A 230,686-nucleotide genomic window follows, 5' to 3' on the forward strand; every position below is an offset into this window, starting at 1 on the left:
CCGGTTTTTGAGTCTCAAACCAAAACAAAATTAGGTTCTACCGATATGGGGTCTGATGATGGAACTCCAGCAGTTTCTGTTCGTACTTTCGTTAACGATTTCATCAAAACGAAACTGGATAATTACCTGCATAAAAATCCAACAACTGCCGAAGCTTTATTGCGTAAAATTCTGCAAGCAGAACGTGAGCGCAAAGAATTGTCGGGAATTAGAAAACTGGCGACAGATCGTGCTAAAAAAGCCAATCTTCACAATAAAAAATTAAGAGACTGCAGAGCTCATCTTCCTGATACCAAAAATCCAAGAAACTTAGAAAGCACGCTTTTTATTACCGAGGGAGATTCGGCTTCTGGATCCATTACAAAGTCACGCGACGTGAATACTCAAGCGGTTTTCAGTTTGCGTGGTAAGCCTTTGAATTCATATGGAATGACGAAGAAAATTGTGTATGAAAACGAAGAATTCAATTTACTGCAAGCTGCGCTTGATATTGAAGACGGATTAGAAAAATTACGTTACAACAATATCGTAATCGCAACCGATGCCGATGTCGACGGAATGCACATTCGTTTGCTTTTGATTACTTTCTTTTTACAGTTTTTCCCAGAATTAATTAAAGAAGGGCATTTGTATATTTTACAAACGCCACTTTTCAGGGTTCGAAACAAAAAAGAAACCATCTATTGCTATTCTGAAGAAGAAAGAAAAGACGCCATCGAAAAATTAAAACCAAAACCAGAAATCACCCGATTTAAAGGTTTGGGGGAGATTTCGCCAGATGAGTTCAAGAACTTTATTGGAGACACCATTCGCCTTGACCCAATTATGATGGATAAAAATACTTCGATTGAGCAATTATTGTCTTTCTATATGGGTAAAAATACACCGGACAGGCAAGAGTTTATTATCAAGAATTTGAAGGTGGAAATTGATGAGTTGGAGGAGGTTTAAGAATTTTTAGAATAACAAATAGTGCCAGACGGTCTTCAAAATAAAGTTATTTTCCAGCAAGTTGCCGAGCTATTGCAAAGTGCCCGACAACAGGTTTTGCGTACCGTAAATTCTACAATGACAATTACTTATTTTGAAATAGGAAGAATTATTGTTGAAGAAGAACAAAATGGAAAAGATAGGGCTGAATATGGGAAAAAGCTTTTAAAAGATCTTTCGAAGCAATTAACTAAAGAATTTGGAAGAGGCTTTTCTATTGATAATTTGGAAAATATGAGGAAGCTCTTTTTAACTTTCTCAAAATCCGAGACACTGTCTCGGATTTTCGAAATTCAAAAAAAACAGTCACTAACTGAGGAATTCAATAAACCAGATTATCAAACTTTGGCTTCCTTTTTTAAATTGACTTTTAGCCATTATATTTTTTTAATGCGAATTGAAGATGAAAAAGAAAGACAGTTTTACAAAATTGAATCTGAAAAACATAATTGGAGTGTTCGAGAATTAAAACGTCAATATGATACGGCACTTTATACACGATTGGCTTTAAGTAGAGATAAAGAAGGAGTCTTAAAGCTTTCAGAGCAAGGTCAGATTATCGAGAAACCGAAAGATATTATTAAAGATCCTTATATTCTTGAATTTTTAGGATTGCCAGAATTACATCAATATTCAGAATCTCAATTAGAAGAAGAAATCATTAGTAAACTAGAGCATTTTTTATTAGAATTAGGTCATGGTTTCACTTTTGTAGCAAGACAGGAAAGAATTACTTTTGATGATAAACATTTTAGAATTGATTTAGTCTTTTACAATAGAATACTGCGATGTTTTGTCCTCATTGATTTAAAAATAGGCGAATTAAAACATCAGGATTTAGGTCAGATGCAAATGTATGTCAATTATTACGATAGAGAAATGCGATTGGAAGATGAAAACAAAACTATTGGAATTGTACTTTGTCAGACTAAAAGTGAAGCAGTTGTAAAATATACTTTGCCAGAAAACAACGAGCAGATATTTGCAAGTAAATATAAGACCGTTTTACCAAGTGTTGAAGCTTTAAAAGAATTACTCGAAAAGAAATAGAATTATAATTAGAATATAATTAAATGAAAGACGAAGAAGACGATAACATAATTCCAAACGACGACGAGAATAATCAGGATGAAAACCAAATTGATGACAATCAAAATGGAGATGACGATGAGATTATCGACGTAGATGCTAAACAGTTTGAAGGGCAGCATTTTTACGAAAATCAGGAAGAAGAAGGCGAAGACGTTATTACGAAAGTAACCGGAATGTACAAAGACTGGTTCTTGGATTACGCTTCGTATGTAATTTTGGAACGTGCAGTTCCAGCTATCGAGGACGGATTCAAGCCTGTTCAGCGTCGTATTATGCACTCTTTAAAAGAGTTAGATGATGGTCGTTATAATAAAGTTGCCAATGTTGTTGGTCACACCATGCAGTATCACCCACACGGAGATGCGAGTATTGGTGATGCGATGGTGCAAATTGGTCAAAAAGATTTATTAATTGACTGTCAAGGTAACTGGGGTAATATTTTAACAGGCGATGGAGCAGCAGCTTCACGTTATATCGAGGCACGTTTGTCTAAATTTGCTTTGGAGGTTTTGTATTCTCCAAAAATAACCGATTGGGGAGTTTCGTACGATGGTCGTCGTGCAGAACCAAACAATCTTCCGGTAAAATTCCCATTGCTTTTAGCGCAGGGGGCAGAAGGTATCGCAGTTGGTTTATCAACAAAAGTTTTACCGCATAACTTTAACGAATTAATTGACGCTTCGATTAAAATCTTAAAAGGAAAACCGTTTACGCTTTATCCTGATTTTATGACGCAGGGTATTGCCGATGTTTCTAATTACAACGACGGAATGCGTGGCGGGCGTGTGCGTGTGCGTGCTAAAATTTCGCAATTAGACAAAAATACATTGGTGATTACACAGATTCCGTTTTCGACCAATACATCGAGTTTAATTGACAGTATTTTGAAAGCAAATGAAAAAGGTAAAATCAAAATCAAGAAAATTGAAGACAATACGGCTGCCGATGTTGAGATTTTAATTCACCTTTTCCCAGGCGTTTCGCCAGATAAAACGATTGATGCGTTATTTGCATTTACAGCTTGTGAAACATCTGTAGCGCCTTTAGGATGTGTTATTGAGGATAATAAACCGTTGTTTATCGGTGTTTCTCAAATGTTGAAAATTTCAACAGAAAGAACAGTCGATTTACTTCGTCAGGAATTAGAAATTCAGTTAGAAGAATTAAAAAATAAGTGGCACTTTTCTACGTTGGAGAAAATCTTCATTCGTGAAGAAATGTATATTGACTTCAAATTATATGGAGACAGAGAATCACTTTACAAATACTTATACGATCGTTTTGAGCCTTTCAAAAAATCATTCGTTAGAGACATCAATGACGACGATTTACAAAGACTGACTCAAATTCCGATGATTCGTATTACGCGTTTTGACTCTGATAAAGCTGATGATTTAATCGCTAAGTTAGAAGATGAAATGAAAGAAGTAGAGTATAATCTGGAACATTTAACAGATTTTGCAATTGCTTATTTTACGAAATTAAAAGAGAAATACGGAAAAGGCCGTGAACGCCAGACAGAACTTCGTGTTTTTGATAACGTTGAAGCCACAAAAGTTGTTTTAAGAAACACAAAACTTTATGTAAATCGTGAAGAGGGATTTGTTGGAACAAGTTTAAAGAAAGACGAATACGTTGGCGATTGTTCTGATATTGATGATGTTATCGTGTTTTTAAGAGACGGAACATTGATGATCACAAAAGTAGATGCCAAAACATTTATAGGAAAAGACATTATACACGCAGCAGTTTTTGATAAAAACGATAAACGCACCATTTATAATATGATGTATCGCGATGGTAAATCGGGGCCGTCTTATATAAAACGTTTTAATGTTACAGGTGTAACACGTGATAAAGCTTACGATTTAACTAATGGAACAAACGGCTCTCAGGTGGTTTACTTTTCACATAATCCAAATGGAGAAGCTGAGGTTGTAACTATTTTGCTTCGTCAGGTTGGAACGATTAAGAAATTGAAATTCGATATTGATTTTGCTAATTTAGCGATTAAAGGACGTGGTTCTAAAGGAAACTTGGTTACCAAATATCCAATCAAGAAAATCGAGTTAAAAGAAAAAGGAATTTCCACTTTACTGCCAAGAAAAGTTTGGTTTGATGATACGGTAAAACGCTTAAATGTTGATGCTAGAGGAGAACTATTAGGCGAATTTAAACCAAGTGATAAAATATTGGTAATTAGTCAATCGGGTAAATTGAAGGTTATTATTCCGGAATTATCGACTCACTTTGATGAAGATATGATCGTTTTGGAAAAATGGAAACCTAAAAAACCAATTTCTGCAATTTATTATGATGGAGAAAAAGAGCGTTATTTCTTGAAACGTTTCCTTGTAGAAAATGAAGGTAAGGAAGAAAGTTTTATTACCGATCACCCGAATTCGCAGTTAGAGATTGTTTCAACAGATTATCGTCCGGTTGCACAATTGGTTTTTGCCAAAGTAAAAGGGGTTCAAAAAGATGATTTACATATTGATGTAGAAGACTTTATAGCCGTAAAAGGTTTCAAGGCTTTAGGGAATCAATTGACAACAGATAAACTAAAACAGGTAAATTTATTAGATCCGCTTCCTTATGAAGAACCTGTTGAAGAAGTTCCTGAAAGACCAGAAATTTCAGAAGACGATCCAGTCGAAACAGAATTAGATGACGATGGCCAGATAGGCTTGGTTTTAGAATAAAAAATGAAAACGCCAGAAACTTAAGTTCTGGCGTTTTTTTATAGGTATATGCTTCGATTAATTCTCAACGGGAACAATTTCTTCTTTAACCCATTTGACTTCGTTGTTTTCAATAATTGCCGTAACGATATCGCCATCTTTAATTTCTCCAGAAATTAACTTTTTTGCCAAAGGTCTTCTCAAATGGCTTCTAATAATGCTTTTAATTGGTCTTGCTCCATATTTAGCATTAAATCCGTTTTCGGCGAGATAAGTTTTAGTCTCAATCGGAATTTCGACTTCGACATTGATGTTTTTCAATAAGTCAGTAAATTCTTTTTTAAGATGTATTTCAAATATTTTAAGGGCATTTTCTTTACTAAGTGGAGCAAAAGGAATAATTTCAGTTAATCTTCCCAAAAACTCAGGTCTGAAATAATTTGCCATAATTTCCATTAAAGAAGTCGAACTCGGAATTTCACCGCTGTTAAAGGTTTCTACAATGTGATCTGCTCCAATATTGGATGTAAAAAGTATAATAGCATTCGAAAAATCACCTTCTTTTCCTAAACGATCGTGAAGTTTGCCTTCGTCCATAACTTGCAGGAAGACATCAAAAACGGATGGATGCGCTTTTTCAATTTCATCAAATAAAACAATAGAGTAGGGTTTCTGTCTAATTTTGTTAACAAGCAAGCCTCCTTCTTCATAACCCACATATCCCGGAGGCGCACCATATAGAAGAGCTGCAGAATGTTCCTCTTTAAATTCAGACATATCAAATCTGATAATTGCATTTTCATCTTGAAAAAGAAATTCAGCTAAACTTTTGGCTAATTCTGTTTTTCCAGTTCCTGTTGGACCTAAGAAGAAAAAAGATGCAATTGGCTGACCTGCTTTGCTTAAACCTGATCTTGATTCTAAGATAGAACCAGCAACCGTAGCAATGCAATGATCTTGACCAATTACTCTTTTGCTTAAAACCTCTTCAATTGTATTAAGTTTATTTTTTTCTTCTTCGTTTAACTTTCCTGCCGGAATTCCCGTTTTTTGAGCAATTATAAGAGACAAATCAAAAGCCTCAATATGGACACGTTTGTCTAAAGCTCTCTTTTCGATTATTTGCAAGAGGTTTTCAATATAATTGATGATAACTTCAGAAGACTCAAATGTTTTTGAATTGTTCTCCTCATCAGCAATCATTAAAAAAGCAGTTTTGTTTGCTAAATCAGTTAAAAACCAATTGGATTCTTTCATTAATTGCTCTTCAGATAAACCTGCTTCATTTTGTTTAAGCATTTCTAGTTTGCTAATAAGCGCAGCTTTTTCTTTTAAAAAAGTTTCACCAGAAGTTTTAAGGACAGACATCGTATGATCTATCAGATTTATAGCTGATTCTGGTAGACTTTTTTCTTTTAAATACCTTTTAGATAATCGAATAGATTCAGAAATCGTTTCGTCATCAATCTGTATTTTGTGATGTTCCTGATACGTTTTTATTGATTCACGAATCATTCGAAACAAAGTTTCATCATCAGATTCTTGCAGTTTAACAATTTCAAACATGCCCGAAAGACCTTGCTCTTTTTCAATTCTCTTAGAAAATTCGTCAATAGTTGAAGTTGCAATAATATTTAATCCCTTTGCTAATTCCCCTTTTAAGACATTTGAAACTCCCGAATCTCCGCCATTTTTATCTAAAAGAGTATGTATTTCTTCTATAATTAAAATTGCTTTTGGAAACTGTTTTAACTCCTGAATGCAGTTTTTTAAGCGGTCTTCAATTTCTCCTTTATACGAAGCGCCAGCAATTAAAGAAGATAAATCGAGTTCGAATAACTGCACTTTGTCTAATACATCTGGAATTTTATTATTAATGACATTTTCGACAAGAGCATCAATTAAAATGGTTTTCCCAATGCCACGGTCACCAATTAGCAATACATTGGGTTTAGAGAAACGGCATAAAATTTCTTTGATAGTATTTAATTCGGCTTCACGGCCTATTGCAGGTATTCTTTTTTTGTTTTTTTCAAGATTTTTATGAATGCAGTATTTGCCCAAAAAACCTTTTGTAACTTCTTGTTTGATCGCATTATTATTTTGTGGGATAACAATCTGATCATCGAGTAATTCATTTCTAGAAATAGGGTAAGATTTCATTTGATCAAAAGTAAAACCTACTCCCGGAGAACTAATAGCAATTATAATGGCATACAGGCTAATTTCATCTTCGTTTAATGCAATTCGTACCGATTCAGCTTCTTTTATGATCTCATCAATAATATCGCTTGGTTCAGCGTCAAGAACATTGGTGGTTTTTGGTTCTTCCTCAATTCGTACTTCTGCCCATTCATCAAGATAATAAACATCTTTACCCATAGCTTCAAGACGTTTTAAAAGAGATAAATCCCTGTTTAAAACAGCTTTTAACAAATGCGATGCCGAGTAATATTTATTTAAATTGTTTTTAGCAATTTTTTTAGCAATTTCTAATGCGCTTAGTAATTCTACACTGAAAACGTTTTTTTCTTCTTCCATAATAAAATTAATCTTTAGACCATATCAGGTATTTTTTTACTTTATAGCTGATGCTTAACCCTTTTATGCAGTTTGTTTGTTTGTCTTTATTTAAGCGAATTGATTCAATTTTTATTTTCTTTCCTTTTACAGAAGCGCACAACTGGGCAAAAGTCACTAGATCTTTATCATTTTTTACAACTGGAATATCAAGATCATCGCATATAAATTCTGCAAAATCATCTTTTACTTTACTGCCTTCTGCGACCTTTTTAAATAAAATTTCAAATTGATCTTCAGACATTTTAGGTGCTTTTTTAGTTGTTGCGATGCTGTCTTTTACAGTTTTAGTTTTAGGCGCAACTGGAACGTATTGTAGCATTTCTTCCAGCGGATCTTTTTTAACAGGCCCGCGAGGCAGAGCAAATGCTTCGGCTTTTTTCTCAAATTCATATGAGCTTACGTCCAGCGGATTGGTCTTTTTTATAACTCTTGGATGCACATAAATTATCTTTTTTGCTACACGACTGAAATCGCCATTTATAACCAGCGTAATTGTTTTTTCGCCAGGAGTAATGAAGTTATAGACTGGATTTGAAGAAGTCTCGTCTATGCCTTTATTTTCACCAAATGCCCATTCCCAAGTCTTAGCATCTTCAGAAATTGATTTGAAATATGCAGGCTGTCCAACGGTGATAGTTTTAGGAGCAATAATCTTTGGCGTTCCTATTTTATCAGCCGCAAATTTGTCTTTTATAACCAGCTCTTTTGTATGAGTGCAACCACCGTTTATTGTTAATGTAACAGAGTATTTTCCTGGCTTTTTATAAATATGGAAAGTGTGCTTTCTGACATCTTTTTCTGACCCGTCTCCAAAGTCCCAAACCCATGATTTTGCATTAGAAGTTTGATCATAAAATTCTATAGATTCTTCTGATTGCGAATGGTCTGAAAAGATGTAAAATTTTGCGTCTTCACAATCGACATGATTAAAAAATTGAACTATAAAGGCAATGATTCCAACTAATAACAGGATGGTAAAAAAAAATACAATCCTAATGTCGATATTTTTTTGATTCATTTTTAAATTTTGAAATATTTTACTATGTAAGATAATTTTAACAAAAAACGGAAGCAAATGTAGTTTTTATTATTTTAAAAAACTTATATTTCATACTATAAATTTTACAAAAAATATTTGTATTCTTACAAAATATTTCGTTAGGTTTGTAACCACCTCGTTCCAAAATGTAAATAAATTCATAATAAACGAGTTACGTCCAAAAATGAGAATTTTCTCAAGGTTGAAAAATGAAAAATGAGCGAGAAGTTTGTTTTTTAATGTTGCTGAAATTTTAAAAAAAGGCCCATTTGGGGAAGTAAATTATTTTTAATTATCTAAAAAAAGCATATTAATATTATTTTTTATGAGGCAGATTGTTATAATGATTCTTATGATGCATTTATTTACAGAATGCCATGCTCAAAAATATATTTCCCAAATTCCCTTCAAATATGATTATTCTCTGGAGCTGTTAAAAAAACAGTCTCAAATGTCCGAAACAGGTTTAAAGAATAAAACAGTCGTTAATGATAATTCCGAGAATTTAAGTGATGAAGTACTGGCTCTCAAAGAGAAGTACTCCATAATTCTGGCTGTAATGCCCAATAAAATTACCAACTACAAATTATACTCCTACATAGATCCTTGGTTGAATACGCCGTATAAGGAAAAAAGCTTTTCTAAAAAAGGAATTGATTGCTCTTATTTCCTACAGTCTTTATACAGTGATGTTTATAAAGTTACTCTCCCTAAAGATCCTGCTGGAATGTGGAAATCGAAATCCATCCAGATTTTTACAGGGAGAAGTTTTCTTGCTGAAGGCGATCTGGTTTTCTTTAGATATGATAAAGATCATCCAATCTCCGATGTTGGCTTGTATCTGCATAATGACCGAATTCTGGCTTGTACAGACAAAGGTTTGGCAATATATAATTTCAATGATGAATACTTTCAGATACGATATATAGGCGCAGGACGAATCAACGAAGATGGAAAGAAAAAGTAAAAAAAGTCTAGAGGAGCTTGCATACGAAATAGAGAGTATTTCCTATGATATAAGGGCAGAAGTTGTTGCTAATGAACTTCTGGAAAATAAAGTTGTGGCACAAGACGAAATCACGATTTCGAACCATGGGCAGTTTTCGCGAGCGTACAGAAGCGATATTCTAGGAGCTGGAATTCAGGACGATAATTACGACAAACAAGAATATCTTAATATTAGACTGTCGCGAGATAGTATGTATGATGCATTACCTGAGGGTTTTGTTCATAGTTTGACTGAAAATAATGCTGATAAATCTGTTAAACAGATGATTAAGGAGCACAAACACCAGAAAAAGCAAGAAGCAGAAGCTCGTGTTTTTTTTACTCCTTTTGAAAATGAAATTTTTCATTATCGAACTAAAATTGAAAGTGTTGAAAGGAATTTTCTGTATCAGCTGAACGGAAGTAAACCATTGGAATTTTTCTATGATTTTTGGGGACTGTCTCACATTTATCCAGAAATTTTAGTTTCAAAGTTTATTCAGCTTTTACCCTATGCCTATAAAATAGTAGGAGATATTGACTTGGCTTGTCATTGTTTGTCCAATATTATTGAAGAAAAAGTAAGTTATACAACGACCACTTCAAAAGAGTACAGTGAAGAGGCAGAACAGATTAAGTTAGGAGAAAATAGATTAGGAGTTGATTTTATTACCGGAAAAAATTATATGGATTATTCGATGAATTTAACTCTAAAAATAGGGCCGATAGTAAATAAGACGTATCAGCATTATCTTAAAAACGGCGATATAAAAATATTTATAGATTGTTTTTGCGAACATTTCTTTCCGATGGAAGTAGAAGTAAAAACAGTTTTATTGATTAATGAAGAAACGGAGCAGTTTAATTTTAGTAAAGAACCTGTATTAGGGTACACAACACGAATATAGTAATGATTAAGAAGCATTTATTAGACCTTATTGATATCAGGCTTATAGTATTTTTAGCAATAATTGTAGGGGTAAGCCTTATACTTACCATGTTATTCAGAGATAAAGTAAAAGAATTTGCGCAGCAATACAAAAGGAAATTTTATATCTATATTTCCTCTTTTGTTTTAGTATATGCGCTGGTAGGTTTTTTGGGTTACAACAAACTATTTATCGAATTATCAGACGAATTTCTTTTTTATCAAATAGCATCATTGTTATTCGGTATACTGAATGTTTACTTGTACAGATGGTATTTTAACGAGTTTAATAAAAAAGGCGATGTTGGTATAGAATTGTTGTTTTCGCTACTTATAACACTATACTCCAGTGTATTATTTATAATTATTTACACAGCCTTAAACGGGATTACCCTAACCTTTTTAATGTGTTCTCATTTTTTGGTATTTATTGTGCCAACAGGAGTTTATGCGGTTTTTAATTATATGATGCAGATTCCGCCTAAAGAGTATGTTACGTGGAAAATTCCAGAGAGAAAAGATCCTTTCCCAGAGATTGAAAACGTTCAAATGAAGGATTTGCTATTGATCACCCTATTAATTCAGAAGAAAGAAAGCGATACAAAATATACTTCAATAAGATCAAAAGGTCCAGTGAGGATAGATTTTGGTGCTTTGTTTTATCATACTGTTTCTGGATACAATGAACACAATGCAGATAGTAAAATTGAATTAAAACAAGATGGAAAAAATTGCAATTGGGTATTCTTCCTGCAGCCAAAATGGTATCAAACAGCAAAATATGTAGACGCAAAATATACTTTGGGCATGAATGGTATTACCGAGAATTCGGTTATAATCTGTAAAAGACAGAAAAAAGAAGAGATTAGACTGCCTAAAAAACAAAATGGCGATGATGGTTTTATGTTTGAACCTAAAACTGGAAAGAAAGAAAAAGAGAAGGAAGCTGAATTAACTAATTAGCAATAAAAAGTAGTTTAAAGCAAATGTATTATTTAGAAAACTCAGACGAAGAATTGGTCTACGATAAACATCTTACTTACAAAGTAAGAAAAGGAGATACGCTGCAAAGTGTAGCAGATCAGCTTGGAATCGATTCGCAAGAGCTAAGAAGATATCATAATATATATTGCCCGCTTCCCGATTTGATTGAAGCAGATTTTAAAAGCTATTTGAAATTTGTCATTCTGGCTTCTGAAGAAACAAAGGCTAAAGTAAAAGAGGAAGTACTAAAAAAGTCTAAAAAAGTAGTTTTTGGAAGTGATTACAAAATACCTTTTTTAGCAGAGAAAAGCATCAAGACTTATAAGGCAAAATATACTACTGAGGTAAGCAGTGCAGTTGACGTGATCGAAATGACTATTGGCGTAAAATGGCTCGCGACGGATAAAAACAAATACCATCTCTTTGAAATACATAGAGAAAAAGAAATTTATGTCAATGGTTCACCACCAGATTCTGTAATACAAGAACTTGAAGCAAAGACCGCAGAAGTGCTGTATCCTTTAAAGATTGTAGTTGATGAATTTGGTAAATGGATTGACATTTATAATTACAATGAAATTGAAAGCCGCTGGCCAAAAATAAAGAAGGAAGTTTTAGACTATTATGAAGGAGAAGTAGCAGAAACTTATATGGAACAAACGGAGTATGCTTTAGAAAACTCAGATACTCTATTAGAATCGCTGCGTTCAGATTATTTTTTGAGGACTTTTTTTAATGGGATTCATGTAGGATATACAGGAGTATATTCATTTGAGACTGAAGTATCCTTTCCGCTGGAAAAAGATGAAGAATCGGTTTTTAAAGTAAAGCAGAAAATAGATGCTGTTCTAGACGATAACGATTTAATAAAAATCGAGCAAAAAGGAGAGTATGTAGACACAGGTTACGATGTTATATACGGTTATGCGCCTTGGAAAGGAAATTTTAATTCAGTTTACTTTCTAAATTCTGATTCTTATAATATTGAAAAACTAAATGCACATTGTAATATTGAATACGATGAACCTATAAAAGCAACTATTGAAATTGAGCTTGTAAAGAAAGAAGAAAATTAAGATAATTAAACAGGGATTTAAGATTATAGTGCTAAGAAGGTTAAAAGAATAGTTGATATTCAAAAAAGTAAAGCCATGAGTGAGAAACATGTAGTAGTACAAGGAGCAACATTGAAATGTAAATTCAGTGTAGAACCCAAAACAGATACTTTGAAGGTAAAATCGCAGGAAAAACATTATGCCAACGATAAAGATGCCGAAAAGAAACTGATTGCAACTGATAAAGAAATTGGGCAGACACTAGAGAAAAATACTTTTGGTAAATGCAAAATGCAGCCAAACGGAAGCGGTGATTATCTCCCTTGTCAGGCTGTAATTAATAAATGGAGCGGGTTTTATGAAAAAGTGACGCTGTCTAATAAAGGAAAAATTTTATTAGAAGACAGTAAAGGAACTTGCCCGATTGGAGGACCGGACTGTATCACGGTAGACAAACACGGACAAAAGGCCGAGCTTGGAAAACAGAATGCAAAAAAAGAAAAACCACAGGTAAACAATCAAATTAATCCTTTGGTAAATACATCAAAATTTAAGGAGAGTTTAGAAGAGAGTGATTCTATTTGTAAATAAAATAAAGCAGTATGTCAGATTTTAAAATAATTGGAAATACGGATCCTGTTGTAGGTAAAGAAGAGTTTTATTCAGTAAATACTTTTTTACCAAGCATTCTGCCTTTTCAAAACACAGCTTCAAACAATAGTTTTGAACAGCCTGTAAAATGGGAAATTTACATTCTAGAAAATGGAAGATGGCGGAAAACAAAAGAAAATGATAAAACAGGAAAACGAGTTTCGTATACCTTTCTTCAAAAAAGTTTAGAGAGAAAAGGAATTCGTATTCTGGCAAGAAGAGGAGAAGATGTGGCACGCCTCAATATAAAAACACATCCAGCCGAGACTCCCAAAATTGAAAGTATAGAATTGCTGGATAAAGCAGGAAAAAAGCCAACAGCACCGCTTTCTTACGGACAGACTCTTAAAGCAAGAGTACATTGTCTGCATATGGAAAAACGCAAAGTATCTGTAACCCTTTGGGAAGATGATGCCGCTGGAGCAGGGCACAATAAAGCAAATGAAAAAAATATATTGCAAACGCTTTCTGGAATAGTTAAAGACGGAAAAGCGGATGTCGATTTTGTATTACGACCAAGTTTTGCAAAAATTGCCGATAAGAGTAAAGACGAGGGTAAAATACACGAATATTATGTTACTACCGATTTTGATAACGAAAAATTAGCTAGTAAAAATGTGAATGTAAATGACCTGGAAACACCTGTAGCGCCTGTTAAAAAGAAAATACCATTACAGCAGCCGGCACAAACTAAACCGCCTTTGCAGCAGCCAAAAGCAAATACACCAGTTACAAATGGAACTGGAAAAGCTAAAAGCGAAATTACAAAAGTTCATATTACAGATGCAGCAGGACGTCCTATTGTTGGACTTTTTAAAGAAAAACAAATAAAAGTTTGGATTGATTCTGTAGGATTAATAGGCAACCAAATACGATTTAGATTATATGAGCATGATGTTATAAGCAATGATATATTAATAGATCAAAAGTTCACAATTACCAGCAATATTTTTCCCGTAGATGTTTTTCTCAATCGAATATTAAAAAGTAAAGGAGATGACATAGGAGAAGGAGCAGAGCAAGAATTGTTTGCGGATGTAGAGGTAGTAACAGACCCAAAACAAAGCAAACATAGCGGCAAAATAGATGTAGATGCAAAAGTGTTTAAACCAGACCCTGTTGATGTTACTAATAAAGTTGCAAAGGTTGGTGAGGGAGATAAGAATGATAAGGAGGATAAAGGCAACGTAGTTTGTCAAAAATGTATTGATCCAGTAACTGTAAAACAGCTTCAAGATTTATTTCCAAAGGCAGACAAAGAAACTTTAAAAACCATTGCGGAAACATATACAAAACATATGAAAGCATTAAAAATGAATACTTGTTGGAATAAGGCTCATTTTTTTGCACAGGCGATGGTTGAAAGTGGAAAAAGCTTTAAATTAAAGGAAGGTGAAGGTATGAATTATTTGGCTGATGATTTGTATCTCGGAAGATGGAATCCCAAAAAGAAAAAGTATGTTACGATATTTTCATATTTTAAGACAAGGAAAGAGGAGGCTTATAAGTATGGTAGAATTGAAGAAATAAAGAATGGTAAAAAGATAATTACCCAAGTAGCTGATCAAAAAGCGATTGCAAATCGTGTTTATGCTAATAGAGTTGGAAATAAAGGGATTGAATCAGGAGATGGATGGAATTTTAGAGGAAAAGGATGTATTCAATTAACAGGTAGAACTAATTATGAAAATGCAAATAAATATACTTTAAAGTATGAAAATGCAGATATACTTAAGAATTCAGATCTAGTTGCAAAAGATATTAAAATTGCGGTTTTATCATCAATGGCATATTTTGATATGTATGGAGTCAATAAAAAAGCAAACAAATGTAAGGATGTTAAAAACAAAATTGCTCCGATGATCGGAAATGATGTGCAACTTCAAGATGGAAAAACTAATCATGGAGAAAAACAAGAAGCTTTTGATGATTTTACTTCTAAGACCTTTACTATATCTAATTGTAAATATGGAAGTTCAGAAAATAAAGAAGAAAAGAAAGAGACAGGAAAAGGTGTTACAATTAGGTTGGTGAGAAAATGGCAAACAAAAAAATCGACTATTGGGGAATTTACTATTGATGATTCTGATATTAAAGGATATATATTGGAAGAAAAGGGGCCAGATACAACAGTTTCGGGTATAGAGCAAAGAGTTCCTGTGGGCACTTATAATTTAAAATGGCATAATGGAACTAAGAAAAAAGGAGTCTTAAAATTATATAATAGTGATGTATCTGAAAGTAGAGCTATTTTAATACATTCTGGAAATACAGCGGCAGATACTGAAGGTTGCTTATTACCAGGAAGTTCAAAATCTACAGATTTTGTCGGAGGTAGTCAGGCAAAAGTTAAAGAAATAAATGATTATGTTAAGGAGAAAGGCGTTGAAGGAGCAAAAATTATTATAACAGCAAAGTATGAATAAATATTTTATAATCTTTTTATTAATTGCAACATGCAATATAAATGCACAGAATAATTTTAATGTCCGCCAACTTCAAGAGGGATATAATGCTAAAAACAAAAAAATATTTATAGATAATTTCCCTAATAATTTTAAGGATTTTAAATTAATTTTTGGTTGGAACGATAAATTAGATAAGCCAAATGCATTATATAATGAAGCAAATGATTTTATAAAATATTTTTTTGAATTATCATCTAATAATGATAATTGCAAAAAAATGATAATGAAAATTGCATGTCAAGCGAAGTGGGAAGCTGACGCTGTTAATTATTTTCATATGAATCTAGTTTTGTTAGTTGAGAATGATGAAAATTTTGATAAAATGTTGCAAACATTGGAGGATAAAGATTTGAATGAATTTTGGCGTTTTTATTTTGATATTGAAAACTTAATTTATTCACAAAAACTATATACTATACTTAATGCTTTTATGAAAGAAAAAGCAATGTATGCTTTCAATATATTAAAAAAAGAAAGGAGTAATTATACTGATAAACATGGAAAATTATATAAATATCAAATTTTTGATAAAGATGGTTATTGTAATTTAAGGAAAAATGGTAATTCTAAATCTGATGTTATTGAAAAAATAGAAAATAATGAAATTGTAAATGTTTTAGATAGTTCAGAAGATTGGTGGTTTATCCAAACGAATAAAGGATTAGTAGGATTTGTACATAAAAGTAGAATTAAAGTTAAAAATTGAAATGAAAAATAAGTTTTTTTTAAAGATTATGATCTTAATGTTATGTTTAATTTCATGTAATGATAAAAAAGAAAAAGTTGTAGATATCAAAGAAAAAGATTCTAAAGAAATCGTTGGAGATACTTTAACCATTAACAAAACAAAAGATTACATTAAAGATTATAAAGCAAAATATACATCAAAAAAATATAATATAAGAGTTGAAAAAGACTGCGATCTAAATATGGATGGGCAAATTGATAAAATTATAGTTTTTGAACCTTCTGAAATAGCTAATAATAAATTAACAAAAAAATCGCCTGTCTGTATTTTTATCAAGAAAGAAAATAATTATGATATTTATGAAAATAAAAACATTATTTACACTTCTTTTTTTAATTCAATGGCAGAAGGTTTTCAAGATTTAGTGATTAAAGATAATTACTTCACATTTGAAGAAAATAATCAGGCAGGAGATGTTAGAGGTAATGACTATATAACATTTAAGTATGACTTAAAATCTAACGAAATTTTATTACACAAATATAGTATTGAATTAATTAGTATTGATGGTGAAAATGACAAAACTTTCACATACGACAAAAAAGTGTTTGGAAGTATTTTTTTTAATGATTTTGATATTGATAAAATAAAACAGAAAATCAATAATTAATAAATTTTATATTAAGAGCCTACAGCGCTAACGGAATATTAAAAATAAACAAATAAAGAAAGTAAGCTCCTTGACATATTGAAAAGAAAAGCCCCAGCTAGCAAAGGTTTTAGACTTTTGTTAGCTGAGGGAATTTATAAATAGAAATTATGGCGATGTTGAATAAATAATTATGAAAAGAATTTTAAGTATAACGTTTTTAGCTTTTTTATTTACAAGTTGTAAAGAAAATGTAAGTGCAGAAAATATAAAAAACATAGAAAATAGTTTAAGTGCAGAAATTACCAAAGATTCCTTAAATGTATCGTTTGAAGAAAAAAATAAACAAGATGAAGAAATATTTCAATTAGAAAAACCCATAAAAACAATAAAGGGAGAATATGAAGCTGCTTATAATGGTTATAAAGTACTTCTAAATTCTAATTCCAACAATCAGGAATTAACTTTTTTTAAAAACAAAACAGAAATAAAAAAAGTATTAAATTTTTATTATGAAAATGGCGATATAGTTTTTAAACTTTATAAATCCAATTTAGGTAATCTTGTTTTATTAATAGAAGGAAGAGATTACTATAGTAGCAATTTGGGAATATACTACATTGATAATAAATCTAATTCTATAATAGAAATTGATGATACATTAGTTTTTAGACAAGAAGATCCAGAGAAACTTGGAGTTAAAGACTTAATAGGACACATTTCAAAAGAAGGGGATGTATTAAAATCTAATTTTTATTTAGGGGATAAATTTTTATATGAGAAAAAATATAACATTCAGAAAAAGATACAGCAAAGTATAAAAAAGTATGGAGACAATTGGCTTGGGATCTATCAAACACAAATAAATAAAAATAGTAATGATACAAATACAATGCATATTATTTCTTTAAAAATAAATAAAGACTCAATAATATTTGAAGTAAACGGTTATCATGTGTCTCAAAAATATCTATTAGGAGCTAAAGAAGTCGAAAATAAATTAAAATTAGAATTTATAAAAGATTTATCTGAATATAATGATCCTCAAATAGAAAAAATACAAGATTTTGGGGTTATTACTTTTAAAGATAATATATATATGTTGCGGTGTCCTTATATTGATTTAAACTTTGTTTATGGCTTAAAGCAAGTATGCGTTTTAAAAAAAGATATATCGCATTAAATAACAGTTTCTATTATAATTGCGTTAAGTGGAAAAGTAAACATAAGTTTGAAAATTATTAGATTTTGATGTGTCATAATAATGGTTTTGTAACTTTTATGAATTAAACATAATATCTAAAATCGTAATATAAAAAGCTCCTTGACATATTGAAAAAGAAAAGCCCCAGCTAGCAAAAGTTTTAGGCTTTTGTTAGCTGAGGGAATTTATAAAGAGAAATTAAAATGAAAATAATTCTAAATATTAGGAGCTTAATTGTATTAATTATCTCTTTTACGATAATTAGTTGTAAGAAATATGTAGCTTCTTCTAGGATAGATCCTGAGAGTTATATGAAACTAAATTTGATAATACTGGTGAGAAAATATAGTAACTTAAAACAAATCATAAAAGTAATACTAATCTTTTTATTGTTTATTTCCTGTAATGGACAAAATTCAAATAAAAAAAAGCAGGTTTTAAATAAGGATAAAGAACAAATCAAAAATATAAACAATGAACAATCATCTGTTGATTTTTTTGACCAAAAATACTTCAATGGTTACATGATTTCGTTTGGAGATGAAGATCTTTCTGAACATCCATATCGTTATTATTACAATTATAATAATAATGATATACAATGGTTTGCTATAAGCTATGTTCCTAAAGACATTTCTTTGCATAATTATTGGGTCAACTATATTAAAAGTTTTGACTCAGGTGAAAATAAAGAAAATTCAATAATAGAAAAAAAGGTCAATAAAGATTTAAGTTTATATAACATTTTTGCAGTTTATATACCTAAAAAATATTTAGACGTATCTAATGGTGAATCAGAAGAGGCTATGTTTTTTAAAAATAATACTGAGGTCTTTTTTTATCTATATAATTCATTTGACAATAAATGGAGGTTTCTAAAAAAAGTCCAAACAAAAAGTCCGCAAATAGGGCAACGTGATTTTTTCTATAAACAATTTCCAGAATTATTTTCTTCTGCTAATGTTCTGAAATTAAATGAGAATAGAAACATTGCATATTTTTATGATTATGATTTAGATCAAGATGGAATAAAAGATAAAATTATAATTTATACAAATGATGAAGAAAAAGGAGAGTTTGAGAGAATTCATTTTGGACTTCGAATGGAAATAAAAAAAGGTTTGCCAAATAATTCTTTTAAAACATGGTATGAAAACAAGAATATTATACCTAAGAACAATTTTAATTGTGCTGCAGAAGGATTTAGTACGGTAGTATTTAAGGACAACTATTTTACAGTTGAGAATCAAGTTTGCTCAGATTATATTGAAATATCGACCTATATTACTTTTAAAGTAATTGGAAACAACATAGTACTCCATAAATATGGTGAAAGATATTTTGATAAGGCTGATCACGAAAAACAGATACCTTCAAAGATATGGGGAATTAAGGATTTTCAGAATGTTAACTTTGATGAAGTAACGGATGATTTTCTTGTGAAGTTAAGTCAAGTAAAACCAAAAAATAAGTAAAAATATATTTAAGCCCCTTGACATAAAATCCGGCTCAGTGCGCGCAATTGTATCTATTTAACCCGAAAAGACTTGTTATTATTAGATTTAATACCATTTCGTAATAGCAAAAACTAACTTGAAACCAAAACAGAGAAAATTAAAGCATTCTCATTTCAAATAAAAAATATAGAATTATGATAGAAAAATTAAGTCATTTTCCCGTAAACTGGATTGATGGGATGAAGATAAATAAAAGTCATTTTTTATCGATTCAGGATAACGTTTCTGAGTTGGTAAACGATGCTATAGGTATTCATACCACTCCTATAAGTTATGGACTTCTGGATTCTGGAAACCAAAATAAAGAGGCCACAAAAATCACTTTAGGAATTGATAACCACAAACTGCTTCGCGTACGTGTAGAAGAATGCCACGCTATTACCCCAAACGGATCAAGAATCGAAATTAGTAAAAGCAATACCGATACCTTAGATCTTCAGGTTCCGTATCCGGAAGATACTTATGAAATAAAAGAAGGCGAACAATTAGTTTTATTGGCTTGTATCTCGGTGAATTCTAAAAAGAGAATTCCTTTTGGCGAACCAGATCCTGATGAAGTGCCGCCAAGATATCCGTACACACAGCCTGAGTACAAGCTTCATTTAATTAAAGCCGAAGAATTTCGATCAGGAATAGGGTATGGTGGTTTTTACCTGGCAATTGGTAAAGTGCTTATTGGAGATACAACAGTTTTAGACGAAGATTATATTCCGCCATCAGTAACGGTAGCCTGTCATCCAAAATTGGTTGACATGCAGGCGCAAATTGCACGCTCGTTTGGTCAGATTGAGATTTATTCGGTTCAGATCTCTCAAAAAATTAACCGCGCACAGCAGACAGGAGTCTTGTCGCAGACTGTTATGCAATTGGCAGACAATACTGGATATTATTTAGGAAGTACCTTAACCCAATTTCGTTGGTTTTCATTGCATCAGCATCCAGCTTCAATGTTAAGTACGGTGGTGTCATTTGCCAGAGTGATGAAGAATTTTATCGATTCAAAATCTGGTGCAGGGAAAGAAGAACTACTGAATTATTTTGCCGAGTGGTGTGATATTTCGCAGGGAGATCTCGAAATCCTGTTTACCACTCTTATAAATGCGGGTTACGATCATGTTCATATTGATAAAACAGCCTCACTTGCAATGAACGCTTTGGCTAGAATTGAGAAATTATTTGAGACACTGAACAAACTGGATTACATCGGTAAGAAGAAAGAAAACATTGAGTTGTTTGTTGCCGAAACAGATAAAAAAGACATCGTTCATAATCCAAAACGACACGGTTTCTTTATCAAAGATTAAAAAGTAAAATAGTAATATAAATTATGGAAGTATTAAATAAACAAGAACGCCAGAAAGCTTTTATCGCTTTTTTAATTGCCTTTATCCTAACTTTTTGCGTTATGCTGCTTGCAGTTTCGTTCAATTTTTACATGCCGGTAGCAGAAAATAAAATGCTGAAAGCAGAAAACGAAATGATGAAAAGAGAATACGATTATCAAACTAATTTTTCGGTTAAAATAGACAGCATCAGAATGACAATCGATTCGATCAATTCACCAAAGGTAGATAACGATTTTCAGCAACGTCTGGCGAATGTCATGATTGCCAATATTTATCAAAAAGTACCAAAAGACACTACTGAAAACAAAAAGCTATATAACAATGTTATTCTGGCGTACAAGAATATTATTGATTATAAAAAACAAATTAGAAGCCTAACACACAATTCGCACTTAATAGACAGTTTGAACCAGTCGGCTAAAACATACAAAGAAGAATTAGAAAAAGTAAGCAGAGATTTAGATGTATGTCGTCAGATTTATCAAAATCAATAATTAGAAATCAGAGTAAAGAAATTAATAAACTAATCATTTAAAAATTTAAAATTATGTTGTCAAACTATGGAATTGGAGGTAATGAAGTAAAAATAGATGCAGATGAAGCGATCACTGCAATCCCTCAAAACAGAACACTTGTTGCTCAAAAATTAACAGTTGATGCGCCTGTAAAACCAGAATTGGTAGAAGGAATTACAAGTATTGAAAAAGCATTTGAACATTTTAAACCAGAAGTAAAAGTAAATTTTGAAACTGCAGACGGTGCAACTAAAGTGGAACCTTTAAAATTTAAGAATTTAGGAGATTTTGGTATAAAAGGAATCACAACACAAAGCAGCTTTTTATCTGATCTTGAAACAGAAAAAGATCAGTATCAAAAAATTATCCGCCAGTTAAAATCAAACAAGATTTTAAAAGCGGCTTTAGAAGACGGTGAAGCTAAACAAGCTTTATTGGAAAGTCTTGGAGCACTGATCAACGAGTTAAAAGAGAACAAATAAGAATTTAAAAATATTATAGATATGTCAAGTAAAGAAGCATATAAAGGAGATCTGGATACAGCAGTATTAGAACCTAAAGCAGTAAAAGGAATTTCAATTGAAAAAAATGTTGAAAAACTAGCTAAATACGGTGGTTTCGATTTGCTGGAAATGGCAATTGAAGGAGTTCAAAACCTTAATCCAGAGAGAAAAGCAAGAAGAAAAATCTTTTTAGGAGAAGTAAATAAAGCTAAAGAAAGAGAAACACTTTTAAAAACTTTGGAGCTTTGGTCTTCTGTTTTAAGCAATAATGAAGCTTTGACTGACATGGTGGCTCAAAGTGAGGACAAGTGTAAAGAATCTGAAGCTTTGCTTCAAAAAAACCTTGCAAAAGCTGTTGAAGATACAAGAGAGATTGAAGCAGCTTACAGAACATTGGCTTTATTCTTTAAAAATACAGAAACAGATAAAGTAAAAAATGTGACGATTGTAAATGCAGAACTGGATCAATTAAAAGATCTTGACAATACACGTTTTATTGATGCAATTCACTCAGAGTTGGTAGATAATTACGATCGTTTGGATCTTAAAAATAACTACGGAATTTTGGTAATTCCTGGATATTTAGGTTCTAATAAAGTAATTGAAAAATGGGCAAAAATTGCGCATGAAAATAAAGTAATGTTAGTTACAGATTTCGAACACCTTGACGAACCGGATGATGTAATGGAAATGTTTGACGCCGCTTCTTTAACAGGAGGAGATGTTTACCGTTCTAACGTAATCATGACTTGTAACTGGCTGGTTGGACGTGGTAGATTTGATCAAATTGGAGAAAGCGAAGATTTACACGTGGCGCCTTCTGCAGCATTGGCAGGAAAAATATACAAAACATTAATGTCTCAAGTTACTGCAGGTAAGAAATTTGGTGGAATTAATGAAGTAGATGGAGTAAAATTTGATCTTAAGAAAAGCGAAATCGCAAATCTTGAAAACTTAGGTTTGGTTCCAATGGTAAACGAGTATGGAAAAGTAATGGCTTTCTCTGCTAAAACATTATTCAGTGGCGATAACTTAGGTTTACAAACTTATTCTGTAGTTCGTGTTTTTGATTATGTGACAAAAGTATTAATGGATTTCCTTAATCGTCGTGCTTTCGAAAACTTTACAGCAAAAACACGTAAAGAAATTATGAATCAGATTGTTGCTTTCCTTGACGGAATCACAGGTCCGGATAAATTAATTGAGAATTTTGAAATCCGCAGATTCGAGCAAGATCCAATTCAAAAAGACAGAATTTATATGGATATCCACATGAAACCATATTTTCCTGCTAAAAACTTCCTTATTAAAATGGATGGGCACAAAGGAGATGACGGAACAGAATGGGATACAGATTACGAGCAAAAATAATTGTACAGTAAATAAAAAAGGAAGCACAATTTTATGTGCTTCCTTTTTCAACAAAACATTGATCTTTTGAATGATCAAACCAAATAATTCAAATTCATGAACGTACTTAAAATTTTACTTTTAGTCGGTTTGTTTACCCTATCAAGTTCGATTAAAGCACAAAAAGTAAAACAAATTGATACTTTAAGTTGCCCTATTACGCAAAACGATTTATTGCTTTCAGGAAAGTTATTTGCAAGTGCGACACCAATTTTGCTTCGTGTTTATAACGAAGATTATGAATATGCTGTTTTTCAGTTAGGAAAAAGAAGAGGCAGCATTTATTTATACTTTAAAATTTTTACAGATAATGTCTGTGTGAAACAAGAGCAGCCGCTGGAACTCTATTTTAAAAATGGAGAAATGTATATTCTTAAAAATACTTTCAAGGTAAATTGTGATGGAACTGCAGCTCTTGAACTTTCACGAAGAGACATAAAGAAATTAATGTCAAATAGTATCAATACAATAAAATTTTTCACACTTAAAAAGGACTATGAATTTAGTCCCACAGAAGTTGATAACCAAAATATAAGGTTTTATCTGCACTGTTTAAAACTTTATAAAGTAAGAAAGAAAAAATAAATATTCAGTTGACAGAATTTGACACAGCCTAAATATAATCTCTAATAAAAAAATCAAAATATGCCATTTCCAGAATTGAACCTTTCATTGGGACTTACAGATAACGATGGTTCTGTTTTCTATGCAGGAAGCGGAGAAGGAAAAGTGATTGTAAAAACAGATTCTGCTTTAAAAAAGTATAGTATCAATATAACAATTTCAGAACAAGAGGTTGGATCAGTTTATTTGAATACACATTTAAAAGATGCTGAAATTCCTGCTGAAATTGAGATTCCTGTTTATCAAATGATAGTTACAGATGATAAAACAAACGAAAAAGAAATATATAAAGTTACTCGCGATACTTTTTTTTATAAACAGCAAACAAAGAAAAAAGGATTATGGAGCTTTTTGGGTTTAAAATTCTTAGCCCCAAATAACTTTCTTTTTGAAAATATCCCTTTTGAACCTTTGAAAGAAGAAATGGAAACGTATGATATTTCAAAATATAGAAAATTAAATGGAGATGAACTCACCTATAGTTTTCAAAAAGACGGACAAGCTATTCAAATTTTTGCTGGAGACATTAATACGCTGAAAGTAGTGAAGGGAGTAAGCTATTTTGTAATTGTTGATGAAAAAAAAGGACAGCGTTTTATAGGAGATATACTCTATAGGGAAAAATTTTTGAAGCTGACACCATCAGTAAAACTGCATCTGATTAAACGCAAGCAGGTTTCTAAAGAAATGGAAACAGATAAAAAAGGTCGTACAGACAGATTAATTTATATTTAATATGTGCAAAATATGAAAGGAGCATTTTACAAACTGCCTATAGACTTTAATAGCGTAATGCAAAAAAAGGAGTTAGAAAAAACTTCAATAGAACATTCTATTGCTCAACAGGTTATTTTATTGGCTACAACTACATTTGGCGAGTGCAAGTTTGATGAAACGTTTGGGTCAAAAATTTGGGAGATTGATTTTGACTTATTGATGAATGAAAATACGCTCAAAGACATCATTTCAAAAACAATGAAACAATCCCTTCTTTTTCATGAAAAGAGAATAAAAGTAAAAGAACTTAAGGTAGAATTATCCGAAACTATGTATTTGGTTGATGATGTAAGCAGAGCCAAAAAGAAAGTTGATATTATAATTGAAGCAACTATAAAAAGTACTAACAGAGATTTTGATTTTAGGGGATACTTTTTTGTTGGGCCATTATCATATAAGTAGTTTTTTTTAATACTATTTTTAGTTCATATTGCTTAAAATTCAGTGTTATAGATCTTTAAATAATTGATAATTTGAGACTTATATATTGTAAATAAAATTTTATTAAAATAATTATTATAACAGGATTTTATTTATATATTTACAGCATAAATAAATAAATTAATAATTAAAAATTTTTCATTATGTCGTTTTTAACATCATTAACAGTAGCAGGAAAAGATTACAAAGTATTAAACGTAAGTTATGATTTAGCTCAAGAAACAGATGCTTCTGGGCGCCCATCTACAGTAACACGTGGAGGAAGAATCATGATCGAAGTTGAATCAACTGGAAGTACTGAATTGTTTGAATGGATGACTAACAATTTCGAAAGAAAAGACGGGTCAGTAAAATTCATCAAACGTGATTCAAATGCTACTTTAAAAGAGCTAAAGTTTACAGAAGCTTACATGGTTAAGTACAAAGAAAACTTTGATCATAACAGTGAAAATCCATTAACGGAAACTTTTATGATTTCTGCTCGTAAAATTTCGATGGGTGGAGGAGAATTTGATAATGCTTGGGTATAATCCTTTGGACTTTATCAAAATCTAATTAAACTAAAAGGGAGTCCAATAATTGGACTTCCTTTTTTTTGTTTTTTCTTTCAAAATATCTGGTTTTGTAATGGTAAAACTAGATTTTCAACATTTCCTAAATTTAATCATCTAATAAATCTACCAATGAGTTTTTTATCTAAATTACATATAGACGGCGAAGAATATAATGTTCTTGAATTTAATATTGGCTTTAAACAAGAAATAGATACAACAAGTAAACCCACCGGTAACGCAAAAGGCGGCGTGATCAAAATGATCATAGAAGCAAGCCAGAACAGTCATTTTTTATCCTGGATGCTAAATGGGGATTTAACCAAAGACGGAAAAATTGTTTTTTACAGAAGAGATGCTTTAAGCAAAATGAAAGAACTTACGTTTACTAAAGCATTTTGCATTGGCTATGATGAACAATTTACAAGCACTACCGAAATACCAATGCGAATTACGATGGAATTAGTAGCAAAAGAATTGACTTTTGGAGACGCTAAATTCTCAAATAACTGGATTGCTTTAGATTAATTGTTTAAAATCTCATTAAAAACAAGTACGCATTATTATGGCACATTTTTCAGAACAAGTACATATAACTATAGGAGGTTTTACCCAAAACGTTGTTTATTATGATTTAAAGCTATCTCAAAAAATGGCCGATCATCATCATTTTTCGTTTGTTTGGCAATACACGGGTAAAGCAGTAATTAATCCGGCAGATCAGGCAAAAGCACTTAGAACCTATCTTGGTGATGAGGTGATTTTTACCTTTAAAAGTCTTACCGGAATTAGACTAATGAGTAAAGGAATCATTACGGAACTTTCTTCTATTGATCTTGATGGAAGTCCAGCTGGATTGCACGTTTCTGGTGTAAGCCACAGTATTGTAATTGACGATATGAAAAAGTCAAGAACATTTAAAGATCGTAGCATGGATGAAATTGTGCTTGGAATTTTTGCTGAAGGACCTGGAGAGTTTTATCAGAGAGATTCTATTAAATCAACCTATCTTAAAGAATTTAGAAACCTCTTGCAATATAACGAAACTAGCTTTGAGTTCTTAAAAAGAATTGCTAAGCGTTATGGGCAATGGTTTTATTTTGATGGAATGCGTATGCAGTTTGGACAAACAAAAACTAGCCAGACCAAGTTGATTAATGGGGCTTCATTGCATAGCTTTAAGATACAAGCAAATATGAGCTCGCATAAGATTTCGCTGAATGGTTATGATTACGAAAATGTAGCAACCTTTCGTGATGCTGCCGTTAAGACTTCATCTGGAAGTAAAGATAGTTTTGCTGCTATTGTAGGTTATAATCAGGGAACCGTAGCAAATTCTGATTTAAATAATGGTGCTTATACTGCAAATGCTACAAATAAGCAAGAACTGGAGGAAATGATAAAACTGCAAACTGCGGGTAGTGATGCCAATAGTGTATATTACAGTGGTACATCTTATTTTCCAATTGGTCTTGGACAAGTGTTTACAATAGTAAATCAAACGGTAGTGCATGAATTAATTGCTATTGAAGTTGTACACCATTCTCAAGTTCACGGAAATTATTCTTGTGAATTTAAAGCTATTCCGGCCGATGTATCGGCTCCACATTATACAGATGTTTTTGTATATGCGAAAGCGGAAACACAGCCTGCACAGGTAAAAGATAATAACGATCCTGAAGGGTTAGGACGTGTGCAAGTAGAGTTTTATGGTGCAAGCGGTACAGCAGTTACAGATTGGATAAGAATGGTACAGCCTTATTCTGGTTCTGGAAAAGGATTTTATTTTGTTCCTGAAATTGGAGAGGAAGTTTTAATTGGTTTTGAAGGCAATAATGTTCAAAATCCTTATGTAATTGGTGCGCAATATAATGGACAAGACTCAAGCGGTTATGCCGATGCGCAGAATAATATAAAAGCAATTCATACCAGAAGCGGACACATTATAAAATTTACTGAAGATGAAAGCATTATAATTGCCGATAAAAACGGTAATGAAATAGTAATGGATACTGTTGGTGGTAATATTAGCATTACAGCAAATAACACAATTGACCTTAATGCACAAAATATCAATTTTAATGCTTCGCAAAATATTAGTGTAAGCGCTGGAATGAATATTACAGAAAGTGCTGGTGCTGATAAAACTAGTGTTGTAGGTATGATGCTTAATACAACAGTTGGAGGAGACAGCATGTTATCAGTTACAGGAAACTTTATGGAAAGTATTGAAGGTAATAAAGAAGTGCATACAGAAAAGGAAATAACTTTCAATAGCCAAATGGGAATGGAGTATTCATCTGGTGGAGAGATACAGAAACATTCACAAAAAGAAATAAAATTAAATAGCGCAGAAAAATCTAATTTCTTTTAATTATGTCATATAAATCAATAGTAGGTGGGAAATTAGTAGTTAATGCTAAAGGCGATATCAAGTCTTATGCAAAAGAAAATATCGAAATAAGTTCCAAAAAATCTATTAAAGTAACGGGGGCGGAAAAAGGAGTTAGTACTGGAAAGCCTAAAATGATTGCTATATATGTTAATGAAAAATGCTTAGTACATTTTAGGCCGAAAGATAACTGGAATGGAGAGAATTACGGATTTGATTGGGTAAGAACTGGTGATACTAAAATAAAAGGAGATACTAATTACAAACAAATAATTGGCAAGTATGGAGCTGTATATGCTTCGCAAGGTGGCGTACTTACACAAAGTAACGATGAATTTAGAAAATTAATGTCTAAATTTAATCCCCATACATTTTTTGTTAAAGACAAAAGTGGTAAGAAGAAAGGAGTAAATTACTGTGTGCCGTGGTTATGCTTATATCCTGAAAACATCGTAAAGCAAATAAAACAAAAAGACGGAACAGTAAAACCAACAGAAGTTAAATCTGGGTTCAAAAATACTACTGCTACTTTAAAAACTATTCTTGTAATAGATAAAAAGCCAGAAAAGTTAGAGCTAGATTATGATAATAAATTATTTAAAATAGTTAATCCTGCTTTTCCATTATCTGTCGGTAGACATGAAATAGAAATGACTATAACATGTTTAAAAGAATTTAGTACAGATCAACCTATAAAGGTTGTTGCAACCTATAAAGATGCTAAAGGAAAATTAGAAAAATCGCTTGCGGGTAAATTAAAAGTAATTAGAAATAAAGATAGATATAAAGTAAATGTTCTTTTTGTTAACGTTTGGACTAATATTAATGGTGGTAAAAACCCAAAGAAAGGAGAAACATTTGATAGAGACAAAGAATTAAAAAAATATTTGAATCAAGGTTTGGTAAATCCATCATTTGAAAAAGTAATTTTGGATTTAAGTATTGATATTGATCCAATTACTAAAAAAAGAACAGATAGGAAAACCAATTTTAATAATATTTCCCATGCTGTAGGAGGAACTAGGCCTAATATACCAAAAGGTTCAATTGATGATATTTATAAATTTTTAAATACTGAATTATACAAAAGTTACAGTTATAAAAAGTATCAAAATCATTTTAAAATTTATTTTATAAATGAGGATGCTAATGGATTGTATGGTATAGGCAGATCAATAAATAAAACGGATGATTTAAGAACAATTTTGGTTTATAGCATAGGCTTTAAAGACAGTACAGTTGCACATGAAACATTGCACTCTATGGGATTATATCATTCTTTTGATAACAATAGCGAATTTACATTTGAATTTTGTAAAACAGATAATATAATGGATTATTCAGATGCTTATTCGCCTCCAATACCTGTAATAAGCTTATATCATTGGCAATGGAGTAAATTATGGGATAGAGCAACCAAAGAGATTTAAAATGAGAAAAATATTAGCAATAAGTTTAATTTGTGTAATTTTTAGTTGTAAGCCACAAGATAAAAAACAAACAGAAATTGAAAAAATAAAGCATTATAAAATGGAAAGAAATGAAAGATATAATGAATTAGTCACGAAAGATTTTGAAACGTTTGATATTAAACGGTTTGATCAAAATAAGAATGAAAATGAAGACTATGTTTATACACTGCCAAATGGTTCAAGGGTTAGAGAGTTTGGATATAAAGAAAGAGGCTATTTTAGTCAAATATTTCCAAAAAAATCTGTGTTTACTATCAGCAAGGGATTTTATCCAAATTCTAATATAAAAGATAAAGGACCTTCATTTAAGGATAATTGTGAAATTGGTATTTGGTATGAGTTTGATGAAAAAGGAAAATTAATAAAGGAAATTGATCTTGATAAACCTTTCAAAATTGCAATTAATGACATTATTGAATTTTTAAAAAAAAATGAAGCAGATTTATTTTCAAATTTTACTTCAATAAAGAGATCTTATGATGAGAAAACAAAACAGGCCACTTGGAGTTTAGTTTATCGAGGAAAATATAAAGATAACTCAGGAATGTTTGTTATTGATATAGATGATTCATCAGCAGAAGTGGTAAAAGTGATAAAAATATTAGGTAAGGAAGGAGAGAAAGAAATTATTTTTTATCAAAAATAATTTCTTTAATTGTTCGTCTGGAATTTATCTAGAAATCAATTACTTTATGTTCTTCTCGATAAATACTTCTATATTAAAAGTCATACGAAAACGACAATTAGGATGAAATGAAAAACATAATTTTATCGTACTTTTTTGTTATGCGATGTGTAGCATCTCGTTCGTGATATTTATCAAGAATAACTAAAATTGGGTGCACGAGCGAGATACTCGCGCGAGCAGAATAATGCTTCAGGACATTTTACTTTATGGGATGGTAAACACTTAATATATCCTGGAGGGGCAGATCATGACGATCCATAATGTTCCTCCAATTCTTATCATAAGTTTCTATCATTAGCAATGGAGTAGGTTATGCAAAAAATCAATTAAGGAATAAATTTAATGTGTAGAATTTATAATTAATGGCTTATTTTTCTTTAAATATCATTACTCATATAAAATTCAATATTTAAAAATTTAAAATGAAAAATAAAATTTTATTGTATGTTGTTTTTTTTGCGATATGTAGCTGTAAACCTCAAAATAGCAAACAAGAAAAAATCGAAAAAATTAAACTAAACAGTAGGGAAAATGAATATAAGAAATTGGTCAACAAAGAATTTGAAAAATTTGACATCAATAGATTTAATAAGCACAAATATGAATCAGGAGATTATATATATGTCCTAAATGATGGAACGCAAATAAATGAATATGGAAATGAGGAAAGTGGATATTTTAGCGAACAAAAGCCTAGAAAATCATTATTTGTAATATCTAAAGGGTATTATATTAATTCAGGAATTCGTGCAAAAGGAGTAAAGTTTGGAAATGTTGGATGTGTTTTAGGAATTTGGTATGAATTTGATGAAAACGGAAGGCTAGTTAAAGAAACAGATTTTGATAAACCATTTAAGATTACTATTTATGACATTATAGAGTTCTTAAAAAATAGTGATGTTGATTTATATGCTAATACTACATCGGTAAATAGATTTTATGATGAAAAAACGAAAAAAGGAACTTGGACTTTACACTATTTGGGAAAATTTAATGATGATAGTGGTAAATTAATCGTCAAAATCGATGATGAATCAAGAAAGGTACAAGAAGTTATTAAAATTACTGGAAGACGAGGAGAGAAAGAAATTATTTTTGAGAAAAAATAATTTTTTTAATTGTTCGTCTGGAATTTATCTAGAAATCAATTACTTTATTTTCTTCTCGATAAATACTTCTGTATTAAAAGTCATACGAAAACGACAATTAGGATGAAATGAAAAACATAATTTTATTATACTTTTTTGTTATGTGACGTGTAGCATCTCGTTCGTGATATTTGTTAAAAATAACTAAAATTGGGTGCACGAGCGAGATGCTCGCGTGAGCAGGAGAATGCTTTTAACAATGACAATTTTGAAGATACTGCTGAGAATCTTAAAACTATAAATGTTTATTTAGAATAAAGAACCGACAATTTAAAATCAAACACTATAAATATTCATTTTTTATTAAATAGAATTAAAATAAAACAATGAGACAAGATCGAATAAAAGACAGAGTACTAAAAAGAGCAGCTAGGTCATGGGGCTTTTCAGATGTGGAGATGGAAACATCTTTTGATCCTGTGGTATCAATGATGCTAAATGCATTGTCTTATGAGTTGGAGAAAGTAGCTCATGAGCTCGAAGACTCAAAAACCCGCGTAGTGGAAAGGGTTTTAGAAATCATGTTTCCAGAAGTTACGGCAGGAGTGAAGCCGGCAAGAGCAATATTACATGCATTGCCATTAGAAAATAATATGAAAGTTTCCTTGCAGAATCAAATGTCGGCAAATCGAAGAATTCATAATATTTACAATCCTTTAGCTCCAATAACCAAAGAAATAGCGCTTTCGCCAACATTAGAAGTAAAACTATCTTCTGCTGAGGTAAAGTATATTGCGTACGAGAGAAACTTATTCGAAATTTCGAATCTCTTTTATAAAGATTCGATTCGAGATTATAAGCATTCTCTTCCTTCTGGTATCGTATTTATGGGCATTGAATTGAAAAATCCAAAAGCATTGGATTTGGAAGATTTAATGCTGTACATAGATATTAAAAATACGCATCAGAAAGAGATGTTTCATTACTACCTGAAACAAATGAAGTGTTTTCAGGATGATTTGCAAATTACGGTACAAGAGGGATATAATGTTCCTATAAATAACATTGATATAGAAAACATTATAAACCGTAATTATACGCATTTGAGCGAGATAATGCAGGAAGTAAATGAGTTTTATTTTGATAATTTTTACACACTAAAAGGAGAATTAAAACATAAGCCTATTAGTGAATATGGAGAAGAATACAAATGTTTTGAAGCGATAACAAATAGAAATGATAATCCTATTATTTGGGTGAAGATGGTTTTTCCAGAATCTTTAATTCCTCAAATATTAGATAATGTTTCTTTTACTGCAAATTGCTTTCCGGTAATTAATAAAAAGAAGCATATTATAAATAAAACGCTTGGTAATTTCTTGTCGTACATTGCATTGGAAACAGATAATAATATCTATTTGGATGTTGATACTGTTGTCGATGGATTCAATAATCATTATGAAATAAAAGAATTTAAAGATGGTGTTATTGAAGAAGGAAATGCAGTATTAAGAACGGGTGGAGTTTCTAGATTTGATTCTAGAAGTGCATCAGAACTGCTTCAAAACGTATTAGATCTTTTAAAAGATGAAAGTTCTTCTTTTGCAGGTTTAGGAAAAGATTTTATGAATAGCTCTTTGGTTGAAATTAATCAGCTTTTGGCCTCTGTAGAACAGCAGGCTAAAGAAAGTAGTTTTTCTAAAAATAATGATCCTTATTTAATGATTAAACCTAAATTTGAGGAATCTTTAGGGAAATCATTTTCAATACATTATTGGTCTACTTGTGCAGAAGCGGGGAATGATATAAAAGCAGGAACTGTTTTAGAAACCAAAGAAGATTTGCAGTTTGTAAGCAAAGAAGCCGTACTGATTACCAATACGGTTGGTGGAATGAACAAACAAAATAATAAAGATAGAATCTTAGCATATCGTAATGCTTTGTTAACACGTGGCAGAATTGTGACGTTTGCAGATATTAAAGCATTTGGATTTAATCATTTTAAAAGTTGCATTTTAGATATTAAAATAGAAAAAGGAACTCGAAAAGAGATCTCTGTAAAAGCAGGTTTTAGCCGAACGGTCGATATTCATTTAAAAGTAAATCCGATTGAGAAAGAGTATCTATCAGCAACCGAATGGGATTATTTGTGTGAAAGTTTTATGAAGAACTTAAAAAATAGATCTTCAAACGTATTTCCGTATCGTCTTTTTATAGAAAATGAATAAACATAAAACGCCAGAAACTTAAAGTTCTGGCGTTTTTGATTTACTGAAATCTATTTTGGTTTTTATTGGTATTTTTTGTCCGTAAGTGTTTTCATAAAAGCAACAAGTGCTTTTTCTTCCATTTTAGTCATTTTTAGTTCATCAAATGGCAGTGTTTGGTTTTCGACTTCGTAGCCTAAACCTTGACCGCCTCCTTTGTTGTAAAAATCAACGACTTCTTCTAAAGTCTTAAAAACACCATTGTGCATATAAGGAGCTGTTATGGCTGCATTTCGAACCGTTGGAGTTTTAAAAGCGCCAACCAATTGAGGCATTTTATTGTATAAATATCGCCCTTGATCTACGCTCAATTTCTTACCGGAAACATCTTGAGGAGTCCCGATAACTTCATGTTCGCTTTTAGAATAACTCGGAGGAACAGTTCCGTTAAACAAAGGAGTAAAGTGACAGGTGGCACATTTTGCTTTTCCCATAAAGAGATTCATTCCTTCTATTTCCTGATTGTTCAAAGCGTTTTTGTTTCCTCTCATGTATTCGTCAAATCTTGAATCGAAAGCATTTAAAGAACGTACATAACTCGCAATAGCATTTTGAATCTGCCAGGCTTCAGGTTTTGAAGTTTTTGGAAATGCTTTCTTGAAAAGGCTGATATATTCGTTATTCAATAGAATTTTAGCATGAATGGCATCCATTGAGCCATGCATTTCATCTTTATTCTGAATTACATCTACACTTTGCTTCTCTAAGTCTAATTGGCGCATATCCCAAAATTGAGCATTTTGTAAAGAAGCATACGTAAGAGTAGGTGTGTTTCGTGCAAGATTAGATCCTGTTAATGAAACGTTTGTTTTTAAACCATCTGTAAATGCTTTTTCTGGATGATGGCAACTTGCACAGCTTCTGTCGTTATTTTTTGAAAGGTTGGTGTCATAAAACAGTTTTTCTCCCAATTTAGCTTTATCTGTTGTGTAATTGTAATCTTTAGAAAGTACAAACGCATTTACATCAAAGGCATTTTTGTCAAACAAAGTTTCAATTTCGGGTTTTAATGGACTTGTTTTTTTTACGTTTTTAATGTTCAGTTCTTTCTGAAAAGTTTTAATTTTTTTCGAAATCGGATTCAAATATTCTGTAATAAAAAAGGCTCTGTCAAAAGCATTGAAATTATTGTTTTCTTTACAATATTGCTGTGCTGCTGCGATTAACTTCTTTAAATCTACTAATGATTTATTATCGGAATTAATGATTTCAAGAGGTTTAGAAATTGATAATAAACTTTCTCCCGCCTCAGGAATTGAAGATTGTAAAATTGGACTGTCAAAACCTGTAATTCCTAAAGCAATAACACGAAATATATTTTGTTCAAGTGCATCCAAAACATAATCATCAGAAATAGTGATTACTTCAAATGTAGTTTTCAACTGCTTTATGTTAGATTGAAAAATATTCAATTCTCTTATTACATTTTCTTTATCTTCGATTTTATATTCAGGATAAATCATATCTTCGATTACTTGAAAACCATGTGGCTCAAAAGATCTGTTTTCTTCCAATTCCATTTCATCCAAGGCTGGGCCATTCATAAAGCGAGCCGTTTCAGGAATAAAATACTCAATTGCCCATTCTACTTTTTTATAGAATAAACGTGATTTTTTAAACTGTTCTACAATTTCGTTTGGAGAAGCATTGCGATCTACAAGCTTTTGAAATTGGATAATTTCATTGCTTAATTTGTTTAAGTCAACAAGAAGATTCTGGTTGATTGTTGTTTTGGAAGTTTCCTTTTTTTGACATGAAAAGAACAAACAAAGGGCTAAAAATAGAAATGAAAAATATTTTAATTTCATAATAGTGTTTTAATAGAAACAACCCTTATCGAAAATAAGGGTTGTTAATAGATTTAGGCTGAAATTATTATCTCTGTACGTTTCTTATAATTACAGTTTGTCCACCCTCTTTGTTGGTTTGAGTTCCCGAACCGTCTGCATTTTTGAATGCATCACTTTGCCATGTGTGCGGGTGAATGTTTACTGTAAAAGTATCTGGAACGCCAATGATATCTGAAATATCTTCCATAGCACCAAACTCCCAGCTTCCTAATCTCATTTCGCCAGTTTGGTTGTATAAAGTATTCCAGGCTGCATCGGTTCTTTTGTGGTTCATGTTTAACCAAGGTTTATTTTGCTTCGTAGCAATGCTATATTGCCAGATATATGAATCGTGTTTAGCATCGGCGTAGTAGCTGTCACCATCCTCTTGAATGTAAACGTAGTTTTCAGTTACACATAAGTTATCTGGGTTAATGATTCCAGTTCCTGGTGTGCTGTCACCTTCAACAGCTAGTTCTAAAGTTCCTTTTAACGGATTTGTAGCATCTAGTTTCACTTTGTAAACTCTTCCCCACATCGTGTAACCGTCAACAGGAGCATTGTTGGTTGCTTGACCTGTAGCAGTAAAATAAACTTCTCTATTGTTGCTTGCGCTTCCTTTTCTGTAATCTACATCTTCAACTCTAGAAAAACGAATTGCTTTTAATTCGTTAACAGTTGTATTGATAACAGCGCCGGTAAGATTTTTTGCATTTGGAATTTCAACAAATTCAACTGGATAACTGTTATTTAATTTGATATCAGTTTCAACTTGATTGCCATCGGTTCTTTTTAAAGCATATAATTTTCCGTTAGACAAATCGCCAACAGTACTTACATACATAATTAATTGTCCAGCACTTACGTGTGAAGTCGCGTACGACTGATCTTCGCCAATTAGTATAACAGTTTTCCCTGGATAAGCTTCTTTAGGAAGCGGAACAGCATTTTCCATACTCGCTTTTCCTAAAGCTGGTAAAACCCTATCTTTTCTTGCTTTATCTGAAGATTGTCCCAACGGATTGATTCCGTGTACCATACTTTCTTGTCCGCTTTCGCCAGCAGTTAAGAAGATTGGTCCAAATCCGTGAATTTCTGGAGTTGCCAATGTAGCAGAACATAAACGAGTTAAGCCACCAACACCATCAACAATATAATCACCTTTTACAGGTTTAAAAGTTTTGTCTAAATAAACTCTTGATACAGATTGAAGAATTTCGTGGTTAGTAATCATGATATATCCATCACCATTTGGATTTTTCATTAATCCAGCTCCATCAGGCTGTGCGCCATAAACAAAAGAAGGAGATTCTGGAAGAACATCTGTACTAGCAATTAAAGTACTGATTTTTAGATTTTCAAAACCTGTCATTGGATAAACAAAAGGTGGCACTTTTGAATGCGAAGTAAAATCGATACTAGCATTTACACTATTCGAATCTTTGTCATCATTTTGGCAGCTTATTACAGAAAGGCCTGCAATTCCAAGCAAGGTAATTGATTTTAAAAAGTTAGCTTTCATAATTGTTTTTTTGTTTTTTTTGATTAGAACAAAGCTATCTTTCAAAAACAAAATACAGGTTATGGCTATTTTTCTTTTTTGCTAATTTTTATAAGTCTAGTATTACTAAATGGTAAATTATAGTACTTAAATGTAAAGTTAAGATTCATAAAAAAATCTTAAGGTTTGAAAAGCTGATTTAAATTAATTGCTTTTTTCTCTCGCAATTTCTTTACAATCTTAAGAAACGCAATGGCAGTAATGTAGGCATCACCAAGTGCTGTGTGGCGATCTTTTTTAGAAATATCAAATTTGTCTGCAAGATCATCTAAGGTATAATGATCCTTTCGTTCAAATAAATGAGATTGAATCAAAGTCTTTTTATACAAATAAGCTGTGTCTAAGGTTTTATTAGTGAGATGAGGAAGTCCGTTTCTTTCTAAAGCTTTATTAATCATGGTAACATCAAAAATAGTATGATGTGCAATGATAATGGAGTCTCCTAGAAAATCTAGAAACTGCTGCAACGCTTCTAATTCGGTTGGACGCTGGATCACAAATGCTTTTAGAATTCCATGAATTTGAGCGGTCGATTTATCGTAATGATCTTGTTCTAAATACACTTCGAAACTTTCTTGAATAGAAATAATACCATTCTGAAGAACTAATGCACCAATGCATAGAATACGGTCATTTTCGTAATCAAAACCAGTTGTTTCGGTATCTAAAACCACAAAACGAGTTTCTTCGATCGTAATGCTTTCATCAAATAGATTGTTTTCCTCTTTTTTCCAAAAATTAAATAAACTCATTGTTATACCAGATTTGAGATATTAAAACGTACCGAAATAAGTTCCTGAAGTTCCTTAATGGTTTTAAAAGTACGTTTCAGCTTAATTTTTTCCATTTTGGTCAAAGATTCCAATTCGATGAACTGGCCAGAATCATGATGCAAAAGACCTTGTTTGGTTCTAAATTTCAATAAAGCTTTGAACGAATAGGAGCATGATAGATATAATTCTCTATTGTTAGGTTCCAGTTCTGCTAATTTTTCAAAGCGCTCTGCTGTATTGCTAATCGATTTTACCGAATGAGATAAAATTAAAACACGTGCAGCATCTGTCAATGGCATTAAAGCTCTTCGTTTAATATCAAAATTATCTTTGTTTGCACCATCTTGTTCTACCAAAAACTGTCTGAAGAAACCAGTAGGAGAAGGGCTTTGCAGGGCTCCACTCACCAAATGCATATAAAAAATAGGATTAGCTTTTAAATCTTCAAAAATATAATCAGACAATTGATTTGCTACTTCGGTATCTCCGTAAGTTAAACTATAATCAAAGAAAATAAAGGACAATAAGACCTCATTTTTACCAGGATTTGTAATCCAATGATGCACATGACTTTTCCATTCGTCTACGCTCATACACCATTTTGGGTTCGAAGCCATCATTTCGGCAGGACAATAATCGTATCCAATTTCAAAAAGTCCCTTATTGACAAGTCCGGCAAATTTTAGAAAATAGATTTTAGTTTCATCTCTAAAAACGTCATTTACATTTTCATAAACAATGGCATTATCTTGATCTGTATGTAACATCTGCTCTCCACGACCTTGACTTCCAAGCGCGAGCCAAGCAAATTTTACGGGTGGCGGACTGCTCATTTTTTCTAAGCAAATCTCAATAACACGATTGGTGCAAGCTTCGTTAAGTTCAGTAATGATTTTCGTAATCAAAGTCATCGGAATATTTTGATCCAAATAGCCTTGCAATAACTGCATAATACGATTACGAATAGGTTTTATTTCCTTAATTTTTTTAGTTCGTTTTAAGGCTTTAATTAAAACTGCAGGATTGTTTCCGAGCGCAACCATAACGTCGTGTTTCGATAAAATACCGACTGCTTTGCTATTTACTGTTCCATCTTTCGTTAAACACAAATGACTGATATTACTTTTCATCATTGCCATTTGCGCCTCGGTAACGGTCATTTTTTTAGGATAGGTAATAACAGGTTTAGTCATTATCATTTCGGCAGTGGTTGTAATAGGAAAATCTCCTGTAACGATTTTATTTCGAAGATCTTTATCTGTCAAAATACCAATTGGAAGCATTTCATCAACAATCAAAATTGCACCAACTTTTTTCTTATTCATGATTTTTGCAATCTCTTTTACCGTAGTTGAAGGACTGCAGGTCACAATTTTTTTTGAATATTTTATGGGCGCCAAGTCAAAAGAATGATTGCTCGAATGCAGATTTTCATTTAACTGATCATCACCATATAATTTATCTTTATGAATGTCTGAATACGGATTTCGAGTGTTTGAAGCATAACTTTCAATCAAGAAATTACCAACGTTTCTATTCTCGAGTGCATAAGGTTTAAAAACCGCAATGGGAATGGCATACAAGATACTTTCTTCGTGAGCCACAGCTTCCATTATATAATTTTCTTGTGCCAATAACGGACGCAATCCAAAAATATCACCTTCATCGCACATATCTAAAACGGTATTTTTAGTGCTTTTTTTAAGTGCCACAGCGCCTTTATGAACCACATAAAAAGAATCGTGGGTTTTGTCATTTTCAGCAAAAATGACAGCATCTTTTTCTTTATAAATAATAGAAATCTGTTCAGAAAGCTTTTCTAAATCTCTCTGATGAAGAAAATTAAACGGCGGATAATTTTTTAAAAAATCGGCAACTCTCTGCGAAATGGTATTTTTCATTTGGTTAGATTAGAGTTCTAATGTACTATTTTAAATAGAAATGTAAAAGAAACACGTTATAATAATTTGCCACAAAGGCACAAAGTCGAAAAGAAATAAATCCTTAGCGTCTTTGTGCCTTTGTGGCAAAAAAAAGCTCCAAGCTGGAACTTTATTATTTAATCAACTTTATAAACTGTACCTCGCTGTTTTTCTTCAGAACCAACCAAGCCAAATTCAAATGTATAAGAATCCTTAGAAGTGTTTAAAATCTTCATGCTGATCGCTTTTTCTTCGGCCATATTTTTAGGATGTTTCTTTTGCAATACATATTCACAGTCACTTACCCAGCGTATGGTTGCAGTATCGGTTTTTCCTTCGTAGGTTTCAATTTCTATATCGTCTTTACGCTCAAAATAAGTTGTTTTTTTTTCGCCGTTAACTTCAGTTTCAAATTTAAATTTACCAGTTTTAAAATCCTTGCAATTGTGTTCGGCGTTATAGCATGACGCTAAAACCAAAATAGGGAATAAGAATACTATTTTTTTCATTTTTTATGCTTTAAGCTTTAGGCAATAGGCTTTAAGCTTTAATTAATAAGCAGTTTTGCTTATAGCCTAAAGCGTATAGCTTTTATCATTTCAATTTTTTTAATTCATCATCGGTAAAGTTCTTGATTTCTTTTTCTTTGGCAAACTTTTCAGCGTTATAATTTCCTGATTTGTTTTTTGGAATCGATAAACTATTCCATTCACTGTTTTTCATCTGTTTGGCATAAAAAACAATCTGTCCGACATGATACGGATAGTGTGCCAATTGACGATTGATAGCTTCAATAACCGTATGACCTTCGTTTCTAATATAAATAATATCTGAAAGCTGTTCTGATTTTAAACTTTGTAAAGCATTTTCAAGACAATTCCAGCCTTTGTTCCAGACTTCGAGAACTTCTTCTTTAGATTGTAAATCGTTTTCAAATTCAGAATCTCTATTGCGCCATTCTTTTTCACCATCGGTAGTTAAAAAATCAGTCCAGCGGGAAAGCATATTGCCCGAAATGTGTTTTATTATTGTGGCAATACTGTTGGTATCTTCATTTACACTAATAAAAAGCTGTTGAGGTTCAAGTTGCTCAATGGCTTTTTCGCCAAGAGTTTTATAATATAAAAACTGCTTTCTGGCACTTTCTAGATAAGATTGATCGGCACTCATAACTAAACGATTTTGATATCATATTTATCTAATAACCCGACAATTCCATCAGTAGAAAATTGCGCTTTTTTCATCGGATTAAATTCAGGATCGATTTTGTAATTGTAAGCGGTTTTAAAATTGACCGATGCTAATTGTGTTTCATTAAAAATAGCTCCATCAAGATCACAATTGTCAAAAACAGAACTCGTTAAATTGGTTCCAATAAAAGTTACTTCACGAACAGAAGAATTAACGAACTTAGTTTTTGGCATTTTTTTATTTGAAAATAATGCATAATCGAGAACGCATTCATCAAAATAAACTTGAAATAGAAAATCATCACATTCATTAAATGCAATTCCTAAAAGTTTGCAGTTTTTAAAAGTGACGTTCTTTAAACTTGTTCCTGCCAAACTTGTCATAGAAAGATTACAGTCAATAAATTCGCAATCCAAAAAAGTGTTAGAATTGAAATTACTGTTAGAAAAGTCACAGTTTTTAAAAACACAATCTTCAAACTCGCGATTATTTATTTTTTTGTCAATATAAACAACTTTCTCAAATGTTTTCTGAATGTGAATTAGAGCTTCCATAAGTATTTTAGAAATTTAAGTTTTCAGTTCTTAATCATTAAATATACCTTTCATAATAATTTTCAATCCCAAAAAGATCAAAAGCATAGAAGATAAGCAAGCCAAAATTCCAATTCCTAAAACTAAATAATGCCAATTGGTATGCTGATTTTGAAAAGCATTATATATCAATGTTGGCCCAAGGAACATTAAAGGCAAAGCACCTGTTAAATATTTAATTCCTTTTCCTAATAATTGTCTGTTTGTTGCCATGGTTTTGTTTCATGTTTGCAAAGTTTCAAGTTTCATGTTTCAAGTTTTGAAAAATCTTTGTCTTATCATTAGAAACAATTCACAGAAAACCTCTATTTGTTATAATTGTCAACAGCATTTCTTACGCTGCCATATTTTTTCAATAATTCAGAAGCTTCGTCATACGAAACCAAAATCTCGTCCATAATCATTTTTACGCCACGATCAACCAGTTTTACATTGCTCAACTGCATATCGACCATTTTGTTTCCTCTTACTTTTCCTAACTTAATCATAGCTGCAGTCGAAATCATGTTTAAAACCAGTTTCTGTGCAGTTCCAGCTTTCATTCTAGAGCTTCCAGTTACAAATTCTGGACCAACTACAACCTCAATAGGAAATTGCGCCGTCAATGCCAGCGGACTTCCAGCATTACAAGTAATACAACCTGTAATAATGTTGTTTTGGTTACAAGTTTCTAAGCCCCCGATAACATAAGGAGTTGTCCCTGAAGCCGCAATTCCGATTACAACATCATTAGAATCGATTTTATGGTTTTGAAGATCAATCCAAGCTTGTGTAGGGTTATCTTCTGCGTTTTCTACTGCACGTCTAATTGCTGTGTCTCCACCTGCAATAATGCCATTTACTAAGTCAAAAGGAACGCCAAAAGTTGGCGGACATTCAGAAGCATCAACAACACCAAGTCGGCCAGAAGTTCCTGCTCCAATATAAAACAATCTGCCGCCAAGTTTTAATTTGTCTACTATCTGCGGAATCAAAGCTTCTATTTGAGGCAAAGCTTTTTCGACTGCATACGGCACAGTTTTGTCTTCTTTGTTTATATTAGATAACAATTCATGAACAGACATCTTCTCTAAATGTTCATATTTTGAAGCTTGTTCAGTAGTTTTCGTAAATGTCATTTTATCGTTATTTAGACTCGTCAAAATTAATATATTTTATTTCAATCTTGCAAAGTCTCAGAGATTTAAAATCATTTTTTTTCGTCTATTTTTTCTCTCTAAAGACGGTTTTATGGTGGCTTTGTTACAAAAACGAAAATATTATATTTGTCTAATATAAAAAGATAGATGGATCAATTAGATTTATTACAGGGAATTGCTCGAATTTCTGTTTTCGTTTCCTTATTAATGGCATTTTTTCTGCTAACCGTAAAAACAGAAAATAAACTGGCAAACCGCTTGTTTGCTTTGTTCTTTATTTTTTCGGCTATTGATCTCAGCGGGTTTTTTATGTATATGTATACTGAGAATCATCGAAATCTAGAGATTTTTAGATCTACTTTTTGTTTGTTAGGTATGCCTTCGTTTTATCTTTATGTACTGGCAGTCTGTTATTCTGATTTTAGATTAAAATGGAAACATACCATTCACCTTCTTCCTTTTATCGTGGTAAACGTACTTTTTATTCCTAGAATTTATAAAAGTATTGAAGAAGGAAATTTTATAGGTCCTCTCAATCAAATGTCTGAGATTTATTTTATACAGATTTTAATAGAATTTCAGTACATTTTTTATATCGTAAGTGTATTTTTGATTTTGAAGAAATACAAAGAAATTTATCTAGAAAATTATACCAATCCGAGCGTTTCTACTTATAAATGGCTTTTTCAAATGACTTGTGTGTTTCTTGTTGCACATTCTATTGTAGCTTTAAAAAATATACTGAGATATAGTGGTTTTAGAGAGGTTTTTCTTTGGGCCAATGTATTGGTAGGGACCATAGCTTTATTTATAACGTGCTGGTTTATAATGAAAGCTTTAAAATATCCAGAACTTTTTAGAGGTGTAAATTCTAAATTAGTATTAACAAAAGATATTCTGCCAGAAATTGATGAAAAGCCAGAAGCTGTAACCCAACAAAATGATTTGATCAACGCACAAATTAGTACATTAAAACAATATATGATTGAGAAAGAGCCATTTCTCGATCCGTCGCTTACTATTCAGGAATTGGCCAATCAGATTAGTATTCCCGTTCGCGATTTATCTATTTTAATAAATCATCATATCGATCAGCATTTTTTTGATTTTGTGAACGAATATCGCATCCAAAAAGCCATGCAAATTTTAAGAGATCGATCAAAAAGTCAATTAACTATTCTAGAAATATTGTACGAAGTTGGTTTTAACTCAAAATCTTCTTTTAATACTTCATTTAAAAAGTATACCAATTTAACGCCGACAGCCTACAGAAATAGTTGAAAATAAAGGTTTTGTAAAAAGTCGAACGCCTTACCTAATAAAGTCGAACCAATTTCTATTTGAGAAAAAGGTTCGACTTTTTTTGTCGGTCGCGTAGGAAGATTTTCTAAGGCAACTTTGCTTCAAATTAATCGAACAAGTTAAAATTAGAAATCATGAAAAAATTAAACCTCCTAATCTTTTTACTATTGCCTTTATTTTGTTTAGCACAATCTACACTAAAAGGGAAAGTCGCTAGCGAAACCAAATCTTTAGAATGGGCAGAAATTTCAATACTAAATAAAGAAGGGAAAATTATTGATGGAACTACAGCTAAAGAAGATGGTTCTTTTGAAATCAACCTTAAAAACGGTTCTTATAAAATTGAAATCAGTCTTTTAGGTTTTGCTGATTATGAAAAAGAAATTTCATTAGAAACAAACACCGATTTAGGAACTATTATTTTAAAAGAAAACGAAACCAAATTAGTAGAAGTTGTTGTTCAGTCTAAAAAGAAAACTATTGAGCAGAAAACAGACCGTTTGGTTTATAATCTCGAAAACAATGTTACAACTACTGGCGGCGACGCTTTAAGCGCTATTAATACTGCGCCTGGAGTTGTAGTGAAAAACGACGTGATTACAATTTTAGGAAAGGGAACTTCGCGCGTTATGATCGATGGACGCTTAATTGAATTGACTGGCGAAGAACTCAACAATTTCTTGAAATCAATTTCGGCTGCAGATATCAAAAACATTGAAGTTATAAGCAATCCGCCCGCAAAATATGAAGCAGATGGAACAGGTGGACTCATCAATATTATTATGAAAAAAGGAGTCCGAGATTCGTGGAAAAATTCGACTACAGTTTCTTACGATCAGAACAAATATGGTATTTACACTTTAAGAGATAATTTTTTCTATAGCAAAAATAAGTTTAGATTTTCGGCAAGTGTGAATGGTAAAACGGGTTATAAAAACTCTAAAGAGAATTTAGACATGTATTTTCCTGATGGACTTTCTACAATGTACGCCGATACAAAAGTTAAAAATGAGAATTTTTCAGGAAAACTGGCAGCAGATTATGATTTTTCTGAACGTACAACGATTGGTTTTCAGTTTATGAATGACAGAAACAATCCTGATTTTGGATCGGATATTAGAATTGAAAAGTACAATACACAAAACGAATTGCAACAGGTTACCTTGAATAAAAGTTTTACAGATAAAGGCTCCAAAAATCAGACTTATAACGCGCATTTGATTACCAAATTTGATTCAAAAAAGAAATTATCCTTTGATGTGGATTATTTCAATTACAACTCAACTTTTGATAGAGATTTTATAGCGAACAATTTTAATCCAGATATGGAATTTATTGATATCAATCAGTCGGGAAGAAATATTTCCAACCAAGATATTAATAACTGGAGTTTTAAGGCAGATATGGAACATCCGTTTGAAACTTTTAATTTGTCTTATGGTGCAAAAGTGAGTTTTACAAATAGCATAAGCGATGTGGTTTTTTACAATACGATTACTGGAACTCCCGAATTAGATCCTAGTCAGTCAAACCAATTTAAATACACTGAAAATAATCAGGCGTTTTACATTAATGGAGATAAAAAAATAAATGAAAAGTGGAATCTGCAAGTGGGTTTGCGACTTGAAAACACACAAACAAACGGATTCTCTGAAACCATGAATCAGGAAAGTGTAAATGATTATTTGAAGTTGTTTCCAACTTTTTATGCTTCGTACAAGAAAAACGAGAACAATACTTTTAGTCTGAATTATGGAAAAAGAATCAACCGACCACGTTTTGATTTACTGAATCCGTTTAGAGTTTATATTAATAGTAACAGTTATTCTGAAGGAAATCCGTTTTTAAAACCTTCATTTAGTGATAATTTTGAGTTTGCACATTCCTATAAAGAAATTTTGAGAACCAGCGTTTTTGTGAATTTAGTTTCAAATGGTTATGGCGTTTTGTTTACTTCAAATCCAGAAACGAATACGCAGATTGTAACACGTGAAAATTATTTTAAAAATATAAATTATGGTGTTGGAGAAACTTATTCAGCCACTTTTACAGATTGGTGGCAGAGTGAAAATACTTTGTACTTTTTAGGTGCTCAAACGGAGTTTATAAAAGATATTAATGCAACGCCATCAAACAGTTTACAGATTGATTTTACAACGAATAATACTTTTATATTAGGAAAAAGCACAAAACTTCAAATTGATTTTAATTATAGTTCACCTTTTAAAAGTGGTTTGTATGAGATTGGTTATGCTTCAAGTTTTGATATTGGTTTTAAACAGGATTTGTTGAATAAAACTCTTCAGATTGCATTTTTAGCCAATGATATTTTTAATACTTCTTATTTGAAAGATTTCACTTCGGTTGTAAATGGTGTGAAACAGGTTTATAGTCAAAATGAAAGTAATCGTTTTGTGCGTTTGTCTGTGATTTACAATTTCGGAAATAAAAAGATTAATGTGAAAGAGCGTGCTTTTGGAAATCAGGACGAGAAAAAGAGAACTGGGAATTAAAATTAGATAATGTGTCAATTAGAAAATTATCATATTGTTTAATTGACACATTATCGAAGTAATTTGTTATAAAAAGAATGCTAGTAAAATTCCGAGAACGATCATCGAAACTTTGGCGATATTAAATTTATGCCCTTCGCTGCTTTCAAAAATGATTGTTGAGGAGATGTGGAATAAAATTCCAATTACAATTGCTGTTATTTCGGTGTAATATTTACTTAAAAACGGTAAATATTCTGAAGCTACAGTTCCAAGTGGCGTCATGAGGGCAAAGGTCAGCATGAAGGCAAAAATGGCTTTTTTGTTTAAATCTGCATTAATGAAAAATGTTGTTAAGATAACCGCAATTGGCAGATGATGAATGGCAATTCCTACTGCTAAACCATGATGATGGCTTACTGGAAACCCTTCTAAAAAAGCGTGAATGCAAAGGCTGATAAATAAAAGCCATGGAATTTGAGACATTTTTGCATGTCCGTGAACGTGTCCGTGTTCGGCACCTTTTGAAAAAAATTCAAGTACGATCTGGAATAAAATTCCGACCATTATAAAGATTCCGATATTATGATTGTGCGATTCGTAAACATCGGGAAGAAGATGCATTACGGTTAACGACAATAAAAAAGAACCGCTAAATGCGAGTAATAATTTTAAATTATTTTTGTTTTCTGGTTTTATAAATAAAGCCACGCTATATCCTAAAAGTACAGAAAATAAGGGTAGTAAATAGTTCATTTGTATTTGTTTAACCGTTTGATCGTTTTTCGCTTACCGATTAAACGGTTTAGCAAATAAACGATTAACCAATTTACTTAAAAATCATGATTAATCTTTCGCTTTCGGTTTTGTGGAATTTTTTGAGTTTATAATCCCCAAAAATATCCAAAAGAAAGATTCCGGCTTCATCCATTAAATCTTGAAAGTCTTTCAAAGTTAATGCTTTTACTTTTTCTGTAAAATGATATTTTCTGCCTTGGTCTTCAAAATCAATTTCTTTAAAAATATGTCCGTCTTCAACATATCTTTTGATATGAAAATCTATTTCGTCGACTGTTTTCACTTCTTCAGGAACAAGATTTTCAATAACGTTTGGTACATTCATGAAATCGATAACGGCAAAACCATATTCCGATAAGCTTTCTTTAATTGCTTTTAAAGTGGTCAAATTGTCTTCGTCGCTTTCAAAATAGCCAAAACTCGTAAAAAGATTAAAAATAGCATCAAACTTTTCTTCAAAAGGCTCACGCATATCGTGCACTTTAAAATGCAGGGTTTCATTGCTGTTTTTGCTAGCTTCGGCTATGCTGTTTTCAGACAAATCTGCGCCTAAAACATCGTAGCCTAATTGATTCAAATAAATAGAATGACGGCCTTTTCCGCAAGCTAAATCCAAAACTTTTGCTTTCTCAGGCAAGTTAAGATAATGCGTTAAATTGTCCATGAAAACCTGAGCTTCACGATAATTACGATCCTTGTAAAGAATATGATAATATGGCGTGTCAAACCACGAAGAATACCAGTTTTGATTGTCATCTTCTTGATTTTGGATTGGTGCGTTATGTTTTTCAGACATTTATTCTATTTCAATTAATTCAAAAGTCCGGCAAATTTAGTGTATTTTTGCCGAAAAATAACTATTTCGCTACGATACGTATTTATAACAGTATAATAAAATGTTATAGCGATTGGCTTTTTTTAATTGAAAAAGAAATGGAAGAAAATTTTAAAATGATTGCCAAATGTTTTTTTGGCTTTGAAGAAATATTAGAAAAAGAATTACGCACACTTGGCGCTCAAGATGTTGAAAAAGGTGTGAGAATGGTGAGCTTTAAAGGAGACAAAGGTTTTATGTACAAAGCCAATTTGTCTTTGCGGACTGCGCTTAAAGTCCTAAAACCAATTTATTCTTTTCGAGCTAACAATGAGCAGGCTCTGTACAAAGGGATTTTGGGGATAAATTGGTCTAAATACTTAAATGCGAATCAGACTTTTGTGATTGATAGTACTGTGCATTCGACTTATTTCAATCATTCTGAATTTATTTCTCAGAAATGTAAAGATGCGATTGTAGATCAGTTTAGAGAAAGAACGGGACAGCGTCCAAGTATTGATAAACAGCATCCAGATTTGCGCATAAATATTCATATTGACAAAGATCAGGTTTCGGTTTCTTTAGATACTTCTGGAGCTTCGCTTCATCAGCGTGGTTACAGAACTGCTACGAATATCGCGCCTATAAATGAGGTTTTAGCAGCTGGAATTCTTTTATTGTCTGGTTGGGATGGACAAAGTGATTTCTTGGATCCTATGTGTGGTTCTGGAACTTTCTTGGCAGAAGCGGCTATGATTGCCTGCAATATTCCAGCAAACATTAACAGAAAGGAGTTTGCTTTTGAAAAATGGAAAGATTGGGATAATGATTTGTTTGATACAATTGTTGATAGTTTAATGAAAAAAACAAGAGAGTTTCATTATACAATTAAAGGTTTTGATAAAGCGCCAAGTGCTGTAAGCAAAGCTAAAGACAATATTAGAAACGCTAATTTAGAAGATTATATTAAAGTTTACGAAGAGAACTTTTTTGATACAGAAAAAGAAACAGAAGGAAAACTACATATTGTTTTCAACCCGCCTTATGATGAGCGTTTAGATATTCATATGGAAAGATTCTACGCCAGCATTGGAGATACCTTAAAGAAGAATTATCCAGGAACAAACGCTTGGTTTATTACAGCCAACCTTGAAGCCTTAAAATTTGTCGGATTAAAACCTTCAAGAAAAATCAAACTTTTTAACGGAAGTCTTGAAGCACGTTTGGTAAAATACGAAATGTACGAAGGAAGTAAGAGAACTAAATTTCAAGTTTCTGAATAGGTACAGAGTTGCAAAGGTTCAAAGGGACTAAGTGAAATTCTTTGTCGCTTAGAAAATTTAAACTTTAACTGAAAAAATATTAAAAATATAATTTGATTACTAGTTCAAACAAGTAAAGCTTTAATAGAGCAAAGAAAAAAAACTCTGTCTCTTTTAACCTTTGCAGCTTTGAACCTTAAAAAATAAAAAAATGTCAAAACTACAACTACGCGCTTTTTTATACCAATTGGCTGCTTTTGCAATTTTATTTCTTTTATTTAGATATTTGATTGCTGCTTATACGGGATTAACTGGAATCTGGATTCCGATGACGGCATTTGTAATTGGAACCATTATTGGGCCTAAATTCCAAGCTGTGAGAACTAAAGATGGTGAAAAGCTTTTTATGAAATGGCTTTTTATAAAAGGAATTAAAGAAATCGGATAATTTGAAAAATATATGAGGAAAATTGGACTTATTGGCGGAATCAGCTGGGTTTCTACATCTGATTATTATACTTTAATTAATAAAGGAATTAATGAAAAACTCGGCGGACTAAATTTCTCTGAATGTCTAATCTACTCTTTTAATTATGCCGATATTAAAAAGAATAACGATGCTAACGACTGGGATTCGACTTTTAATATGCTTCTAAAAGCGGCGGAAGTTTTAAAATCGGGCGGGGCAGAAGCTATTGTTTTATGTGCCAATACGATGCATTTAATAGCAGATAAACTGCAGCAAGCCATTGGACTTCCTCTTATTCATATTGCTGAAGAAACAGCAGTTGAAATTCAGAAAAAAGAGCTAAAAAAAGTAGGTTTGCTGGGAACAAAATTCACAATGGAATTGGATTTCTTTAAAGATAAACTTGCTCAGAAAGGAATTGAAGCGATAATTCCTGTAAGCGAAGAAGTTAAAGATTTTATTCATTATACCATTTTTGAAGAGTTGGGAAGAGGAATTGCAACCGAAGAAACGAAAAAGCGTTATCTTGAAATTGCAAATGAATTAATCAAAAATGGAGCAGAAGGAATTATTTTAGGATGTACTGAAATTCCGCTGGTAATAAAAGAAGGAGATTTAAGTGTTCCTGTTTTTGATACTACTTTAATACATACACAAGCGGCAATTAATTTCCAGTTATCGTAAGTCTAGTTTCTAAGGATCTTAACATTAAAAAAAGAGGCAAATTCAAAAATTGAATTTGCCTCTTTTTTTAACTTAGTATCTCAGAATCTTAGCAACTTTGAAAAACCTATTTTTTCTTCTTAGGTTCTTCTTTTTTCACTGTTTCAGATGCCATTGTTTTTTTCTTGTAAATCGGAATAAAGTAAGAAACGGTATAATTGAAACCAATTCCAAAACTTCCATCATAAGTTCTGTTAAAACCTGGAATATACAGGTTTTCAAAATTATTTGGTTCTTTATTAGAAGTCAGAAGTTTAAGCTGAACACCGAAACCAACAAATACGTTTTTCACAACTTGGGCTTTTAATCCTAATGCAACTTCGATCCAAGTAGCTGTAAGTCCGCTATATTTATTGTCTGTTGCTATTGGAGGTAGTTCTCCCCAATACGGATTCGGGTTATAGATCTTATAGCTATGCAATTCTTGTGCAAAACTACTAAATCCGCCACGCATTCCTATCGTGATAAGGTTTTCCATATCAAGCCAGTTTTGATAAAAATTATAGTCAAAACCTGCTTTTATATAGGTTCCATTAGCAGAAGAAGTTAAACGGTCATCTTCTGTAGTTTTATCTTCGTATCCTAATTCTGCCGCTAAGAAATACTTTTTGGTTAATCGCCAGTCTCCAACAAATTCTACTCCTTTATAATCTTTGTCATAAAGGCCACGAGTAAGTTTGTACAAATCGACACCAACACGAAGTCCGTAACGGTCTGTTTTTACAACGCTATCTTTTGGAGCTTGAGCTTCCTGAATTTCTGGTTTTGCCGTTTTTACAGTTTCTGTTTTTGGCTTTTTAGTCGCTACTGTGTCTTTCAGATTTTTAGAAATCTCAGGAACATCCTGCGCATAACCTAAAAACATTGAAAACAATAATGAAAGACTAGAAATAAACTTTAATGTGTGTTTCATTTTCAGATTCAATGTTAGGGTTTTCTAAATCAACTTCGGTCATCCAAAAGGTATCTCCATCTGGATCAGTATGTACAAAAGGCAGAATATTTTTTAGCTGAAAAATAGTTTTAAAGCCACAAGCTCTCGAAACATATACATTTTGTGTGTTATAGTTGAATTTAATAACATCAGTATTGATTGCTGTGGTGCTTAAAGAGCTGTAAATAAACTTAAAGGTTGCTGTAGTATCATTAACCTTTAACGGAATTGATACAGTACTTCCGTTAGTTACATATCTCAATGGATCATCTTCTGCAAGACTTTCATTAAAAACAATCCCTTCTTCCATTTCGTCACCAATAACTTTTAAGTTGGTAACATTTTTTGTTTTAGTCGGACTAGAAATGTCATAAAATGTCATAACCAATCTTGGTGTAGTTGGCGTATTGGCATCGCAGATATCATCTTTCTCGCAGCTAGATAAGCCGAAAGTAAAGAGCACTAAAAGAGAGATTAATTTTTTCATGTATTTTTTATCGAAGTTCTAAAAGTACAACATTTTCAACATGATGCGTCTGCGGAAACATATCTACAGGGCGCACACGAGTTACTTTGTATTTTTCATCCATTAAAGCTAGGTCTCGCGCTTGAGTTGCAGAATTACAGCTTACATAAACCACTCTTTTAGGAGCAATTTTTAAGATTTGCTCGACAACATCTTTATGCATTCCGTCGCGAGGCGGATCTGTAATAATAACGTCCGGTTTTCCGTGCTGTGCAATAAAAGCTTCATTAAAGACTACCTTCATGTCACCAACAAAAAACTCGCAATTTGTAATATTATTGCGTTCTGCATTGGCTTTAGCATCTATAATAGCTTCTGGAACACTTTCTACTCCAATTACTTTTTTTGCTTTTTTAGAAACGAACTGTGCAATGGTTCCGGTTCCTGTATATAAGTCGTAAACCACTTCATTTCCTGTAAGTCCAGCAAAATCGCGTGTTATTTTATATAATTCGTAAGCTTGATCAGAGTTGGTTTGGTAGAATGATTTAGCATTAATACTGAATTTTAAACCTTCCATTTCTTCCAAAATGTAATTTCTTCCTTTGTATAGAATTACATCCTGATCGTAAATTGTATCGTTTGGTTTTCCGTTTACAACATATTGTAATGAAGTAATTTGAGGGAATTTCTCGTATAAATGGTCAAGAATTAATTCTCGATTTTCTTTATCTTCTTCAAAAAACTGAATCAAAACCATGATTTCTCCAGTAGAAACCGTACGAATCATTACCGTTCTTAATAATCCAGAGTGTTCTCTTGGATTAAAAAAAGCTAAGTTATGTTCGTTTGCAAAAGCTCTAATTTCATTACGAATGGCATTTGAAGGATCTTCTTGTAAATGACATTTGTTAATGTCCAAAATTTTGTCCCACATTTTAGGAATGTGAAAACCTAAAGCATTTCTGTTCCCTAAATCTTCAGTGCTTCCAATTTCTTTTTCAGTTAACCAACGGCTATTTGAAAAAGAAAACTCCATTTTATTTCTATAAAAAAACTGTTTCTCAGAACCTAAAATATCTTCAAATTCTGGAAGTTCTATTTTTCCTATTCTTTGTAAGTGATTTTTAACTTCATTTTGTTTAAAAGCAAGTTGCTGGCTGTATTTCATATTTTGCCATTTGCAACCTCCGCATACACCAAAATGTTCGCATATTGGCTCTACTCTATATTCAGATAATTCGTGAAATTTTACCGCTTTACCTTCGTAATAAGCTTTTCTTTTTTTTAGTGTTTGTACGTCTACAACATCTCCAGGTACCACATTCGGAATAAAGATAACTTTTCCGTCAGGTGCTTTGGCTACTGAAACCCCTTTTGCACCAGCATCAAGAACTTGAATTTGATGAAAGACAATTTTGTCTGTATTTTTTCTTCCCATAGCGCAAAAATAAGCCTTTGAAAACTTTTACAAATTTAATTTTAGAAAAAATTTAGAAATTCTTCAAAATATTAGTTTAATTGGGGATAAAAGCTAATTTTGTTTTCGTAATAATCCCAATAAAATTACGTATTAACCTGCTATCTTTATCTTTTTATGAAGTTGTATCACAAACTTTCACAAATCAGCTTTCTTAAAAAAAGTTATGCTTTCAAATTTTTATTTGTTGCTTTTATCGGTATCCATATTCCCTTAATCGGAATCTTGTTTTTTGTTCTATTTTTTGAGCATAAAGTATCATCAGCTTCTATTCTCGTTTTTTCCTTAATTATGACTTTGCTGGCAACGGCAATAACGCTTTTGGTTTTAAATAAATTGATAAAGCCAATTGCAACGGCTTCAAAAGCATTGGATGATTACAGAGCTTCAAGAAAAGTGTCTGCGCTGCCAACAGATTATACAGATGAAGCAGGTCTGCTTTTGTGTAATATACAGGAATCTATTAATGAAGCGGAGAATTTTATAAACGAAAAACAGGATTTAGTTTATATGCTTTCACACGATTTAAAAAATTTTGCAGGAAATCCGCAAGGTTTAGCTAAGCTTATTATAAGTGAAGAACCATCAGAATCTGTCAAAAATATGGCCGAGCTAATTTGCGAATCGACTGAACTGCAATTTAGATACATCGAAAATTTTATAAAATTGCTAAAAGAACAGGACGATGTGGTAAAAGTAAGCCAAGAAGTTAAGGCGGTTTTATTTTCAAATATTGTTCCTTTCATTAACGAACAAGTTGAACAACGTTTGTTGGATAAAAATATAAAAATGGATTTGGTTTTAGAATGTAATACAGCGAAACTGAAAATAGATGAAGGACTTTTGGTTCAAGTATTGGTAAATCTAATAAGCAACGCAGTTAAGTTTTCTTATTTTGATAGTGAAATTAAAGTCAGAATCTTTTCTGCAGATTCAAAATTGATTATAACGGTAAAAGATTATGGAATGGGCTTTGATCGAAATCAGATTGAAGAATTATTTAAAAAATTCACCAAATTGAGCCGTCTAGGAACCGCAAACGAAGGTTCTACAGGAATCGGATTGTACTTATGCAAAAAAATCATAGAAAGAAATAAAGGTCGATTGACTGCTTCTAGCGAAGGAAAAAATAAAGGTGCAGAATTTAAGATAGAATTTGACTTATAGATTCTGAAAAAAAATAAGGCTGTAAGATTTTATTCTTTACAGCCTTTTATTTTAATATTAAAGACTTACCAAAGCTGGTGAACAGAGGGTTTGATAAGGTCGATGTAGATTTTATTCATTGCTGAAATCTGCTCTGAAGTTAATTTTGGAGTGTCATAAACTGATAAATTAGACAAAACATGTTCTGTTTTGGATGCTCCAGGAATAATACAGCTTACTTCATTAAAACTCAAAATCCATTGTAAAGCAATTGCAGCTAGATTTTTTGATTCTGGAAACAAAACTTTTAATTCTTCAACAGCTTTTAATCCTAATTCGTAATCAATTCCAGAAAAAGTTTCGCCTTTATCAAACGCTTCTCCGTTACGATTAAAGTTTCGGTGATCCTGAGGGTCAAAAGTTGTTTTTGCATCAAATTTACCTGTTAAAAGTCCACTTGCTAATGGAACTCGGGCAATAATTCCGATATCTTTCTTTTTAGCTTCCTCGAAAAACAATTCAGAAGGTCGCTGACGAAACAAATTGAAAATAATCTGCACCGTTGTTACGTTTGAGTATTCAATGGCTTTTAAAGCTTCTTCGACTTTTTCAACGCTTACGCCCAAATTAAGAATTTTCCCTTGTTCTTTTAGTCTATCAAAAAGTTCAAATATTTCTGGACGATAATAAACTTCAGTCGGTGGACAATGCAGCTGAATTAAGTCAAGCGTTTCTAATCCGGTTCTTTTTAAACTGTCTTCAACAAATTTCTGAAGCACTTTTGGAGTATATCCTTCATTAACATGCGGATTAATCTGGCGCCCGCATTTAGTGGCAACAAAAATACGTTCAGAACGAGAACGAACCACTCTTCCAACGGCAGTCTCGCTTAATCCATTTTCGTAAACGTCGGCAGTATCAATAAAGTTTACGCCATTATCAATAGCAGTATTTAAAAGTTCATCGGCAGTTTTGTCATCAAAACCCGATCCCCATTTTCCGCCAACTTGCCAAGTGCCAAGTGAAATTTCAGATATATTAAAGTTTGTTTTTCCTAGTTTTCTGTAGTTCATTTCTTTTTAAGATTCTAAGGTTCTGAGTTTCTAATATGCTAAGTTTTTTAAGTTTCTGAGATTCTAAGTTTCTAAGATTTTGAGATACAATGTTTTTTAGTTATCCAAAACTTAGAAACTTAGAATCTTAGAACCTTAGCAGCTTAGTATCTTTTTAGTCAAATAAATCCGAAGACAAATAACGATCGCCTCGATCGCAGATAACGGCTACGATAACTCCAGATTCTAATTGTTCTGCAATTTTTAAGGCAACTGCAACAGAACCTCCGCTGCTCATACCTGCAAAAACACCTTCTTCTAGAGCTAATCTTTTGGTCATGGCTCTTGCTTCTTCTTCGCTCACATCTACAACGGTATCAACTTTAGAAGCATCAAATATTTTAGGAAGATATTCTTGTGGCCATTTACGGATTCCAGGAATCTGAGAACCATCGCTTGGCTGTGCACCAACAATCTGAACGTTTGGATTTTTTTCTTTCAAATAAGTAGAAGTACCAATAATAGTTCCTGTTGTTCCCATTGCTGAAACGAAATGCGTTACTGTTCCGTCAGTATCATTCCAAATTTCAGGCCCTGTTGTTTTGTAATGCGCTTTCCAGTTATCATCATTAGCAAACTGGTTAAGCATTAAATAGCCACCTTGCGCTACTTTTTTATCTGCATAATCTCTAGATCCAATAATTCCTTCGCTTGCAGGCGTAAGAATAACTGTCGCGCCATAAGCACGCATAGTTTGAGTACGTTCTTTGGTAGAATCTTCGGGTAAAACCAGTTCGATTTCAATGCCAAATAATTGAGCAATCATAGCAAGTGCAATGCCAGTGTTTCCGCTGGTTGCTTCAATTAATTTATCTCCTTTTTTGATATCTCCTCTTTCTAATGCTGCAGCAATCATGTTGTATGCGGCTCTATCTTTTACACTTCCTCCAGGATTGTTTCCTTCTAGTTTCAGTAAAAGTTTTACATTTTTATTTTTCACTAGATTGACCGTTTCCATCAAAGGAGTATTGCCAATTAGATTTAATAATTTATATGAATTCATGTTATTTTTTTTCTTTTATTTTAACGTCAGTAGTAGTGGTGTTTAAAACGATAGAGTCTTCTGGAATAGATTTGGTAACCCATGCATTTCCACCAACAACACTGTTTTTTCCTATTACAGTTTCTCCACCCAGAATTGTTGCATTGGCATAAATGCAGACATTCGCTTCAACGGTCGGGTGTCTTTTTGCGTTTTTCATGTCTTTGCTTACGCTTAATGCGCCAAGCGTAACACCTTGATAGATTTTTACATGTTTTTTGATAACGGTAGTTTCACCAATTACAATACCGGTTGCGTGATCGATAAAAAAGGGCGATGCAATATCGGCTCCTGCGTGAATATCTGTTCCTGTAATTCTATGGGCGTATTCGCTCATTAATCGAGAAAACAACAATAAATCGAGATGATATAATTCGTGACTTAGTCTATAAATTGCGATGGCATAAAAGCCAGGATACCCCAAGTATACTTCATCGATGCTGTTTGATGCAGGATCGTTTTCTAGAATATATTCGGCATCTTGATTTAGTTTTTCTAAAACTCCAGGAAGTTTCTCTAAAAAGCGATCCCAGATAGATTCGCATAAATTTTGAGGTTTTTTACAAGCCAAAACCGCAATTTCTTTAAAGCGAAACTCTAGTTCATCAATGCTTTCGTCAAGCGCTGCATTTGAATCAAAAAGCGTATAAAAAAGCTTTTCAGTAAAGTCTTCTGTTTTGGTTTTAATACCGTAATTTATGTGTGAGTGGCTCTTTAAAGCTCTTATATTTTGTATGATATTGTCTTTTGTCACAATGGTAAAAATGAATGAATAATTTTGGAACGTTAAAAGTAAGGTGTTTTTTGGAAATAAAGTCACGATTTAACTAAAGAAATTTTGTTTAGAAAGTTGTATTTGTGATAAAAAAACAATTCTAAGCACTTCTTTTTTATGCATTTCATACGAAGTTAATTGCGTAAATTAGCTTTCAAAACATATCAAAATGAAAAACAATAAAACATTTAAAAGTGCAATTTCTGGGCTTTCTTTTAGCGAAAACGAAAAGATCTGCGGGAAATCAATTCACGATCCTATTCTTGGGTTAATCAAAAAAGAATTTCCTGATTTTAATGATGACGATTGTATTGCCGTAAATGAATTAAATGTGTACCGCCAACAATATATTTCCAATTATCTTTCGACAGAAATAGGAGCGCTATCGGCAATGGAGAAAAGCGTTATTTCTTCCTTAAAGCAAGATAAATCTATTGTGAGTATTGTCGAAGACGAAGAAGAAGTAAGGAATTTAGGGCAGAGAGTGGCCGACGGAGTAGCTGATTTTGGAGGAAGTTGGACTTTTATTATTTCTTTTGTCATTTTTATTGTCATCTGGATCAGCTCAAATGTTTATATACTTTCCAATAAAGGTTTTGATCCGTATCCTTTTATTCTTCTAAATTTAATTCTTTCCTGTGTGGCAGCATTGCAGGCGCCTGTAATTATGATGAGTCAAAATCGCCAAGAAGAAAAAGATAGAAACCGAGCTAAAAAAGATTACATGATTAATCTAAAATCAGAATTGGAAATTAGAATGATTCACGATAAAATTGATCATATGATCATGCATCAGCAACAAGAATTAATCGAAATCCAAAAAGTACAAATTGAGATGATGAATGATATTTTGGATCAGATTAAGAAATAAAGGTTCTTAAAATTCCAATTTTTTAAAATCCCAAATCCCAAAAAAGAGCGAAGCGATTTTTTAGAAAATCTAAAATCTAAAATCTAAAATCTAAAATCTAAAATCTAAAATCTAAAATCTAAAATCTAAAATCTAAAAATAAAAGTGTTTGAAGTAATAGCCACCAAGCATAAAAATAAAATTAACCACGGCAATGTTCCAAACGATTTTTTTGTAATTTCTAGATTTATCTAAGAAATGAAACGCGATAAAAAGGAAGAGCAAGAGGCAAGTATAAATGGCTGGATACATTTTAAAAGCTGCTAAAAAATCACCTTGAAAAAGTAAGAATAGAGAGCGCTGAAATCCGCACCCCAAACAGTCATAACCAAAGAAGGTTTTGAATAGGCAAGGGATCATGTATTTCTCTAAGCTCATGGTGAATCTTTTTTGCAATTTTACTAAAAAAATATGAGAAACGTTTGGAGTGGTATAGAACTAGTACTTGAAAGTTTTATACTTTTGAAATCTTAAAATAAAGAAAGGATGAAAACTTTTAAAATTATAATAATGATTCTTGCGATTTCGGTTGCCTTATACGAACAGGTTTCGGAAGAAAAAAATATCTATATCATGATTGCTGCAATTGTAGTTTTCATGTTCGGAATGATGCAGCTTAGTGCTAAGACACCAAGTAAAAATAACGATAAAGAAGAGTAGGATGCTGGTAAAAGGAGATAAGGTTTCTGTACTTGATGAAGCCATAAACGGAACGGTAATTTCGGTGAAAAATAATGAGATTTTGATTGAAACTGAGGATGGATTTATGATGACATTTTTAGTCAATGAATTAATTAAGATTCAAGAAACCAGTGATTTAATGAATTCTATTAAAAGAATTGATTTAGATGAAATTTCCAAAGAGAAAACAGAACCAAAACCGAGAAGTTTTGTAAAAGAAAAGAAAGATAAACGCGATTTTGGTGTTCCGGAATTCGATTTACATATCGAAAAATTGGTTCCTAATAAACGTGGAATGTCCAACTATGATATTTTGACGTTGCAGACTGAAACGGCAAAAAGGCATATCGAATTTGCGATTAGAAATCGCATTCCGAAAATCGTTTTTATTCATGGTGTGGGAGAAGGAATTTTGAAAGCGGAACTTGATTTTTTATTGGGCCGCTATGATGGAATTGATTTCCAGGATGCCAATTATCAGAAATATGGACTTGGAGCAACCGAAATTTATATCAGGCAAAACAATAAATAAAACCACTTTTTTTAAGCCAAAAGATGAATTGCAAAGCATAAAAAAAACGTCTATTTTTTGAAAAGATTTATATTTAAATCAAGACAAAAAACAGACGTTTTTTTGTAAGAATTATTTTTTATAATAAATATGCTTTTAGTTGGTTGCTTGTCTTTCAATTTTTCCAAGAACGAAACTGCTTCCAAGTTTAAAACTACTTTTGCCTTTTGTTAAAATTACATTTTTAAGCACAATGGTGTGGGTGTACACTTGACCTAATGCATTAGGTGATACAGTGGTGGTTACTTCAATAATTCCGCTTGTGTTAGCTATACCCAGCTGGCCTGTCCATGTTTCATCAATTGCAGGAGAACTTGGTTGTACTTTAGCACAAATGAAAGCAGGTGTAATAGATCCAGTTTCTGCTAATGCAGTTCTATAAAATACTTTGTTTTGCGTTGCCGTTATTAAACTTGTGCGTGGCTGATTACTAGCTGTTACTTCGTTGACAAGTAGCGCAGGATCAATATCATCAATTGATAAGTAGAATGTGTTGTTGTAGTTGTATACTCTAGCAACTTCATCGCATTCATAAGCCGAACCATTTGGATTGGTTTTGAAAGTCAAATCAGCTTTAGTTATATTCGTGTTGTATGTTCCGAACTTAAATTCTGCTTCAGTTTGGTTTCCGGCTGGTTTTGCAAATGTTATATTTCTAAAAATAATACTATGTTCGTAACCTCTTATTCTTGTGCTTCCGTCAGTTGCACTTGTATCTACTAGCTGAGTTGTTGCGATTTCAATCAAACCTTCAACGGCATTCCATTCTTCAGTTACTTTTGGAGTGGTAGGAGGTATTGCGCCACAAATATTATCTTTTGCTACAGTTCCATCATAAGCTCTATAAACTACACGGTATGATCCTTTTCCATTTGCGTCAATAGTATACGTGTAAGTTCCTTGATCATTAATGATTGCTCCCTGAGGCAATTGAAGCAAAAGCGCTTCCTGAGATTTTAGTTTATAAATTAAAGTATTTGTTAACGGATCGCAGGCTGACGATTCCTTTACATCAGCAAAATCTATTTCGTCTACAGTCAAATCTCCATCATCGCATCCATTCAAGAAAAGAGCAAATAATAGGAGGGCAGCATATTTTTTCATCGTAAAATTTATTTGGGTCAAAAATAGTGAAAAAATTGCCAAATGATATTTAAGATTTGACAATTGATATTTCTTAACTTTGAAGCAATGAAAAAAGTATATCTAGATAATGCCTCAACAACTGCCATGCGTCCTGAAGTAATTCAGGAAATGACAAAAATAATGCTTGAGGATTACGGAAACCCATCGTCTACACACAGCTTCGGTCGAAACGGTAAGACCATATTAGAACTTTCTAGAAAAAGCATAGCAAAACACTTAAATTGCACTGCTCAAGAAATAATTTTTACGTCTGGCGGAACTGAAGCCGACAACTGGATTTTGCGCTCTGCCGTTGAAGACTTGAAGGTGGAGAGAATTATTACTTCAAAAGTTGAACATCATGCTGTTTTGCATACTGTTTGGGCGCTTCAGGAAGAATACAATATTCAAGTTGATTATGTTAAGGTAAATGCAGACGGTAGTTTAGACCTTACACATTTGTCTAATTTATTGGCTGAAGAAAAAAAGACTTTGGTTAGTTTAATGCATGTCAATAACGAAACGGGGACAATTTTAGATTTAGATCGTGTAAGTTTGATTTGCAAGCAGTATAGCGCTTTATTTCATTCAGATACAGTTCAGTCTATTGGGAAAACGGAAATCGATCTGCAAAAGACTCCTATTGATTTTATTTTGGCGAGTGCACATAAGTTTCATGGGCCAAAAGGCATCGGATTTGCTTTTATTCGAAAAAATTCTGGTTTACAGCCTTTACTTTTTGGAGGAGAACAAGAAAAAGGTCTTCGTGCAGGAACCGAAGCGGTACATCAAATTGCTGGAATGGCAAAAGCTTTGTCTATTTCGTATGAAAAATTAGAAGAAGAAAGGCTTTATATTTTAGGTTTAAAAAATTATCTAATAGAACAATTAGAAATTCATTTTCCAAATTTTAGGATTAACGGAAAAAAAGAAGATTTCTATAATATTATCAATATCATTCTGCCTTTTTCATCAGATAAAACTTCGATGCTACTTTTTAGTTTAGATATGAAAGGAATTGCAGTGTCTAGAGGAAGCGCTTGCCAGTCTGGAAGTATTAAACCTTCGCACGTTTTAAACGAAATGCTTTCGGAGACCGATTTAAAATTGCCAAATCTCCGAATTTCATTTAGTCATTATAATACCAAAGAAGATATCGATTGGTTGATTGAGAGTTTGAAAACGGTATAAGTTGCTAAGATGTTAAGGTTCTGAGATTCTAAGTTTCTTTTCGCGGAGTGAGCTAAGAATTACGCAAAGGTCACTAAGATTTTTTAGAGCCATTAAAATGGAAAAGTTCGCAAAGCTTGTTTTGATAAAGCTTTGCGAACTTTTTTAAACTCTATTCAGATTCTCAATAATAACTTTTTTGCGGCCTTTTCGGTAAAAACTACACTCAAAGTTTTTTCAAAAACTTGAAACCTGAAACTTGAAACCTGAAACTTGAAACCTGAAACTTGAAACAAAAAACTATTTGCGAATTACTTTTACCTGAGAATCTTTGGTTAGTTTAATTATCGTAGACGATTTCCCGTTTATTTTGTCTTGGTTTAATTTTACAACATAATCAACACCGTTAATAATTTCTGGACTAATGTCCTTAAAAGCTATTGGTGTTGGTTGTCCAGAAATATTAGCAGAAGTAGAAACCAAAGGTTTTTTCATTCTCTCCATCAATTTGTAGCAGAAAGGTTCTTTTACCAATCTAACACCTAGTGATTTATCTGCAGCAATAATATTTGAAGCAACGTTTCTGGCATCATCAAGAATTAAAGTAGTTGGTTTCTCCGATAAATCCCAGATTTGCCATGCAACTTCAGGAATGTCTTTAAATACATTATACAACATCTTTTCGCCATTCATTAAAACAATCATGCTTTGTGTTTCTGCACGCTGTTTTAATTTATAGATTTTAGCAACAGCTTCTGGGTTCGTAGCGTCGCAGCCAATTCCCCAAACTGTATCTGTTGGATACAAAATGATGCCGCCTTCCTTAATTACTTCGTATGCGTTGATTATTTCTTCGTTCATTATAAATGGAATATGTAAAGTGCAAAATTAATTTTTTTATTTGGTAAAAAAATCAAATTTACTTTGCAATAATTAAGTTTTTGTAATTTATAAGATTATTTTTGCTGTTAAAGTTAGAATGTCCAAATAGCAAAAAATCCAAATTGTAAGCAGTTTTGCTTTCACCAAAAACCGTATGAATAAAGTATTAGCAAAAGTAGTTATTCCTGTATACAAGGAATATTTTGGAGAATTAGAAGAAAAATCATTTTTGCAAGGCTGCAGAATCTTAAAAGATTATGAAATTGTAATTGTGCATCCAGAAGGGTTAAATTGTTCTTATTTGACTGAAAAATGCAAGAATTTAACTTTCAAAAGTTTTTCTAAACATCATTTTGCTACTATAGATGGTTATAATGAGCTTTTGCTATTGCCAGAATTTTACGAGCCTTTTTTAGACTCAGAATATATGTTGATTTATCAGCTCGATGCATTCGTTTTTAGAAATGAATTAGCAGAATGGTGCCAGAAAGGTTACGATTATATTGGTGCTCCTTGGATTGCAACTCCTGTAGATACTTTCGGAAAGAAAATATTGAACGCAATTACTAAAAATTTCAGATCGGCAAAGAAAAAAGAGCGCGAACAGATTTTTTATAAAGTTGGTAATGGCGGATTTTCATTGCGTAAAGTGGCTTCGCATTTTGCTATTGCAAAAGAAAAAAGTCAATTTATATCAGACTTTTTAAAAGCAGATAAAAAGCCAATTTATGCTACAGAGGACGTTTTTTGGTCTTTAAAGGCTCCCGAATTTGATTCAAATTTTAGAATTCCAGATTATAAAGAAGGTGTACTTTTTGCTATAGATAGAAAACCAGAAATTGCTATGAAAATAGCAGGAAATAAGCTTCCTTTTGGTTGCCATGCCATTAACAAACCTAAAGTGAATAAGTTCTGGAAACCAATTTTAGATCAATATTAATTTAAGCTTTTGTAAAAATCATAATAGTTTTTTTGCAATATACTGAGATTATGATTTTGATTAACGAGCTGAAAAGCATTAGTTTTTATTTTTTCCTGTAAAGCTATGTTGTTTATAATTTTTAGTACGCTATTAGATAACGTTTCGGTGTCTTTTAAATCGGCTAGAAATCCCGTTTCTCCGTTTGTAATAACTTCTGGTGTTCCACCGGCTTTAGTGCATACAACAGGAATTTTACAGGCAAAAGCTTCATAAATTGTTAATGGAAGCCCTTCAGTTATAGAAGTTAATAGAAAAACATTAAATTCTGGAAGTAAATCGGCAGTATTACGATATCCAGTAAAAAATAAATCATGCTCTAAATCATTTGTGATAGCATAATTTAGTAGCTCTTCTTTAAGAGGGCCATCTCCGATTACAATGAATTTTATGGAATCAGAAGTATTGGTTTTTAGCTTAATTAATTTAGCGGTGTCTATAAAAGTGTGTATGTCTTTTTGACTTGTAAGAGCGGCTATATTTCCCACTATTTTGGTTTCTGGGGCAAAATTAAATTCTTTATGAAGAAGATTTTGATTGGTTTGTTGAGCAAATTTTTCAACATCGATAGCGTCATAAATTGTTATAAGACGGCTTTTGTCTACAATTTTTTCGAAAATAGCTTCAACAGCCTTAGAAACACATATAATTTTATGAATTCTAGAGTGTGAATATTTATATCTGTTTAAAAATTTGTCTTTAATTTTATTGTTTCTTTTTCTGCTAAATATTAAAGTAATTGATTTATTTAAAAATTTTAAAGCAATAAGCGCAGCAGTTAACGAAGAGGAATCATGTATATGCAATACGGTTATTGATTCTTTTTTGCAAATCTTAATGATAGCTAAAATAAGACTAAATAATTTGAATCGATTTGTTTTATAAGTAAAAAAAATAGCATTGTCATTTTTGCAGATGGCCGCTAAAACAGCATTATCTGGACATAAAATATATTGTTTTAGATCAGTTTTATCAGCTAATAGTTTGTAGATTGTATACATTTGCGAATCGCCGCCTCGAAACTCACTCATCGAGGTAACATTTAATATTTTCATTATTTTAAATTTTCGCAAATATATAAGAAAAGGACTACTTTTTAAAAATATTCTTCCCTTTTTTTATTTCTATGAAAGCATTTAGCTATTTTTGAATTTTAAAAGTATAGAGACCCATTATGTCATTTGAAATAAGTAAAAAATTTAAGTCCGAAGAAAACTCAATACAACAAATTATCAGCAGTTTTGACTCTTCTGGTGAACTTTTTGGAAATGGAGATCGAAATAAAATAAAATTATTTGATCTAAATGGGAAGATTGTAAATGTGAAATCTTTCAAGATTCCTCATTTTATTAATAAAATAGCATATAAATATTTTAGAAAATCAAAAGCTAAAAGATCTTTCGAATATGCAAATAAGCTTATGGAATTAGGTATTGGAACACCAGAACCTATCGCATTTGTAGAATTTTCGTCTTTATTAGGTTTAGAAAATAGTTATTATGTAAGTGAGCATCTTTTGTGTGACTTGACCTATAGGGAGCTTGTAGAAGTGCCTGATTATCCAGATCGTGATAATATTCTAAGACAATTTACCAAATTCAGTTTTGATCTTCATGAAAAAGGAATCGAATTTTTAGATCATTCGCCAGGAAATACTTTAATAAAAAAGAATGCCAACGGAAATTATGATTTCTTTCTGGTCGATTTGAACAGAATGGAATTTCACAATGAAATGTCTTTTGAAACGCGTATGAAAAACTTATGCCGTTTGACTCCATTAAAAGAAATGGTAGCGACAATGAGTAACGAATATGCTAAATATTATAACGAACCTGAAGAGAAGATTTTCAATACTTTATGGAAAGATACTTCAGATTTTCAAGAGAAGTTTTATCGAAAAAAACGCCTGAAAAAGAAACTTAAATTCTGGAAGAAGTAATTCTTCTTAGTTCTTTATAGCGAACAAAAACGCTGTACGCATTCAGATAACAGATTGTTACACCTTTTCCTCCGTCCAGAAAACCAAATCGGATTATAAATTGGTACAAAAAAGTGTATAGAGGATGAAGAAATAGCAATAGGAAATAAGGTTTTATCCCTTTAGCAAATTTTTCATTGGCTTTAAGAATTCCATAATTGTACATTTTCGATTTATAATCCTCATAAGAAGAGTAAGAGAAATGTATAATTTTATTTTTTAAAGTAGAGATTGGTCCGTTTACAATCAGTTTTTCGTGAACGGTTCTTTCTTCGTTATACCTGCATTTTGATTTGTTAAAAAGCCTAAAAATCTTGTCGGTTTGCCAGCCGCTGAAGTTTAGCTGACGCTCCTTAAACATAAAAATACGATAGATAAAATAAGCGCTTGCTGCGTTTTCAGAATTAATTGCAGTAACGATTTCAGATTTTAAATCGGGTGTTAATCTTTCGTCAGCATCAATAAATAAGATCCACGAGTTTTTGGCTTGATCTAAGGCAAAATTTCGTTGAGAGGTATAATCAATAAATGGATTCTGAATTAATTTTACGTTTTTAAAAGACTCGACAATAGGTACCGTTTTATCGGTACTGTAAGAATCAACAACAATTATTTCATCTGCAAAATCAATGTCTTCAAGAAGTGATTTTATATGATGTTCTTCATTAAGCGTAATAATCAATACTGATAATTTTTGCTTTTCATTATTCATTGGTGATGCTTTGCTTTTTCAATTTTTATACTCCTGAAAATAAGTCTCTAATTTTTTAAGCATAAGTTCCAACGGATATTCAGCATAATATTCAAAAGTGTGTTCTTTTATGTATTGTTCGGTGTGCTTCTCGTAAATCTCAGGTTTTAAGTCCTTTAAATGAATTGAAGCATTTTTTGCTTCATTCTCAAACAACTGCCAAGTTTCTTTTCTAACAGAAGGAGTGAAAATAGAGAAAGTTGGTATTTCTAGTGCTTTGGCCATATTTACAGCTCCTCCCTCGTTGCCTATTAACATTTCGCATTGAGAAAGTATTGCTAAAAACTGACGTAAATCTGTAGCGTACAAATCGAAAACAATATGCTTTTTTGTTTCTTCAGAACAATGGTTATAAACCTCCAAAGCTTCCTCTTTCTGGTTCGGAATATAATTAAAGAGAATAGTAGCGTTTGTTTTTGCTACAGTAAAATCAATAATTTTTGCCATTCCGTCAAGCGGATAGGTTTTGTAGTGCTCACTTCCTAAAATTCCGAACATAATTAGAGGTTTTTGAGGATCAATATTGTAGCTGTTTAAAATGCTTTTTGCTTCTGCAATTTCAGATTCTTTTAAAAAGATTTTTGGTTTTACATTCGTTATCTTTTCAGTAAAAAAAGGTTTAAGGAGCAATAACCTGTTTTCAATGGCCAAGCCATATTCTGATTTTATGGCATCAAAACGTTCGTAACTATAATTGTAAAAGATATTAGAATACCATTTATGATACGAAACTTTATATTTTGCTCCAGAAAAAAACGTAATTAAGCTAGTTCCTAATTTGCTGTAAACGTCTATTACGGCATCATATTTTTTTCTTCGAATCTCAAAAATGAATTTGATGAATCCAAAAGTCGATTTTCGGATTTTATTAGTCACCGGAATAATGTTATCGATATTCGGATTTTCTTTTAGAACATCAATCGAATTTGGATAACACATATAGTCAATTGTAGAGTCAGGAAACTTGCTTTTCAAGTTATTACAAATAATTGTGCTTGTTAAAACGTCTCCAATTCTTTTTTGTTGGATAACTAATATTTTCATCTAGTTTTTTATTCAATTTGAAAGCTAAAGTACAAACTATTTTATGAAGTGCACAAGTGATGACGGTAATAAGATTAAACTAAATTAAAAAGTTATATTTTTGTGGTCAACAAATTAAAAATTATAATGGGAATTAGCGGTTTGGTTATTACTTTCAATGAAGAAAAAAACATTGGGAAATGTATAGATGCCTTATTTAAAGTTTGTGATGAAGTTATTATTGTAGACTCTTTTAGTAAAGATCGTACAGTGGAAATAGCTAAAGAAAAAGGAGCCCAAGTTGTTCAGCAGGCATTTTTAGGAGATGGCCCGCAGCGTACGTATGGTTTGCCTTTTTGTAAAAACGACTGGATTTTAAATCTTGATGCAGATGAATTTTTAGATAAAGATGCTGAAGATTTTATTCTAAAGAAAAAATATTTGGAAGGAAATTACGATGCTATGAGTTTTAGAGTAAAAAACTTTTTGGCCGATAAATTAATTGATTTTTCAGGATGGTATCCAGATCATAAAGTTCGTTTTTTTAATAAACAGACTGCTCATCCTTCAGATTCTAAGGTACATCAGAAAATTGTAGCACAAAACGAGAAAAAGGTTGCCGTACACATTTTACATTATGGCTGGGATTCTCTCGATCAGATTATTGCTAAAAAGAATCAATATTCTGGATGGCATGCGCAGCAATTATATGATCAAGGAAAGCGAATTAATGCCTTTAAACCTGTTTTGAACGGAACTGTAGCTTTTGTTCGATGCTATTTCTTTAAAAAAGGAATCTTCAACGGTCTGGACGGATTGACAATCGCAATGATTCAGGCTTTTTTCTCTTATATGAAATATGCTAAACTTATTAAACTTCAAAAAAATAAATAATAAAAAAAAATCCAAATTCCAGTAATAATCAATTGGAATTTGGATTTTAAGTATTTAGACCTTTTAAAGCTTATACCGCAACATCGTATTCACGAAGTGCATTGTTTAAAGAAGTTTTTAAATCTGTAGATGGCTTACGAGTACCAATAATTAAAGCGCAAGGAACTTGAAATTCTCCTGCAGCGAATTTTTTAGTGTAGCTTCCTGGGATTACTACAGAACGAGCAGGTACATAACCTTTCATTTCAACTGGCTCATCACCTGTAACATCGATAATTTTTGTAGATGCTGTCAAACATACGTTAGCTCCAAGAACTGCTTCTTTACCAACGTGAACACCTTCAACAACGATACAACGAGAACCGATAAAAGCACCGTCTTCGATAATAACTGGAGCAGCTTGTAATGGTTCAAGAACACCACCAATACCAACACCACCACTTAAGTGTACGTTTTTACCAATTTGAGCACAGCTTCCTACAGTTGCCCAAGTATCAACCATTGTTCCTTCGTCTACATAAGCACCAATGTTTACGTAACTTGGCATTAAGATTACACCGCTTGAGATGTAAGCTCCATAACGAGCAACCGCGTTTGGTACCACACGAATTCCTTTTTCAGCATAATTTCTTTTTAGCAACATTTTGTCGTGGTACTCAAAAATACCAGATTCCCATGTTTCCATTTTTTGAATCGGGAAATACATTACAACGGCTTTCTTAACCCATTCGTTTACCTGCCATTTGTCACCAACTGGTTCAGCAACACGTAATTTTCCAGCGTCTACTAATTCGATAACTTCTCTAATAGCATCAGTTGTGGCGGTTTCTTGTAATAAAGCTCTATTTTCCCAAGCTTGTTCAATTATAGTCTGTAAAGAATTCATACGTTTAATTTTTTGGCAAAGATAAGGTATTTGTAGAAATGCAAAAAAGTAAAACGGTTTGAAAATGTTACAGATTTAACTTTTTGTTTCTTATTTGTAAGGTTAATGAAACGACATGTATTTTTTACTAATACCGCTACCGCTAGAAGTTTTTTTTATATCAAAATATGACAAAAGTCAGGGTTTCTGCTTTTTCTTCGCTTTAATTTCGCAGTGTTGATCAACAATTCCATTCCATAAATAAATCATATAAGCAGTAAAATATGAATCAAGAAAATCACCTTCAAAACAGAGTAATCATTGACAAAGAAGTAAGCTGGGATAAGACTCAGGTTATTATGAGTAAAACAAATGCTTATGGTATTATCGAATATGCCAACGAAGTGTTTGTAGATGTATGTGGCTACGAAGACTATGAATTAATGGGGCAACCTCATAATATCATACGTCACCCGGATATGCCAAAAGTAATCTTTAAAGTGCTTTGGGAAAATCTTAAAAACGGGAAAAACTTTCACGCTATTGTAAAAAACCTTGCAAAGTCTGGAAGATACTATTGGGTAATTACCGATTTTGAAATCGCCCGCGACGAAAACGACGTTATTGTAAATTATTTCGGAAGAAGACAAGCTGTACCGCAGGAAGTTATTGCGATGCATATTGAACCTCTTTACAAAAAGTTATTGCAGATTGAAGCTGCAAGCGGAGTTGAATTTAGCGAAAAGTATTTAATAGGTTTCTTAGAGGAGAAAAAGAGAACGTATGTTGAGTATATCAAGGAGCTGATTTACGAACACGAAAAGTCACAATCTAAGTTTGCTAATTACAGTGAAGAAGAGGATGCAGGAGAGGAAGAAGAACATAGAGGTTTTTTCGGCCGATTGTTCGGAAGATAAATTGAGTTATTTTTTAGGTTTGAATATTTGGATAAAAGTCCGTCTTGAGTTTTCGAGGCGGCTTTTTGTTTTAAGTTTAATTTAAAAAACATGAATTTAAAAGGTTTATATTTGTATTGTAAAACGAAAGTATTATGGAAGCGATTAGATTAGAATTTCAACCAGAAATCAGAGAGAAAGTACTTAAGTTGTTAAGTGAATTTTCTCCTAGTGAATTGACAATTATTGAAGAAGATTCTGATTTTGAAAATGATAAAAGAAAGGTGCGTGCAGCTTATGCTAAATTAAAAAGTGGTAATGAAAAATTGTATTCAGTAGATGAAGTAGATTCAATTTTAGATAATACATTTTCGGAATATGACAATTAAAATTTCGAATGAATTTTTGGAATTATTAAAGGAACAAGTTCGTTATATTTATAAAGATAAACCTAGAGCAGCGTTAAAGTTTAGGAAAGATTTACTTAGAAATATTAAAAAAGATTTAAAACATCCTTTTCTCTTTAAAAAATCAAAATATTTTGACGATGAAAATATTAGGGATTATGTTTTTAAAGGATATGTTTGTGTTTATGAAGTTGATATTAAAGAGGATAATGTTTATATCTTTGGATTTATAAAGTATAGAGAAACTCTTTAAAAAATAAAGCTTTTTCTTTTACTTTTGCTAAAAATTAAAACCATGCCAAGAATCCTTTCAATAGATTACGGACAAAAACGCACAGGAATTGCGGTTACAGACGAAATGCAGATTATTGCTTCGGGCTTAACTACAATACCGACTCATACCTTGATTGACTTTTTGAAGGATTATTTTGCAAAAGAAAAAGTCGAAGCGGTTTTGATTGGTGAGCCTAAACAAATGAACGGTCTTCCGTCTGAAAGTGCTTCTGTAATTAATGGTTTTGCAACCCATTTTTCGAATATTTTCCCAGAGATGAAAGTAATTCGTGTTGATGAGCGTTTTACTTCAAAAATGGCATTTCAAACCATGATCGACAGCGGTTTAAGTAAAAAGCAACGCCAAAACAAAAGTTTGATAGATGAAATTTCTGCTACAATTCTACTTCAAGATTATCTTTCCGCAAAAAAATAACGCTGTTCGCCGTATTTTTTATTTATAATTTAATGGTTTTTAGAAAATCCTAACTTTTATCATCTAAAAATTAGTTTTTTTTTGCAATTAAAAAAGTACCTTTGCACTTTAAATAAAAATACTGTTATGCCTGACGAAACCATACGTTCAAATAGTGATGTAGTACTCATTGGCGCTGGAATAATGAGTGCCACTCTTGGAGTAATTTTGAAAGAATTACAACCAGATATAAAAATTGAAATTTACGAAAGATTAGATGTTGCCGCAGCTGAAAGTTCTGATGCTTGGAATAATGCAGGAACGGGACACTCTGCTTTTTGTGAATTAAATTATACTCCAGAAAAGGCAGACGGTAGCATCGATCCTAAAAAAGCAATAAGCATCGCAGAATCATTTGAGATTTCTCGACAGTTTTGGTCTTACTTAGTGCAGCAAAATAAAGTGCCGTCTCCGGATAATTTTATTAAAAGCGTACCTCATATGAGTTTTGTGTGGGGAGATAAAAACGTAGATTATTTAAAAAAGAGATTTGAGGCGCTTCAAAGCAATCCAATTTTCTCTGATATGACTTTCAGTACCGATTTTGAGCAACTTCAGAAATGGATGCCATTGGTAATGGAAGGCAGAACTGCTGATGAAAAATTGGCAGCAACACATATGGAAATTGGTACCGATGTTAACTTTGGTGCTTTAACAAGAAGTATGTTCAACTACTTAGAAAAATTAGACGGTGTTTCTTTGTATTTTAATCATGAGGTTAAAAAATTAAAACAGCGTGAAGATAAATCTTGGAGAATAAAAATTAAAGATCTATCTACAGGAAAAACTCGTAAAGCATACACTAAATTTGTATTTATTGGTGCAGGAGGAGGCTCTCTTCCTTTATTAGAAAAAGCAAATGTTCCTGAAGGAAATGGATATGGGGGTTTCCCTGTAAGCGGACAATGGCTAAAATGTACAAATCCAGAGGTAATTGCTAAGCATCAAGCAAAAGTATACGGAAAAGCAAGTGTTGGAGCTCCTCCAATGTCTGTTCCGCATATTGATACTCGTGTAATTGATGGAGAAAAAGCACTTCTTTTTGGTCCATTTGCTGGGTTTTCAACTCGTTTTCTTAAAAATGGTTCTTATTTAGATTTGCCATTATCTATTAAGCCTAATAATTTAATTCCTATGCTGGCTGCAGGATATCACAATATTCCATTAACGAAATATTTGATCGAGCAAGTGCGCCAGTCTCCAAAAGATAGAATGAAAGCTTTACGCGAATATCTTCCAACAGCCCGTTCAAAAGATTGGAAATTGGAAAAAGCAGGACAGCGTGTTCAGGTTATCAAAAAAGATGAAAAAGATGGCGGAGTTTTAGAATTTGGTACAGAAGTAATCAATACTCATGACGGAACATTGGCGGTTTTATTGGGCGCATCTCCAGGTGCTTCTACAGCTGTAGCAATTATGGTTGATTTGATCAGCAGATGTTTTTCCCATCAAATTAAAACACCAGAATGGCAATCAAAATTAAAAACAATGATTCCTTCGTACGGTCAGACTTTAAATGATAAACCAGAGCTTTTGCAAGAGCTTAGAAAACAAACAGCAGAGGTTTTAAAATTAAATTAAGCTTTCTCCTTATTTGAAAGAAAAAACAAATCCAGATGAATTAATCTGGATTTGTTTTTTTTAGGTCGGTTGTGTTTTTTAGAATTTTTTCTGCCAGATTACTCATCCAGATCAATTGTTCAATTACCATTTGTGCTTCCTGCATTTTAGCCTGACGTGTTTCTTTGTCTAAATCATCATCTTCAGCTAAGCGCGTAAAATGTTTTCGTTTTAATTCTTCAAATTGCAAAGTCACATCTTCTTTTTCAAAAAAAGTATCCTTTATAATAACTTCATTTCTTAAAACAGAAATAGAATGATCAAGATTGGCTAAAATTGTTTTGATGATATAATTAAAAGAATCTGATGCAGAAGTGGTTTGGTGTGACTGAATATAAGTCGACAATGAAGCCAAAGCAGATAATAAAGAGTGGTTTAAAACCACCAATTTGTTAACCAAAGGCATTGTCTTCTGTTTTGATTTTGGCTCTTGCATCATGCGCTGGAAAGAAGTCATTAAATTTCCTATTTCAACAAAGGCATTTTTTCTTGCAAGACGATAAGAAGTAGGAACTTCTCCTTTTTTATTATAAAAATCAGCAATTTCTTTGAGGTAATTCCTGTTGGCTCGAATCGTGTTTTCGATATGAATTGGCGTATTGATAAATTCCCACGCAGGCCATAAAAACTGATTGGCAATAAATGCTAAAATAGCTCCAGCAAGCGAATCTAGTATTCTGTATTGGATTACCTCATTGATATCTGGGGTAAGAATTCCGTAAATAAAAACAACATACATCGTAACAAATGTCGCACTTATCTTATAGTTGATTTGGGTAAATGAAATTCCCAAAAGCATACATACAATAGAAAAAATGCTTAATGCTACGTGATTCTGGATAACCGATACAATTCCGAAAGCTATAAATCCTCCCAAAACAGTTCCGAACATCCTGTTGTAAGATCGTTCTTTTGTTAATCCATAACCAGGACGCATGATAACTACAATCGTAAGCAGAATCCAATATACGTTTTGAAATGGGAGCACTTGTCCGAGAAAGAAACCAATTAAAATAGTAATGGTTAATCGTATCGAATGTCTGAAAATCGAAGAAGAATAACTCAAATTTTCGATTAAAGTTCGTAACGGATAATATTGGGGTGTAAGGAATTTTTCAAGTTCCTTGTCTTTGTCTTTTAGTTTATAAGACTGCATGGCCAGAGAAAGTGCGCGCTGAATGGTTTTGATTTTGCCAACCTGATTTTTAGCATAATTCAGCATATTAGTAAGCATTAAAACACCTTCTGCCGCTGCTTCTTTTCCTAATGTTTTTTCATAATCAAAAATGGCAAATTCGAGCGCATCCAATTCGTTTTTCAAATCATGTTTATCAACATAAACACTAATATGGCGCACATTTTTTGAAAGCTTCTTGAGAGTTGAAGCCAGTTTATACGCAACATTTTGATACGTTCTTAAAACATCGGGATGTTTGGCGAATTTTTCATGAAGTTTACTATGGTCGAAAGAAGTGTACAGCGCCAATTCTTGAATTTCTACTAAAGTAATAAAAACTAAAAGCATTTTTCGATTCTGGCTCGTAATTCCGGACGCATTCTGGTTTCCGATCAGCATTTTTCTTAAATCTTCATGAATAAGATTCAACTCTACCTGTACAGCCAGCTGTTTCTCGATAATTGCTTTTCTATTGGCTTCAGGGCTCCATAAATCACCTCTTAGTTTTAGATATTTAGCAGTTAGTTTTATTCCTTCGGTAATTTGTAATTCTACATATTTATAGGGCTGTACAAAATGAAAAACAAGAGATACTACCAAATACAGAATTCCTCCGATAAAAATAAAGCCAGAATATTCAAAAGCTTCCCAGCCTTCATGTAAATGTCCAAAAGAAAGAGAAATCGACAATAAAGCTGAGAAAGAAATCAAAGTTGCTCGCTGCCCGTAAACCGAAATCATAGAGCATAAAAACAATAGAAATCCTAAAAATATATAAAAAAGAAAAGGATATGGATAGACGAGATTTACCAGCAGATTAACACCTGAAACAATAAATGAAGCAGCAATTAATCCTTTTATTTTATGGCTAAGAGAACTCGGGATATCGCTGGGATAGGTGTAAAAAGCTCCAAGTGCGATGGTGAACCCAATTTCAAAATGGCCTAAAAAATTTAAAACTAAAACAGGAACAACAGAAGCAATAGTTACTTTAGAAGCATTGAAAAAGGAAGTGCTGTTTGTAAATTTTGAAATCTTATCGATCATAAAGACAGGTTTACTAGCAAAGGTAAGAATTGTAGGAGTGATTTTGGCATAATTATGGATGAGATTTTTAACAGCTTGTAAAAAATGCGATATAATAGATTATTAGAATCATTCTTGACTATTTTTTACTATTTTTGCCAGCTGAAATAGCATAACTTTAATTCTGTTTTTGCAGCATATTAAATATAAATAAAAACAAATGATTTTACCAATTGTAGGATACGGTGATCCTGTTTTAAGAAAAGTAGGGCAGGACATTACACCAGAATATCCAAACCTAAAAGAAACGATCGCAAATATGTACGAGACGATGTACAATGCGTATGGAGTTGGACTTGCAGCACCGCAGGTTGGGCTTCCAATTCGTTTGTTTGTTATAGACACAACGCCTTTTAGTGATGATGAGGATCTTCCTTCAGAGGAACAAAAAGATTTGAAAGGTTTTAAGAAGACTTTTATCAATGCTAAAATCGTTAAAGAAGAAGGAGAAGAGTGGGGATTTAATGAAGGCTGTTTGAGTATTCCAGATGTGCGTGAAGATGTTTACAGAAAACCAACAGTTACAATTGAATACTGTGAAGAAGATTTTGTAATGAAAACGGAAGTGTTTGACGGATTAATCGCAAGAGTTATCCAACATGAATACGATCATATTGAAGGAATTTTGTTTACGGATAAAATTTCATCTCTTAAAAAGCGTTTAATTCAAAAGAAATTGAAAAATATTACTGAGGGAAAAACGTCTCAGGAATATAGAATGAAATTTTTCGCAGCTAAAAAAGCAAGATAAGTTTTCTAAATAGTTAGAAACAAAAAATAAATCAAATTCTTAATACTAATTTTAATAAAAATGAATTTAACGAAAATTTTAGCCATTTCAGGAAAACCAGGTTTATACGAATTAAAAGTACAAACTCGTACAGGTTTTGTGGCGGAATCATTAATTGATGGGAAGAAGATTACTGTAAATCTAAAAAGCAATGTAAGTTTATTGTCTGAAATTTCGATTTATACTTATGAAGGTGAAAAACCGTTAACTGAAGTAATGCAGCAGATTGCCGTTAAAGAAAATAAAGGACAAGCTATTTCTCATAAAGAAGATAATGCTACTTTGTCTGCTTATTTCAAACAAATTCTTCCAGATTACGACGAAGAGAGAGTTTATCCATCAGATATCAAAAAAGTATTAAATTGGTACAACACGCTTCAAGCAAAAGGATTGGTTACAGACTTAGCTCCTGCAGTTGAAGAACCAAAAGAAGAAGCTCCAGTTGCTGTAGAGAAACCAAAAAAAGCTCCAGCTGCTAAAAAAGCAAAAGCCAAAAAAGAAGAATAGTAGTTTTTCTTTAAACATAAAATAATCCTGTTAAGATGTTTTCTTGACAGGATTTTTTAATTTTACAAATCGAGTTTAAATCAAAGAAAACTTCAAAATGAGCAGAGAAAACCAGTTAAAAGCATTTGAGAGATTATTGAATATCATGGATGAACTTCGTGAGCAATGTCCGTGGGATAAAAAGCAAACTTTGCAGACATTGAGACATCTCACAATCGAAGAAACCTACGAATTGGGTGATGCTATCCTAGATAATGACTTAAATGAAGTTAAAAAAGAATTGGGAGATTTACTGCTTCATATTGTTTTTTATGCCAAAATAGGTAGCGAAACCAACGATTTTGATATTGCAGATGTCTGTAATGAAATCTGCGAGAAACTAATTCATCGTCATCCTCATATTTATGGAGATGTAAAAGTAGAAAATGAAGAAGAAGTAAAACAAAATTGGGAAAAACTAAAACTGAAAGAAGGTAAAAAATCTGTTTTAGAAGGTGTTCCAAGGAGTCTTCCTGCTTTAGTGAAAGCAAGCCGAATTCAAGATAAAGTTAAAGGTGTGGGCTTTGATTGGGAAGAACCTCATCAGGTTTGGGATAAAGTTCAAGAAGAATTACAAGAATTGCAAGACGAGGTAAAATCTGGAAACAAAGATAAAATCGAAGACGAATTCGGAGATGTTTTGTTTTCTATGATTAATTACGCAAGATTCTTAAATGTAAATCCAGAAGACGCGTTAGAAAGAACCAATAAAAAGTTTATTAAGCGTTTTCAATACTTAGAAAGTAAAGCAAACGAATTAGGTAAGCCATTAATGGATATGACACTTACAGAAATGGATGTTTTCTGGAATGAAGCTAAAAAACTCTAGTTGTCGGCTAATTTCTTTAAAGCGCGAACATCTTTAAGCATAATTTTTTTACCAACCAATTCTATTAATCCCAATTTATTAAAGTCAGATAATAAGCGAATACAGCTTTCTGTTGCAGTACCAATAATTCCTGCAAGTTCTTCTCTTGTTAGTTGAACTTTAAGTGTTTTATCAGTGTCTTCTCCAAACTCGTCATGTAATTGCAATAAAGTTTCTGCAAGTCGCTGTTTAACGGTTTTCTGTACTAAAGCAATTTTTTCGTTTTCAGATTCTTTCAAATCTTCGCATACAGACTGCATCAGATTTAAAGAAAATTGATTGTTATTATTGAAGAAATTGATGATTTCAGTTTTAGGAATAAAACAAACTTCCATGTCGGCGATCGCTTTTGCAGTCAAATTTGCCGGCTCGTTACTAATCATCGAGCGCTGTCCAAGTAGTTCGCCAGATTTAACCAATTTTACAATTTGATCTTTTCCGTTTGCACTCAATTTTGAAAGCTTACCAACACCATCTTTTATACAAAAAACTCCATTGGTTACTTCGCCTTCTTCAAAAATGGCTTCACCTTTTTTAATCTTGTAAGAGGTTTTACTGCTGGCTAACTTAATAACTTCTTCTTTGTTAAGGGCTTTTAATGAGCTTAGCTGACGTACAATGCATTGATCACATTTGTTCATGACAATATTTGTTTGCTGCAAAAATAAGCATATTTAAGGGTTTTAACCACCATAATAAGGTAAAATTATTATAAATTAGGGTTTACTCTCATTTGAGCTTTTTATTTTATAAATTTAGGAATCCGATTTCAAAATAACATGATAATTGTCATCTTAAAAATTACGCTTTAATTGGAAATTTGCAACAAATAAAAACAAGTTTATGAGGGAGCAAAGTTGTTTTCATTGTGGTTTAACTATTGAACAAAATGAAGAAATTGATTTTGATGATAAAAAGTTTTGTTGCACAGGCTGTAAAACGGTTTACGAAATTTTCAGCATCAATGACCTAACATCTTATTATGATTTTGAAAAGTCTCCAGGTGCCACTCCACAAGACATCAAAGGAAAATATGATTTTTTAGAAAATGAAACCATACTAGCAAAGGTTTTGGAATTTCAGGAAGGAAACACTTCGATTGTTTCGCTCAATATTCCGCATATCCATTGCAGTTCTTGTATCTGGATTTTAGAAAACCTAAATCGTCTTCAGCCAGGAATTAGTACTTCTCAAGTTAATTTTCACGAAAAGAAAGTTCGAATTACATTTAATTCAGATATCGTTTCTTTAAAAGAAATTGTTTATCGTTTAAGTTCTATCGGTTACGAACCTTATATAAGTCTAGAAAATTATGGAACAGCAAAAGCAAAGGTAGACAGGAGTTTAACTTATAAACTTGGGGTCGCATTTTTTTGTTTTGGAAATATTATGCTGCTTTCATTTCCAGAATATTTTGAAATGAAAGAATTCTGGTTGGATAGTTACAAGCCGTTTTTCAGATTACTGATTTTTCTTTTAGCATTACCGAGCTTCTTGTATTCGGCAAGCGGGTATTATATTTCTGCTTACCATAGCATTAGAACTAGAATGCTTAATATTGATATTCCGATTGCTTTAGGTATTATCGTGATGTTTATTCGCAGTACATACGACATGCTAATGGATCACGGTCCAGGTTTTTTTGACAGTTTGGCCAGTTTAGTATTCTTTATGCTTCTTGGTAAAATGTTTCAAATTAAAACGTATAGCTTTTTAAGCTTCGAAAGAGATTTTAAATCGTATTTCCCGATTGCTGTTACTAAAATTAATAAAGATGCAACCGAAGATAATGTCGCTATTTATGATGTTTTAAAAGGAGATCGATTATTAATTCGAAATCAAGAACTTATACCCGTTGATGGAATTTTAATTAGCGAAAGCGCAGAGATAGATTATAGTTTTGTTACAGGAGAAGCAGTGCCAATTACTAAAAAGTCCGGAGATAAAATATTTGCAGGAGGAAAACAGATTGGAAGAGTAATAGAAATGGAGGTATTGCATTCTGTTTCACAAAGTTATTTGACTCAATTATGGAGTAATGAAATTTTTCAGAAAAAAGTAGATCAGAAACACAAAACCATAACAGATGCAATAAGCCGATATTTTACCCCTATTTTATTACTAATTGCATTTGGTGGTTTTGGTTATTGGATTTTTATTGATGCCAATACTGCTTTTAATGTTTTTACGGCTGTATTAATTGTGGCTTGCCCTTGCGCATTGGCTCTTACAGCTCCATTTACTTTTGGAAACATATTACGAATTTTAGGAAAAAAGAAATTTTATCTAAAAAATGCAATTGTAATCGAACAACTCGCTAAAGTGGATACGATTGTTTTTGATAAAACAGGAACGATTACAACCAATAAGAAATCAAATATAATGTATGAAGGAAATGCTATTTCAGATTCAGATATTGTATTGATTAAAAACGTATTACGAGGTTCAAATCATCCATTAAGCCGAATGCTATATGATTTTCTGCCAGAAGCTAAACGTGTTGCTGTTGAAGAATTTCAAGAGATTACAGGAAAAGGAATTTTGGCAACTGTTGAGGAAAAAGAAATTAAAATTGGTTCAGGACAATTTGTAAATGATATAGTTGCAGATGGTTCGGAAATTGAAAAAACAGCATTGCACATCAAAATAGGAGGGGTTTATTTTGGGAAATTTACTTTTCAAAATCAATATCGTGAAGGTTTAGAAAAGCTTTTTGCAGATTTGAGTAAAGCTTATAAAATCAAGGTACTTTCTGGAGATAATGATGGTGAGAGGGCTAATTTAGAAGCGATTCTTCCAAAAGGAACTGAGCTGATTTTTAATCAGAAACCAGAACAAAAACTCGAATACATAAAGAAACTTCAAGAAAAAGGGCGAAATGTAATGATGGTCGGTGACGGACTGAATGATGCTGGAGCGCTAGCGCAAAGTAATGTCGGGATTTCTATTTCGGAAAATGTAAATGTCTTTTCGCCTGCTTGCGATGCAATTCTAGATGCAACAGAATTTTCACGTTTAAACTACTTTCTAAAGCTTTCGCATAAAGCGATTTCTATTATTAAAATGAGTTTTGGACTCTCATTGCTTTACAACGTTGTTGGGCTTGCATTTGCGGTTACAGGAAACCTACTTCCGTTAGTGGCTGCGATCATTATGCCGTTGAGTACAATCACTATTGTAAGTTTTGTAACTTTTATGTCTAACTATTTCAGTAACAGAAATTTAGAACGATTATAAATTATATAACAAGATTTTTTTTATAAATTTAACATATCTCTTTGTTTATGATAATTATCATATTTTATGCGCCCTTAACGAAGTAATTTTGTTAATATAAATCTAAGGTATGAGTGTTATTTATCTATTAATTTCAGTAAGTATTTTTGTGGCAATCTGTTTCTTTATTGCCTTTATTGTAGCTGTCAAGTCTGGACAGTACGATGATGATTATACGCCTTCAGTCAGAATTCTTTTTGATGACGAAACCAAAATTAATTCCCAAAATAATAATTCACCAATCGAAGAAAAACAAGTATAATTATGGAAATGGAACAGTTTTATTACGACAACAAAATTGTAAAAAAATTCATTTACGCCACAATACTATTTGGTGTTGTGGGTATGTTAGTGGGGCTTACCCTTGCGGTAATGTACCTTTTTCCCAACATGACAGATGGGATTTCGTGGCTTAGTTACGGCCGTTTGAGACCGTTACATACCAATGCAGTTATTTTTGCCTTTGTGGGTAATGCTTTCTTTGCTGGTATGTACTACTCGCTACAAAGATTGCTAAAAGCCAGAATGTTTAGTGATTTTTTAAGTAACCTTCATTTCTGGGGATGGCAGTTAATTATTGTAGCAGCCGCAATTACACTTCCGTTAGGTTATACTTCTTCTAAAGAATATGCAGAGCTAGAGTGGCCAATTGATATTGCAATCGCCTTAATTTGGGTGGTAATGGGAATCAATATGATTGGAACCATGCTGCGTCGTAGAGAACGTCACTTGTATGTTGCAATCTGGTTTTATTTAGCAACATTTGTAACGGTAGCAGTACTTCATATTTTTAATAATATAGAAATTCCGGTTTCAGCTTTAAAAAGTTACTCTGTATATGCAGGTGTTCAGGATGCGCTTGTGCAATGGTGGTACGGACATAATGCGGTGGCATTCTTCCTTACAACTCCATTCTTGGGATTAATGTACTATTTCGTTCCAAAAATTGCAAACAGACCTGTTTATTCTTATAGATTATCTATTATTCACTTTTGGTCTTTAATCTTTATATATATATGGGCAGGACCTCACCACTTATTGTATTCTGCATTGCCAAACTGGGCTCAGAATTTAGGGGTTGCATTCTCAGTAATGTTAATTGCTCCATCTTGGGGAGGTATGATCAATGGTCTTCTTACGTTAAGAGGAGCTTGGGATAAAGTTCGTGAAGAACCCGTTTTAAAATTCTTCGTAGTTGCAATTACAGGTTACGGTATGGCAACTTTTGAAGGTCCGATGTTATCTTTAAAAAATGTAAATGCTATTGCCCACTATACAGACTGGATCGTAGCACACGTACACGTAGGTGCTTTGGCTTGGAATGGTTTCATGTCATTTGGTATCATTTATTGGTTGATTCCAAGAATGACAAAATCGGAGTTATTCTCTAAGAAATTAGCAAACTTCCATTTCTGGATTGGGACTTTAGGTATTATTGTGTATACAATTCCGTTATATGTAGCTGGTTTCCAACAAGCATCAATGTGGAAACAATTTAATCCAGATGGTACTTTAACTTATGGTAACTTTCTTGAAACCGTAACGGCTATTATGCCAATGTATTGGATGAGAGCTATTGGAGGTAGTTTGTATCTAATAGGTATGCTGACTTTGGTTTATAATATTATTATGACTGTAAAAGCTGGTAATACAATCGAAGATGAATTGGCTCAGGCTCCAGCTTTACAAACAATAAAAAGCAGTAGATTAAGTGGAGAGAAATTCCACTCATGGTTAGAAAGAAAACCAATCCAGTTAACCATTTTAGCAACTATTGCAATTTTAATTGGAGGTATTATTCAGATTGTTCCAACGATAATGGTAAAATCAAATATTCCGACAATTTCAAGTGTAAAACCATATACGCCATTAGAGCTTGAAGGACGTGATTTATATATCAGAGAAGGTTGCGTTGGATGTCACTCTCAGTCAGTTCGTCCATTCAGAAGTGAGGTTGAGCGTTATGGAGTTCAATCAAAAGCAGGTGAGTTTGTTTATGACCATCCATTCTTATGGGGATCAAAACGTACAGGTCCAGATTTGTTAAGAGTAGGTGGTAAGTATAATGATAATTGGCATTTTAATCACATGTGGAATCCACAAAGTACATCTGCTGGATCAATTATGCCAGGTTACAAATGGTTGTTTGATAACAAACCGATGGATATTTCATTGACTCAGAAGAAAATGCAGGCAATGATTTCTTTAGGGGTGCCATATACTCCAGAAGAGGTTGCAAATGCGCAAAGAACATTAAGAGAGCAGGCTGTTAAGATAGAAAAAAACTTAGAAAGCGATCCTGATTTTGTTAAGAGTTATGAAGACAGCCGTAAAAAAGCTGCTGCAAAAGGCGAGAAATTCATTCCGATGAACGAAAGAGAAATCGTTGCTTTAATCGCTTATATTCAAAGACTTGGTACTGATATTAAAGTAAAAGAAACTTCAAAATAACAGCATTATGTTTGAACAAATAAAACACAATATGGAAACAATATCGGGTATAGAAATTTACCCGATTATTTCCCTCTTAATTTTCTTCTTATTCTTTGTAGGATTAGGCGTTTGGGTATTCTCTTATAGAAAAGAAAAAATTCAAGAAATGAGTAATATACCTTTAGATGAAGGACTTAGTGTAATTACAAAAGATAGATAAAAATGAAAAAGTTTTTCCCAGTATATGTTAGAGTACCGTTGATTTTCTTCATCGTATTTGCTTTGATGGAATATTTTATAGACTCAGGTGATAAGCCAGCTTTTGTAAAGTTCCCAATGGTAGCCCTCTTTTTATTTGTCTTTTTATTTATTCTGATTGCAATCGAAATTACGCTTAGCGCTGTAAATCGAGTGATGTATCAATTGCTGTCACCAGAAGAAAAAGCGCAAAAAGAACTTGAAGAAAGTTTAAGCTTCAAAGAAAGCACTTGGTTTAAAAACCTTATGCATAAATTGACTAAAACAGAACCGATTGAAAAAGAAGCTGATTTATTGATGGATCATGATTATGACGGAATCAAAGAATTGGATAACAATTTGCCGCCATGGTGGGTGTATCTGTTTTACATCTGTATTATTTTCGGAGTAATTTATGTGATTCGCTATGATGTTTTAGGGGCTGATGATCAAGAAATGGAGCTGAAAAAAGAAATGGCTCAAGCAAAGATTGATGTTGCAGAATACATGAAAACAGCGCCAGATTTGATGGATGAGAAAACAGTTGTTTTGTTAACTGATGCACCAAGTTTAGAAGAAGGTAAAACAATCTTTACAACCAATTGTGCCGCGTGCCACCGTGCTGATGCGGGAGGGCAAATCGGACCAAACCTTACAGATGATAAATGGATTTTAGGAGGAGGAATTAAAAATCTGTTCCACACCATTACAAATGGAGGTAGAGACGGTAAGGGGATGATTGCCTGGAAAGGAACCCTTAAGCCAAAAGAAATACAAAAAGTTGCAAGTTATATTTTGTCTTTACAAGGAAGTAATCCTAAAGATCCAAAAGAATCAGAAGGAGAAGTTTGGGTAGATGATAGTGCTCCCAAAAAAGATGCGGCCACTGCAGCACCAAAAGATACCACAGAAGTTAAAAAATAATTAGAATATCATGTCAAATTTACCAGACGAAGCTTTTAGAGATACCATTGGAACAATAGATGAAGGTGGAAAACGAAAATTTATATTTCCTAAAAAACCGTCTGGTAAATTTTATGATTATAGAAAAATTGTCAGTTATGTTTTATTGGCAATTTTATTTGTAAATCCTTTTATTAAGGTTAATGGGAATCAATTTATGATGTTCAATATTATCGAACGTCGCTTTAATATTTTTGGATTCCCTTTTTGGCCACAGGATTTTTATCTCTTCGTAATTTCAATGCTTGTCGGCGTTGTATTTGTCATTTTATTTACGGTTGTTTTCGGAAGAATTTTTTGTGGCTGGATCTGCCCGCAGACTATTTTCCTCGAAATGGTTTTCCGCCGCATAGAATATGCGATTGATGGAGATCGTGGATCTCAGAGTCGTTTAGCAAAACAAGAATGGAATGCTGAGAAAATTAGAAAACGAGTTTTAAAATGGACGATTTTCTTCTTAATCTCTTTTCTTATTGCCAATATCTTTTTGGCATATTTGGTGGGAAGCGATGCTTTGTTTTTGATGATTGAACAGGGTCCGATAAAACAAGCAAGCAATTTTATAGCATTACTAATATTTACTGGAGTTTTCTATTTTGTCTTTGTATGGTTTCGCGAGCAGGTTTGCATTATTGCTTGTCCGTACGGAAGATTGCAAGGGGTTCTTTTAGATAATAAATCGATTAATGTTGCCTACGACTTTGTTCGTGGTGAAAAAGAAGAAGGGCGTGCAAAATTTAATAAAAAAGAAGATAGAGCATTAACAGGAAAAGGAGATTGTATTGATTGTCTTCAATGTGTTCATGTTTGCCCTATGGGAATTGACATTAGAAATGGAACACAGTTAGAATGTACAAATTGTACAGCTTGTATCGATGAATGCGATCATATTATGGAATCTGTTGGATTGCCAAAAGGTCTTATTCGCTACGCTTCTGAAGATGAAATTGCCAAAAAAGAACCTTTTAGGTTTACAGCAAGAATGAAAGGTTATACAGCTGTTCTCTTTATTTTATTGAGTATTTTTGTTGGAATGCTGTTTTTAAGAACAGACGTTCAAGCGGTAGTTTTACGTTTACCTGGTCAGTTGTTCCAGCATAATGGAGAAAAAATTAGTAATGTTTACACGTATAAAATTGTAAACAAAACAATGAAAGATTACAACGATATTCATTTTGAATTAATAGATCAGAAGGGAGAAATTAAAAATGTTGGAAAGAGACATTTTAAGGTTCCAAAAGAAGGAATTTCTCAAGGAACATTATTCATAGAAATCGATGAAGTTTTGTTAGAAAGTGATAAAACAAAGGTAAAAATAGGGGTTTACAACGGTTCTGAACTCATAGAAACAACAACAACAAATTTCTTAGGACCGCGTAGTTTTAATTAAAAATATAGTATTATGAAATTTAATTGGGGAACTGGAATTGTCATTGCATTCGGATTGTTTATGACATTTATTTTATATTTTGTTTTTGAAGTGCAGTCAAATTCTAAGTACGATAATGATCTGGTAGTTGAAGAATATTACAAACACGATACGCACTTTCAGGACGAAATGGCAAGAATTCAAAATGCACACGATTTACAGCATAAACCATCAATAAAATATACAGAAGAAGGTGTGGCGGTAATTTTTCCTGCAGGATTTGAAAGTGATAAGGTGAAAGGGAATATTCAGCTCTATAGACCTTCAAACAAAAAATTCGATTTTAACACTCAAATTGCTTTAACCAATTCAGAAATTATTATTCCGCAGAAAAAATTATTGAAAGGACGCTGGGATGTTAATATGGAATGGCAGTATGAAGGTAAAAAATATCTCACTAAAGAAGTTATTTACGTAAACTAAAATAAAATGTTATTCTCTGCTTTCTTTTTGGGTTTAATCAGTAGTCTGCACTGTGTTGGAATGTGCGGGCCAATTGCGATGATGCTTCCTGTGGACAGGCAAAATGAAGCTAAAAGAGTAACGCAGATTATGACCTATCATTTTGGTCGGTTAACTGCTTATTCGGCAATTGGGTTAATTTTTGGATTGCTCGGAAGAGGTTTTTTTCTCGCAGGATTACAGCAGAAAATGTCAATAATTATTGGTGTAATTATGATTGTTGTGGTTTTGATTCCTGAGAAGAAATTTGCGCAATACAATTTTTCTAAGCCAGTATACAAAATCATTTCTAAAATTAAAGCAAATTTGGGAAGTCAGTTTAAAAACAAGAGTTATAAATCTCTTTTTACAATTGGTCTTCTAAACGGATTTTTGCCTTGCGGTATGGTGTACGTAGCTTTGTTTGGAGCAATTGCAATGCAGAGTGCAGGTTTTGGGGTGCTTTATATGCTTTTGTTTGGAATCGGAACAATTCCTTTGATGACTATTGTAGTGTATGTCAATACATTGCTGAAACTGCCTTTCAGAAACAAAATTCAAAAGGCAATTCCTTATGTAGCAGTTATAATTGGAGTTTTATTTATCCTTAGAGGATTAGGATTAGGTATTCCGTATATTTCTCCTTCAAACATGAGTTTATTTGTACAGCAGACTCCAAACTGCCACTAAAAAGATATTTAAAAAGATTTTATACAGTCATCGAAAACAAATTTGTTTCCGGTGACTTTCTTTTTAGATGTAAATCAAAAGCCATACAAATATTGCGGACAAAAGGTCTTCCTTCTTCTGTAATTTTGATTTTATTATTTTCTATAATAATTAAATTATCGTTTTCAATTTCTTTTAAAGCAATTATAACCTCAGGAAGTTCGGCGAAATTTAGAGATTCACCAGTCCAGGAAGTCTCCAATTCACAGGTTAAATTCAGAATATGTTTTCTAATGGTTAGATCTTCATTGTTCAAAATATGACCTTTTACAACAGGAAGTTTGTCAGACTCTAAAATCTCGTAATATTCTTCTAGGTTTTTGGTGTTTTGTGCAAAACTATACCAGCTGTCGCTAATAGAAGATACGCCAAGTCCAATCATAACCTGTGTTTTAGAAGCACTATAACCCATGAAGTTTCTGTGCAGATTTCCATTATGCGCGGCTTTATATAAACTATCTTTTGCTAAAGCAAAATGATCCATGCCAATTTCATGATAACCGTTTTGAATTAAGAGTTTTTTGCCAATTTCATACAGTTTTCTTTTTTCCGAATCTTTAGGAAGATTCTCGTCATTAAAACCACGTTGTCCATTCCCTTTTATCCAAGGCACGTGTGCATAACTGTAAAATGCTAGTCTGTCTGGTTTTAATGAGTTGGTTTTTTCAACTGTATCTATTACATCTTCGATGGTTTGAAACGGAAGTCCAAAGATAATATCGTGTCCGATTGAAGTGTAGCCAATTTCTTTTGCCCAAAAAGTCACTTTGGCAACATTATGAAATGGCTGAATTCTATTTATAGCTTTTTGAACAGTTGTAGAGTAATCTTGAACTCCAAAACTTACTCGGCGAAAGCCTAATTCGTACAGTTTTTTAAGCTGTTCGTAAGTTGTATTGTTTGGGTGTCCTTCAAAACTAAACTCATGATTTTCGGCTTTTACAGCATTTTCAAAAATTCCGTTTATAAGGTTCTCCAAGTTTTCTTTTGAAAAGAATGTTGGAGTTCCTCCGCCTAAATGTATTTCTTTAATAACTGGTTTTTCAGGAAGTAAATGACAGTACATTTTCCATTCCTTAAGAACTGCCTGAATGTATTTCTCTTCTACTGAATGATTTTTAGTAATACGTTTGTTGCATCCGCAGAAAGTGCACATGCTTTCGCAAAAAGGAAGGTGAATGTATAAACTGATTCCGTTCTTTGAATTGCTTTCTGAGAATGATTGTTTTAAAGTAGTAATCCATTTTTCTGCTGTAAAAGCAGCTTCGTTCCAATATGGAACTGTCGGGTAACTAGTATATCTTGGACCTGGGACATTGTACTTTTGTGTCAAAGAAATTTTCATAACGACGGATTTAGTTTTCATCAAAATTAAAACTTAAGGCGAAGACATAAAATGACAAATATCATATAACTTGTAAAAAAAAGAGACCCAAAATTGAGTCTCTTTACTGAATTAAATAACTAACGTGATATAGAATCTTGGATGATTTTAAGCCATTTTTTCGCAAACTGATGATCTTGATAGACACTAATCTGTTTGATGCGGTCATCATCAAAATCATAGAATGGAATTAATATTTTTTTAGATGTTTCTTTTTCTTGAAACTCGAAATCAATTTTGATAATTGTATCTGAACCAGCATCTGTTGTCGGAATTAATTTGCTGGAAGCAATTGTATTTAAGTCGACATAGGTTGATTCCTGTTGATTTGGATTGAAATTCATCAAAATGAATTTATTGTTTTTCTGATCAATCGTTAAAGTCTTATTGTTAATTGATTCTGTCAAGTCAAAATCTTCTGGATGATTTGGATTGAATCTTTTCTTGATGTTTAAAATTCTTGATTTGCTAGCTGCAGATGAGCGCGCAGAAAAATATATTGGGATAGCGACAATAATCAGAATCACAATACCCATAATGGTGGTAGTAGTTTCCATGATGTTTTTTAATGAAATAAATAAATGATATGCAAAGCGGTTTTCGGTTTGAAAACGGCTCGTTAAGTGCTTGAAGAATAGATCTTCTAAAGAAAGATCAAGTATTTATTTACCAGAAAAAATGGAAAGCATAGAGTATGACCGAAACCTTTTTACTTTGAGTGGTAAAGAGTTTAGTATATGCTGTGTTATAAGCAACAGTTTGATGCTGTGGAATTAGTGGTAAAAGTGTGTCAAAACATTTAATAATTCCGCTAGGATTTGTTTTGATGTTTGCTGCAAACTGATAACTTCCTTGAGGCTGTATAAATGCAGACGAATCTAAAATGTCTTTACAGAAATTGGTATCCGATTTTTCTGTTTCGATTATGCGTGCAGAAACTTGGTCTGCCTGATAAGCAAACAATCCCGCTAGCAAAAGCGTAATAAAAATAACGGTTTTACGAATCCAATTCATGCCGGCGAATTTAAGTCATAAAACGCAATTAAAGAAATTTTATAGAATTAATTAACACTCAAAAAAAAGTCCCCAATAAAATGGGGGCTTAAAGGTTATTGTTGCATTTTAAAATAATAATCTGCCGAGTGTTTACCGCTCCCATAGAATAGGAAAAAGATGCAGACAAATAAAATGATTAATGCTAAAACTAAACTTTCGGAGTGCATTTGTCCCATAAAGTTAATGAGCACAGCCCCAAATAAAATGGGTAATTGAGCTGCAATTGCCCATCTGGTTAAAAGTCCAAAAATAATCATTATACCACCAATCATGTGGGCAGGAGCAATGTAATGCAGCATAAACATACCTCCGCCATACTTATCGATAGGGGAAATCAAATCATGCAGGTATTGAATATTGGTGACGAAAGAGACACCTTTCATAAATAAAAATCCACCCAAAACAATACGTACTAAATCAACTGGTAAATAAGTGTGCGAATTTGCCCATTTATTCAAACTTTTTACATTTTCCATGATGTTGTGTGATTAAAAATTACATACTAAGTTACTAATTTTTAGTGATATGCGTATTTTTTACAACTGAAAAATAAGTTTTTTGCTTTTTATTTAACGTCTTGTTGAGAATTCTTAAATCATTATACCTGAATGACTCCTAGATTAAATGGTTTTTGGATAGGAGCGTGGTTTGCGGCTTCTATTCCGATAGAAATCCAATTACGAGTTTCCAATGGATCAATAATAGCATCTGTCCATAGTCTTGAGGCTGCATAATAAGGTGAAGTTTGCTCGTCGTAACGTGCTTTTATTTTATTGAATAGCTCTGTTTCTTTTGCTTCATCGACTTTTTCTCCTTTTGCTTTAAGCGAAGAAGCTTCAATTTGTGCTAATACTTTTGCTGCTTGAGTTCCGCCCATTACAGCAAGTTCTGCGCTTGGCCAAGCAAATATTAATCTTGGGTCGTACGCTTTTCCGCACATGGCGTAATTTCCTGCACCATAAGAATTTCCGACAATAACTGTGAATTTTGGAACAACTGAATTGCTTACTGCATTTACCATTTTGGCACCGTCTTTAATAATTCCGCCATGTTCAGATTTTGAACCTACCATGAAACCAGTAACATCTTGTAAAAATACCAATGGAATTTTTTTCTGGTTGCAATTGGCAATAAAACGAGTAGCTTTATCGGCACTGTCAGAATATATAACACCGCCAAACTGCATTTCTCCTTTTTTGGTTTTCACCACTTTTCTTTGGTTGGCAATAATCCCTACAGCCCAGCCATCAATTCTGGCATAACCCGTAATTAGAGATTGTCCGTAACCTTCTTTGTAAGCTTCGAATTCTGAATTATCAACCAGACGCTTAATGATTTCCATCATATCGTATTGTTCGGTTCTTGCTTTTGGAAGGATTCCGTAAATCTCATTTGGTTCTAAAGCTGGTTTTTCTGATTTGATTCGGCTGTATCCTGCTTTATCAAAATCACCAATTTTATCTACAATATTTTTGATTTTATCTAAAGCATCTTTATCGTCTTTCGCTTTATAATCGGTAACGCCTGAAATTTCGCAATGTGTTGTTGCACCACCTAAAGTTTCATTGTCTATTGTTTCTCCAATAGCAGCTTTTACTAAATAGCTTCCGGCAAGGAAAATACTTCCCGTTTTATCAACGATTAGAGCTTCGTCGCTCATAATTGGAAGATAAGCTCCTCCAGCAACACAGCTTCCCATAACAGCAGCAATTTGGGTAATGCCCATGCTGCTCATTTGAGCATTGTTTCTAAAAATACGCCCAAAATGTTCTTTGTCAGGAAAAATTTCATCCTGCATTGGCAGATAAACTCCTGCGCTGTCAACAAGATAAATTATTGGAAGTCGGTTTTCCATGGCAATTTCCTGCGCACGAAGATTTTTCTTTCCTGTAATCGGAAACCAAGCTCCGGCTTTTACAGTTGCATCATTGGCAACTACGATACATTGTTTGCCTCTAATATATCCAATTTTAACCACAACACCTCCAGAAGGGCAGCCACCATGTTCTGGGTACATGCCTTCTCCAGCAAACCCTCCAATTTCAATACTTTTAGAATTTTCATCCAACAAATAGGCAATTCTTTCACGAGCTGTCATTTTACCTTCAGCATGCAGTTTCTCGATTCTTTTTTCGCCTCCGCCCAATTTTACTTTTGCGAATTTTTGTTTTAATTCTGAAAGGAGTAATTTATTGTGATCTTCGTTTTTATTGAAGTTTAAATCCATGATATAGTATTGATTTTGTAAAATAGTGTTGGCTAATTTACAAAATCAATTGAAATAAACCAGTTGCTTTGTGAATTAAGAAATGGCTTCAAATTTCCATCATATTTGTTTTTTATATAATCTAAGTCCACAAAGCTTTGTGAACTTTATGTTTATTATATAGGAGTATTTAAAGAACTTTGCCTTCTCCGTATTAAATCTTTCCTCTTTTACTCTTGTTTAAGATTGATCCAAAAAGATTTGCTTTGAATGTGAAGCTTTATAAAATGAAAAAACATCCGTTGTTAGCGGATGTTTTTTATATATTTAATATTTGATTTATTTCTTAATAGCGCAAGCCATTCTCTTTAGTGTTGCCCATTGCTTTAAAGCATCACGAGCTTCAACAGCTGGATAACCTAGCATTGTTTTTCCTGCCGGCACATCGCCTATAACACCAGATCCTGCACCAATAATAGCTCCGTCTCCAATTGCTGTGTGGTCTTTTATAGAAGCGCTTCCGCCAATAATAACTCCGTTTCCTAGGGTTACAGAACCAGCTAAACCACTATTTCCAGCCATAATACAGAACTTTCCTAATTTGCTATTATGTCCAATTTGGACTAAATTATCAATCTTGCATCCATCACCTAGAATTGTTGAGCTGAATTTTCCGCGATCAACACATGAGTTTGCACCAATCTCGACACCGTTGCCAATAATTACATTTCCAATTTGAGGAATCTTCACCAATCCTTTTTCTGTACAAGGGCGAAATCCAAAACCGTCTGCACCAATTGTTGCATTTGGATGAATGATGCATTCGCTTCCGATATGACAGCGTTCACGAACTACTGTTCCTGACCAAATAATAGTATTTTTTCCAATAGTTGATTCGTCTAAAATGGTCACGTTTGGGTAAATTATGGTGTTAGCGCCAATTTCTACTTTTGGGCCAATGTAGCAGCCAGCGCCAATTTTAGCGCCTTCGCCAATTATAGCGGTTTCGTCTATAGTTGCTGTTTTATGAATATTGTTATGAAAGATTGGAGTAGGAGGAGCAAAAAGGGCAAGAATTTGCGACATTGCCAAATCGGCATTTTTTACTTTTATAAAAGCACGGTTTTCACCAGGTTCTATTGAAATGTCTTCGTTTACAACTGCAATGGAAGCATTAGAGGTCGACCAGTATTTTTCGTATTTTTTATTTCCGATAAATGAGATTTCCGAAGTTGTTGCTTTTTCTAATTGTTCTGTAGCAGTTATGCTTTGTGAAGTGTTGCCGTAAATTACGCCATTTATTACTTCATTAATTTCTTGGATTGAATAGGATCTCATTGACAAATTTTAATCGACTAAGGTTTATTTTTTGCCAAATAAAATGAATTAGATTTTAATTACCTAATTAATTTTTTATGTTTCTTAATAAATGTTTAAAATAAGGCGGTAATTTTTGTAAAATTAACATTCAGTATATTAATTTAATGAAAGTCTTTTAATGAATGCAATAGCAAAGGTGTGAGGATTTTGTTTCAAATAATTGAAAATTGAGATATGTAAATAAAAAATTTAATTGTGAGGTTATAGCTTACATTTGTTTTGTTAAATCATTTATTTCCTGTTGATTAAAAAAAAGCGGTTCATTTTACTGAACCGCTTTTTAAGTATTATTCTTTAATTTTTGATAATGAAACTGCGTTAATACAGTATCGTAAACCGCTTGGAGGTGGTCCGTCTGGAAAAACGTGTCCTAAATGAGCATCACACACATTGCATGTCACCTCAACACGAATCATTCCGTATGATTTATCGGCGTGGTAACCAACCGCATTTTCTTTTACAGGCTGTGTAAAAGAAGGCCATCCTGTTCCAGATTCGAATTTTTCGCTGGCATCAAAAAGAACCGTTCCGCAGCATTTGCACTCATAAATTCCAGGATCAAACAAACTGCACAATTCAGAACTAAAAGATCTTTCTGTTCCTTTTAAACGTGTAACTTGAAATTCTTCTGGAGTTAGAACTTGTTTCCATTCTTCCTCCGTTTTCTCCACTCTTTTGTCGGGAGTTGGATTTCCTTTATTTGTAAAATGAATTACATCTGCCCATTTTATCATAACTTTTTATTTTAAAGTTTAAAGTTTCAGGTTTAAAGTTTACTGTAAGCACAAACTGCAACTGAATACGAGGCGCTATTCCTCTTCCTTCTGTCCCATCATCATAAGATAGGCTTTTAAGAAAGGATCTATATTTCCGTTCATTACGCCGTCAACATCGCTGGTTTCGTAACCTGTACGAACGTCTTTTACTAATTTGTAAGGTTGCATTACGTAATTACGAATCTGTGAACCCCATTCAATTTTCATTTTTCCAGCTTCAATATCGGCACGCTGCGCTTGCTGTTTCTTTAATTCAATTTCATACAATTGGGAACGAAGCATCTGCATGGCACGCTGTCTGTTGTCCTGTTGTGATCTCGTTTCAGAACATTGAATCTGAATTCCAGTTGGTTTGTGAACTAACTGAACTTTAGTTTCAACTTTATTTACATTCTGTCCACCAGCACCACTCGAACGAGAAGTTGTAATTTCGATATCGGCAGGATTAATGTCGATTTCGATACTATCATCAACTAATGGATAAACGTAAACCGATACGAAAGAAGTATGACGTTTTGCATTACTGTCAAAAGGTGAAATACGAACCAAACGATGAACTCCATTTTCTCCTTTTAAATACCCAAATGAATAATCTCCTTCGAATTCTAAAGTTACGGTTTTAATTCCGGCAACGTCGCCTTCTTGAAAGTTAAGCTCTTTGATTTTGTAACCATAGCTTTCTCCCCACATCATATACATACGCATCAGCATTCCTGCCCAGTCGCAACTTTCTGTTCCTCCAGCCCCTGCAGTAATTTGAACCACTGCGCTTAAACTGTCTCCTTCATCAGAAAGCATGTTTTTGAATTCGATATTTTCAATATGTGCTTGTGCCGCTTCATATTGTTCGTCTAATTCGTCTACAGAAAGTTCTCCTTCTTTGTAAAAATCATAAGCCAGCTGTAATTCTTCTGTAAGAGATACGGCTTTGTCATAATCTTCAATCCATTTTTTCTTGTTTCGAAGGTTCTTTACAATGTTCTCTGCTTCTTTTGGATTGTTCCAAAAATCAGGAGCAAAAGTTTTTTCTTCTTCGTTTGCAATCTCGATTAGTTTAGCATCGACGTCAAAGATACCTCCTCAACGCACCAAGGCGCTCCACAATACCTTTTACTTGTTCGGCTGTTGTCATAAATTAATTAATAGGTTTTTATATGTTTTTTAGAATTATTACGTTAATTTGGTCTATAGAAACGAGCGAGTTAAATTTTATTAAACTTGCCAAGAATAACTATTTGTAATACGTAATTTTGCATACAAAAATAAGATATAGTTTTTAGAATATGGAAATAAATTTAATCAGCGATACCATAACAAAGCCTACTTATGAGATGCTTCAGTATATGTTTAACGCTCATGTCGGCGATGATGTATACAAACAGGACCCAACGGTGATTGAATTAGAAAACAGAACAGCAGAGTTTTTTGGTATGGAAGCTGGACTTTTTTTTCCGTCTGGAACTATGGCAAACCAGACTGCAATTAAACTGCACACGCAGCCTGGAGAACAATTAATTGCAGACAAATATGCTCACGTTTATCATTATGAAGGTGGAGGAGTTTCTTTTAATAGCGGTGTTTCTTGCTGTTTATTAGATGGAAATCGCGGAATGATAACTGCTGCTCAAGTAAAAGCCGCAATAAACGATCCAGAGTTTTATCATAGTCCGCTAACAAGCTTGGTTTGTGTAGAAAATACGACCAATAAAGGTGGTGGAGCTTGTTACGAATTAGAAGATTTAAGAGAAATAAAAAAGGTCTGTGATGCTCATAATTTGAAGTTTCATTTAGATGGAGCGAGAATATGGAATGCATTAGTAGCTAAAAGACAGAACCCAAGGGAATTTGGAGCTATTTTCGATACTATTTCAGTTTGTTTATCTAAAGGTTTAGGCGCTCCAATAGGTTCAGTTTTATTGGGTAGTAAAGCTGATATTCATAGAGCGTTGAGAATCAGAAAGATATTAGGGGGTGGAATGCGTCAGGTGGGTTATTTAGCCGCTGCTGGATTATACGCTTTGGCTCATAATATCGAAAGATTGGCAGAAGATCACCGCAGAGCCAAAGAAATTGCTAAAATCCTAAGTACAAAACCTTGGATTGCATCAATTGAACCTGTTGAAACCAATATTTTGATTTTTTCGCTTGCAGAAGGTTATAGCGATCAACTTTTAATTGAAAAATTAAAACAGAAAAATATATTGATAAGTTCTTTGGGACATAATAAACTTCGTATTGTAACACATTTAGATTATAAAGAAGTAATGCATACTTATGTGTTGGAGACGCTTTCGAAGTTCTAGGAAAGAAGGTTCAAAGTCGCAGAGGGACAGAGGTACATAGGTTTTTAAAAAAAAAAGACGCGCAATGCGTCTTTTTTTTTGTTTTTTATGAAAGTTAGACAAAGTAAAAAGCCTTTGAGCCTTTGCAACTCTGAGCCTTTGAACCTTATTTAAATAAATTATCCATTCCAGGAATAGAAGGCATATCCATTCTGGCAACTGCGTCTAATTCTCTTTCGTTAACATTTGTAGCTTTTTCGATTGCTTTGTTTAGAGTAACAATCAAATAATCTTCTAGTTGTTCTTTATCTTCAAACAAAGAATCATCAATAGAGATCGATTTTATCTTTCTGCTAGCTGTAATAGTAATTTTCAATAATCCGTCAGCGCTTTGTTCATCAATCAAAACAGTATCTAAACGCTTTTTTGTATCTTCAATTTTTTGCTGGGTTTCTTTAAGTTTACCCATCATTCCCATTAAATCCATTTTTGTTGATTTTTTAAATTATTACAGACAAAATTAGTATATTGCTGTGTTAATTCAATAGAATATTTTATGAAAAAATTAATTTTGTTCTGTTGTGTTTGTAGTATTTTTGCGTCTTCATATTAAAAATTAATGCTAATTCAATGCAAAATGATATATCGGCTCCAAAGGCCAAAATAATACCCAAAACATTAAAAAAACATAAAGAATCTAGAATTGACAACTATTTCTGGCTTAACGACAGAGAAAATCCAGAGGTAATTGATTATTTAAATCAAGAGAATTCTTATTACGAGAATATGACTTCTCATACTCAAAATTTAAGAGATAGTCTATTTGAAGAAATGAAAGCAAGAATTAAAGAAGATGATTCTTCGGTTCCTTATTTCTATAATGGATACTTCTACATTACTCGTTTTGAAACAGGGCAGGATTATCCAATTTTTGCAAGAAAAAAAGGAAGTCTTTCTGCAGAGGAAGAAATTCTGTTCAATTGCAACGAAATGGCAAAAGGACACGCTTATTTCAAATTGGGAGGTTTAAGTATTAGTCCAGACAATAAATTTGCCAGTTTTGGAGTCGATATTGTTGGAAGAAGAATTTATACCATTCAAATTAAAAACTTAGAAACAGGCGAAATTTTAGCAGATAAGATAGAAAATGTTACTGGAGCTTCGGTTTGGGCAAACGATAATAATACCATTTTTTACGTAAGACAAGATCAAGTAACCCTTAGAGCGGATAAAGTTTTTAAACATAAATTAAATACAGAATCTGAAAATGATGTTTTGGTTTTTGATGAAGTTGATGATACTTTTAATGTATCGATCAGTAAAGAAAAATCAAGAAAATATATTGTTATTGGTTCTGGAAGTACTTTAACTACAGAATATAGAATTCTTAATTCGAATAATCCAGATGGAGAATTTACAGTTTTTCAACCTCGCGTTCGCGGATTGGAGTACAGTATTTCGCATTACGAAGATTCATTTTATATTTTGACGAATAAAGACAAAGCCACCAATTTTAAATTGATGAAAACGCCTGAAGACAAAACAGGAAAGAAAAATTGGGTTGATCTTATTCCGCACCGAGAAGATGTTTTGTTAGAAGATATCGAAATTTTTAAAAACTATTTAGTTGTAGAAGAGCGTTCTAACGGATTAAATCATATTCGAATCATGCCTTGGGGCGATGAGCCAGATTATTATCTTCCTTTTGGCAGCGAAACATATAATGCGTATACAACAACCAATGTTGATTTTGATACCGATATTTTGCGTTACAGTTATCAATCATTGGCAACTCCTTCTTCTGTAATTGATTTTAATATGAAGACTAAAACCAAAGAAATCTTGAAAGAGCAAGAGGTTTTAGGAGGGAAATTTGATAAGAACAATTATATAGAAGAAAGAGTTTGGGCAACAGCAAGAGATGGTGTAAAAGTGCCAATTTCGATGGTTTACAGAAAAGGATTGGAGAAAAATGGTAAAAATCCGTTGTTGCTTTACGCATATGGTTCATACGGAATTACGATGGACACTTATTTTTCTTCTACAAGATTATCGCTTCTAGACCGCGGATTTGTTTATGCTATTGCGCATATCAGAGGAGGCGAGGACTTAGGAAGACAATGGTATGAAGATGGAAAACTGTTAAAAAAGAAAAATACCTTTACAGATTTCATCGATTGCTCTAAATTTGTAATAGACCAAAGGTATACTTCTCCCGAACATCTTTATGCTGAAGGAGGATCTGCCGGAGGACTTTTAATGGGAGTGATTGTAAATGAAGCCCCTGAATTGTATAATGGCGTTATTGCTCAGGTGCCTTTTGTAGACGTAATTACCACGATGTTGGATGACAGTATTCCGCTTACAACTGGAGAGTATGACGAATGGGGGAACCCGAACAAGAAAGAATATTACGATTATATGTTGTCGTATTCGCCTTACGATAACGTAAAAGCACAAGAATATCCTAATATGTATGTGTCTACTGGTCTTCATGATTCGCAGGTACAATATTGGGAGCCAGCTAAATGGGTTGCAAAATTGCGAGATTTGAAAACAAATAATAAACTTTTGTTTTTAGATACAAACATGGATGCAGGTCATGGCGGGGCTTCGGGACGTTTTGAGGCTTTAAAAGACTTAGCAAAAGAATTTAGTTTTTTATTAGATTTAGAAAAAATTAAAAGCTAATTAGAAATTTTTTGTTAAATTTGCAACCTATCAAGGTTAATTTAGAAAAGGCCTTTGATTAACTATTTTTTTATGAAAGAAGAAATAACTGCTTATAATAATGTTTTAGAGTTAATAGGAAACACCCCCCTTATTAAGCTAAATAAAATTACCGAAGAGTTAGAAGGAAATTTCTACGCAAAGGTAGAAGCTTTCAACCCAGGTCATTCCTCAAAAGATAGAATAGCACTATATATTATTGAAGAAGCCGAAAGAAAAGGAATTCTATCTCCGGGAGATACCATTATCGAGACAACATCTGGTAATACAGGATTTAGTTTAGCGATGGTAAGCATTATTAAAGGTTACAATTGTATTTTGGCTGTAAGTTCAAAATCATCTAAAGACAAAATTGACATGTTGAGAAGTTTAGGCGCCAAAGTGTATGTCTGTCCGGCTCACGTTTCTGCAGATGATGAAAGATCTTATTATAATGTAGCAAAACGTTTGCATGAAGAGACAAAAGGGTCAGTCTACATTAATCAATATTTCAATCAGTTGAATATTGATGCTCACTACAACACTACAGGTCCAGAGATTTGGGAACAAACAAAAGGACAAATTACGCACTTAGTTGCTTGCAGCGGTACAGGAGGAACTATCTCGGGAACTGCAAAATTCTTAAAAGAAAAAAATCCAAATATTAGAATTTTAGGAGTGGATGCTTTTGGATCAGTATTGAAAAAATACCACGAGACAAAAGAATTCGATAGCAAAGAAATTTATCCTTACCGTATAGAAGGTCTTGGTAAAAACTTAATCCCATCGGCTACAGATTTTGATATTATTGATAAATTCATGAAAGTAACCGACGAAGAAAGTGCTCACTCTGCTAGAGAGATTACTAGAAAAGAAGGTTTGTTTGTTGGATATACTTCTGGAGCAGTAATGCAAGCTATTAAACAATATGCTGAAGAAGGAGAATTTACAAAAGACAGTAATATTATTGCGATCTTCCCAGATCATGGTTCTCGTTACATGAGTAAAGTATTCAGCGATGACTGGATGAACGAACAAGGTTTCTTTGATAGTGTTAATGAAGAAGAAGCTCAAAAAATTGAATTTGTAAAGTAATAGTACTTTCCATAATATAGAAACTCCATTCGTAATTTTCGAATGGAGTTTTTTTTGTTGACTACTTTTTTAGTCAAATGGGTATAAGTTAAAATTTATTATTTTATTGATTATACCGTATTTATACGTAGGAAATTATTAATATTGATAAATTTAATTTAAAATTTTAATAATATTTTTGAGTTTTAAAAAATGTATTTCATGGCTGAAATGCATGAAAAACGTTATTTTAACGAGTATTTAGGTAAGTTGTCGGAAATATTTTAGCTCGAAACCATAATAATATAGTTTAGTGGTATTAAAAAAACATAGTTTGTTTAATCCCTAAAATCTACTATTATGAAAAAATTACTACTAACAGTATTGTTTGTAAGTTATTTGAATGTAAATGCGCAAACACCGATTCAGGAATTTAACTTTAATGGTACTTTAAATAATACTGCAAACACCACTTCGTTTATCGGTACCAATAATTTCGTAGCAGACAGAGCTGGAGTTATAAAAGGAGCTCAGCGATTAAATAATAAAGCTCTAGAAGCTGTAATTGACAATCTGCCTCAAGGAAAAAGCTCAAGAACAATTAGTATTTGGGTAAAATTCAATGATATTTCAAACGCAAACTATATTTGGGGCTACGGAAGTCCGTTAAATGCTCAATATTGTGGCTTACTACAGCAAGGAACCACCACTTCTAACTCTGATTTGAGTTTAGCAGCTTGGGGAGCTTCTAATGATGTTATTGTGTCTACACCTCTAGAAAAGAGTGTTTGGTACAATTATACCATTACCTACGAAGGAACTACCTCTAAAATATACCGAGATGGCAAATTATTGAAATATCTAGAAGGTATGGCCAGATCTACTAATGGCACTATTTTTAGATTGGGCGAAATCAATACAATGGTTGGGATAAATGCTGATATAGACGATTTAAAGATTTACGATGTAGCTTTAACTCCAGAGCAGGTAATAGGATTATATGAAAGCGAAAAAGCAACTAATTTGGTTGCGGCTTCTGTAGAAACAAAAACTGCAAAAACTGCGGTAAAAGCAAAAACTTCAAATGAAACGATTATTAGTTCAAGCGATATAAGTGGTGCCTCTAAGACAGTTGAAATTTATTCGCAAGGACAAAAAATAGTAGGAAGTAATGCGGCAAATATTAGCAATCTTCCAGAAGGGACTTATTTATTAAAAATCACCAACACTCCGTCAAAGAAAATTACTTCTAAATAAAGGTTTTTTAGTTTTTAAATGTTAGTTAGTTTTTTTATTGCGCAAGCAATTGGGTTTTTGGAATAGTAAGGAAAGCTTTCTGTGTTCAGAAGGCTTTTTTTAATTTGTTCGATAGGCAAGCTCTATTGAACTTCAAATATTCTTTAAAAGAAAGGTCTTTGATGCGGAAATGTATTTTTGTGAGAATTATGCATTTGTATGTAGGAATTGTTTGGAGATGCTGAATTTTAATTATAGTTTTAACAAATTTTATAAAAATAATAAACGAATTTTAGAACTGTAAAATCTAAAGAATTTAAATTTTACAGTTAATTGCTATTTGCCTTAAACCAAAACTACTCTGATAAAAGCTACTACTATGAAAAAAATATTACTCACTTTAATGTTTGTAAATTTTTTAACTGCGAATGCACAAAATCCGGTGCAGGAGTTTAATTTCAATGGAAATTTAAACAGTGTCGATAACTCCATTTCATTTTTAGGCACACCGCTTTTTGTGAACGATAGAATGGGAAGTCCTAAAAGTGCTTTGCGACTTGTAAATAAAGGGTATCAGGCTGTTGTCGGAGAACTTCCACAGGATAATAAACCCAAAACAATATCGGTTTGGGTAAAATTTAATGCGGTTAACATTCCTAATTATATTTTAGGATATGGCAATGCCGTAAACGGACAGTACTTTGGATTAGTTCAGCAGCCAGTAGTAGGATCTAGCGCAGATGTAAGTTTGGTAGGATGGGGAGACGCGAATAATGTAATTGTTTCTGTGCCTTTAGCAAAAGAGACTTGGTATTTTTATAGTATTACTTATGATGGAAATATTTCCAAGATCTACCGAAATGGCGAATTGCTAAAATCTGCAGAAGGAATTCAGCGTTCTGCAAAGGGTTATATTTTAAATCTTGGAAAATTGAATACCTCAACGAGTATCAATGCAGATATTGACGACTTAAGATTGTATAGTGTTGCCATGACAGACGAACAAGTGAGAGAAGCGTATAATAGTTCGAAACCGAATGGTGCGCCAGTAACCGAAAGCATACCTGTCTCAAGCCCCGCAACTTCAAATGCACCAAAAAAAGCTGTTGCAGCACCTATGCATGCAAAGACTGTAGCTCCCGCGGCTTCAGCGGAAACCAGTAAAAGCGGTAAAACTATTGAGGTTTTTTCACAAGGAAAACAAATAATGAGTGCCAATGCCTCTAATATTACTGATTTGCCTGAAGGGACTTATTTGATCAAGGTTATTAATTCCAGTAATAAAAAATAGTTTTCTGTAAAAAATAAGCCCTCCAGATTTTGGAAGGCTTTTTTTTTATCTCTTTTTCTGCTGACCTGGAGCATAAGCTTTTGCGCTTTTATCTCCGTTCATTTTTTTCGCTTGTCCAGGTGGTATTTTTTTACCAGATGGAGCAGAGTGGTTGTGAACGTGTGTATGCGTACTGCAGCTAATTACACTCAATACTAAGAACAAAAGTACTAGTACTACGACAGCAATGCGGGTGATTTTTGATGTTTGCATTTTTAGTTTTAATTTATTTGAGGTGTTGCAAATATAGTCGAAATGTTATCTTTAGCTATATTTAGGCTTAGTTTAAAATGAGTTCAAATAATGATTGTTATATATTTTATATTAGCTTTGATCTCCTGAATATAGATACATTAAAATGACGATAAAAGAAAAATTTTTAATAATCGGATTTAAAGATTTTGTTCATTTGGATAAGGAAAAACGAGACAGAAAAGAAAGAATTGCTTTTTGCTCTAAATATCTTAATGAAGAGATTTTTCTTTTGCTGGTCAATGATAATGGTATTTGGGAAATCGAAAAAATTGAGGATAACAATATTATCAGTATTACATTAAACAAAAAGAAATCTTCACTTGAAGTGGAAGACTTGCTTTTGTTTTTTAAAAACTATTACTATTCTAAAAATGATTTTTTGAATTTTCTATAAATATTTTTTTTGTGAATAAGATTAAATGAAATTTTCGATTTGTAAAACCGTATGTATAAAAAAGCCATAATAACCTCTATTTTCATGGATATCAAAAATTAAAAGATAAGTGTTATGGCAGTCTTTAAAATTACAAATTTGATACCTGAATGAAAGTAGAGTGTTTGGATCTTCTAAATTTTCTAGTCTAACTATATTGTTTTGGATTAAATCATGATTTGTAATTCGGCCAGTTTCGATTAATGCACTTAAAAAATTAGAGCTTTTGAAAGAAATAATAGCTTCATGTTTTATTACTCCGTTTCCGCAGTAAAAACTGAAATGTAATTCAAAATCTGGAGTTTCAATTGGAAATGATCTTTCTCCTAATTGTATTTTTTTTATAATTGAAATTTTGGTCATAATGGTGACTCGCGATTGATAAACAAGAGAAGCGTTTTGAAAACATTCTTTAGTATTCTAGAAATTCCGTTTTTGTATAATAATCTGTGAAATATGAAAAAGCAGGAGATTTTAAATTGTTATTTCTTTGTAATATCTTCCTCTAGGTTTCTTTAATTTAGCTACTACTTCATCTGTCAATAATGGAGACTCCCAAATGCCAAGAATATACGTAATATCTTCTCCCAGCATATCTTCTCCAGCGCCTCTCGGTTGACAGTCAAATTGCCAACGAAGAAATTCAATCCTTAAATATTCTTTATCGTCCAATTCCATTAAAGTGATATAACCAGGGCAGTCATACAGTTTATGAATTTTTAAAACGCTTTTATAATATCCTTTTAAATTATCGTCTTCTTCAATTTCGAATCCGTATGTTTTGGATAGAAACAATAATTCATCTAAAGTAAAATATTCATCGGAAGCTACGGATGATTTAGCGACTAAATTCTTTGTATAGGTCTTTTTCTCGGAATATTCTACATCTAAGATTTTTATAGAAGGTCTTATCAATTCTGTTTTTATAGAACCTAATCCCTCGGTATCGCCTTCGGCAATTTTAGATTGAACGCAGTAGAAGCTTTCTATTAGTTTCATTTAGAGAATTTTATTGTCAGTTGCATGGCTAACAAATATAGATTTTTATTTTAAAGAGAAAGCTCATAAAGCAAAAAAAGCTCCGGAAAAATCCAGAGCTTTTTAAAATATATTTTATAGAAATATTATTCTTCTTTCATTGTATGATAAACGTTCATTACGTCATCATCTTCTTCGATTTTTTCGATCAATTTTTCAACATCAGCAATTTGAGCTTCAGTTAATTCTTTTGTGATTTGCGGAATACGCTCAAAACCAGAAGAAAGGATTTCAAGACCTCTGTTTTCTAATTCTTTCTGTAAAGCACCAAAACTTCCAAAAGGAGCATAGATTAAGATTCCGTCTTCATCCTCAAAAACCTCTTCAGCACCAAAATCAATCAATTCTAATTCTAATTCCTCAGCGTCGATACCATCTTTTGCAATTCTAAAGTTGCAAGTGTGGTCAAACATAAACTCAACAGAACCTTGAGTTCCCATTGTTCCGTTGCATTTGTTGAAATAACTGCGAATATTAGCTACAGTTCTGTTATTGTTATCAGAAGCAGTTTCAATTAAGATTGCAATTCCGTGAGGAGCATATCCTTCAAACAAAATTTCTTTATAGTTGGCAGTATCTTTGTTACTTGCATTTTTAATTGCGCGCTCCACATTGTCCTTTGGCATGTTGGCAGCTTTCGCATTTTGTATAACAGCTCTTAATCTAGAATTGGCATCTGGGTTTGGTCCACCTTCTTTAACAGCCATTACGATATCTTTACCAATTCTGGTAAACGTTTTGGCCATTGCAGACCAACGTTTCATTTTTCTTCCTTTTCTAAATTCGAACGCTCTTCCCATTTCTAATTTTTAGTTTTGTGATGCAAAAATAAGGTTTTCCTAATTTTTACAAAAACAAAATGGTTCTTTTTTGTTCTAGGTTTCAAGTTTAAAGTTACTTGGTTTGTGTTGAATTTATCCGCAAAGTGCGCTAAGGTTTACGCAAGGTTTGCAAAGCTTTATTTATATAGCTTTGTGAACTTTTTTATTTTATACCTTAACTTAAAAATTTCTTTGTGTAAACCTTAGAGGTTAAACCTGAAACCTGAAACAAAACCATTATTTACTAATTCCATTAAATTCGTTGATGATGTTTACAGCCTCGTTGAGGTACGGATTTGTTTTAAGGTTATCCATTTGATATTGATTAATCGTTTTGTCATTTGGATAAGCACCTAGAAGAAACTGATTAACGCTAGAATTGTACACATCAAGCGGATTATTTTCATCATTAAAAGTATTGATCTCTGTCCAAAGTGCACCTAACGTCTTTTTCTGCTTGAAAACCGAATCTAATGTCATTGGAATTTCCGCTTTAGGAGCATTCACGAGCTGATCTATTTTAAGATTAATCTTTTTAATGTTGTTGAAAAAGTAGTTGTCTGACAATCTCTGCGAGCTGTTTTTAGCAATTTTGTCTATCAAATTTCGTTTTACATACGTCTTGTATTTTAAGAAAGGTTCGATGCTATCGTTTTTTATCGCCGTCGGAAAGTCGCTTTCTTTTTGGTATACATCTTCATAAAACTCAGGCAGTACAACATCTGGTTTTACGCCAATATATTGGTGGCTTTTACCTGTAATCCTGTAAAATTTATTGATTGTAATTTTTAAGAAATCCGTGGCTTTATCTTCTTCAAGCGGAAGAATAGTCTGCATAGTGGCTTTTCCAAGCGTATTGCTTCCTAGCAAAAGGGCACGGTTATAATCTTGCATAATAGAAGCAAAAAACTCACTTGCTGAAGCCGTATTACTATTTACCAGAACTACAATTGGACCTCGATAAATAACGCCTTTAAACGGATCGTTAATGACAGATTTCTCTTTTTTGTTGTCAATTACAATCGAAAGCGGACCGTAATCTACAAACATTCCAGCCAGTTTTATCGCTTCTTCCATAGAGCCGCCGCCGTTGTCTATAAGATCAATAACAAGCCCTTGTATGCTGTCTCTTTGCAGTTTTATGACCTCGCGCGCCACATCATCTGCACAGCCTTTTCTGCTGTTGCCATCGAGATCGGCATAGAAACTCGGAATTTTTACATATCCAATTTTACTGTCTTTGCCAATGATGAAACTGAAAACAGAATTTTCTTCATCTTTCATCATTTGTTTTTCTATAAAAACATCAAAACTTTTGCCCGAATTGCGTTTTAAAGTAAGTGTAATATGTTTGTTATTTTCAGATAAAATCATGGACGATATAGACTCCAATGAGGCACAAGAAACCTGAAGTGTTTCTTTCTGATTGGAAATCGAAATAATCTGATCGCCTTTTTTTATCTGTCCTGTTTGATAAGCTGGTCCATTTGGATCGATTTCATCAATAATAATTTCATTTTTCTCGTTGAGGTTTACCGTCATTCCAAGCGACAAATGTTCTTTTGACAAAGAAGCAACAAAACTCGTTTTAGAATCATCACTAAAATAAGCCGTATGAGGGTCAAAATACGTGCAGAAGAAATTGTATAGTTTTTCTTCTTGTTTGGTATTAGAATCTATTAGCGAATTAAAACGGCAGATTTCATTTGTAAGAATTTGATTTTTAGAAGCTTGTTCGATAGATTTGAAATTGGTTTTTAAAGAATCGAGATTGTCGCTCGTTTCAACAATATCATCTAAGATCTGATAACGCAATTTTTTAACCCAAACCTTTTCTAAGTCTTCTTTCTTCAAATAAAAAGCAAAAGATTTTTTATAAAAACGAATGGTATCTTTCTTCGTATAATCAATCGGAATGCTCTGAATTTTTTCTAAAACTTTTTTAGTGCGTATAAGGCCGTTTATGTAGGTAGCTTTGATATCGGTAAGAAAGCTGCAGTCATTCTTTAAAATTAAATTATCGAGATTGTAACGATATTTCTGAGCCAATTCGTCATATTCGCTCTTAAAGAAGATATTGCGTGAAGGGTCAAGTTCGTTAATAAGATTGTCAAAAACAAACACAGAAAGGCTGTCATCAACCGGTTTTGGTCTTAAGTGTTCTGCCTGAATAAGCGCATTTATTTTGTTTAATATTTCACAAGTTTCTGCGCTGTTCTGACCAAAAGATATAGTTGATGTCAGCAAAAAAAGGAGTAGTGAAATCTTTTTCATAAATGGAAATTCGTGGGTTCATGATTAAAGTTACACTAATTTTTTTACAAATTGTAGGTTTTTTAGCAAAATATCGACAATGAAAAGTTTTTAATCGTTAAACGAACACACGCTAAATAATTTAACTCGAATTTGCCTATTTTGAAGAAAAAAAAATGCGTTACAATCGTAACGCATTTTTAAACTATAAAGTCAAAACTTATTTCTTGTAAAACGGTAATTTAACCACTTTTGCAGGAACATCATTTTTTCTGATTCTAATAAAAATATCGCTGTCAACCGTACTGTTTGCAACGGTTACATATCCTAAACCAATTCCTTTATTCATAGAAGGAGACATAGTTCCAGAAGTTACAATTCCGATTACTGCTCCAGAACCATCAACGATTTCGTAATCATGTCTTGGCACAGCGCGCTCTTGCATTTCAAAAGCAACTAATTTTCTTGTAACACCGGCTTCTTTTTGTTTTTTAAGCGCTTCAGAATTGGTGAAATCTTTTGTAAATTTCGTAATCCATCCTAAACCAGCTTCAAGAGGAGAAGTGGTATCATTAATGTCATTTCCGTAAAGACAGAATCCCATTTCTAAACGTAAAGTATCACGTGCAGCAAGACCAATTGGCTTAATGCCAAAAGAAGCTCCGGCTTCAAAAACTTTATTCCAGATCGCCTCAGCGTCTGCATTTTTGCAATAGATCTCAAACCCACCAGAACCAGTATAACCAGTAGCAGAAATAATGACATCGCTAAAACCTGCAAAATCGCCTACTTCAAAATGGTAATAGGTAATAGCAGACAAATCAACAGAAGTTAAAGACTGCATAGCTTCAACCGCTTTTGGACCTTGAATTGCCAATAAAGAATAATCATCAGAAACGTTTTTCATTTCAACTCCCAAATCATTGTGAGAAGTAATCCAGTTCCAGTCTTTTTCAATATTTGAAGCATTTACAACTAGTAAATACTCTTCCTCTTTCATTTTATAAATAATCAAATCGTCAACAATTCCGCCTTCATTATTTGGAAGACAAGAATATTGCGCTCTACCAATTGTCAAAGTAGACGCATCGTTTGAAGTCACTTTTTGAATCAAAGCCAAAGCATTTGGACCTGTCAGCAAAAATTCACCCATATGCGAAACGTCAAAAACTCCTACGCTGTTACGAACCGTTTCGTGTTCAGCATTAACCCCTTCATAAGTGATAGGCATATTATAACCAGCAAAAGGAAGCATTTTCGCTCCTAAACCTTCATGTATGTGCGTAAGCGCAGTATTTTTCATTGTGTTGTTTTATAAAATTGTTTTGCAAATCTATTCAAAAAATATCAAATTTGAATGTCTTAAATTATAAATTTCGCAATAATTAGGAGCTATTTCCTGCTATCCGCTATATCTTTTTGTTTTTAAAGAAAAAACAAAAAGGATGCCGCTACTATCAGGGCTAGGGCTAACAGTTTCAAAAGAACAATCATGATTTCGATTTTTTCCGTAATTTTATTATATAAAAGTATTCAAATGAAATCATCGTATTTAATTACAAAAGAAGAGATTCTGAAATTATACAAACCAATAGATTCCAAAGCGCACAAGGGAACACAAGGTCATGCGGTGATTATTGCCGGAAGTTATGGCAAAATAGGAGCAGCGGTTTTAGCCTCAAAATCCTGTCTAAAAACAGGCTGCGGACTCGTAACAACTTTTGTACCCAAATGCGGTTACCAGATCCTTCAAATCTCCATTCTAGAAGTGATGGTTGCAACCGATGAAAACGTCAATTTTATAACCAATATTCATCTGCCATTAATTCCGCAAGCAGTTGGATTTGGCCCAGGAATAGGGAAGGAACTCGGAACGCAAAAAGCTTTATTTGAGTTTTTAAGAGTCAATAAAGCGCCTTTGGTTTTAGATGCCGATGCATTGAATATCATTTCAGAAAATTTATCATGGTTAGAATTGGTTCCAGAAGACACGATTCTAACACCTCATCCAAAAGAATTAGAACGTTTGATTGGAAAATGGAACTCTGAAGCCGAGAAATTTCAAAAAACAATTGCTTTTTCAGAAAAATATAAAGTGATTGTGGTTATGAAGGGCGCACCAACATTCATTATCAATAGAACTTCGGTATACGAAAATACGACTGGAAATGCAGCGTTGGCAACAGCAGGAAGCGGAGACACATTAACCGGAATCCTCACAAGTCTTCTAGCACAAGGCTACGAACCCAAATACGCCTCAAAATTTGGCGTCTACCTCCACGGACTAACAGCCGATCTAGCTCTCCCAAAAACGGGCTATGAATCTTTTACAGCGTCTACAATTATTAAGTATTTAGGAAAAGCTTTTTTGGAATTAGAGAATTAGAGAATTAGAGAATTAGAGAATGTGTCAATTAGATAATTAGTTGTAAGTTTTGTCATCCTGAGGAACGAAGGATCACAAAAGAAACTCTGCACAGTAACCATAAAGTAATTTGTCAATCTTTGTCGAGCTCCTAGTGTGATCCTTCGTTCCTCAGGATGACAAGTCAAATGTTTTATTCTGCAATAAAAAACTTTGTGACCTTTAAAAAAAGCAAAGCAAACTCAAAAAAACTCAGCGCTCTTTGCGTAAAACCTCCGTGGACTTTGCGCTACAAAAAAACTTCTCAGTTAGAAAAAAAAATCTAAAATCTACCCTCTATAATCTAGAATCAAAAATTGTAAGTTTGTAATGTCAAAGATTAGGAACTTAGCAACTCAGAACCTTAGCATCTTTGAATCTTAAAAAAAATGAAAAACAACTTCGATCTCAGAACGGTAAACGTCATGCGATATATAACGCCACTGCGTGAAGGCGGTTCTTTACCTGCTTTAGCAGAAGCCGATGACGATTTTAAATACGTATTAAAATTTAGAGGAGCCGGACACGGCGTAAAAGCCTTAATCGCTGAATTAGTTGGCGGACAAATAGCAAAAGCTTTAAAACTACAATTGCCAGAATTAGTATTCGCCAATCTCGATGAAGCTTTCGGAAGAACCGAAGCTGATGAAGAAATTCAGGATTTATTGCAAGGAAGTCAAGGGTTAAACTTAGCGCTTCACTTTTTATCTGGTGCTATTACTTTTGATCCTGCTGTAACCACGGTAGATACTAAATTGGCTTCGCAGATTGTTTGGCTAGACGCTTATATTACAAACGTAGACAGAACTTTCAAAAACACCAATATGCTGATTTGGCATAAAGAATTATGGCTGATTGATCATGGTGCGTGTTTGTATTTTCATCATTCTTGGAACAACTGGGAACAGCATGCTAAAAGTCCGTTTGCATTGATAAAAGATCACGTTTTATTGCCACAAGCTTCGCTATTAAAAGAAGTCGATGCCGAATTTAAAGCCATTTTAACCCCAGAAATTTTAGAAGAAATTGTCAATACAATTCCGTTAGACTGGCTGCAATGGGAAGATGCTGACGAAACTCCAGAAGCATTGCGAAATGTTTATTTGCAGTTTTTAAAAACAAGATTAGAGAATTCAGAAATATTTGTAAATCAGGCTCAAAATGCAAGATAATCACTTATACGAATATGCTGTGATTCGTGTTGTGCCAAGGGTAGAGCGCGAAGAATTCCTGAATATCGGAATCATTTTGTTTTGCAAAAAAGCCAAATTTATTAAGGTTCTTTTTCATTTAAATAAAGAAAAAATACAAGCGCTTTCTTCGGATTTCGACATCGAACAGTTAGAATGCAATTTAACTTCACTGGTTAAAATTGCTAACGGAGCCAAAGACGGCGGTCCAATTGCCGAATTTGAAATTCCAGAGCGTTTTAGATGGTTAACCGCAATTAGAAGTTCGGCAATTCAAACGTCAAGACCTCATCCGGGTTTGAGTCAGGATTTGGAGAAAACGATTCAACGTTTGTTTGAAGAGTTGGTTCTTTAGTGAAAAGGGGCAAAGGGGCAGAGGTTCAAAGTTACAAAGGTTTTTTGTAGAGACGGACTGCAGTGCGTCTAACATTACAATTTAAAAATCTCGTAAAAAGTTATTATTCAAGTAAAATAATTTATTCCCATTTTTGTCATTTCGACGAAGGAGAAATCACACTAGAAACTCCGCAATCTTAATCGCCAATCTTTGTCGAGTTACGCGTGTGATTTCTCCTTCGTCGAAATGACAAACGGTATAAAACCTGAAACCTGAAACAAAAAAACAAAGCCACACATTATAATAATGCATGGCTTTAAAAACTAAACTAACTCATATTTTGCTATCCAGAGGCAATTAAAAAGAGCCGCAAACATTTCCTCCTAAAGTAGGTCCTGCATTGGCGGAAACATCAGCTTTAACCGCAGTTTTAGCCAATTTTACGATTGAGTAAGGCGGAGTAAAAGCAGTACCACTTCCAGCCTGAGTTCCTGTTACACTTGTAAATACGTTATCAGTAGCAGTAACGGCAGTATAACCTGACATTAAATCGATTGGATTTTTTACACCTTCAAAAACATTGCTTTCTACGAAAATATTCGCTTCAAAACCTGCAGCGATACATTTGTTGCTTACTGTGCTGTTAAAGAAACTGTTTACAATATGCACTTTTCCAAAACGAACTCTTGGCATTCTTTCTTTACAGCCTGGAGCCCACCAGCATCTTGCAAAAGTGATTCTCAATTTACCGCGATCAGCAGTTGCACCATCGCTTGAACCAATTAAATTTGAATATCTATGATCATCTGATCCTCCAGAACCGCCTGCTTTTGGTGGTTTTAAATAATGAAATTTAGAATACGTAACCGAGATATAATCTGATTTGTTTTTGATGTCGAAGTTTCCATCAACACCATCTCTAAATTCGCAATGATCTACCCAAACGTTTGTACATTCGTCAAGGATTGCATTATCCCATCCGTCAGTGTCGTAAGCGCCTGGACCTTCAAAAATCAAGTTTCTGATGATGATGTTTTTACATCTTTTAATGTTGATGATTCCAGAACCATCTTTGGTTTGATTCGTTGAAACTAATTTTGCTCCACTTGCTCCATAAATTGTTTTTCCAGTTTGATCTTGAAAAGACAATCTTGTTGTAATTGTAATGGTTCCAGAGACTTTAATCACTTTTACAGAAGTGTTCTCAATAGCCGATTTCAACTGAGCATAAGTAGTAACTGTAGTTTCGGCAGCAGAGCCACCACCTGTTGTGCCTCCGTTTTGAGAAGCCCATCCAGGAACTTCAGCACAGTTTCCGATTTTACCCGTTGGATTGGTTGCAGGTGTTTCAACGGTTGTTTCATTTGTTGGAGTACTTGCTTCAGTGTTTGAAGCGATTTCTTCAGAATTACATGCCGTAAATCCGAAAATCAATGCTGCAGCGAACATTGAAAGTTTTGATTTTAAGTTCATAATAAGTTTGGTTATTTATAAAAGTTTAACAACGCAAAACTCAATATTATTTATAGGAAAAAAGTTGAACAAGTTCAAACTTTTACAAAAAAATCTACGAAATGTGTTTTTTTTAACACTTGTAAATTTACAAAAATGCACAAATAGCGTATTTTTACGTAATCGATTACATTGATTTTAAGCCCCTAATTAAGATGAGTCGATAAACAAACTTATTCCTTAAACAAAAACCACAAAAATGTACAACCTACTAAGAAAAAACATTGAAAGGAAAATTCCGCTCACAGATGAAGAATGGGATATTATTGTCTCTAAAGCAGAATTGATAAAGCTGAAAAAGAATCAGTTTTTGCAAATTCAAAATTCTCATAATAGTTATGAGGGATTCATTTTGAAAGGATCATTTAAAACCTACATTCTAAACGAAAACGGAACTGAAACGGTCATTTTCTTTTCTTTCGAAAACGAATGGATGTGTGATCTGGAAAGTTTTTATCACCAAAAGCCCACAACGTACAACATTAAAGCAATTGAAGACAGTGAAATAGTGGTCATCAATAAAATGCAAAAAGCGTATTTGTTTGCTGTAATTCCGAAGCTTCTTAAGTTTCATGTCCTAATGATCGAAAGAGCCAATGTTGCCATTCAGCAGCGGCTTTTAGATGTACTCAACAAAACCTCAAAACAGCGTTATCTTGATTTTAAAGAGCGTTACCCGCAAAAGGTAAGTTCGATAAATAATAAGAATCTTTCTTCCTATTTAGGTGTTTCGCATGAGTTTTTATCGAAGATTAAAAAGGAGATGCTAAGATCCTGAGATGCGATAGTTCTAGGTTCTTATTTCACGCAGATTTTTTAGGCTCTTTTGTCATTTCGATCCCGAGGCTTCGGGAGAGAAATCTTCGCACGTAACTCCGCAAAGTATCTCGCCAATCTTTGTAGAGCTTCTAGCGAAGATTTCTCCTTCGTCGAAATGACAAACTATATGGCTTTTTGCTTAAAATACTTTGCGTCTTCGCTCCAGATAGCTATCAGAATTGCGAGATTAAAAAACTTAGCGAATCTTTGAGAAATTCTCTGCGAATCTCTGTGGAATAAATTTAAACCAATTTTGTTCTCTCGATTAAAAATCCAATATTCCAAAGAGACATTCATTAGAAAAATGAAGCCTTATATTTTCCTTTTCTTCATTTTCAATAAACAATAAATCATAAGGTTCTAAATCGTACGGCTTTTCATTAACTGTAATAACTGTTGTATCTAAAGAAAACAAAATTACTATGTCAGCATTACAATTCTGATTGTTGCTCGCTATTTCGAGTTTATGATGAGATGTTTTTTCAGAAACCATCCAATTAAAATCAATGCCTTTTGTAAAAGAAGTTACCTCATCATCCGAATTAAATTCTATGATTTCATATTTCCTATATGCTTTTTTTTCTTTGTTTATCTCAATCTCTAAGCCATTATCAAGCATAACCAAATATCGGTAATAGCCTTTAAATTTGGTAAACTCTGAAGGTACTTCCTCTATTGTAGCACTGCTTATTCTAAATACAAAATCTCTATCGGCATACTTTGCCATTTTGGGATAGATCATATATTCATATGTCAATCCGCCACTCCAAACAGAAGCTTTACTATCTTTTTTAGGAAAAACGTGTACGTTCATTTTCTGTTTTTTTTAGTATTTAATCTCAATTTTGTCATTTCGACTGAAAGGAGAAATCGCACTAGAAGCTCGACAGAGATTGGCGATTCTGTTTGCGGAATTCCAGGTGTGATTTCTCCTTCGTCGAAATGACAAACTGTATGGAAACTTTGCGTTTAAACCTGAAACTTGAAACAAATAAAACTAAATCTTCTTCTCCAAATAGATAAACTCCAAAGGCACATCAGAAATCGTAACGTGAATTTCGCTTTGTGGGAAAGCTTCTCTTTTACCAGTATCAGCATAACCGTGGCGTTTGTACCAAGCCACAAGTTCTTCACGAACCGAAATAACGGTCATAATAATACTCGATAATCCTAAAGTTTTAGCATGATTTTCGGCTTCTGCCAAAAGCTTTTTCCCGATGCCGCTGTTCTGAAGTTCTGGCGAAACCGTCAGCATTCCTAAATACAATTGATGTCCTTTTTCAACCAACAAAACCGAACCAATAATCTTGTCATTTTCTGTAAATTTCAGAATCGTATTTTTTGGATCCAGAAAGATTTCGGTCATTTCGGGTTCGTCGGTTCTTTTTCCTTCTAGTAAATGCGCTTCGGTTGTCCAGCCTTTTTTGGAAGTTTCACCTCTGTATGCTGAGTTTATTAAGATGGTTAATGCTGGAATGTCTTCGATTGTTGCTTTTGTAATCATATTAAGCTGACTGTATTATAAATATAAATGGTTTCCAGATTTAACTGGAGAAAATTTGAATTGCCTCCAGCTTTAGCTGGAGGAACAAAGTTAGAGCAGAAAATGGCTTTAGCCTAATCTTTTGTGTTTTTTGGCTAAAGCCGATTTAGTTTGCAAAAACAAAACCTCCAGCTAAAGCTGGAGGCAATTGATTTTTTGCTTTATGTAAATATCTTTAGCTTCAATTAATACTTTGGAGTATTTTCTTTAACTTTTTCTAGTAATTGATTTTCTTTTTCAATCACCTTTTCAAAAGGAGATTTTTTAGGTAAATGATCGTTTTGATATTTTTCTATAAGAGGAAGAGTTAAAACAATTTTCAAAGCAGTATGATAATTGGTTATTTCAGTTCTTTTCTTGTTAATAGTAGTTACCAGACTCTCGATTTCAGCTTTTTTAGAATCATATCTATCTGAACTTTTACTAATTAAATTTAGAATTTTCTTTTTCAATATACTATCTCTGATACCTTCAGTGTTACCTTTGGCAGAGCCATAGTAACTATAAGATTTATCGTCGTAATTATTAAAAATCTCAGTAGTATCTCTAGGATTTATTTCATTTAATTCATCTTCTAAAGTTTTTAGTTCAGGAGATTTATTTACAAGTTCCTGATATAAATCATCTACTAAATCATTTCTACTTTTAAATCTTCCTATGTCAATACTCTTCTCTTGTAAGGCGCTTGGTTCTTCTTTACTCCCGTCGTTACTTTCACTTTTTTGGCAAGAGATTAAGAGAAGTAATGAAGATAATAGTAATGGTTTTTTCATGGTTTAATTTTTACATTAGATAAAAACGAATCTACAAAAACTTCCTGATTTCTTAATCATTCAAATATTCCCCAAATATACCTATCGTCTACAATTGCATTTGGATTTTCGCTTACTTTTTCTAAGAAAAGGCTGAAGTTGTTATAAGTTCTTAGCTTATAAATTAATTGTTGGCCTTCATGGTCTATAATTATTTTCCAGACTCTTCTTTTGTTAATAGTAACCATAGTTCTTCTCGCTTCAATAATTGCGGAGAGAGGATACTTAATTACAGGCTCATTTGATTTTATTAGGTATAAATTATTTTCATCGAAGTAAAAAACCGTAGTGTTAAAGATGAATTTTTCTAAACCCCAGAAAAATGGTGTTGGTGCTGATAATCTACATAGAGTCCACAAATCGAGACCTGTTCTTTTCTTAAATTCTATTGCTCTTTTTTCTCTATAGTAATCAACCCAAGATTGAACTTTCGGGTAACAGATAAGAGAAATAATAATTAATGCTAAAAAGACCAGAACAATGTTTGTACCCATTTTAAATTTTATTGTTTTTTAATCAAACATAATCAAATTTTAAAAAGAAAGCCACAGAGAAAGTATTTTTTAGATTTATTGAATGGTAAGTTTGAAAAACAATAATTTATGTGAAATATGAAATACGTATCTTACAAAAACAACTTTGTTTTTTACCGAAATCTATTTTCGTTTCAGAATTTTAAATATCTTTGAATTATGAGTACAGCAATAAAACCAAAACATATCGGCAGAAATATAAGCCGTATCAGAGAGCTTAAAGATATGAAACAGGAAGCACTGGCACAGGCTTTAGGAATGAGCCAGCAGGCAATTTCTGTTATTGAAAACAGCGAAACTGTAGACGAACAAAAACTAATTGAGATTGCAAAAGCTCTTGATGTTTCTGTTGAAGCAATTAAAAACTTTTCAGAAGAAGCGGTTTTTAATATTATTGGAAATAGTTTTCAAGATCATGGTGCTATTACTACAGGCAATTACGGTTGTACTTTTAATCCTTTAGATAAAGTGGTTGAACTTTACGAACGTTTGGTGCAAGCTGAAAAAGATAAAGTAGAGTATTTAGAGAAATTATTGAACGGGAAATAAACGTTTTGAAGATATATTGAATTGAGAAGAGACCTTTGATGAGGTCTCTTTTTTATTTTAAACTTTTTGAGTGATGTGGCTAGATTTAGAATGAGGTGTGTTTAATACATGTGCAGGTATTAATTTTTTGTTAAAAATACATGTTTCACTTGTAATTTTTAAAAATGTTTGTATCTTTGTCTAAAATTATGAAATATGAAGTCGGTAAGAATAAAAAAAGATAGAAGAATGATAAGTCTTGTTCAGCTTAGTAAGAGAACAGGCTTGCCACAATCTACAATTATTGCAATTCTTAATGAATCTGGTTATAATGTTTTTGGAGATGGATCATTTACTTTTCTAGATCAAAATCAAGTTAGAATAATTTCGGGTTTTTATGTTAAAGCCGTTAATTCATTATTTCAGGATTTTAAAAATAAACGAAAAAGAGGTTTTGAAAATTCAGCTAATTATTTTAGTTTTTTTCTAAATTTCATTAAGCAAGAAGATTTGTTTTTTGATAAACTAAGTTTATCATTTATTCCAATTCTTGATTGTAATTTAGATAATGATTTAATTATAAATTTCTTTTATAGAAATGTTTATGTAATACAAACCAAAACGATTTCTAGAGATAACTTTTTTGTAATAACTAGAAAGATATTGAAAAAAATTAGTTTAAAAATCAATAAAATTAATAAAGATTTAAGGGCTTTTTTATCTCCAATTTTAATTTCAAATCATTATTATATTTTTACAGATGATGAAGATATTTCGAGAATCAAAAATTCATTTTTTTGCTTCTCTTGGAATAACTTTAGAAGAGAAGCTTTTATAAAATTCAACATTTATTTTAAGCAAATCTCATGGAAAAATATAAATTACTCATAGAAAATATAAAACAAAGTGACTTATCTGAAGAAGATAAAAATACATTAATTTCAAAATTATCGGATAATCAATTAGATTTAGACGATTTTATAAAAGGTTTTCTCGGAATCTGTTCAATCAGTAAAGAGATATTAAAATTGTTCGGAATTGATATCTGAGCTTAATTAACTAGTTATGAATATAGGGAATGCAATAAAATTGTTAAGAAAAGAAAAGAAAATGGGGCAAAGAGATTTGGCAGAGAAATGTGATATTTCTATAAATGCTCTAAGTCAGATTGAAATTAATGCCTCTTTTCCGCAGAAAAGTACAATCGAAAAGATATGTAAGGCACTTGATATTCCAGTATCTTACTTATTATTTTTTTCAATAACAGATGAAGATATTCCGCTAGAAAAACAAGAAATTTTTAATGTGTTAAGTAAAACAATTAAAACAGTTCTTGTTGAGAAAGTCAAGTAATAATTTTATGATTCTTTCTTAATATGCCTTACAGATATAAGCCACAATTACAAAAGAATAAACACGTAATTGTGGCTTTAAAATTTTATAAAAAAGATGATATTTCCTCCTGCTGACGCGAGCGTCCCGCTCGTGCCTATTGTGGAAAATCATATTTAATATTTACAACTAACAAACCAAAAAAGATGAACGAAAAAGTATTTGAATTAGAACAGAGATTTCAACCTTTTTTATTGGGCAATGATTATACATTTGTTGGACCTGAAGATCAAAATTTACTAATACAACCATTTGCATCTAATGCAAATTTAATTGCACCTGTGGTAGCTTTATCTAGGACAATACACCATGCTCTTTCAAATAAAGAAGCGACATTAAAAGCTTGCCAACTGTTACCTGCTGGAACGGAGTTAAGAGTATATGTAGTTGTATCTAATGGACACACGACATTGATGCATGCAAGTATTGACGAATACTGTAGAAGAAACAAAATCGATTTTGAAATTTGACAAATGACTGACAATTTAAATTTTAAAAATTTAGGAATTTTGTTTACATTTTACTCCATAGTCTACGTTTTCGTATACTATGGGTTTTATGGTGTTAATATTTTTTATTATACTGATTTACAAGGTGTTTTGACACTTTTTCTTAGTAATATGATTAAAATCCTGATTTTTGTGACTATTGTTTTAATCGCTTGGATGGGCATTTCGGAAAAAAATATTGTCGTTAGTCAGGCATTCAATAAAGTTTCTTTAAGAAGAACATTATACATTTTAATATTACTTCTGGTAATTTTTGTTGGCGCATGGGCTCTTCTGCTATCAGGTATTAGAACTCCCTTACAAAAGAAGGCAATATTTATTGCTTTTATAGCAGTGGGCATTCTATCCGCGATTGATAGATTAAGCAAATTAATTTTCTTTAAATTTAAAATATCAGCAAACAAGCTTAAGATGTATTTTTTTGTTTTGTTAATAGTACCATATTTCATGTGTCAACTGATTTTACTGGAAGTAAACTACTTTCCGAAAACTGATCATTTATTTTTTTGCTATAATGAATATAAAACCGTAGAAACAGGGGAGAAATTCAATCAATATTTGATTGGGAAAACAAATGATAATATTTTTATCTATGACAAATCCAAAAATCAAACCCTTATTTATGAAATGAGTAACGTGAAAGATTTTATAATTTTTGATGCGCCAGCTCCCTATTTACTTCCTAGTATTGGAGCTCCTATGCCAGATAAAGCACCATAAAAAAAAACGGCTTACAAAGCCGTTTTTTAATATAACATATTTAAGCGAACTAATCTAAAAACGCCTTCAACTCCTCATAAGTCCCAATCTTAACACTAACTTTTTCCTCATTAATAACACTCTCAATTTGTTCAGGAATAGAAAGCGTAATGCCCAAAGCAGGTTCAACAACATCCAGAAATTTAATAGGATGCGCCGTTTCTAAGAAAACACCAATTGCGTTGTCATGTTTTTTCAATTCTTTTTTCAAACCTAAATAACCAACAGCGCCGTGCGGTTCTGCGATATAACCGTTTGTGTTATAAATTTTCTTTAGGGCTTCGAGTGTTTGTTCGTCTGTATAGCTGTAAGAAGAGAAATCTTTTTCGAAAGCCTTTAAATCATTATTATATAATTCCTGAATTCTAATAAAGTTACTTGGGTTTCCAACGTCCATGGCGTTAGAAATTGTGGCTTTAGAAGGTTTCGGGTCGTATTTTCCATTTTCTAAGAATCTTGGTACGGTGTCGTTTACGTTTGTAGAAGCTACGAAATGTTCAATTGGCAAACCTAATTTCTTTGCCATAATTCCGGCGCAGATATTCCCGAAGTTTCCGCTTGGGCAAGAGAAAACTAAAGGTTTGTTTTGGCTTTTCAAAGCTTTGTAAGCAAAGAAGAAATAAAACATTTGCGGTAACCAGCGCGCAATATTGATCGAGTTTGCCGAAGTCAGGTTTTTGTGCGCTAAAGTTTCATCTAAAAACGCTTTTTTTACCATATCCTGACAATCGTCAAAAACACCGTCAACTTCAAGCGCTTTAATGTTTTGCCCTAAAGTCGTCAATTGTTTTTCCTGAATATCGCTCACTTTTCCTGACGGATATAAAATGACAACATCAACGCCGTCAACGCCAAGAAATCCGCTGGCAACGGCTCCGCCTGTATCTCCAGAAGTCGCTACTAAAACGGTGTTTTTAGCATCTTTTTTATCTTTATTGAAATAGCCCAAACAACGAGACATAAAACGTGCTCCAACGTCTTTAAAAGCCATTGTCGGCCCATGAAATAATTCTAACGAATAGATTCCGTCTTCGACTTTCACAACAGGAAAATCAAAAACTAAAGTTTCGGCAATAATTTCTTTTAGTTTTTCAGCAGGTATTTCATCGCCTACGAATTGTTTAATCGCTTCAAAAGCAATTTCTTCGTGGCTTAAACTTTCAATTTTATCAAAAAATGAAGGGTCTAAAGACGTGATGCTTTCTGGGAAATATAATCCTTTATCACTCGCTAATCCTTGTATAACAGCTTCTTGAAAAGAAACTTTTGGGGCATTGTGGTTTAAACTGTAGTATTTCATTTTTTTTTATTGCTTTAGGCTTTAGATTTTAGATTTTTGGAAGGAAATTCCAAATTTTTAAATTCCAAATTCCAATAATTTATATTTTCAATTATGTTTTGCTTTTGTCAGGTTGAGCGAAGTCGAAGCCCCGCAAAGTGTAGACATAAAGTTTGTCATTTCGACTGAAAGGAGAAATCGCACTCGAAACTCCGAATTGAAATTCGCCAATCTTTGTCGACAAACTAGTGCGATTTCTCGTTCCTCGAAATGACAAACTGGACGGTTATGCTTTGTGTTTATACTTTGCGTTGGCTTCGACTTCGCTCAGCCTGACAAACGCTACGTATTTATTTTTAATTCTAAATTTTTAATTTTTAATTGAATTAAAGAATTCTTACTCCATCAGGGTTTATTTTCGAAACATGAATTTCATATGGTAAACTCATTTTTTCGTACACTTCGCTCATGGCTTTTGCGATTTGGTCTGCGGTTTCTTTTCCTCTGCTTAATGCGAAAATTGATGGGCCAGAACCAGAAATTCCAGAACCTAAAGCGCCGTTTTCGTAAGCCGTTTGTTTGATTAAATCGAAACCTGGAATTAAAACACTTCTTAGAGGCTCAACGATTTCGTCATGAAGCGATCTTCCGATCAAATCGTAATCTTTAGTGTAAAGACCTGCAACCAATCCGCCTACATTTCCCCATTGCATAATGGCGCTTTTTAGGGAAACATTTTGTTTTAAAACCGAACGTGCATCAGACGTTTTCAATTCAATCTGCGGGTGAACCACCGTTGCGTACAATTCCTCTGGACTGTCAATTCTGATAATATCAAGCGGCGCATAACTTCTTACCAAAGTAAATCCGCCTAAAAGGGCAGGAGCAACGTTGTCGGCATGCGCGTTTCCGCTGGCTAATTTTTCGCCCTGCATCGCAAACTGAACCAAATCTTTACGAGAATAAGGTCTTCCTAATAATTCATTAATTCCGAAAACCGCTCCAGCAGAACTTGCAGCGCTGCTTCCGATTCCGCTTCCGGCTTTGATATTTTTGTAAATTTCAATTTCAAATCCGAAATCTAGTTCGTCTAAAGTTTCAAGCATGGCTAAAGCTGCAACTCCAGAAACGTTTTTCTCGGTTTCCAAAGGCAGATCGGCACCCACAATTTTTGTGATTCGAACTCCTTTTTGATCTACTTTTCGAACAATCATTTCATCGCCCGCATTGTCTAAGCAAAGTCCAAGTACGTCAAATCCGCATGAGAGGTTTGCGATAGTTGCTGGGCAAAATAGTTTTATTTCTTTCATTTTTGGTTGGTTTTGCCACGAAGGCACAAAGTCACAAAGTTTTTATTTTTTTTTTGCCACGAAGGCACTAAGTTTTTTTATTATTAAGAATTTAAGTTTCTGAGCTTAAAAAACTTAAAAACTTAGCGCCTTTGCGTCTTAGCGGCTAATAAATATTACACATTCCCGATACGGATTACGTCAGCAAAAATTCCTGATGCTGTAACTGCTGCTCCAGCTCCGGCTCCTTTTATCAATAAAGGCTGATCTACGTAACGATCGGTGTAGAAAAGAACAATATTATCTTTTCCTTCCAAATTGTAGAAAGGATGATCTTTTGGGATAAATTGCAGGCCAACGCTTGCTTTTCCGTTTTCGAATTGCGCTACATATTTCAATCTTGAATCTTTCGCTAGAGCTTCATTATAAATACCTTCAAAATGAGCAGCGTGTTTGATTAACGATGCAAAGAAATCCTCGTTGTTTGTTGTTGCTAAACATTCTGCTGGCAAAAACGATTCGTTTGCAATGGCGTCAATATCCATTTCGTAACCGCTTTCGCGAATCAGAATCAGGATTTTACGCGCTACGTCGATTCCGCTTAAGTCAATTTTTGGATCTGGCTCTGTGAAACCTTGAACTCCTGCTTCTTTTACCACATCGTGGAAAGAATTGTCTTTGTCGAAATTGTTGAAAATGAAGTTCAAACTTCCCGATAAAACCGCCTGAATTTTATGCACTTTATCGCCAGAAGCAATTAAGTTTTTTACGGTGTCTATAATTGGCAATCCCGCACCAACATTCGTTTCAAACAAAAACGGAGCGTTGTACTGGCGTGATAAGCTTTTTAGTTTTTTATAATTGTCGTAAGCCGAAGAACAAGCAATTTTGTTGCAAGTTACAACCGCAATACTTTCTTTTAAGAATTTCTCGTAGGCTTCAGAAACCGTTGCATTTGCTGTAATATCCACAAAAATACTGTTACGTAAATTCAGTTCTTTTGCACGTTTGATGAATGCTTCGATGTCTGCAGTTTCGCCTTCAGCTAAAGCCGAATCCCAATTTTTTAATGAAATTCCGTCTTCATCAAAAATCATTTTTCTTGAATTTGATAAAGCAATTACGCGAACATTGATCTTTAAATTATCTTTTAAAAATTTTCTTTGATTGTGAATCTGCTCGATGAATTTTTCTCCCACATTTCCAACTCCCATTACAAATAGGTTCAGCTGTTTGGTGTTTTCTTCGAAGAAGTTTTCGTGAAGTGTATTCAATGCCTTTTTAACGTCTCTTTCGTTAATTACAGTCGAGATATTTCTTTCAGAAGCACCTTGCGCAATCGCACGAATGTTTACATTGTTTTTTCCTAAAGTGCTGAACATTCTTCCGCTCAATCCTTGGTGATTTTTCATGTTTTCGCCCACCAAAGCAATAATGCAAAGATCTTTTTCTACGTAACAAGGATCGATTTTGTTTTGTGAAATTTCGATTTCAAAAGCGCTGTTAATCGCAATTTCAGCATTATCAGCATCCGAATTTAAAATTCCGATACAAATAGAGTGCTCAGAAGAAGCCTGAGTAATAAAAATGACGTTGATTTTTTCCTGAGACAATACTTCAAACAAACGTCTTGACGAACCCGCAACTCCAATCATTCCCGGACCTTCAAGAGTTAGAAGCGAAATATGATCTATATGGCTAATTCCTTTTACAACAGTATCTTTTGATGAAACCTGACTCGAAATAAAAGTTCCCTCGGCTTCTGGCTCAAAAGTATTTTTGATTAAAATTGGAATATTTTTTCTTAAAACCGGTTGAATTGTTGGAGGATACAACACTTTTGCACCAAAATGCGATAATTCCATCGCTTCCTGATACGAAATGTTTGCAATTGGCTGTGCTTGTTTTACAATTTTTGGATTTGCAGTAAACATTCCGTTTACGTCAGTCCATATTTCCAGTTGTTCTGCATCGATTGCTCCAGCGATAATGGCTGCAGTATAATCAGATCCTCCGCGCCCTAGAGTCGAAGTGATTCCGTCTAAAGTCTGCGCAATAAATCCTGGAAGGATATTTATTTTGGATTTATTCGAAGCGAAATAATCTTTTATTAACTGATTTGAAACTTCGAAATTAACTGCTGCTTTTCCGAAATTATTATCTGTTTTTATTAACTCGCGGCTGTCTTTGTAAACAGCATCTTTTTCAGTTTGCTGAAATGCCTGAGCAATGATAAAAGAAGAAAGCAATTCACCAAAACTTAAAATAGTATCGGCAGTTCTTGGAGATAATTCGCCAAGCAAGAAACATCCGTCCAATAAAGTTTCTAAATGGTTGATGATTCTTTTTACATGGCTTAAAAGACTGCTCTGTTCGCTTACCGGAATCAGTTCTTTTAGCGTGTCAAGGTGTTTTTTCTCGATTTCGGCAACAACCTCTCTAAAGCTTTCGTCGTTTGCCGCTGCTTTTGCTGCCGCCAATTGCAGTAAATCTGTCACTTTGCTTAGGGCAGAAACTACAACAACTAATTGGTCTTGTTTTGCTTTTTGGTTAACAATTTCGAGAACGAGTTTTATATTTTGAGCATTGGCAACCGAAGTTCCGCCAAATTTTAATACTTTCATTTTTGATATTTTTTAATAAGGTGCAAAGATTTTGAGTAACAAAGGTTCAAGGTTATTGGCTATGAACTGAAACTGAAAACTGCGACTTTTTTTTTTCTTTTTTGTAAATGTTTTTTATGTATCCAATAACTCTCTTCTTTCAAGAAAAAAGTATAGGTAACCTAGGATGATATGTAAAAATGTATACCCCTAAGGGGTAGTAGTTGTTGTAGTAGAAATAATGGTAGCAGCAATTGCAACTCCTGTTGGAGATGTAATAATTGTAGATTGATATTTTATGCTGTTACTTTTCATTTTTGATTTTTCAAAAGTACAGCTTTTTATAAGAGTTAAAAACTTAAAAGGCTTTTTTACGAATATTTTAATAATTCAAATCTCTATAAATCAATATTGAGTATTTGTTAAAATTGCAGATGTTAAATTGATGTTTTGGTATATTTTGGAATCTATTTTTTGGTGATTTAGTCTAGACAAAAGATTGAAATTTAGGTAAAAACAGCCTGAAAAGTGAGAGAAAGCAGGTTGTATGGCTTAAAAATAATTGTTAAAGCTTTTAAATGAGTTTTGTTGAAATTTTAATTATTGTGATAAAATGTTGCTTTTTAATATTGATTTGTTGAATTTTGGCGTTTAAAATTTAAAATCATCATGAGAGAGATTCATTATATAAGTTCAGAAACGATTACTTTAGAGACGTTACAAGAAATTTTAAGCCAAAATAAAAAACTTGAATTATCGGAGGAAGCAAAAGTAAATGTTCAGAAATGCCGTGATTATTTAGATAAAAAAATGGCATCTCATACTGCACCAATTTACGGAATCAATACAGGTTTCGGATCTTTATATAGTGTAAAAATCTCTAATGAAAATTTATCTAAACTTCAGGAAAACTTAGTGAAATCGCACGCCTGCGGAACAGGAGAGGAAGTTCCAGCGGAAATTGTGAAAATGATGCTTTTACTTAAAATCCAATCTTTAAGTTACGGACATTCTGGAATTCAGTTAATCACATTGCAACGTTTGGTTGACTTTTACAATAATGATATTCTGCCAATTATTTATACGCAAGGTTCACTTGGAGCTTCGGGAGATTTAGCGCCTTTGGCACACTTATCTTTACCTTTAATAGGGGAGGGAATTGTGCTTTTTGAAGGAAAGAAAGTGGCTTCTGCTGAGATTTTAAAACATTTCAACTGGGAACCGATTGTGCTTCAATCAAAAGAAGGTTTGGCTTTGCTGAACGGAACGCAGTTTATGAGTGCGTACGGAGCTCATATTTTAATTAAAGCATATAAATATTCGTATTTGGCCGATTTAATCGGAACCATTTCTTTAGAAGGTTTTGATGGAAGAATTGAGCCATTCAACGAATTGATACATTATATACGTCCACACAAAGGACAAATCGTAACGGCACAAAGAATTACTGAATTCTTAGACGGAAGTGAAATCATCACTCAGGAAAAGAAACACGTTCAAGATCCGTATTCTTTCCGTTGTATGCCACAAGTTCACGGAGCTTCAAAAGATGCGATTGATTATGTTAGAAAAGTATTCAAAACAGAAATCAACTCAGTTACCGATAATCCAAATATATTTATAGAAGCCGATCAGATTATTTCTGGCGGAAATTTCCACGGACAGCCTTTAGCATTGGCTTTAGATTTTATGGCAATTGCTTTGGCCGAATTAGGAAGCATTTCAGAAAGAAGAACGTATCAGTTAATTTCAGGATTGCGCAATCTGCCAGCATTTTTGGTGGATAATCCAGGATTGAATTCAGGTTTAATGATTCCGCAATATACCGCGGCAAGTATTGCCAGTCAGAACAAACAATTGGCAACTCCAGCGAGTATCGACAGTATTGTTTCAAGCAATGGCCAGGAAGATCACGTGAGCATGGGAGCGAATGGTGCTACAAAAGCCTTACGAATTTTAGATAATTTAGAGCGTATTTTGGCAATTGAATTATTAAATGCTTCACAGGCCATTGCTTACAGAGAGCCCCTGAAATCAAGTGATTTCATCGAAATGTTCTTAAGCAGCTACAGAGAAGTGGTGCCTTTGGTAAAAGAAGATAGAATCTTACATAATGACATAGAAAACACGGTTTTATTCCTTTCGAGTTTTCAAATTGAAAACGATTTGTTAACAATGGCTTAACACTGAAACGTGTTATTGAAGGTAATTTTGCACTATCAAAAATAAAACAATGTCAATAAACAGTATTTTCCAATTTTTAGTGCCGAAAGACAAAAAATTCTTTCCACTTTTTGAAGAGGCTTCTAGCAATTTAATTGAATTAGCTTCTAACTTACACGAAGCTGTAAATTTACCATTAAAAGAAAGAGAAATTCTTTTTCAAAAGATTGACGAATTAGAACAAAAAGGAGAAGACATTACGCGTCAGACTAACCTTGAGTTAAGCAGAAACTTTATTACTCCATTTGATAGAGAAGATATTCACACGTTAATTACTTCAATTGACAACGTTGCCGATTACCTTCATGGTGCATCGAGCCGTATGAGATTGTATCAGGTTGATAAGATTACAAAATCTATCAGAAAAATGACAGAGATCAACCTTGAAGCTTGTCAAAACATTGATAGTGCTGTAAAAGAGTTGAGAAACTTACAAAATTTTAAAGTTATTAAAGATGCTTGTGCTAGAATCAACAAACTAGAGAACAAGTCTGATAACGTATATAACAAAGCAGTTTTTGAAATTTTTGAAAACGAAACAGATGCTAAAAATATTATTAAATATAAAGAAGTGTTATCTGTTTTAGAATCAGCAACAGACAAATGTAAGAGTGTTGCGAACATACTAGAATCTATTTCTGTAAAACATTCTTAATTCAATTTTTCAATCTGAAGTTATAATTTTATGACGCTACTTATATTAATTATAGTATTAGCCTTAATTTTTGATTACATCAATGGTTTTCATGATGCGGCAAATGCTATAGCGACTGTTGTTGCAACAAAGGTTTTGACACCTTTTCAGGCGGTTGTCTGGGCAGCATTTTTTAACTTTCTGGCTTATTGGGTTTTTGGATTTGGTGTTGCGGATACTGTTGCGAAAACAGCGCACACAATGGAAATTAACCTGGTTGTTATCCTAGCCGGAGTAATTGCAGCAATCTGTTGGAATTTATTGACTTGGTGGTTAGGAATCCCTTCAAGTTCTTCGCATACATTAATTGGAGGTTTTGCAGGAGCTGCCGTTGCGCACGCTATTGCAGTTCATGGTTTTTCTGGTTATGTTGGAGAAGACGGAGCAACTCACTACTGGTATGAAATTGTAAGCTGGTATAAGGCTGGTAAAGATGGCGGAATGCCCTCGGGAGTCCTCATTATTATTGCTTTTATCGTATTAGCGCCACTTTTAGGAGTTATTGCATCTTACTTAATTTCTATTTGGCTGTTAAATGCTTCACGTAAAAGTATCGGACCAAAAATCTTTACTGTTGCTTTGATGATTGCAACTATTTGGTTTGTTTACGTTCAAATGGTTTCTTATGAAGAAATTGTAGAGCACGGAAAACCTCGTTTTGATTCTCATTTTTGGAGTGTAGTCTTTGACTCTCATAACATTAAATGGTTCTTAGTTGCTTTTATCATTTTAACAGTAAGCGCATTCTGTTTAATATTCAGCAGTTTAAATCTTCATCAAGCCGATGCTGCTTTAAAGAAAATGCAATTATTATCTTCTGCGGCATTTAGTTTAGGCCACGGAGGAAATGATTCTCAAAAAGTAATGGGTATTATTGCGGCTGCGGTTGCGGTATATATCAATACAAACCCAGGAGTTCATATGGATGCTTGGTTAGATGTTGTGCTTCCAAACGATGATGCAGGTATTAAAGGTGTAATGCCAAGCTGGATTCCTTTAGCGTGTTATTCTGCCATTGCAGCAGGAACTTTAAGTGGTGGATGGAAAATTGTGAAAACCATGGGTTCTAAAATCACAAAAGTAAGTTCTTTCGAAGGTGTTGCTGCTGAAACTGCTGGTGCTCTAACGCTTTATTTTACAGAACACTTAAAAATTCCAGTAAGTACAACGCACACTATTACAGGTTCTATCATTGGAGTTGGATTAACAAAACGTGTATCTGCAGTTCGTTGGGGAGTTACCGTAAGTTTAATCTGGGCTTGGATCTTAACTATTCCAATTTCAGCTATTCTAGCAGGTTTGGTTTATTTTATTCTAAGTGTATTTATGTAATAAAATGATTATTGTGAAATGTAAATTTCATTTCTTTTAAATATAAAAAAAGCCGATTTCAATTTGGAATCGGCTTTTTTATTGGCTAAAACTTTTGAAGATTTTTATGATTGTGTTTTCGTTTGTAGTGTGTCTGTTTAAGGTGTTTCTGGTCTTTCGAAATGATGCTTATGGTGCCGTCAATTTCAAGCATAGCGAGTTTAATGTCTGTTAAATGTTCTAAACCGTGTTCGCGAGCGGCTTCTTTTAGTTCTTCGTGCGAAACATCCAATCGGCTTAAAGTTTTAAAATCTAATACGCCATCATGTATTAATATTTCAGGTTTGCCAAGTAGTAAGTCACCAAGAGTTTTGAATCTCTTTGTTAATTTTTTGATGGCAAAGTTTATGACAAACAAAACTAAAGCGGCGATTAAACCTCCAACAAGACTAGTGTCAGGCCCAACCATTGCATTTTGAACAGAATTACTAATCAGTAAAATAAGGATAATGTCGGCCGTGTTTAATTGCGAAAGTTCTTTTTTTCCAAAAATGCGTAGCGCAATGGTCATGAAAAAATAAACAGCAACGCTGCGCACAATAATATCTAAATAAGGAAAATGCATATTTTTTATTTTAAAGTTAAATAAAAAAGCTTTGCCAAGTTTTAAACTTTGGCAAAGCTGCTAAATTATTTATGTAGAATTAAGTTTAAATTAACTTAACTATAGTTTGAAATTCTTTTCAATAGCTCTAATCATTTCTCCTGCCACATCTTTGTTAGTTGCGCCTTCAATTCCTTCAAGACCTGGAGAAGAGTTTACTTCTAGTAATAAAGGGCCTTTAGAAGAACGAATAATATCAACACCTGCTACTTTTAAGTCCATTGCTTTTGCGGCTTTTATAGCGATCTTTTTCTCTTCAGGAGTGATTTTGATAACAGATGCAGTTCCTCCAAGGTGAATATTGGCTCTAAATTCGCCAGGCATCGCCTCGCGCTGAATCGCTGCAACAACTTTTCCGTCAATTACAAAGCAGCGAATATCTTTTCCGTTGGCTTCTTTAATAAATTCCTGAACTAAGATATTGGCATTTAAACTTTTAAAAGCATTGATAACACTTTCTGCTGCTTTTTTGGTTTCGGCCAAAACAACACCTTTTCCTTGTGTTCCTTCTAATAGTTTTACAATTAAAGGCGAGCCTCCAACCATTTTGATAAGATTGTCTGTATCCAACGGAGAATTGGCAAATCCGGTAGTTGGAATATCAATTCCGCTATTTAAAAGCAATTGAAGCGAATATAATTTATCTCTCGATTGTGTAATTGCTGTAGCCGAGTTCAAGCAAAAAACTTTCAAAGCTTCAAACTGGCGCGTTAATGCACATCCGTAAAAAGTAATACTTGGTCGTATTCTCGGAATAATAGCATCAAACTGATTTAATATTTTTCCGCCTCTATAGTGAATTTCTGGGGTTTTGGCGTCCAATTTCATGTAGCATTCCTTAATGTTTAAGAAATGCATTTCGTGGCCGCGCATTTCTCCCGCTTCCATGATTCTTTTGTTGCTGTACAATTCCGGATTACTGGCTAAAAGTCCAATTCGTAAACCAGAAGTTGCTTTTTCAGAATTTTGGTATAATTCTTTTAAAGATTCAGCTGTTGGCTGTCCTAAAAGATATTTTTGTTCAGGATCAACCAAAACCCTTCCGCTCATGGCTTCACGCCCTAAAAGCATTCTAAAACCCATAGAATCGCGATTGGTTAAGGTCATTTCGATTGGCCATTTGGCGTCGCCAATTTTTAAGTTGGTCTGGATCACATAACGATGTTCTCTAAAACCGCTCGAACTTTTTACAATTCGTTTATCAACCAAAGGCGCTTCACAATGAATAATGGTTTTGATATTATTCTGAATCGGGTTAATGTCAAATTTAACCCAATTGGCATCATTTTTTATGAAAGGAGCTATGTTTAAAGCATGCATTGCCGAAGTTTTAGCACCAGAATCAACGCGAGCCTTGATTGTCGGGATTCCAAGTTCTGGAAATGAGCACCATTCTTCGCTACCTAAAATGACTTTATTTTGAAGCATATTTTGTTTTTTATTATAGAATTTAAATTCAAAAATAGCTATTTGCTTTTACTAAAGATAGTGATTTTTAATAAAAAAAATACCCGTTATGTTATGAAAACGTAACGGGTATATTATGAATGTTATAATTTTTGACTAATTTATTGATTAGTCGGCTCTTCGGCTTTATGAATCTCTACTGATAATTCTTGAGAATCTTCTTTTAGATCCATCATAATTTCATCACCAGAATGTATTTTTGAAGTGATGATTTCTTCGGCTAGCAAATCTTCAACATATTTCTGAATAGCTCTTTTTAGCGGTCTTGCTCCAAATTGTTTGTCAAAACCTTTTTCGGCGATAAACGCTTTTGCTTTATCAGTTAAGCTTAATTTATAGCCTAGCTCTGCAATACGAGAATAAAGTTTTTTCAATTCGATTTCGATAATCAAATCAATATCAGCTTTTTCTAATGCATTAAATACAATTACATCATCAATTCTGTTTAAGAACTCAGGAGCAAAAGTTTTCTTCAAAGCGTTTTCGATAATGCTTTTTGAGTTTTCATCAGCCTGAGCTGTTCTTGCTGCAGTACCAAATCCAACACCCTGTCCGAAATCTTTCAACTGACGGGCACCAACGTTAGAAGTCATGATAATAATAGTGTTTTTAAAGTCAATTTTACGACCTAAACTATCCGTTAAATATCCGTCATCTAAAACTTGAAGCATCATGTTAAAAACGTCTGGGTGTGCTTTTTCGATCTCATCTAAAAGAACCACACAGTATGGTTTTCTGCGAACTTTCTCAGTCAATTGACCACCTTCTTCGTATCCAACGTATCCTGGAGGCGCTCCAACTAAACGAGAAATTGCAAATTTCTCCATGTATTCACTCATATCGATACGAACTAAAGCATCTTCAGAATCAAATAATTCTTTTGCTAATACTTTTGCCAACTGTGTTTTACCAACACCAGTCTGACCTAAGAAAATGAATGAACCAATTGGTTTGTTCGGATCTTTAAGTCCAGCTCTATTACGTTGAATAGAACGAGCGATTTTTAGAACAGCTTCATTTTGACCAATTACTTTGTTCTGAATTAATTCAGGCAATTGAGCCAATTTGTTGCTTTCTGTTTGAGCAATTCTGTTAACAGGAATTCCAGTCATCATAGAAACAACATCGGCTACGTTATCTTCTGTAACTTCAATTCTGTTGTTTTTAGAATCTTCTTCCCATTGTTCTTGTGCTGTAGCAAGATCTTTTTCGATACGTTTTTCATCATCGCGAAGTTTGGCTGCTTCTTCATATTTTTGTTTTTTAACAACCATATTTTTCATTTCGCGAACTTCTTCTAACTGACGTTCTAAATCCAAAATTTGTTTTGGAACATCAATGTTAGTGATGTGTACACGTGAACCAGCTTCGTCCATTGCATCGATTGCTTTGTCTGGTAAGAAACGCTCAGACATATATCTGTTTGTTAGCTTAACACAAGCTTCGATTGCTTCTGGAGTGTAAGTTACGTTGTGGTGATCTTCGTATTTATCTTTTACGTTGTTCAAAATTGCGATTGTTTCTTCAACAGAAGTTGGTTCTACAATTACTTTTTGAAAACGTCTTTCTAAAGCACCATCTTTTTCAATATACTGTCTGTACTCATCAAGAGTAGTAGCTCCAATACATTGAATTTCTCCTCTAGCTAAAGCAGGCTTAAACATATTTGAAGCATCAAGAGAACCTGTTGCTCCACCAGCGCCTACAATAGTGTGGATTTCGTCAATAAAAAGAATAATATCGTCGTTTTTCTCCAGCTCGTTCATTACGGCTTTCATTCTTTCTTCAAACTGTCCTCTGTATTTTGTTCCTGCAACTAAACTTGCTAGGTCAAGGGTTACAACACGTTTGTGGAAAAGGATACGCGATACTTTCTTTTGGATAATACGTAAAGCAAGTCCTTCTGCAATAGCAGATTTACCAACTCCAGGTTCTCCAATAAGAAGCGGATTGTTCTTTTTTCTACGGCTTAAAATTTGCGATACACGCTCAATTTCTTTTTCACGTCCTACAACAGGGTCTAATTTTCCTTCTTCAGCCATTTCTGTTAAATCTCTCCCAAAATTATCTAAAACTGGAGTCTTAGATTTTTTGTTTGACTTATTGGCGGGATTATTAAAACTGCTTTCTTTAAGACTGTCATCTTGTCCTGAATCATCATTATATGATTCGTTTCTTGGCAAGTTTTCTAAGAATTCTTCTTCGTTTGGAGTCATATTTAAATACTGTTCTTTAGCTACGTCATAATCTATTTTTAGTTTATTCAATAGCTTGGTTGTTGGATCGTTTTCGTTTCTCAAGATACATAACAGCAAATGTGCCGTGCTTATCGATGAACTTTGAAATACTTTTGCTTCAAGAAAAGTGGTCTTCAGGGCTCTTTCTGCCTGTCGGGTAAGATGAAGGTTTTTCTTTTCTGCATTTACTTCAACGCTCAAGTTGGCAGGGCTAAGTACTTCTACTTTTCTGCGTAAATGATCTAAATCGACAGCTAGGTTATTAAGTATATGAATAGCTTTTCCGTTACCATCTCTTAAAATACCTAGCATAAGATGTTCTGTACCAATAAAGTCGTGCCCTAAACGAAGAGCTTCTTCCTTACTGTACGTAATTACATCTTTTACTCTTGGTGAAAAATTATCATCCATAATATATAATTGGTATTGTAAATTTAGTGAATTACTGTTTTAAAAACAAAAACCGTACCTTCAAGAACTACTGTCAGCTAATAGACGAAAAAAAAGACAATAAAAGAGTTAAAAAACGCTTAATTTATTAACTAAAAGCCGAAATAAAGTTGTTAATAAATCATTTAAATAAGTGTAAGGAAATGGCTGAAAAAATTTTAAAAAAACGTATCTTGGCACGCTTTGAAAACTAATATAATTATTTAATATAACAACTTATGTCTGAAGGAGAAAAGTTAATTCCTATTAACATAGAGGATGAAATGAAGTCAGCTTACATCGATTATTCGATGTCAGTAATTGTATCGAGAGCACTTCCTGATGTTAGAGATGGCTTGAAACCAGTGCATCGAAGAGTTCTTTACGGAATGTATGATTTAGGTGTAACGTCAAGATCTGCCCACAAAAAGTCTGCAAGAATCGTAGGGGAGGTTTTAGGTAAGTACCACCCGCACGGTGATACCTCTGTTTATGATGCAATGGTACGTATGGCGCAGGAATGGAGTATGCGTTATTTATTAGTTGACGGACAAGGTAACTTTGGATCTGTCGATGGAGACAGTCCCGCAGCAATGCGTTATACTGAGGCCAGAATGCGTAAAATCTCAGAAGATATTATGGCAGATATCGAAAAAGAAACAGTTGATTTTCAGCTGAACTTTGACGATACTTTATATGAGCCAAAAGTAATGCCTACAAGAGTTCCTACTTTATTAGTAAATGGAGCAACTGGTATTGCGGTTGGTATGGCAACTAATATGCCTCCACACAATTTAACAGAGGTTATCAATGGTACTTTAGCGTATTTAGATAATAATGATATTGAGGTTGACGAATTAATGACACATATTAAAGCTCCTGATTTTCCAACGGGAGGTGTAATATATGGTTATGAAGGCGTTCGTGAAGCTTTTAAAACGGGTAGAGGACGTATTGTAATGCGTGCTAAAGTTGGTTTTGAAGAAGTTGACGGAAGAGAGTGTATCATTGTTACTGAAATTCCATATCAAGTTAACAAAGCCGAAATGATCAAACGTACGGCTGATTTGGTTAACGAGAAAAAAATTGAAGGTATTGCGAACATTCGTGACGAATCTGACCGAAATGGTATGCGTATCGTTTATATCTTGAAACGAGATGCTACACCAAACGTAGTTTTAAATACCTTGTATAAATATACTTCATTACAATCTTCTTTTAGTGTAAATAATATTGCATTAGTAAAAGGGCGTCCGCAAATGTTGAATCTGAAAGATATGATTCATTATTTTATTGAGCACCGTCACGAAGTTGTAGTTAGAAGAACGCAGTTTGAATTGCGTAAGGCAGAAGAGAGAGCTCATATCTTAGAAGGATTAATTATTGCTTCTGACAATATCGACGAAGTAATTGCGTTAATCAGGGGATCTAAAAACACAGATGAAGCTAGAGAAAAATTAATCGAAAGATTTAAATTATCAGATATTCAAGCTCGTGCGATTGTTGAGATGCGTTTACGTCAGTTAACAGGTCTGGAGCAAGATAAATTAAGAGCTGAGTTTGAAGAATTAATGAAGTTAATTGAGCATTTGAAAGCTTTATTAGCAGATGTTAATTTGAGAACAGATTTGATTAAAGAAGAGCTTACAGAAATTCGTGATAAATACGGTGACGAAAGACGTTCTCAAATTGAGTATTCTGGTGGAGATGTGAGTATTGAAGATTTAATTGCTGACGAAAATGTAGTTATTACAATTTCACACGCAGGTTACATCAAACGTACAAACCTTACAGAATACAAAACACAAAATAGAGGTGGGGTTGGACAGAAAAGTGCTGGAACAAGAGATCAAGATTTCTTGGAGCATATGTTCGTGGCAACAAACCACCAATATATGATGTTCTTTACCCAAAAAGGAAAATGTTTCTGGATGCGTGTTTACGAAATTCCAGAAGGAAGTAAAACAGCAAAAGGTAGAGCAATTCAGAACTTGGTAAATATTGAAAGTGATGATAAAGTAAAAGCTTTCATTTGTACACAAGATTTAAAAGACAAAGATTATATCAATACGCATAATCTTGTAATGGTGACAAAACAAGGTCAGGTGAAGAAAACTTCTTTAGAGAAATATTCTAAACCAAGAGCAAATGGAGTTGCTGCAATTACAATTAAAGAAGGAGATGAATTAATTGGTGCTCAGTTGACTAACGGAGAAAGCCAGATTATCTTGGCGGTTAAATCTGGTAAATTAGTTCGTTTTGAAGAAACTAAAACACGTCCGATGGGAAGAACAGCTTCGGGAGTTCGTGGAATTACCTTAAAAGATGAAAGTGACGAGGTAATCGGAATGGTTACTGTAGATAAAAATGATATTTCTACATCTCAAATCTTAGTTGTAACTGAAAACGGATACGGAAAACGTACTAAATTGGTTGACGACGACGGAGAAGATGTGTACAGAATTACAAACCGTGGAGGTAAAGGGGTTAAAACGCTTAATATCACTGAGAAAACTGGTAAGTTGATCTCGATAAACGCTGTTACTGATGCAGATGACTTAATGATTATTAATAAATCTGGATTAACGATTAGAATGGCAATCGAAGATTTACGTGTTATGGGACGTGCAACTCAAGGTGTTAGATTGATTAATCTTAAAGGAAAAGATTCTATCGCTGCTGTAACAACTGTAATGAAAGATGATGCAGAAGAAGTAGAATTGGATGAAGATGGAAATGTAATCGGTGCAATTGAGCGAGTTAAACCAGATATGGAGGTTTTAGAAGATGACGGATCTGCAGAAGAGGAAGACGACTCTGATGATGAAGTAGAAGAGGAAGACGATGCTGAAGCAGAAGACGAAGAGTCTGAAGAATAAGTAAAAAAAGAAAATTAAATACAAATAAATACCATTATGAAAAGTAAATATGTAATACTTGCATCAGCATTACTGATCTCTGTAGCTACGTTTGCTCAGAAAGATCAAATTAAAAATGCTGAAAAGGCATTAAAAGGCGGAGATGCACAAGGTGCTCTTGCTCAATTAAAAGATGCAGAGAACTTAATTGCGAATGCTAAAGATACAGAACAGGCACAATACTATTTCGTTCAAGGAAATGCTTTTCTTGACCTTGCAAACAAAAAGGTTGAAGAAGGTAAAAACTTATTAGCAGCAGCAGATAGCTACAAGAAATTAATTGATGTAGAAAAAGCTTCGGGAAAACAAAAATATTCTACACAAGCAGCAGCGTCAATCACTAACATTAAAGGATTATTAATTAATTCTGCAATTGCTGACACGCAAGTAAACAAACATGCTGAAGGTGCAAAGAAATTGTATGAAGCGTATGAGTTAGACAAGAAAGATACAATCAACTTGTATTATGCGGCTTCTACAGCTGTAAATTCACAAGATTACGATCTTGCTTTGCCAATGTATGAAGAGTTGAAAAAATTAAACTTTTCTGGAAAAGGAACTTTATACTTAGCGGTAAACAAAGCTAACGGAAGTGAAGATAACTTTGCTAATGCTAAAGAAAGAGATTTAGCTGTTAAATTAGGAACTCACGAAAAACCTAAAACTGAAGCAATTCCTTCTAAAAGAGGTGAAATCTACAAAAACTTAGCCTTGATTTTAGTTCAAAAAGGACGTACCGAAGATGCTAAAAAAGCAATCTCTGATGCTAGAAAAGCGAATCCAGAAGATTCATCTTTAATTCTAACTGAAGCGAATTTATACTTAGAAAGCAAAGATTACGAGACATACAAAAAATTAGTTGGTGAAGCTTTAGAAAAAGATCCGAAAAATGCTGATTTAGTATTTAATTTAGGAGTAATTAGCTCTGGAGCTAAAAACAATGCTGACGCAGAGAAATACTATTTAAAAGCAATTGAAATCAATCCTGAGTATACAAATGCTTACTTAAATCTTGCTGCTTTAAAATTAGAAGCTGAAAAACCAATCATCGACGAGATGAATAAATTAGGTACTTCTGCTAAAGACATGAAACGTTACGATGTTTTAAAAGCACAAAGAGAAGCTGTTTTCAAAGGAGTTATTCCTTACCTTAAAAAAGCTAACGAATTAGATCCTAAAAACGAGGACGTTTCTAAAACATTATTAGGAGTTTACAATGCTCTTGAAATGACTGCAGAAGCTAAAGCTTTAAAAGCAAAAATGTAAACGTTACTTTTTTTAAAATAAATAAAAAACCATTCACCTCGTTGAATGGTTTTTTTATGCTTTTAGCTGACTAATTCAGATGATAAAGTAATTGTGGTATTTAATAGTTTTGAAATCGGACAGATTTCTTTAGCTTTGGCTGCAGTTGCCGCAAATTCTTCGGCAGAGATTGATGGCACTTTACCTTTTAAATCTAAATGAATTAAGGTGATTGACCCGTCTTCAAAAGTTACTGTAGCTTCTGTAGTTAAATCATCGGCTGTAAAGCCTGCTTCGTTCAATAAAAAGCTTAATTGCATTGTAAAACAGCCCGAATGCGCTGCAGCAACCAATTCTTCTGGATTTGTACCTACGCCATCAGCAAATCTTGTTTTAAAAGACAGCTGTGCATTATCTAGAGTTGTGCTTTGCGTGCTAATTGTTCCTTTTCCTTCCATGCCAGTTCCTTTCCAGTTGGCGTGTGCTTTTCTTGTAAATTTCATATTCTCGTTATTTAAAAATTAGTGTTAAATGTTATTTGCTTGATTGCTATTTAATAGTGGTAACTCAAATATAATCAATATTTTGCAGAATAGTTTTATGAAATTTAATGAGATTGTTAAGTTTTGGGTTTTAGGTTGGAGTGAGTTTTAACTGCAAATTGCGCAAAGGTTTACGTAATCCCGATAGCTATCGGGAGCGGAGTTTTTAGGTTTGTTCGAGGCTTTGTAATCTTTCTCAAAGTTTAAAACTTTTAAAAAGATCTGCATAATATTAAGACAACGCTTTGAGAACTTTGAGGTTAAAAAAAAATGCAATGAGATCATTGCATCTTTTAAATTATAAAAAATTCCAAATTCGAATTAAGCTTTGTTAATTGGAATTTGGAATTTAAAAAATTGGAATTTCTAGTGTTTATTCCTGTCCCAAGTTTCTTAATTGTTTCAATTTATCTTTCCAAACTTCAAGGCTTTCTTTATGAATTGCAATGTTTTTACGAACCTCTGTAACTATTGAATTCTCTTTTTTGGCATTTTTAGTATTGGTAAAGAACTGAATGTTGTTCTCTAACTGGAAGATTTCATTTTGAACTTCCTCAATTTTACGCATAATAAAGATTTTTTCATTATCTAATTTGCGAGTGTCATTGCTGTCACTTAGAGAATCAATACGGTTTGCAAAACGCATCATTTCAGATTCTTTTTTGCTTAAACTTAGTTTTTCAAAAAGAGCATCTAAGATTTTATTGAACTTTCCTTCGATATGTCTTCTAGAGAAAGGAACTTTTCCAAATCCTTTCCAAGTTTCAATATGTGCTTTTATGGCATCTAAATCTGTTTTATGATCTCCAGTTAATTGGAAAGATCTTAAAGTGTCTAGGTATGTTTTTTTATTGTCAAAAGCGGCAACTTCTTCACTGTTTTCTTCAGATTTATGCTCTTTTAATTTATCAAAATAATGGTTGCAGGCATCCTTAAATTCTTTCCAGATTTTATCTGAATATTTTTTAGGAACGTGGCCAATTTGTTTCCATTCTTCCTGGATCTGTTTCATTACAGGAGTTGTAGCTGAGAAATCGGTGCTTTCCTGTAATTCTTTCGCTTTTGCAACAAGAGCCAGTTTTTTATTTAAATTATCGTTTTGATCTTTTTTAATGTCTTTATAGAAAGAATTTTTGAAAGCATTGAAATTTCGAACAGCAGTTTTAAATGCGGCCCAAGTTTCTTCGTTTACTTCAGAAGGAACTTTTCCTGCGGCAAAGAACTCATTTCTTAACTCTTCTACTTTCTGAATCTGAATAAGCCATTGCGAGTGAGAATTTACTTTTTCACTTCCAAGTACTTCAATTTTAGCAATAATTTCTTTTTTAGTTTCAAGATTTTTTTGCTCGTTTGCTCTTTGGCTTTCAAATAAAAGTTCTCTTTTATCGTGTATTTTTTTAGTCAATTCGCTAAATTGATTCCAGATGGCATCACGGTGCTCTTTAGAAACTGGTCCGATTTCTTCTTTCCAGATTCTGTGTAGATCCTGTAATTCGCGGAAAGATTTGCTGACATCAGTGTCATTTACCAATTCTTCAACGCGCGCTATAATCTTTTGTTTTAGTTCTAAATTATGTTTAAAGTCTAAATCTCTAGCCTCGCGATCTAAATGTAGATAATCGTAGAAGTTTTCTACATGAAAATGGTAATTGTTCCAGACGTGATTGTATTTGTCTTTTGGAATTGCTCCAGCATTTTTCCATCTTTCTCTTAATTCATTAAAATGCTTAAGAGTGTCTTTGATGTTTTCTTGCGGATTGATTAATTCCTTTAATTCCTCAACAATAGCCAGACGATTCTCTAAATTGCTTTTTAGATTGGTTTGTAAATGTTTAAAATGAGCATTTCTTTTATCTCTAAAAACATTATAATATTCGTCAAATTTTGATTTTAAAGGAAGGTGATATTCAAATTCTTCATTAGGATCTGGATTAGAAGCTAAAAATTCTTCTTTTTTCTCCTCTATAAGATGATGATACTGTAGTAAAAAAGCCTTTTTGATTTCTTCAATATGATCTTTTACAGACATTACTTTGTCTATATTAACCAGTTTTTTAAGTTCATCAACAAGAGCGTCAAGCGAGAAAGTGTTGTAATCCTGCATAGGAATGTCATGACGATCCTTTAAAGTTTCGTCCTCACTTTCAGCAGCATTTGAATTTGTAATGACATCTAATGCTTCTTGATGATCATTTTCTTGTTTTTCTACTTCGTTTTCCGTTTCTGAGACCAAATCTTGGGTCAAAGTTTCAGAATCTGATGTTTCGATTGCATCATTTGCTACAGAATCATTTATTTCGATTCCAGATTTTCCGTCTGCTTCATGCAGGTTATCATTCTTTTCTTCTAACATCTTTAAAATGTATAAGGTTTTTATTTTAAACAATGCGAAAGATAGTAAAGGTGTTTCTAACTACAAAATAAATCACTTGTTTATACGGTATTTTACGACGAAATTCCTATTCTTTCTAAAAGTTTTCTAGTATGTTGAATCTATTTTTAGTGAATTATTAAAGGATATATAAATTCAAAAATTGGCATTGTATCTAAAATACACTCTCAATTATCCATTTTTTTGGGACTTCTATTGCTATTTCTTTAATTAAAAAAGAATTAACACTCCAGCTTCCAGCCCCCAATTATAGGTCCTCTCAGGACCGAAACCAGCGCTGGGGTGTATGTAAACAAGATTTGAGGGTGTAATTTTTCGTCCAAATTCAACAAAAGCATTATTTTGAAAACCTTCAATAACAGTATTATATCGAAGTGCTACATCTCCAGAAATCCAGTTTTTTCCAAAAAAATGCATTAATAGATTTTCTAAAAGTGCAGTACTAATATCGGAACGATCACTATTTCCGGCAAAACTCTGTTGATATTCAACTGTAGAGAGTAGCAAAAACTTTTTTCTATTAAAGTATCTTCCGTAAACCATGGCAGGCATAACAACCCATTTTCCGGTTCCAAAATTTGGATCTGCGGCTGTGTTAGAATAAACTCTGGTTCTTACCGCAATACCATTGTTATTTCTTAAGTAAGGAATAAAGCTGATTCCGCCTCCCACATCCCCAATTGCAGTCTTGTTTGTAGAAGTGGTGTTAGTAGAAACAAGAGGAAGATCAAATCGTAGATTCCAGGCTTTATTGCCAATTGGCCATAAAAAACGAACTTGTGTGGTATTAAACGAACCTTTGTCGGTATCTAAATATTCATTGTAAAATAGAATTGTTTTAAGAAAATAATGATAGCGAGGCTCAGATAACGGACTTTTGAGAGTGTCTGAGTTTTGAGCTGAAAGTAGGTTGTGTAATAAAAAAAATAAAATGCTAAGTAATTGTATTTTATTCATAACCACTTGTTAGTTAGTGGATTAAAAATACAAAAAATACGTTAACATTTTATTTTTTGATACTTATTTTATTTATTCCAGATTTTCCATGCTTTTTCAGCTTGAAAAATAAGCATATCGTGACCATTTTTAATTACAGCGCCCATTTCTTTTGCTTTTCGTAAGAAAGTGGTTTCTGCTGGATTATAGATTAAATCGTATGCAATGTGTTTTTCTGTGAAAAACTCATATGGCAAATTCGGACAAGCTTCAATATTCGGGCTTGTTCCAACTGGTGTACAGTTGATTATAATTTGAAAATTGTCAAAAGTAGTCGCGTTGATCAAATCATAGTCAATGATGTTTTCTTTTGCTTCTCGAGAAACAAAAGTATAAGGAATATCCAATTCGTCCAAAGCAAAAGCTACGCCTTTAGAGGCTCCTCCTGTTCCCAAAATAAGCGCTTTTTTGTGATGTGGCTCTAATAGTGGCTTAAGAGACTTTTTGAATCCGTAATAATCTGTATTGTAGCCCTTTAATTTACCACTTTTAGTAAATTTAATGGTATTAACAGCACCAATCAAAGCAGCTTTTTTTGATAATTTATCTAAGAATGGAATAACTTGTTCTTTGTACGGAATAGTAACATTTAAGCCCTTTAAATCAGGATTGTTTTTAATTAATTCTGTGAAGTAATTAATTTCAGAAATGTCAAAATTCTCATAGCTGTTGCCAGCAAAAACTTCATTGTTAAATTTTTCTGTAAAATAACCTTTTGAAAAAGAGTAGCTTATGTTGCGTCCTAATAATCCAAAACGTCTTCTTAATAAAATATCAACCATTCTTATTTACGATGTTTTTCTATATAATTTTTTACTGTTTTTTTTGCCCAAACAACTGGGAATAAGTCTTCAATTAAGATATAATTATCAAAATTTAGACGTAAGCCATTGCTTAAATGAAATTTAGCTTTTGTATTATCTTGAATCATAAAATACAATCCAGCCAAACGATATTCGATTTCGTTTTCTTCAGGAAAATATTCTGAAGCTTGCAATAAAGTTTGAATAGCCGTTTCAAATTCTCCTAAAAACTGAAGGATATCAACCCAATACAACCAAGTGTCTAGTGCATAATCTCCAAATTCAACCGCTTTTCTAAAACCGAATTCGGCTTCTTCAAAGAAATTCATTTGCTTGTTGATTGTAGCATATCTTTTCCAGTACAAACGATTCTGATTGTCAATCGCTAAAGCTTTATTCACAAAAAACAATGCTTTTTGATAGTTTTTCTGGCGAAGATGAAAATCTGTAATCGCAATCCAACCTTTATCTAAAAGCGGATCTTCATGTACAGTTTGGTTATAATATTGAATTGCTTTCGCTAAATTTCCAAGTTTTTCATAACATTTTCCAATTCGAAGAAGGGCATACGAAGTCGCATCGTCCAATTCGATGGTTCTGTTATAACTTTCAATTGCTTCATTGTATTTTTTTAGACGCTCGTAAGCTTTTGCTTTTTCCATAAAAGCGCCTAAAAATTCATCATCAATCAGCGTTGCATAATCAAATGCACGAATCGCCGCTTCATATTCTTTTATGCCATAATGAAGACGTCCAAGCTGATGCCAAGCGATTTCGCTGTATGGATTTCTGTTGATGTATTCGTTTAGATAGACAATAGCTTCTTGATTTTGGTCTAAAAACTCAAAGCAATACACTACGTTATAGAGAGCAGATTGATCTTCTAAGTCTTCTTCAAGACATTTGATAAAACTGTCCTTTGCAAGCTCAAGATTATCCATAAAAAGATATTCCATTCCGATCAAATTGTACACATCAGCATAATCATCAGTGTATTGAAGCGCGATTTTTAACAGTTCGACCGCTTTTTCGTGCTGATCTCTTTTTGAGCAGATATTGGCTTTCTGGATATAGATTTCCTCGTTGTTGGGTTCAATTGCGTATAACTCATTCAAAAGCTTTTCAGCAATGTCGAGTTTGTCATCATAAACCAGCATTTCTACTTGTACTAATTTTAAGCCTGTAGATTTTGGGTGCTGGTCTAATGCAAGTTTTAAGGCCTTTTTTGCTAAATTAGCCTTACCTATGTCTAAATAATGAAGAATTATTTCTTCAAATTCTTCAGAATCAAAAAAGAGCACTTTGTTAGTTTTTAACATCGACTCAAATTTGGATAGGGATAGGTTATAATCTTCTTCTTCGTTGCTTAATTGCATACTTCGTATATTTGAAATTAGCCTGTTATAAATTTAGGCAACCATATAATCGCTGTAAGGATAAGGAATTAATTGTTTTGAACAATTTAATTAACAATATATGGCGTTTTTTATTCTATTTTGGGAAGAAATCTCCTTTGTTTACAAGGGATTAGCTTCGGTATTGTCATTTTTTTATTTGTATCAGAAGACTTTGTAGAAATAGAAATGGAGCATTAATTTCTGTCAGTTTTATTAAAACAGCGCTCAAATAGTTTTGTGTTTTAGTTATTGCTCTTCTTCATTATTTCGTCCATCACGTCTAAAATGATTGCGCAACCTTCTCTAATTTCGTCTTCAGAAATAGTCAAAGGAGGTGTAATTCTTATTGCGCATCCTTCAAATAAAAGCCAGAATAAAATAAGTCCTCTGTCTTGACAGGTTAAAATGACTTCGTTTGTAATATCTGCCGATTCTGTCATAGCGGCAAGCATTAATCCTTTTCCTCTAACTTCTTTAATCAAAGGATGTACCAAAAGTGATCTGAAGAGTTTTTCCTTCTCTAGCGTTTCTGCCATTAAATTTGTTTCAGTTAATTCTTGCAAAGTAGCCAGGCAAGCTGACGCAATGACAGGGTGACCTCCAAAAGTGGTAATATGTCCCAGTTTTGGATTTTCTGTTAAAAGATCCATTTTTTCAGCAGAAGCAGTAAATGCACCAACAGGCATTCCGCCGCCCATTCCTTTACCCATAACCACAATATCTGGAATAACATCATAATTTTGGAAACCAAAAAGTTTTCCTGTTCTTCCAAAACCGGGCTGAATTTCATCCACAATCATTAAAGCTCCAACCTCATCACAGCGTTTACGGACTTTTTGAAGGAAATTATTTTCTGGCTGAATAAAACCAGCTCCTCCTTGAATGGTTTCTAAAAGAATGGCTGCAGTTCTTGTAGTTATTTTTTGCAGGTCTTCTTCGTTATTGAACGTAATAAAATCAACATCTGGAAGTAAAGGTCTAAAAGCTTGTTTACGCTCTTCAAATCCCATAACGCTCATCGAGCCCATGGTATTTCCATGATAAGCGTTGTGACAAGAAATAAGCTGACTGCGCCCTGTAACTCTTTTTGCAAGCTTTAAAGAGCCTTCAATAGCTTCTGTGCCTGAATTTACTAGGTAGGTTTTATTTAAGGATTCTGGAAGCAGAGAAGCCATTAATTTGCAATACTGAACGGCCGGACTCTGAGAGTATTCTCCGTAAACCATCACATGCGAATATTTGTCTAACTGATCTTTTATTGCCTGATTTACACGTGGATGCTGATGTCCTAAAGTGCAAGCCGAAACTCCAGCAACAAAATCTAAATATTTTTTATCGTTTGTATCGTATATGTAAGAGCCAACGGCGTGCGAAACTTCCATTCCGAGTGGGTAAGGAGAGGTTTGTGCTTGGTATTTTATAAAATCTGGATTCATTTTTTTTAAGTTGCTAAGGTACTGAGATACTAAGATTCTAAGTTTTTTTTACTTTACGCTTAGGTTAACTTTTTTAGAGGTTCAAAGCTGCAAAGGTACTGAGATTCTGAGGTTTTTTAACTTTACGATTGAAGTTAATTTTGTGTTTTAAATAATCGCCATAGAACCTTAAACTGGGACTGGGACTGAAAAACTATTTGATTTTAGGCTTCGGTTCCGCTTTGGCAGCTGGTTTCTTCTTGTCGTAATTCAAGGTTTCTTTCCTGATTTTCAGAGGAACGTTTTTACCTTTTTCTTCTTGTTCTTTTCCTTCTTTAATCAGTTTTTCATTCAGTTCATTGTCTTCTGCAGAAAAAATATCATCTTTAGATTTGATTCTTTCATCGCCTCTCCATTTCATTCCTCGAAGTTTTCGAGCATTTTCTGGAAGTTCATCTTCAGGAAAAATATCGCCATCCACTTTATTGAAGAAAGTGATGGTTTCGATTGCATTATTTTCCAATATCATGTTGATTTTACTGCTGACATTTTTATTGATTCCAATTAACTCGTTGGCATCATTTCTCATGTAGTAAATGACTTCGGTATTTTTAATGACATCAACATCATGCAATTTTCCATCCCGGAATTTTCCAAACAAATTAATTCCCTTGACTTGATTGAAACCTGTTCCGAGTGTATCCTTGGAGAGGACAAAAGTATTATTTAGCACCTTTAACGAGTCAATTTTTCTCGTTTTATTGTCGCCAATTAAGTGCATTACATCACCTGTAATCTGGTTGTCGCCATTCCAAAGAATCGGATTTCCTATAAGCTTTGTCAAAGCGCTTTTAGAATCTGAGTGTATAGAATCGCACTTACCGCTCATATCGGTTTTATAAAAACGAACATTGTTAAAAGCGCGCAGAATTCGTTCGCCTTCTTTTCCTGTTACCATTAATTTTTTTCCGTGAATATAAACCGAGTCATTTTCAACTAAATTGATGGCAACAGCTCTTTTGGTTACAAACATTGAATCCTTAAGTTTGTAGAGCTCTGCGTAATGTCCTTTTACAATTCCTTTATTAATCGAATCGGTAATTTTTACATTTCGTGTTGCCGATGCAAATTCGATATTTCGATTATAATACAAACTGTCGCCTTCTATAAGTCGGTCATCGTACTTAATGTAGGATCTTCGCAGAAAATGGGCTAAGTTTTTCTTCGTATCGTAAAAACCTTTTTCGGTATAAATGTAATTGGCTTTACTTGTAATAGTTGAAGGGCCAAGAAGATACGTATGTCCAGAATTGCTGTAATAATCCAAATGGTTTGATTTAATCACATATTTCGGATTCGTAATCGTAACTTCAGTCAAGAACTGAAATTTCTTTTCTTTTACATAATACCTCCCAGATTTACTTACCAAAGTATTGTCTTTGTTTACTATAGTACCTTTTGTATTATAAAATGCTTCTTGAACATTTCTGTCAAAATTAATAGTGTCAGTTTGCAAAGTGGCATCAGGAGAAGTTAAAACGGCATTTCCTGTAGCAAAAGCTTTTTTTTCATTTCCACTATATTCGGCATATTTACTATTCAAGAATAAAGTGTCTCCTTGTACTAATTGTACATTTCCGAATGCTTTTAAATAATTTTCTTTCTGAAAAAAATAAGCTTTGTTGCAAGTTAGCACAACACCATCATGATTCACTTTTACATTTCCAGTAAGTAAAAGCGCATCAGGTACATTAACTTGATCCACATCAGAAAAGTCAGCATTCTCGATGACAATTGTTTTTGGAGATTGAGCAGTTTTTTTTGCTTGCGCGAAAGTGAATTGAATGCTTAAAAAAGACAGACAAATAAATATGAAAAAGAGTGATTTCTTCAACTGATTAAATTTTTGTCAAATTTATAAAAAAGGTTACAACCTGTGGCGGTTATTAGCATTAATTTATAATTAGTCATTAACAGTCTAAAGTTGAATCAAGGCGTTTTTTTATTTTTCAACAAAATGGCATACTCTCACGTTGTAGTAGTTGTGTTTAGACTGAAAACAGTGTAAATTAGATAAATCGTTTTCGAAGTTTTAAAAAATGAGCTATTTTTAGAAAATTGTTTTCATGTTTTTTAGAGATGAAACCAATAGACGAAATAAGAATAGCCCAAGAAAATATGATAAGTAAAAAAATAATTGCAGTCGGAATTACATTAACTGTACTTTTTTCAGCCTGTAAAACAAAAGATTTAAAAATGAGTACTGCAAACGAACAAACTGCAACAGATAAAAAAGTTGTAGTCTATCAAGTATTTACGCGCCTATTTGGAAATAAAAATACAACCAATAAACCGTGGGGAACTATTGAGGAGAACGGTGTTGGAAAGTTTAATGATTTTACAGATAAAGCTCTTCATGAAATAAAAGATTTAGGTGTTACTTACATTTGGTACACGGGAGTTCCGCATCATGCTTTAGTGCGAGACTATACCGCATACGGAATTTCAAATGATGATCCAGAAGTGGTAAAAGGGCGTGCAGGTTCTCCTTATGCTGTGAAAGATTATTATAATGTAAATCCAGATTTGGCTGTAAATCCCGCAAAGCGATTAGAGGAATTTGAGGCTCTAATAAAACGTACTCATAATGCAAATCTGAAAATATTAATTGATATTGTTCCCAATCATATCGCGAGAAAATATGAAGGAAAAACGAATCCAGAAGGTGTAAGGGATTTTGGAGCAGATGATGATGTGACAGTTGAATATAAAAGAGACAATAATTTTTACTACATTCCTCAACAGCATTTTGAAATTCCTGACGGAGATATTCCGTTAAACGGAGAGAAAAATCCGCTTATTGATGGGAAATTTGATGAAAATCCAGCAAAATGGACAGGGAATGGTTCTCGTAAAATTAAACCAGATCAAAACGATTGGTACGAAACGGTAAAAGTAAATTATGGAGTACGTCCTGACGGAACTAAAGATTTTCCTGAACTTCCTGCTGGTTTTGACCAGAAATCCTATCAGGAACATTTTGCTTTTTGGCAAGACAAAGATGTTCCCGATTCTTGGAAGAAGTTTAGAGATATTGCGTTATACTGGACAGCAAAAGGAGTTGACGGATTTCGTTATGATATGGCCGAAATGGTTCCGTATGAATTCTGGAGTTATATGAATTCTTCGATTAAAATGAAAAATCCAAATGCATTTTTGTTGGCTGAAGTTTATAATCCGAATGAATACCGAAATTATATTCGCCTAGGAAAAATGGATTATCTATATGATAAAGTAGAAACGTACGATAAGCTGAAAGATGTTATTCGCGGAAAATCTTCGCCTGATGAATTAACAAAAATCCAAAATGGCATGTCGGATATTGAACATCATATGCTTCATTTTCTTGATAATCATGACGAACAGCGTTTAGCAAGTCCAGAATTTGCAGGAACTCCAGAAAGAGGGAAGCCTTTAATGGTTGTCTCGGCAACAATCAGTACTTCGCCAACAATGATTTATTTTGGACAAGAAGTAGGAGAGGCCGGGAACGAAGATGCAGGTTTTGGAAAACGATCGAGAACCTCGATTTTTGATTATATCGGAGTTCCAAATCATCAGCGCTGGATGAATGACGGTAAATTTGACGGAGCGAAGCTTTCTAATTCAGAAAAAGAATTACGTGATTTTTATAAACGTTTACTCAATTTTACAATCAAAAGCAGTGCTTTGATGGGAAGTTTTGAAGAGATTCAATCTGCAAATAGACAAAATAATGAAAGTTATGATGCGTTGTTGTATTCTTATGCACGTTGGTCTGAAAATCAGAAACTGATCATAATTGACAATTTTTCTTCTGAGAAAGGAAATGGATTCAATTTAAAAGTTCCGTCATCGCTTATTTCAAAATGGAATTTAAAAGATGGAGAATATCAATTGAAAGAGCAATTGTATCAAAACAAAACATTTATATTGAAAGTGCAAAATGGAGAAGGAGTTGCTAAAGTTTCCATTCAGCCTTCGGAATCTTTGATTTTAGAGTTGAAATAATTAGTGATTGGTTAAAAGTGAATAGTAATTAGCGATTTTAATTACTGAAATTTAAATAATATAAAACTTGTTTGGATTAAGAGATTAAACTAAACAAGTTTTTGTTTTTAAACATTTTTTAAAAGTGAAAAAATCTCTTTTATTGAAAAAGTCGCACCGCATACAAATTCATCAGAAGCACCATAATAAATTGTAAGCGTGTCGCCGTCGGGTTCCACTATATGGCCGTTTGTGAAGACAACATTTCCAAAGAAACCGCTTAGTTCGTAACTTGTTTTAGGAAACATAATAGGAGTTTCGGTTCTCGAAATCACTTTTGTGGGATCTTCTAAATCCAATAAAAAAGCGCCTAAAGAATATTGATGAAATTCGTTGGCTCCATGATAAATTTCTAGCCAGCCTAATTCTGTTTTTATCGGTGCGGCTCCAGCGCCAACTCTTTTGCTGTCCCAACTATCTTTTCTGGTTTTGATAATGCATTTATGATTTCCCCAATGAATTCCATCTGGAGAAGAAGCAATCCAAATGTAGTTCCCTCCAATATCTACACTGCTAGGGCGATGCAAGGCATAAAACAAGCCGTTTATTTTTTCTTCAAAAATGGCACAGTCTTTATTGTGAGGAGGAAATATTAGTCCGTGCTTTTCAAAATTCTTCCAATCGGTTGTAGTTCTTAAGCCAACGCCCACACCGCTAGGAGAAACAGATGTAAAAGTGAGGTAGTATTTTCCTTCTATGAGAGAAACCCGGCAATCTTCAATTCCAAAAGTTTCTAGTATTCCTTCGCCAACTAAATGCGGATAATCTTCAGGTTCATAAAATCGTTTACCGTCTTCACTGCACAACAATCGAATATGAGATAAGGTAGTTAAGTAATCAATGCCTTGATAATTAATTACGCGTGCATCTGTTGCAATAAGTTCAGGATGATCTTTTAAAATTTCAATAATCTGAATGGTGCCTGCTTCTGTTAATATCGGAAAAGAAATAGTGTTTTCAATTTGTTTTGGTCTTTCGGCGACACGCATCGCTAGCCAGATTTTGTTTTGAAACTGAAACACGCCCGGATTCAATAGACACGTAATTTCTAGACCTTCTCTACTTGGCGGTATATCTGACGGCGATAATATAGGGTTTTCTGTAAAACGATTGGCAATGTCTTTCATAATCTTCGTTTAAGTACTTAAAAGGTATAAAAAAAAGCTGATACTTAATTGCATCAGCTTTTTTTCTATACTTTTTTAACCTTTTTGAGCGCTTCAACGTAATATTCGTTTACTTTTTCCCAATTTATGTGATTGTAAAAAGCGTCAATGTAACTGCCTTTTCGATTTTGATAATCTAAATAATAAGCATGTTCCCAAAGATCAATTCCCATAATTGGAGTTCCTGGAATCAAGGCATTCTTCATCAATGGATTATCTTGATTGTCAGTTGTGGTAATTTGTAATTTGCCATATCGGTCTACAACCAGCCAAACCCATCCAGAACCAAACTGCTTTTCTGACTGTGCTTTAAATTGATTGGTTAGATTGTTAAAAGAACCAAATTCTTTATTAATAGAACCTGCAAGAGTATCTTTTGGAGTCTGCTCTTTTGGAGTCAGAATGTTAAAATACAGTGTATGGTTGTAATACCCACCTGCATTCTGACGGAGTTTTAAATTAGTAAGAGGCATTTTTTTTAAAATGTCTTCAATAGGCATATTTTCAAACTCGGTCGAAACAATCTCTTTATTAAAAGCATTTGTGTATGACAGGTAATGTTTTGAGTAATGTGTTTCTAAAGTTAAGGTTCTAATGTCGGGAGCAAGACCATCATAATTAAATGGCAGTTTCGTCATTTCAAAAGAGCCTGGATCGGCTTTAACATCATTTGGCGAACCAATAGTAATTTTTTCTTCTTTTGTTGGAAGAGGAACTTCAACTACTTCTGTCAGTTTATCTTCTTTACAAGAAAACAATAGTAAAAATGAAGTTAAAGTGCTGAAAAGGACAACGTTTTTCTTCATAATGTTTTATTTTGATGTTAATGAATTGATGATTTCGATATAATTTTCTTTGGCTTCGTCTACAGACATATGGCTTATCTGCATCCAGGCATTGGTTTTAAAAGCATTTCGCAAATCAAAATTTTCAGATTGATTGTAAACAGCTGTTCCAAAAGTAGCCTGTTTGTAAAAAGCATAAAGTCTTAACTGCACATCCTGCGGCAGTGAAGCCTGAGTCATAGCCATTGCAGCTTCGACGGCTTTAGTGAAGCGAATATCTAAATCTTTATCAGCCATTTATGCTTTTGTAGCAATAATTGTTTTTCCTCCAATCGCTTTTTGGTTTAACTCGACATTGATTGGTGTGCCTAAAGGTAAAAATAAATCGACTCTTGATCCAAATTTAATGAAACCAGCGTCGGTTCCTTGAACAACCTGCATTCCTTCTTTAGCGTAATTTACAATTCTGCGAGCCAATGCACCTGCAATTTGTCTGTATAAAATCGAACCAAAAGTTTCATTTTCTATCACTACTGTAGTTCTTTCGTTTTCTTCACTTGCTTTAGGGTGCCAAGCAACAAGGAATTTTCCAGGGTGGTATTTGCTAAATTTAATGATTCCATCCATTGCGTAACGTGTTACGTGCACATTGATTGGCGACATAAAAATAGACACCTGCAAACGTTTATCTTTAAAATATTCTCCTTCATAAACTTCTTCAATAACCACCACTTTTCCATCTACTGGCGCAAGGATATGATCACTGTTTCTAATTGCAATTCTTTTCGGATTTCTGAAGAATTGTAAAATAATAATCAAAATTACAAGCGCTGCAAATTGCACAAGCATTCTCAGCCAAGCAATATCAATGAATTTATCAGCAATTAAAAGTACAGCTACAGTAAATACAGTACCTAATAAAATGGACGGGCCTCCCTCTTTATGAAACATAATATAAAATTTGATAAAATAAAAATATAATTGGTGCTACAAATATAACACTATCTAATCGATCTAGAATACCTCCGTGACCAGGCATTATCGAACCGCTGTCTTTTATGCCTGCAATTCGTTTAAATTTGGATTCTATTAAGTCTCCAATAGTTCCAAAAATACTAACAATTAATGCGATAATAGTCCAGATTAAGATTGATGTGTTGCTAAATTCAGGTTTAGGCTGAATATAGAGTTTAGAAATCAAAAAGCCAGCAAAAGCGGCAAATACAACACCACCTAGAAAACCTTCAATTGTTTTTTTAGGAGAAACTCGCTCAAATAATTTGTGTTTTCCCATTGATTTTCCAACCAAATAGGCAAAAGTATCATTGGTCCAGATTAAAACAAATAGACCAAGAATAATTTTCGGATTATAATCATTTGTTCCAAATGAGATTTTTACGATAAACACAAAGGGAAGTGTAATATATCCAAGCAGATATAGATATTTTGAAGAAGTGCTCACTTTTTGAACCGAATCGTAAAATAAAAATATGATGCATTTTATTGAAACGACAATAGTTATAGCCAGAAGAATTAAATCGAGCTGTTTAATATTGGTTTCTAAACTTATGTTGGTGTTAAAGGTATCGTTAAGAAACTTGGTTGTTTGTTTGTTGTAATGACTTACAAGAATAATGGAAGAATAAATCAAAGTTCCAAAAAGGATAGAAAACACTTTGTTCAAGTTTACGATATTAGAAAACTCGTATATCGTGATAATTAAGAAAACGCCAAAAAGAGTAATGAAGCTTTCTGTAGAAAACAATATCGAAGTTAGTAATAAAGCGATATAAACAGCACCAGAAATGGCCCTCTTCAGTGTTTCGTTCATCTTAAAGGTCTTCTAAAAGCAGTAAATAAAGGTTTTTTGCAACACTTCCGTATTGTGTAAAGTCCTCGTCTTTGGCTTTTTCGAAATATTTTATTGTAGTGATATTAGTAGGATAGTCTCTTTCGTATTTTCGTTTTATAGCGCTTAATCCGTCGCTTTTCATTGGAAGGATTTGGCTTGTGGTTGCTATAATAACAATATTTGCAGGTAATTCGTTAGGTTTATTTTGTCTGATTTGTTTTGATGAAAATAAAATAGAACCTTCATCAGCTATAAGGTTTTCACAGCTAGCCAATAAAAATTTTGGCTTAGTTGGAGCGATGTAAAATAATTTATTTTCTTCTAGTAAGTTAAATAAGGCTTGCTCATAGCATAAAACTTCATTCTCGAACCAGTCGTTTTCTTCTAAAATATTTTCAAACTGCTCTGCAACTTCTTCCATGTTTTCGCAATACAAGAACTTTCCTCCATTTTTTTTGAAGTTGAAAATAAATTGCTCGTCTAAAGATAAATGACTGTTCTGCGCAGATGAACCTGCATATTCGCTTTCGTTCTCTTCGTCAGAAGCGGCTTCACTAGAGCCAAATATTTTTTTGAAAAAATTCATTTTTTATATGAAATGCTTTACATGTTAATTGAAAACGTTCAAAGATAAAAAAATCTTAATTCAAAAGGGACTTTTGAATTAAGATTTTAAAAATTTATTACGTTTTTCGTAATTATTTATGAAACTACTTCTTCTAAATTTTTGTCAAAAGTACGTTTTCCGAATATGTTTTCTAAGTCATCTTTAAAGATTACTTCTTTTTCAATCAGAATATCAGCAAGTTGGTTTAACTTGTCTTTGTTTTCCTCTAAAATCTGAATCGCTCTTTGATATTGACCTTCTATTAACTCTGAAATTTCTTTGTCAATAATTTTTGCAGTCTCATCAGAATACGGTTTCGAGAAGTTGTACTCATTTTGTCCAGTTGAATCATAATAAGTAACATTTCCGATTTTATCGTTCAGTCCGTAAATGGTTACCATTGCGCGAGCTTGACGTGTTACTTTTTCTAAATCACTCAAAGCACCAGTCGAAATTCTATCGAAAGTAACTTTTTCAGCAGCTCTACCACCCATAGTAGCACACATCTCGTCTAACATTTGATCTGTTCTTACGATTTGTCTTTCTTCTGGTAAATACCATGCAGCTCCTAAACTTTGCCCACGAGGAACAATTGTAACTTTAATAAGTGGAGCAGCATGCTCTAACATCCAACTTACAGTAGCGTGTCCAGCCTCGTGAATTGCAATTGCTCTCTTTTCGTCTGGAGTAATGATTTTATTTTTCTTTTCTAAACCACCGATAATTCTATCTACAGCATCAAGGAAGTCTTGTCTGTCAACTGCCGCTTTATTGTTACGAGCAGCAATAAGAGCAGCTTCATTACAAACGTTAGCAATATCAGCACCAGAGAAACCTGGAGTTTGTTTGGCTAAGAAATCTAAATCAAGGCCTTCAACTTTTTTGATAGGAGCTAAGTGAACTTTAAAGATTTCAGCTCTTTCGCGAATATCTGGTAAGTCAACAAAAATTTGTCTGTCAAAACGTCCTGCACGCATTAAAGCTTTATCAAGAACATCAGCTCTGTTTGTTGCTGCTAAAACAATTACGTTAGAGTTTGTACCAAAACCATCCATTTCTGTTAATAATTGGTTCAAGGTGTTTTCTCTTTCGTCGTTTCCGCCAGACATATTGCTTTTTCCTCTTGCTCTACCAACAGCATCAATTTCATCGATGAAGATAATAGCAGGAGATTTTTCTTTTGCTTGTTTAAATAAGTCACGTACACGTGAAGCACCAACTCCAACGAACATCTCAACGAAATCAGAACCTGATAAAGAGAAGAAGGGTACTTGAGCTTCACCAGCAACAGCTTTCGCTAATAAAGTTTTACCAGTTCCCGGAGGACCTACAAGTAAAGCTCCTTTAGGAATTTTACCTCCAAGATTAGTGTATTTTTCAGGGTTTTTAAGGAACTCAACAATTTCTTGAATTTCTTCTTTTGCACCTTCTAGACCTGCAACATCTTTAAAAGTTGTTTTAATGTCTGTTTTTTCGTCAAAAAGTTTAGCTTTAGATTTTCCGATATTGAAAATCTGACCGCCTCCGCCAGCGCCTCCGCCAGACATTTTACGCATGATGAAAATCCATACACCAACAATGATGATGATAGGAAGTAAGCTGATTAAAATATCGCTCCAGTTATTTTTTTGAAGGAAGTTAAAATCTTTTAATTTCCCTTCGCTAACTGCTTTTTCCAGTTTAGTCTGAAAGATTTGATCATTACCAATTTCCAAGGTATAGTGTGGACCTTTGTTTGGCTGTTTGAAAATATCTTCAGCTACTTTTTTATTTGCCGGATCTTTAAGAGCGGCAGCATTTAAATATACCTCAGCTTCTGCTTTGTTGTACACAATTACTTTTTCAATCTGTCCTTTTTCTAAAAGCGTGTTGAATTTAGAAGAAGTTAATTGAGCAGGTTCGCTTAAGCTTGATCCTCCTGTGGCAAAACTTATGAATAAAAAAACTAAAAGTATTGCGGTGTATATTAACCAAGGACTTATTTTAAATTTATTCGGATTTGGATTATTATCTTTAGCCATTTAATGAAAGTTTCTTTAGTATTTGTTCTCGATTGAAGTTATTTTGGCATCGCCCCAAAGGCTTTCGATGTTGTAATATTCGCGAATGTGCTTCTGGAAAACGTGTACTACAATGTGTACATAGTCCATAAGAACCCATTCTGCATTATCTGTTCCTTCTACGTGCCAGGGTTTATCTTTTAAGTCTTTTGATACTGTTTTTTGAATTGAGTTTACGATGGCGTTAACTTGGGTGTTTGAGCTACCGTTGCAAATAACAAAATAGTCGCATACAGCTGTATCTATTTCTCTTAAGTCAAGAATATCGATATCATTTCCTTTTACTTCCTCAATCCCTTTGATTATGTTCGCCAGTAGAACATCATTATTAATAGTCTTTTTCGCCATGAATTATTTTATATGAATTTGTAAAGTTACCAAATTTTGTGATTATTTTTGAACCTTAACAAAATATTAAATTAAGATATTTAAATTATTTAATGAAACTAATCAAACTCGATGCCATAGATTCTACAAATGACTTCTTAAAAGCTTTGTCAAGTCAGGATGAACTGGAGAATTTTACAACGGTAACAGCTGAAAATCAGACAAAAGGGAAGGGGCAAGTTGGAGGCTTATGGAAGACTGAAGCTGGTAAGAACTTAACTATGAGTGTCTTGGTGAAAGATTTTTTGTTTAATAATGACAAAGTTTTTAATTTAAGCGTCTTGGTTTCTTTATCGGTAGCAGAGGTTTTAAAATCGTTAAATATTCCTGATATATGCATAAAATGGCCAAACGACATTCTGTCATACAATAAGAAGTTAGTTGGCATATTAATCGAAAATACCTTAAAAAGCGATGGCAGAATCGTGTCAGTTGTCGGAATCGGAATTAATGTCAATCAAACCGATTTTGACGAATTGCCAAATGCTTCTTCGTTGGCAGTAATTTCTGGAAAAACTTTTGACAAAGAAGAATTGGCAATTCTAATCGTTGAAAAACTAAAAGAGAAAATTCAATCTTGGAATACCTCAGCACAAATTTTTTGGGATGATTATTTTAATTTTTTATTTAAAAAAGGAATTCCAACTGCATTTAGAGACAATAACAATCAAGATTTTATGGGAATCATTCAAGGCGTTTCTCCAATAGGAAAATTGCAGGTTTTGCTAGAAGATGATTCTGTGGTAGAGTTTGAGATTAAAGAGGTTAAAATGCTTTATTGAAAGTTGCAAAGGGACAGAGGGACAAAGTGGCAAAGGTTTTTCGTAGAGACGCACTGCAGTGCGTCTAACTAAGGTTCTGAGTTGCTAAGATTCTAAGATTTTTGATAAAGAATTTTCCGTAGAGACGCACTACACTGCGTCTAACATAAAGTTACCACATAGTTTATCACCTTCAAGAATGATAAATTACAAAAAATAAAAAAGTCCAATCGTTAGATTGGACTTTTCATTTATAATTCACAATTTACAATTAACCATTATAATTTGTTCATATTGTTTGCTAAAGTTTCAATAAACTTACTGATTGGACCTTTAACCATCATTGCCATCATAGCATTGAATTCGCCTTCAAAAAATAACTGAACTGCACTTTCTGAATCAGAAATACTATCAATGTTTGAAGTTAATGTAAATGGAAGTTTATCACTTGCAGCACCCAAAACGATTTTGTTTGGAGCCTCTTTGTCTTTCATTTTTAATTTGATTTCAGGCATCCCTTTCAATCCAAAAATAAAAGCGTCTTCGCCAGTCACTTCAAATTTAGCGATATTATCTGGCATTAATTTTTCAAAATTCTTAACATCAGTCAATTGATCAAATAAATCTTGAGCTGATTTCTGAACAGTAACTTTTGGACTTTCTAAGTTCATATATTTTTATTTTTTTTGTTTTTACCGCAAAGCGCGCTAAGGTTTTTTTATATGCTAGGTTTATAAAACACTAAGATCGCAAAGCGAGATTAAATTCCCAAAAAAGAGCGAAGCGATTTTTTTAGAAAATCTAAAATCTAAAATTAATCCTCTTGTCCCCAAGTCGATGGACTTTCATTCCATTCCAATAGAGTCGATTGCTGATCTTCGGTGATATATTGTTTTTGAACCGCCAAGTCTAATAAATTCTCGTAGTTGCTCAAAGTGAATAAATCAATATTAGCTTCTTTAAAATTTTCTTCAGCAACGCCAAAACCATATGTAAAAATTGCGGCCATACCTTTAATGTTTGCACCTTCATTTCTTAAAGCTTCCACAGCCATCAAACTACTTTTTCCAGTACTAATTAAATCTTCGACAACCACAACATTTTGTCCTTTTTGTAAAAAACCTTCTACTTGGTTTTGTCTGCCGTGTTTTTTAGGCTCTGGACGCACATATACGAACGGAAGCCCTAAACTTTCGGCAACCAAAATTCCAACTCCAATGGCTCCAGTAGCAACACCAGCGATCACATCAGGTTTTCCAAATTGTTTTTCGATGTTCTTAGCAAACTCATCACGAACATAGTTTCTGATGCTCGGAAATGAAAGAATTAACCTATTATCGCAATAAATAGGAGATTTCCAACCAGAAGCCCATGTAAAAGGATTTTCGGGATTCAATTTAATTGCATTTATTTGCAAAAGCAATTCGGCTGTTTTTTCGGCAGTATCTTTATTAAAAATCATAGTACAAATGTATAAAGTTTTTGTAAACGACAAACCACTTTTTTTGACAAATGAAATCTCGCGCGAAACAGATTTCCAATTGTTCTTGTTGGAGAGTATTGATATCGAACAGCTTATTATAAAAATTTTTCAAAATAAAATTCAAAAAGCGATTCTATATCATCCCGACGAAAGTGAGATCATGAAAACCCTAAAAGCCAAGATTCCGGTAAATAAAGCGGGCGGAGGCTTTGTCTACAATAAGAAAGGCGAAGTCTTGTTCATCTTTAGAAACGGAAAATGGGATCTGCCAAAAGGCGGAATCGAGAAAGGGGAAGACATTGAAGCGACGGCTATGCGTGAGGTAGAGGAGGAGACGGGAGTAAACCAGCTTCGTATTACGAATAAACTTCAAAAAACCTATCATATCTTTAAACGCAACGGAAAATACAAACTCAAAATCACGCATTGGTTCGAAATGCAGTCTGATTTTGAAGGAACTCCTCACGGACAAATCGAGGAAGGAATCGAAAAAGTCGCCTGGTTAAACCCAGAACAAATCAAAGAAGCGCTTAAAAACTCATACGAGAATATCAAATTGTTGTTTGAAGAAGAAAAAATTCCAACGGAAAAAATTGAACCACCTGTAGCTTATCGATCGGCTCCAAATTCGAAATAATTAAATATTTGGGCGTGCCACCAATTAAAAAAAGACACAATAAACTTTGCGTTCATTGGGTCTTTTTTTAATTGCTGTCGGGCTATCCGCGCTACTTCGGTAGCTTGCTTCTATCCCTCACGCGAGAGCAAACAATATCATTTAGTGATTAAGAATTACCATTTAAGTTAGTTAAAAGATTATTCTCATTAAAAGTAGCAGTAATTATTTGACCATTTTTTTCAGCTTTCACTTCATTTCCATTAGAAGTCAATTCAAAACCTTTTTGAGAAAGATAATTTGAAAAAGCATTCTTGTGATTTTGAATTTCAAACGTCGAAATCAATTCTGGAAAAACAGTCAAAATTCTAGAAAATTCCTCGCTTTCAGTCTTATCAATTGCATCATCTTTTATTGTAACAACCATTGTTCCTTGACCGTAATTTCCAAGATAATAACCGCTTAAATTAAACATCGTAGTAGCAACCATTCCAATAAGATGTAAATCATTAGGAACAGCGTCAAATTTTCCAACGCTTAATAACTCTATATTGTTTTCTTCTCCATATTTCTTTAATGAAAGTGCTTGCTGCATAACAGATTCTGCATAACCGCCCGCTTTATTTTCCCAAAGCCAAAGCCAAGTTTCTGACGAATGCGAAAATGAACCCAAAACCTGCATCGGAAAAGTAAGATCATCACCAAAAGTGATTTCTTCTTTATTCATATCAACATTCCAAGAAAGACCACCAGTTATCTCAAATAGATTTCTTTGTTTTTCTAAAGCAAGAGCTCCAAATTTTTCTAAAAAATCATTTTCAGATGTGAAGTGTATGGTATTGTTTGATTGATTAGTTGTTGATTCTATATTTTCTTCTTTCTTTTTAAAAAGATTATTGAATAGCCCCATTTCTTTATGATTTTTAGAGTTTTAAATTGATGATTTCAAATATATAACTTTTAGGATAAGTCGGAAAAAAGTTAATTAAATTTATACTTGCTTTGTGAATTTTGAACTTTGCAATTGAAAAACTCATTCCGTAGGAATGTTTCATCGGTAGAAAAAAAATGAATTACAGTTATACGTTCCTTAGGAACGTTTGATTAACGGAGTAATTATGTCCATAAACAGGTGTCCTGTCAGGACACAATACATAATGATATTATTTTTTCTATCGATGAGATGTCCGTATTCTGTCACAAACGTTTCTCGCTTTGCGATATGGGACTTTTTAAAGACCACATCAAATCAAAAAAATCTACAAAACACGATAAACAGGATACTGCATATGAGCCTTTTCATAATAAACTGAATGTTTGTAAATCCAGTCCAATTGAGCTTCAGAATTTTTAGCAAATTCGCGGTCGTTTTGTTTTTTAGTTTCTAATGCTGCTTTTAGAGCTGGGTTTGCTTTTAAGAGATTCGCCGCAGTATCTTCAAAAATATATTCTGAGTAATGTTCTTTTTGCTGTAAAATAGGATCGAAGAAATTCCAATTAAAAAAAGAATCAATACCTTCTGGTTCAAAAACTTCTAGAAGATATTTTACACCTTTTTGAGTTGTTGGAACTAGGTAATCTCCTTTGGCGAAAGCCATTTTAACTATTTTAGAAGTTACGGTTGTGTTTCTGTGTAAATAATGCCCTTCGTAAGCAGACGGAACGGTTTTAAAATCTGAAATTCTGTAGCTTTCAACTTCTATAATTGTATCGTTTTTAATTTGCTTAAACGAGATATTATTGTTTTTCAAAAGGTCAATAATATTCCAATAACCACGCGGAATGATATAAGCAGACGGAATAACAACATCTTTTACCGATTTGAATTCTTTGATATACGGAACATCTTTTTGGTATGGTTTGGTTCTGTCATAATACAAACGATTTCCTGTTGTAGCTTCGCTTTTTTTGTAACCTGCTTCATAACCCAAAAACGAAAAAGTGGTCGCTTTTGTGCTATCCAGTTCCCATTTTAGAGTGTACGATTTTTTAGGCTGATATTGTTCTAAATTCTTTGCTCTTAAATCTTTTATCTTTTGATAATTCGCATCGGTAAAATCCAAAGTCGATTTCATGTATTCGTAAGTCATTTTTACACGTTCTGCGTATTTTTTCAGCATGTGTGTTTCCACCACAAAACCAATCGTATTAAATAGGGAAGTGTAACCCGTTGTGTATCGCGGACTATCGACAAACTGCCCAAAACCTTTGTCTGGAGTATCTTTAAACGAATCGACATAAGGCGTAGTTTCGATTTTCTTTTTCTGAAGATCTTTGACCAAAGCCGGCATCATTTCGTTATTCATAAAATCGCCCAAAACAGTTCCGAGTTTATTGTGCTGTGTCATAATGTACGTCAATTTGTATTGATAATCAGAGCCGTTACTTACGTGATTGTCAATAAAAACATCGGCATTTATCTTTTGAAAAATCTCGACAAAACTTTTAGTGTTTCTTGTGTCAGATTTCATCATATCGCGATTCAAATCGTAGTTTCTCGCATTTCCTCTGAAACCATAAATTTCTGGTCCGTCTTGATTGGCTCGTGTTGTAGAATTTCTATTTAACGCTCCGCCAATATTATAAACTGGAATGGTCACTAAAACCGTATTTTTAGGCGCTTTCAGTTTGCCTATTGCCAAATCTCTGTAGAATTGCATGGTTGCATCGATTCCGTCAGGTTCGCCTGCGTGGATTCCGTTATTCACAAATAAAACGGCTTTGGTTTTCTGTATTTTGTCAAAATCAAATTCTTTGTCAGCATTGAAGGTAATCATGTGCAAAGGTTCTCCAGAATCGGTTAGTCCCATTTCTTTCATTTGAATCGTTGGAAAATCGGCAGCAAGCATTTTAAAATAAGCTATAGTTTCTTGATAAGTTGCCGATTGGTTTCCGTTTCCTTTCTCAAAAAAAGTATCGTATTTTTTATTGTTTTGAGCGAAAAGGGTAATGGTGAAAAGTGAAATGAAAAAAGTAAAAAGTTTCATGTTTTGATTTTTTAATAGGAATCAAATATATAGTTTTTTATTTGTTTAAAAGTTTCAAGTTTCAGGTTTCAAGTTGATATGCTTTGTGTTTTTTTACCGCAAAGCACGCAAGGTTTTTTATATATGGATTTTATAAAAACGTAAAGTTCGCAAAGCTTTGAACTTAAACTTTGTGAGCTTTGTGTAAACCTTTGCGTGCTTTGCGGTTAAAAAACTTTCCCTACTTTTGCAAAATGAATAAAAAACACCATTCCAACGATATACTTTCGAATTTAGGGGTTAAAAGTCTAAACGAAATGCAGGAAATGGCACATGATGCCATTTTAAACGAAAACAATACTTTATTACTTTCTCCAACAGGATCTGGAAAAACATTGGCTTTCCTGCTTCCAATATTAGAATTGTTACAGCCAGAAGTGTTGTCTGTTCAGTGTTTGATTTTGGTTCCATCACGCGAATTGGGACTTCAAATTGAACAGGTTTGGAAAAAAATGGGAACGCAATACAAAGTTAATATTTGTTACGGTGGACATTCAATAGAAACTGAAATCAAGAATTTAAGCAATCCGCCAGCGGTTTTAATTGGAACGCCTGGAAGAATCGCTGATCATATTGAAAGAGAAACTTTTAGAACAGATAAAATTCAAACTTTAATTTTGGATGAATTTGATAAATCGCTTCAATTAGGATTTCACGAACAGATGTCTTTTATCATCGGAAGGTTATCTAAAGTAAATAAAAGAGTTTTGGTTTCGGCGACGTCTGATATTGAAATTCCGAAATATACACGAGTGGTAAATCCGGTTGTTTTGGATTTTATTCCAGAGGAGGAAGAGAAAGCAAATCTTTCGATGAAAATGGTGATTTCGTCAGCAAAAGATAAACTGCAAAGTTTATTCAATTTGATTTGCTCTTTAAAATCAGAATCGGCAATTATTTTCTGTAATCATCGTGATGCTGCTGAACGCATTAGTGACACCTTAAACGAAAAAGGGATCTATTCGGTGTATTATCATGGCGGAATGGATCAGGAAGAACGTGAGCGCGCCTTAATTCAGTTTCGAAACGGAAGTGTTACATATTTAGTGACAACCGATTTGGCAGCGAGAGGTTTGGATATTCCAGAAATGAAGCATGTTATTCATTATCATCTGCCTTTAAAAGAAGACGAGTTTACACATCGTAACGGTCGTACAGCGCGTATGCAGGCGACGGGAACGGCGTATATTATCATTCACGAAAGTGAAAAAAAGTTAGATTACATTGATTATGAAATGGAGGTTTTGGATGTTGAAGGTAAAGTTTCGTTGCCAAACCCACCTCAATTTCAAACGATTTATATCAGCGGTGGAAAGAAAACCAAACTGAATAAATTTGATATTGTTGGATTCTTTTCGCAAAAGGGAAAACTAGAAAAAGACGATTTAGGTTTGATTGAAGTAAAAGATTTTGTTTCGTTTGCGGCGGTAAAATACAATAAAGTAAAAGATCTTCTGAAGAATATTAAGGATGAAAAAATGAAAGGGAAGAAGTTTAAAATAGAAGTCGCCCGAAATGTGATCAAGAAAGAAGAAGAGGAGAAGAGAGGGAAATATTGATTTTAGGTAATTAGAGGAAAGAAGCAAGATGTAAGATGCAAGAAGCAAGATGTAGATATGAAGATTGGAATTTTAAGTTTTAAAATTTATTTCCTTGTATTTCAATAGTTTAGGATTGTGTGGCTAAGTTTTACAATTTTATGTTAAAAAAATAACGAATTGATAGGTGTTTTTTCAATATTTCTGTGTTTTTTTGTGTTCGTAAAATTGTAACCCCAAATACTATATGAAAAAGATTATTACTCTTGCCGCATTGTTTTTTACTTTTGTTTCGTTTGCACAGGTTAAGGTTCTAGAAACGGTTCCTGTAGAAAAATTAGGAAAAGTAAATAACAACTACATTCAGAAAATTGGTGACGAATACACTGTGTATTACACTATTGTTCAAAGTGATGACGATTCGACTTTGAGAAAATTTTCATTCAAGAACATCGATAATGCTTATAACTCTTTATACAACATTATCATGGGCGGATTTACAGCTTCTCCGTTGTACGATATCAAATTAGAGTTACCTAACAACTACATTTGGTTGCACTACACAGGAAATGTAGTTCCAGACAAAGCTACAGTTCAGTTTATGGTTTCTGGTAAAGAAAGAGACGCAGCAACAAACAACGTTTCTGAGCCATTCGTAAAAGACCAAATCAATAAATTATTCCAAAAGTAATTTTTAAGGTTCAAAGGCTCAAAGTTTCTAAGGAACAAAGTTTTTAACCTTTATCTATAATTATAAAAAGCTGTTCTAATCGAACAGCTTTTTTTTGTTTCAAGTTTAAGGTTGATACACTTTGTCTTTAATTTTAACGCAAAGCTCGCTAAGTTTTTTTATTTAAAGGCTTTTAAAAGTACAAAGTTCGCAAAGCTTTGTGAATAAAACTTTGTGAACTTTGCGTAAATCTTTTTGTGTTTTGCGGTTAAATAGTGAGTATTCTAAAAAAAAAACTTAGAATCTTAGCATCTCAGAACCTTAGCAACTTTATTTAAATCTTCTTCACGTATTGCGTAATAATCACAATCTGTTGGCCATCTACTTTTCCTTCAATATATTCGGTGTTTTCGTGGTCTAAACGAATGTTTCTAACAGCAGTTCCTTGTTTGGCAACCATGCTAGAACCTTTTACTTTAAGATCTTTGATTAAAACTACAGAATCTCCATGTTGTAGTACTACACCGTTGCTATCACGGTGAACCAATTTATTCTCTTCATCTTCGCCTTCTCCTGTTGCTTTTGCCCATTCTAGAGTATCTTCATCCAGATACATCATATCTAGCAATTCTTGTGGCCATCCTGCAGCGCGCATACGGCTTAACATTCTCCAAGCTACAACCTGCACGGGAATATTTTCGTTCCACATGCTGTCATTAAGGCATCTCCAGTGATTTAAATCGACGTTGTCTGGATTTTCAATTTGGTCAATACAAGTGTTACAGGCTAATACAGCTTCATCAATTCCGCCTTTTTTAGTTGGCAGGACTTGATAAACTTTTAAATTTTCTTCATTTCCGCAAAGTTCACATTTAGATCCGCTTCGTTTGCTTAATTCTCTTTCGATGCTCATTGTTTGGTGTTTATTTTAAAAATGCGAAATTACTTATATTTTACTTCGCTGGCAAGTTTTATGGTTTGTTATTGCACTATTTTGTGATCCTAACCGCATCTGGAACCAACATCTCATATTCGCCACCATGACGCAATACATCGCGTACAATGCTTGAACTGATAAATGAAGTGCTTGCGGCTGTCAATAAGAAAACGGTTTCTATTTTAGACAATTTTCTATTGGTGTGTGCAATTGCTTTTTCGAATTCGAAATCGGCTGGGTTGCGCAATCCTCGCAAGATGAAGTTTGCTTTTTCTTTTTTTGCCAAATCGATTGTTAATCCTTCATAAGTAATAACCGAAACTTTTGGTTCGTCTTTGAAAGTTTCTTCAATAAAACGCTTTCTTTCTTCTAATGAAAACATGTATTTTTTTTCGGCATTGACACCAATGGCAATTACAATTTCATCAAATAAAGGAATGGCTCTTTTGATAATGTCTTCGTGTCCTAACGTAATTGGGTCAAATGATCCTGGAAATATGGCTTTTCGCATTTTCTTTTCTTTTTAAGGTTCAAAGCTGCAAAGACATAAAGGCGCAAATTAAATGAAATTGGCCAAAGCTTTGCTTTTTGAAATTTATAATTTGAAATTTATTCTAAGTTATTCTTTTGGTATTTATCGCTTCGACCCATTCTTCTCTTTTACAGACATCACATTTTGCATTTCCTTTTTTAACTTCTTGCGTGTGTCCGCAGAAAGAACAAGCATAGATTCCGTCGGTTGGAATGAATTTGCTCTTAGCATTAAACAAGGAAGGCAAAATAGGAAGTCCGTATTTTACATTTTCGTCTGGATAGTAAAAAACACTTATTTCGCCACTTGGTTCTATAAAAGCATGTTTTACCTGCCCTAAATGCTCTATTGATTTTACACGAAGTTCTGAGAAAAATTCATCTTGTGCCAAAGTTTCTTTTTTAAAACTCGATATAGAAAATTTTCCATCATTGATTAAACATTCCGTTTTACCTTCTATAAACTCTTCGAATTTTTTGCTTTTTCCAGTAAGCCATGTCACAGATCGGTACAAAATAATGATGACCAAAAAGACAATTGCTGCAGGAACGATTCCAACATCTTCATAAAACATAGGATCGCCAGCAGCAGAACCCAATGCAATAATGATTACGGTTTCGAAAATTGATAATTGTTTGACACCCCTTTTACCAGCTAGTTTTAGCGTTAGCAGCAAAATGGTAAACATTACTGTCGAACGAAATATTACTTCCAAAAGAAAAACTTCTGGCAATTCATTAAAAAATAGTCTATTCCATTCGAAGATTTGTTTCATTTTTTTTGAAGGTGCTAAGGTTCTAAGTTGCTGAGATTCTAAGTTTTTTTCGCGGCGGACTTCAATTCGCTCAGTAGGACATAGTATATTAAAAAAAGGTTCTGAAATCTTAGTAACTTAGAATCTCAGAACCTTAGTATCTTTAAGAAAGGGCTAGCTCAATTGCATTAGTGAATAGATCTTCTAAAGAAATTCCAGCTGCTTTTGCTTGCTGCGGAATCAAACTTTCTGTCGTTAAACCTGGAATGGTATTCATTTCTAGCATATGAGGTTCGTCGTTTACGATAATGAATTCGCTTCTTGAGAAGCCTTTCATTTTTAAAACTTCGTAAGCACGTTTTGCCGTTTCGCTTACTTTCTTGGTCAATTCGTCAGAGATTCTCGCTGGCGTGATTTCTTGCGATTTTCCTTCGTATTTAGCTTCATAATCAAAGAAATCATTATCTGATACAATTTCTGTAATTGGCAATACTTTAATTTCTCCTTGATAGTTGATAACCCCAACAGAAACTTCAGTTCCGTCAAGGAAACTTTCGATGATGATTTCGTTGTCTTCTTTATAGGCAACTTCTATCGCGATTGGTAATTCTGCTTCGGTTTTTACTTTCGAGATTCCGAAACTTGAACCTGCTTTGTTTGGTTTTACGAAACAAGGCAATCCAACTTTTTTAACGATTTCTGCGGTATTGATTTCGTCTCCTTTATTCAAGTAATAAGAGATCGCTGTTTTAATTCCGTATGGTTTTAAAACCGATAATAAATCTCTTTTATTGAATGTTAGTGCCGATTGGTAATAATCACAAGAAGATTGTGGCAGACCAATCAATTCGAAATACGCTTGCATTAATCCGTCTTCGCCTGGAGTTCCGTGAATGGCGTTGAAAACACAATCAAAAGTGATTTTTTCTCCGTTTACTGTAACTGAAAAATCATTTCTATCGATTGGGAATTCGGCATCGTTTTGATCGACATAAACCCATTTTTCTTTAAAAATGTGAATACGGAATCCGTTGTATTTTGTTTTGTCAAGATATTGATACACGACATTCCCGCTGATTAAAGATATTTTGTATTCGCTGGAATAGCCGCCCATGATGATGGCAATGTTTTTCATGTTTTTGTTTCAGGTTTTAATTTGTTTCAAGTTTCAGGTACTGCTGGAAATTTTGTAGATCTGTTATTGAAACTTTTATTGAGTATATGATTTTTTTATAAATAACGTTCTTATTGAAACCGAGTGTCCTAGCCCTGATAGAAGCGGCATCCTTTTGTGCCGGGGTTCGGCGCAAAAGATACAGCGGATAGCAGTAAATAGCTCCTGAAAATTATCGTTCTCCCAAAACTTAGGGATGCTCACGACGACAATCTTGGGACTTTCTTGTTTTAAACAAAATTATCATTTTTTTTGAAATGAAATACTTTATCTTTGTCGCTATTAAAAATAAATTTATGAGTTTACGTCAGTATTTAACAAGCCGAGTTTTTTTCTTGCAATTGCTTGCGGCCGCAGCTATTATTGCGGTTATTGGTTATTTATTTATGCATTGGTTAACTTTTACAACAGATCACGGACACGAAATTGCGGTGCCGAATTTGTCTAAATTGACTGAAGAGCAAGTTGAAAATAAATTGGATGAACTGGATTTAGATTATGTTCTTTTAGACAGTGTTGATTACAGAAGTGAATACCCAAAATATAGTGTTGTAGAGCAGGATCCATTGCCAGGAACGATGGTAAAAGTGGGTAGAAAAATTTATATTAAGATTAATGCATCTGGTTTTTCTTCTGTAAAAATTCCAGATTTAATAGAAAAAACATATCGTGAAGCGGTGCCAACTTTGAAAGCGTTAGGTCTTGAGCCAGGAACGATTACGTATATTCCGAATCTTGGAAAAGATATGGTTTTGGAAATGCGTTTAAAAGGAAGAAACTTAAAAGTAGGAGATCGCGTTTTGAAGGCGTCTAAAATCGATTTGGTTTTAGGTGACGGAAAAGCAAGTTATGTAGATGAAAGTCAGGCAACAGATAGTACTGCAGCGCCTGTAGAAACCCCAAGTGATGAACAATAATATTGAAGAAAATTTAGATCTGGAAGACGAATTATTTGAGCACTACAGATTTGAAGTCCCAAAAGGTCAAGCGTTTTTGCGTATTGACAAATATTTAATGTATTTGATTCCGAATGCCACGCGAAATAAAATTCAGAACGCGGCAACTAATGGGAATATTTTTGTAAATGATATTCCAGTAAAATCAAATTATAAAGTAAAACCTTTTGATGTGATAACGGTTATGTTGTCTCATCCTCCTTTTGAGAATCATATTCTTCCTGAAGATATTCCGCTGAATATTGTTTATGAAGATGATGCTCTTTTACTGATTAATAAAGAGCCTGGAATGGTTGTGCACCCAGGTCACGGAAATTATACTGGAACTTTGGTAAATGCTTTGGCGCATCATTTTGATAATTTGCCAATGAATAGCAGCGAACGCCCAGGTTTGGTTCATAGAATCGATAAAGATACTTCTGGTCTTTTGGTTGTGGCTAAAACAGAAGCTGCAATGACACATTTAGCAAAACAGTTTGAAGCTAAAACGACTGAACGTGAGTATATTGCTCTAGTTTGGGGAAATGTTGTGGCTGAAAGCGGGACTATTGAAGGAAATCTGGCAAGACATTTAAAAGATCGTATGCAGATGGCAGTTTTTGACGATCCAGAAATTGGAAAACCTGCGATTACGCATTATAAAGTTTTGGAGCGTTTTGGTTATGTGACTCTTATTTCTTGTAAACTGGAAACGGGAAGAACGCATCAGATTCGCGCGCACATGAAACACATCGGTCATCCTTTATTTAATGATGAGCGTTACGGCGGGCATTTGATTTTGAAAGGAACGACTTTTACAAAATACAAACAGTTTATCGAAAATTGTTTTAAAGCTTTGTCACGTCAGGCGCTGCATGCAAAAACACTTGGATTTGTGCATCCGAATACTGGAGAGTTAATGCGTTTTGATACAGAATTACCTCAGGATTTTCAGGATTGTATCGAGAAATGGCGCGTTTATGTGAAGTCGCATAACACGGAAGATGAGAATTAAATTCTTTAGAAAATAGAGAATAGATTAAAGAATATAGAAAAAAAGCTCCTTAAAAGGAGCTTTTTTATTTTACCGCAATTTTATTATCGTTCCAATATTCTGTAGAGGCGCACTGCAGTGCGTCTAACGTTGTGGATTCTCGTTGCGGAGACGCACTGCTGTGCGCCTCTACGGATATGCTTTGTGTTAGAATATTAATGGCATATTTGTTTCCATTAATTTAATTATTATAGAGATTTTATTGTTAAATCGATAATTTTGACTTCTCCATTGGTTATGAAACCCAGTTTTCCTTTTTGGTTTAGGTTGCTTTTTTCGAGCGAACATTCCAAATAAGTTTTGTTGTCTACGGAAAAATATAATTGGTTGTTTGTGACTCTGATTTTTACAGCATACCATTTGTTATTTTCTAATTTCATTGGTTTTTTGAATAAGGTTTTTCCACCTCGTTTGCCATACGAATCGTCTTTTTTATCGTAGACCCCGTCACCAATTACAATGTTTTGATCAATCTGATACAAGTACGTTCTAATGTATTTTCCTTTATCCAAATTGAGCATTATTTCGAATAAAGATGAATTTGTCATGTTGACTTTCAAATCGATTTCATAATTATTTGGGAGCTGTTTCTTTGAAACCAAAACTCCCCATGGCGAAAGAGAACCGTTTCCTGTAAGGGTATCGTTTTTTAAAACCCATTCTTTAGAATGGATTTTCCAATTTGATTTTAGTTCTTTTGAATTGTTTAAAGTATATTCTTTTTTTGCTGTTGAAATGGTGCTAGAACACGAAATCAAGATTAACTGCAAAAGAAGAAATACTGCAAATTTTATTTTCATTTAATTTAATTCTGATTGCTATTTTATTTTTCCTATTGATCCCGTTTGTGATGGCAGAAGTTCGAAAACAGAAGTAGGAGCGAGGCCTTGTTCGATTCGGTGCGATACATAAAGTATAGAAACATTGGTTTCTTGTTTTATCGTGTTGATAAGCTGAATTACCAAATCTACATTTTCGTCATCTAAACCTTCTACAGGTTCGTCTAAAATTAATAATGGCGGATGTTTTAAAACGGCGCGAACAATTAATGCCACACGCTGCTGCCCAATAGAAAGATCTATAAAACGCTTTTTTCTTAAATGCGTCATTTCAATCACTTCAAGCCATTGCGTTACTATATTTTTTTGATGCGTCGTAGGTTCTGTATAAAGTCCGATTTGGTCAAAGAATCCCGATAATATCATCTGTTCGACCGTATGACCTTTCTGAAACAGATCCATCATAGAAGTAGTGTAAATCCCGATTTGTTTTTTAATATCCCAAACACTTTCGCCAGTTCCTTTTTTTCTTCCAAACAAAAACAAATTCTGCCCAAAACCTTTCGGATTGTCTCCTGTTATCAAAGATAAAATGGTGCTTTTTCCAGAACCATTTGGACCAATTAACTGCCAGAATTCGCCTTGTTTGATTGTCCAGGAAATGTTGTCGAGAATCTTTCTTTCGTCATAACTCACCGAAACATTTTCAAGTCTGATTAGTTCATCTTCTGGAAAAGTAGGAATTGAAGTTGCTTTAGGAATTGAAGTTGTATTTAATGTTTTGAAATGATTTTCAGTTTTTTTAAATGGATGTAATTCGAATGTATTGTCTTTAATTTGAGCTTTATTTGGCACAAATTCAAGTACATCAACAGTACGATTTAAAAGCTGAATAATTGCAATATCCTGAGTTAGATCTTTTAGCGAATCGGCTAAAATTACTCTTGAAGCCTGATCCAAATGATCAAAAGGATTATCGAAAATAATGTAATCAGGTTTTTGATTGATACAATATTTTAGAAACTCTTTTTTACGTTCGCCAGAAGAAAAAGTTCGAAGTTGTCTATGCGAATCTGGAGAAGCTTCTACGCTGTCATATTGAAACTCTTTTTCGATGAATTTTTCGATTGCAATATCAGAAAACAGTATTCCTTTTTGATGGTTAAAAACGGCTAATTCTCCCGTTGCTTCTCCATTTAATATATTGTCTATTAATTTCTTTTTATTTACCTGATTTGATAAAAGTATATCCCAGTGTTGCATTATATTTTTGTAAGTATTATTTATTTTCTTTCAACGCCATTTCTCGATCGTTTCTTGACCATTCGCTCCACGAACCCACATACAATTTCGGAATTGGAAGCCCGGCGTAATCCATTGCTAATAATGTGTGGCAAGCTGTAACTCCCGAACCGCAATGAACAATTGTATTTTCTGTTTTTTTATTTCCAAGAATTGCTTTGTATTTTTCTGCCAATTCATCGGCAGATTTAAACAATCCGTTTTCGTCTAAATTTTCAGTTAACGGAACATTGACAGCTCCCGGAATATGTCCTGCAATTAAATCCAGAGGTTCTGTTAAGCCATCGTAACGGTTCTTGTCACGAACATCGATTACGATATTTTGATCGTTTTTACGGGCTTTTTCAACCTCTTCAATATCTGCTAAAGCCAATTTCCATTCTTGAGAAGGATAGTCTGTTTTTTCAAAAGTCTCATTTCCAGAATTGGTTGGAAAGCCAGCTTGAATTGCAGCTTGAAAACCACCATTTAAAACCTGAATTTTTTCATGTCCAATGGCGCGCATCATCCACCAGAAACGTGCTGCGAAATTAGAACCATTTTTATCATCGTAAACTACAACATGATCGGAAGGTGAAATTCCTAATGCAGAAAGAGTATGTGAAAAATCCTTTGGAGAAGGCAATGGATGTCTTCCTCCGTTTGCAGGATTTTCTGGAATTGTTGCCAAGTCACGATTTAAATCGACAAAACGAGCGCCTTTTAAATGTTCTTTTTGATAATTTTCAAAAGTATTCACGCCAGCTCTAGCATCAATTAAAATGATTTTAGAATTAGCAATTAATTCTTGAGCCGTAATAATAGGAGAAAAAGTAGTTGACATTTTTTATTTTTTCTTTGAATTTCCAAGCCAAAGCAAAGCATTCAAAATTAATTGACTTTGTGTTTTGTTTTCAAAAGTGTACGATAAGGTTTTGTTTGTTCCGCCTTCATAATCAATATCATTATGCCCCATATTCACATATACCATTTTGTATTTTTTATTGGTCCAGACAACAGGATAATAACCGCTGTGCCAGATTTCATGTGCTTTTGGACCTGTTCCAAGAGGAAAGCTAGATTCGTCTATTGCAAGCAAAATCTCGATATCAGGATTTTTGGTCAAATCATCAGACCATCTATACCATTCGTTTGGAGCAGATGAGAATGTTTTTGGCAGATTTTTAGTAACAGGATGTTGGTTTTCTACTCTTAAAACTGCTGAAGTTGGTTTCCAAGTATTGCTTCCATATTCGCCAGAACCTAAAAAAGTATTATGATACCAGTTCCAATCTTGAGGATAACTAGAATCATTTAAGGCAAATGCCGAAAAATGAAATCCGATGAAACCACCACCATTTTCCATGTATTTTTGAAAAGCATCGCGCTGTTCTTTTTTTTCAGGTCTTGTATCTAAAAACAAAACAATTTGATATTTAGATAGAAACTTAGCATTCAAATTGTCCCAGTTACTGGTCGAATCATATTGAAAATGATTTTGCGCAGCTAGTTTTGGGAAGTATTTATTGGCTTCGTGCACAAAACTAATATGGGCCTGATCGTTTTTAGCAGTATAAAAAGCAATGACTTTAAATTTTGAATGTTCTTTTTTATTTTGGGAAAAGCCAAAGAAAGAAACCATTAAAACTACAAGTAGAATACTTTTCTTGAAGATGGTTTGGTGGTTTTGGTTGAAAATAGTCATGAATAGTAAAGCGATTAAACAGGAATTTTTTCGATTAAAATTTCGTGTTCAGATTTATCAAAGTAAGTGCAAGTCATTTCAATAATATCAACGCGCCATTTTGCAATTCCAGCTTGTGCACAATGATTACAGAAAGTCATATAATCCGTTTCGCCATGCTGGTGTTTTACCAAATTTTCTATAAAAAGTTCTTTGTTTGGAGAATCGGCAACTTTAATCTCCGGATATTTTTCTTCAGCTGTTGCGGTATAATTGTTTAATCCATAGTAAACAGTGCTTCCGTCGTGAACGTAAGTATCATATCCTTTTACGCCTAAAATGATTAAATCCTGGATATAATTTGGAAAATCTGCACCACTTTTTACTTTTCCATGTGCTTCTTTTATTTGTTCGATTGTAAACATATTTTTAATTTTAGATTGTTGATTTTAGATTTTAGATTTTGTCACGAATTACACGAATTTGATTTTAAATAAAAGAAAAATTCGTGGTGAAAAAAAATTATTTCAAAAATACGATTAATGATTTTATAAACGAATCAAAAGATTCGATATGTGGCAAATGTCCCGTATTTGGAATTTCCACCAATTTTGCATTCGGAATTGCTTTTTGTGTTTTCTTGCCCAATTCGGCATAATTTCCCATCGTTTTTCTCACTTCTTCAGAAACTAAGGGTTTTCCTAAAGCTGTTTTATCTCTTGTTCCGATAATTAATAATGTGGGACATTTTATGTTTTTGAATTCATATAAAACAGGTTGTGTAAAAATCATATCGTACAAAAGAGCAGAATTCCAAGCAACAATGTTATAATCTGGTGCGGTTGTCCATCCTGCGCCCAGTTCGGCCCATTTTTGGTAATCGGCATTCCACTTTCCATCGTAATAATTTGCCATTTGATATTGTTTGATCCCTTCGTAATTCTGTTTTAATTCCGATTCGTACCACCAATCAACGGGTTTATAAGGAACGACTAATTTCCAGTCTTCCAAACCAATCGGATTTTCTAAAACTAATTTTTCTGTAGTTTCAGGATACATCAATGCAAAACGTGTCGCCAGCATGCCGCCCATAGAATGTCCTAAAATGGTCGTTTTTTGAATTCCCAAATGGTCTAAAAGTTTCTTGGTGTTTTCGGCTAACTGCTGAAAAGTGTATTGAAAATTGTCTGGTTTTGTCGATTTTCCAAATCCAATCTGGTCGGGAACAATTACTCGATAACCTTCTTTTGTCAAAGCTTTAATAGTAGTTTCCCAATAAGCGCCATTGAAATTTTTTCCGTGGAGTAAGACAATATTTTTTTGATTGTAGTTTTCTGGAATGATATCCATGTAACTCATTTTCATGTACTGGCGCTGACTGCTCAATTCGATAAAATGAACAGGGAAAGGATATTCGTAATTACTTAAATTAATATCTAAAGCTTTTATATTTCCCTGTTGGGCAAAACTTAAGTAGGGAATAAGTATGAATAATAGTCTCAGGATTTTCATTTTAGAAGCGATTGTTTTTATGATTTATAAAGTTAAACCGAACCATTTTTAAAACAAAGCTTAAAATCTTAAAGTTATCAGAAAAAAAGCAGTTGAAATGGTATTGTTGTTTTTAATGCCAATAGTCGATAATTTGCTGAGATTTTATCGATTAAATGATGTTGATTGTGAAAATAATGTATTTTAACGAGTAATGTGGCTCTTCAAAGAACTTCTTTTATTAACAGGAAAAATGCATGTAATTTAGTGTTAGAATGTTGTAAGCCTTAAAAAATAGTATTATGAAAAAGACACTACTTTTGCTCCTGCTCACTGTCCCCACATTTGCCCAAGAACTCAATACTTTTGATTTCGCCGTTATAAACTCAACCTTAATTTCTCCAAATATAGATCTCGATAAAGGCCGGAGTGTTATTGCGGCAAATCAAGATCAATATTCAGCTTATTTTCAGTATGCTCTTACGATGTGTGAAGATGATATAATTTTTGGTGCTGGAATTGACAAGTCAGAAATCGATCGCACCTATGTGGGTTATATAGGAAAAATTTGCGAAAAATTTAGGGCTACAATTGGTATTGGTTATGTAGATTCTAGAAGCGGTTATGAGGGAACTTTTACAGGTTTCAGTATCTCATGGCATTTTTCTGAAAACACTTATATTGGCGGAAACCTCGAAAATTTGCATTCATCAATTATTGATTATGAAACTGACGAAAGTTTTGATTATTACAAAAAACTGGTTCCCAAAGCCTTTGGGAGTTATGAAATTATTCCGCATGTAATTGCTTTCGGTCAGTTGAGTTCGAGGGTAAATGATATTGCTTTAAAATATCAGATTCGCCGATTTTCTGCTGGTGGATTTTATTCTGGACATTCAGTTGGCGGAATTTTCGGAACTGTAAATGTTGGACGATTTGCCTTTTCCTGCAGTACAACTTTTGAAAAAGTAAATTTTGGATTAAAGTTTGAATAACGAAATTGAAAATACAGTTTGGTTAAGAGAAAAATCCCAAAGACAATATCAGCAATTGTTTTTGGGATTTTTTATAAGATTAAGATTTACTGGTTTATAGTCCAATAAAATCATCACTTTTTGGAAAAATACTCAAAGCCTGAATCGCGATTTCTGGCGTTGGAAAAGCTAGCTTTCTCAGTTTGGTATCCATCCACGCACCATCAACTGTGATTGTTGCGCAAAGCGTATCGTCTTCTCTTCTAAATTCGTGAATGATAGACCAACGTGAAGCGTCGGCTTTCATTTTTGAAGTTTTAGTATGAATGAATATTTTGTCTGAAAGTTTTAATTCTTTTCTGAAAACGCATTCTTCTCTGAACAAAACAGGACCAAAACCTTGCGTTTGCATTACTTTTAATGTTAAACCCAATTCTTCTAAAATTTCGATACGATGTTGAGCACCAAAATCATAGTAAGCACTGTGGCGAACATGAAAATTAGGATCAAGATCTGACCAACGGAAAGATATTTCTTTTGTAAATGAAGCCATTTTTAATATTGTATTTTATTGAAAATCCGAAATTACAAATAAAAAACTAACGAATAGCACAAAATTACTATGCATGCATAATTTTTTTTCATTTTCAAATTATAAATAAGTGGTTGAATAATCTATTTTGAAAGCAGTTTTTTGATTTCACTTGCTATCTTGTCTAGGTTTCCTTCAGCATTTCCTACTGCCACATATTTTATAATTCCGTTTTGATCGATTAAAAAGTTTTTAGGAATTGCATTTGTTGCATATTGATTCCAAATTACTTCTTTTGGATCAAAGCCAAAGTTAAAATCAAGACCGTCACTTTTTAGTTTCACTACTTTTTTAGCCACTGCAGTTTCAGACTCTCCGCTTGAAATTGCTAAAAAAACAAAGTTGTCATTTTTAAAAGGCTCAAGAATTTTTGATGGAATATCGTAAAACTCTTGCAAGCAAGGCGCGCACCAAGTTGCCCAGAAATTAACCAGTACTACTTTTCCTTTTAAGTCAGATAGTTTTACCTCTTTTCCGTCTACAAGTTTTAAAGTAAAGTCTTTGGCTTTATCGTTTATATTTAAAAGAAATTGTTCTTGTTTGACTTGATATTTTGGATCTAAGGCAGTAGCTTTAATCTTTTTATCGTTTTCGATTTTTTCTTGCTCAGTAAAAACCTCTACGACCACTATAAATTCTCTGTCGCCAATTTTATCGCCAAATTTTTTTGCTAGTTCATTTCGCTTTTCTTCACTAACGCCTTTATTCATTGATTTGACATAACCCTCATTGCCATATTTCATAACTTGATCCATTGTGGCAATTTCGTTGTTGATAATAATAACGGTTTCAGGTTTTTTTGCGACTTGTTTTTGCGCATAAAATGTTTGAGCAATTAGAAAAATTGCTAGAAGAATGATTTTTTTCATGTGATTGATTTTTGATTGTTTAATGATTGATGATATAGTAAAAATAAGGAATTAAGTTTTCATAATTTCATTTTAGATAATTCAACTTCTAGTTTATCAAAGTTTTCTTCGTTTTTATCGACAACATAAGGCTTTAATTTCTGGCATTCAGCTTCAGTTTCAAAAAGCATTTTAAAAACTACTTTGGTTTCATTTTCAGTAATAGCTTCAAATGTTGTCAGAATTTGAAAAAGCGGTTTCGAATGGCGTTTCCAAGCAATAAGATTGGGTTTGTCTATTTTTATGAATTCGCATTCGTTTTCAAAATTTCCTCTTTCAGGGCCATGCATGGTGAATTTCCATATTCCGCCTACGCGAAAATCAAATTCATGAAACGTATTGGTAAAACCTTTTGGTCCCCACCAATTTTTCAAATGTTCTGGATTGCTCCATGCTTTAAAAACAAGTTCTTGAGGAAAATTCAGAACTCGTGTGGTTACAATTTCTGAATCTGATGTTGTAGTAAGAATATCTGAAGTCATTTCTTTAAAGTTTTTAAATTAAATAAAAATGCACAGTTATAAAATTACGTTATTTTTATATACTTTCAAGATTGTCCCATTCGTACTCTATTTTGTTTATTTTCATGAAATAAGGAATCAGCAGCAGAATTTCTAATCTAAAAGAAAAATGATCTTTTCCTGCACTGAAAGGAAGTATAAAAAGAGAAGCTATACAGATCGCAATTCCAACAATAGCATCTATTTTGGCAATCATAATGGCATTAGGTTTTTCGAACCAAAGTGAAAACGCTGCAAATGCTTTTAAAAGCATAACACAAATTATAAAAATTCCAGTTCCAGAATAAGCAGTGTCGGTTGAAAATCCGTAAAGTGATAAATTTACATTAGGAACAAATAAATTTATAATGAGAGAACCTATTGCGCAAACTCCCATCAGCATAAAGATCCAGCAAAAAACTTTTATCCACCAAGGAAGAAGTTTACGTCTTATTATTTCTGGTTTTTCAAATTCATCAAAATGACTTTTTATTTCCTGTTCCGTAGTTTTTTTTTTTTAGTTTAGATTGGTTGGTTAAATGTATTTTGAGTTTATTCTTTAAGCTGTCTTTTTTCTTCAATTTCATTTATTTTTTTGACAATCCATGGCAGTGTTAATCCTTGTCCGATTAATGTCAATAATACAACTGCAACAGAGATAAAGATAATAGCATTTCTGAGTGGAAAAGGAGTTCCGTCTTCTAGAAATTTAGGAAGTCCAATCGCAATGGCCAGCGATACTATGCCTCGCATTCCAGACCAGCTTATAATTAGGCTGTTTCCAAAATCCAGAAGGGCATTTTCGCTTACTTTTCGTTTTCCTCTTTTGTTGTTTAGAAAGGCCTTTTGCAGGTTTTTCTTTTGAAAAAAGACTCTTGTCATTCTCGTTATTAATGCAACGATTGTAATTATTAAGGCATAACCAATATAGGGTAAGATCATACTGTCGTCAATGTCTTTTAATATATATCGAAAATTGAGTCCGATTAATATGAAAATCAATCCGTTGAGTAAAAAAATAATAACATCCCAAAGACTTTTTGAATTGTTTTTTAAATTTTCGGGAAAGATTTTATTGCTCAAACGTGCCATTGCTAAACCTAGAATAACAACTGCAATTACTCCAGAAACACTTAAATGCTCTGCGACTAGATAGGTTACAAATGGCATTAAAAGCATAAAACTAATGGTCACATTGATATTTTTACGAACTTTTGCAAGAATAAAAGCCAAGATTTTACTCATTACAAAACCAACCAAAAAACCTCCTCCAAGCAATAAAACAAAGTTTAGGGTTGCTTTCCAAATAATAAAAGCAGAACCCATTGCTGTCGCAACTGCAAAGCGATAAGCAACAAGAGCAGAGGCATCATTTATAAGACTTTCGCCTTCTAAAATGGTAAGTGTTTTTTCGGGTAAACCAAGACCTTTTGTAATGTTTACTGCTGCAACAGCGTCTGTAGCGGAGAGAATGGCTCCTAGTACAAAAGACAAAGGCCAGGTCATGCCTGGTATCATGTAGTGAGAAACAACTGCAATCCAAAATGTAGTAAGAAATACAAGCGGAATCGCTAATGTGCTAATAGTGCTAAGATTCGTTTTAAAATGTTTGGGTGAAATATTGAAAGAAGCATCATATAATAATGGAGGAAGAAAAATCAGGAAAATAATTTCGGGATTGATCTCGATTTCCTGCATAGTCGGAATAAACCCGATTGCGACTCCAACGATAACAAGTAGAATCGGGTAGGGAAGTTTGGCTTTATCGGCAAAAGCTGATAGTCCTATGACAATGGCAAGTATGAATATAATAATGCTGTAGTTTTCCATTCTTCTAATTTTGAAAAAGGCTAATGTAATTAATTTCGGGTTAATGAAAGTATGCTGTTTTTATAAAAATAAGTTCTTATGAAAATTATTGCCCTAGCCCCGATAGCAGCGACATCCTTTTGTGCCGGTGTTCGGCACAAAAGATATAGCGGATAGCGGGAAACAGCTTCATAATTGCTTCATAATGACAGGAAAAAAATAGGACGTGCCACGAATGTCAGGTTTGGAAAATGTCATGTTGTCAGATGATTTTTAGGGCACTGACGCTAAAACTGACAATTTTATTTAGTTTTTTATATTGGCACAAAGATTGACTTATGCCACCTGAGTTATAAAATTAAATCAAAAATTAAATATATAAAAAATGGGTAAAATAATCGGAATTGACTTAGGTACGACGAACTCTTGTGTTTCTGTAATGGAAGGTAACGAAGCAGTTGTTATCCCTAACGCAGAAGGAAAAAGAACTACACCATCTATCATCGCTTTTGTTGAAGGTGGAGAAATTAAAGTAGGTGATCCTGCAAAAAGACAAGCAGTAACGAATCCTACAAAAACGATTGCTTCTATTAAACGTTTTATGGGACACACTTTTGCTGAAACTCAAGAAGAGGCAAAAAGAGTTCCTTACAGTGTTGTAAAAGGTGACAACAATACTCCACGTGTGGATATTGACGGTCGTTTATACACTGCTCAAGAATTGTCTGCTATGACACTTCAAAAAATGAAAAAAACTGCTGAAGACTATTTAGGTCAAACAGTAACTGAGGCAGTTATCACTGTTCCTGCATACTTTAACGATGCTCAGCGTCAAGCTACAAAAGAAGCTGGTGAAATCGCTGGTCTTAAAGTTATGCGTATCATCAACGAGCCAACTGCTGCTGCACTTGCTTACGGATTAGATAAAAAAGGAAATGATCAAAAAATTGCTGTTTACGATTTAGGTGGAGGTACTTTTGATATCTCTGTTCTTGAATTAGGAGACGGTGTATTTGAAGTATTATCTACAAATGGTGATACTCACTTAGGTGGTGATGATTTTGACCAAGTTATTATTGACTGGTTAGCTGACGAATTCAAAACTGAAGAAGGTATTGATTTACGTTTAGATCCAATGTCATTACAACGTTTGAAAGAAGCTGCTGAGAAAGCTAAGATTGAATTATCATCTTCTGCTGAAACAGAAATCAACTTACCATACGTAACTGCTACTGCTTCTGGACCAAAACACTTAGTGAAAAAATTATCTAGAGCTAAATTTGAGCAATTATCTGATTCTTTAGTAAAACGTTCTATGGAGCCAGTTGCTAAAGCATTAAAAGATGCAGGTTTATCTACATCTGATATTGACGAAGTTATCCTTGTAGGAGGTTCTACTCGTATGCCAAGAATCGCTGACGAAGTTGAAAAATTCTTCGGTAAAAAAGCGTCTAAAGGTGTTAATCCTGATGAGGTTGTTGCTATTGGAGCTGCTATTCAAGGTGGAGTTTTATCTGGAGATGTAAAAGATGTATTGTTACTTGACGTAACACCTCTTTCTTTAGGTATCGAAACTATGGGTGGTGTATTGACTAAATTAATCGAGTCTAACACAACTATCCCAACTAAAAAATCTCAAGTATTCTCTACTGCTGCTGATTCTCAACCATCTGTTGAAATCCACGTATTACAAGGAGAAAGAGCGATGGCTGCTGATAACAAAACTATCGGTCGTTTCCACTTAGATGGTATTCCACCAGCACCAAGAGGAGTTCCTCAAATCGAAGTAACTTTCGATATCGATGCTAATGGTATCATCAAAGTTTCTGCAACTGACAAAGGAACTGGAAAATCTCACGATATCCGTATCGAAGCTTCTTCTGGTTTAACAGCTGAAGAAATCGAAAAAATGAAAAAAGATGCTGAAGCTAACGCTGATGCTGACAGAATTGCAAAAGAAAGAGCTGAGAAATTGAACGAAGCTGACAGTACTATCTTCCAAACTGAATCTCAATTGAAAGAGTTAGGAGATAAATTGACAGACGATCAAAAAACAGCTATCGAATACGCTTTAACTGAATTGAGAATGGCTCACCAATCTCAAGATCTTGACGCAATCCAAAAAGGATTAGACAATGTAAATGCAGCTTGGAAAACAGCTACAGAAGCAATGTATGCTCAAGGTGGTGAAGGACAACAAGCTGCTCCACAACAAGAGCAGTCTTCTGGAGACAATGTTGAAGACGTTGAATTCGAAGAAGTAAAATAATTTAATCGTAGAGACGCACCGCAGTGCGTCTTTACCATTGGAATATAAAACCGAGTCAGAAATGGCTCGGTTTTTTTGTGGGCAATATTTACGCTTATTAAACCCGACAGGTTTTTAAAACCTGTCGGGTTTGCTAAAAAGAAATTATAAATTTAAAAATTCTTCAAGAGAAGCAAAATTTTCTCTTTGGTCATGAAAAGTTTTTAAGTTATCAGTATTTTTAAATAATAATAATACTTTTTCACGTTTTAATTTAGTGGGTTTTTCAGATATGCAAGTCAAATAAGAGCTCCAAGGATATTCTATTGGATGATCGCAAAAACCATGATTTACAGGGTTGTAATGAATATATTTTATAACAGAACGTAAGTAAGCGTCATTATCAATTAATTTTCTTCTAAAAGGCCTTTCAAATAAAGCGCCGTGTCTGTTATATCCTTTGTTGATGGCTTTTGTATAAGAGTTAAATAAATTTCCAAATGATTGATGTGGAGGGATTATTTTTTTAATTTCATGTTCTTTGTGAGTTTTTAGGATTTCTTCGAAAGTTTTAATTCTTACTAATAGATGGAAATGATTTTTTAGTAAACACCAAGCCAATGTTTCCGCAATTGGATCAATATGCTTAGTGTAAAGCATTAAGAAATACTCATGATTTCTATTTTCTTTAAATAAATTTTCGCTGTTAATTCCTCGATTATAAATATGATAATATTTTCCAGATTCAAGAGTTTGAGTTTTTCGCATTATTAATATGTTGAGAAACCCGACAGGTTTTTAAAACCTGTCGGGTTTAATTTGAAAAAGTAGTAAAAATACTATATTTTTTTAATTTCCTGCCTTTTTCACAAACTGATAATTGTCATTTCCTGTTCGAATTCTTTTTCGTAATATTACTAATGTAAATTTTCATGGATGAGAAAGATCAAATACAAGAAAGGACGTAAGTTGCAACACATTACCTTAGAGTATACTGGCACGCATAAAGAGCACGAAACAGAAATGCAACTTTTTGTTTATGATGATAGTGATGTTGTTGAATATGATAAGTTTACAGTTCTTGCCCTTAATTCTTGTTTTGATTATACTAAAAACAATTGGCTCAATATTCATGGTTTAAATGATATTAATCTGATAAAAACTATCGGAGCGCATTTTAAGCTTGACGATTTTCTTTTAGCGGATATCTTAAACACAACTAAAAGAACCAAATTAGAAGAACAGCAAAATGTTTTATTCTTTAATATAAAATCACTTTTACCATCTGAGTATTCGGACAATCTTAGTGTTGAGCAGATCAGTTTTATTTTGAAAGAGGGAATTCTAATTTCTTTTCAGGAAAAGCGAAGTGATTTTTTTACCCATATCCGCGAGCGTCTTCGCACTCATGCAGGAATTGTAAGAACTAAAAAAGTGGATTATCTCCTTTATTTATTGCTTGATGCTGTAATGGAAAACTTCTATATTACTATTGAAGATGAGGAAGATAAAATTGAAGAATTAATTAATCAGGCTAAAAAAGGAGCGCACCCTGTTATTCTTGAAAAAATTGAAAATCATCGCGATAATTTTAATTTTTTAAAACGTTCCATTGTGCCGCTTCGAGATTCGTTATACTACTTAAAAACAATTAAGGATGACGATGAATCAAACGGTTTAATTCAAAAAGAAACATTTAATTTCTTTATCAGGCTGCATCAAAAAAGCTTAGAGCTTTTGGAGCAGATAGAATCTGATATGAGTGCACTGGAAAGTGCCTCAAACTTTTATTTCTCAGAGCAAAGCCGAAAAATGAACGAAATTATGAAAACGCTGACAATTATTTCAGCAATCTTTATTCCGCTTACTTTTATTGTTGGAGTGTACGGAATGAACTTTGAAAACATGCCAGAACTTAAAACCCAAAATGGCTATTTTGTTGTCATGGGTATTATGTTCTTGCTTGTAGTCGCCCTGATCATTTATTTTAAAAAAAGACGCTGGTTTTAACATTTGTTACAACCCAGAGAAGTAGTATTTATGTAATTTTGTTATTTAGAATAAATATAAATAATCATGAGTAAAGCAATATATATAGCCACTAGCGACCATAATAGTGGTAAATCAATTATAACGCTCGGTTTGATGAGTATCTTAATTGGTAAAACGGCTAAAGTAGGATATTTTAGACCTATAATCGAAGATTTTGTGGATGGTGAGGTAGATAATCATATCGAAACTGTTTTGTCGTATTTTAACCTTGATATTCCGTTTGACGATGCGTATGCTATTACCAAAAGCAGGTTAATCAAAAAAAAGAATAAAGGTAAGATAGGAGAGGTTCTCGACTTAATTATTGAGAAATATAAGAAGCTGGAAGAACGATTTGACTTTGTTTTGGTTGAAGGAACAAGTTTTACGGGAGAGGGAACTTCTATCGAATTGGATTTAAATGTTTTAATTGCCAAAAACCTCGGAATTCCAACCATAATTGTAGGTTCAGGAGTTGGTAAAACCTTAGAAGAACTTTTAGATAGTTTATACTTGGTTTATGATTCTTTCAAAGTAAAAGAGGTTGAAGTATTATCAGTTTTTGCCAATAAGGTGCAACCAGAAAATATAGAATTGGTTACTACTAGTTTACAAAAAAGTTTGCCTTCAAATGTTTTGATTAATACAATTCCACTTATAGCGAGTTTGAATAATCCGACAATGCAAGAAATTGTACACGAATTGAATGCTAAAGTGCTGTTTGGAGAAAATTATTTGAATAATGAAATTGGACATTATAGTGTAGGAGCAATGCAATTGCATAATTATCTAGTTCATTTGCATGACAATGCGTTAGTTATTACTCCAGGGGACCGTTCTGATATTATTTTAGGAGCTTTACAAGCAAATGAATCAGCAAATTACCCAACAATTTCAGGAATTATCCTGACAGGTAATATTGTTCCAGAAGAAAGTATTTTAAAGCTTATAGAAGGGCTTTCTGCTATTGTTCCGATTATTGCCGTTGATGGAGGAACATATCATATTACCAATAAAATAGGTTCGATTAAATCGGAGATTTACGCTAATAATACACATAAGATTGAAACCTCAATTAACACTTTTGAAAAGTACGTTCAAATTGAAGCGCTATCGCAAAGAGTAATCACTTTCCAGCCTGAGGGAATGACGCCAAAAATGTTTCAATATAACATGGTTAAAAGAGCTAAGCAGCATAGAAAACATATTGTTTTGCCAGAAGGGAATGATGACCGAATTATTGTTGCAGCTTCAAGATTATTAGATATGGATGTGGTTGATATTTCTATTATTGGAGACAAAAAACAAATTGAAAGCAAAGTTGCAGAACTAGGGCTTACATTTGATTTTTCTAAAGTAAACATCATCAATCCGATAGAATCTGAAATGTATGAGGATTATGCTAATACGTATTATGAGCTTAGAAAAGCGAAAAACGTAAGCATCACAATGGCAAGAGATTTAATGGAAGATGTTTCGTATTTTGGAACTATGATGGTCTACAAAGGACACGCAGACGGAATGGTTTCGGGTGCAGCGCATACAACGCAGCACACCATTTTACCAGCATTGCAGTTCATTAAAACAAAACCGAATTCATCTGTGGTTTCCTCTGTGTTCTTTATGTGTTTAGAAGATCGAGTTTCTGTTTTTGGAGATTGCGCCATTAATCCAAATCCAACAGCAGAACAATTGGCAGAAATTGCAATTTCTTCTGCAGAATCAAGTTTAGCTTTCGGAATTGAACCAAAAATTGCGATGCTTTCTTATTCTTCTGGATCATCTGGAAAAGGTGATGAAGTAGACAAAGTAAGAGCGGCAACGGCAATCGTAAAAGAAAAAAGACCAGATTTAAAAATTGAAGGACCAATTCAATACGATGCTGCGGTAGATTTAACTGTAGGAAAAAGTAAAATGCCAGATTCAGAAGTAGCAGGGCAAGCAAGCGTATTAATTTTCCCTGATTTAAACACAGGAAATAATACGTATAAAGCCGTTCAAAGAGAAACTGGAGCTTTGGCAATCGGACCAATGTTACAAGGTCTAAACAAACCTGTAAACGATTTAAGCCGTGGCTGTACTGTGGATGATATTATTAATACAGTTGTAATTACGGCCATTCAAGCGCAAGGAATGTAAATCAATTGAAAATTGAGAATTAGAAATTAAATAATAAACTAAAAATCTTAGAATCTTAGATTCTTAGAGCCTTAGCAACTTAAAAAGAATGAAAATACTAATTATAAACTCAGGAAGTTCTTCAATTAAATACCAATTAATGGTAATGCCAGAAAACGAAGTCATCTGTTCTGGAATGATTGATAGAATTGGTTTAGAAACTTCAAATATAACTTTTAAAACAGCAACCGCTTCAATCGAAGAAATGCTTGCGATTCCGAATCATAAAGTAGGTTTGCAAAAAGTAGCCAATATGCTTTTGGATGCTGAAAAAGGAGTTATTAAATCAACTTCAGAAATTTCGGCTGTTGGTCATCGTGTGGTGCATGGAGGAAGCGATTTTAGCGATACCGTAAAAATCGATGGAAGAGTTAAAGAAAAGATTAAACAGCTTTTTGAATTGGCTCCTTTGCATAATCCAGCAAATTTAGAAGGAATTAATGTAGCAGAAGAAATTTTCAGTTCAGCAGAGCAAATAGCCGTTTTTGATACTGCTTTTCATCAGACTATGCCAGAAGTAGCGTATAAGTATGCTATTCCAAATTATCTTTTAACAGAAAATAAAGTTCGTGTTTATGGTTTTCATGGAACGAGCCATAAATATGTATCTGAAAAAGCCATTAATTATTTAGAAAAAAATTCTAAAGTAATTACGATTCACTTAGGAAATGGCTGCAGTATGGCCGCTGTTAAAAATGGAAAATGTATTGATACCTCAATGGGATTTTCTCCTTCTAATGGTTTGATTATGGGAACTCGTGCGGGTGATATCGATCAGTCTGTGGTTTTTTATATGATTAAAAATTTAGGTTATACTCCTGATGAGGTAAATGCTGTTTTACTGAAACAAAGTGGTATGCTTGGACTTACAGGCTATAGTGATTTGCGTGATATTGAAGCTGAAGCAGAAAAAGGCAATAAAGATTGTCTGCTGGCATTACAGATGAATGCCTATAGAATCAGAAAAACGATTGGTGCTTATGTAGCGGCTTTAAACGGACTCGATGCTATTGTTTTTACTGCGGGAATTGGAGAAAACTCATCATATATGCGTAATTTGATTTGTACAGACATGGATTATTTCGGCATTCAAATTGACGCAGCAAAAAATCAAATTCGCTCTAAAGAATTGAGAGAAATCAATACAGCAGATTCAACCGTAAAAGTTTTGGTTGTGCCAACAGACGAGGAATATGAAATTGCAAATCAGGTTTATCAATTACTTGAAAATTAGAAAGTTTTATTTTAAACTTAATTTAGGCTCCTTTTTGGAGCCTTTTTTTATGCTTTCAGTTTAAGTTTTTGTCAGTATCTTTGAATTTAAAAACGAATATCTTGAAATCGATACTATTTAAATCAGTTTTCTTCTTTTTCATCGCTTTACAACTTCAAGCCCAAGAATTACTTCCTTTTGTAGAAAATTACAGTAAGTCTGATTATCAAGGTGATAATCAAATTTGGAATGTGGCACAAGGAAATGATAATGCGATGTATTTTGCCAATAATCACTACTTGCTTCGTTACGACGGAGTAAAATGGGAAAAATATACACTTCCAAACAAAACTATCATTCGATCTATCCTGATTGAGGGAGATAAAATCTATTCTGGTTCTTATAAAGAATTTGGGTATTGGTATAGAAAGAAAGGTACTATGCACTATGTTTCTATTACCAAAAATCTCAGATTATTTGATGAGAAAGACAACGAGGAAATTTGGAAAATATTCAGATTTAATGGTTCTCTTTATTTTCAGTCTTTTAATGATGTTTTTATTTATAACGGAAAAACAATTAAGAAAATTAAATTTCCATTTCTTATTTCGTATTGTTTTGGAGTAGATAAAGATTTATATGTTGCTTCTGTTAGGGATGGAATTTTTAAAATGAATGGTAAATACATTGCCAATCCAAAAGGTTGGAATGTTTTGAAAAATACGGTTGTTCATGCCATAGAAAAGTATAAAAACCAGACTTACATCTTTACACAGAAAAAAGGAGTTTTTATTGTAGAAAAAAATGGATTAAGAAGTTGGGATCATCCAATAAACGAAGTTTTAAAATCGGCTACAATTAATGTGGCAAAATTTGTCAAAAATGAAAAACTAATTGTGGGCACTGGAAATCGTGGAATTTTCATTTTAGATTTAAAAAACAATTCATTCAAAAATATTGAACGCAATAATGTTTTAATGAATAATTCGGTTTTAAGTTTAGGGTTGGATAAAGAAAATGATTTGTGGGTTGGTCTAGATAATGGTATTGCACACGTTGAGGTTAATTCTCCTATTTCTTTCTTTTATGATAATTCTGGACTTTTAGGATCAGTTTATGCAGTTGCTTCAATTAATAAAGGCTATTTAATTGCTTCCAATCATGGAATTTTTGAATATAGTTCTGGAAAATTTAATATGATGCCTAATACGCAAGGGCAGGGCTGGAATATTTCTCTCATTGACGGAAAATATATTATAGGTCATAATGATGGTACTTTTTCGTACGAAAATAATACTTTGACCAAAATAAATGGCGTTAGCGGAGGTTGGAATATGTCTAAGAGTAGTATTAATGACACTTATTTTCAGTCAACTTACAGCGGTATTCTGGTTTATGACGATCCCTCAAATATGTCCCATTATAAAATCATAAAAGATCTTGCAAAACCTATAAAATATGTAGCTCAAAATAAAAAGAATGAAATTTGGGCTGCAGATAATTATCGTGGTTTGTATCGTGTTTTACTGAATGATAATTACAACACGTTAAAAGTTGAAAATGTTACTCAGCAGAGTAAAATACAAAACGATTTTGGGATAAAGATTTTTGAGTTTAGAAAAGAAATACTTTTTCTAATTAATGATTCTTGGTATACCTACAATTCGATATCTGGTAAATTGGAAGAAAATGAATTGTTTAGTACAAGTTTTAAAAATGTAACAGATATTGTTTCCATAGACGATGATCATTTTATGGTTCTGCAAAACGGAATCTTATATCATATTTACGCAGAAGGAAACAAGTTTGTGTGGAATATTATTCAGGAGAAATATTATAAAGGAAAATTAATCAATGAGAATTTAAGGATTTTCAAGAAAGATAATTATTACCTGTTTAATCTCGATGACGGATTTGTTTCACTTAAACTTGAATATGAAAACAAACAAAATTCTGGAGTAAAAATTGAAGCATTTAGTAATGATATTTTAGTTCCAAGTGAAGAGAAAGTTAAATTCAATACAGAATTAAAGATTAACGTTATTTCTGGAATTTATGGTGCGAGCAGACCAAATTTGTTTTACAAACTCGATAAGGAAAAAGAATTTATCTCTATTTCAGACGGATTAATCGTTTTAAACAATTTAAGCAGTGGAGATCATACGGTAGAAATATTCAAACACGATGGATCAACTTATGATAAAGTTTCTTCTTATAAATTTAAAGTTGCCGAACCATGGTATTTTTCTTTTTGGATGATTCTGTTGTATCTTCTGGTTGTTGGAGCAGTTTTATTTTTCTATTATAAATGGAATAAACTTCGTTATATGCAGAAACTAAAACTGCAGGCCGAAGAATTAAAACATCAGAGAGAAATTCTTGAGATGGAGTTGAAGAAAGAAAACGAACTCAATATTCAGGAATATGAAAAACATATCTTGGAATTAGAATTGCAGGCAAAATCTTCAGAAGTAGCAGGTAAATCTTTATCAATCGCTAAACAAACAGAAATGATTGATAAAATTCAAGGTATTTTGGAAACCGAAAAAGATTTTGGCAAACTTAAAAATGAAATTAGAAAAGCGATTAAGATCAATGAAGTGAATAAGCACGAATGGGAAACTTTTGAAACAAATCTGAATCAAATTCACAATGAGTTTATCATTAACCTTTCTAAAAAATATCCACAATTAACTCCAAAGGATATAAAACTGTGTGTTTATCTAAAAATGAACCTTTCTTCTAAAGAAATCGCACCTATGATGAATATCTCTTTTAGAGGTGTAGAATTGCATAGATATCGTCTTAGAAAGAAGCTAAACCTTACTCAAGACGAAAACCTGTCAAAGTTTTTATTAACTCTGTAAGATTTGGTTTTGTTTTTTACAGAATTTATATTTTTCAATAGTATTTTTTATATAATTACGATACATCATTACTACATCATAATGTTATGTTAAACGAATTTCTTTAACATTTATAGTGTTGATAATCATTGTTGTAAGCTAAAATTTTAACACAATGATGTAGCTATGTTGTAGTGGTATTTGATGTACTACAACGTTGTAATTGCTTAATTTGGCTCTACTAACTTAAACGATTACGTACTGTATGAAAAATTTTATTTTTAGCTTTTTAGCGCTCTTGCTGCTGCCTACCTATATGATGGGGCAAGCTCAAGCAATTAAAGGAAAAGTAGTAGACAGTAATGGAATGGGAATTCCAGGAGCAATTATCGCTTCAGCTGATGCTAGAGCAACTGCAGATGCAGATTTCGACGGAAACTTTACAATTAATGCAAAACCTGGAGATATTTTAAAAATCTCTATGTTAGGTTTTGATTCGGTTTCTGTACCGGCTAGTGCCGCACCAATGACAATTACCTTAAAAGAGGCAGGTGATACTGCGTTGAAAGAAGTAGTTGTAATCGGGTACGGTACCAGAAAGAAAATTGATAATACTTCGGCTGTAAGCTCAATTAAGTCCGAAGAAATTACCAAAATGAAAGTAATAAATGCTTCGCAAGCTATTCAAGGTAAAGCTGCAGGGGTACAAGTTGCTACATCAGACGCACCAGGAAGTACACCTTCTATTGTTATTAGAGGGGTTGGTACTGCATTAGGAGGAAGAAATCCATTGTACGTTGTAGATGGTATGCCTACTGATAACATTAATAATATCAACTCGAATGATATTACTTCTTATGAGGTTTTAAAAGATGCTTCTGCACTTGCTATCTATGGTACTAGAGGTGCGAATGGGGTAATCATGATTACTACCAAAACAGGTAAAGGGAAATTGGTTGTAGATATTGACAGTTATGCTGGTTTTAGATCACCTCTAAAGAAAGTAAAAATGGCAAATGCTGACCAATATATTCAATATAATAATGCAGCTTTTATTAGTCAGTTTCCTGCTGGAAGATTTTCTCAAAATCAACCGTATAATACAAACTGGTTTGATGAAATAACAAGAACAGGAGTTTACACTCAAAATAATGTATCACTTTCTGGATCTTCAGAAAATATTAAATATTTCTTTAGTGTTGGTAATTACGAAGAAGAAGGTATTTTAAAAGGAACTGAATACGGGCGTACTACTTTTAGAAGTAATAACGAGTACAAGATTTCGGAAAAACTTAAAATCAGCCAAAATTTTAGTGTTAGTTCTATAAAAAATACTCCACAGCCAATGTCTGCATTCACATCTGCTTACAGACAATCTCCTTTGGTTCCTGTACGTTATCCTGATGGTAAATATGGTGTGCCATTTTTAAAAGATGGAGTTATAGCTCAAACAGGAGATTCATTTAACTCAGTTGGAAACCCTGTTGTTGCCTTAGATTATAACAATGAGCAACAAAAAACGGTTACACTTCAAGGTGGATTAAAATTAGATTGGGATATCATGAAATCATTGAAATTCACTTCGCAATTTAATGGAGAATACTACACTTATAAACAATACAATTTTGTTGACAATTTAGGTCTTTGGCTAGCTGCAGATCCAAATAGATTAGAGGCTAATTATGATAAAAAGAGTTTGAATACAAACACTTTAACAAGAAATACAGATGATTATTTCAACTGGAACTTATCAAACTATTTTACTTACAATAAAGTTTTCGCAGAAATTCATGACGTAGAAGTTACTGCAGGTATTGAAGCCAATGTTATTGGGGTAAGATCTAAAACTACTGCCGATATTAAGAATGTGAATCCAAATAGTAACTATTGGGGGCTTGATGGTGTTGCATATGCTCAAAATGGAGGTGTAACAAATTATAAAGCTATAAATGAAAACGAAGCTAGATTAGCATCGTATTTTGCTCGTTTCCAATATAAATTAATGGACAGATACTTATTAACAGGTACTGTGAGACGCGATGGATCTTCAAATTATTCAAGTGATTATCGTTGGGGGACATTCCCATCAGTTGGTCTTGGATGGATTGTAACAAAAGAAAGCTTCTTATCTGATATTAAAAATTTAGATTTATTAAAAGTTAGAGGTTCTTGGGGTAAATTAGGAAACCAAAAAGTGCCATTAAATATCCAGTCATTTACTTCTGGAGTAGATTACAATGGAGGTTCTGGAACAACTATTAATTCGCAAATTGATCCAAGTTTATCATGGGAAATTGTAGAAGAAGCTTCTGCAGGTATCGATGTTGAGTTGTTTAATAGTAGATTGAAAGGATCATTTGATGTGTACAGCAAAAACACTAACAATGCTATTTTAAATGTTACGCCTTACTCAACTTCTGGAATTACTGTAGAATCTCCAACACACGTAGGTGAGGTATCTAATAAAGGGTACGAAATTGCTTTACGTTGGGATGATAAAATCAACGATAACTTAAGTTACTGGGTAGGAGGGAATTTCTCTCATAACAAAAATGAATTAGCTAGTTTAAAAAATGTTAGACTTGCAACAATCAATGGTGGTTCATTAGGTAATGGTCAAGTAACAAAAATACTTGATAATACATCAGTAGGACAGCCTTTAGGTAGTTTCTATATGTACGAATATGCGGGTGTTGATCCAGCAAACGGACAGATGCTGTACTATACAGCAGACGGAAATAAGGTAGCTCAAGGTGCTTTAGATCAAACTAAAGATAGAAAATACGTGGGTTCAGTTTTACCAACTTCTACTTACGGAGTTACTTTAGGATTAAATTACAAAAATGTTGATTTCTCTGTAGACGGATACGGAACAGGTGGTGCAAAAGTTTATAATGGAAAAAAAGCACAGCGTTTTTATGGAGAAAATGTAGAAGCGTCTTTACTTAATGACATGTGGACTCCAACAAACACATCAGGATCTAATCCAGCTCCATTTAATCAGGTTCCAGTAGCATCAACTTATTATTTAGAATCTGGAGATTTCTTCAGAATCAATAACATTACATTAGGATATAAACTTCCATTAAGAGAAGAAGGTTTTATTAGCTATTGTAGAATCTACGTAAATGCTATGAACCCTTTCATTAGTCAAAAATTCTCAGGATTCTCACCTGAGGTTTTAGGAGATGGTGAATTAGTTAAAGGTACTCAGGGAGTAGAGTTAGATGCTTATCCAGCATTAAAAACATTTGTAGTTGGTGCAAACTTAAAATTTTAATATCATGAAACGATTATATATATCACTTTTTATACTTTCTGGTTTGTTTGTATCTGGATGTTCAGATGAATTTTTAGAAGTAGATCAGACAAAAAATATTCCGGCAGATCCTGCTTTAGTTGATAGTGATGCAGGCGCTACATCAATGGTTGATGCAGTTTATAATATATTTTTATCTTGGGACATGTCTTCTTTTGCTTGGAACGGGGTTACAAGTATTATGACTGACGACGCAGATAAAGGCTCAGATCCAGGAGATACTGGTACAGATAAAGATGTTCTAGATGCTTTAACTTTTAATTCTTCTACACCATCTTTTAGCAGTATTTGGAATTATAATTATGCAGGAATCAACAGAGCAAATCAAGCATTAGCGATGTTTCCAAAACTTACGCAAGTATCTCCTGCTTTAAAAACAAGATTAGAAGGAGAAGCTAAGTTTTTAAGAGCTTTTATGTACTTTACTTTAGTAAAAGGATATGGAGGGGTGCCTATTGTAGATCATTTGCCAATTCCTGGAAATGATGATGATAGACTTATGCAATTAACGCGTAAAACTCCAGCAGAAGTTTATGCTTTTATCGAAAAAGATTTAAATGATGCTATCGTAGCTTTACCATTAAAATCTTCATATAGTGGGACTGACGTTGCACGTGCTTCTAAAGGAGCTGCTTATGCTCTGTTAGCTAAAGTTAATTTATACCAAAAAAACTGGCAAAAAGTAATTGATAATTGCAATCAAGTAACAGGTTATTCTTTAGTTTCTGACTATTCTTTACAATACAAGAAAGAAGGAGAGTTTGGTCCAGAATCAATTTTTGAAATTAATGGAATTGGAGGAACTTCTTCTCCTGGATTTGGAATCGGAAATTATACTGTGTCTCAAGCGCCAAGAGGTGCTGGAGGATGGGGATGGGGTTTCAATACACCATCTCAAGGACTTGCTGATGCTTATGAAGCAGGAGATGTTAGAAAAAATGCTACGATTATCTTTAGAGGTTCAGTTTTATACGATGGTACAGTTGTAGCATCTACTGTATCTAACCCAATGTACAATTATAAAGCATATTCGTCAGCGTTTTACAATCAGGAATTTACAGACGTAAATCTTAGATATTTAAGATATGCTGAGGTAATATTAATGAAAGCTGAGGCTCTAAATGAATTAGGACAAACTTCAGAAGCGATTCCTTTGATCAATCAGATTAGACATAGAGCCGGATTAGGTGATACTCCAGCAACTGGTCAGTCAGATGTTAGAAAAGCAATTTATAAAGAAAGAAGATTAGAATTTGCTTTTGAGCACGACAGATGGTTTGATCTTGTAAGAACAGGACAGGCAGAAGCAGCTATGAAAGCAGATGTTAGCGCTACTTTCCCTAATGGAAAAACTTTTATAGTGGGTAAACATGAGTTATATCCAATTCCAGCTTTAGTGGTTCAACAATCTGGTGGGGTAACAACACAAAACCCTGGTTATTAATCAAAATCTTAAAAATCACTTCCCTTTAGATTTCTAGGGGAAGTGATTATTTATTAAAATCTTAAATTTTTATAATGGTTAGAATTTCAGTTTTATTTTTAGCTTTTACTTTTTTTAGTTGTGGATCTAATGCCGATAAGTCAAAAGAAAATGTACAGGAAAATATTTCTGGCGTTACTGCATTAACAGACGAACAGCTTTTAGATGCTGTTCAAAAACAAACATTTAAATATTTCTGGGACTATGCAGAACCAAATTCTGGATTAGCGAGAGAGCGTTATCATCCAGATGGAGTTTATCCTGAAAATGATTCGAATATCGTTACAACAGGTGGTTCAGGTTTCGGATTAATGGCACTTGTTTCAGGAATGTCTCAAGGTTATATTACTAAAGAGCAAGGAGTAGAAAGACTTAACAAAATTGCAGATTTTTTAGGCAAAGCAGATCGTTTTCACGGAGCATGGTCACATTGGATTGACGGAAATACAGGAAAAGTAAAGCCTTTTGGAACCAAGGATAATGGTGGCGATTTAGTTGAAACCTCATTTTTGGTTGCAGGAATGATTACCGTTCGTGAATATCTTAAAGATGGTTCTGAAAAAGAAAAAGCAGTAGCACAAAAATACGATGCACTTTGGAAAGGTGTTGACTGGCAATGGTACACAAACAATAAAAATGTTTTGTATTGGCATTGGTCTCCGAGCTATGCTTGGGAAATGAATTTTCCACTACAAGGATATAACGAATGTCTTATTACTTACGTAATGGCAGCGTCTTCGCCAACTCATACAATTGATGCGAAAGTATATCACGAAGGATGGGCGAGAAGCGGTGGCATAGTTTCTTCAAAAACAAAATATAATATCCCACTTATTTTAAAACACAATGGTGCAGAAGAATTTGGCGGTCCATTATTCTGGGCTCATTATTCTTATGTAGGTTTAGATCCAAACCAATTAAGTGATAAATATGCTAACTATTGGGATTTAAATGTTAATCAGACTAAAATTAACTACGAATATTGTGTTGAAAACCCCAAAAAAATTACGGGTTATGGACCAGAATATTGGGGATTAACAGCCTCATATTCTAGAAACCCTGATGGTTCTATTGGATATAATGCACATATGCCAAGTAACGATCAAGGTGTGATTTCGCCAACAGCAGCAATTAGCTCAATCGTTTATACGCCAAAAGAATCAATGACATTTATTCGCAATTTATATGAGAATCATAAAGATGAAACTTGGGGAAATGCAGGTTTTTATGATGCTCTTAGCTTAGGAAATAAATGGGTAGCAAAACGCTATTTGGCAATTGATCAAGGTCCAGAAGTTGTAATGATTGAAAATTACAGAACAGGATTATTGTGGAAATTGTTTATGAATGCACCAGAGGTAAAACAAGGTTTAACAAAACTTGGATTTAAATCTGGAAAATACGGAATTTAAGGTTGTATGAAAAATAAGTTAGCATTTATATTTCTGTTGTTTTCGATAGTTGTTTTTGGGCAGAGTGAAACAACTGGAAAAATCAATACAGTTATAATGTCTAAATATGAACTGGGATATGTTTTACATCATCCAGCAAATGTTAAGGAGAAAAAGCCATTGATTGTTTTTATTTCGGGCGATGGAGAAAAGGGAACCGATTTGGAGAAAGTAAAAATTAATGGTCCTTTAAAATATTTAAAAACGCACCAATTGGACGCTTATGTTTTGGCTCCACAATGCAAAGAAGATGAAAATTGGGATATAGAATCGATTTATCAGCTGATTGTGAAAATTCAGAAAGAGAATAAAATCGATTCAGAAAGAATTTATGTTACTGGTTTGAGCTCAGGAGGTTGGGCTTCTTGGAATTTGGCTTTTGCACATCCAGATCTATTTGCCGCAAACGTACCTGTAGCTGGCTTTGTAGATTTGATTCAGTTAGAAAAAACTTGTGAAATAGCCAATATTCCAACCAGAATTTTTCATGGATTACAGGATAATGTGGTAAATGTAAATTATGCCATCACGATTTATAATGAATTGAAAAAATGTAATGGCAAAGATGTAAAGCTAACTATTTTTGATGATGCAAATCATGACAGCTGGACAAGAGTTTATGATGACAAAGAGATCTATGACTGGATGTTACAGCAAAGAAAAACGAATACAAACAAATAAATAGAATAGAATGAAAAACAAATTAGTCTTACTTTTTTTAGGATGCGCTGTTTTGGGTTATGCTCAAAAAAAGCCAGCTAAAAATACAGTGAAAATTAAACCAAAGTCTGAATTTGTGGCGGAATTAATGTCAAAAATGACTTTAGACGAGAAATTGGGCCAGTTAAACTTGCCAACATCTGGTGATATTACCACTGGGCAGGCAAACAGCTCAAATGTGGCAAAAAATATTGCTGAAGGAAAAGTGGGTGGTTTGTTCAACATTAAGTCAGTTCAAAAAATTAAAGAAGTACAGAAAATTGCGGTTGAGAAAAGCCGTTTAAAAATTCCGTTGCTTTTTGGTATGGACGTTATTCACGGTTACGAAACAACATTCCCAATTCCGTTAGGATTATCTTGTACTTGGGATATGGGCTTAATTGAAAGAAGTGCGCAAATTGCTGCTAAAGAAGCAAGTGCAGACGGAATTAACTGGACATTTTCTCCAATGGTTGATATTTCTCGTGATCCAAGATGGGGAAGAGTTTCTGAAGGTTCAGGAGAAGATCCGTACTTAGGAAGCCAGATTGCAAAAGCCATGGTAAACGGTTACCAACAACATGATCTTTCAAAAAACAACTCAATTTTAGCTTGTGTTAAACACTTCGCATTATATGGAGCTCCAGAAGGCGGACGTGATTACAACATTGTCGATATGAGCCACATCAGAATGTTTAATGACTATTTTCCTCCTTACAAAGCTGCAGTCGATGCCGGTGTAGGTTCGGTTATGGCTTCTTTCAACGAAGTTGACGGAATTCCAGCAACAGGAAATAAATGGTTAATGACAGATGTTTTAAGAAAACAATGGGGTTTCAAAGGATTTGTAGTGACAGATTTTACAGGTATTCCTGAAATGATCGAGCATGGAATGGGAGATTTACAAGCAGTTTCTGCTCAATCTCTAAATGCTGGTGTTGAAATGGATATGGTTGGAGAAGGTTTCTTAGGAACTTTGAAAAAATCTTTGGATGAAGGAAAAGTAAAAATCGAAACTATTGATAATGCTGTAAAACTTATTCTAGAAGCAAAATACGATTTAGGTTTATTCCAAGATCCATACAAATATTGTGACGAAAAGAGAGCAAAAACGGAGATTTTTACAACGGATAGTAGAAAAGAAGCACGTGATATTGCAGCACAATCTTTGGTTTTATTAAAAAATCAAAATCAGCTTTTACCACTTAAAAAATCTGGAACAATTGGTTTAATCGGACCATTGGCAGATGCTAAAGAAAACATGCCAGGAACTTGGAGTGTGGCTACAAAAATGGAAAATGCTGTTTCATTATTGAGAGGTATTAAAGAAGTTGCAGGAGCTGGAACAAAAGTTTTATATGCAAAAGGAAGTAATTTAGATTATGATGAAACTTTTGAAACTAATGCGACAATGTTCGGTAAAACTTTACACCGTGATGCTCGTACAAAAGAAGAGTTATTAGCAGAAGCTTTAAAAGTAGCAGAGCAGTCAGATGTAATTGTTGCAGCTTTAGGCGAATCGGCAGAGATGAGCGGAGAATCTAGCAGCCGTACAAACTTAGAAATTCCACAAGCGCAAAAAGATTTATTAAATGCTTTATTAAAAACTGGAAAACCAGTTGTTTTAGTTTTATTTGACGGACGTCCTTTAGTGATTACAGACGAAGAAAAAACAGTTCCAGCAATTTTAAATGCTTGGTTTGCTGGTACAGAAGCAGGTTATGCAATTGCTGATGTGTTATTCGGAGATGTAAATCCTTCAGGAAAATTGACTTCAACTTTCCCAAGAAGTGTTGGACAATTGCCAATTTACTATGCACACAAAAATACAGGAAGACCACTTTCTAACACAGAAGGGAAATTTGAGAAATTCAGATCAAATTATATTGATGAAAGAAACGAGCCTTTATTCCCATTCGGGTTTGGTTTAAGCTACACGACTTTTGATTATTCAAATTTGAAAATTTCTTCTGATAAAATGAATCCATCTGGAAAATTGAAAGTAACGGTTGATGTAACAAATACTGGAAATTTTGACGGAAAAGAAACAGTTCAATTATACATTAGAGATTTAGTTGGTTCAGTAACAAGACCGGTTAGAGAATTAAAAGGTTTCCAAAAAATAACACTTAAGAAAGGTGAAAAACAAACAGTAAGTTTTGATATTACTGTTGAAGATTTAAAATTTTATAACTCTGATTTACAATTCGTAGCAGAGCCAGGGCAGTTTGATATTTTCGTTGGTGGAAATTCAAATGCCGATAAGAAAGTTAGTTTTGAGTTAACTAAATAGTTGGTTTATTTGATTAGTGAAAAGCCCTTCGTTTGGAGGGCTTTTTTTCTAAAATGGCAAAACTTTTTTGTAATTTTTTAACTACGTTATTATGAATAAATTTAAAATATTTAGTGCTGTATGTCTTATTGCTTTCTCCTATTGCAGTGCGCAAAAGAACGCAATAGTAGCACATCGCGGTGCATGGAAAAAGAATAATCTTCCTGAAAATTCTATTGCATCATTAAGACATGCAATAGATTTAAAATTGCCAGGATCAGAGTTTGATGTTTGGAGAACGGCAGACGATTCACTGGTAATCAATCATGATGCCCACTACAATAAACTGCTTATTGAAGAAACGAATTATGCAGATTTGATAAAGTTTAAACTTTCTAATGGAGAAAAACTTCCAACACTGTATGAATATATTTCAGAAGGAATGCGAAATAATAAACATACGCTTTTGGTGTGCGAAATTAAGCCTTCAGAAATTAGTAAAGAAAGAGGACAAAAAACGGGTGTAGCAGCAGTCGAAACCATTAAAAGATTAAAAGCCGATAAAAATACCTGCTACATCAGTTTTGATTATGATATTCTAAAGAAAATTAGAGCGATTGATTCTAAAACTTCTCTTCAATATTTAGAAGGGAATAAATCTCCAAAAGAGGTAAAGGCAGATAAAATTAATGGCGTTGATTATCATTATTCTGTTTTTCAAAAACATCCTGAATGGATACAAGAAGCAAAGGATAACAAAATTATTCTAAACGCTTGGACTGTTAATGACGCTAAAGATATGGATTGGATTATCGCTCATAAATTCAATTATATTACAACAAACGAACCCGAACTTTTAAAGGAAAGAAAAGAGATTAAAAAATAAGCTGTAAAGCTTAACTAAAGAATCTAACCATGAAGAAGATATATAAACAATTTAAGCCAATTTTACTGCTTTCGATGCTTTTCGGAAGTAGTCTTTCGGCACAAAATTCTGGTAAAACAGAATGGTTTGACCCTAGCAGACCGGCAACCACATATTGTAATCCTATAAATATAGGGTACAATTTTACCACTCACAATCACAACGGAATTCCAGAATCGCGCCGTTCAAGTGCAGACCCAGTAATTATTACTTATAAAGGCGAATATTATTTATTTGCAACCAATCAGGCTGGTTTCTTTTGGAGTAAAGACATGTCAGACTGGAATTTTGTTTACGGAAGTTTCCAGAGGCAGCCAGGAGATGACGATCAATGTGCTCCAGCAGCATGGGTTGTAAACGATACTTTGTTTTATGTGGGGTCAACTTGGAAGAGAGATCATCCGATTTGGAAAACAGCTGATCCGAAATCAGGAAGATGGACACGCCACGTAGACAAAGCAATGTTGCCAACTTGGGATCCGGCGATTTTTCAAGATGATGACAAAAAAGTGTATATGTACTACGGTTCAAGCGGAAAATTACCTCTTGTAGGTGTTGAGGTTGATTATAAAACTTGGCTTCCAAAAGGGAATCAAGCAGACTATGCAGAATTGTATAAAGCGACAGAAGTAGAGGATATTCAGAAAGTTTATGGACAAGTTAAAGAAGTAGCTATTTTGGATCCTTCGGCTCACGGATGGGAACGTTTTGGACCAAATAACGATATGGAACCTGCACCTTGGGGAAATTTCATTGAAGGCGCTTGGATGACCAAACATAACGGAAAATATTATATGCAATACGGAGCGCCTGCTACCGAATTTAAAGGCTACGCAAATGGTGTTCATGTTGGAGATAATCCGTTAGGGCCATTTACGTACCAAAAACACAATCCGATGTCCTATAAACCAGGTGGATTTGTAATCGGTGCTGGACACGGAAATACTTTTGCTGATAACTACGGAAATTACTGGAATACAGGAACGTGCAAAATCTCTATTAAAGATCGTTTTGAACGCCGTATAGATATGTTTCCAGCTGGATTTGACAAAGATGATATAATGTATTCGATCACAGCTTATGGAGATTTTCCAATTGTACTGCCAACAGCGCAACGCGATCAAACAAAAGGAGCTTCTTCTGGATGGATGCTGCTTTCATATAAAAAAACTGTTACGGTTTCTTCTTCAGAAGAATGCATGGAAGTAGAAACACACAGAATGGATAACGGCGGTAAAAAAGTATATGAGAAATTCTGTTATGGGCCAGAAAATCTTACCGATGAAAATATTCAAACATACTGGTCTGCAAAAACTAGCAATCCAGGAGAATGGCTTCAAATGGATTTAGGGAGACAAATGGAAATTAATGCTCTACAAATTAACTACGCAGATCATAAAGCAACGCAGTTTAATAAAGCAATGGATATTTATTATCAATATAAAATATTCATGTCTGATGATGCTCAAAATTGGACTTTGGTTGTAGATAAATCTAAAAATGATAAAGATGCGCCTCATGATTATGTAGAGCTTTCAAAATCTATTAAAGCGCGTTACATTAAAATGGAGAACATTCACAACGCATCAGGTCTATTTGCAATTTCAGATTTTAGAGTTTTTGGAAACGGATTGGCAGCAAAACCAAAAGCAGTTGCTTCTTTTAAAGTAGACAGAAACAAGGCAGATTCGAGAAATGCTATGATTTCGTGGAAAAAGCAGGCAGATGCAATTGGTTATAATATTTATTACGGAATTGAACCAGATAAATTGTATAACAGCATTATGGTTTTTGGTGATAATACATATGATTTTAGAGGTTTAGATAAAGGAACAAAATATTATTTTACTATTGAGCCTTTTAATGAAAATGGAATCGGTACAAAAAATAAGATTATGGAAGTAAAATAATCTTTATTTATAGAATCTGTAAAAGCTCTAATTGCAAATTGAAGAATTTGTAATTGGAGTTTTTTTTTGAGAAAAGGTTGAGAAAAAGACATCAGAAATGTTAATAATTTTGTTCCTTTGCTACTATACCAATGGTATACTAAACTCCAAAATTACTATCAAAACTATGAAAAAAACAATTCTTTTAACTGCATTAGTTTTAAGCGGATTGACATCTTTTGCTCAGACAAATGATGAAAAAAACATCAAATTATTTTATAAAAAAGCTTTAACCGAATCAAAATGTTATACTTGGTTAGAATATTTGTCTAACGATATCGGAGCTCGTTTGTCTGGATCTAAAGGTGCAGAACTAGCAGTTGACTACACTAAAAGACAATTGGAAAGCTTAGGACTTGATAAAGTTTATTTACAAGAAGTTATGGTACCTCATTGGGTACGTGGCGAAAAGGAAACGGCTTACATTCTTGATGGAAAAGTGAAAACGACTGTGCCGATTTGTGCACTAGGTGGTTCTGTTGCTACTGCAAAAACAGGTCTTACAGCAGAAATAATCGAAGTTCAAGGAATTAAAGAACTAAATGAACTTGGAGCAGATAAAGTGAAAGGAAAAATTGTTTTCTATAACAGACCAATGAACCCTGAAAATATAGAAACTTTTACTTCTTACGGAGCTTGTGTCGATCAAAGATATGCAGGAGCAAAAGAAGCAGCAAAATTAGGTGCGGTTGGAACAATTGTTCGTTCTATGAACTTACGTCTAGACGATTTTCCTCATACAGGTGCTCAAAGTTACGGTGATTTGCCAAAAGAACAATATATTCCAACAGCTGCTATTAGTACAAATGGAGCCGAATTGTTGAGTAAATCTTTAAAAAGAAATCCGGCTTTGAAATTTTATTTCAAACAATCTTGCGAAACTTTACCAGACGCATTGTCTTATAATGTGATTGGTGAATTGACAGGAAGCGTAACTCCAGAAAACATTATGGTTGTTGGAGGACATTTAGATTCTTGGGATTTAGCAGATGGTTCTCACGATGATGGAGCAGGAGTAGTGCAGAGTATGGAAGTAATTCGTATTTTGAAAAACTTAAATTACAAACCAAAAAATACGATTCGTGTTGTATTGTTTATGAACGAAGAGAATGGCGGAAAAGGCGGTGCTAAATACGAAGAAGTTTCGAAACAAAAAAAGGAGAATCATATTTTTGCGTTGGAAAGTGATTCAGGCGGATTTTCTCCAAGAGGATTTTCAATTGAAGCTGATGATGCTAATTTGAAAAAGATTCAAGCTTACAAAGATCTTTTTGAGCCTTATCTAGTGCACAGTTTTACAATTGGCCATGCAGGTTCAGATATTAGCCATTTGACTTCGCAAGCTATTGTAAAAGCAGGTTTAAAACCAGATTCTCAGCGTTATTTCGATTATCACCACGCAGCAAACGATAAATTTGATGCAATCAATAAAAGAGAATTGGAGCTTGGTGCTGCAACAATGACTACATTAATGTATTTATTAGACCAAAACGGAATTGAAACTAAAAAAGCAAATTAAGTTTCAAAAGGAGACACAAAAAGCCATAAGTTTTTACTTGTGGCTTTTTTTATGTCAAGATTTCATCACAATCAAATAATAAAAAAAGAGGATTGGAATATTTGAAATTAAAATTAGAAGTTTTACTCCAATATCTTTTCGCTGTTCTGAGAGATGAATAAACAGATCTGTCAAATGCACAAACATAATTGCATTTACAATTATTGCCCCTAAAGCAAAAGGCCATGCAATAACTAAAACCATAGAATTTCCGTTTGAAATGATATAAAGGATAAATAGAATTGTACTGATTGCAAATGTGCCAATAGCTAATTCTGTAGACTGTTTTTCTTCAGAAGGATTATAAATTGTTTTCATGATTTTTAAATTTTAAAAGTTTGCTGAATAGTTTGAATTGGCATACAAAGCATTTTTGAAAAATCCAAGTAATGAAATGGCAGCGCTTTTCTACCTCGATTGTATTGCTGAAAGAAGTATTTTATTCGCTTCGGATAAAAGATTGTTCCAGATAATATTACCATATACAGATATAAGCTTCTTTTTCCATTTCCAAATAAATAATACTGCATTCCAATTTCTTCATAAACTGAAATTCCAGTATTAGTCAGAACATGAATAATGTCGTGATCTTCCAGTTTTTCCTGAAGATCAAAATGATTTTTATAAAGAAAATTTCCTAAGCTAAATCCTAGGCTTTGTTCAGGAAAATCCATTAAGAGACCTTTCTCAATATTCCACGGCTGGTTCTTCTTGAAATATTTTTGATAAGGTTTTTTAGAACATTCATACAATTTTTCAATCAGATAATCTCTCATAGGTTAGTTTTAAAAAGTTCTTTGAATTTCAAAGTAAATAGGTAAATAAAAAAGCTAGAAAGAATATCGACTAGCTTTTTATATTTTTAATAAGTGTCTACGACAGTTTTCAATAAATTAGAATCAGCAATGTCAGAAGGAGCAACGACTTTTTCCTCTAGTGGTATGTCGTTACCATAACGTTCTTTTAGTATTTTTTGAACTCTAGGATCTTGCAAATTGAAATCTTTCAATTCTCTAAGTAGAGACAATTCAATTCCTGCAGCATTTTTATAAATTTTCCAGATTAATTCAGAGCAATATATCCTGTTATCAGTCCATTCAAAATACGCGTCATATTCTTTACCATCAAATTGCTGGCTGTAGTCTTTCATTTTTTGTAAAACTTCTGGTTTTAAAACACTATCGTCTTTTAGTCGTTTAACGACATATTTATGATCTTTTCCATGTTGAGTCCAATCTTCTAACGGAGTAAGCTTTACAGGTTGAACAGCTTCAAAAACAAACCATTTTCCGTTAATATCATAAATGATTCCGCAATGAGAAAACTTCGAATTTGTCGCAATACGAACTGCTTCACACTGTTTAGATTCTGATGTCTGAAAAATAAGATCTCCGTCTTTAAACTTGCTAACAGCTGTTTTTTCTGTTTTGGATGTTCCAGTAAACGGATTATTAGGAAAAACTTTTATAGCCACGAATAAGGCACAGCCAAAGCTTAAGAAAAAAGTAATAATTGGAAATAGGTATTTTTTGTTTTTCATAAAGTAAAATTTAAAGTACTTTGAAGTACAAAGTAATTAATAAAAAAAATAGCTGCCAAATAAAATGACAGCTATTTTCTAAATATATTTTACGAAATGTTAGAGTCTAAAAATACCTCCAACAGCAATAATGCGTTGAAAATAAGTAAAGTGCTGAGAAGCTTTATCTTCATTACTCGTGGTTGTTCTAATGTCTTGCATATTGATATAACCACCTTTTAGCTCTCCCTGAATATAGAAATGCTTGAAGAAAGTAACGTTTAAACCAGCTTTTGCAGAAACACCATAACCAGAAACGTGAAAATCATCGTGACGTTCTTTACCTAAAAGGGTAGTATTGGTTTTAGGATATAAAACGCCAGCGCCAATACCTTCGGTTAAGTTAATCTGAACTTTATCAATATTGGGTAATCCAAACCATTTTGAAACATCATCGAATCTTGCAACTTCCGTATTAATGTAGTTTAAACCATCTGTATGTTCGTACATTAAAAAAGCTGGGCCATTTACATTTATTTCGCCATTGCCATAACCACCTTCTTTAGCTCCTCCCTGAGACATGTCGACAGGAGTATTGTTGTAATTACCATTGTAAATTGATGCTGGATCATCTGCAGGCAAATTGATGTTTCCGGTAACATTTGCAATTTGATTCTGTGACATTACATATTTCATGTGGTCAACACCAATTGTAACACTATAATGATCACTAAAAAAGTAACCCAATCTCAAATTGGTTTGAGGAATAGTCATGTTAACGGGATTGATGTAATCCACATGCCAACCTTTTGGTTTGTCATGAGCTTGCATATTCTCAACTGTAAAATTGTAATCTTTACCTCTAAAGTTTACATCAGATTTTGAGTAGCTTTCTCGGTTACCACCCCACATAACAAAGAATTTTCCTTTGTTATGGGCAGCATATTTTTGTACCGGTATTTCTTCTTGAGCAAATGTGTTTAAAGAAACACAAGCCAATAAGAAAAATAAAATTTTTGTTTTCAAAGAACTTAAGTATTATAATTTAAAATGCGTTAACTGTTTTTCTAATAGCTACTAATTTGTTCATTAAACCTTCAAAATAATCTAAATGAAGCATATTAGCACCATCGCTTTTTGCGTTAGCAGGATCAAAATGTGTTTCGATAAAAATACCGTCAACACCAACTGCGATACCGGCTTTTGCCACTGTTTCAATCATGTCAGGTCTTCCGCCTGTAACACCAGCAGTCTGATTTGGCTGTTGTAAAGAATGCGTTACATCTAGAACTGTAGAAGCATATTGCTGCATAGTAGGAATACCTCTAAAATCAACAATCATGTCTTGGTAGCCAAACATAGTACCACGATCTGTAACCATAACATTCTCATTATTACAGTCTAATACTTTTTGAACAGCATGTTTCATGCTCTCTGGACTCATAAATTGTCCTTTTTTCAAGTTAACTACTTTTCCTGTATTTGCAGCAGCAACCACAAGATCGGTCTGGCGAACTAGGAAAGCAGGAATCTGCAGTACATCTACGTATTGCGCAGCCATGTCAGCATCTTCGTTTGTATGAATATCTGTTACAGTTGGAACATGAAAAGTTTCTGAAACTTTTCTTAAAATTTTTAAAGCTTTTTCGTCACCGATGCCAGAAAAACTGTCAATTCTAGAGCGGTTTGCTTTTTTAAAAGATCCTTTAAAAACGTAAGGGATCTGAAGTTTGTCGGTAATACCAACTAATTTTTCAGCAATTCGCAACGCCATTTCTTCTCCTTCGATAGCACAAGGCCCTGCCAATAAAAAGAAATTCCCGCTGTCAGTATGCTTAATTTGTGGAATATGTTGTAAGTTCATAAAATTATTTTTTTGCACTGCAAAGGTAGTTATGATTTATGAATAGCAGATGAAGAATTAAGATTATTTTAAGAACTCGAATAGCTGACTAGGAGCTAAGTAGAATTAACGAATTGCTAAAATTTCTCTAAAACGATTAAATGCTTTTTCCGAGGCAATATTAAAGCATGAGAAGAAACTAATAAATGACATTTATCATGTTATAAAGGTTTGCAGTTTAATGCTGTCTTTTTATTAAGAATAAGATTTATGTCATATTTCTTTTACTCTCCATCTTTTAATTAAAAATTGAATTACAATGATCAAAATCAGAACAAAAAGTAAAAAGAAACAAGCTACCGCCATTCCTACAAGTGGCATACCACATCTCATAGGATTTGGATATTGTTCATATTGTTTAGAAAAATTATAATCAGCAATATTAAAAGCCACAAAAGAAAGTATAATTTGCAGTATAAAATTGATCCAAGAAACTCGGTTGAATTTCAACGAGGAAGGTTTATAGATAGAAAATGTTCCCAAGATTAATTGTGATACTACGGGTAAAATAATAAGCAATAGCGGTAATACATTAAGCATAATCTTAATTCTTAATATGAGCTTATTCTATTTCAACCTCAATCCCATCGGAACCATTAAAATTCCCTTTTCATAAATATTCAAATATAGTTTTACAGGCTTTTTCTGCCCTTCCCATTTCAATTCATAAACATTCAAAAATCCAGCGCCCATATTGCTTCTTTTGGTTGGAAACGGACAACAGGTTTCTAATCTAGTATAAGTAATTTTTTCGCCATTTGGACCAGCCAAAGCATTTAAGAAACGGGTTTCGTTTAAAGTCTCACTATTTGTATTTTGAAAAAATATATTAACTGGATAATCAGGATCATAACCATACTTTTTGTCTTTGGCAAATTGCGTTATAGCAAAGGTATTGTCCTTCTTCAAAATCAAATCTGGCGCATTATCATCAACATTTTTTAAAGTCGATTTTGTGCTTACGCAAGAAGAAGCAAAGATTACTAAAACAATTAAAAGAGTTATTTTTTTCATGATTGAGGTTGTTGGAAAAGTTAAACGGTTTGCTGTTCTTTTTTTGGATTTAATTTTAAAATACCAACTACAATCAGATATTGTGCCAGAAGATAAGTTAGCATAATAAAAAAGGAGCTTTTAGGAATTGGAGCATAAAACTTATTTACAGCAAGAATGCTATCAGAAATAATAAAGAAAACAGCACCTAAAAACACGAGCTGATTTCCTGGTTTTTCCCATACTAAAAATCCGTTAAAAGCAAATAAAAGCATAATTGAAATTACTGAAGCGTAAATAGAAACAGGAATTTCAAGATCTCCCAAATGAGGCATTAATACATAAACCATCCCAATTAAATAAACTGCAATTAATATGCTGCCAAATATAAAAATTGGTTTGTTTTGTTTTTTTCTAATTCTCTTCTGCTTATTGAAAAGAATGCAGTAGATGATATGTGCAGATAGAAAACATACGAGTCCTAAAATAAAATAAATTTCACCCAGATCTGTAAAAAGTAAAATGACATCTCCAAGCCAAGAGAGCACAAGCGCAGCCAATAAAATATTTTGTGTTGGAAAATTTCTATAAAAGTAAGCGCCAAATCCAATAATTGGAATTAGAATGGGCTTAAGAAAAAGATCAAATCGTTCGTGGCCAGTGAGCAAAATAATGAGGTAAACGACACTAAATGCAGCGTAAATTTTAAAAAAAGATGAGTTTCTCATAATAGGGGTTATGAATTGGTATATTGGTTTTGGTTGGTTTTAAAGTCAAAATTAACAAAATAAAGTGTTGTTAAAAAAGATAAGATAAGGTATGTGAAAATAATATAATTACTAATTGGAATGGCACGATTTAGTCCAAACCAGTCTCCGTAATAGCTAATAATGCCAATTACTACTGCCAATCGGATGCCTTCCCATAAAAGAGCAAATCTACTTTTGTCCATTAACTCAGTGTAACTATATATGGTTAGGAAAATAAAAAAGCCGTAGATAAAAATATTTGGGAGACCAATTTTGGCAATATTTTCAAATAGATAGCTCACAAATAATAATGTTATTAAAACTTGTGCGACAGACCAGTAAATTAATTTTTGAGAGTTTTGAGTGCCGTATTTCTCAAAATTAAAAACATTTTCAATTTTGTTTACAGGATATTTTTCTTCAAAGTTTTCGGGGCGCCAACCTGTTGGTTTAAACCAAATAGTGAGTTTGTCTTTCCATTTTGGAGCGCGCCAGGCATCTTTTATAAGTAAGCTCAAATGCTGAAAATTTATTTTAATAGGATTCCAGGTATTGGCAGGTCTTGTGATTCCGAAAACTGGTGGAACTTCGTCTAATTCTTCTTGGAAAGTGCCAAAAAGTTTATCCCAAAAAATAAAAATCTGAGAGTGGTTTTTATCTAGATACTCTGGATTAATAGCATGATGTACGCGATGATGCGAAGGAGTTACTAAAATATGCTCCAAAAAGCCCATTTTTTTGATGTGTTTGGTATGATACCAAAACTGCAAAAACAAGTGAATAGGAAGCGTTATCGCAATTACTGAAGCAGGAACGCCCAGTAAAGCAGCAGGAATCAATAAAAAAGTAAAGAGATTAACCAAACTGGCAATTGGCTGGCGTAATGCACAGGCTAGATTAAATTCTTCACTGCTGTGATGAATAGCATGTTTGTTCCAAAGAAAATTAATCTGATGAGCTAGTCTATGACTCCAATATCCGTAGAAATCAATCACAAAAAAGGCTATAAAATAGGATAGAAGATTGGCTTCTAAGTGCTGTAATGCAATTTTAGAAACGAGCCATTCATACGAAAGAAAAGTAATACTGAGTCCTAAAACATCTTTTACCGAATTGGTTATTCCAGAACTGATACTCGATACGCTGTCTATTAAGGGCGCTGTATCGTTTTTTACATAAATGCCATATATTTTTTCAATGATAATTAAAGTCAAAAAAATAGGCATTGCAATGATCAATATCTTTCCATATTCTTCCATAAAAAAAGCATTCTATTTCATTCAAATATAGAATAAAATAGAATGCTTTTTAAATTATTGTTAAATTAAACGGTTTTTAATGTGATATTTTGATTTAAAACAAATAAAATAGAGAAAGGATTCTTATGGTTAAAAAGAAAATTTTACAGAAAACCAATTCTTGTATTTTGGTTTTTACTTTAAAAGTAAGGCAAATAAAAACGCATTCTATTTTATTCAATATAGAATAAAACAGAATGCGTTTTTAAATTATGGATCAATTAGACAATTTCGGCGCTAAGTCCAGCTTCCAAAAGTTGTGTGCATTGAGGTTTAAGTTTTTCAATCGGACCAGTTTTTACAGTGCATTTTCCGTTGTAATGAACAATCAAAGAGCATTGTTCAGCTTGTTCAGCCGTGTGGTCGCAAACACGCATAAGAGTATCGATTACGTGATCAAAAGTGTTTACATCATCATTATACACAATGATCTCGTTATTAAAAGCAATGGCTTCTTTTTCGCGAACTCTTTCTCTTACTTTTTCTTTAGTACTCATGTCTTATAGGTTTTGTACTGAATTGATTATCAGTATCTAATTTACGTATTTTAAAGATACCCAGTTGTTTCTTTGAAGCTTTTTAACATAAGTTAACCCCTTTTCAATGCAAGAAGCATCAATAAATGGAATATCTTCTTCATAAAAACCGCTAAAAAGAATAATTCCTTTTGGGTTTAAAGCATCAACATAAGACTGCATATCGTTCAACAAAATATTTCTGTTGATATTGGCAATGATTAAATCGTATTTTTTACCCGCTAATAAAGCAGCATCGCCCTCATAAACGCTGATGTGTTTGCAATTATTGCGTTCGGCATTTTCAATTGAGTTTAAATAACACCAATTGTCAATATCTATGGCATCAATTGGTTCAGCGCCTTTCATTTCAGCTAAAATAGCTAAAATGGCAGTTCCGCAGCCCATATCAAGTGTTTTTAAACCCTTTACATCCATTTCCAACAAATGCTGAATCATCATGTGGGTAGTTTCATGATGACCAGTACCGAAACTCATTTTTGGTTCAATCAAAATATCAAACTCAGCATCGGTTTTTGGGTGAAAAGGAGCTCTTACATGGCATTTTCCATCAACATCGATTGGTTCAAAGTTTTTTTCCCATTCCTCGTTCCAGTTCACCTGATCGATTTCTTCGATTGTATATTCAATTTTAAACTCTTCAGATTGTAAAATGTAAATATCATCCAGAATATTTTCATCCCATAAATCTTTCTTCACAAAAGCCGAAATTCCATTTTCAGTTTCTGTAAAACTTTCAAACGCTTTTTCGCCTAGTTCAGCCACTAAAATTTCAGAACCCAGTTCTTTTGGCTCAATAGTAAAATGATATCCTAAATAGATGTTTGACATAAATAAAAATTTTTGCAAAGGTAATTCTTAAATTATAAACTTCAATTCAAAAAATCCAAATTCCAAAACAAAAAAACCATTCGCATCGCGAATGGTTTTTTGTAAATCTAAAATCTAAAATCTAAAATCTAAAATCTAAAATCTAAAATCTAAAATCTAATACAGAAGTTCCTTAAAAAAAAGAAACAATATATTCAATTTTTTAATTATTAAAACACAATATTTGTAAGAATTTTATGTTATTTGTGTAAATAAGAGAATAAATGAGAAATATAAGTTTTACAATAGTGCTTTTGATTTTTTTAGGACTTTCATGTACTAAAAAAGAAGAAGGAATTCGTTCTTTTTGTTATTGGAAAACAGATTTGAATTTTGATGCTAAAGATGATTCATTAATCAAAAATTTAAAAGTCAAACATCTTTATGTTCGGTTTTTTGATGTTGACTGGGGAGCCAATGATGATGAAGCAGTGCCAGTTGCAGATATTAAAACTATTAATTTTAATAAAAGTAAAACTGAAATTACACCCTGTGTTTTTATAAAAAACGAGGTCTTTTTGCAAACTAACAAAGAACAATTAGATACTCTCGCCATTCGAATAATTAATAGGGTAGAGGCAATAGCAGACAACAGCATTGAATTTAAGCGTAATAAAACAATTTACTCAAAAGTAGATTTTAAAGAAGTTTTGATCGATTGTGACTGGTCTCCAAAAACAAAAGACAATTATTTTTATTTATTAAAAAGGATTAAAGACAATTGCCCAAATATAAAAATAGCCGCTACAATTAGGCTATGGCAGTATAAATATGCTACAAAAGCTGGTGTGCCGCCAGTAGATCGAGGACTTTTAATGTGTTATAATATCAGTAAACCAACGGATATTAATGCAGAAAATTCTATAGGGACCAGCCGCGAATTAGCACAATATATTACCCATGATAAATATAAACTCAAACTTGATATTGCTCTGCCAATATACAGTTGGGCAGTTGTTTTTAGAGGAAACCAGTTTAAAGGGATTTTGTCAGATTATAGTAAACTACTAAGCGATAGCGTAGAATTAAAGCAACTAAATGCTAATAACTATATTCTAAAAAATGATATCCTGATTGGAAAGAAATATTTGAGAAACGGAGACCTGATACGGATCGAAAAAATTTCAGATGACGAGCTTGAAAAAATGATTTCGATTGTAAAAAATAAAATTAAAATAGATAACCAAACAAAAGTTACATTTTTCGCTTTTGATAAAAAATATATAAATGATTATGGAATTCAAAAAATATCAAAATATTATGCGCAGTTTTAGTCTTTTAATTTTACTATTTAGTTTTCAGGTCTCTTTTGCTTGTATCGGAGACGATTTTGGAGATGAAAGAACGAGAGTGGCAATTTTTATGGCAAAGCGAAGTGGTTTCGCGGGACTTAGTCCGTTTAATTATACTTCATATAATTATACATCTACATATTCGTTCTATACTGGACAGGATATCTGGCCTTACGACACGAATGAGGCTTCTAACATAGATCTTAGTGAAAAAGAATTAAACTGCTTGGAATGGAAAAAAAAATTAGGCAATAAAATCAATGTCGATGATATTTATGATATTCTGTATCATAGAAAAACAGCTGAATTTGTAAACGCATATGAGTCGAAATCATTCAGAACTGCTTTTAAGGGAAATACCTTTGTTAATAGTTTGTTAATGCCAAAAAATAAAGGTTTTTTAGATTGTGTTTTATTAGCAAAGAAAATAGAACATAATATTCGAACTTGGCAGATAAATAATTATTCAATCGATATTAATGATTATAAAAAGAAGCTTTTAAATACTAAAGATGCATTCTTGAGAAAGCGATATGCCTTTTTAATTTTGAGATATTATTTTTATAAAGATAACTCGAAAGAAGTGATCCGTTTATATAATACTTATTTTGGAAACGGTTTAAATTCAATCATAGAATTATGGGCGTTAGATTATAGAGGATCGTATTTTACTAATAATGGTTCCAGCAGTTATGCACTACACAACTTTTTAGCTGGTTTTGGTTATAAAACATCGTTAATATTGCACAATAAAGATCTACAATTACTAATGAACGCAATGCGTTTACCCGAAAATAGAAATGCAAAAAGCATTGCTCTAGCAACTCAGAATTTCCATAATCCCAAGCCATGTCTGGATGTGATTAAAAAAATAGGAAAAGCAAGTCCTAATAATATACTTTTAGCTTTTTTAATTGGGAGAGAAATTAATAAAATAGAAGACTGGACTTTTTCCATTAAATATACAGGATTTACCCCATCGGTACTTTGTCATGGCAATTGGGATGATAGTTTTGAAAAATGTATTAAAGAAAATTATAAAAATGACATTTCCTATTTAAGAAATTTCAGAGGGTTTTTAATTAATATGCACCAAGAAACTATTGGAGAACAAAGAGACTTTGTAGCAGCTGCAATTGCTCATCTTTATTTAATGGATAATGAGGCTGATTTGGCAAAAAAATATGTAGATATGATTTCTGATAAGTCTAATGAATCTATACAAGTTCAAAAGAATATTCTATTAGCCATGGCATCTTTAAAAACAGAGAATCTTAAAAGTAAAAAAGTTCGATACCAACTTCTTACATATTTTAATTCGGTTGAAAATTTAGCCAAAAAGGAGAAAGCATTGCAAAAGTGTTTATACAGTTTGTATTTGGTTGCGAGTGACGAATTTCATAAAAAAGGAGATGAAGCTGTCGCTGCTTTATTTTTGATAAAATCGAATTATGCTGAAGAATATAAAATGGAAGATAGAGAAATGAGTGATTTTGATTATATTAAATATTTAGACAGGCATGCAAAAATAAAAGATATAGATTATTTAATCGGATTAAAAGAAAAACAAAACACAACGTCTTTTGAAAAATTTATTTCATTAAAAACCTTAGCTCCCAATGTAAATATTTACAAAAATTTAAAAGGAACAATGGCTTTTAGAGATGATGATTTAGATTTAGCGTATACAGCTTTTTCAACCATACCTAATAGTTTTTGGAATAATGAGGAAAAGGAGGATTGTGAAAGCAGTTTAAAACAAGATCCATTTATACCAAAAGACTTAACAAGATCGGAAGACCGAAAATATGATTATTATTTTAATAAAGCCGATTTTATTGCCAAACTTATTCAATTAAAAAAGCAAAATACAGCAGCCAGTAATTTGCAATTAGGACATGCTTATTTTAATGTTTCTTCTATAGGTAATTCTTGGGCTATGGTCTGTTATTATAAATCAGGAGATAATAAAAATGAAAAATACCAAAATGATAATTACTGTAATTTGAAAATGGCAAAAATGTATTATGAAAAAGCATTGAAGTTATCTAAAAATGATGAAGAAAAAGCATTAGCAAACCTAATGATTTTTGAATGTAATTATTATAGATATGAGTTTTCAGGTTTCAATTCTTATGCATTAGATTACTTTCCTTATAAATATTCAGGTTTTTACATTGACCCGGTTTATTATATATTCTACCCATTTTACAATTATGATTTTGGTATTGGAAAATTTAAAGGAGTTAAGGAACTTACTAATTTTTATACAGTTTATAGATCAACTGAAACTTTTAAAAAATACAATTGTCCAACAATTGAAAATTTTATAAATTAAAGCATAAAAAAAAGCGTTCGCACAGCGAACGCTTTTTTTTATAAGGTAAAATCTAAAATTAGATAGCTGTTACAATAGCTAAAAAGTCATCAGCTTTTAGAGCAGCACCTCCAATTAAACCACCATCTACGTCTGGTTTACCAAAGATTTCTTTAGCGTTTTCTGGTTTAACAGAACCACCGTATAAAATAGAAACTTCATCAGCAATATCAGCTCCAAAAGCTTTACGGATAGTTTCTCTAATAAATTCGTGCATTTCCTGCGCTTGCTCTGGCGAAGCAGTTTCTCCAGTTCCAATAGCCCAAACAGGTTCGTAAGCTAAAACAATTTTAGACCAAGATTCTTTAGCAATATGGAAAACACCATCACGCAATTGATTTTCAACAATATTAAAATGATTGTCAGATTGACGGTCTTTTAATTCTTCTCCAAAACAGAAAATAACTGTCATGTCGTGTTTTAAAGCGGTATCAACTTTGTTTGCAATTAAAGCGTCAGTTTCGTGGAAAATAGCTCTACGCTCAGAGTGACCTAAAATTACTGTGTTAACACCAATGCTTGTTAACATATCTGCAGAAATTTCTCCTGTAAAAGCACCACCTTCAGCTTGGTGAACGTTCTGAGCAGAAACACCAATAGTTGTGTTTTTTAATTTTGCAGCAGCGGCTTGTAAGTTTACAAAAGTTGGAGCTACAATAACTTGTGCATTTGTTTTAGCTGGAATTTTAGCCACTAATTCGTTTAATAATTCTTCAGTTTGCGCAGCATTTTTATGCATTTTCCAGTTTCCTGCAACAATCGATTTTCTCATTTTGGTAGTTTTATATTATTTTTTTGTTTTTTGTTTGAATTTAAGCCAAAGTCCAAAATTGATATTTGAATTTTGACATTGTTATTGAAAGATTATTTCAATGATTGTAAAGTAGAATTGATTTTCTCAAAATCAGTTTCAATTGCTCTGTATAAAACGATTTTACCAGTTTTGTCCACTACAATGTATCTTGGAATCCAGTCTAAGTCAATCGCTTTTCCAAAAAGACCTTTCATGCCATCATTCATCATGTAATGATCTCCTTTATTTAATTCGTGTTTTTCGATTCCAGCTTTCCATTTATCAGCAGTTTTATCAGCAGAAATGAATAAATAAGATACATCAGGATTATTAGATTGTAGCTCTTTTAATTTTGGCATTGCTTTCACACAATCACCACACCAAGAAGCCCAAACTTCAATAACTAAAGTTTTGCCTTTGTATTTTTTTAAGATATTTTTGAAAGTAACCTGACTTCCATCAGTGGCTAGTAATTTCTCAGACAGAGCCTCTTTAGAAAAAGCTGTTTTTTGAGCTTGTGAGCAAGAAAAAGAAATAAACGCAATTACGACTAGAACTAATTGTTTCATATTTGATTAAAATTATTTTTTATTAGGGTACTGAATTCACAAAGTTAAACAAACAAATTGAATGCCAATTGTAGATTAACAAAATTTGAAGAGTCGTTTATTTTGTAACAAATCGACTTTTTTTGGTTGAAAAAACAGTATTGAAATCGTAATAGTAGAGGTGGAAAATCATTTTTTTTCTAACTTGGGGTGTTTTACAGATAAAAAAATGATAAAAATTTTATTTTTAGAGAAAGATTTTAATCAAAAAAACGTCAGATTGCAATAGAAAAAGCCTTCAATAAAATCAAAGTTATTGAAGGCTTCTTTATGTTTTTTCAATTCTTAATTTAATTCATAATTGCCATTTGCCCATTTTTTGCTCGGAGCAATCCAATTGTCTGCAGCTTTGAACAAAAAGCCATGTTTTAGCCCTGTGTTAAGTTCAATTTCTTTAAAATGATCTATCTTGCATTTCGAAGTTTCTTTTCGCTTTATCGCAGAAACTCCGTAAATATCTGATTTTTCATAAATGGTTAAAATATTACCACAGAAATTAATATCGGGAATTTCTTGAATATCGACATCTCTAAAGCATCCAATGAAAACAAAATTCACATCGGGATTAGAGAGATAAGTCGAAACATATTGGGCAATATAGCCACCTTGTGAAGTTCCAATTACGGTAATATGATTTGGAGGAACACCTTTTTTAATTAATGCTTTTACCTGTTTTACGATCTTTTCTGCGTACTCAGCAGCATTTGTGTTTTTCTTTCTTTTTTCGCTAAAAACAATAAAATTATCTTTTCTGAATGATTCTAAAATCTCATTGTATTCTGCCTTTCCATATTCAGGATGAATTGCGTTTAAAGGATTTTCTTGAACAAATTTGTTATGAAAAAAGAAAATGTAACGTTGGTTTTCATCTTTTGTCTGGCTAAAAGATAAAATGCTTGATAAAATTGTAAGCGAAAAAGTTAAGGCTTTAAAGAGTTTTTGCATTGATCGTATCGGTTTTTGGTTTTGACCAAATGTAGGATTTTTATATAGAATCTAAAAGATTAAGTTTTAATGAAATTGATATTAAAATAAAAACGCCAATAAATCTAAAAAAGAATATTGGCGTTCTGTTAATATCTGATATTTTAAACTTCTTAGAGTTTCAAGTCATCTACATCATTGTAATGCACTTTTTGAGCGATAGTACCGTCATGTACCACTACAATACTTGGATTTGCTCTTTCGACAGTTTTTAAAGCTGTTCCGTCACAGAAATAGAAATCAATGTCTAAAGCATAATCTTTTTTAGCTTTGGCAATTTCATCAGCTCCAGAAGCAGTCATTCCAATTACTTTATACCCTTTTGCTTTTGCATCTGCAGTAACTTTTGCTAATTTTTTCATTCCCTCTGGATTTGATAAATTCAAATCGTAAGTTACATAGATTAGCAATTTTGGCTCTTTTAACAATTCTTCTTTATAATCAGAATCATCTTTTGTCATAGTAAAATCGTGAATAGGAGGAACGTAACCTTCAGAGATTACTTTGTCTTTACGATCCACAAAAACAGCACCTTCTGGAATATTCATTAAATCTTTCTCTGTAAATTCTTTGTCAACGCCATTTACTTTGTAGATAAAAATCATTTCTACAACCGATTTTGGCGCGCCTTCTGGAATTTCCATTCCTTTCTCAATATTCGTTCCTACTTTATATGGACGGAAATCTTTGATAGGATTATGATTGATTACCCAAACGGCCATAAATACGCATAAAACGATGCTTATTAAAACAATGATGTTAGTTACAATTTTTGAAAATAAAGGTTTAACTAATTTTTTATTAATGAATAAAATCAAGATAAAGAAAAGTAAAACAACATCTTTGGTGAAAGACTGCCAAGGCGTTAAGTGTAAAGCATCTCCGAAACATCCGCAATCTTTTACTACGTCAAAATAAGCAGAGTAGAAGGTAAGGAAAGTGAAGAAAACAATTAAAAGCAATAAAGCCCAAATCGTTAGTTTTGATTTATATCCAACCAAAAGCATTACGCCCAAAACTACTTCTAGAATTACTAGAAAAATAGCCAATCCTAATGTAAATGGCTCTAAAAAAGGCATATTAAAAACAGGCTCACTGAAATATTCTGTCAATTTATAAGAGAATCCAACAGGATCATTTAGTTTTATTAATCCGGAAATAATAAATAGGACACCGACAAATAATCGGGAGAATTGGGTAATGATGTTTTTCATAAATATTAAATTTAAAATTCAATTTTTTAAAAACCCAAATTCCAAAATCATATTGAAAAGTTGGAATTTGGAATTTATATTTTAGAATTTTATTTGTTTATAGGGTTTAAGATTAAAGCAAAAACAGAATAATTAATCATATCCTGATAATTGGCATCGATACCTTCAGATACGATTGTTTTTCCTTTGTTGTCTTCAATTTGCTTAACGCGAAGGAGTTTCTGTAAAATCAGATCAGTTAAAGAACTCACGCGCATATCACGCCAAGCCTCGCCGTAATCATGATTTTTGGCTTCCATTAAATCTTTGGTTAACTTTACTTTAGCATCGTATAATTCAGTTGCTTTTTCAACGTCAAGATCTGGCTGATCGACAACGCCTAATTCCAATTGAATCAAAGCCATAATAGAATAGTTGATGATTCCGATAAATTCTCCTTTTTCATCTTCATCCACTTTACGAACATCATTTTCTTGTAAACTTCTGATTCGCTGCGCTTTTATAAAAATTTGATCTGTTAGCGATGGCAATCTTAAAATTCTCCATGCACTACCATAATCTTTCATTTTATTGATGAACAAGGTTCGGCAAACCTCGATAACATTATCAAATTCTTGGGAAGTATTCTTCATTTATATGCTGTATATTTGCTAAAATTTCTTCAAAAATAAGGATAATTTTTTAAGAGTTTCAAGTTTGAGGTTTTCTTTGTTTGAAGTTTTTTCTTAACAAAGTGTTAATGCACAACTTGAAACCTGAAACCTGAAACAAAATAAACAATGACAATTAATTGCAAAGGCGAACTTATAGATTTATCGATTCCTAAAGTAATGGGAATTTTAAATGTTACGCCGAATTCTTTCTTTGACGGAGGAAAATATAAAAACGAAGACGAAATTATTTCTCAGGTTGATAAAATGCTTTCTGAAGGAGCAGCATTTATTGATATTGGTGCGTATTCGAGCAAACCGAGTGCCGAATTCGTTTCGGAACAAGAAGAAATTGACCGAATCGTTCCGGCGATAGAATTGATTTTAAAGCATTTTCCAGAAACTTTATTATCAATTGATACCTTTAGAACCGAAGTTGCAAAAGCAAGTATAGAAAGCGGCGCTGCGATTATAAACGATATTGCAGCTGGCGAATTAGACGAGAAAATGTTTGAGGTTATTGCAAAATACAATGTGCCATACATTATGATGCATATGCGCGGCAATCCGCAGACCATGCAGAGTTTAACGCAGTATGATGATATTATAAAAGAAATGCTTTTTTATTTTTCTGAAAAAGTGAAAAAAGCAAGAGCTTTAGGAATCAATGATTTGATTTTAGACCCTGGCTTCGGTTTTGCCAAAACAACCGATCAGAATTATGAAGTGATGCAAAAAATGGAGCTTTTTAATGTATTAGAACTGCCTGTTTTAGTTGGTATTTCAAGAAAATCAATGATATATAAAACACTTGATATTACGCCGCAAGAGGCTTTAAACGGAACCACTTTTTTGAATACAATTGCATTGACAAAAGGAGCGAAGATTCTTCGGGTTCATGATGTGAAAGAAGCGGTGGAGTGTGTTACTTTGTTTGAGAAAATGAATTTATAATTTACCACTTGTCATTTCGACGAAGGAGAAATCGCACTCGAAACTCGACAAAGATTAGCGATTCTCTTTGAGGAATTCCTAGTGTGATTTCTCCTTCGTCGAAATGACATACTTTGTGTAAAATGAACTTTAAAATTATGAGATACTTTACCCTAATCATCGCTTTTCTTCTTTTCTCCTGCGGAAAAAAAGAAGACGTTCTACTTCCAAAATCAAACATTACGATTGTAAAAGACGTACAAGATCTTTCGCCAATTTACATCTTTTTTAAAGTCGAAGGAAAAGATACAATTGCTGAAGTAAACCGAAAAAGCAGTATCATTTCAACCAATTGGATTTTGAACATAGACAAACGTCTGCCATTAAAATTGGTAATTCCAGAGGTAATGAAATTGCAGGAAAAAAAGCGAGCTGACAGCGCGCATAAAAATGAAAATGCAGAGAATTATTATTCGTACGCAGATTCTGTTGGAAAGAATTTAGCTTTTTTGCCTTTCACGAAAGTGTTTTATAAAATGGAGAAACCTACTGCAGGAAGTTTTGTGGTTTATTTTAGTAAAGGGAAAAAACGAGTGTTTATGGGAAATCAGGAAATAAAAATATCAGAAATACTAAAACATTTTTACAGTATAAAGTTTGCGAAAGTACCAGATTTAGTTTTTTTGTTTGACAAGAATATGAGCTATGAGGAATATATTCAATATAAAATTTTACTTCAAAAAGATGTGACTCACAATCTTGATACGCTTCCAGTGGAATTCATTTTCTAATAAATGAAACAAAAGAAACAAAAAACTATTGATGATGATAAGGCTCGTTTCGTAAAATGGTAAATCCGCGGTACAATTGTTCGATAAAAAATAAGCGAACCATTTGATGCGAAAATGTCATTAGAGAAAGCGAAACTTTTCCTTGGGCTTTTTTATAAACGGTTTCAGAAAATCCGTAAGGGCCGCCAATTACGAAAACTAAAGTTTTAACACCAGAATTCATTTTCTTTTGTAGTTCTTCAGAAAACCCAACGCTCGAAAATGTTTTTCCGTTTTCATCCAGTAAAATCAATTGATCGGTTGCTGAAAGTTTAGACAAAATTAATTCACCTTCTTTTTCCTTTTGCTGACTTTCAGATAAGTTTTTTACGTTTTTGATATCGGGAATTATTTCCAAATCAAATTTGATGTAAAACGACAAACGTTTGGTATAATCGTCAATCAAAGTCTGCAATGACTTGTTATCTGTTTTGCCTATGGCGATAAGTTTGATATTCATTGGTTTAGTTTTTTTGCCACGAATTGCTCGAATTAGCACAAATTTATTTTAAACACATTGAAACATAGTTTCTTTTTGTCTGTAAAGGTGTTTAACTTGTTGTAATACAAATAGCTATGTTTTTAAAGCTTTATATCTGTATTTCTATGTGTTTAATTGTTTATACAAATAAATTTACTGTTTTTTATTCTCAAAAACCGTTTCGAAATGTTCTACAATAGGAAAAGGTTCGTAATAATGATGTAGAATCTTTTTCCATTCCAAATACGCTTCAGAAGTTCTAAAGCCCACTGTATGATCTTCCAACGTATTCCAATCTACCAATAAAAGGTATTTGTTTTCTACTTCGAGGCATTTCTCTAAACGATGCCCTAAATAACCTTCGATTGATGAAATATACTGACTTGCTTTTGCAAAATCAGCCTCAAATTGATGTGCTAATTCTGGTTTTATAAAAAGAAAAACTGCTTCTAAAATCATTTTAATGAATTTTATCTGCTTAATCTGCCAAATCTGCGAGAGTATATTTTTCCCGCAGATTTAACAGATGTAGCAGATTTTTATTTGTACTAGTTTTTGGAGAACTTCGCTTCGAAAGTTTTAAATCTATTATCAAGATCTCTAATCAATTGTTTTTTAACGGCTACATCCTGAATAAAACTGTAATTGATGCTGTTGTAAACGTATTTTTTAATTGTTTCGTAGTTCACTTCAGGATATCTTTTTGCCAGTAAAACATATTGCTCTGTCATATTACTTCTTAAAATTCCAGCGTCGTCAGTGCTTATTACGATTGGTACATTAAATTCTTTGTAAAGCGTAAATGGATGTCTGTTTTCTTTTACTTTTAAAATGAACTCATTACTCACTAAATTGATTTCAATCGGAATATTTTTTTGAGCCATATATTTCAACAAATCATAAGAATTGGCTTCGTAAGCAATATCAACTCCGTGGCCAATTCTGTTCGCGCCTGCAACATAAATGGCGTCATTAATATGCCAAGTCAATTCTTCTGGCTGAACTAAACCTAAAGTCAATTCGCCAGCATGAAGCGTATATTTTACATCAGGAAATTTAGAATGACAGTATTTAAACATCACCATGTGAAGCCAGTAATCTTTCATAGAAGTCTGTCCGTGTTCTGGCGAAACGATATTTACACCAGCAGTCAATTTACTTTCGCTTGACGAAATAAAAGCAATAACTAGATTTTTAAACAAATCTACAGGTTCCATAAAACGAAGCACAAAGTTTTGATAACGCATCGTGAATTTATCGTCATCCATTTTTAAATCCTTGTGCAGTTTGGCAATGAAATTATTGTTGAAATCGTCAGCATATTTTTTTGCATCTTTTTTCTGAAGCGATTTATACAATTCATCCAAAAGTTTCAGAACTGCTTTTTCGTCTTTCTGCTCTGCAGCTTGGCGAAGTTTGGTATTGAAATCAGCTAAGTCAGAAACATTCATATCACAAGGAATTGTTGATAATTGTGTTTCAATATAAGTAACATTTTCTGCAATGGCGCGCTTTTTTAGTTCAAGCATTCCTTCTGCAAAATGACCTGCAATAGTGGGTTCAAATTTCATGAAAGAATCAAAAAACTGATCATCAGAAGGAACAGAACCATTATAATCTTTTACCGACCAAGTCTGCATGATTTGCTGTTCGTAATATTCTAATTTTCCTTTGTTATTAAGAGAGGAGAATTTTTCCCAGTTTCCTTTTTCGGGTTTGGTTTTAGAAACTGCTATAGTTTCCAGATTCAAATAAAAGTCTTCTGCTATAGCTCTTTCTAAAAGAGGTTCTGCATAAATTGATCCTGAAAAATGGTGGTGTAAATCGCCTCCTTTAGGCATTTGTTGAAAAAAAGCTGTTAAGAGAGCCTCATTGTTTCTGATTTTTTCTAAATAACTCTCAGCCGATTGAGAAAAGCCAATTTGTGCTATAAAAAAACAGAAAAGCGTAATTATTCTTGTCATACTGTAAGATTAAATTACGCGCAAATATACGACTTTTCGGAGAAATTTAAAAAATCGAATTTCTTTGTGTTATTTTTTAACGCAAAGAACGCAAGGTTTTATTTCAGACATAGCTTAATACAAACGCAAAAGTTCGCAAAGCTTTGTCTAAAAACTTTGCGGACTTTGCGTAATTCTTTGTACTCTTTGCGGTAAAAAAAACTTAGAATCTTAGAAACTCAGAACCTTAGCACCTTACGAAAAAAGTACATCACGAATTTCTTCAACTTTATCAAAAACACTTTTTGCAAACGGACAAAGCGGAATAATTTTTAGATTATTGTTTCTAGCATATTCTACGGCAGCCATAACCAGTTTTTTGCCGACTCCTTTTCCGTTAAACTCGGGACTTACTTCGGTGTGGTCAATGATGAATTTGGAATCTCCCGCCCAAGTGTAAGTCATTTTCCCGACTTCTTTTCCGTCTTCTATGGCTTCAAAATAGCCTTTTCTTATATCGTTTATTTGTTGAATTTCCATATTGTTTTATACTAAAGAAGTTTCTATTTTAATTGTGTTTATAAGTGTTTTATGAACAGGACAGCTGTTGGCAATTTTTAAAATTCGCTGTTTTTGAGCATCGTCTACGTTTCCTGTAATTAAGATTTTGGTTGAAAATAAAGAAACAGTATGCTCTTCGTTTTTTTCAAAATCAACCCAGATTGTAAGTTCTGAAACGTCCCAAGCTTTGCGGTCAATGTACATTCGCAATGTAATTAGCGTGCAGGAAGCAAGAGACGAAGCCAAAAGTTCAAACGGACTAAAGCCTAAATTTTTTCCACCCATTTCCTGCGGTTCGTCAGCAATTAGAATATTTCCAGTTTTAGAAGTTATTTCTGTGCGATATTTTCTTGTATCTATTGTTGCTTTTACTGTATCCATATTTATTTGATTCTTGGTTCTGGTAATGGCACAAATTCAGTTTCTCCTGGAACTTTCGGGAAAGTTTGATTTGTCCAATCTGTTTTTGCTTTTTCGATGAGGTTTTTGTCAGATGAAACGAAGTTCCAAAAGATAAAATGTTCTTCAGGAAAAGGCTGTCCGCCAAAGATATAAACAGTTGAATTTGCTGCAATTTCGAACTCACAAAGAGAACTTTCTGTAGTAATCAGAATTTGTCTCGGATCGTAAGTATGTTCGCCATTTTTGATACTTCCATCTAAAATATACAAACCGCTTTCGCCAAGTAAATGTTGTCCAATATTGATTTTCTTCGCTTCTTTGCTTTTAATTTCAATAAAATACAATGGACTATAAACAGGAACTGGAGATTTTTTGCCAAAAGCTTCACCAGCAATTAATTTGTATGAAACGCCATCTTCTTCCCAAGCCGGAATATCATCAGCTTCAACATGAGTGAAATTGGGATCCATTTGCTCCAATTCTTTTGGAAGCGCCACCCAAATCTGTAATCCGTGAAGCATTTTGTCTGAATGTCTTAAATATTCGGGTGTTCTTTCGGAGTGAACTATTCCTTTTCCAGCTGTCATCCAGTTTACAGCACCTGGTTTTATTTCCAATTCTGTTCCTAAACTATCGCGGTGCATAATGCTTCCTTCAAACAAAAATGTCAAAGTAGAAAGTCCGATATGCGGGTGCGGAGGAACATCCATATTTTCATGATCACTTAAATGTGCAGGTCCCATATGATCGATAAATACAAATGGGCCAACAGCTCTTTTCTCGCGAAAAGGCAATAAACGGCCTACCATAAAGTTGCCAATATTGGCAGCACGTTCTTCGATAATTAAACTGATATTTGACATGTGGTATATTGATTTGATTTGAAAACAAAATTACAGTTGTGATAGAAATCTGTAACTTAATTTAGGTTAAGAAAAGTTGTAATTAGATTTTTTTGAGTTATAAAAATATGAAAAAACTCAGGTAGTTTTATAGTGATGATTAAAATTAAGTTTATTTGAAAAGAAAAATAATATATTTGAAAATAAATAGAATCCTATTTCATAAAGCTTGCAACGAACATTAAAATTTTGAAATCAAAATATAAATTAAAATACTAAAAAAAATAACTGGTATTACAATATTGCTATTCACTATTTTACTTTTCTTTCCTGCATTTTATGCATTTCCTATCCAATTTGCAAACTGCAAGAAAAAATTTGAGGATGGAGTCGTAGGGGCTCCAGGATATACGATTGGATTTCTTTTTTGTTTAACAGTTTATATTCTTATTATTTATTTTTTAATAAAATTAAGTTTAAAGCTTATCAGAAGGGAAAAAAATAATCTTTCAGCGATTGATGAAATTGGTAAAAAAGAATAGTAATAGATATAAGTGCTAAAAGGATTAATCAATCAATTCAAACTCCAAAACTTCGCTCTCTGTTCCATTTATTATAATAGACAATTGATGAATTCCAGTATGAAAAACTCTGGTCGTAATTAACTTAAAAGATTGATTTCTTTCAATTTTAGTTAATTGATTAGGCTGATAGATTTTCTCGCTGATTTTAAAAACTTTTTTAGCCAAATGCCCTTTTGCTTTTTTATAATGAACGGCGTATTCTAAACGAATCGTCTTTGGTTCTTCGTTTTTATTATTTAAATGAAATTGAAACTGCAGATAATCTCCAATTTTTACAGTTGGCGTTTTGATTTCGAAAGCCGAAAGTTCAATATTCGTACTTTCTAAACCATAATGACTTAAAATTTCTGGATGACCTTGTTTTAATAAAGTTCTACAGCCGTGTTTAATAATCCCGTCAGTTTCTTTGCTGTTTCCTTTCCATCTAGAAGCAATTTCAAGAACGATCTGCGGATTATCTTTTGCAATATCATTTAAATTATTGGCAACACTTCTGCGGACATATTCGGATGTATCATTTTTTAGATTTTCCAAGATTGGCAGAATAGAAGATGGATCTTTTTTAAGAAACGGAATTGCCATCGCCCAAGGTAATCTCGGGCGTGATCCTTCACTGGCCAATCTTCTAACGTGATGATTTTCATGTAGAGACCATTTTACCATTTCGTTAATCATTTGTTCTTTATACTTTAAAATAAAAGGACGGACAGCAAATTCGCAACTTATAAATTGAGTAATTGATACAAAGGCTTTCGCCGAAGTTTCAAAATCATCTAAACCATACATTTCGATATAATCGGCAAAGAAAATAAAGGCTAGATTGCCATCAGTAAAACTGTTTTTCTTTAAGTTTTCGATGATTTTATCAATTAAAGTAGTGGCTTCTACGAAATTTTGAGGCATGAATTGATGAAGTACAACTGTGGTGTGTTTCATTCGTTCTTTCCATTCTTTTTGAGCAAAATCACCTTTGTAAATGGTATCGATGAATTTCTTTTTGTCGAATGAAGGATGCACTTCGGCGACAGCCTGACCAAATTTTTCGTAAAAAGAAACCGAGTAAATATCTTTAATTAATCCCATAAATTTTGTTTGATTGAATTTCAAAGATATTTAATTGAACGCTTATTAAGAGATTAAGTTTTGTTAAGAATTGTAACTTTATTTTTCGGAATATCTTAATGGTTAAAAAAGAGATATTTAATGTTTTATGTAATTTTTCATGTTGTCAGAACTTTCAAATCCATAAAATATATCCTAATTTAGCATTATTATTAAAAACAGAAAAATGATAAGCAAAGCCCAATTTCAAGCAGAATTAAAACTTTTAATCAGTAATGCCATTAGAGAAGATGTTGGTCCAGGCGATTACAGTTCGCTGGCTTGTATTCCTGATACAGCACATGGTCAGGCTAAATTATTGGTAAAAGATCAAGGGATAATTGCTGGTGTTGAATTGGCTAAAATGATATTTGAGCATGTTGATCCCAAGCTGAAAGTGAAAACTTTTATCGAAGATGGAACGCGTGTAGAGTATGGTGAAATTGTTTTTGAAGTTTCTGGGAGCTCGCAATCTATATTAAAAGCAGAAAGAGTTGTTTTGAATACTATGCAGAGAATGTCTGCAATTGCTACAAAAACAAACCATTTAATGCAGCTTTTGGAAGGAACAAATGCAAAAATATTAGATACACGTAAAACAACTCCAAATTTTAGAGTTGCAGAAAAATGGGCCGTGAAAATTGGCGGAGGAGAAAATCATCGTTATGCTTTGTATGATATGATTATGTTGAAAGACAATCATATCGATTTTGCTGGTGGAATTACTCGCGCTATTTCTAAAACTAAAGAATATTTAAAGGAAAATAATCTTGATTTAAAGATTATTGTTGAAGCTCGTAATTTGGATGAAATTAGAGAAATTTTATTGAGTGATGGTGTTCATAGAATCCTAATTGATAATTTTAATTATGAAGACACCAAAACGGCTGTTGCATTAATTGGTACAAAATGTCAGACTGAATCTTCAGGAAATATTAGCGAAAAAACAGTTCGCGAGTATGCTTTGTGCGGCGTAAATTATATTTCGTCTGGAGCCTTAACGCATTCTGTTTATAATATGGATTTGAGCTTAAAAGCTTTTTAATGAAGTTGTGAATTTTGAGTTATAAGTTATGAGTTTAGTAATTATCCCGATGCTATAGGGACTGAACTCTGAAATCTAAAATCAAAAAAAATATGTCACAAGAGATAGAAGATCGGATTGAGAAATTGCCTGTGGTACGGTCTTTAGCCCGACTTTTGAAGAAAATAAAACTGCCTTGGTTGGAAGGATTTTCATTGTACGATTTGTTAGAAATGTACACCATCGGAATTATTGATGGTGCTTTTTCGTATCATGCAAGCGCGGTTTCTTTTAGCTTTTTTATGGCTTTATTTCCTTTTGCGCTGTTTATCTTAAACTTAATTCCGTTTATTCCTATAGACAATTTTCAGGAAGATTTTTTGCAGTTTGTGCAACAGAGCGTTCCGCCCAATACATTTGATGCTATTAGTAAAATCATCAGCGATATCTTAAATAATAGTCATTCTGGATTATTATCATCGGGTTTTTTGCTTTCGATATTCTTAATGGCAAATGGTATTAATGGAATTCTAAGCGGTTTTGAATCTTCTAAACACGTTTTTGATAAACGCGGTTTTTTCAGTCAGTATCTTGTTGCATTGGCAATTTCGCTTGTTATGACAATTATATTGTTTGTAACGGTGGCAACAATTGTTGTTTTTGAGGTATTCATTCAAAAAACAATCATTCAGGATGTACTTAGTGACAGGATTCCGCTGATTATTTTAGGACGATATTTATTTGTTATCTTAATGATTTTGATAACATCTTCAATATTATTGCGTTATGGTACAAAACAGTATAATAAAGTGCCCTTTATAAGTATTGGTTCTGTTTTTACAACGGTTTTAATTGTTATATCTTCATTCTTTTTTGGGATTTGGGTTATAAAATTTTCAAAATACAACGAACTTTATGGTTCAATTGGGACATTATTAATTCTAATGTTTTATATTTGGATAAACTGTATGATTCTGCTTTTAGGGTTCGAATTGAATGCTTCTATCAGAAAATTAAAACAAAAAAAAGAAAAATAATATGAAAAATTTGATGCTAACTATCGGAGTGTTCTTCTTTGCGCTGACCATGCAAAGTCAAAGTGTAATTGGAAAATGGAAAACAATTGACGATGAAACAGGAGAAGCTAAATCTATAGTAGAAATCTACGAGAAATCAGGAAAAATATATGGTAAAGTAGTAGATATCCTTCGCGAAAGCCACAAAAAAGATGTTTGTGTAAAGTGTGATGGAGCTGAAAAAAATAAACCAATTTTAGGTATGGTAATTATGAATGGTCTTAAGAAAGATGGTTCAGAATATAATGGAGGAACAATTTTGGATCCTACAAGCGGTAAAAAGTATAAATGTTATGTTACTTTAGAATCTGCAGATAAATTAAAACTTCGCGGTTATGTTGGGATTTCTTTAATGGGAAGAACTCAATATTGGACGAGAGTAAAAAATTAATTAAAATATAATGCGAAAATTTGCTTCAATAATTTTATTCTTAGTTATAGTTTCAAATAGCTTTGGACAATCTAAGAACTCGCCATTACAAATAAGTCATCTTACGGGTGACTTTTATGTTTACAAAACTTTTAATGAATACAAAGGGGTAAAGATTTCTGCCAATGCTATGTATGTCGTTACGAAAGAAGGTGTTGTTCTTTTTGATGCTCCGTGGGATAAAATGCAGTTTCAGCCTTTGTTGGATAGCATTGAAGCGAAACATAATAAAAAGGTTGTAATGGTTTTTGCAACGCATTCGCATGAAGATCGTGCGGGTGGATTGGATTTTTATAGAAAAAAAGGAATTAAAACCTACTCAAGTAAATTGACAGACGAAATCCTTAAAGCGAATAAGGAAGGAAGAGCAGAATTTGTAATTCCGAATGATTCGACTTTTACAGTTGGGCAATATAATTTTGAAGTGTATTATCCAGGTAAAGGCCATGCTCCAGATAATATTGTGGTTTGGTTTGGGAAAGAGAAAATTCTTTATGGAGGATGTTTTATAAAGAGTGTTGAAGCGAAAGATTTAGGATATTTAGGCGATGCTGATGTTAAGGAATGGGGGAGATCCATAAAAAAAGTTCAGGCAAAATTTAAAAATCCGAAGTATGTTATTCCAGGGCACGATGGAGGAACAACAAAGGAATTAGTAGGGCATACTTTAAAGCTGATTCAGGATTACAATCTTTCAAATGATTCCTCTAAATC

The 230,686-nt window shown here is 33.1% G+C and carries 218 protein-coding genes (2 of these 218 only partly in view); 106 read left to right on the forward strand and 112 right to left on the reverse strand.

Going from position 1 to position 230,686, the window contains the following annotated elements; all coding sequences use genetic code 11:
* The 3 genes in view from M0M44_RS13820 to M0M44_RS13830 are tightly spaced (at most 23 nt apart) and all read left to right on the forward strand, a layout consistent with a single transcriptional unit that may run on beyond the window.
* On the forward strand, positions 1 to 951 hold the 3' portion of the coding sequence (locus tag M0M44_RS13820; RefSeq protein ID WP_248726174.1) for a DNA topoisomerase IV subunit B. Its footprint begins 918 nt before the window's first position; only the last 951 of its 1,869 coding nucleotides appear in the window; the start codon falls outside the window, past its left edge; its stop codon occupies positions 949 to 951.
* Positions 952 to 972: 21 nt separating this feature from the next.
* Complete coding sequence (locus M0M44_RS13825; RefSeq protein ID WP_420842703.1) at positions 973 to 2,040, forward strand: PDDEXK nuclease domain-containing protein; 1,068 nt, start codon at positions 973 to 975, stop codon at positions 2,038 to 2,040.
* A 23-nt stretch (positions 2,041 to 2,063) separates the two neighbouring features.
* Positions 2,064 to 4,784: a DNA gyrase/topoisomerase IV subunit A gene (locus M0M44_RS13830; RefSeq protein ID WP_248726176.1), complete on the forward strand. Its 2,721-nt coding sequence runs from the start codon at positions 2,064 to 2,066 to the stop codon at positions 4,782 to 4,784.
* Between the two features lie 57 nt (positions 4,785 to 4,841).
* On the opposite strand, the gene M0M44_RS13835 is transcribed toward M0M44_RS13830, so the two are convergent.
* On the reverse strand, positions 4,842 to 7,304 hold the full coding sequence (locus M0M44_RS13835; RefSeq protein WP_248726177.1) for an AAA family ATPase: 2,463 nt from the start codon (positions 7,302 to 7,304) through the stop codon (positions 4,842 to 4,844).
* A gap of 7 nt (positions 7,305 to 7,311) precedes the next feature.
* Positions 7,312 to 8,364, reverse strand: a complete 1,053-nt coding sequence (locus tag M0M44_RS13840) for a PKD domain-containing protein (protein WP_248726178.1) — start codon at positions 8,362 to 8,364, stop codon at positions 7,312 to 7,314.
* A 472-nt stretch (positions 8,365 to 8,836) separates the two neighbouring features.
* Here M0M44_RS13840 and M0M44_RS13845 point away from each other — a divergent pair, with 472 nt between their 5' ends.
* The 24 genes from M0M44_RS13845 (at position 8,837) to M0M44_RS13960 (ending at position 33,551) form a co-directional block, all read left to right on the forward strand.
* Positions 8,837 to 9,352 (forward strand): C40 family peptidase, encoded by a 516-nt coding sequence (locus tag M0M44_RS13845; RefSeq protein ID WP_248726179.1) that lies wholly within the window; start codon positions 8,837 to 8,839, stop codon positions 9,350 to 9,352.
* Positions 9,336 to 10,280, forward strand: coding sequence for a type VI secretion system baseplate subunit TssG (locus M0M44_RS13850; protein WP_248726180.1), 945 nt, complete (start codon positions 9,336 to 9,338; stop codon positions 10,278 to 10,280). The genes M0M44_RS13845 and M0M44_RS13850 overlap by 17 nt, the downstream gene beginning before the upstream one ends.
* A 2-nt stretch (positions 10,281 to 10,282) precedes the next feature.
* Positions 10,283 to 11,263 carry a TssN family type VI secretion system protein gene (locus M0M44_RS13855; RefSeq protein ID WP_248726181.1) on the forward strand — a complete coding sequence of 327 codons (981 nt, stop codon included), beginning with the start codon at positions 10,283 to 10,285 and terminating at the stop codon, positions 11,261 to 11,263.
* A 23-nt stretch (positions 11,264 to 11,286) separates the two neighbouring features.
* The gene (locus M0M44_RS13860; protein WP_248726182.1) at positions 11,287 to 12,360 is read left to right on the forward strand and encodes a LysM peptidoglycan-binding domain-containing protein; all 1,074 of its coding nucleotides are present in this window, start codon (positions 11,287 to 11,289) and stop codon (positions 12,358 to 12,360) included.
* 75 nt (positions 12,361 to 12,435) lie between these two features.
* On the forward strand, positions 12,436 to 12,930 hold the full coding sequence (locus M0M44_RS13865) for a DUF4280 domain-containing protein (protein ID WP_248726183.1): 495 nt from the start codon (positions 12,436 to 12,438) through the stop codon (positions 12,928 to 12,930).
* A gap of 11 nt (positions 12,931 to 12,941) precedes the next feature.
* Complete coding sequence (locus M0M44_RS13870; RefSeq protein ID WP_248726184.1) at positions 12,942 to 15,416, forward strand: DUF5675 family protein; 2,475 nt, start codon at positions 12,942 to 12,944, stop codon at positions 15,414 to 15,416.
* Positions 15,409 to 16,164 (forward strand): SH3 domain-containing protein, encoded by a 756-nt coding sequence (locus M0M44_RS13875; protein WP_248726185.1) that lies wholly within the window; start codon positions 15,409 to 15,411, stop codon positions 16,162 to 16,164. The genes M0M44_RS13870 and M0M44_RS13875 overlap by 8 nt, the downstream gene beginning before the upstream one ends.
* A gap of 1 nt (position 16,165) precedes the next feature.
* Positions 16,166 to 16,816, forward strand: coding sequence for a hypothetical protein (locus M0M44_RS13880; protein WP_248726186.1), 651 nt, complete (start codon positions 16,166 to 16,168; stop codon positions 16,814 to 16,816).
* A 172-nt stretch (positions 16,817 to 16,988) separates the two neighbouring features.
* Positions 16,989 to 17,978 (forward strand): hypothetical protein, encoded by a 990-nt coding sequence (locus M0M44_RS13885; protein WP_248726187.1) that lies wholly within the window; start codon positions 16,989 to 16,991, stop codon positions 17,976 to 17,978.
* 224 nt (positions 17,979 to 18,202) lie between these two features.
* Positions 18,203 to 19,474 (forward strand): hypothetical protein, encoded by a 1,272-nt coding sequence (locus M0M44_RS13890; protein WP_248726188.1) that lies wholly within the window; start codon positions 18,203 to 18,205, stop codon positions 19,472 to 19,474.
* 176 nt (positions 19,475 to 19,650) lie between these two features.
* Positions 19,651 to 20,820, forward strand: coding sequence for a hypothetical protein (locus M0M44_RS13895; protein ID WP_248726189.1), 1,170 nt, complete (start codon positions 19,651 to 19,653; stop codon positions 20,818 to 20,820).
* Positions 20,821 to 20,843: 23 nt separating this feature from the next.
* Entirely contained in the window at positions 20,844 to 21,356 is a 513-nt protein-coding gene (tssO, locus tag M0M44_RS13900; protein ID WP_095930975.1) for a type VI secretion system TssO, read from the forward strand.
* Between the two features lie 53 nt (positions 21,357 to 21,409).
* The gene (locus tag M0M44_RS13905; protein WP_248726190.1) at positions 21,410 to 21,859 is read left to right on the forward strand and encodes a hypothetical protein; all 450 of its coding nucleotides are present in this window, start codon (positions 21,410 to 21,412) and stop codon (positions 21,857 to 21,859) included.
* 21 nt (positions 21,860 to 21,880) lie between these two features.
* Positions 21,881 to 23,251: a DUF5458 family protein gene (locus M0M44_RS13910; RefSeq protein ID WP_248726191.1), complete on the forward strand. Its 1,371-nt coding sequence runs from the start codon at positions 21,881 to 21,883 to the stop codon at positions 23,249 to 23,251.
* A 96-nt stretch (positions 23,252 to 23,347) separates the two neighbouring features.
* Entirely contained in the window at positions 23,348 to 23,875 is a 528-nt protein-coding gene (locus tag M0M44_RS13915; RefSeq protein WP_248726192.1) for a hypothetical protein, read from the forward strand.
* Between the two features lie 60 nt (positions 23,876 to 23,935).
* Positions 23,936 to 24,649 carry a hypothetical protein gene (locus M0M44_RS13920; protein WP_248726193.1) on the forward strand — a complete coding sequence of 238 codons (714 nt, stop codon included), beginning with the start codon at positions 23,936 to 23,938 and terminating at the stop codon, positions 24,647 to 24,649.
* Between the two features lie 12 nt (positions 24,650 to 24,661).
* Positions 24,662 to 25,093, forward strand: a complete 432-nt coding sequence (locus tag M0M44_RS13925) for a GPW/gp25 family protein (protein ID WP_248726194.1) — start codon at positions 24,662 to 24,664, stop codon at positions 25,091 to 25,093.
* Positions 25,094 to 25,275: 182 nt separating this feature from the next.
* Positions 25,276 to 25,662 (forward strand): type VI secretion system tube protein TssD, encoded by a 387-nt coding sequence (gene tssD, locus M0M44_RS13930; protein ID WP_012025247.1) that lies wholly within the window; start codon positions 25,276 to 25,278, stop codon positions 25,660 to 25,662.
* A gap of 153 nt (positions 25,663 to 25,815) precedes the next feature.
* Positions 25,816 to 26,211, forward strand: coding sequence for a type VI secretion system tube protein TssD (gene tssD, locus M0M44_RS13935; RefSeq protein ID WP_248726195.1), 396 nt, complete (start codon positions 25,816 to 25,818; stop codon positions 26,209 to 26,211).
* Between the two features lie 37 nt (positions 26,212 to 26,248).
* Positions 26,249 to 28,057 (forward strand): type VI secretion system Vgr family protein, encoded by a 1,809-nt coding sequence (locus M0M44_RS13940; RefSeq protein ID WP_248726196.1) that lies wholly within the window; start codon positions 26,249 to 26,251, stop codon positions 28,055 to 28,057.
* Between the two features lie 2 nt (positions 28,058 to 28,059).
* Entirely contained in the window at positions 28,060 to 29,505 is a 1,446-nt protein-coding gene (locus M0M44_RS13945; RefSeq protein WP_248726197.1) for a zinc metalloprotease, read from the forward strand.
* Between the two features lies 1 nt (position 29,506).
* Complete coding sequence (locus M0M44_RS13950; RefSeq protein WP_248726198.1) at positions 29,507 to 30,193, forward strand: hypothetical protein; 687 nt, start codon at positions 29,507 to 29,509, stop codon at positions 30,191 to 30,193.
* A gap of 464 nt (positions 30,194 to 30,657) precedes the next feature.
* Positions 30,658 to 31,344, forward strand: coding sequence for a hypothetical protein (locus M0M44_RS13955; protein WP_248726199.1), 687 nt, complete (start codon positions 30,658 to 30,660; stop codon positions 31,342 to 31,344).
* Between the two features lie 365 nt (positions 31,345 to 31,709).
* Entirely contained in the window at positions 31,710 to 33,551 is a 1,842-nt protein-coding gene (locus M0M44_RS13960) for a type VI secretion system baseplate subunit TssF (RefSeq protein ID WP_248726200.1), read from the forward strand.
* 62 nt (positions 33,552 to 33,613) lie between these two features.
* Here the strand turns inward: M0M44_RS13960 and M0M44_RS13965 are convergent, their stop codons facing one another.
* The 9 genes from M0M44_RS13965 to murQ all read right to left on the reverse strand — a co-directional run bounded on the left by M0M44_RS13965 (position 33,614) and on the right by murQ (position 42,577).
* Complete coding sequence (locus tag M0M44_RS13965) at positions 33,614 to 35,398, reverse strand: cytochrome-c peroxidase (RefSeq protein ID WP_248726201.1); 1,785 nt, start codon at positions 35,396 to 35,398, stop codon at positions 33,614 to 33,616.
* Between the two features lie 67 nt (positions 35,399 to 35,465).
* Positions 35,466 to 36,941 carry a PhoX family protein gene (locus M0M44_RS13970; protein ID WP_248726202.1) on the reverse strand — a complete coding sequence of 492 codons (1,476 nt, stop codon included), beginning with the start codon at positions 36,939 to 36,941 and terminating at the stop codon, positions 35,466 to 35,468.
* 158 nt (positions 36,942 to 37,099) lie between these two features.
* Positions 37,100 to 37,732 (reverse strand): 3'-5' exonuclease, encoded by a 633-nt coding sequence (locus M0M44_RS13975; RefSeq protein ID WP_248726203.1) that lies wholly within the window; start codon positions 37,730 to 37,732, stop codon positions 37,100 to 37,102.
* 2 nt (positions 37,733 to 37,734) lie between these two features.
* Positions 37,735 to 39,654: a DUF294 nucleotidyltransferase-like domain-containing protein gene (locus tag M0M44_RS13980; RefSeq protein WP_248726204.1), complete on the reverse strand. Its 1,920-nt coding sequence runs from the start codon at positions 39,652 to 39,654 to the stop codon at positions 37,735 to 37,737.
* 158 nt (positions 39,655 to 39,812) lie between these two features.
* The gene (locus M0M44_RS13985; protein ID WP_248726205.1) at positions 39,813 to 40,184 is read right to left on the reverse strand and encodes a DNA topoisomerase IV; all 372 of its coding nucleotides are present in this window, start codon (positions 40,182 to 40,184) and stop codon (positions 39,813 to 39,815) included.
* An 85-nt stretch (positions 40,185 to 40,269) separates the two neighbouring features.
* Positions 40,270 to 40,845: a DUF1572 family protein gene (locus tag M0M44_RS13990; RefSeq protein ID WP_248726206.1), complete on the reverse strand. Its 576-nt coding sequence runs from the start codon at positions 40,843 to 40,845 to the stop codon at positions 40,270 to 40,272.
* 2 nt (positions 40,846 to 40,847) lie between these two features.
* The gene (locus M0M44_RS13995; protein ID WP_248726207.1) at positions 40,848 to 41,420 is read right to left on the reverse strand and encodes a pentapeptide repeat-containing protein; all 573 of its coding nucleotides are present in this window, start codon (positions 41,418 to 41,420) and stop codon (positions 40,848 to 40,850) included.
* A gap of 30 nt (positions 41,421 to 41,450) precedes the next feature.
* Positions 41,451 to 41,672 carry a DUF6095 family protein gene (locus M0M44_RS14000; protein WP_248726208.1) on the reverse strand — a complete coding sequence of 74 codons (222 nt, stop codon included), beginning with the start codon at positions 41,670 to 41,672 and terminating at the stop codon, positions 41,451 to 41,453.
* A gap of 92 nt (positions 41,673 to 41,764) precedes the next feature.
* Entirely contained in the window at positions 41,765 to 42,577 is an 813-nt protein-coding gene (gene murQ, locus M0M44_RS14005; protein WP_248726209.1) for an N-acetylmuramic acid 6-phosphate etherase, read from the reverse strand.
* 168 nt (positions 42,578 to 42,745) lie between these two features.
* Here murQ and M0M44_RS14010 point away from each other — a divergent pair, with 168 nt between their 5' ends.
* Positions 42,746 to 43,879: a helix-turn-helix domain-containing protein gene (locus M0M44_RS14010; protein WP_248726210.1), complete on the forward strand. Its 1,134-nt coding sequence runs from the start codon at positions 42,746 to 42,748 to the stop codon at positions 43,877 to 43,879.
* A gap of 155 nt (positions 43,880 to 44,034) precedes the next feature.
* Positions 44,035 to 46,413: a TonB-dependent receptor domain-containing protein gene (locus M0M44_RS14015; RefSeq protein ID WP_248726211.1), complete on the forward strand. Its 2,379-nt coding sequence runs from the start codon at positions 44,035 to 44,037 to the stop codon at positions 46,411 to 46,413.
* A gap of 66 nt (positions 46,414 to 46,479) precedes the next feature.
* On the opposite strand, the gene M0M44_RS14020 is transcribed toward M0M44_RS14015, so the two are convergent.
* A complete protein-coding gene (locus M0M44_RS14020) occupies positions 46,480 to 47,148 on the reverse strand; it encodes a ZIP family metal transporter (RefSeq protein ID WP_248726212.1) in 669 nt (222 codons plus the stop codon).
* Between the two features lie 73 nt (positions 47,149 to 47,221).
* Positions 47,222 to 47,986, reverse strand: a complete 765-nt coding sequence (locus M0M44_RS14025) for a class I SAM-dependent methyltransferase (protein WP_248726213.1) — start codon at positions 47,984 to 47,986, stop codon at positions 47,222 to 47,224.
* Positions 47,987 to 48,123: 137 nt separating this feature from the next.
* On the opposite strand from M0M44_RS14025, the gene M0M44_RS14030 reads away from it, so the two are divergent.
* The 3 genes from M0M44_RS14030 (at position 48,124) to M0M44_RS14040 (ending at position 50,419) form a co-directional block, all read left to right on the forward strand.
* On the forward strand, positions 48,124 to 49,287 hold the full coding sequence (locus M0M44_RS14030; RefSeq protein WP_248726214.1) for a THUMP domain-containing class I SAM-dependent RNA methyltransferase: 1,164 nt from the start codon (positions 48,124 to 48,126) through the stop codon (positions 49,285 to 49,287).
* Positions 49,288 to 49,477: 190 nt separating this feature from the next.
* Complete coding sequence (locus M0M44_RS14035) at positions 49,478 to 49,714, forward strand: hypothetical protein (RefSeq protein WP_095930948.1); 237 nt, start codon at positions 49,478 to 49,480, stop codon at positions 49,712 to 49,714.
* Positions 49,715 to 49,726: 12 nt separating this feature from the next.
* Positions 49,727 to 50,419 carry an aspartate/glutamate racemase family protein gene (locus M0M44_RS14040; protein WP_248726215.1) on the forward strand — a complete coding sequence of 231 codons (693 nt, stop codon included), beginning with the start codon at positions 49,727 to 49,729 and terminating at the stop codon, positions 50,417 to 50,419.
* 106 nt (positions 50,420 to 50,525) lie between these two features.
* Here the strand turns inward: M0M44_RS14040 and M0M44_RS14045 are convergent, their stop codons facing one another.
* The 3 genes from M0M44_RS14045 to rlmD are packed head-to-tail and all read right to left on the reverse strand — an operon-like array spanning position 50,526 to position 53,299.
* The gene (locus tag M0M44_RS14045) at positions 50,526 to 51,371 is read right to left on the reverse strand and encodes a DUF6048 family protein (RefSeq protein ID WP_248726216.1); all 846 of its coding nucleotides are present in this window, start codon (positions 51,369 to 51,371) and stop codon (positions 50,526 to 50,528) included.
* Entirely contained in the window at positions 51,343 to 51,879 is a 537-nt protein-coding gene (locus M0M44_RS14050) for a DUF6452 family protein (protein ID WP_248726217.1), read from the reverse strand. Before M0M44_RS14050 ends, M0M44_RS14045 begins: the two co-directional genes overlap by 29 nt.
* Before the next feature lie 7 nt (positions 51,880 to 51,886).
* Complete coding sequence (gene rlmD / locus M0M44_RS14055) at positions 51,887 to 53,299, reverse strand: 23S rRNA (uracil(1939)-C(5))-methyltransferase RlmD (protein ID WP_248726218.1); 1,413 nt, start codon at positions 53,297 to 53,299, stop codon at positions 51,887 to 51,889.
* A gap of 330 nt (positions 53,300 to 53,629) precedes the next feature.
* On the opposite strand from rlmD, the gene M0M44_RS14060 reads away from it, so the two are divergent.
* Positions 53,630 to 54,505, forward strand: a complete 876-nt coding sequence (locus tag M0M44_RS14060) for a sensor histidine kinase (RefSeq protein WP_248726219.1) — start codon at positions 53,630 to 53,632, stop codon at positions 54,503 to 54,505.
* 65 nt (positions 54,506 to 54,570) lie between these two features.
* Here M0M44_RS14060 and M0M44_RS14065 read toward each other — a convergent pair whose 3' ends face one another.
* The 3 genes from M0M44_RS14065 to epsC all read right to left on the reverse strand — a co-directional run bounded on the left by M0M44_RS14065 (position 54,571) and on the right by epsC (position 57,392).
* Positions 54,571 to 55,557, reverse strand: coding sequence for an aldo/keto reductase (locus M0M44_RS14065; RefSeq protein ID WP_248726220.1), 987 nt, complete (start codon positions 55,555 to 55,557; stop codon positions 54,571 to 54,573).
* Positions 55,558 to 55,711: 154 nt separating this feature from the next.
* A complete protein-coding gene (gene cysM, locus M0M44_RS14070; protein ID WP_248726221.1) occupies positions 55,712 to 56,599 on the reverse strand; it encodes a cysteine synthase CysM in 888 nt (295 codons plus the stop codon).
* Between the two features lies 1 nt (position 56,600).
* Complete coding sequence (gene epsC, locus M0M44_RS14075) at positions 56,601 to 57,392, reverse strand: serine O-acetyltransferase EpsC (protein ID WP_095930983.1); 792 nt, start codon at positions 57,390 to 57,392, stop codon at positions 56,601 to 56,603.
* 190 nt (positions 57,393 to 57,582) lie between these two features.
* Between epsC and M0M44_RS14080 the strand changes: the two genes are divergently transcribed.
* Positions 57,583 to 58,284, forward strand: coding sequence for a DUF1003 domain-containing protein (locus M0M44_RS14080; RefSeq protein WP_248726222.1), 702 nt, complete (start codon positions 57,583 to 57,585; stop codon positions 58,282 to 58,284).
* Between the two features lie 132 nt (positions 58,285 to 58,416).
* Here M0M44_RS14080 and M0M44_RS14085 read toward each other — a convergent pair whose 3' ends face one another.
* Positions 58,417 to 58,701 (reverse strand): DUF2752 domain-containing protein, encoded by a 285-nt coding sequence (locus tag M0M44_RS14085; RefSeq protein ID WP_248726223.1) that lies wholly within the window; start codon positions 58,699 to 58,701, stop codon positions 58,417 to 58,419.
* Positions 58,702 to 58,809: 108 nt separating this feature from the next.
* Between M0M44_RS14085 and M0M44_RS14090 the strand changes: the two genes are divergently transcribed.
* Together M0M44_RS14090 and M0M44_RS14095 are read left to right on the forward strand one after the other, a co-directional pair.
* On the forward strand, positions 58,810 to 58,983 hold the full coding sequence (locus M0M44_RS14090; protein WP_008462622.1) for a hypothetical protein: 174 nt from the start codon (positions 58,810 to 58,812) through the stop codon (positions 58,981 to 58,983).
* A 1-nt stretch (position 58,984) separates the two neighbouring features.
* A complete protein-coding gene (locus M0M44_RS14095) occupies positions 58,985 to 59,536 on the forward strand; it encodes a Smr/MutS family protein (RefSeq protein ID WP_248726224.1) in 552 nt (183 codons plus the stop codon).
* A gap of 135 nt (positions 59,537 to 59,671) precedes the next feature.
* On the opposite strand, the gene M0M44_RS14100 is transcribed toward M0M44_RS14095, so the two are convergent.
* Entirely contained in the window at positions 59,672 to 60,679 is a 1,008-nt protein-coding gene (locus tag M0M44_RS14100; RefSeq protein WP_248726225.1) for a hypothetical protein, read from the reverse strand.
* Positions 60,680 to 60,766: 87 nt separating this feature from the next.
* Here M0M44_RS14100 and M0M44_RS14105 point away from each other — a divergent pair, with 87 nt between their 5' ends.
* Positions 60,767 to 61,891, forward strand: coding sequence for a cysteine desulfurase family protein (locus M0M44_RS14105; protein WP_248726226.1), 1,125 nt, complete (start codon positions 60,767 to 60,769; stop codon positions 61,889 to 61,891).
* A 279-nt stretch (positions 61,892 to 62,170) separates the two neighbouring features.
* On the opposite strand, the gene M0M44_RS14110 is transcribed toward M0M44_RS14105, so the two are convergent.
* Entirely contained in the window at positions 62,171 to 62,731 is a 561-nt protein-coding gene (locus tag M0M44_RS14110) for an L-threonylcarbamoyladenylate synthase (protein WP_248726227.1), read from the reverse strand.
* Positions 62,732 to 62,906: 175 nt separating this feature from the next.
* On the opposite strand from M0M44_RS14110, the gene M0M44_RS14115 reads away from it, so the two are divergent.
* Positions 62,907 to 63,692, forward strand: coding sequence for a DUF5672 family protein (locus M0M44_RS14115; protein WP_248726228.1), 786 nt, complete (start codon positions 62,907 to 62,909; stop codon positions 63,690 to 63,692).
* On the opposite strand, the gene M0M44_RS14120 is transcribed toward M0M44_RS14115, so the two are convergent.
* Positions 63,689 to 64,786, reverse strand: a complete 1,098-nt coding sequence (locus M0M44_RS14120; protein ID WP_248726229.1) for a glycosyltransferase family 4 protein — start codon at positions 64,784 to 64,786, stop codon at positions 63,689 to 63,691. The genes M0M44_RS14115 and M0M44_RS14120 overlap by 4 nt on opposite strands.
* A gap of 119 nt (positions 64,787 to 64,905) precedes the next feature.
* Between M0M44_RS14120 and M0M44_RS14125 the strand changes: the two genes are divergently transcribed.
* On the forward strand, positions 64,906 to 65,670 hold the full coding sequence (locus tag M0M44_RS14125) for a Kdo domain containing protein (RefSeq protein ID WP_248726230.1): 765 nt from the start codon (positions 64,906 to 64,908) through the stop codon (positions 65,668 to 65,670).
* Here the strand turns inward: M0M44_RS14125 and M0M44_RS14130 are convergent.
* Positions 65,651 to 66,421, reverse strand: coding sequence for a glycosyltransferase family 2 protein (locus M0M44_RS14130; RefSeq protein ID WP_248726231.1), 771 nt, complete (start codon positions 66,419 to 66,421; stop codon positions 65,651 to 65,653). The two genes, M0M44_RS14125 and M0M44_RS14130, sit on opposite strands and share 20 nt — an antisense overlap.
* A gap of 18 nt (positions 66,422 to 66,439) precedes the next feature.
* Complete coding sequence (locus tag M0M44_RS14135; RefSeq protein ID WP_248726232.1) at positions 66,440 to 67,504, reverse strand: glycosyltransferase family 9 protein; 1,065 nt, start codon at positions 67,502 to 67,504, stop codon at positions 66,440 to 66,442.
* Positions 67,505 to 67,630: 126 nt separating this feature from the next.
* On the opposite strand from M0M44_RS14135, the gene M0M44_RS14140 reads away from it, so the two are divergent.
* The gene (locus tag M0M44_RS14140) at positions 67,631 to 68,377 is read left to right on the forward strand and encodes a glycosyltransferase family 2 protein (RefSeq protein ID WP_248730007.1); all 747 of its coding nucleotides are present in this window, start codon (positions 67,631 to 67,633) and stop codon (positions 68,375 to 68,377) included.
* Positions 68,378 to 68,447: 70 nt separating this feature from the next.
* Here M0M44_RS14140 and M0M44_RS14145 read toward each other — a convergent pair whose 3' ends face one another.
* Positions 68,448 to 69,263 (reverse strand): 2,3,4,5-tetrahydropyridine-2,6-dicarboxylate N-succinyltransferase, encoded by an 816-nt coding sequence (locus M0M44_RS14145; RefSeq protein WP_248726233.1) that lies wholly within the window; start codon positions 69,261 to 69,263, stop codon positions 68,448 to 68,450.
* A 263-nt stretch (positions 69,264 to 69,526) separates the two neighbouring features.
* Between M0M44_RS14145 and M0M44_RS14150 the strand changes: the two genes are divergently transcribed.
* From M0M44_RS14150 to M0M44_RS14170, 5 genes are all read left to right on the forward strand, one after another.
* On the forward strand, positions 69,527 to 70,159 hold the full coding sequence (locus M0M44_RS14150; protein ID WP_198857137.1) for a PAS domain-containing protein: 633 nt from the start codon (positions 69,527 to 69,529) through the stop codon (positions 70,157 to 70,159).
* A gap of 134 nt (positions 70,160 to 70,293) precedes the next feature.
* The gene (locus M0M44_RS14155) at positions 70,294 to 70,527 is read left to right on the forward strand and encodes a hypothetical protein (RefSeq protein ID WP_248726234.1); all 234 of its coding nucleotides are present in this window, start codon (positions 70,294 to 70,296) and stop codon (positions 70,525 to 70,527) included.
* A complete protein-coding gene (locus M0M44_RS14160) occupies positions 70,517 to 70,798 on the forward strand; it encodes a type II toxin-antitoxin system RelE/ParE family toxin (protein WP_248726235.1) in 282 nt (93 codons plus the stop codon). Before M0M44_RS14155 ends, M0M44_RS14160 begins: the two co-directional genes overlap by 11 nt.
* Positions 70,799 to 70,840: 42 nt before the next feature.
* The gene (gene ruvX, locus M0M44_RS14165) at positions 70,841 to 71,254 is read left to right on the forward strand and encodes a Holliday junction resolvase RuvX (protein WP_248726236.1); all 414 of its coding nucleotides are present in this window, start codon (positions 70,841 to 70,843) and stop codon (positions 71,252 to 71,254) included.
* Positions 71,255 to 71,380: 126 nt separating this feature from the next.
* Positions 71,381 to 72,874: a malate:quinone oxidoreductase gene (locus M0M44_RS14170; RefSeq protein WP_248726237.1), complete on the forward strand. Its 1,494-nt coding sequence runs from the start codon at positions 71,381 to 71,383 to the stop codon at positions 72,872 to 72,874.
* A 40-nt stretch (positions 72,875 to 72,914) separates the two neighbouring features.
* On the opposite strand, the gene M0M44_RS14175 is transcribed toward M0M44_RS14170, so the two are convergent.
* Positions 72,915 to 75,137, reverse strand: a complete 2,223-nt coding sequence (locus M0M44_RS14175) for an FUSC family protein (RefSeq protein ID WP_248726238.1) — start codon at positions 75,135 to 75,137, stop codon at positions 72,915 to 72,917.
* A gap of 199 nt (positions 75,138 to 75,336) precedes the next feature.
* Between M0M44_RS14175 and def the strand changes: the two genes are divergently transcribed.
* From def to mazG, 3 genes are all read left to right on the forward strand, one after another.
* Entirely contained in the window at positions 75,337 to 75,927 is a 591-nt protein-coding gene (gene def, locus M0M44_RS14180; protein ID WP_008462650.1) for a peptide deformylase, read from the forward strand.
* 60 nt (positions 75,928 to 75,987) lie between these two features.
* The gene (locus M0M44_RS14185; RefSeq protein WP_248726239.1) at positions 75,988 to 76,473 is read left to right on the forward strand and encodes a DUF5606 family protein; all 486 of its coding nucleotides are present in this window, start codon (positions 75,988 to 75,990) and stop codon (positions 76,471 to 76,473) included.
* 97 nt (positions 76,474 to 76,570) lie between these two features.
* Positions 76,571 to 77,341, forward strand: a complete 771-nt coding sequence (gene mazG / locus M0M44_RS14190) for a nucleoside triphosphate pyrophosphohydrolase (RefSeq protein WP_248726240.1) — start codon at positions 76,571 to 76,573, stop codon at positions 77,339 to 77,341.
* Here mazG and M0M44_RS14195 read toward each other — a convergent pair.
* Positions 77,338 to 78,021, reverse strand: coding sequence for a Crp/Fnr family transcriptional regulator (locus tag M0M44_RS14195; protein ID WP_198857143.1), 684 nt, complete (start codon positions 78,019 to 78,021; stop codon positions 77,338 to 77,340). The genes mazG and M0M44_RS14195 overlap by 4 nt on opposite strands.
* A gap of 202 nt (positions 78,022 to 78,223) precedes the next feature.
* Between M0M44_RS14195 and M0M44_RS14200 the strand changes: the two genes are divergently transcribed.
* From M0M44_RS14200 to M0M44_RS14235, 8 genes are all read left to right on the forward strand, one after another.
* The gene (locus tag M0M44_RS14200) at positions 78,224 to 80,617 is read left to right on the forward strand and encodes a heavy metal translocating P-type ATPase (protein WP_248726241.1); all 2,394 of its coding nucleotides are present in this window, start codon (positions 78,224 to 78,226) and stop codon (positions 80,615 to 80,617) included.
* A 109-nt stretch (positions 80,618 to 80,726) separates the two neighbouring features.
* Entirely contained in the window at positions 80,727 to 80,918 is a 192-nt protein-coding gene (ccoS, locus tag M0M44_RS14205) for a cbb3-type cytochrome oxidase assembly protein CcoS (protein ID WP_008462657.1), read from the forward strand.
* A 2-nt stretch (positions 80,919 to 80,920) separates the two neighbouring features.
* On the forward strand, positions 80,921 to 83,107 hold the full coding sequence (ccoN, locus tag M0M44_RS14210) for a cytochrome-c oxidase, cbb3-type subunit I (protein ID WP_248726242.1): 2,187 nt from the start codon (positions 80,921 to 80,923) through the stop codon (positions 83,105 to 83,107).
* Between the two features lie 7 nt (positions 83,108 to 83,114).
* Positions 83,115 to 83,309: a cbb3-type cytochrome oxidase subunit 3 gene (locus tag M0M44_RS14215; RefSeq protein ID WP_248726243.1), complete on the forward strand. Its 195-nt coding sequence runs from the start codon at positions 83,115 to 83,117 to the stop codon at positions 83,307 to 83,309.
* Positions 83,310 to 83,311: 2 nt separating this feature from the next.
* Positions 83,312 to 84,250 carry a cbb3-type cytochrome c oxidase N-terminal domain-containing protein gene (locus M0M44_RS14220; protein WP_248726244.1) on the forward strand — a complete coding sequence of 313 codons (939 nt, stop codon included), beginning with the start codon at positions 83,312 to 83,314 and terminating at the stop codon, positions 84,248 to 84,250.
* Positions 84,251 to 84,260: 10 nt separating this feature from the next.
* Complete coding sequence (ccoG, locus tag M0M44_RS14225; protein ID WP_248726245.1) at positions 84,261 to 85,679, forward strand: cytochrome c oxidase accessory protein CcoG; 1,419 nt, start codon at positions 84,261 to 84,263, stop codon at positions 85,677 to 85,679.
* Positions 85,680 to 85,691: 12 nt separating this feature from the next.
* On the forward strand, positions 85,692 to 86,141 hold the full coding sequence (locus tag M0M44_RS14230) for a FixH family protein (RefSeq protein ID WP_248726246.1): 450 nt from the start codon (positions 85,692 to 85,694) through the stop codon (positions 86,139 to 86,141).
* A 6-nt stretch (positions 86,142 to 86,147) separates the two neighbouring features.
* Positions 86,148 to 86,849, forward strand: a complete 702-nt coding sequence (locus M0M44_RS14235; RefSeq protein WP_248726247.1) for a sulfite exporter TauE/SafE family protein — start codon at positions 86,148 to 86,150, stop codon at positions 86,847 to 86,849.
* 19 nt (positions 86,850 to 86,868) lie between these two features.
* Here M0M44_RS14235 and hemN read toward each other — a convergent pair whose 3' ends face one another.
* From hemN to prfB, 8 genes are all read right to left on the reverse strand, one after another.
* Positions 86,869 to 88,233, reverse strand: a complete 1,365-nt coding sequence (hemN, locus tag M0M44_RS14240; RefSeq protein WP_248726248.1) for an oxygen-independent coproporphyrinogen III oxidase — start codon at positions 88,231 to 88,233, stop codon at positions 86,869 to 86,871.
* Positions 88,234 to 88,352: 119 nt separating this feature from the next.
* A complete protein-coding gene (locus tag M0M44_RS14245) occupies positions 88,353 to 88,829 on the reverse strand; it encodes a hypothetical protein (protein WP_248726249.1) in 477 nt (158 codons plus the stop codon).
* A gap of 109 nt (positions 88,830 to 88,938) precedes the next feature.
* Positions 88,939 to 89,286, reverse strand: a complete 348-nt coding sequence (locus M0M44_RS14250; protein WP_248726250.1) for a hypothetical protein — start codon at positions 89,284 to 89,286, stop codon at positions 88,939 to 88,941.
* 95 nt (positions 89,287 to 89,381) lie between these two features.
* Positions 89,382 to 89,804 (reverse strand): DoxX family protein, encoded by a 423-nt coding sequence (locus M0M44_RS14255; RefSeq protein ID WP_095930907.1) that lies wholly within the window; start codon positions 89,802 to 89,804, stop codon positions 89,382 to 89,384.
* A 122-nt stretch (positions 89,805 to 89,926) separates the two neighbouring features.
* Entirely contained in the window at positions 89,927 to 91,555 is a 1,629-nt protein-coding gene (locus M0M44_RS14260; RefSeq protein WP_248726251.1) for an acyl-CoA carboxylase subunit beta, read from the reverse strand.
* A 318-nt stretch (positions 91,556 to 91,873) separates the two neighbouring features.
* Positions 91,874 to 92,872 carry a UDP-3-O-(3-hydroxymyristoyl)glucosamine N-acyltransferase gene (gene lpxD, locus M0M44_RS14265; RefSeq protein WP_248726252.1) on the reverse strand — a complete coding sequence of 333 codons (999 nt, stop codon included), beginning with the start codon at positions 92,870 to 92,872 and terminating at the stop codon, positions 91,874 to 91,876.
* Between the two features lie 329 nt (positions 92,873 to 93,201).
* Positions 93,202 to 93,648: a peptide-methionine (R)-S-oxide reductase MsrB gene (msrB, locus tag M0M44_RS14270; protein ID WP_248726253.1), complete on the reverse strand. Its 447-nt coding sequence runs from the start codon at positions 93,646 to 93,648 to the stop codon at positions 93,202 to 93,204.
* Positions 93,649 to 93,723: 75 nt separating this feature from the next.
* Positions 93,724 to 94,822, reverse strand: a protein-coding gene (gene prfB / locus M0M44_RS14275) for a peptide chain release factor 2 (protein ID WP_111424189.1) whose coding sequence is annotated in 2 segments (ribosomal slippage) — positions 93,724 to 94,758 and positions 94,760 to 94,822 — 1,098 coding nt in all. Because the reading frame shifts where the segments join, the coding sequence is not laid out codon by codon here.
* 151 nt (positions 94,823 to 94,973) lie between these two features.
* Between prfB and M0M44_RS14280 the strand changes: the two genes are divergently transcribed.
* On the forward strand, positions 94,974 to 95,993 hold the full coding sequence (locus M0M44_RS14280) for a threonine aldolase family protein (RefSeq protein WP_066032199.1): 1,020 nt from the start codon (positions 94,974 to 94,976) through the stop codon (positions 95,991 to 95,993).
* A gap of 145 nt (positions 95,994 to 96,138) precedes the next feature.
* On the opposite strand, the gene M0M44_RS14285 is transcribed toward M0M44_RS14280, so the two are convergent.
* Positions 96,139 to 96,459, reverse strand: a complete 321-nt coding sequence (locus M0M44_RS14285) for a YbaB/EbfC family nucleoid-associated protein (RefSeq protein ID WP_057118616.1) — start codon at positions 96,457 to 96,459, stop codon at positions 96,139 to 96,141.
* 143 nt (positions 96,460 to 96,602) lie between these two features.
* Between M0M44_RS14285 and M0M44_RS14290 the strand changes: the two genes are divergently transcribed.
* The 4 genes from M0M44_RS14290 (at position 96,603) to M0M44_RS14305 (ending at position 102,282) form a co-directional block, all read left to right on the forward strand.
* On the forward strand, positions 96,603 to 98,663 hold the full coding sequence (locus M0M44_RS14290; RefSeq protein ID WP_248726254.1) for a S9 family peptidase: 2,061 nt from the start codon (positions 96,603 to 96,605) through the stop codon (positions 98,661 to 98,663).
* A 72-nt stretch (positions 98,664 to 98,735) separates the two neighbouring features.
* Positions 98,736 to 99,776, forward strand: a complete 1,041-nt coding sequence (gene capA / locus M0M44_RS14295; protein ID WP_008462690.1) for a cysteate synthase — start codon at positions 98,736 to 98,738, stop codon at positions 99,774 to 99,776.
* Positions 99,777 to 100,115: 339 nt separating this feature from the next.
* Entirely contained in the window at positions 100,116 to 101,012 is an 897-nt protein-coding gene (locus tag M0M44_RS14300) for a LamG domain-containing protein (protein ID WP_248726255.1), read from the forward strand.
* A 358-nt stretch (positions 101,013 to 101,370) separates the two neighbouring features.
* Positions 101,371 to 102,282 carry a LamG domain-containing protein gene (locus M0M44_RS14305; RefSeq protein WP_248726256.1) on the forward strand — a complete coding sequence of 304 codons (912 nt, stop codon included), beginning with the start codon at positions 101,371 to 101,373 and terminating at the stop codon, positions 102,280 to 102,282.
* A gap of 45 nt (positions 102,283 to 102,327) precedes the next feature.
* Here the strand turns inward: M0M44_RS14305 and M0M44_RS14310 are convergent, their stop codons facing one another.
* Complete coding sequence (locus M0M44_RS14310) at positions 102,328 to 102,534, reverse strand: hypothetical protein (RefSeq protein ID WP_248726257.1); 207 nt, start codon at positions 102,532 to 102,534, stop codon at positions 102,328 to 102,330.
* Between the two features lie 145 nt (positions 102,535 to 102,679).
* Here M0M44_RS14310 and M0M44_RS14315 point away from each other — a divergent pair, with 145 nt between their 5' ends.
* Positions 102,680 to 102,970 (forward strand): hypothetical protein, encoded by a 291-nt coding sequence (locus M0M44_RS14315; RefSeq protein ID WP_248726258.1) that lies wholly within the window; start codon positions 102,680 to 102,682, stop codon positions 102,968 to 102,970.
* A 21-nt stretch (positions 102,971 to 102,991) separates the two neighbouring features.
* Here M0M44_RS14315 and M0M44_RS14320 read toward each other — a convergent pair whose 3' ends face one another.
* The 5 genes from M0M44_RS14320 to gcvT form a co-directional block, all read right to left on the reverse strand.
* Positions 102,992 to 103,372, reverse strand: coding sequence for a hypothetical protein (locus M0M44_RS14320; protein ID WP_248726259.1), 381 nt, complete (start codon positions 103,370 to 103,372; stop codon positions 102,992 to 102,994).
* Between the two features lie 111 nt (positions 103,373 to 103,483).
* Positions 103,484 to 104,008, reverse strand: coding sequence for a hypothetical protein (locus M0M44_RS14325; protein ID WP_248726260.1), 525 nt, complete (start codon positions 104,006 to 104,008; stop codon positions 103,484 to 103,486).
* Between the two features lie 125 nt (positions 104,009 to 104,133).
* Positions 104,134 to 104,847, reverse strand: a complete 714-nt coding sequence (locus tag M0M44_RS14330) for a YebC/PmpR family DNA-binding transcriptional regulator (protein ID WP_012024626.1) — start codon at positions 104,845 to 104,847, stop codon at positions 104,134 to 104,136.
* A 258-nt stretch (positions 104,848 to 105,105) separates the two neighbouring features.
* Complete coding sequence (locus tag M0M44_RS14335) at positions 105,106 to 107,142, reverse strand: S41 family peptidase (RefSeq protein ID WP_248726261.1); 2,037 nt, start codon at positions 107,140 to 107,142, stop codon at positions 105,106 to 105,108.
* 199 nt (positions 107,143 to 107,341) lie between these two features.
* The gene (gcvT, locus tag M0M44_RS14340; RefSeq protein ID WP_248726262.1) at positions 107,342 to 108,424 is read right to left on the reverse strand and encodes a glycine cleavage system aminomethyltransferase GcvT; all 1,083 of its coding nucleotides are present in this window, start codon (positions 108,422 to 108,424) and stop codon (positions 107,342 to 107,344) included.
* Between the two features lie 234 nt (positions 108,425 to 108,658).
* Between gcvT and M0M44_RS14345 the strand changes: the two genes are divergently transcribed.
* The 3 genes from M0M44_RS14345 (at position 108,659) to M0M44_RS14355 (ending at position 111,070) form a co-directional block, all read left to right on the forward strand.
* Entirely contained in the window at positions 108,659 to 109,507 is an 849-nt protein-coding gene (locus M0M44_RS14345; RefSeq protein WP_248726263.1) for an NAD(P)H-hydrate dehydratase, read from the forward strand.
* Between the two features lie 407 nt (positions 109,508 to 109,914).
* Complete coding sequence (locus tag M0M44_RS14350) at positions 109,915 to 110,697, forward strand: HipA family kinase (RefSeq protein ID WP_248726264.1); 783 nt, start codon at positions 109,915 to 109,917, stop codon at positions 110,695 to 110,697.
* Positions 110,687 to 111,070, forward strand: a complete 384-nt coding sequence (locus M0M44_RS14355; protein WP_248726265.1) for a DUF3037 domain-containing protein — start codon at positions 110,687 to 110,689, stop codon at positions 111,068 to 111,070. The genes M0M44_RS14350 and M0M44_RS14355 overlap by 11 nt, the downstream gene beginning before the upstream one ends.
* Positions 111,071 to 111,409: 339 nt before the next feature.
* Here the strand turns inward: M0M44_RS14355 and M0M44_RS14360 are convergent, their stop codons facing one another.
* Entirely contained in the window at positions 111,410 to 112,525 is a 1,116-nt protein-coding gene (locus M0M44_RS14360) for a pectate lyase family protein (protein WP_248726266.1), read from the reverse strand.
* A 238-nt stretch (positions 112,526 to 112,763) separates the two neighbouring features.
* On the opposite strand from M0M44_RS14360, the gene M0M44_RS14365 reads away from it, so the two are divergent.
* Positions 112,764 to 113,342: a Crp/Fnr family transcriptional regulator gene (locus M0M44_RS14365; protein WP_248726267.1), complete on the forward strand. Its 579-nt coding sequence runs from the start codon at positions 112,764 to 112,766 to the stop codon at positions 113,340 to 113,342.
* 306 nt (positions 113,343 to 113,648) lie between these two features.
* Here the strand turns inward: M0M44_RS14365 and M0M44_RS14370 are convergent, their stop codons facing one another.
* The 4 genes from M0M44_RS14370 to M0M44_RS14385 all read right to left on the reverse strand — a co-directional run bounded on the left by M0M44_RS14370 (position 113,649) and on the right by M0M44_RS14385 (position 116,232).
* Positions 113,649 to 114,197, reverse strand: coding sequence for a HutD family protein (locus M0M44_RS14370; protein ID WP_248726268.1), 549 nt, complete (start codon positions 114,195 to 114,197; stop codon positions 113,649 to 113,651).
* 183 nt (positions 114,198 to 114,380) lie between these two features.
* On the reverse strand, positions 114,381 to 114,887 hold the full coding sequence (locus M0M44_RS14375) for a GNAT family N-acetyltransferase (RefSeq protein ID WP_248726269.1): 507 nt from the start codon (positions 114,885 to 114,887) through the stop codon (positions 114,381 to 114,383).
* A 224-nt stretch (positions 114,888 to 115,111) separates the two neighbouring features.
* Positions 115,112 to 115,699 carry a hypothetical protein gene (locus tag M0M44_RS14380; RefSeq protein ID WP_134141032.1) on the reverse strand — a complete coding sequence of 196 codons (588 nt, stop codon included), beginning with the start codon at positions 115,697 to 115,699 and terminating at the stop codon, positions 115,112 to 115,114.
* Between the two features lie 56 nt (positions 115,700 to 115,755).
* Positions 115,756 to 116,232 (reverse strand): hypothetical protein, encoded by a 477-nt coding sequence (locus M0M44_RS14385; RefSeq protein WP_248726270.1) that lies wholly within the window; start codon positions 116,230 to 116,232, stop codon positions 115,756 to 115,758.
* A gap of 198 nt (positions 116,233 to 116,430) precedes the next feature.
* On the opposite strand from M0M44_RS14385, the gene M0M44_RS14390 reads away from it, so the two are divergent.
* From M0M44_RS14390 to M0M44_RS14415, 6 genes are all read left to right on the forward strand, one after another.
* Positions 116,431 to 116,820: a helix-turn-helix domain-containing protein gene (locus M0M44_RS14390; RefSeq protein ID WP_248726271.1), complete on the forward strand. Its 390-nt coding sequence runs from the start codon at positions 116,431 to 116,433 to the stop codon at positions 116,818 to 116,820.
* A gap of 195 nt (positions 116,821 to 117,015) precedes the next feature.
* The gene (locus tag M0M44_RS14395; protein ID WP_248726272.1) at positions 117,016 to 117,690 is read left to right on the forward strand and encodes a hypothetical protein; all 675 of its coding nucleotides are present in this window, start codon (positions 117,016 to 117,018) and stop codon (positions 117,688 to 117,690) included.
* Positions 117,666 to 117,848, forward strand: a complete 183-nt coding sequence (locus M0M44_RS14400) for a hypothetical protein (protein ID WP_248726273.1) — start codon at positions 117,666 to 117,668, stop codon at positions 117,846 to 117,848. The genes M0M44_RS14395 and M0M44_RS14400 overlap by 25 nt, the downstream gene beginning before the upstream one ends.
* A 16-nt stretch (positions 117,849 to 117,864) precedes the next feature.
* On the forward strand, positions 117,865 to 118,152 hold the full coding sequence (locus M0M44_RS14405) for a helix-turn-helix domain-containing protein (protein WP_248726274.1): 288 nt from the start codon (positions 117,865 to 117,867) through the stop codon (positions 118,150 to 118,152).
* Positions 118,153 to 118,337: 185 nt separating this feature from the next.
* On the forward strand, positions 118,338 to 118,661 hold the full coding sequence (locus tag M0M44_RS14410; protein ID WP_248726275.1) for a hypothetical protein: 324 nt from the start codon (positions 118,338 to 118,340) through the stop codon (positions 118,659 to 118,661).
* A gap of 3 nt (positions 118,662 to 118,664) precedes the next feature.
* Positions 118,665 to 119,420 carry a hypothetical protein gene (locus tag M0M44_RS14415; protein ID WP_248726276.1) on the forward strand — a complete coding sequence of 252 codons (756 nt, stop codon included), beginning with the start codon at positions 118,665 to 118,667 and terminating at the stop codon, positions 119,418 to 119,420.
* A gap of 49 nt (positions 119,421 to 119,469) precedes the next feature.
* On the opposite strand, the gene thrC is transcribed toward M0M44_RS14415, so the two are convergent.
* The 3 genes from thrC to thrA all read right to left on the reverse strand — a co-directional run bounded on the left by thrC (position 119,470) and on the right by thrA (position 124,651).
* Entirely contained in the window at positions 119,470 to 120,759 is a 1,290-nt protein-coding gene (thrC, locus tag M0M44_RS14420; protein WP_248726277.1) for a threonine synthase, read from the reverse strand.
* Positions 120,760 to 121,124: 365 nt separating this feature from the next.
* Positions 121,125 to 122,048 (reverse strand): homoserine kinase, encoded by a 924-nt coding sequence (locus M0M44_RS14425; protein ID WP_248726278.1) that lies wholly within the window; start codon positions 122,046 to 122,048, stop codon positions 121,125 to 121,127.
* A 155-nt stretch (positions 122,049 to 122,203) separates the two neighbouring features.
* Positions 122,204 to 124,651: a bifunctional aspartate kinase/homoserine dehydrogenase I gene (thrA, locus tag M0M44_RS14430; protein ID WP_248726279.1), complete on the reverse strand. Its 2,448-nt coding sequence runs from the start codon at positions 124,649 to 124,651 to the stop codon at positions 122,204 to 122,206.
* A 648-nt stretch (positions 124,652 to 125,299) separates the two neighbouring features.
* Here thrA and hutH point away from each other — a divergent pair.
* Genes hutH through M0M44_RS14445 form a run of 3 tightly spaced genes read left to right on the forward strand, consistent with a single transcriptional unit; the run spans position 125,300 to position 128,879 of the window.
* Entirely contained in the window at positions 125,300 to 126,814 is a 1,515-nt protein-coding gene (hutH, locus tag M0M44_RS14435) for a histidine ammonia-lyase (protein WP_248726280.1), read from the forward strand.
* Between the two features lie 49 nt (positions 126,815 to 126,863).
* Positions 126,864 to 127,508, forward strand: coding sequence for a DUF47 domain-containing protein (locus M0M44_RS14440; protein ID WP_008462731.1), 645 nt, complete (start codon positions 126,864 to 126,866; stop codon positions 127,506 to 127,508).
* Between the two features lie 30 nt (positions 127,509 to 127,538).
* Positions 127,539 to 128,879: an inorganic phosphate transporter gene (locus M0M44_RS14445; protein ID WP_248726281.1), complete on the forward strand. Its 1,341-nt coding sequence runs from the start codon at positions 127,539 to 127,541 to the stop codon at positions 128,877 to 128,879.
* Positions 128,880 to 128,964: 85 nt separating this feature from the next.
* Here M0M44_RS14445 and M0M44_RS14450 read toward each other — a convergent pair whose 3' ends face one another.
* The 3 genes from M0M44_RS14450 to M0M44_RS14460 all read right to left on the reverse strand — a co-directional run bounded on the left by M0M44_RS14450 (position 128,965) and on the right by M0M44_RS14460 (position 133,637).
* Positions 128,965 to 129,483, reverse strand: coding sequence for a DUF421 domain-containing protein (locus M0M44_RS14450; RefSeq protein ID WP_248726282.1), 519 nt, complete (start codon positions 129,481 to 129,483; stop codon positions 128,965 to 128,967).
* Positions 129,484 to 129,582: 99 nt separating this feature from the next.
* Complete coding sequence (gene rimK / locus M0M44_RS14455) at positions 129,583 to 130,950, reverse strand: 30S ribosomal protein S6--L-glutamate ligase (protein WP_248726283.1); 1,368 nt, start codon at positions 130,948 to 130,950, stop codon at positions 129,583 to 129,585.
* A 140-nt stretch (positions 130,951 to 131,090) separates the two neighbouring features.
* A complete protein-coding gene (locus tag M0M44_RS14460; protein WP_095930861.1) occupies positions 131,091 to 133,637 on the reverse strand; it encodes an ATP-dependent Clp protease ATP-binding subunit in 2,547 nt (848 codons plus the stop codon).
* 257 nt (positions 133,638 to 133,894) lie between these two features.
* Here M0M44_RS14460 and gyrA point away from each other — a divergent pair, with 257 nt between their 5' ends.
* Entirely contained in the window at positions 133,895 to 136,534 is a 2,640-nt protein-coding gene (gene gyrA, locus M0M44_RS14465; RefSeq protein ID WP_248726284.1) for a DNA gyrase subunit A, read from the forward strand.
* A 36-nt stretch (positions 136,535 to 136,570) separates the two neighbouring features.
* On the forward strand, positions 136,571 to 137,839 hold the full coding sequence (locus M0M44_RS14470; protein ID WP_248726285.1) for a tetratricopeptide repeat protein: 1,269 nt from the start codon (positions 136,571 to 136,573) through the stop codon (positions 137,837 to 137,839).
* 62 nt (positions 137,840 to 137,901) lie between these two features.
* Here M0M44_RS14470 and M0M44_RS14475 read toward each other — a convergent pair whose 3' ends face one another.
* The 7 genes from M0M44_RS14475 to M0M44_RS14505 all read right to left on the reverse strand — a co-directional run bounded on the left by M0M44_RS14475 (position 137,902) and on the right by M0M44_RS14505 (position 147,257).
* Positions 137,902 to 138,321, reverse strand: coding sequence for an OsmC family protein (locus tag M0M44_RS14475; protein WP_248726286.1), 420 nt, complete (start codon positions 138,319 to 138,321; stop codon positions 137,902 to 137,904).
* A gap of 412 nt (positions 138,322 to 138,733) precedes the next feature.
* On the reverse strand, positions 138,734 to 140,713 hold the full coding sequence (locus M0M44_RS14480) for a DUF349 domain-containing protein (RefSeq protein ID WP_248726287.1): 1,980 nt from the start codon (positions 140,711 to 140,713) through the stop codon (positions 138,734 to 138,736).
* Between the two features lie 249 nt (positions 140,714 to 140,962).
* Positions 140,963 to 141,709, reverse strand: a complete 747-nt coding sequence (locus tag M0M44_RS14485; protein WP_248726288.1) for a lipid A phosphoethanolamine transferase — start codon at positions 141,707 to 141,709, stop codon at positions 140,963 to 140,965.
* A gap of 68 nt (positions 141,710 to 141,777) precedes the next feature.
* The gene (locus tag M0M44_RS14490; RefSeq protein WP_248726289.1) at positions 141,778 to 142,530 is read right to left on the reverse strand and encodes a shikimate dehydrogenase family protein; all 753 of its coding nucleotides are present in this window, start codon (positions 142,528 to 142,530) and stop codon (positions 141,778 to 141,780) included.
* A 2-nt stretch (positions 142,531 to 142,532) separates the two neighbouring features.
* On the reverse strand, positions 142,533 to 143,927 hold the full coding sequence (locus M0M44_RS14495) for a tetratricopeptide repeat protein (protein WP_248726290.1): 1,395 nt from the start codon (positions 143,925 to 143,927) through the stop codon (positions 142,533 to 142,535).
* Between the two features lie 263 nt (positions 143,928 to 144,190).
* Positions 144,191 to 145,384: an aspartate aminotransferase family protein gene (locus M0M44_RS14500; protein ID WP_248726291.1), complete on the reverse strand. Its 1,194-nt coding sequence runs from the start codon at positions 145,382 to 145,384 to the stop codon at positions 144,191 to 144,193.
* Positions 145,385 to 145,577: 193 nt separating this feature from the next.
* Positions 145,578 to 147,257 (reverse strand): OstA-like protein, encoded by a 1,680-nt coding sequence (locus M0M44_RS14505; protein ID WP_248726292.1) that lies wholly within the window; start codon positions 147,255 to 147,257, stop codon positions 145,578 to 145,580.
* A gap of 284 nt (positions 147,258 to 147,541) precedes the next feature.
* On the opposite strand from M0M44_RS14505, the gene M0M44_RS14510 reads away from it, so the two are divergent.
* The gene (locus M0M44_RS14510) at positions 147,542 to 149,413 is read left to right on the forward strand and encodes an alpha-amylase family protein (RefSeq protein WP_248730008.1); all 1,872 of its coding nucleotides are present in this window, start codon (positions 147,542 to 147,544) and stop codon (positions 149,411 to 149,413) included.
* A 107-nt stretch (positions 149,414 to 149,520) separates the two neighbouring features.
* On the opposite strand, the gene M0M44_RS14515 is transcribed toward M0M44_RS14510, so the two are convergent.
* The 8 genes from M0M44_RS14515 to rsfS form a co-directional block, all read right to left on the reverse strand.
* Entirely contained in the window at positions 149,521 to 150,579 is a 1,059-nt protein-coding gene (locus M0M44_RS14515) for a glycoside hydrolase family 130 protein (RefSeq protein WP_248726293.1), read from the reverse strand.
* 65 nt (positions 150,580 to 150,644) lie between these two features.
* Entirely contained in the window at positions 150,645 to 151,424 is a 780-nt protein-coding gene (locus M0M44_RS14520) for a superoxide dismutase (RefSeq protein WP_248726294.1), read from the reverse strand.
* 6 nt (positions 151,425 to 151,430) lie between these two features.
* On the reverse strand, positions 151,431 to 151,700 hold the full coding sequence (locus M0M44_RS14525) for an acyl-CoA-binding protein (RefSeq protein WP_248726295.1): 270 nt from the start codon (positions 151,698 to 151,700) through the stop codon (positions 151,431 to 151,433).
* Positions 151,701 to 152,354, reverse strand: coding sequence for a phosphatidylserine decarboxylase family protein (locus M0M44_RS14530; protein ID WP_248726296.1), 654 nt, complete (start codon positions 152,352 to 152,354; stop codon positions 151,701 to 151,703).
* Positions 152,344 to 153,234 (reverse strand): phosphatidate cytidylyltransferase, encoded by an 891-nt coding sequence (locus M0M44_RS14535; RefSeq protein ID WP_248726297.1) that lies wholly within the window; start codon positions 153,232 to 153,234, stop codon positions 152,344 to 152,346. Before M0M44_RS14535 ends, M0M44_RS14530 begins: the two co-directional genes overlap by 11 nt.
* A gap of 1 nt (position 153,235) precedes the next feature.
* The gene (locus M0M44_RS14540; RefSeq protein ID WP_248726298.1) at positions 153,236 to 153,841 is read right to left on the reverse strand and encodes a lactate utilization protein B/C; all 606 of its coding nucleotides are present in this window, start codon (positions 153,839 to 153,841) and stop codon (positions 153,236 to 153,238) included.
* A gap of 116 nt (positions 153,842 to 153,957) precedes the next feature.
* Positions 153,958 to 155,883, reverse strand: a complete 1,926-nt coding sequence (gene ftsH / locus M0M44_RS14545) for an ATP-dependent zinc metalloprotease FtsH (RefSeq protein WP_248726299.1) — start codon at positions 155,881 to 155,883, stop codon at positions 153,958 to 153,960.
* Positions 155,884 to 155,898: 15 nt separating this feature from the next.
* Complete coding sequence (gene rsfS / locus M0M44_RS14550) at positions 155,899 to 156,270, reverse strand: ribosome silencing factor (protein ID WP_008462770.1); 372 nt, start codon at positions 156,268 to 156,270, stop codon at positions 155,899 to 155,901.
* A 92-nt stretch (positions 156,271 to 156,362) separates the two neighbouring features.
* On the opposite strand from rsfS, the gene M0M44_RS14555 reads away from it, so the two are divergent.
* A complete protein-coding gene (locus M0M44_RS14555) occupies positions 156,363 to 157,091 on the forward strand; it encodes a biotin--[acetyl-CoA-carboxylase] ligase (protein ID WP_248726300.1) in 729 nt (242 codons plus the stop codon).
* A gap of 257 nt (positions 157,092 to 157,348) precedes the next feature.
* Here M0M44_RS14555 and M0M44_RS14560 read toward each other — a convergent pair whose 3' ends face one another.
* Together M0M44_RS14560 and pyrE are read right to left on the reverse strand one after the other, a co-directional pair.
* Complete coding sequence (locus tag M0M44_RS14560) at positions 157,349 to 157,741, reverse strand: SRPBCC family protein (RefSeq protein WP_248726301.1); 393 nt, start codon at positions 157,739 to 157,741, stop codon at positions 157,349 to 157,351.
* 143 nt (positions 157,742 to 157,884) lie between these two features.
* Positions 157,885 to 158,532, reverse strand: coding sequence for an orotate phosphoribosyltransferase (pyrE, locus tag M0M44_RS14565; RefSeq protein WP_248726302.1), 648 nt, complete (start codon positions 158,530 to 158,532; stop codon positions 157,885 to 157,887).
* Positions 158,533 to 158,539: 7 nt separating this feature from the next.
* Here pyrE and M0M44_RS14570 point away from each other — a divergent pair, with 7 nt between their 5' ends.
* On the forward strand, positions 158,540 to 159,190 hold the full coding sequence (locus M0M44_RS14570; RefSeq protein WP_248726303.1) for an NUDIX hydrolase: 651 nt from the start codon (positions 158,540 to 158,542) through the stop codon (positions 159,188 to 159,190).
* A gap of 148 nt (positions 159,191 to 159,338) precedes the next feature.
* Here the strand turns inward: M0M44_RS14570 and M0M44_RS14575 are convergent, their stop codons facing one another.
* Positions 159,339 to 160,079 carry a DUF6882 domain-containing protein gene (locus M0M44_RS14575; RefSeq protein ID WP_248726304.1) on the reverse strand — a complete coding sequence of 247 codons (741 nt, stop codon included), beginning with the start codon at positions 160,077 to 160,079 and terminating at the stop codon, positions 159,339 to 159,341.
* Between the two features lie 349 nt (positions 160,080 to 160,428).
* Entirely contained in the window at positions 160,429 to 162,156 is a 1,728-nt protein-coding gene (locus M0M44_RS14580; RefSeq protein ID WP_248726305.1) for a M14 family metallopeptidase, read from the reverse strand.
* Positions 162,157 to 162,389: 233 nt separating this feature from the next.
* On the opposite strand from M0M44_RS14580, the gene M0M44_RS14585 reads away from it, so the two are divergent.
* On the forward strand, positions 162,390 to 163,754 hold the full coding sequence (locus M0M44_RS14585) for a DEAD/DEAH box helicase (protein WP_248726306.1): 1,365 nt from the start codon (positions 162,390 to 162,392) through the stop codon (positions 163,752 to 163,754).
* Between the two features lie 226 nt (positions 163,755 to 163,980).
* A complete protein-coding gene (locus M0M44_RS14590; RefSeq protein WP_202001246.1) occupies positions 163,981 to 164,424 on the forward strand; it encodes a hypothetical protein in 444 nt (147 codons plus the stop codon).
* 313 nt (positions 164,425 to 164,737) lie between these two features.
* Here M0M44_RS14590 and M0M44_RS14595 read toward each other — a convergent pair whose 3' ends face one another.
* The 4 genes from M0M44_RS14595 to M0M44_RS14610 all read right to left on the reverse strand — a co-directional run bounded on the left by M0M44_RS14595 (position 164,738) and on the right by M0M44_RS14610 (position 167,761).
* Positions 164,738 to 165,316, reverse strand: coding sequence for a PhnA domain-containing protein (locus M0M44_RS14595; RefSeq protein WP_248726307.1), 579 nt, complete (start codon positions 165,314 to 165,316; stop codon positions 164,738 to 164,740).
* A 76-nt stretch (positions 165,317 to 165,392) separates the two neighbouring features.
* The gene (coaD, locus tag M0M44_RS14600) at positions 165,393 to 165,851 is read right to left on the reverse strand and encodes a pantetheine-phosphate adenylyltransferase (RefSeq protein WP_248726308.1); all 459 of its coding nucleotides are present in this window, start codon (positions 165,849 to 165,851) and stop codon (positions 165,393 to 165,395) included.
* A gap of 103 nt (positions 165,852 to 165,954) precedes the next feature.
* Entirely contained in the window at positions 165,955 to 166,647 is a 693-nt protein-coding gene (locus tag M0M44_RS14605; RefSeq protein ID WP_248726309.1) for a DUF421 domain-containing protein, read from the reverse strand.
* A 142-nt stretch (positions 166,648 to 166,789) separates the two neighbouring features.
* On the reverse strand, positions 166,790 to 167,761 hold the full coding sequence (locus tag M0M44_RS14610; RefSeq protein ID WP_248726310.1) for a D-alanine--D-alanine ligase: 972 nt from the start codon (positions 167,759 to 167,761) through the stop codon (positions 166,790 to 166,792).
* Between the two features lie 335 nt (positions 167,762 to 168,096).
* Between M0M44_RS14610 and M0M44_RS14615 the strand changes: the two genes are divergently transcribed.
* Both M0M44_RS14615 and M0M44_RS14620 read left to right on the forward strand, forming a co-directional pair.
* Complete coding sequence (locus M0M44_RS14615) at positions 168,097 to 168,717, forward strand: PASTA domain-containing protein (protein ID WP_095927824.1); 621 nt, start codon at positions 168,097 to 168,099, stop codon at positions 168,715 to 168,717.
* Entirely contained in the window at positions 168,707 to 169,750 is a 1,044-nt protein-coding gene (locus tag M0M44_RS14620; protein ID WP_248726311.1) for an RluA family pseudouridine synthase, read from the forward strand. Before M0M44_RS14615 ends, M0M44_RS14620 begins: the two co-directional genes overlap by 11 nt.
* Positions 169,751 to 169,977: 227 nt before the next feature.
* Here the strand turns inward: M0M44_RS14620 and M0M44_RS14625 are convergent, their stop codons facing one another.
* The 6 genes from M0M44_RS14625 to M0M44_RS14650 form a co-directional block, all read right to left on the reverse strand.
* Positions 169,978 to 170,589: a 3-keto-alpha-glucoside-1,2-lyase-like domain-containing protein gene (locus M0M44_RS14625; RefSeq protein WP_248726312.1), complete on the reverse strand. Its 612-nt coding sequence runs from the start codon at positions 170,587 to 170,589 to the stop codon at positions 169,978 to 169,980.
* 18 nt (positions 170,590 to 170,607) lie between these two features.
* Positions 170,608 to 171,831, reverse strand: a complete 1,224-nt coding sequence (locus tag M0M44_RS14630; RefSeq protein WP_248726313.1) for an ATP-binding cassette domain-containing protein — start codon at positions 171,829 to 171,831, stop codon at positions 170,608 to 170,610.
* A gap of 16 nt (positions 171,832 to 171,847) precedes the next feature.
* Positions 171,848 to 172,693, reverse strand: a complete 846-nt coding sequence (locus M0M44_RS14635; RefSeq protein WP_248726314.1) for a sulfurtransferase — start codon at positions 172,691 to 172,693, stop codon at positions 171,848 to 171,850.
* A gap of 3 nt (positions 172,694 to 172,696) precedes the next feature.
* On the reverse strand, positions 172,697 to 173,554 hold the full coding sequence (locus M0M44_RS14640) for a ThuA domain-containing protein (RefSeq protein WP_248726315.1): 858 nt from the start codon (positions 173,552 to 173,554) through the stop codon (positions 172,697 to 172,699).
* Between the two features lie 14 nt (positions 173,555 to 173,568).
* Entirely contained in the window at positions 173,569 to 173,958 is a 390-nt protein-coding gene (locus M0M44_RS14645) for a DUF1398 domain-containing protein (RefSeq protein ID WP_248726316.1), read from the reverse strand.
* A gap of 97 nt (positions 173,959 to 174,055) precedes the next feature.
* Positions 174,056 to 175,045 carry an alpha/beta fold hydrolase gene (locus M0M44_RS14650; RefSeq protein ID WP_248726317.1) on the reverse strand — a complete coding sequence of 330 codons (990 nt, stop codon included), beginning with the start codon at positions 175,043 to 175,045 and terminating at the stop codon, positions 174,056 to 174,058.
* A 281-nt stretch (positions 175,046 to 175,326) separates the two neighbouring features.
* Between M0M44_RS14650 and M0M44_RS14655 the strand changes: the two genes are divergently transcribed.
* Positions 175,327 to 176,019, forward strand: coding sequence for a hypothetical protein (locus M0M44_RS14655; RefSeq protein WP_248726318.1), 693 nt, complete (start codon positions 175,327 to 175,329; stop codon positions 176,017 to 176,019).
* Between the two features lie 94 nt (positions 176,020 to 176,113).
* Here the strand turns inward: M0M44_RS14655 and M0M44_RS14660 are convergent, their stop codons facing one another.
* The 5 genes from M0M44_RS14660 to M0M44_RS14680 form a co-directional block, all read right to left on the reverse strand.
* Positions 176,114 to 176,551, reverse strand: a complete 438-nt coding sequence (locus M0M44_RS14660; protein WP_248726319.1) for an acyl-CoA thioesterase — start codon at positions 176,549 to 176,551, stop codon at positions 176,114 to 176,116.
* A 122-nt stretch (positions 176,552 to 176,673) separates the two neighbouring features.
* Positions 176,674 to 177,459 (reverse strand): TlpA disulfide reductase family protein, encoded by a 786-nt coding sequence (locus M0M44_RS14665; protein WP_275981818.1) that lies wholly within the window; start codon positions 177,457 to 177,459, stop codon positions 176,674 to 176,676.
* Between the two features lie 59 nt (positions 177,460 to 177,518).
* On the reverse strand, positions 177,519 to 177,980 hold the full coding sequence (locus tag M0M44_RS14670; RefSeq protein ID WP_248726320.1) for an SRPBCC family protein: 462 nt from the start codon (positions 177,978 to 177,980) through the stop codon (positions 177,519 to 177,521).
* 55 nt (positions 177,981 to 178,035) lie between these two features.
* A complete protein-coding gene (locus M0M44_RS14675; RefSeq protein WP_248726321.1) occupies positions 178,036 to 178,395 on the reverse strand; it encodes a hypothetical protein in 360 nt (119 codons plus the stop codon).
* Positions 178,396 to 178,550: 155 nt separating this feature from the next.
* Positions 178,551 to 179,828: a Na+/H+ antiporter gene (locus tag M0M44_RS14680; RefSeq protein WP_248726322.1), complete on the reverse strand. Its 1,278-nt coding sequence runs from the start codon at positions 179,826 to 179,828 to the stop codon at positions 178,551 to 178,553.
* Between the two features lie 364 nt (positions 179,829 to 180,192).
* Between M0M44_RS14680 and dnaK the strand changes: the two genes are divergently transcribed.
* Positions 180,193 to 182,076 (forward strand): molecular chaperone DnaK, encoded by a 1,884-nt coding sequence (gene dnaK, locus M0M44_RS14685; RefSeq protein ID WP_248726323.1) that lies wholly within the window; start codon positions 180,193 to 180,195, stop codon positions 182,074 to 182,076.
* 144 nt (positions 182,077 to 182,220) lie between these two features.
* Here dnaK and M0M44_RS14690 read toward each other — a convergent pair whose 3' ends face one another.
* Positions 182,221 to 182,823 carry a hypothetical protein gene (locus tag M0M44_RS14690; protein ID WP_248726324.1) on the reverse strand — a complete coding sequence of 201 codons (603 nt, stop codon included), beginning with the start codon at positions 182,821 to 182,823 and terminating at the stop codon, positions 182,221 to 182,223.
* Positions 182,824 to 182,991: 168 nt separating this feature from the next.
* Here M0M44_RS14690 and corA point away from each other — a divergent pair, with 168 nt between their 5' ends.
* The 12 genes from corA (at position 182,992) to M0M44_RS14750 (ending at position 203,940) form a co-directional block, all read left to right on the forward strand.
* The gene (gene corA / locus M0M44_RS14695; protein WP_248726325.1) at positions 182,992 to 184,065 is read left to right on the forward strand and encodes a magnesium/cobalt transporter CorA; all 1,074 of its coding nucleotides are present in this window, start codon (positions 182,992 to 182,994) and stop codon (positions 184,063 to 184,065) included.
* 66 nt (positions 184,066 to 184,131) lie between these two features.
* Positions 184,132 to 186,225 carry a phosphate acetyltransferase gene (gene pta / locus M0M44_RS14700; RefSeq protein ID WP_248726326.1) on the forward strand — a complete coding sequence of 698 codons (2,094 nt, stop codon included), beginning with the start codon at positions 184,132 to 184,134 and terminating at the stop codon, positions 186,223 to 186,225.
* Between the two features lie 88 nt (positions 186,226 to 186,313).
* Positions 186,314 to 187,498: an acetate/propionate family kinase gene (locus M0M44_RS14705; protein WP_248726327.1), complete on the forward strand. Its 1,185-nt coding sequence runs from the start codon at positions 186,314 to 186,316 to the stop codon at positions 187,496 to 187,498.
* Positions 187,499 to 187,599: 101 nt separating this feature from the next.
* Positions 187,600 to 190,344, forward strand: a complete 2,745-nt coding sequence (locus tag M0M44_RS14710; RefSeq protein WP_248726328.1) for a helix-turn-helix and ligand-binding sensor domain-containing protein — start codon at positions 187,600 to 187,602, stop codon at positions 190,342 to 190,344.
* A 244-nt stretch (positions 190,345 to 190,588) separates the two neighbouring features.
* Positions 190,589 to 193,603, forward strand: coding sequence for a SusC/RagA family TonB-linked outer membrane protein (locus tag M0M44_RS14715; RefSeq protein ID WP_248726329.1), 3,015 nt, complete (start codon positions 190,589 to 190,591; stop codon positions 193,601 to 193,603).
* A 4-nt stretch (positions 193,604 to 193,607) separates the two neighbouring features.
* A complete protein-coding gene (locus M0M44_RS14720; RefSeq protein ID WP_248726330.1) occupies positions 193,608 to 195,086 on the forward strand; it encodes a RagB/SusD family nutrient uptake outer membrane protein in 1,479 nt (492 codons plus the stop codon).
* Positions 195,087 to 195,160: 74 nt separating this feature from the next.
* Positions 195,161 to 196,537: a glucoamylase family protein gene (locus M0M44_RS14725; RefSeq protein WP_248726331.1), complete on the forward strand. Its 1,377-nt coding sequence runs from the start codon at positions 195,161 to 195,163 to the stop codon at positions 196,535 to 196,537.
* Positions 196,538 to 196,543: 6 nt separating this feature from the next.
* Positions 196,544 to 197,257, forward strand: a complete 714-nt coding sequence (locus M0M44_RS14730; RefSeq protein WP_248726332.1) for a carboxylesterase family protein — start codon at positions 196,544 to 196,546, stop codon at positions 197,255 to 197,257.
* A 10-nt stretch (positions 197,258 to 197,267) separates the two neighbouring features.
* Complete coding sequence (gene bglX / locus M0M44_RS14735) at positions 197,268 to 199,568, forward strand: beta-glucosidase BglX (protein WP_248726333.1); 2,301 nt, start codon at positions 197,268 to 197,270, stop codon at positions 199,566 to 199,568.
* 91 nt (positions 199,569 to 199,659) lie between these two features.
* Positions 199,660 to 200,433 (forward strand): glycerophosphodiester phosphodiesterase family protein, encoded by a 774-nt coding sequence (locus tag M0M44_RS14740; RefSeq protein ID WP_248726334.1) that lies wholly within the window; start codon positions 199,660 to 199,662, stop codon positions 200,431 to 200,433.
* Between the two features lie 29 nt (positions 200,434 to 200,462).
* Entirely contained in the window at positions 200,463 to 202,382 is a 1,920-nt protein-coding gene (locus tag M0M44_RS14745; protein WP_248726335.1) for a discoidin domain-containing protein, read from the forward strand.
* Positions 202,383 to 202,548: 166 nt separating this feature from the next.
* Positions 202,549 to 203,940 carry a M20/M25/M40 family metallo-hydrolase gene (locus tag M0M44_RS14750; RefSeq protein WP_248726336.1) on the forward strand — a complete coding sequence of 464 codons (1,392 nt, stop codon included), beginning with the start codon at positions 202,549 to 202,551 and terminating at the stop codon, positions 203,938 to 203,940.
* Between the two features lie 54 nt (positions 203,941 to 203,994).
* Here M0M44_RS14750 and M0M44_RS14755 read toward each other — a convergent pair whose 3' ends face one another.
* From M0M44_RS14755 to prmA, 11 genes are all read right to left on the reverse strand, one after another.
* A complete protein-coding gene (locus M0M44_RS14755) occupies positions 203,995 to 204,297 on the reverse strand; it encodes a hypothetical protein (RefSeq protein ID WP_248726337.1) in 303 nt (100 codons plus the stop codon).
* A 5-nt stretch (positions 204,298 to 204,302) separates the two neighbouring features.
* A complete protein-coding gene (locus tag M0M44_RS14760) occupies positions 204,303 to 204,755 on the reverse strand; it encodes a ubiquinone biosynthesis protein COQ4 (protein ID WP_248726338.1) in 453 nt (150 codons plus the stop codon).
* Between the two features lie 86 nt (positions 204,756 to 204,841).
* Complete coding sequence (locus tag M0M44_RS14765; protein ID WP_248726339.1) at positions 204,842 to 205,519, reverse strand: YiiX family permuted papain-like enzyme; 678 nt, start codon at positions 205,517 to 205,519, stop codon at positions 204,842 to 204,844.
* A gap of 99 nt (positions 205,520 to 205,618) precedes the next feature.
* On the reverse strand, positions 205,619 to 206,524 hold the full coding sequence (locus tag M0M44_RS14770; RefSeq protein ID WP_248726340.1) for a hypothetical protein: 906 nt from the start codon (positions 206,522 to 206,524) through the stop codon (positions 205,619 to 205,621).
* A gap of 19 nt (positions 206,525 to 206,543) precedes the next feature.
* Positions 206,544 to 207,362, reverse strand: a complete 819-nt coding sequence (gene kdsA, locus M0M44_RS14775; protein WP_248726341.1) for a 3-deoxy-8-phosphooctulonate synthase — start codon at positions 207,360 to 207,362, stop codon at positions 206,544 to 206,546.
* Positions 207,363 to 207,614: 252 nt separating this feature from the next.
* Complete coding sequence (locus M0M44_RS14780) at positions 207,615 to 207,941, reverse strand: hypothetical protein (RefSeq protein ID WP_248726342.1); 327 nt, start codon at positions 207,939 to 207,941, stop codon at positions 207,615 to 207,617.
* Positions 207,942 to 207,968: 27 nt separating this feature from the next.
* Positions 207,969 to 208,415, reverse strand: a complete 447-nt coding sequence (locus M0M44_RS14785; RefSeq protein WP_248726343.1) for a 2-dehydro-3-deoxyphosphooctonate aldolase — start codon at positions 208,413 to 208,415, stop codon at positions 207,969 to 207,971.
* Positions 208,416 to 208,435: 20 nt separating this feature from the next.
* Positions 208,436 to 209,122: a lysoplasmalogenase gene (locus tag M0M44_RS14790; RefSeq protein WP_248726344.1), complete on the reverse strand. Its 687-nt coding sequence runs from the start codon at positions 209,120 to 209,122 to the stop codon at positions 208,436 to 208,438.
* A gap of 8 nt (positions 209,123 to 209,130) precedes the next feature.
* Positions 209,131 to 210,402 (reverse strand): sterol desaturase family protein, encoded by a 1,272-nt coding sequence (locus M0M44_RS14795; RefSeq protein ID WP_248726345.1) that lies wholly within the window; start codon positions 210,400 to 210,402, stop codon positions 209,131 to 209,133.
* A 260-nt stretch (positions 210,403 to 210,662) separates the two neighbouring features.
* On the reverse strand, positions 210,663 to 210,938 hold the full coding sequence (locus tag M0M44_RS14800; protein ID WP_095927736.1) for an ATP-dependent Clp protease adaptor ClpS: 276 nt from the start codon (positions 210,936 to 210,938) through the stop codon (positions 210,663 to 210,665).
* A gap of 36 nt (positions 210,939 to 210,974) precedes the next feature.
* Positions 210,975 to 211,808, reverse strand: coding sequence for a 50S ribosomal protein L11 methyltransferase (gene prmA / locus M0M44_RS14805; RefSeq protein WP_248726346.1), 834 nt, complete (start codon positions 211,806 to 211,808; stop codon positions 210,975 to 210,977).
* A gap of 365 nt (positions 211,809 to 212,173) precedes the next feature.
* Between prmA and M0M44_RS14810 the strand changes: the two genes are divergently transcribed.
* A complete protein-coding gene (locus M0M44_RS14810) occupies positions 212,174 to 213,121 on the forward strand; it encodes a hypothetical protein (RefSeq protein ID WP_248726347.1) in 948 nt (315 codons plus the stop codon).
* Positions 213,081 to 215,477: a hypothetical protein gene (locus tag M0M44_RS14815; RefSeq protein WP_248726348.1), complete on the forward strand. Its 2,397-nt coding sequence runs from the start codon at positions 213,081 to 213,083 to the stop codon at positions 215,475 to 215,477. Before M0M44_RS14810 ends, M0M44_RS14815 begins: the two co-directional genes overlap by 41 nt.
* A gap of 58 nt (positions 215,478 to 215,535) precedes the next feature.
* Here the strand turns inward: M0M44_RS14815 and tpiA are convergent, their stop codons facing one another.
* From tpiA to M0M44_RS14840, 5 genes are all read right to left on the reverse strand, one after another.
* Positions 215,536 to 216,288, reverse strand: a complete 753-nt coding sequence (gene tpiA / locus M0M44_RS14820; protein WP_248726349.1) for a triose-phosphate isomerase — start codon at positions 216,286 to 216,288, stop codon at positions 215,536 to 215,538.
* A 92-nt stretch (positions 216,289 to 216,380) separates the two neighbouring features.
* On the reverse strand, positions 216,381 to 216,878 hold the full coding sequence (locus M0M44_RS14825) for a TlpA family protein disulfide reductase (RefSeq protein ID WP_248726350.1): 498 nt from the start codon (positions 216,876 to 216,878) through the stop codon (positions 216,381 to 216,383).
* 324 nt (positions 216,879 to 217,202) lie between these two features.
* Positions 217,203 to 217,862, reverse strand: a complete 660-nt coding sequence (locus tag M0M44_RS14830; RefSeq protein WP_248726351.1) for an alpha/beta hydrolase — start codon at positions 217,860 to 217,862, stop codon at positions 217,203 to 217,205.
* 152 nt (positions 217,863 to 218,014) lie between these two features.
* Complete coding sequence (locus M0M44_RS14835) at positions 218,015 to 219,115, reverse strand: BT_3928 family protein (RefSeq protein ID WP_248726352.1); 1,101 nt, start codon at positions 219,113 to 219,115, stop codon at positions 218,015 to 218,017.
* A gap of 89 nt (positions 219,116 to 219,204) precedes the next feature.
* Positions 219,205 to 219,747 carry a DUF1599 domain-containing protein gene (locus M0M44_RS14840; RefSeq protein ID WP_248726353.1) on the reverse strand — a complete coding sequence of 181 codons (543 nt, stop codon included), beginning with the start codon at positions 219,745 to 219,747 and terminating at the stop codon, positions 219,205 to 219,207.
* 147 nt (positions 219,748 to 219,894) lie between these two features.
* Between M0M44_RS14840 and folP the strand changes: the two genes are divergently transcribed.
* Together folP and M0M44_RS14850 are read left to right on the forward strand one after the other, a co-directional pair.
* Complete coding sequence (gene folP, locus M0M44_RS14845) at positions 219,895 to 220,719, forward strand: dihydropteroate synthase (RefSeq protein WP_248726354.1); 825 nt, start codon at positions 219,895 to 219,897, stop codon at positions 220,717 to 220,719.
* A gap of 137 nt (positions 220,720 to 220,856) precedes the next feature.
* On the forward strand, positions 220,857 to 221,489 hold the full coding sequence (locus M0M44_RS14850; protein WP_248726355.1) for a hypothetical protein: 633 nt from the start codon (positions 220,857 to 220,859) through the stop codon (positions 221,487 to 221,489).
* 25 nt (positions 221,490 to 221,514) lie between these two features.
* On the opposite strand, the gene rlmH is transcribed toward M0M44_RS14850, so the two are convergent.
* From rlmH to M0M44_RS14885, 7 genes are all read right to left on the reverse strand, one after another.
* Positions 221,515 to 221,988 carry a 23S rRNA (pseudouridine(1915)-N(3))-methyltransferase RlmH gene (gene rlmH, locus M0M44_RS14855; RefSeq protein ID WP_035648259.1) on the reverse strand — a complete coding sequence of 158 codons (474 nt, stop codon included), beginning with the start codon at positions 221,986 to 221,988 and terminating at the stop codon, positions 221,515 to 221,517.
* A gap of 174 nt (positions 221,989 to 222,162) precedes the next feature.
* Entirely contained in the window at positions 222,163 to 222,468 is a 306-nt protein-coding gene (locus tag M0M44_RS14860) for an antibiotic biosynthesis monooxygenase family protein (protein ID WP_248726356.1), read from the reverse strand.
* An 89-nt stretch (positions 222,469 to 222,557) separates the two neighbouring features.
* Positions 222,558 to 223,973, reverse strand: coding sequence for an amidohydrolase family protein (locus M0M44_RS14865; protein ID WP_248726357.1), 1,416 nt, complete (start codon positions 223,971 to 223,973; stop codon positions 222,558 to 222,560).
* A 234-nt stretch (positions 223,974 to 224,207) separates the two neighbouring features.
* A complete protein-coding gene (locus M0M44_RS14870) occupies positions 224,208 to 224,492 on the reverse strand; it encodes a GNAT family N-acetyltransferase (protein ID WP_248726358.1) in 285 nt (94 codons plus the stop codon).
* A gap of 6 nt (positions 224,493 to 224,498) precedes the next feature.
* A complete protein-coding gene (locus tag M0M44_RS14875; protein WP_095927723.1) occupies positions 224,499 to 224,894 on the reverse strand; it encodes an OsmC family protein in 396 nt (131 codons plus the stop codon).
* 2 nt (positions 224,895 to 224,896) lie between these two features.
* Positions 224,897 to 225,778, reverse strand: a complete 882-nt coding sequence (locus M0M44_RS14880; RefSeq protein WP_248726359.1) for a pirin family protein — start codon at positions 225,776 to 225,778, stop codon at positions 224,897 to 224,899.
* A gap of 545 nt (positions 225,779 to 226,323) precedes the next feature.
* Positions 226,324 to 227,424 carry a DNA alkylation repair protein gene (locus tag M0M44_RS14885; protein WP_248726360.1) on the reverse strand — a complete coding sequence of 367 codons (1,101 nt, stop codon included), beginning with the start codon at positions 227,422 to 227,424 and terminating at the stop codon, positions 226,324 to 226,326.
* Positions 227,425 to 227,629: 205 nt separating this feature from the next.
* On the opposite strand from M0M44_RS14885, the gene nadC reads away from it, so the two are divergent.
* The 4 genes from nadC to bla-B1-FLAV all read left to right on the forward strand — a co-directional run.
* Positions 227,630 to 228,487: a carboxylating nicotinate-nucleotide diphosphorylase gene (nadC, locus tag M0M44_RS14890; protein WP_095927720.1), complete on the forward strand. Its 858-nt coding sequence runs from the start codon at positions 227,630 to 227,632 to the stop codon at positions 228,485 to 228,487.
* Positions 228,488 to 228,579: 92 nt separating this feature from the next.
* Positions 228,580 to 229,503, forward strand: a complete 924-nt coding sequence (locus tag M0M44_RS14895) for a YihY/virulence factor BrkB family protein (RefSeq protein WP_248726361.1) — start codon at positions 228,580 to 228,582, stop codon at positions 229,501 to 229,503.
* A 1-nt stretch (position 229,504) separates the two neighbouring features.
* Positions 229,505 to 229,933, forward strand: a complete 429-nt coding sequence (locus tag M0M44_RS14900; protein WP_248726362.1) for a DUF2147 domain-containing protein — start codon at positions 229,505 to 229,507, stop codon at positions 229,931 to 229,933.
* 10 nt (positions 229,934 to 229,943) lie between these two features.
* A protein-coding gene (gene bla-B1-FLAV / locus M0M44_RS14905; protein WP_248726363.1) for a subclass B1 metallo-beta-lactamase crosses the window boundary here: on the forward strand, positions 229,944 to 230,686 show its 5' portion. Its footprint extends 13 nt past the window's final position; only the first 743 of its 756 coding nucleotides appear in the window; the start codon lies at positions 229,944 to 229,946; its stop codon lies off the right edge, out of view.

The sequence above is a fragment of the Flavobacterium humidisoli genome (assembly GCF_023272795.1).
Lineage (GTDB): Bacteria > Bacteroidota > Bacteroidia > Flavobacteriales > Flavobacteriaceae > Flavobacterium > Flavobacterium humidisoli.

What these genes read in the sequence shown, in the direction of transcription:
- M0M44_RS14765 (WP_248726339.1), bottom strand. Translation starts at nt 205,519, where the DNA reads ATGAAAAACAAAAAATACCTATTTCCAATTATTACTTTTTTCTTAAGC.
- M0M44_RS14525 (WP_248726295.1), bottom strand. Translation starts at nt 151,700, where the DNA reads ATGGCTGATAAAGATTTAGATATTCGCTTCACTAAAGCCGTCGAAGCT.
- M0M44_RS14405 (WP_248726274.1), top strand. Translation starts at nt 117,865, where the DNA reads ATGAATATAGGGAATGCAATAAAATTGTTAAGAAAAGAAAAGAAAATG.
- M0M44_RS14520 (WP_248726294.1), bottom strand. Translation starts at nt 151,424, where the DNA reads ATGAAGAAAAACGTTGTCCTTTTCAGCACTTTAACTTCATTTTTACTA.
- M0M44_RS13860 (WP_248726182.1), top strand. Translation starts at nt 11,287, where the DNA reads ATGTATTATTTAGAAAACTCAGACGAAGAATTGGTCTACGATAAACAT.
- M0M44_RS14120 (WP_248726229.1), bottom strand. Translation starts at nt 64,786, where the DNA reads ATGAAAATATTAAATGTTACCTCGATGAGTGAGTTTCGAGGCGGCGAT.
- M0M44_RS14885 (WP_248726360.1), bottom strand. Translation starts at nt 227,424, where the DNA reads ATGGGATTAATTAAAGATATTTACTCGGTTTCTTTTTACGAAAAATTT.
- M0M44_RS14255 (WP_095930907.1), bottom strand. Translation starts at nt 89,804, where the DNA reads ATGGAAAATGTAAAAAGTTTGAATAAATGGGCAAATTCGCACACTTAT.
- M0M44_RS13920 (WP_248726193.1), top strand. Translation starts at nt 23,936, where the DNA reads ATGCCATTTCCAGAATTGAACCTTTCATTGGGACTTACAGATAACGAT.
- M0M44_RS14895 (WP_248726361.1), top strand. Translation starts at nt 228,580, where the DNA reads ATGTCACAAGAGATAGAAGATCGGATTGAGAAATTGCCTGTGGTACGG.
- M0M44_RS14000 (WP_248726208.1), bottom strand. Translation starts at nt 41,672, where the DNA reads ATGGCAACAAACAGACAATTATTAGGAAAAGGAATTAAATATTTAACA.
- M0M44_RS14515 (WP_248726293.1), bottom strand. Translation starts at nt 150,579, where the DNA reads ATGAAAGACATTGCCAATCGTTTTACAGAAAACCCTATATTATCGCCG.
- M0M44_RS14375 (WP_248726269.1), bottom strand. Translation starts at nt 114,887, where the DNA reads ATGATTACAAAAGCAACAATCGAAGACATTCCAGCATTAACCATCTTA.
- M0M44_RS14385 (WP_248726270.1), bottom strand. Translation starts at nt 116,232, where the DNA reads ATGGGTACAAACATTGTTCTGGTCTTTTTAGCATTAATTATTATTTCT.
- M0M44_RS14480 (WP_248726287.1), bottom strand. Translation starts at nt 140,713, where the DNA reads ATGTTAGAAGAAAAGAATGATAACCTGCATGAAGCAGACGGAAAATCT.
- M0M44_RS14200 (WP_248726241.1), top strand. Translation starts at nt 78,224, where the DNA reads ATGAGGGAGCAAAGTTGTTTTCATTGTGGTTTAACTATTGAACAAAAT.
- M0M44_RS14115 (WP_248726228.1), top strand. Translation starts at nt 62,907, where the DNA reads ATGAATAAAGTATTAGCAAAAGTAGTTATTCCTGTATACAAGGAATAT.
- M0M44_RS14720 (WP_248726330.1), top strand. Translation starts at nt 193,608, where the DNA reads ATGAAACGATTATATATATCACTTTTTATACTTTCTGGTTTGTTTGTA.
- thrC (WP_248726277.1), bottom strand. Translation starts at nt 120,759, where the DNA reads ATGAAATACTACAGTTTAAACCACAATGCCCCAAAAGTTTCTTTTCAA.
- M0M44_RS14715 (WP_248726329.1), top strand. Translation starts at nt 190,589, where the DNA reads ATGAAAAATTTTATTTTTAGCTTTTTAGCGCTCTTGCTGCTGCCTACC.
- M0M44_RS14795 (WP_248726345.1), bottom strand. Translation starts at nt 210,402, where the DNA reads ATGGAAGAATATGGAAAGATATTGATCATTGCAATGCCTATTTTTTTG.
- M0M44_RS14300 (WP_248726255.1), top strand. Translation starts at nt 100,116, where the DNA reads ATGAAAAAATTACTACTAACAGTATTGTTTGTAAGTTATTTGAATGTA.
- M0M44_RS14045 (WP_248726216.1), bottom strand. Translation starts at nt 51,371, where the DNA reads ATGAAACACACATTAAAGTTTATTTCTAGTCTTTCATTATTGTTTTCA.
- M0M44_RS14035 (WP_095930948.1), top strand. Translation starts at nt 49,478, where the DNA reads ATGTCAAAACTACAACTACGCGCTTTTTTATACCAATTGGCTGCTTTT.
- M0M44_RS14680 (WP_248726322.1), bottom strand. Translation starts at nt 179,828, where the DNA reads ATGGAAAACTACAGCATTATTATATTCATACTTGCCATTGTCATAGGA.
- M0M44_RS14410 (WP_248726275.1), top strand. Translation starts at nt 118,338, where the DNA reads ATGAACGAAAAAGTATTTGAATTAGAACAGAGATTTCAACCTTTTTTA.
- gyrA (WP_248726284.1), top strand. Translation starts at nt 133,895, where the DNA reads ATGTCTGAAGGAGAAAAGTTAATTCCTATTAACATAGAGGATGAAATG.
- M0M44_RS14865 (WP_248726357.1), bottom strand. Translation starts at nt 223,973, where the DNA reads ATGACAAGAATAATTACGCTTTTCTGTTTTTTTATAGCACAAATTGGC.
- M0M44_RS14620 (WP_248726311.1), top strand. Translation starts at nt 168,707, where the DNA reads ATGAACAATAATATTGAAGAAAATTTAGATCTGGAAGACGAATTATTT.
- M0M44_RS14395 (WP_248726272.1), top strand. Translation starts at nt 117,016, where the DNA reads ATGAAGTCGGTAAGAATAAAAAAAGATAGAAGAATGATAAGTCTTGTT.
- M0M44_RS14575 (WP_248726304.1), bottom strand. Translation starts at nt 160,079, where the DNA reads ATGGGGCTATTCAATAATCTTTTTAAAAAGAAAGAAGAAAATATAGAA.
- M0M44_RS14460 (WP_095930861.1), bottom strand. Translation starts at nt 133,637, where the DNA reads ATGGATGATAATTTTTCACCAAGAGTAAAAGATGTAATTACGTACAGT.
- M0M44_RS13925 (WP_248726194.1), top strand. Translation starts at nt 24,662, where the DNA reads ATGAAAGGAGCATTTTACAAACTGCCTATAGACTTTAATAGCGTAATG.
- rlmH (WP_035648259.1), bottom strand. Translation starts at nt 221,988, where the DNA reads ATGAATATCAAACTTATCGCCATAGGCAAAACAGATAACAAGTCATTG.
- M0M44_RS14350 (WP_248726264.1), top strand. Translation starts at nt 109,915, where the DNA reads ATGAAAAACAACTTCGATCTCAGAACGGTAAACGTCATGCGATATATA.
- M0M44_RS14835 (WP_248726352.1), bottom strand. Translation starts at nt 219,115, where the DNA reads ATGAAAAACATCATTACCCAATTCTCCCGATTATTTGTCGGTGTCCTA.
- M0M44_RS14085 (WP_248726223.1), bottom strand. Translation starts at nt 58,701, where the DNA reads ATGAGCTTAGAGAAATACATGATCCCTTGCCTATTCAAAACCTTCTTT.
- kdsA (WP_248726341.1), bottom strand. Translation starts at nt 207,362, where the DNA reads ATGAACTTACAACATATTCCACAAATTAAGCATACTGACAGCGGGAAT.
- M0M44_RS13830 (WP_248726176.1), top strand. Translation starts at nt 2,064, where the DNA reads ATGAAAGACGAAGAAGACGATAACATAATTCCAAACGACGACGAGAAT.
- M0M44_RS14235 (WP_248726247.1), top strand. Translation starts at nt 86,148, where the DNA reads ATGTTATTCTCTGCTTTCTTTTTGGGTTTAATCAGTAGTCTGCACTGT.
- M0M44_RS14800 (WP_095927736.1), bottom strand. Translation starts at nt 210,938, where the DNA reads ATGAGTACTAAAGAAAAAGTAAGAGAAAGAGTTCGCGAAAAAGAAGCC.
- M0M44_RS14150 (WP_198857137.1), top strand. Translation starts at nt 69,527, where the DNA reads ATGAATCAAGAAAATCACCTTCAAAACAGAGTAATCATTGACAAAGAA.
- M0M44_RS14100 (WP_248726225.1), bottom strand. Translation starts at nt 60,679, where the DNA reads ATGAAAAAATATGCTGCCCTCCTATTATTTGCTCTTTTCTTGAATGGA.
- lpxD (WP_248726252.1), bottom strand. Translation starts at nt 92,872, where the DNA reads ATGAGATCCTATTCAATCCAAGAAATTAATGAAGTAATAAATGGCGTA.
- M0M44_RS13975 (WP_248726203.1), bottom strand. Translation starts at nt 37,732, where the DNA reads ATGAGTTTATTTAATTTTTGGAAAAAAGAGGAAAACAATCTATTTGAT.
- M0M44_RS14580 (WP_248726305.1), bottom strand. Translation starts at nt 162,156, where the DNA reads ATGAAACTTTTTACTTTTTTCATTTCACTTTTCACCATTACCCTTTTC.
- M0M44_RS14755 (WP_248726337.1), bottom strand. Translation starts at nt 204,297, where the DNA reads ATGAAAACAATTTATAATCCTTCTGAAGAAAAACAGTCTACAGAATTA.
- M0M44_RS14645 (WP_248726316.1), bottom strand. Translation starts at nt 173,958, where the DNA reads ATGTTTACAATCGAACAAATAAAAGAAGCACATGGAAAAGTAAAAAGT.
- M0M44_RS14155 (WP_248726234.1), top strand. Translation starts at nt 70,294, where the DNA reads ATGGAAGCGATTAGATTAGAATTTCAACCAGAAATCAGAGAGAAAGTA.
- M0M44_RS14080 (WP_248726222.1), top strand. Translation starts at nt 57,583, where the DNA reads ATGAAAAACAATAAAACATTTAAAAGTGCAATTTCTGGGCTTTCTTTT.
- M0M44_RS14175 (WP_248726238.1), bottom strand. Translation starts at nt 75,137, where the DNA reads ATGATCGATAAGATTTCAAAATTTACAAACAGCACTTCCTTTTTCAAT.
- M0M44_RS14840 (WP_248726353.1), bottom strand. Translation starts at nt 219,747, where the DNA reads ATGAAGAATACTTCCCAAGAATTTGATAATGTTATCGAGGTTTGCCGA.
- thrA (WP_248726279.1), bottom strand. Translation starts at nt 124,651, where the DNA reads ATGAAAGTATTAAAATTTGGCGGAACTTCGGTTGCCAATGCTCAAAAT.
- M0M44_RS13855 (WP_248726181.1), top strand. Translation starts at nt 10,283, where the DNA reads ATGATTAAGAAGCATTTATTAGACCTTATTGATATCAGGCTTATAGTA.
- M0M44_RS13840 (WP_248726178.1), bottom strand. Translation starts at nt 8,364, where the DNA reads ATGAATCAAAAAAATATCGACATTAGGATTGTATTTTTTTTTACCATC.
- M0M44_RS14050 (WP_248726217.1), bottom strand. Translation starts at nt 51,879, where the DNA reads ATGAAAAAATTAATCTCTCTTTTAGTGCTCTTTACTTTCGGCTTATCT.
- M0M44_RS14365 (WP_248726267.1), top strand. Translation starts at nt 112,764, where the DNA reads ATGTACAACCTACTAAGAAAAAACATTGAAAGGAAAATTCCGCTCACA.
- M0M44_RS14195 (WP_198857143.1), bottom strand. Translation starts at nt 78,021, where the DNA reads ATGAACAAATGTGATCAATGCATTGTACGTCAGCTAAGCTCATTAAAA.
- M0M44_RS14605 (WP_248726309.1), bottom strand. Translation starts at nt 166,647, where the DNA reads ATGAAACAAATCTTCGAATGGAATAGACTATTTTTTAATGAATTGCCA.
- ruvX (WP_248726236.1), top strand. Translation starts at nt 70,841, where the DNA reads ATGCCAAGAATCCTTTCAATAGATTACGGACAAAAACGCACAGGAATT.
- M0M44_RS14170 (WP_248726237.1), top strand. Translation starts at nt 71,381, where the DNA reads ATGCCTGACGAAACCATACGTTCAAATAGTGATGTAGTACTCATTGGC.
- M0M44_RS13910 (WP_248726191.1), top strand. Translation starts at nt 21,881, where the DNA reads ATGTCAAGTAAAGAAGCATATAAAGGAGATCTGGATACAGCAGTATTA.
- prmA (WP_248726346.1), bottom strand. Translation starts at nt 211,808, where the DNA reads ATGTCAAACATCTATTTAGGATATCATTTTACTATTGAGCCAAAAGAA.
- def (WP_008462650.1), top strand. Translation starts at nt 75,337, where the DNA reads ATGATTTTACCAATTGTAGGATACGGTGATCCTGTTTTAAGAAAAGTA.
- M0M44_RS14015 (WP_248726211.1), top strand. Translation starts at nt 44,035, where the DNA reads ATGAAAAAATTAAACCTCCTAATCTTTTTACTATTGCCTTTATTTTGT.
- M0M44_RS13980 (WP_248726204.1), bottom strand. Translation starts at nt 39,654, where the DNA reads ATGAAAAATACCATTTCGCAGAGAGTTGCCGATTTTTTAAAAAATTAT.
- ftsH (WP_248726299.1), bottom strand. Translation starts at nt 155,883, where the DNA reads ATGGCTAAAGATAATAATCCAAATCCGAATAAATTTAAAATAAGTCCT.
- M0M44_RS13890 (WP_248726188.1), top strand. Translation starts at nt 18,203, where the DNA reads ATGAAAATAATTCTAAATATTAGGAGCTTAATTGTATTAATTATCTCT.
- M0M44_RS14280 (WP_066032199.1), top strand. Translation starts at nt 94,974, where the DNA reads ATGGAAATAAATTTAATCAGCGATACCATAACAAAGCCTACTTATGAG.
- M0M44_RS14510 (WP_248730008.1), top strand. Translation starts at nt 147,542, where the DNA reads ATGATAAGTAAAAAAATAATTGCAGTCGGAATTACATTAACTGTACTT.
- corA (WP_248726325.1), top strand. Translation starts at nt 182,992, where the DNA reads ATGAGAAAGATCAAATACAAGAAAGGACGTAAGTTGCAACACATTACC.
- M0M44_RS13990 (WP_248726206.1), bottom strand. Translation starts at nt 40,845, where the DNA reads ATGAGTGCCGATCAATCTTATCTAGAAAGTGCCAGAAAGCAGTTTTTA.
- M0M44_RS14705 (WP_248726327.1), top strand. Translation starts at nt 186,314, where the DNA reads ATGAAAATACTAATTATAAACTCAGGAAGTTCTTCAATTAAATACCAA.
- M0M44_RS13950 (WP_248726198.1), top strand. Translation starts at nt 29,507, where the DNA reads ATGAGAAAAATATTAGCAATAAGTTTAATTTGTGTAATTTTTAGTTGT.
- M0M44_RS14025 (WP_248726213.1), bottom strand. Translation starts at nt 47,986, where the DNA reads ATGTCTGAAAAACATAACGCACCAATCCAAAATCAAGAAGATGACAAT.
- folP (WP_248726354.1), top strand. Translation starts at nt 219,895, where the DNA reads ATGACAATTAATTGCAAAGGCGAACTTATAGATTTATCGATTCCTAAA.
- M0M44_RS14160 (WP_248726235.1), top strand. Translation starts at nt 70,517, where the DNA reads ATGACAATTAAAATTTCGAATGAATTTTTGGAATTATTAAAGGAACAA.
- M0M44_RS14860 (WP_248726356.1), bottom strand. Translation starts at nt 222,468, where the DNA reads ATGATTTTAGAAGCAGTTTTTCTTTTTATAAAACCAGAATTAGCACAT.
- M0M44_RS14785 (WP_248726343.1), bottom strand. Translation starts at nt 208,415, where the DNA reads ATGAAAAAAATAACTCTTTTAATTGTTTTAGTAATCTTTGCTTCTTCT.
- nadC (WP_095927720.1), top strand. Translation starts at nt 227,630, where the DNA reads ATGATAAGCAAAGCCCAATTTCAAGCAGAATTAAAACTTTTAATCAGT.
- M0M44_RS14555 (WP_248726300.1), top strand. Translation starts at nt 156,363, where the DNA reads ATGAAACTAATCAAACTCGATGCCATAGATTCTACAAATGACTTCTTA.
- M0M44_RS14185 (WP_248726239.1), top strand. Translation starts at nt 75,988, where the DNA reads ATGAATTTAACGAAAATTTTAGCCATTTCAGGAAAACCAGGTTTATAC.
- gcvT (WP_248726262.1), bottom strand. Translation starts at nt 108,424, where the DNA reads ATGAAAAATACTGCGCTTACGCACATACATGAAGGTTTAGGAGCGAAA.
- M0M44_RS14490 (WP_248726289.1), bottom strand. Translation starts at nt 142,530, where the DNA reads ATGGTTGATATTTTATTAAGAAGACGTTTTGGATTATTAGGACGCAAC.
- M0M44_RS14900 (WP_248726362.1), top strand. Translation starts at nt 229,505, where the DNA reads ATGAAAAATTTGATGCTAACTATCGGAGTGTTCTTCTTTGCGCTGACC.
- pta (WP_248726326.1), top strand. Translation starts at nt 184,132, where the DNA reads ATGAGTAAAGCAATATATATAGCCACTAGCGACCATAATAGTGGTAAA.
- M0M44_RS14020 (WP_248726212.1), bottom strand. Translation starts at nt 47,148, where the DNA reads ATGAACTATTTACTACCCTTATTTTCTGTACTTTTAGGATATAGCGTG.
- M0M44_RS14305 (WP_248726256.1), top strand. Translation starts at nt 101,371, where the DNA reads ATGAAAAAAATATTACTCACTTTAATGTTTGTAAATTTTTTAACTGCG.
- M0M44_RS13835 (WP_248726177.1), bottom strand. Translation starts at nt 7,304, where the DNA reads ATGGAAGAAGAAAAAAACGTTTTCAGTGTAGAATTACTAAGCGCATTA.
- M0M44_RS14090 (WP_008462622.1), top strand. Translation starts at nt 58,810, where the DNA reads ATGAAAACTTTTAAAATTATAATAATGATTCTTGCGATTTCGGTTGCC.
- M0M44_RS14590 (WP_202001246.1), top strand. Translation starts at nt 163,981, where the DNA reads ATGAAAAAGATTATTACTCTTGCCGCATTGTTTTTTACTTTTGTTTCG.
- rlmD (WP_248726218.1), bottom strand. Translation starts at nt 53,299, where the DNA reads ATGGGAAGAAAAAATACAGACAAAATTGTCTTTCATCAAATTCAAGTT.
- M0M44_RS14290 (WP_248726254.1), top strand. Translation starts at nt 96,603, where the DNA reads ATGCAAAATGATATATCGGCTCCAAAGGCCAAAATAATACCCAAAACA.
- M0M44_RS13985 (WP_248726205.1), bottom strand. Translation starts at nt 40,184, where the DNA reads ATGAAAAAAATAGTATTCTTATTCCCTATTTTGGTTTTAGCGTCATGC.
- msrB (WP_248726253.1), bottom strand. Translation starts at nt 93,648, where the DNA reads ATGATAAAATGGGCAGATGTAATTCATTTTACAAATAAAGGAAATCCA.
- M0M44_RS14475 (WP_248726286.1), bottom strand. Translation starts at nt 138,321, where the DNA reads ATGAAATTTACAAGAAAAGCACACGCCAACTGGAAAGGAACTGGCATG.
- M0M44_RS14790 (WP_248726344.1), bottom strand. Translation starts at nt 209,122, where the DNA reads ATGAGAAACTCATCTTTTTTTAAAATTTACGCTGCATTTAGTGTCGTT.
- M0M44_RS14750 (WP_248726336.1), top strand. Translation starts at nt 202,549, where the DNA reads ATGAAAAAAACAATTCTTTTAACTGCATTAGTTTTAAGCGGATTGACA.
- M0M44_RS14670 (WP_248726320.1), bottom strand. Translation starts at nt 177,980, where the DNA reads ATGACTTCAGATATTCTTACTACAACATCAGATTCAGAAATTGTAACC.
- M0M44_RS14130 (WP_248726231.1), bottom strand. Translation starts at nt 66,421, where the DNA reads ATGAATAATGAAAAGCAAAAATTATCAGTATTGATTATTACGCTTAAT.
- M0M44_RS14065 (WP_248726220.1), bottom strand. Translation starts at nt 55,557, where the DNA reads ATGAACTACAGAAAACTAGGAAAAACAAACTTTAATATATCTGAAATT.
- M0M44_RS13970 (WP_248726202.1), bottom strand. Translation starts at nt 36,941, where the DNA reads ATGAAAGCTAACTTTTTAAAATCAATTACCTTGCTTGGAATTGCAGGC.
- M0M44_RS14625 (WP_248726312.1), bottom strand. Translation starts at nt 170,589, where the DNA reads ATGAAAATAAAATTTGCAGTATTTCTTCTTTTGCAGTTAATCTTGATT.
- M0M44_RS14650 (WP_248726317.1), bottom strand. Translation starts at nt 175,045, where the DNA reads ATGAAAATCCTGAGACTATTATTCATACTTATTCCCTACTTAAGTTTT.
- M0M44_RS13965 (WP_248726201.1), bottom strand. Translation starts at nt 35,398, where the DNA reads ATGAAATTAAAATATTTTTCATTTCTATTTTTAGCCCTTTGTTTGTTC.
- murQ (WP_248726209.1), bottom strand. Translation starts at nt 42,577, where the DNA reads ATGACATTTACGAAAACTACTGAACAAGCTTCAAAATATGAACATTTA.
- M0M44_RS14635 (WP_248726314.1), bottom strand. Translation starts at nt 172,693, where the DNA reads ATGTCAACTACTTTTTCTCCTATTATTACGGCTCAAGAATTAATTGCT.
- M0M44_RS13885 (WP_248726187.1), top strand. Translation starts at nt 16,989, where the DNA reads ATGAAAAGAATTTTAAGTATAACGTTTTTAGCTTTTTTATTTACAAGT.
- M0M44_RS13955 (WP_248726199.1), top strand. Translation starts at nt 30,658, where the DNA reads ATGAAAAATAAAATTTTATTGTATGTTGTTTTTTTTGCGATATGTAGC.
- bglX (WP_248726333.1), top strand. Translation starts at nt 197,268, where the DNA reads ATGAAAAACAAATTAGTCTTACTTTTTTTAGGATGCGCTGTTTTGGGT.
- M0M44_RS14690 (WP_248726324.1), bottom strand. Translation starts at nt 182,823, where the DNA reads ATGCGAAAAACTCAAACTCTTGAATCTGGAAAATATTATCATATTTAT.
- M0M44_RS14380 (WP_134141032.1), bottom strand. Translation starts at nt 115,699, where the DNA reads ATGAAAAAACCATTACTATTATCTTCATTACTTCTCTTAATCTCTTGC.
- M0M44_RS14585 (WP_248726306.1), top strand. Translation starts at nt 162,390, where the DNA reads ATGAATAAAAAACACCATTCCAACGATATACTTTCGAATTTAGGGGTT.
- M0M44_RS14495 (WP_248726290.1), bottom strand. Translation starts at nt 143,927, where the DNA reads ATGCAATTAAGCAACGAAGAAGAAGATTATAACCTATCCCTATCCAAA.
- M0M44_RS14440 (WP_008462731.1), top strand. Translation starts at nt 126,864, where the DNA reads ATGTCAATAAACAGTATTTTCCAATTTTTAGTGCCGAAAGACAAAAAA.
- M0M44_RS14850 (WP_248726355.1), top strand. Translation starts at nt 220,857, where the DNA reads ATGAGATACTTTACCCTAATCATCGCTTTTCTTCTTTTCTCCTGCGGA.
- M0M44_RS14760 (WP_248726338.1), bottom strand. Translation starts at nt 204,755, where the DNA reads ATGAGAGATTATCTGATTGAAAAATTGTATGAATGTTCTAAAAAACCT.
- hemN (WP_248726248.1), bottom strand. Translation starts at nt 88,233, where the DNA reads ATGAAAATTTCTTTGACACAAAAGTACAATGTCCCAGGTCCAAGATAT.
- M0M44_RS14615 (WP_095927824.1), top strand. Translation starts at nt 168,097, where the DNA reads ATGAGTTTACGTCAGTATTTAACAAGCCGAGTTTTTTTCTTGCAATTG.
- tssO (WP_095930975.1), top strand. Translation starts at nt 20,844, where the DNA reads ATGGAAGTATTAAATAAACAAGAACGCCAGAAAGCTTTTATCGCTTTT.
- M0M44_RS14500 (WP_248726291.1), bottom strand. Translation starts at nt 145,384, where the DNA reads ATGAATCCAGATTTTATAAAATACCAAGCACAAACCTCTCCTTACCCA.
- M0M44_RS14285 (WP_057118616.1), bottom strand. Translation starts at nt 96,459, where the DNA reads ATGGATTTAATGGGAATGATGGGTAAACTTAAAGAAACCCAGCAAAAA.
- rsfS (WP_008462770.1), bottom strand. Translation starts at nt 156,270, where the DNA reads ATGGCGAAAAAGACTATTAATAATGATGTTCTACTGGCGAACATAATC.
- pyrE (WP_248726302.1), bottom strand. Translation starts at nt 158,532, where the DNA reads ATGATTTTTAATAAAGATACTGCCGAAAAAACAGCCGAATTGCTTTTG.
- M0M44_RS13960 (WP_248726200.1), top strand. Translation starts at nt 31,710, where the DNA reads ATGAGACAAGATCGAATAAAAGACAGAGTACTAAAAAGAGCAGCTAGG.
- M0M44_RS13850 (WP_248726180.1), top strand. Translation starts at nt 9,336, where the DNA reads ATGGAAAGAAAAAGTAAAAAAAGTCTAGAGGAGCTTGCATACGAAATA.
- hutH (WP_248726280.1), top strand. Translation starts at nt 125,300, where the DNA reads ATGAGAGAGATTCATTATATAAGTTCAGAAACGATTACTTTAGAGACG.
- M0M44_RS14660 (WP_248726319.1), bottom strand. Translation starts at nt 176,551, where the DNA reads ATGGCTTCATTTACAAAAGAAATATCTTTCCGTTGGTCAGATCTTGAT.
- M0M44_RS14595 (WP_248726307.1), bottom strand. Translation starts at nt 165,316, where the DNA reads ATGAGCATCGAAAGAGAATTAAGCAAACGAAGCGGATCTAAATGTGAA.
- M0M44_RS14540 (WP_248726298.1), bottom strand. Translation starts at nt 153,841, where the DNA reads ATGAATTTTTTCAAAAAAATATTTGGCTCTAGTGAAGCCGCTTCTGAC.
- rimK (WP_248726283.1), bottom strand. Translation starts at nt 130,950, where the DNA reads ATGCTTCAAAATAAAGTCATTTTAGGTAGCGAAGAATGGTGCTCATTT.
- M0M44_RS14140 (WP_248730007.1), top strand. Translation starts at nt 67,631, where the DNA reads ATGGGAATTAGCGGTTTGGTTATTACTTTCAATGAAGAAAAAAACATT.
- M0M44_RS14725 (WP_248726331.1), top strand. Translation starts at nt 195,161, where the DNA reads ATGGTTAGAATTTCAGTTTTATTTTTAGCTTTTACTTTTTTTAGTTGT.
- M0M44_RS13995 (WP_248726207.1), bottom strand. Translation starts at nt 41,420, where the DNA reads ATGGAAGCTCTAATTCACATTCAGAAAACATTTGAGAAAGTTGTTTAT.
- M0M44_RS14665 (WP_275981818.1), bottom strand. Translation starts at nt 177,459, where the DNA reads ATGAAAAAAATCATTCTTCTAGCAATTTTTCTAATTGCTCAAACATTT.
- ccoN (WP_248726242.1), top strand. Translation starts at nt 80,921, where the DNA reads ATGGAAATGGAACAGTTTTATTACGACAACAAAATTGTAAAAAAATTC.
- tpiA (WP_248726349.1), bottom strand. Translation starts at nt 216,288, where the DNA reads ATGAGAAAATCGATTGTTGCAGGAAACTGGAAAATGCATAAAAATGCT.
- M0M44_RS14535 (WP_248726297.1), bottom strand. Translation starts at nt 153,234, where the DNA reads ATGAACGAAACACTGAAGAGGGCCATTTCTGGTGCTGTTTATATCGCT.
- M0M44_RS13945 (WP_248726197.1), top strand. Translation starts at nt 28,060, where the DNA reads ATGTCATATAAATCAATAGTAGGTGGGAAATTAGTAGTTAATGCTAAA.
- M0M44_RS14250 (WP_248726250.1), bottom strand. Translation starts at nt 89,286, where the DNA reads ATGAATTGGATTCGTAAAACCGTTATTTTTATTACGCTTTTGCTAGCG.
- tssD (WP_012025247.1), top strand. Translation starts at nt 25,276, where the DNA reads ATGTCGTTTTTAACATCATTAACAGTAGCAGGAAAAGATTACAAAGTA.
- capA (WP_008462690.1), top strand. Translation starts at nt 98,736, where the DNA reads ATGAAAGAAGAAATAACTGCTTATAATAATGTTTTAGAGTTAATAGGA.
- M0M44_RS14815 (WP_248726348.1), top strand. Translation starts at nt 213,081, where the DNA reads ATGGAATTCAAAAAATATCAAAATATTATGCGCAGTTTTAGTCTTTTA.
- M0M44_RS13870 (WP_248726184.1), top strand. Translation starts at nt 12,942, where the DNA reads ATGTCAGATTTTAAAATAATTGGAAATACGGATCCTGTTGTAGGTAAA.
- M0M44_RS14825 (WP_248726350.1), bottom strand. Translation starts at nt 216,878, where the DNA reads ATGAAACAATTAGTTCTAGTCGTAATTGCGTTTATTTCTTTTTCTTGC.
- M0M44_RS14470 (WP_248726285.1), top strand. Translation starts at nt 136,571, where the DNA reads ATGAAAAGTAAATATGTAATACTTGCATCAGCATTACTGATCTCTGTA.
- M0M44_RS14655 (WP_248726318.1), top strand. Translation starts at nt 175,327, where the DNA reads ATGAAAAAGACACTACTTTTGCTCCTGCTCACTGTCCCCACATTTGCC.
- M0M44_RS14740 (WP_248726334.1), top strand. Translation starts at nt 199,660, where the DNA reads ATGAATAAATTTAAAATATTTAGTGCTGTATGTCTTATTGCTTTCTCC.
- M0M44_RS14730 (WP_248726332.1), top strand. Translation starts at nt 196,544, where the DNA reads ATGAAAAATAAGTTAGCATTTATATTTCTGTTGTTTTCGATAGTTGTT.
- M0M44_RS14640 (WP_248726315.1), bottom strand. Translation starts at nt 173,554, where the DNA reads ATGACTATTTTCAACCAAAACCACCAAACCATCTTCAAGAAAAGTATT.
- M0M44_RS14040 (WP_248726215.1), top strand. Translation starts at nt 49,727, where the DNA reads ATGAGGAAAATTGGACTTATTGGCGGAATCAGCTGGGTTTCTACATCT.
- dnaK (WP_248726323.1), top strand. Translation starts at nt 180,193, where the DNA reads ATGGGTAAAATAATCGGAATTGACTTAGGTACGACGAACTCTTGTGTT.
- M0M44_RS14390 (WP_248726271.1), top strand. Translation starts at nt 116,431, where the DNA reads ATGAGTACAGCAATAAAACCAAAACATATCGGCAGAAATATAAGCCGT.
- M0M44_RS13875 (WP_248726185.1), top strand. Translation starts at nt 15,409, where the DNA reads ATGAATAAATATTTTATAATCTTTTTATTAATTGCAACATGCAATATA.
- M0M44_RS14325 (WP_248726260.1), bottom strand. Translation starts at nt 104,008, where the DNA reads ATGAAACTAATAGAAAGCTTCTACTGCGTTCAATCTAAAATTGCCGAA.
- M0M44_RS14315 (WP_248726258.1), top strand. Translation starts at nt 102,680, where the DNA reads ATGACGATAAAAGAAAAATTTTTAATAATCGGATTTAAAGATTTTGTT.
- mazG (WP_248726240.1), top strand. Translation starts at nt 76,571, where the DNA reads ATGAGCAGAGAAAACCAGTTAAAAGCATTTGAGAGATTATTGAATATC.
- M0M44_RS14110 (WP_248726227.1), bottom strand. Translation starts at nt 62,731, where the DNA reads ATGAACGAAGAAATAATCAACGCATACGAAGTAATTAAGGAAGGCGGC.
- M0M44_RS14560 (WP_248726301.1), bottom strand. Translation starts at nt 157,741, where the DNA reads ATGAACTTAGAAAGTCCAAAAGTTACTGTTCAGAAATCAGCTCAAGAT.
- M0M44_RS14245 (WP_248726249.1), bottom strand. Translation starts at nt 88,829, where the DNA reads ATGGAAACTACTACCACCATTATGGGTATTGTGATTCTGATTATTGTC.
- M0M44_RS13865 (WP_248726183.1), top strand. Translation starts at nt 12,436, where the DNA reads ATGAGTGAGAAACATGTAGTAGTACAAGGAGCAACATTGAAATGTAAA.
- M0M44_RS13845 (WP_248726179.1), top strand. Translation starts at nt 8,837, where the DNA reads ATGTCCGAAACAGGTTTAAAGAATAAAACAGTCGTTAATGATAATTCC.
- M0M44_RS14335 (WP_248726261.1), bottom strand. Translation starts at nt 107,142, where the DNA reads ATGAAAAAGATTTCACTACTCCTTTTTTTGCTGACATCAACTATATCT.
- M0M44_RS14675 (WP_248726321.1), bottom strand. Translation starts at nt 178,395, where the DNA reads ATGGGAGTTTGCGCAATAGGTTCTCTCATTATAAATTTATTTGTTCCT.
- M0M44_RS14030 (WP_248726214.1), top strand. Translation starts at nt 48,124, where the DNA reads ATGGAAGAAAATTTTAAAATGATTGCCAAATGTTTTTTTGGCTTTGAA.
- M0M44_RS14425 (WP_248726278.1), bottom strand. Translation starts at nt 122,048, where the DNA reads ATGAAAGAAATAAAACTATTTTGCCCAGCAACTATCGCAAACCTCTCA.
- M0M44_RS14320 (WP_248726259.1), bottom strand. Translation starts at nt 103,372, where the DNA reads ATGACCAAAATTTCAATTATAAAAAAAATACAATTAGGAGAAAGATCA.
- M0M44_RS13880 (WP_248726186.1), top strand. Translation starts at nt 16,166, where the DNA reads ATGAAAAATAAGTTTTTTTTAAAGATTATGATCTTAATGTTATGTTTA.
- M0M44_RS14125 (WP_248726230.1), top strand. Translation starts at nt 64,906, where the DNA reads ATGTCATTTGAAATAAGTAAAAAATTTAAGTCCGAAGAAAACTCAATA.
- M0M44_RS14370 (WP_248726268.1), bottom strand. Translation starts at nt 114,197, where the DNA reads ATGAACGTACACGTTTTTCCTAAAAAAGATAGTAAAGCTTCTGTTTGG.
- M0M44_RS13905 (WP_248726190.1), top strand. Translation starts at nt 21,410, where the DNA reads ATGTTGTCAAACTATGGAATTGGAGGTAATGAAGTAAAAATAGATGCA.
- M0M44_RS14345 (WP_248726263.1), top strand. Translation starts at nt 108,659, where the DNA reads ATGAAATCATCGTATTTAATTACAAAAGAAGAGATTCTGAAATTATAC.
- M0M44_RS14870 (WP_248726358.1), bottom strand. Translation starts at nt 224,492, where the DNA reads ATGGAAATTCAACAAATAAACGATATAAGAAAAGGCTATTTTGAAGCC.
- M0M44_RS14105 (WP_248726226.1), top strand. Translation starts at nt 60,767, where the DNA reads ATGAAAAAAGTATATCTAGATAATGCCTCAACAACTGCCATGCGTCCT.
- ccoG (WP_248726245.1), top strand. Translation starts at nt 84,261, where the DNA reads ATGTCAAATTTACCAGACGAAGCTTTTAGAGATACCATTGGAACAATA.
- M0M44_RS14330 (WP_012024626.1), bottom strand. Translation starts at nt 104,847, where the DNA reads ATGGGAAGAGCGTTCGAATTTAGAAAAGGAAGAAAAATGAAACGTTGG.
- M0M44_RS14230 (WP_248726246.1), top strand. Translation starts at nt 85,692, where the DNA reads ATGAAATTTAATTGGGGAACTGGAATTGTCATTGCATTCGGATTGTTT.
- M0M44_RS13895 (WP_248726189.1), top strand. Translation starts at nt 19,651, where the DNA reads ATGATAGAAAAATTAAGTCATTTTCCCGTAAACTGGATTGATGGGATG.
- M0M44_RS14630 (WP_248726313.1), bottom strand. Translation starts at nt 171,831, where the DNA reads ATGCAACACTGGGATATACTTTTATCAAATCAGGTAAATAAAAAGAAA.
- M0M44_RS13940 (WP_248726196.1), top strand. Translation starts at nt 26,249, where the DNA reads ATGGCACATTTTTCAGAACAAGTACATATAACTATAGGAGGTTTTACC.
- M0M44_RS14570 (WP_248726303.1), top strand. Translation starts at nt 158,540, where the DNA reads ATGTATAAAGTTTTTGTAAACGACAAACCACTTTTTTTGACAAATGAA.
- M0M44_RS14530 (WP_248726296.1), bottom strand. Translation starts at nt 152,354, where the DNA reads ATGTTTCATAAAGAGGGAGGCCCGTCCATTTTATTAGGTACTGTATTT.
- M0M44_RS14745 (WP_248726335.1), top strand. Translation starts at nt 200,463, where the DNA reads ATGAAGAAGATATATAAACAATTTAAGCCAATTTTACTGCTTTCGATG.
- M0M44_RS14400 (WP_248726273.1), top strand. Translation starts at nt 117,666, where the DNA reads ATGGAAAAATATAAATTACTCATAGAAAATATAAAACAAAGTGACTTA.
- coaD (WP_248726308.1), bottom strand. Translation starts at nt 165,851, where the DNA reads ATGCGAAAAGCCATATTTCCAGGATCATTTGACCCAATTACGTTAGGA.
- M0M44_RS14095 (WP_248726224.1), top strand. Translation starts at nt 58,985, where the DNA reads ATGCTGGTAAAAGGAGATAAGGTTTCTGTACTTGATGAAGCCATAAAC.
- M0M44_RS14215 (WP_248726243.1), top strand. Translation starts at nt 83,115, where the DNA reads ATGTTTGAACAAATAAAACACAATATGGAAACAATATCGGGTATAGAA.
- M0M44_RS14355 (WP_248726265.1), top strand. Translation starts at nt 110,687, where the DNA reads ATGCAAGATAATCACTTATACGAATATGCTGTGATTCGTGTTGTGCCA.
- M0M44_RS13915 (WP_248726192.1), top strand. Translation starts at nt 23,348, where the DNA reads ATGAACGTACTTAAAATTTTACTTTTAGTCGGTTTGTTTACCCTATCA.
- cysM (WP_248726221.1), bottom strand. Translation starts at nt 56,599, where the DNA reads ATGAATTCATATAAATTATTAAATCTAATTGGCAATACTCCTTTGATG.
- M0M44_RS14310 (WP_248726257.1), bottom strand. Translation starts at nt 102,534, where the DNA reads ATGCAAACATCAAAAATCACCCGCATTGCTGTCGTAGTACTAGTACTT.
- M0M44_RS14485 (WP_248726288.1), bottom strand. Translation starts at nt 141,709, where the DNA reads ATGAATAAAATACAATTACTTAGCATTTTATTTTTTTTATTACACAAC.
- M0M44_RS14875 (WP_095927723.1), bottom strand. Translation starts at nt 224,894, where the DNA reads ATGGATACAGTAAAAGCAACAATAGATACAAGAAAATATCGCACAGAA.
- M0M44_RS14135 (WP_248726232.1), bottom strand. Translation starts at nt 67,504, where the DNA reads ATGAAAATATTAGTTATCCAACAAAAAAGAATTGGAGACGTTTTAACA.
- M0M44_RS14780 (WP_248726342.1), bottom strand. Translation starts at nt 207,941, where the DNA reads ATGCTTAATGTATTACCGCTATTGCTTATTATTTTACCCGTAGTATCA.
- M0M44_RS14415 (WP_248726276.1), top strand. Translation starts at nt 118,665, where the DNA reads ATGACTGACAATTTAAATTTTAAAAATTTAGGAATTTTGTTTACATTT.
- M0M44_RS14445 (WP_248726281.1), top strand. Translation starts at nt 127,539, where the DNA reads ATGACGCTACTTATATTAATTATAGTATTAGCCTTAATTTTTGATTAC.
- M0M44_RS14260 (WP_248726251.1), bottom strand. Translation starts at nt 91,555, where the DNA reads ATGGATTTAAACTTCAATAAAAACGAAGATCACAATAAATTACTCCTT.
- M0M44_RS14830 (WP_248726351.1), bottom strand. Translation starts at nt 217,862, where the DNA reads ATGCAAAAACTCTTTAAAGCCTTAACTTTTTCGCTTACAATTTTATCA.
- M0M44_RS14060 (WP_248726219.1), top strand. Translation starts at nt 53,630, where the DNA reads ATGACTTTGCTGGCAACGGCAATAACGCTTTTGGTTTTAAATAAATTG.
- tssD (WP_248726195.1), top strand. Translation starts at nt 25,816, where the DNA reads ATGAGTTTTTTATCTAAATTACATATAGACGGCGAAGAATATAATGTT.
- ccoS (WP_008462657.1), top strand. Translation starts at nt 80,727, where the DNA reads ATGAGTGTTATTTATCTATTAATTTCAGTAAGTATTTTTGTGGCAATC.
- M0M44_RS14360 (WP_248726266.1), bottom strand. Translation starts at nt 112,525, where the DNA reads ATGAACTTAAAATCAAAACTTTCAATGTTCGCTGCAGCATTGATTTTC.
- M0M44_RS14010 (WP_248726210.1), top strand. Translation starts at nt 42,746, where the DNA reads ATGGATCAATTAGATTTATTACAGGGAATTGCTCGAATTTCTGTTTTC.
- M0M44_RS14880 (WP_248726359.1), bottom strand. Translation starts at nt 225,778, where the DNA reads ATGTCAAATATCAGTTTAATTATCGAAGAACGTGCTGCCAATATTGGC.
- M0M44_RS14145 (WP_248726233.1), bottom strand. Translation starts at nt 69,263, where the DNA reads ATGAATTCTTTACAGACTATAATTGAACAAGCTTGGGAAAATAGAGCT.
- M0M44_RS14610 (WP_248726310.1), bottom strand. Translation starts at nt 167,761, where the DNA reads ATGAAAAACATTGCCATCATCATGGGCGGCTATTCCAGCGAATACAAA.
- M0M44_RS14220 (WP_248726244.1), top strand. Translation starts at nt 83,312, where the DNA reads ATGAAAAAGTTTTTCCCAGTATATGTTAGAGTACCGTTGATTTTCTTC.
- M0M44_RS14450 (WP_248726282.1), bottom strand. Translation starts at nt 129,483, where the DNA reads ATGCATTTTCCTTATTTAGATATTATTGTGCGCAGCGTTGCTGTTTAT.